Origin of the sequence: Nocardia sp. NPDC051911, from assembly GCF_040681035.1 — a bacterium.
Classification (GTDB): Bacteria; Actinomycetota; Actinomycetes; order Mycobacteriales; family Mycobacteriaceae; genus Nocardia; species Nocardia sichangensis.
The window spans coordinates 8,466-185,148 of the sequence record NZ_JBFAXY010000014.1; the positions used below are offsets into that span (position 1 = coordinate 8,466).

At 69.1% G+C, this 176,683-nt stretch carries 161 protein-coding genes; 69 read left to right on the forward strand and 92 right to left on the reverse strand.

The genetic code is table 11. From position 1 onward, the window contains the following. Positions 1–205: 205 nt before the first annotated feature. A complete protein-coding gene (locus tag AB0L97_RS18820) occupies positions 206–1,051 on the reverse strand; it encodes a bifunctional 5,10-methylenetetrahydrofolate dehydrogenase/5,10-methenyltetrahydrofolate cyclohydrolase (protein ID WP_356961946.1) in 846 nt (281 codons plus the stop codon). A gap of 462 nt (positions 1,052–1,513) precedes the next feature. On the opposite strand from AB0L97_RS18820, the gene AB0L97_RS18825 reads away from it, so the two are divergent. Next, positions 1,514–2,383 (forward strand): YdcF family protein, encoded by an 870-nt coding sequence (locus AB0L97_RS18825; protein WP_356961944.1) that lies wholly within the window; start codon positions 1,514–1,516, stop codon positions 2,381–2,383. Between the two features lie 95 nt (positions 2,384–2,478). Beyond that, positions 2,479–3,282 (forward strand): putative protein N(5)-glutamine methyltransferase, encoded by an 804-nt coding sequence (locus tag AB0L97_RS18830; protein ID WP_355077403.1) that lies wholly within the window; start codon positions 2,479–2,481, stop codon positions 3,280–3,282. Between the two features lie 38 nt (positions 3,283–3,320). On the opposite strand, the gene AB0L97_RS18835 is transcribed toward AB0L97_RS18830, so the two are convergent. Together AB0L97_RS18835 and AB0L97_RS18840 are read right to left on the reverse strand one after the other, a co-directional pair. Continuing rightward, positions 3,321–4,151: an SDR family NAD(P)-dependent oxidoreductase gene (locus AB0L97_RS18835; protein WP_364431028.1), complete on the reverse strand. Its 831-nt coding sequence runs from the start codon at positions 4,149–4,151 to the stop codon at positions 3,321–3,323. Positions 4,152–4,184: 33 nt separating this feature from the next. Beyond that, positions 4,185–5,756 (reverse strand): succinic semialdehyde dehydrogenase, encoded by a 1,572-nt coding sequence (locus AB0L97_RS18840; protein ID WP_364431031.1) that lies wholly within the window; start codon positions 5,754–5,756, stop codon positions 4,185–4,187. A gap of 144 nt (positions 5,757–5,900) precedes the next feature. On the opposite strand from AB0L97_RS18840, the gene AB0L97_RS18845 reads away from it, so the two are divergent. Next, positions 5,901–6,584: a TetR/AcrR family transcriptional regulator gene (locus AB0L97_RS18845; RefSeq protein WP_364431034.1), complete on the forward strand. Its 684-nt coding sequence runs from the start codon at positions 5,901–5,903 to the stop codon at positions 6,582–6,584. Positions 6,585–6,597: 13 nt separating this feature from the next. Here the strand turns inward: AB0L97_RS18845 and AB0L97_RS18850 are convergent, their stop codons facing one another. Genes AB0L97_RS18850 through AB0L97_RS18865 form a run of 4 tightly spaced genes read right to left on the reverse strand, consistent with a single transcriptional unit; the run spans position 6,598 to position 10,962 of the window. Continuing rightward, positions 6,598–7,506: a short-chain dehydrogenase/reductase gene (locus tag AB0L97_RS18850; protein ID WP_364431037.1), complete on the reverse strand. Its 909-nt coding sequence runs from the start codon at positions 7,504–7,506 to the stop codon at positions 6,598–6,600. 5 nt (positions 7,507–7,511) lie between these two features. Next, positions 7,512–8,984, reverse strand: a complete 1,473-nt coding sequence (locus AB0L97_RS18855) for an NAD(P)/FAD-dependent oxidoreductase (protein WP_364431040.1) — start codon at positions 8,982–8,984, stop codon at positions 7,512–7,514. Between the two features lie 38 nt (positions 8,985–9,022). Continuing rightward, positions 9,023–10,090: a PDR/VanB family oxidoreductase gene (locus tag AB0L97_RS18860; RefSeq protein WP_364431043.1), complete on the reverse strand. Its 1,068-nt coding sequence runs from the start codon at positions 10,088–10,090 to the stop codon at positions 9,023–9,025. Continuing rightward, a complete protein-coding gene (locus AB0L97_RS18865; RefSeq protein ID WP_356961934.1) occupies positions 10,087–10,962 on the reverse strand; it encodes a metal-dependent hydrolase in 876 nt (291 codons plus the stop codon). The genes AB0L97_RS18860 and AB0L97_RS18865 overlap by 4 nt, the downstream gene beginning before the upstream one ends. Before the next feature lie 106 nt (positions 10,963–11,068). Between AB0L97_RS18865 and AB0L97_RS18870 the strand changes: the two genes are divergently transcribed. Continuing rightward, positions 11,069–11,731, forward strand: coding sequence for a TetR/AcrR family transcriptional regulator (locus AB0L97_RS18870; protein WP_364431047.1), 663 nt, complete (start codon positions 11,069–11,071; stop codon positions 11,729–11,731). Positions 11,732–11,819: 88 nt separating this feature from the next. Here the strand turns inward: AB0L97_RS18870 and AB0L97_RS18875 are convergent, their stop codons facing one another. Further along, positions 11,820–12,521, reverse strand: a complete 702-nt coding sequence (locus tag AB0L97_RS18875) for a helix-turn-helix domain-containing protein (RefSeq protein ID WP_364431050.1) — start codon at positions 12,519–12,521, stop codon at positions 11,820–11,822. A gap of 175 nt (positions 12,522–12,696) precedes the next feature. On the opposite strand from AB0L97_RS18875, the gene folE reads away from it, so the two are divergent. The 8 genes from folE to AB0L97_RS18915 all read left to right on the forward strand — a co-directional run bounded on the left by folE (position 12,697) and on the right by AB0L97_RS18915 (position 22,146). Continuing rightward, the gene (gene folE, locus AB0L97_RS18880; protein WP_364431053.1) at positions 12,697–13,293 is read left to right on the forward strand and encodes a GTP cyclohydrolase I FolE; all 597 of its coding nucleotides are present in this window, start codon (positions 12,697–12,699) and stop codon (positions 13,291–13,293) included. A gap of 549 nt (positions 13,294–13,842) precedes the next feature. Then, entirely contained in the window at positions 13,843–14,895 is a 1,053-nt protein-coding gene (locus AB0L97_RS18885) for a 3-oxoacyl-[acyl-carrier-protein] synthase III C-terminal domain-containing protein (RefSeq protein ID WP_364431343.1), read from the forward strand. A gap of 8 nt (positions 14,896–14,903) precedes the next feature. Beyond that, positions 14,904–15,818, forward strand: coding sequence for a hypothetical protein (locus AB0L97_RS18890; protein ID WP_364431056.1), 915 nt, complete (start codon positions 14,904–14,906; stop codon positions 15,816–15,818). Next, positions 15,815–17,488, forward strand: a complete 1,674-nt coding sequence (locus tag AB0L97_RS18895; RefSeq protein WP_364431059.1) for a fatty acid CoA ligase family protein — start codon at positions 15,815–15,817, stop codon at positions 17,486–17,488. The genes AB0L97_RS18890 and AB0L97_RS18895 overlap by 4 nt, the downstream gene beginning before the upstream one ends. A 2-nt stretch (positions 17,489–17,490) precedes the next feature. Beyond that, positions 17,491–17,772, forward strand: coding sequence for a hypothetical protein (locus tag AB0L97_RS18900; protein ID WP_356961926.1), 282 nt, complete (start codon positions 17,491–17,493; stop codon positions 17,770–17,772). Continuing rightward, the gene (locus AB0L97_RS18905; RefSeq protein WP_364431062.1) at positions 17,769–18,815 is read left to right on the forward strand and encodes an NAD-dependent epimerase/dehydratase family protein; all 1,047 of its coding nucleotides are present in this window, start codon (positions 17,769–17,771) and stop codon (positions 18,813–18,815) included. Before AB0L97_RS18900 ends, AB0L97_RS18905 begins: the two co-directional genes overlap by 4 nt. Before the next feature lie 26 nt (positions 18,816–18,841). Next, on the forward strand, positions 18,842–20,041 hold the full coding sequence (locus tag AB0L97_RS18910; protein ID WP_364431065.1) for a peptide synthetase: 1,200 nt from the start codon (positions 18,842–18,844) through the stop codon (positions 20,039–20,041). Then, on the forward strand, positions 20,038–22,146 hold the full coding sequence (locus AB0L97_RS18915) for an MMPL family transporter (RefSeq protein WP_355070957.1): 2,109 nt from the start codon (positions 20,038–20,040) through the stop codon (positions 22,144–22,146). Before AB0L97_RS18910 ends, AB0L97_RS18915 begins: the two co-directional genes overlap by 4 nt. A gap of 15 nt (positions 22,147–22,161) precedes the next feature. On the opposite strand, the gene AB0L97_RS18920 is transcribed toward AB0L97_RS18915, so the two are convergent. From AB0L97_RS18920 to AB0L97_RS18930, 3 genes are read right to left on the reverse strand one after another with little or no spacing between them, the layout of a single operon-like run. Continuing rightward, positions 22,162–22,845: a hypothetical protein gene (locus tag AB0L97_RS18920; protein WP_364431069.1), complete on the reverse strand. Its 684-nt coding sequence runs from the start codon at positions 22,843–22,845 to the stop codon at positions 22,162–22,164. Positions 22,846–22,854: 9 nt separating this feature from the next. Continuing rightward, positions 22,855–24,252, reverse strand: a complete 1,398-nt coding sequence (locus AB0L97_RS18925; protein ID WP_364431072.1) for a condensation domain-containing protein — start codon at positions 24,250–24,252, stop codon at positions 22,855–22,857. A gap of 28 nt (positions 24,253–24,280) precedes the next feature. Continuing rightward, positions 24,281–30,682, reverse strand: a complete 6,402-nt coding sequence (locus tag AB0L97_RS18930; protein WP_364431075.1) for a type I polyketide synthase — start codon at positions 30,680–30,682, stop codon at positions 24,281–24,283. 265 nt (positions 30,683–30,947) lie between these two features. Between AB0L97_RS18930 and AB0L97_RS18935 the strand changes: the two genes are divergently transcribed. Then, entirely contained in the window at positions 30,948–33,146 is a 2,199-nt protein-coding gene (locus tag AB0L97_RS18935; protein WP_364431078.1) for an MMPL family transporter, read from the forward strand. A gap of 73 nt (positions 33,147–33,219) precedes the next feature. On the opposite strand, the gene AB0L97_RS18940 is transcribed toward AB0L97_RS18935, so the two are convergent. Together AB0L97_RS18940 and AB0L97_RS18945 are read right to left on the reverse strand one after the other, a co-directional pair. Beyond that, complete coding sequence (locus tag AB0L97_RS18940) at positions 33,220–34,665, reverse strand: MFS transporter (RefSeq protein WP_364431081.1); 1,446 nt, start codon at positions 34,663–34,665, stop codon at positions 33,220–33,222. After that, complete coding sequence (locus AB0L97_RS18945; protein WP_364431084.1) at positions 34,635–35,645, reverse strand: alpha/beta hydrolase family protein; 1,011 nt, start codon at positions 35,643–35,645, stop codon at positions 34,635–34,637. Before AB0L97_RS18945 ends, AB0L97_RS18940 begins: the two co-directional genes overlap by 31 nt. A 184-nt stretch (positions 35,646–35,829) precedes the next feature. Here AB0L97_RS18945 and AB0L97_RS18950 point away from each other — a divergent pair, with 184 nt between their 5' ends. After that, positions 35,830–36,825: an alpha/beta hydrolase family protein gene (locus tag AB0L97_RS18950; RefSeq protein ID WP_364431087.1), complete on the forward strand. Its 996-nt coding sequence runs from the start codon at positions 35,830–35,832 to the stop codon at positions 36,823–36,825. Positions 36,826–36,855: 30 nt separating this feature from the next. Here AB0L97_RS18950 and AB0L97_RS18955 read toward each other — a convergent pair whose 3' ends face one another. Continuing rightward, on the reverse strand, positions 36,856–37,959 hold the full coding sequence (locus AB0L97_RS18955) for a glutamate--cysteine ligase (RefSeq protein WP_364431346.1): 1,104 nt from the start codon (positions 37,957–37,959) through the stop codon (positions 36,856–36,858). 292 nt (positions 37,960–38,251) lie between these two features. Between AB0L97_RS18955 and AB0L97_RS18960 the strand changes: the two genes are divergently transcribed. The 3 genes from AB0L97_RS18960 (at position 38,252) to AB0L97_RS18970 (ending at position 40,824) form a co-directional block, all read left to right on the forward strand. Continuing rightward, a complete protein-coding gene (locus AB0L97_RS18960; protein WP_364431090.1) occupies positions 38,252–38,878 on the forward strand; it encodes a hypothetical protein in 627 nt (208 codons plus the stop codon). Between the two features lie 379 nt (positions 38,879–39,257). Continuing rightward, positions 39,258–39,677, forward strand: a complete 420-nt coding sequence (locus AB0L97_RS18965) for an Hsp20 family protein (protein WP_356961911.1) — start codon at positions 39,258–39,260, stop codon at positions 39,675–39,677. 652 nt (positions 39,678–40,329) lie between these two features. Then, positions 40,330–40,824, forward strand: a complete 495-nt coding sequence (locus tag AB0L97_RS18970) for a DUF1360 domain-containing protein (RefSeq protein ID WP_364431094.1) — start codon at positions 40,330–40,332, stop codon at positions 40,822–40,824. A 97-nt stretch (positions 40,825–40,921) separates the two neighbouring features. On the opposite strand, the gene AB0L97_RS18975 is transcribed toward AB0L97_RS18970, so the two are convergent. Both AB0L97_RS18975 and AB0L97_RS18980 read right to left on the reverse strand, forming a co-directional pair. Then, positions 40,922–41,293, reverse strand: a complete 372-nt coding sequence (locus tag AB0L97_RS18975) for a cold shock domain-containing protein (protein WP_364431097.1) — start codon at positions 41,291–41,293, stop codon at positions 40,922–40,924. Next, positions 41,265–41,480 (reverse strand): hypothetical protein, encoded by a 216-nt coding sequence (locus tag AB0L97_RS18980; RefSeq protein ID WP_364431100.1) that lies wholly within the window; start codon positions 41,478–41,480, stop codon positions 41,265–41,267. The genes AB0L97_RS18975 and AB0L97_RS18980 overlap by 29 nt, the downstream gene beginning before the upstream one ends. 487 nt (positions 41,481–41,967) lie before the next feature. Here AB0L97_RS18980 and AB0L97_RS18985 point away from each other — a divergent pair, with 487 nt between their 5' ends. Together AB0L97_RS18985 and AB0L97_RS18990 are read left to right on the forward strand one after the other, a co-directional pair. Then, positions 41,968–43,386, forward strand: coding sequence for a cytochrome ubiquinol oxidase subunit I (locus AB0L97_RS18985; protein WP_364431103.1), 1,419 nt, complete (start codon positions 41,968–41,970; stop codon positions 43,384–43,386). Between the two features lie 3 nt (positions 43,387–43,389). Beyond that, a complete protein-coding gene (locus tag AB0L97_RS18990; RefSeq protein ID WP_364431105.1) occupies positions 43,390–44,424 on the forward strand; it encodes a cytochrome d ubiquinol oxidase subunit II in 1,035 nt (344 codons plus the stop codon). 106 nt (positions 44,425–44,530) lie between these two features. Here AB0L97_RS18990 and AB0L97_RS18995 read toward each other — a convergent pair whose 3' ends face one another. From AB0L97_RS18995 to recC, 7 genes are all read right to left on the reverse strand, one after another. Then, positions 44,531–44,779: an Ada metal-binding domain-containing protein gene (locus AB0L97_RS18995; protein WP_364431108.1), complete on the reverse strand. Its 249-nt coding sequence runs from the start codon at positions 44,777–44,779 to the stop codon at positions 44,531–44,533. A gap of 5 nt (positions 44,780–44,784) precedes the next feature. Beyond that, positions 44,785–45,582, reverse strand: coding sequence for a 2OG-Fe(II) oxygenase (locus tag AB0L97_RS19000; RefSeq protein ID WP_364431111.1), 798 nt, complete (start codon positions 45,580–45,582; stop codon positions 44,785–44,787). Further along, positions 45,579–46,190 carry a methylated-DNA--[protein]-cysteine S-methyltransferase gene (locus tag AB0L97_RS19005; protein WP_355071061.1) on the reverse strand — a complete coding sequence of 204 codons (612 nt, stop codon included), beginning with the start codon at positions 46,188–46,190 and terminating at the stop codon, positions 45,579–45,581. Before AB0L97_RS19005 ends, AB0L97_RS19000 begins: the two co-directional genes overlap by 4 nt. Then, positions 46,190–46,663 (reverse strand): sigma-70 family RNA polymerase sigma factor, encoded by a 474-nt coding sequence (locus AB0L97_RS19010; protein ID WP_364431350.1) that lies wholly within the window; start codon positions 46,661–46,663, stop codon positions 46,190–46,192. Before AB0L97_RS19010 ends, AB0L97_RS19005 begins: the two co-directional genes overlap by 1 nt. A 46-nt stretch (positions 46,664–46,709) precedes the next feature. Then, positions 46,710–48,599, reverse strand: coding sequence for an exodeoxyribonuclease V subunit alpha (recD, locus tag AB0L97_RS19015; protein WP_364431114.1), 1,890 nt, complete (start codon positions 48,597–48,599; stop codon positions 46,710–46,712). Further along, complete coding sequence (locus AB0L97_RS19020; RefSeq protein WP_364431117.1) at positions 48,596–51,985, reverse strand: UvrD-helicase domain-containing protein; 3,390 nt, start codon at positions 51,983–51,985, stop codon at positions 48,596–48,598. Before AB0L97_RS19020 ends, recD begins: the two co-directional genes overlap by 4 nt. 196 nt (positions 51,986–52,181) lie before the next feature. Beyond that, positions 52,182–55,550, reverse strand: a complete 3,369-nt coding sequence (recC, locus tag AB0L97_RS19025; RefSeq protein ID WP_364431120.1) for an exodeoxyribonuclease V subunit gamma — start codon at positions 55,548–55,550, stop codon at positions 52,182–52,184. A 257-nt stretch (positions 55,551–55,807) separates the two neighbouring features. Between recC and AB0L97_RS19030 the strand changes: the two genes are divergently transcribed. Both AB0L97_RS19030 and AB0L97_RS19035 read left to right on the forward strand, forming a co-directional pair. Further along, a complete protein-coding gene (locus AB0L97_RS19030) occupies positions 55,808–56,005 on the forward strand; it encodes a hypothetical protein (RefSeq protein ID WP_355070929.1) in 198 nt (65 codons plus the stop codon). Between the two features lie 164 nt (positions 56,006–56,169). Continuing rightward, positions 56,170–57,015, forward strand: a complete 846-nt coding sequence (locus tag AB0L97_RS19035; RefSeq protein ID WP_364431124.1) for a tat pathway signal sequence — start codon at positions 56,170–56,172, stop codon at positions 57,013–57,015. A gap of 12 nt (positions 57,016–57,027) precedes the next feature. Here the strand turns inward: AB0L97_RS19035 and AB0L97_RS19040 are convergent, their stop codons facing one another. Continuing rightward, a complete protein-coding gene (locus tag AB0L97_RS19040) occupies positions 57,028–58,524 on the reverse strand; it encodes a cytochrome P450 (protein ID WP_364431127.1) in 1,497 nt (498 codons plus the stop codon). 228 nt (positions 58,525–58,752) lie between these two features. Here AB0L97_RS19040 and AB0L97_RS19045 point away from each other — a divergent pair, with 228 nt between their 5' ends. Both AB0L97_RS19045 and AB0L97_RS19050 read left to right on the forward strand, forming a co-directional pair. Further along, positions 58,753–60,186 carry an NAD(P)/FAD-dependent oxidoreductase gene (locus AB0L97_RS19045; RefSeq protein WP_355070924.1) on the forward strand — a complete coding sequence of 478 codons (1,434 nt, stop codon included), beginning with the start codon at positions 58,753–58,755 and terminating at the stop codon, positions 60,184–60,186. A 152-nt stretch (positions 60,187–60,338) separates the two neighbouring features. Further along, positions 60,339–61,157, forward strand: coding sequence for a hypothetical protein (locus AB0L97_RS19050; protein WP_364431131.1), 819 nt, complete (start codon positions 60,339–60,341; stop codon positions 61,155–61,157). Positions 61,158–61,277: 120 nt separating this feature from the next. Here AB0L97_RS19050 and AB0L97_RS19055 read toward each other — a convergent pair whose 3' ends face one another. The 4 genes from AB0L97_RS19055 to AB0L97_RS19070 are packed head-to-tail and all read right to left on the reverse strand — an operon-like array spanning position 61,278 to position 63,705. Continuing rightward, the gene (locus tag AB0L97_RS19055) at positions 61,278–61,958 is read right to left on the reverse strand and encodes an urease accessory protein UreD (protein WP_364431134.1); all 681 of its coding nucleotides are present in this window, start codon (positions 61,956–61,958) and stop codon (positions 61,278–61,280) included. A 9-nt stretch (positions 61,959–61,967) separates the two neighbouring features. Next, entirely contained in the window at positions 61,968–62,687 is a 720-nt protein-coding gene (ureG, locus tag AB0L97_RS19060) for an urease accessory protein UreG (protein ID WP_364431137.1), read from the reverse strand. A gap of 25 nt (positions 62,688–62,712) precedes the next feature. Then, positions 62,713–63,378, reverse strand: a complete 666-nt coding sequence (locus AB0L97_RS19065) for an urease accessory UreF family protein (RefSeq protein ID WP_364431140.1) — start codon at positions 63,376–63,378, stop codon at positions 62,713–62,715. Between the two features lie 9 nt (positions 63,379–63,387). Next, entirely contained in the window at positions 63,388–63,705 is a 318-nt protein-coding gene (locus tag AB0L97_RS19070; protein ID WP_355070914.1) for a hypothetical protein, read from the reverse strand. A gap of 181 nt (positions 63,706–63,886) precedes the next feature. Between AB0L97_RS19070 and AB0L97_RS19075 the strand changes: the two genes are divergently transcribed. Continuing rightward, positions 63,887–64,615, forward strand: a complete 729-nt coding sequence (locus AB0L97_RS19075; protein ID WP_364431145.1) for a hypothetical protein — start codon at positions 63,887–63,889, stop codon at positions 64,613–64,615. Positions 64,616–64,630: 15 nt separating this feature from the next. Here AB0L97_RS19075 and AB0L97_RS19080 read toward each other — a convergent pair whose 3' ends face one another. Further along, entirely contained in the window at positions 64,631–66,103 is a 1,473-nt protein-coding gene (locus AB0L97_RS19080) for an MFS transporter (protein WP_364431148.1), read from the reverse strand. A 60-nt stretch (positions 66,104–66,163) separates the two neighbouring features. On the opposite strand from AB0L97_RS19080, the gene AB0L97_RS19085 reads away from it, so the two are divergent. Further along, positions 66,164–66,838, forward strand: a complete 675-nt coding sequence (locus AB0L97_RS19085; protein WP_364431151.1) for a helix-turn-helix domain-containing protein — start codon at positions 66,164–66,166, stop codon at positions 66,836–66,838. A gap of 46 nt (positions 66,839–66,884) precedes the next feature. Beyond that, positions 66,885–67,877 carry a zinc-binding dehydrogenase gene (locus tag AB0L97_RS19090; RefSeq protein ID WP_364431154.1) on the forward strand — a complete coding sequence of 331 codons (993 nt, stop codon included), beginning with the start codon at positions 66,885–66,887 and terminating at the stop codon, positions 67,875–67,877. A 1-nt stretch (position 67,878) separates the two neighbouring features. Here AB0L97_RS19090 and AB0L97_RS19095 read toward each other — a convergent pair whose 3' ends face one another. Further along, entirely contained in the window at positions 67,879–68,556 is a 678-nt protein-coding gene (locus tag AB0L97_RS19095) for an O-methyltransferase (RefSeq protein WP_355070904.1), read from the reverse strand. Positions 68,557–68,672: 116 nt separating this feature from the next. On the opposite strand from AB0L97_RS19095, the gene AB0L97_RS19100 reads away from it, so the two are divergent. After that, a complete protein-coding gene (locus tag AB0L97_RS19100) occupies positions 68,673–69,515 on the forward strand; it encodes an SGNH/GDSL hydrolase family protein (RefSeq protein WP_364431159.1) in 843 nt (280 codons plus the stop codon). A gap of 68 nt (positions 69,516–69,583) precedes the next feature. Here the strand turns inward: AB0L97_RS19100 and AB0L97_RS19105 are convergent, their stop codons facing one another. Continuing rightward, complete coding sequence (locus AB0L97_RS19105; protein WP_364431162.1) at positions 69,584–70,849, reverse strand: SPFH domain-containing protein; 1,266 nt, start codon at positions 70,847–70,849, stop codon at positions 69,584–69,586. Next, positions 70,849–71,280, reverse strand: a complete 432-nt coding sequence (locus tag AB0L97_RS19110) for an NfeD family protein (RefSeq protein ID WP_355070898.1) — start codon at positions 71,278–71,280, stop codon at positions 70,849–70,851. Before AB0L97_RS19110 ends, AB0L97_RS19105 begins: the two co-directional genes overlap by 1 nt. A gap of 130 nt (positions 71,281–71,410) precedes the next feature. Between AB0L97_RS19110 and AB0L97_RS19115 the strand changes: the two genes are divergently transcribed. The 3 genes from AB0L97_RS19115 (at position 71,411) to AB0L97_RS19125 (ending at position 73,986) form a co-directional block, all read left to right on the forward strand. Continuing rightward, a complete protein-coding gene (locus AB0L97_RS19115) occupies positions 71,411–72,235 on the forward strand; it encodes a DUF3097 domain-containing protein (protein ID WP_355070896.1) in 825 nt (274 codons plus the stop codon). 157 nt (positions 72,236–72,392) lie between these two features. Next, the gene (locus AB0L97_RS19120; RefSeq protein WP_364431167.1) at positions 72,393–73,208 is read left to right on the forward strand and encodes a hypothetical protein; all 816 of its coding nucleotides are present in this window, start codon (positions 72,393–72,395) and stop codon (positions 73,206–73,208) included. Positions 73,209–73,254: 46 nt separating this feature from the next. After that, the gene (locus tag AB0L97_RS19125) at positions 73,255–73,986 is read left to right on the forward strand and encodes a serine protease (RefSeq protein ID WP_356961870.1); all 732 of its coding nucleotides are present in this window, start codon (positions 73,255–73,257) and stop codon (positions 73,984–73,986) included. Positions 73,987–74,005: 19 nt separating this feature from the next. On the opposite strand, the gene AB0L97_RS19130 is transcribed toward AB0L97_RS19125, so the two are convergent. The 10 genes from AB0L97_RS19130 to AB0L97_RS19175 form a co-directional block, all read right to left on the reverse strand. Beyond that, a complete protein-coding gene (locus tag AB0L97_RS19130) occupies positions 74,006–74,428 on the reverse strand; it encodes a hypothetical protein (RefSeq protein ID WP_355070891.1) in 423 nt (140 codons plus the stop codon). Between the two features lie 70 nt (positions 74,429–74,498). Beyond that, the gene (locus tag AB0L97_RS19135) at positions 74,499–75,560 is read right to left on the reverse strand and encodes a ferrochelatase (RefSeq protein WP_364431172.1); all 1,062 of its coding nucleotides are present in this window, start codon (positions 75,558–75,560) and stop codon (positions 74,499–74,501) included. A gap of 21 nt (positions 75,561–75,581) precedes the next feature. Continuing rightward, the gene (gene inhA / locus AB0L97_RS19140) at positions 75,582–76,418 is read right to left on the reverse strand and encodes an NADH-dependent enoyl-ACP reductase InhA (protein ID WP_355070887.1); all 837 of its coding nucleotides are present in this window, start codon (positions 76,416–76,418) and stop codon (positions 75,582–75,584) included. A gap of 80 nt (positions 76,419–76,498) precedes the next feature. Next, positions 76,499–77,215, reverse strand: a complete 717-nt coding sequence (gene fabG1 / locus AB0L97_RS19145) for a 3-oxoacyl-ACP reductase FabG1 (RefSeq protein ID WP_356961866.1) — start codon at positions 77,213–77,215, stop codon at positions 76,499–76,501. A 225-nt stretch (positions 77,216–77,440) separates the two neighbouring features. After that, positions 77,441–77,800, reverse strand: a complete 360-nt coding sequence (locus tag AB0L97_RS19150; RefSeq protein ID WP_355070883.1) for a peptidase inhibitor family I36 protein — start codon at positions 77,798–77,800, stop codon at positions 77,441–77,443. A gap of 112 nt (positions 77,801–77,912) precedes the next feature. Beyond that, a complete protein-coding gene (locus AB0L97_RS19155; RefSeq protein ID WP_355070881.1) occupies positions 77,913–78,914 on the reverse strand; it encodes a VWA domain-containing protein in 1,002 nt (333 codons plus the stop codon). Further along, positions 78,911–79,870, reverse strand: coding sequence for a DUF58 domain-containing protein (locus AB0L97_RS19160; RefSeq protein ID WP_355070879.1), 960 nt, complete (start codon positions 79,868–79,870; stop codon positions 78,911–78,913). The genes AB0L97_RS19155 and AB0L97_RS19160 overlap by 4 nt, the downstream gene beginning before the upstream one ends. Positions 79,871–79,896: 26 nt before the next feature. Next, on the reverse strand, positions 79,897–81,078 hold the full coding sequence (locus AB0L97_RS19165; RefSeq protein ID WP_355070877.1) for a MoxR family ATPase: 1,182 nt from the start codon (positions 81,076–81,078) through the stop codon (positions 79,897–79,899). A 134-nt stretch (positions 81,079–81,212) separates the two neighbouring features. Further along, positions 81,213–82,529: an NlpC/P60 family protein gene (locus AB0L97_RS19170; protein ID WP_364431180.1), complete on the reverse strand. Its 1,317-nt coding sequence runs from the start codon at positions 82,527–82,529 to the stop codon at positions 81,213–81,215. Between the two features lie 564 nt (positions 82,530–83,093). Then, positions 83,094–83,684, reverse strand: coding sequence for a DUF6676 family protein (locus AB0L97_RS19175; RefSeq protein WP_356961861.1), 591 nt, complete (start codon positions 83,682–83,684; stop codon positions 83,094–83,096). A gap of 286 nt (positions 83,685–83,970) precedes the next feature. On the opposite strand from AB0L97_RS19175, the gene AB0L97_RS19180 reads away from it, so the two are divergent. Continuing rightward, on the forward strand, positions 83,971–86,790 hold the full coding sequence (locus tag AB0L97_RS19180) for an aconitate hydratase (protein WP_355070871.1): 2,820 nt from the start codon (positions 83,971–83,973) through the stop codon (positions 86,788–86,790). Between the two features lie 111 nt (positions 86,791–86,901). Further along, positions 86,902–87,468 carry a TetR/AcrR family transcriptional regulator gene (locus tag AB0L97_RS19185; RefSeq protein WP_039798681.1) on the forward strand — a complete coding sequence of 189 codons (567 nt, stop codon included), beginning with the start codon at positions 86,902–86,904 and terminating at the stop codon, positions 87,466–87,468. Between the two features lie 6 nt (positions 87,469–87,474). Here AB0L97_RS19185 and AB0L97_RS19190 read toward each other — a convergent pair whose 3' ends face one another. Together AB0L97_RS19190 and AB0L97_RS19195 are read right to left on the reverse strand one after the other, a co-directional pair. Further along, positions 87,475–88,269 (reverse strand): hypothetical protein, encoded by a 795-nt coding sequence (locus AB0L97_RS19190; protein WP_355070869.1) that lies wholly within the window; start codon positions 88,267–88,269, stop codon positions 87,475–87,477. Positions 88,270–88,428: 159 nt separating this feature from the next. Further along, on the reverse strand, positions 88,429–88,935 hold the full coding sequence (locus tag AB0L97_RS19195) for a MarR family transcriptional regulator (protein ID WP_355070867.1): 507 nt from the start codon (positions 88,933–88,935) through the stop codon (positions 88,429–88,431). 72 nt (positions 88,936–89,007) lie between these two features. Between AB0L97_RS19195 and AB0L97_RS19200 the strand changes: the two genes are divergently transcribed. The 3 genes from AB0L97_RS19200 to AB0L97_RS19210 all read left to right on the forward strand — a co-directional run bounded on the left by AB0L97_RS19200 (position 89,008) and on the right by AB0L97_RS19210 (position 91,323). Then, positions 89,008–89,511 carry a cupin domain-containing protein gene (locus AB0L97_RS19200; RefSeq protein WP_355070865.1) on the forward strand — a complete coding sequence of 168 codons (504 nt, stop codon included), beginning with the start codon at positions 89,008–89,010 and terminating at the stop codon, positions 89,509–89,511. 382 nt (positions 89,512–89,893) lie between these two features. Continuing rightward, positions 89,894–90,349, forward strand: coding sequence for a hypothetical protein (locus AB0L97_RS19205; protein ID WP_355070863.1), 456 nt, complete (start codon positions 89,894–89,896; stop codon positions 90,347–90,349). A gap of 44 nt (positions 90,350–90,393) precedes the next feature. Then, complete coding sequence (locus AB0L97_RS19210; RefSeq protein WP_355070861.1) at positions 90,394–91,323, forward strand: hypothetical protein; 930 nt, start codon at positions 90,394–90,396, stop codon at positions 91,321–91,323. Between the two features lie 6 nt (positions 91,324–91,329). On the opposite strand, the gene AB0L97_RS19215 is transcribed toward AB0L97_RS19210, so the two are convergent. From AB0L97_RS19215 to AB0L97_RS19225, 3 genes are all read right to left on the reverse strand, one after another. Continuing rightward, a complete protein-coding gene (locus AB0L97_RS19215) occupies positions 91,330–91,524 on the reverse strand; it encodes a hypothetical protein (protein WP_364431190.1) in 195 nt (64 codons plus the stop codon). Between the two features lie 142 nt (positions 91,525–91,666). Beyond that, positions 91,667–91,897: a helix-turn-helix domain-containing protein gene (locus tag AB0L97_RS19220; protein ID WP_355070859.1), complete on the reverse strand. Its 231-nt coding sequence runs from the start codon at positions 91,895–91,897 to the stop codon at positions 91,667–91,669. An 81-nt stretch (positions 91,898–91,978) separates the two neighbouring features. After that, the gene (locus AB0L97_RS19225) at positions 91,979–93,610 is read right to left on the reverse strand and encodes an ABC-F family ATP-binding cassette domain-containing protein (protein WP_356961853.1); all 1,632 of its coding nucleotides are present in this window, start codon (positions 93,608–93,610) and stop codon (positions 91,979–91,981) included. Between the two features lie 167 nt (positions 93,611–93,777). Here AB0L97_RS19225 and AB0L97_RS19230 point away from each other — a divergent pair, with 167 nt between their 5' ends. After that, positions 93,778–94,542 (forward strand): SDR family oxidoreductase, encoded by a 765-nt coding sequence (locus AB0L97_RS19230; protein WP_355070855.1) that lies wholly within the window; start codon positions 93,778–93,780, stop codon positions 94,540–94,542. 22 nt (positions 94,543–94,564) lie between these two features. On the opposite strand, the gene AB0L97_RS19235 is transcribed toward AB0L97_RS19230, so the two are convergent. Both AB0L97_RS19235 and AB0L97_RS19240 read right to left on the reverse strand, forming a co-directional pair. Continuing rightward, positions 94,565–95,338, reverse strand: coding sequence for a hypothetical protein (locus AB0L97_RS19235; protein ID WP_364431195.1), 774 nt, complete (start codon positions 95,336–95,338; stop codon positions 94,565–94,567). 106 nt (positions 95,339–95,444) lie between these two features. Further along, on the reverse strand, positions 95,445–97,655 hold the full coding sequence (locus AB0L97_RS19240) for an MMPL family transporter (RefSeq protein WP_355070852.1): 2,211 nt from the start codon (positions 97,653–97,655) through the stop codon (positions 95,445–95,447). Between the two features lie 457 nt (positions 97,656–98,112). Here AB0L97_RS19240 and AB0L97_RS19245 point away from each other — a divergent pair, with 457 nt between their 5' ends. Both AB0L97_RS19245 and AB0L97_RS19250 read left to right on the forward strand, forming a co-directional pair. Beyond that, positions 98,113–99,225, forward strand: coding sequence for a lycopene cyclase family protein (locus AB0L97_RS19245; protein WP_364431199.1), 1,113 nt, complete (start codon positions 98,113–98,115; stop codon positions 99,223–99,225). Further along, entirely contained in the window at positions 99,222–100,187 is a 966-nt protein-coding gene (locus AB0L97_RS19250) for a Ku protein (RefSeq protein WP_364431202.1), read from the forward strand. The genes AB0L97_RS19245 and AB0L97_RS19250 overlap by 4 nt, the downstream gene beginning before the upstream one ends. A 33-nt stretch (positions 100,188–100,220) precedes the next feature. Here AB0L97_RS19250 and AB0L97_RS19255 read toward each other — a convergent pair whose 3' ends face one another. The 3 genes from AB0L97_RS19255 to AB0L97_RS19265 all read right to left on the reverse strand — a co-directional run bounded on the left by AB0L97_RS19255 (position 100,221) and on the right by AB0L97_RS19265 (position 103,269). Continuing rightward, complete coding sequence (locus AB0L97_RS19255; RefSeq protein WP_355070846.1) at positions 100,221–100,904, reverse strand: hypothetical protein; 684 nt, start codon at positions 100,902–100,904, stop codon at positions 100,221–100,223. A gap of 19 nt (positions 100,905–100,923) precedes the next feature. Then, complete coding sequence (locus tag AB0L97_RS19260; RefSeq protein WP_364431206.1) at positions 100,924–102,255, reverse strand: NAD(P)/FAD-dependent oxidoreductase; 1,332 nt, start codon at positions 102,253–102,255, stop codon at positions 100,924–100,926. Between the two features lie 147 nt (positions 102,256–102,402). Then, a complete protein-coding gene (locus tag AB0L97_RS19265; RefSeq protein WP_364431209.1) occupies positions 102,403–103,269 on the reverse strand; it encodes a MetQ/NlpA family ABC transporter substrate-binding protein in 867 nt (288 codons plus the stop codon). Positions 103,270–103,450: 181 nt separating this feature from the next. Between AB0L97_RS19265 and AB0L97_RS19270 the strand changes: the two genes are divergently transcribed. The 3 genes from AB0L97_RS19270 to AB0L97_RS19280 are packed head-to-tail and all read left to right on the forward strand — an operon-like array spanning position 103,451 to position 105,959. Further along, positions 103,451–104,272 carry a MetQ/NlpA family ABC transporter substrate-binding protein gene (locus AB0L97_RS19270; RefSeq protein ID WP_355071059.1) on the forward strand — a complete coding sequence of 274 codons (822 nt, stop codon included), beginning with the start codon at positions 103,451–103,453 and terminating at the stop codon, positions 104,270–104,272. Further along, on the forward strand, positions 104,269–105,285 hold the full coding sequence (locus tag AB0L97_RS19275; RefSeq protein WP_364431212.1) for a methionine ABC transporter ATP-binding protein: 1,017 nt from the start codon (positions 104,269–104,271) through the stop codon (positions 105,283–105,285). Before AB0L97_RS19270 ends, AB0L97_RS19275 begins: the two co-directional genes overlap by 4 nt. An 11-nt stretch (positions 105,286–105,296) precedes the next feature. Further along, entirely contained in the window at positions 105,297–105,959 is a 663-nt protein-coding gene (locus AB0L97_RS19280) for a methionine ABC transporter permease (protein ID WP_195042705.1), read from the forward strand. A gap of 1 nt (position 105,960) precedes the next feature. Here the strand turns inward: AB0L97_RS19280 and AB0L97_RS19285 are convergent, their stop codons facing one another. From AB0L97_RS19285 to AB0L97_RS19330, 10 genes are all read right to left on the reverse strand, one after another. Further along, entirely contained in the window at positions 105,961–106,389 is a 429-nt protein-coding gene (locus AB0L97_RS19285) for a DUF4189 domain-containing protein (RefSeq protein WP_355070838.1), read from the reverse strand. Between the two features lie 306 nt (positions 106,390–106,695). Continuing rightward, positions 106,696–107,034 carry a metal-sulfur cluster assembly factor gene (locus AB0L97_RS19290; RefSeq protein WP_355071057.1) on the reverse strand — a complete coding sequence of 113 codons (339 nt, stop codon included), beginning with the start codon at positions 107,032–107,034 and terminating at the stop codon, positions 106,696–106,698. A gap of 82 nt (positions 107,035–107,116) precedes the next feature. Further along, positions 107,117–107,584, reverse strand: a complete 468-nt coding sequence (gene sufU / locus AB0L97_RS19295; protein ID WP_356961839.1) for a Fe-S cluster assembly sulfur transfer protein SufU — start codon at positions 107,582–107,584, stop codon at positions 107,117–107,119. Positions 107,585–107,587: 3 nt separating this feature from the next. Then, complete coding sequence (locus AB0L97_RS19300; protein WP_356961837.1) at positions 107,588–108,841, reverse strand: cysteine desulfurase; 1,254 nt, start codon at positions 108,839–108,841, stop codon at positions 107,588–107,590. Between the two features lies 1 nt (position 108,842). After that, the gene (gene sufC / locus AB0L97_RS19305) at positions 108,843–109,619 is read right to left on the reverse strand and encodes a Fe-S cluster assembly ATPase SufC (RefSeq protein ID WP_355070834.1); all 777 of its coding nucleotides are present in this window, start codon (positions 109,617–109,619) and stop codon (positions 108,843–108,845) included. A gap of 37 nt (positions 109,620–109,656) precedes the next feature. Next, positions 109,657–110,835 carry a Fe-S cluster assembly protein SufD gene (gene sufD, locus AB0L97_RS19310; RefSeq protein WP_364431219.1) on the reverse strand — a complete coding sequence of 393 codons (1,179 nt, stop codon included), beginning with the start codon at positions 110,833–110,835 and terminating at the stop codon, positions 109,657–109,659. Continuing rightward, on the reverse strand, positions 110,835–112,271 hold the full coding sequence (sufB, locus tag AB0L97_RS19315; RefSeq protein ID WP_067801810.1) for a Fe-S cluster assembly protein SufB: 1,437 nt from the start codon (positions 112,269–112,271) through the stop codon (positions 110,835–110,837). The genes sufD and sufB overlap by 1 nt, the downstream gene beginning before the upstream one ends. Then, positions 112,268–113,062 carry a metalloregulator ArsR/SmtB family transcription factor gene (locus AB0L97_RS19320; protein ID WP_364431355.1) on the reverse strand — a complete coding sequence of 265 codons (795 nt, stop codon included), beginning with the start codon at positions 113,060–113,062 and terminating at the stop codon, positions 112,268–112,270. Before AB0L97_RS19320 ends, sufB begins: the two co-directional genes overlap by 4 nt. Before the next feature lie 311 nt (positions 113,063–113,373). Next, positions 113,374–114,393: an alcohol dehydrogenase catalytic domain-containing protein gene (locus AB0L97_RS19325; protein WP_364431223.1), complete on the reverse strand. Its 1,020-nt coding sequence runs from the start codon at positions 114,391–114,393 to the stop codon at positions 113,374–113,376. Between the two features lie 40 nt (positions 114,394–114,433). Further along, the gene (locus AB0L97_RS19330; protein WP_364431226.1) at positions 114,434–115,111 is read right to left on the reverse strand and encodes a TetR/AcrR family transcriptional regulator; all 678 of its coding nucleotides are present in this window, start codon (positions 115,109–115,111) and stop codon (positions 114,434–114,436) included. Positions 115,112–115,205: 94 nt separating this feature from the next. Here AB0L97_RS19330 and mptB point away from each other — a divergent pair, with 94 nt between their 5' ends. From mptB to AB0L97_RS19375, 9 genes are all read left to right on the forward strand, one after another. Continuing rightward, positions 115,206–116,888, forward strand: coding sequence for a polyprenol phosphomannose-dependent alpha 1,6 mannosyltransferase MptB (gene mptB / locus AB0L97_RS19335; protein ID WP_355070825.1), 1,683 nt, complete (start codon positions 115,206–115,208; stop codon positions 116,886–116,888). Positions 116,889–116,961: 73 nt separating this feature from the next. After that, entirely contained in the window at positions 116,962–117,894 is a 933-nt protein-coding gene (locus tag AB0L97_RS19340) for an ABC transporter ATP-binding protein (protein ID WP_355070823.1), read from the forward strand. Then, positions 117,891–118,682: an ABC transporter permease gene (locus AB0L97_RS19345; RefSeq protein ID WP_356961827.1), complete on the forward strand. Its 792-nt coding sequence runs from the start codon at positions 117,891–117,893 to the stop codon at positions 118,680–118,682. The genes AB0L97_RS19340 and AB0L97_RS19345 overlap by 4 nt, the downstream gene beginning before the upstream one ends. A gap of 66 nt (positions 118,683–118,748) precedes the next feature. Next, positions 118,749–119,723: a heme A synthase gene (locus AB0L97_RS19350; protein WP_355070819.1), complete on the forward strand. Its 975-nt coding sequence runs from the start codon at positions 118,749–118,751 to the stop codon at positions 119,721–119,723. Between the two features lie 227 nt (positions 119,724–119,950). Then, the gene (locus AB0L97_RS19355; RefSeq protein ID WP_364431232.1) at positions 119,951–121,135 is read left to right on the forward strand and encodes an FAD-dependent oxidoreductase; all 1,185 of its coding nucleotides are present in this window, start codon (positions 119,951–119,953) and stop codon (positions 121,133–121,135) included. After that, positions 121,132–122,049, forward strand: a complete 918-nt coding sequence (sigJ, locus tag AB0L97_RS19360; protein ID WP_356961823.1) for an RNA polymerase sigma factor SigJ — start codon at positions 121,132–121,134, stop codon at positions 122,047–122,049. The genes AB0L97_RS19355 and sigJ overlap by 4 nt, the downstream gene beginning before the upstream one ends. Positions 122,050–122,123: 74 nt before the next feature. Next, a complete protein-coding gene (locus AB0L97_RS19365; protein WP_364431236.1) occupies positions 122,124–122,666 on the forward strand; it encodes a YceI family protein in 543 nt (180 codons plus the stop codon). A gap of 97 nt (positions 122,667–122,763) precedes the next feature. Next, complete coding sequence (locus AB0L97_RS19370; protein ID WP_364431239.1) at positions 122,764–122,934, forward strand: hypothetical protein; 171 nt, start codon at positions 122,764–122,766, stop codon at positions 122,932–122,934. Continuing rightward, positions 122,916–123,167, forward strand: coding sequence for a TrmO family methyltransferase (locus AB0L97_RS19375; RefSeq protein WP_364431242.1), 252 nt, complete (start codon positions 122,916–122,918; stop codon positions 123,165–123,167). The genes AB0L97_RS19370 and AB0L97_RS19375 overlap by 19 nt, the downstream gene beginning before the upstream one ends. Positions 123,168–123,218: 51 nt before the next feature. Here the strand turns inward: AB0L97_RS19375 and AB0L97_RS19380 are convergent, their stop codons facing one another. Further along, on the reverse strand, positions 123,219–124,169 hold the full coding sequence (locus AB0L97_RS19380) for an alpha/beta hydrolase (RefSeq protein WP_364431245.1): 951 nt from the start codon (positions 124,167–124,169) through the stop codon (positions 123,219–123,221). A 183-nt stretch (positions 124,170–124,352) separates the two neighbouring features. Then, on the reverse strand, positions 124,353–125,183 hold the full coding sequence (locus AB0L97_RS19385) for an SDR family NAD(P)-dependent oxidoreductase (RefSeq protein WP_364431358.1): 831 nt from the start codon (positions 125,181–125,183) through the stop codon (positions 124,353–124,355). 296 nt (positions 125,184–125,479) lie between these two features. On the opposite strand from AB0L97_RS19385, the gene pip reads away from it, so the two are divergent. Both pip and AB0L97_RS19395 read left to right on the forward strand, forming a co-directional pair. After that, entirely contained in the window at positions 125,480–126,463 is a 984-nt protein-coding gene (gene pip / locus AB0L97_RS19390; RefSeq protein ID WP_364431248.1) for a prolyl aminopeptidase, read from the forward strand. Positions 126,464–126,601: 138 nt separating this feature from the next. After that, positions 126,602–127,486, forward strand: coding sequence for a universal stress protein (locus AB0L97_RS19395; RefSeq protein WP_364431251.1), 885 nt, complete (start codon positions 126,602–126,604; stop codon positions 127,484–127,486). Positions 127,487–127,513: 27 nt separating this feature from the next. Here the strand turns inward: AB0L97_RS19395 and AB0L97_RS19400 are convergent, their stop codons facing one another. The 3 genes from AB0L97_RS19400 to AB0L97_RS19410 all read right to left on the reverse strand — a co-directional run bounded on the left by AB0L97_RS19400 (position 127,514) and on the right by AB0L97_RS19410 (position 131,223). Beyond that, positions 127,514–129,748, reverse strand: coding sequence for a serine/threonine-protein kinase (locus AB0L97_RS19400; RefSeq protein ID WP_364431254.1), 2,235 nt, complete (start codon positions 129,746–129,748; stop codon positions 127,514–127,516). Between the two features lie 795 nt (positions 129,749–130,543). Next, positions 130,544–130,768, reverse strand: coding sequence for a hypothetical protein (locus AB0L97_RS19405; protein WP_364431257.1), 225 nt, complete (start codon positions 130,766–130,768; stop codon positions 130,544–130,546). Continuing rightward, complete coding sequence (locus AB0L97_RS19410; RefSeq protein ID WP_364431260.1) at positions 130,765–131,223, reverse strand: DNA-directed RNA polymerase subunit beta; 459 nt, start codon at positions 131,221–131,223, stop codon at positions 130,765–130,767. The genes AB0L97_RS19405 and AB0L97_RS19410 overlap by 4 nt, the downstream gene beginning before the upstream one ends. A gap of 555 nt (positions 131,224–131,778) precedes the next feature. On the opposite strand from AB0L97_RS19410, the gene AB0L97_RS19415 reads away from it, so the two are divergent. After that, the gene (locus AB0L97_RS19415; protein ID WP_364431263.1) at positions 131,779–133,011 is read left to right on the forward strand and encodes a helix-turn-helix transcriptional regulator; all 1,233 of its coding nucleotides are present in this window, start codon (positions 131,779–131,781) and stop codon (positions 133,009–133,011) included. Between the two features lie 138 nt (positions 133,012–133,149). Here AB0L97_RS19415 and AB0L97_RS19420 read toward each other — a convergent pair whose 3' ends face one another. Next, positions 133,150–133,782 (reverse strand): TetR/AcrR family transcriptional regulator C-terminal domain-containing protein, encoded by a 633-nt coding sequence (locus tag AB0L97_RS19420; protein WP_364431266.1) that lies wholly within the window; start codon positions 133,780–133,782, stop codon positions 133,150–133,152. A gap of 75 nt (positions 133,783–133,857) precedes the next feature. Between AB0L97_RS19420 and AB0L97_RS19425 the strand changes: the two genes are divergently transcribed. The 3 genes from AB0L97_RS19425 to AB0L97_RS19435 all read left to right on the forward strand — a co-directional run bounded on the left by AB0L97_RS19425 (position 133,858) and on the right by AB0L97_RS19435 (position 136,967). Next, positions 133,858–134,745, forward strand: a complete 888-nt coding sequence (locus tag AB0L97_RS19425; protein ID WP_355070800.1) for an alpha/beta fold hydrolase — start codon at positions 133,858–133,860, stop codon at positions 134,743–134,745. A 16-nt stretch (positions 134,746–134,761) separates the two neighbouring features. Beyond that, positions 134,762–136,324, forward strand: coding sequence for an AMP-binding protein (locus AB0L97_RS19430; protein ID WP_364431271.1), 1,563 nt, complete (start codon positions 134,762–134,764; stop codon positions 136,322–136,324). Between the two features lie 73 nt (positions 136,325–136,397). Next, positions 136,398–136,967 carry a flavoprotein gene (locus tag AB0L97_RS19435; protein WP_195042683.1) on the forward strand — a complete coding sequence of 190 codons (570 nt, stop codon included), beginning with the start codon at positions 136,398–136,400 and terminating at the stop codon, positions 136,965–136,967. Positions 136,968–136,980: 13 nt separating this feature from the next. Here AB0L97_RS19435 and AB0L97_RS19440 read toward each other — a convergent pair whose 3' ends face one another. Further along, complete coding sequence (locus AB0L97_RS19440) at positions 136,981–137,772, reverse strand: transporter substrate-binding domain-containing protein (protein WP_364431276.1); 792 nt, start codon at positions 137,770–137,772, stop codon at positions 136,981–136,983. Between the two features lie 3 nt (positions 137,773–137,775). Next, complete coding sequence (locus AB0L97_RS19445) at positions 137,776–138,126, reverse strand: hypothetical protein (RefSeq protein WP_355070793.1); 351 nt, start codon at positions 138,124–138,126, stop codon at positions 137,776–137,778. A 61-nt stretch (positions 138,127–138,187) separates the two neighbouring features. Between AB0L97_RS19445 and AB0L97_RS19450 the strand changes: the two genes are divergently transcribed. Next, a complete protein-coding gene (locus AB0L97_RS19450; protein ID WP_364431361.1) occupies positions 138,188–139,153 on the forward strand; it encodes a quinone oxidoreductase in 966 nt (321 codons plus the stop codon). 42 nt (positions 139,154–139,195) lie between these two features. Here AB0L97_RS19450 and AB0L97_RS19455 read toward each other — a convergent pair whose 3' ends face one another. Beyond that, positions 139,196–139,798 carry a TetR/AcrR family transcriptional regulator gene (locus AB0L97_RS19455; protein ID WP_364431279.1) on the reverse strand — a complete coding sequence of 201 codons (603 nt, stop codon included), beginning with the start codon at positions 139,796–139,798 and terminating at the stop codon, positions 139,196–139,198. Between the two features lie 84 nt (positions 139,799–139,882). On the opposite strand from AB0L97_RS19455, the gene AB0L97_RS19460 reads away from it, so the two are divergent. After that, on the forward strand, positions 139,883–141,298 hold the full coding sequence (locus AB0L97_RS19460) for an FAD-dependent monooxygenase (RefSeq protein WP_364431282.1): 1,416 nt from the start codon (positions 139,883–139,885) through the stop codon (positions 141,296–141,298). Here the strand turns inward: AB0L97_RS19460 and AB0L97_RS19465 are convergent. Next, on the reverse strand, positions 141,291–142,280 hold the full coding sequence (locus AB0L97_RS19465; RefSeq protein WP_364431285.1) for a heme o synthase: 990 nt from the start codon (positions 142,278–142,280) through the stop codon (positions 141,291–141,293). The two genes, AB0L97_RS19460 and AB0L97_RS19465, sit on opposite strands and share 8 nt — an antisense overlap. 776 nt (positions 142,281–143,056) lie before the next feature. Here AB0L97_RS19465 and tkt point away from each other — a divergent pair. From tkt to AB0L97_RS19500, 7 genes are all read left to right on the forward strand, one after another. Beyond that, entirely contained in the window at positions 143,057–145,198 is a 2,142-nt protein-coding gene (gene tkt / locus AB0L97_RS19470; RefSeq protein WP_364431288.1) for a transketolase, read from the forward strand. A 6-nt stretch (positions 145,199–145,204) separates the two neighbouring features. Beyond that, the gene (gene tal, locus AB0L97_RS19475) at positions 145,205–146,341 is read left to right on the forward strand and encodes a transaldolase (RefSeq protein WP_355070783.1); all 1,137 of its coding nucleotides are present in this window, start codon (positions 145,205–145,207) and stop codon (positions 146,339–146,341) included. Between the two features lie 3 nt (positions 146,342–146,344). After that, on the forward strand, positions 146,345–147,919 hold the full coding sequence (gene zwf, locus AB0L97_RS19480; RefSeq protein ID WP_355070781.1) for a glucose-6-phosphate dehydrogenase: 1,575 nt from the start codon (positions 146,345–146,347) through the stop codon (positions 147,917–147,919). Further along, entirely contained in the window at positions 147,916–148,824 is a 909-nt protein-coding gene (gene opcA / locus AB0L97_RS19485; protein ID WP_364431364.1) for a glucose-6-phosphate dehydrogenase assembly protein OpcA, read from the forward strand. Before zwf ends, opcA begins: the two co-directional genes overlap by 4 nt. Beyond that, positions 148,817–149,572: a 6-phosphogluconolactonase gene (gene pgl / locus AB0L97_RS19490; RefSeq protein WP_364431293.1), complete on the forward strand. Its 756-nt coding sequence runs from the start codon at positions 148,817–148,819 to the stop codon at positions 149,570–149,572. The genes opcA and pgl overlap by 8 nt, the downstream gene beginning before the upstream one ends. A gap of 113 nt (positions 149,573–149,685) precedes the next feature. Further along, the gene (locus AB0L97_RS19495) at positions 149,686–152,004 is read left to right on the forward strand and encodes a thiamine pyrophosphate-dependent enzyme (protein ID WP_364431296.1); all 2,319 of its coding nucleotides are present in this window, start codon (positions 149,686–149,688) and stop codon (positions 152,002–152,004) included. 48 nt (positions 152,005–152,052) lie between these two features. After that, positions 152,053–152,532: a hypothetical protein gene (locus tag AB0L97_RS19500; protein WP_355070773.1), complete on the forward strand. Its 480-nt coding sequence runs from the start codon at positions 152,053–152,055 to the stop codon at positions 152,530–152,532. Between the two features lie 9 nt (positions 152,533–152,541). On the opposite strand, the gene AB0L97_RS19505 is transcribed toward AB0L97_RS19500, so the two are convergent. After that, positions 152,542–153,144, reverse strand: coding sequence for a hypothetical protein (locus tag AB0L97_RS19505; RefSeq protein ID WP_355070771.1), 603 nt, complete (start codon positions 153,142–153,144; stop codon positions 152,542–152,544). A gap of 61 nt (positions 153,145–153,205) precedes the next feature. After that, positions 153,206–154,195 carry an alpha/beta hydrolase gene (locus tag AB0L97_RS19510; RefSeq protein ID WP_364431301.1) on the reverse strand — a complete coding sequence of 330 codons (990 nt, stop codon included), beginning with the start codon at positions 154,193–154,195 and terminating at the stop codon, positions 153,206–153,208. Positions 154,196–154,249: 54 nt separating this feature from the next. Between AB0L97_RS19510 and AB0L97_RS19515 the strand changes: the two genes are divergently transcribed. Beyond that, a complete protein-coding gene (locus tag AB0L97_RS19515) occupies positions 154,250–155,104 on the forward strand; it encodes an SDR family NAD(P)-dependent oxidoreductase (protein WP_355070768.1) in 855 nt (284 codons plus the stop codon). Here AB0L97_RS19515 and AB0L97_RS19520 read toward each other — a convergent pair whose 3' ends face one another. Further along, complete coding sequence (locus AB0L97_RS19520; RefSeq protein WP_364431305.1) at positions 155,105–155,938, reverse strand: LysR family transcriptional regulator; 834 nt, start codon at positions 155,936–155,938, stop codon at positions 155,105–155,107. A gap of 69 nt (positions 155,939–156,007) precedes the next feature. Between AB0L97_RS19520 and AB0L97_RS19525 the strand changes: the two genes are divergently transcribed. Next, positions 156,008–157,141, forward strand: a complete 1,134-nt coding sequence (locus AB0L97_RS19525; protein ID WP_364431308.1) for a YbfB/YjiJ family MFS transporter — start codon at positions 156,008–156,010, stop codon at positions 157,139–157,141. On the opposite strand, the gene secG is transcribed toward AB0L97_RS19525, so the two are convergent. The 3 genes from secG to AB0L97_RS19540 are packed head-to-tail and all read right to left on the reverse strand — an operon-like array spanning position 157,128 to position 159,970. Continuing rightward, complete coding sequence (gene secG / locus AB0L97_RS19530) at positions 157,128–157,361, reverse strand: preprotein translocase subunit SecG (RefSeq protein WP_014351691.1); 234 nt, start codon at positions 157,359–157,361, stop codon at positions 157,128–157,130. The genes AB0L97_RS19525 and secG overlap by 14 nt on opposite strands. Before the next feature lie 55 nt (positions 157,362–157,416). Further along, on the reverse strand, positions 157,417–159,060 hold the full coding sequence (locus AB0L97_RS19535; protein ID WP_355070761.1) for an MFS transporter: 1,644 nt from the start codon (positions 159,058–159,060) through the stop codon (positions 157,417–157,419). Next, positions 159,026–159,970 carry an EamA family transporter gene (locus AB0L97_RS19540; protein ID WP_364431313.1) on the reverse strand — a complete coding sequence of 315 codons (945 nt, stop codon included), beginning with the start codon at positions 159,968–159,970 and terminating at the stop codon, positions 159,026–159,028. The genes AB0L97_RS19535 and AB0L97_RS19540 overlap by 35 nt, the downstream gene beginning before the upstream one ends. A gap of 254 nt (positions 159,971–160,224) precedes the next feature. Between AB0L97_RS19540 and AB0L97_RS19545 the strand changes: the two genes are divergently transcribed. Continuing rightward, on the forward strand, positions 160,225–161,007 hold the full coding sequence (locus AB0L97_RS19545) for an META domain-containing protein (protein WP_364431316.1): 783 nt from the start codon (positions 160,225–160,227) through the stop codon (positions 161,005–161,007). A gap of 9 nt (positions 161,008–161,016) precedes the next feature. Here the strand turns inward: AB0L97_RS19545 and AB0L97_RS19550 are convergent, their stop codons facing one another. From AB0L97_RS19550 to AB0L97_RS19595, 10 genes are all read right to left on the reverse strand, one after another. Then, positions 161,017–161,664 (reverse strand): DUF1579 family protein, encoded by a 648-nt coding sequence (locus tag AB0L97_RS19550; RefSeq protein ID WP_364431319.1) that lies wholly within the window; start codon positions 161,662–161,664, stop codon positions 161,017–161,019. Positions 161,665–161,803: 139 nt separating this feature from the next. After that, the gene (tpiA, locus tag AB0L97_RS19555; protein WP_355070754.1) at positions 161,804–162,589 is read right to left on the reverse strand and encodes a triose-phosphate isomerase; all 786 of its coding nucleotides are present in this window, start codon (positions 162,587–162,589) and stop codon (positions 161,804–161,806) included. A 2-nt stretch (positions 162,590–162,591) separates the two neighbouring features. Continuing rightward, on the reverse strand, positions 162,592–163,806 hold the full coding sequence (locus AB0L97_RS19560) for a phosphoglycerate kinase (protein WP_364431323.1): 1,215 nt from the start codon (positions 163,804–163,806) through the stop codon (positions 162,592–162,594). A 5-nt stretch (positions 163,807–163,811) separates the two neighbouring features. Then, complete coding sequence (gap, locus tag AB0L97_RS19565; RefSeq protein WP_040867484.1) at positions 163,812–164,831, reverse strand: type I glyceraldehyde-3-phosphate dehydrogenase; 1,020 nt, start codon at positions 164,829–164,831, stop codon at positions 163,812–163,814. A 199-nt stretch (positions 164,832–165,030) separates the two neighbouring features. After that, positions 165,031–166,014 (reverse strand): DNA-binding protein WhiA, encoded by a 984-nt coding sequence (gene whiA / locus AB0L97_RS19570; RefSeq protein WP_043693711.1) that lies wholly within the window; start codon positions 166,012–166,014, stop codon positions 165,031–165,033. After that, a complete protein-coding gene (gene yvcK, locus AB0L97_RS19575; RefSeq protein WP_364431328.1) occupies positions 166,005–167,051 on the reverse strand; it encodes a uridine diphosphate-N-acetylglucosamine-binding protein YvcK in 1,047 nt (348 codons plus the stop codon). Before yvcK ends, whiA begins: the two co-directional genes overlap by 10 nt. Continuing rightward, positions 167,048–168,028 (reverse strand): RNase adapter RapZ, encoded by a 981-nt coding sequence (gene rapZ / locus AB0L97_RS19580; RefSeq protein WP_355070745.1) that lies wholly within the window; start codon positions 168,026–168,028, stop codon positions 167,048–167,050. Before rapZ ends, yvcK begins: the two co-directional genes overlap by 4 nt. A gap of 111 nt (positions 168,029–168,139) precedes the next feature. Beyond that, positions 168,140–170,149 (reverse strand): excinuclease ABC subunit UvrC, encoded by a 2,010-nt coding sequence (gene uvrC / locus AB0L97_RS19585; protein ID WP_355070743.1) that lies wholly within the window; start codon positions 170,147–170,149, stop codon positions 168,140–168,142. Between the two features lie 57 nt (positions 170,150–170,206). After that, a complete protein-coding gene (locus AB0L97_RS19590; RefSeq protein ID WP_355070741.1) occupies positions 170,207–170,632 on the reverse strand; it encodes a hypothetical protein in 426 nt (141 codons plus the stop codon). A 125-nt stretch (positions 170,633–170,757) separates the two neighbouring features. Then, a complete protein-coding gene (locus AB0L97_RS19595) occupies positions 170,758–171,447 on the reverse strand; it encodes an HAD-IA family hydrolase (protein ID WP_355070739.1) in 690 nt (229 codons plus the stop codon). Positions 171,448–171,660: 213 nt separating this feature from the next. Between AB0L97_RS19595 and AB0L97_RS19600 the strand changes: the two genes are divergently transcribed. Further along, a complete protein-coding gene (locus tag AB0L97_RS19600; protein ID WP_364431367.1) occupies positions 171,661–173,553 on the forward strand; it encodes a gamma-glutamyltransferase family protein in 1,893 nt (630 codons plus the stop codon). Positions 173,554–173,642: 89 nt separating this feature from the next. Here AB0L97_RS19600 and AB0L97_RS19605 read toward each other — a convergent pair whose 3' ends face one another. The 4 genes from AB0L97_RS19605 to AB0L97_RS19620 all read right to left on the reverse strand — a co-directional run bounded on the left by AB0L97_RS19605 (position 173,643) and on the right by AB0L97_RS19620 (position 176,494). Beyond that, positions 173,643–174,182: a GNAT family N-acetyltransferase gene (locus AB0L97_RS19605; RefSeq protein WP_364431335.1), complete on the reverse strand. Its 540-nt coding sequence runs from the start codon at positions 174,180–174,182 to the stop codon at positions 173,643–173,645. Positions 174,183–174,244: 62 nt separating this feature from the next. Next, on the reverse strand, positions 174,245–174,736 hold the full coding sequence (locus AB0L97_RS19610) for a PH domain-containing protein (protein ID WP_355070735.1): 492 nt from the start codon (positions 174,734–174,736) through the stop codon (positions 174,245–174,247). Between the two features lie 2 nt (positions 174,737–174,738). Continuing rightward, positions 174,739–175,218 carry a 6,7-dimethyl-8-ribityllumazine synthase gene (gene ribH / locus AB0L97_RS19615; protein WP_355070733.1) on the reverse strand — a complete coding sequence of 160 codons (480 nt, stop codon included), beginning with the start codon at positions 175,216–175,218 and terminating at the stop codon, positions 174,739–174,741. Positions 175,219–175,249: 31 nt separating this feature from the next. Beyond that, positions 175,250–176,494, reverse strand: a complete 1,245-nt coding sequence (locus AB0L97_RS19620; RefSeq protein ID WP_355070731.1) for a bifunctional 3,4-dihydroxy-2-butanone-4-phosphate synthase/GTP cyclohydrolase II — start codon at positions 176,492–176,494, stop codon at positions 175,250–175,252. Positions 176,495–176,683: the final 189 nt, after the last annotated feature.

Consider the following 176,683-nt stretch of genomic DNA (forward strand, 5'->3'; position numbering starts at 1 on the left):
CGTACCTCCGCCTTCGCTCCGGCCATGCGCGAACTGCGTACCTCCGCCTTCGCTCCGGCCATGCGCGAACTGCGTACCTCCGCCTTCGCTCCGGCCATGCGCGAACTGCGTACCTCCGCCTTCGCTCCGGCCATGCGCGAGCTGAGGACGGACTACGTCCGACCGCACCCATTAGGCAGCTCTCCGCAGGCGCGAGAGCGCCCGGTCAGTCGGATTCGGCGGCGGTGACCACGTGGCGCATGAGGAGGGCTGTGGTGACCGGGCCCACGCCACCGGGGACGGGACTGAGCCCGGCGGCCTTGCCGCGTACCGAGTCCGCGTCGACATCGCCGACGATCTTGCCGTCGGGGGCCTCGTTGGTGCCGACGTCGATGACCACCGCGCCCTCCCGGACGTGCTTGCCGGAGATCAGGCCGATGCGGCCCGCCGCGGCGACGACGATGTCGGCGGCGGCGGTGACGGCGGCGAGGTCGGCGGTGCGGGAATGGCACACCGTGACGGTCGCGTCCTTCGCCAGCAGCAGCTGAGCGAGCGGCTTCCCGACGACGTTCGACCGGCCGACGACCGCGACGTGGCGGCCTGCCAGCGGGATCTGGTGGTGCTCGAGCAGTTCGACCACGGCCTCGGAGGTGGCGGGGACGAAGCCGTCCAGCCCGGCCGCCAGCAGGCCGAGCGACAACGGGCTGACGCCGTCGACGTCCTTGGACGCGACGATCGCGGAACTCACGTCGTCGAGGGTGACGCCCTTCGGGAGGGGGGTCTGCAGCATGATCGCGTCGGTCGCCGGATCCGCACCGCGCGCGGCGAGCTCGGCACGGATCTCCGCCGCACCGGCCGCTGCACCCAGATCGACCGTGTCGCAAGCGATTCCGAGTCGTTCGGCCGCTTTGCGAAGTGAGTTCACATACCAGGCGCTCGCGGGGTCGTCGTTCGCAACGACCAGAGCAAGACGCGGAGCGGCGCCGCCTTCGGTGCGCGCGGCGGCGCGGGCCTTGGTGTCGGCGTTGATGGCGGCGGCGAGTTCCTTGCCGGACAGCGAAACGGTATCCACGTTGACACAGCCTAACGGGCGCGGCCTGACGAATCCCTCCCGCGCCCACGTCGAGTTGAGCTAATGGAAGGCAATCGAACGCCGAACCGCGGGCGGACGCTCGGCGAACCCAACGAAGACCGTTCGACACGCCGGAAGGCACTCGTCCACCCTCGGGCCGCCAGGGGTCGAGCGGAGCGACACGGACGAGCATTGCCATGGCAGCCCGCCTTGCGCCGAACTGAACGTCTTCTTGGTACCGAGCGAAGATCGAAACGTGCCGACTCGGCATCGAAAATCGCCGACAGCGGATTTCGCGACCTGTCGTTCCGCCGAGCACACATAGCCGTGACGACGGCGCATGACCCGTTCGCCAATTGCCGGATCGCCGGGAACTTCGGCCGTATGGTAATTCCTGCTTGCCCCAGCTAACTGCTAGCACGTGCCAACCCGTTCCGCAGCGGAAAGGTGACGACTGTAGTGATGATCTCGAGGCATTGGAAATCTCTCGTCGCGGCGTCGTTCGCCGCGTTCTCGCTCACCGGGCTCGCCGGTGTCCCCGCGCACGCCGCGCCGGAAACGGACGCCCTCTACAACTCCGCCCAGCGGCACTTCGCCAACGGCGACGACAACGCGGGCCGCGCCGACCTGCGCAATCTGATCGGCGCCGACCCCGCCGACGCCGAAGCACTGGCCCTGCAGGCGATCTGGTCGGACTACGCCGGTGACCTGCCCGCGCTGGTGGACGCCATGGCCCGGCTGCACGCGGTCGATCCGGGCTTGGCACAGGGCACCGACAACGTGCTCGGCGCCATCCGCGCCGCGGTGGGCACCCTGCCGAACCCGCTGCCCGCGCTGGCGGGGCCGCAGACCGGCATCGTCGTGCTCGGCTACGGCCTGCTCCCGGACGGGGCGCTGCGTCCCGAACTGGTGAACCGGCTCACCGCGGCCTGGTTGCAGTCGATCGCCGCGCCGTTGTCGCCGATCGTCGTCACCGGCGGCAATCCGCAGAACGGCATCACCGAGGCCGAGGCCATGCGCGACTGGCTGGTCACCCACGGCGTGCCGCCCACGCGCGTCCACGTGGAGAGCCGCGCGGGCTCGACCGTGCAGAACGCCCTGTTCAGCACGAGGCTGCTGCGGGACGTGGGCGCGACGAGCGCGATCGTGGTCACCTCGCCCAATCACATCCGCCGCGCCGTGGCGGATTTCATCGTCGCGGGCACCAGGGTCGTCGGCGCGACGACCTCGCTCGAACAGCTGGTCTCGCAGCTGCCGCCGCCGGGCCGAGCGGGCCAGCGCGGCATCTACCTCGACGCCACCCGCACCTTCCAGCTCGACACGGCACGCTGACTCCGGGCCGATCGGGACCCGCGTCCGAAACGCCGGTCCCGATCGCCCGGGAAATTTGTTGGCGGCGTCACGCGGGCGCGCGGCAGGATGGCCCGGTGACGTCAGCGGGAAGTACCGACGTGGTGGCTCGGCTCCGGGCGGCGGGCTGCGTGTTCGCCGAGGACGAGGCGCGGTTGCTCACGGCCGCCGCCGCAGAGACCGGTGTACCCCTCGAATCGCTGGTCGCCCGGCGCGTCACCGGCAGTCCGCTCGAGCACCTGCTCGGCTGGGCGGAGTTCCACGGACTGCGGGTCGCGGTGTCGCCCGGCGTCTTCGTGCCACGGCAGCGCACCGCGTTCCTCGTCGATCTCGCGGTCGAGTTGATCCGCGACCGCACTGGCCATCCGGTGGTGGTCGATCTGTGCTGTGGCTCAGGCGCCCTCGGCCTCGCTGCGGCGCGGGCCGCCGCCGACGCGGGCCGCGCGATCACGCTGGCCGCCGCCGACATCGATCCGGTCGCGGTCGCGTGCGCCCGCCGCAACCTCACCCCGCTCGGCGCCCCGGTCTACGAAGGGGACCTCTTCGAGCCCTTGCCGGAGGAATTGCGCGGCTGCGTCGACGTCCTGCTCTGCAACACCCCCTACGTCCCCTCGGAGATGATCGCGCGGATGCCGCCGGAGGCACGCGATCACGAGCCGCGCACCGCCCTCGACGGCGGCCCGGACGGATTGGATGTCTTCCGCCGGGTCGCGGCCGATGCTGCCGAGTGGCTGGCCCCGGGCGGACACCTGCTTGTGGAGTCCAGCGAGGACCAAGCGCCGATCGCGCTCGACGTGCTGGCCGAGCACGGCCTCGCCGGGCGCGTCGCGGAGTCGGACGAGCACTACGCGACCGTGGTCATCGGCACCCGCCCCCGGTGACGACGGCGCACCGCCCGGCTCCGGACCCGGATGCCGCGCTACTTCTTGCGGCCGGTGAACTGGTCCATCGAGTGGTAGACGCCGACCGTGTCGAGGAACAGGTCGCGCAGCTTGATCGGCAGCAGGCCGGAGAGCGCCTTGTTCAAGCGTGAGGTCCACGGCAGTACGAGCAGCGGGGCGCCGTTCTTCATCTCCCGCCACGAGGTGTCGACCACCTTCTGCTGGTCCAGGATCGGCGTGAACAGGAATCCCTTGGCGCCGTCGAACATTCCGGTGTTGATGTAGGTCGGGCAGACCGTGGTGATCTTCACGTGGTCGTGGCCGGCCTGTTCCAGCTCGATCCGCACGGAGTCCGACCAGCCCAGCGCCGCCCACTTGGACGCGGCGTAGACGCTCATGCGCGGGTTGGACACCAGGCCCGCCGAGGAAGCGATGGTCAACACTCGCGCCTCGGTGGATCCGGCGACCATCGCGGGCAGGAATTCGAGCGTGACGTACATCGGTCCGAGCGAGTTGATCGCCATCGTCTTGTCGATGTCGGCGCGGTTGTCGGTTTCCCAGAAGTAGCTGTTGCCGCGCACGATGCCCGCGTTGTTGACCAGGATGTCGATGCCGCCGACCTGCTCGCGCACGCTTGCCGCCGCCTCGGTGATCGACTCGGCCGAGGCCACGTCGACCACGTGATGATGCACGGCGCTGCCGCGGCCGGTCAGCTCGGCGGCGGTCTCCTTCAGCGCGGCCTCGTTGATGTCCCACAGCACCACCGCCGCGGCGCCTTCGCGCACCGCACGCTCGGCGAACAGCTTGCCGAGGCCCATCGCGGCCCCCGTGACCAGGACCCTCTTGCCCGCCACCGTGTCCAGTTTCATCCGTACCGCTTCCTGATCCGTGAGTCCTGCGAGTTACTTCTGCCGAAGCGATTTCATGACGCCGAAGTACAGCGTCATGGTCTTGGCCCAGAGCGCTTCGGACATGCCGGGCAGCGGCGCGATGGGCAGCACCCGCTGCACCGCGATGGTCTGGGTGTCGATGTACTTGAGCAGGCCTTCGGGACCGTGCCTGCGCCCCGTGCCGGAGATGCCGAGCCCACCCGATGGCGCGTCGGCGCTGCCCCACGCGGCGATGAAGCCCTCGTTGACGTTCACCGAGCCCGCGTTGATCCGGGCCGCCACCGCACGGCCGCGGGCGGTGTCCTTGGTCCACACGCTGGCGTTGAGGCCGTAGGCGGTGTCATTGGCCTGCGCAACGGCATCGTCGTCGCTGCTCACACGGTAGATCGAGACCACGGGGCCGAAGGTCTCCTCGCGATGCACCGTCATGCCCGGCCGCACGCCCGCCAGCACCGTGGGCTCGTAGAAGTACGGGCCGAGGTCCGGGCGCGCGCGACCGCCCGCCAGCACCGTGGCGCCCTTGGCCACCGCGTCGTTCACGTGCGCCAGCACCGTGTCCAGCTGACGCTGGAAGGTCAGCGAACCCATGTCGCTGTCGTAGTTCAGCCCGCCGCCGAGTTCGATGGCCTCGACGTGCCCGACGAATTCGGCGACGAAGCGGTCATAGACGCTGTCGTGTACGTAGATCCGTTCCATCGACTCGCACAGCTGCCCGGCCGAGGCGAAGCAGGCGCGGATGGCGATCTTGGCGGCACGGGAGACGTCCGCGTCGGCGAGCACCAGCAGCGGGTTCTTGCCACCCAGTTCGAGGGAGTAGCCGATCAGCCGCTCGCCCGCCTGCTGGGCGATGGTGCGCCCGGTGGCGCTGGAGCCGGTGTAGTCGACGTAGTCGGCGCGGGCGATCACGTCGCCGCCGATCACCGAACCGCGGCCGAGCACCGCCTGCCAGAGCCCACGCGGCAGTCCGGCGCGCACGGCGGCATCGATGGCCCACAACGCGGTCAGCGCGGTCTGGTTGTCCGGGCGCGCCACCACCGCGTTGCCCGCGACGAGGGCGGGCAGCGCGTCGGAGACCGCCAGGGCCAGCGGGTAGTTCCACGGCGAGATCACCGCCACCACGCCCTTGGGCCGGTGCAGCACGTCGACCTGGGTGAGCACGGGAAGCACTCCGCGCGGCTTGCGGGTGGCCAGCAGCCGCCCGGCCACCGAGGCGTAGTACCTGGCGTTCACGGCCACGTCGCCGACCTCGTCGAACGCGTGCGCCCGTGCCTTGCCGGTCTCGGTCTGCACGATGTCCAGGATGGTGTCCTGCTCGGCCAGCACGATGTCGTGGAACCGGCGCAGCACCGCGACCCTTTCCCGCACCGGACGCCGCGCCCACTGGCGCTGCGCTTCGCGGGCGGTGGCGAACGCGGTCTCGATATCGGCGGTGGAGGACTGCGGCAGGTCGGCGATCTTCGCGCCGGTCGCGGGCGCGAACACTTCGACCGCGGGGGCGCCGCCGGCGACGGCGTGCGCGAGCAACGGCAGCACCAGCGCGGAGGGCAGCGCGTCGGCGGTGACCGGGTGGGAGGCGGTGGTCATGTTCGGCCCTCTCGAGGACGGTGGGCCGCGTGCGCGCCCCATTAAATGAACAGTGGTGTTAGATTAATGTCTATGTCACTGCTCGTGTCAAGCTGTTCGTCGTGGCGCACAGGTATCCCGGGGGCCGCTTTGTGAGGTGGCACCATGCCCGCTGAGTCGACGGCCGCACGGCGCGGCAGACCGCCGCAGACTCCGGAACAGGCCGAAGAGGTGCGCGCCCGGATCGTGCTGGCGACGGCGGAAGTGTTCACCCGCACCGGTTCCCGCGGGCTGAGCGTCGCGCAGATCATCGAGCAGGCCGGGTTGGCACGGCCGACCTTCTACCGCTACTTCGCCAACGCGAACGAACCCCTGCTCGCGGTGCTCGACAGTTCCAACGACGGGTTGGTCGGCGGCATCCGCACGGCGCTGACGGGCACCGACGAGCCGGTCGAGCTGGGCATCCGATTGATCGACGCCTACCTGGGCTGGGCGCGCGGGCACGGCCCCATGCTGCGGCCGCTGTTCGCCGAGCTGCACGATCCGGGCTCGCCGGTGTCGGTATACCGGGAGCGCGCGCTCGACGACATCCGCGCGCTGGTACGCGAGACGTTCGCCGGGCTGGGCCGTCCGGTGCCGAGCCCGCTGGACCTGGACGCCGCGCTGCACCTGTGCGAGTACGTCGTCTACCGGATTTCCGCCGGTACCGCACCCGGCGCCGAGCCGGACGCGGACACCGTCGCGGCGGCACGCCTGACCATGATCCGGGTGCTGCTCACGACGCTCGGCACGCGAGCCGATGTGGAATACGCGCTGACGCTGCCCACGATCTTCCCCGCCGAGCCATAGCCCGGCCCGCGCGTCAGCGCGGAACCGGGGTGACGGGGCGGCTGTCGAGGACGCGCTGTTCGACCCGGTGGATCAGGTCGTGCACGCGCGGGTCCCGGGCCAGCCTGCTGTCCAGCACCACGTTGATCGCCCCGCGGAACAACGCGTAGGGCTCCCACTGTGGCGGCGCGATGGTGCGCGCGGCGCGACGGGCGATGCCGTCGGCGATGGATTCCGCCGCGTCGCGCACGGTGATGCGCAGGTTGAGCGGCCACGGCAGCAACGCGCCCAGATCGGCGCCCAGATCGTCTTCATCGAGGGTGCCGTGGGTCATCGCGGTGTCGACGATGCCGAAGTACGCCACGCCCGCGGTCGCGCCGACCGCGGCCAGCTCCACCCGCAGCGCCCGCCCGAACTGCTCGACGGCGGCCTTGCTGACCATGTAGGGCGAACCGGCCATGCCCGGCGCGAACGCCGCGGCGGAGGAGACCACCACCACGTGCCCTTTCGCGGCGACGATGTCGTCCAGCGCCGGATGCACAGTGTTGAACACGCCGGTCACGTTGATGCCGATGACCCGATCGAAGTCGCCGGGATTCATCGTCCGGATGGTCGCGGGCTCGGGTACCACACCCGCGTTGGCCACCACGACATCGATCCGTCCGAACCGCTCGCGCACTCGGGAGATGGCTTCGCGCATCCCGATTCGATCGGAGACGTCCGCGCGCACGACCAGCGCCCGCTCCCCCATCGAGCGCCCGACGGCCGCGGCGGTGGCCTCGTCGATGTCGATCAGCGCCACCGAAGCGCCAGAGGCGTAGAGCTTTTCGGCCAGTGCCCGGCCGATGCCGGTGCCCGCGCCGGTGATCACCACCACCCGGTCGCGGACATCCAGGTGCTCGGCGGGCGGGGAGAGAAGCTGACGCAGCAGGTCGACGACCACGGCGCTCACCCCGCCCGCAGCCGGTAGGACTCGTGATCGAAACGACTTGTGCGCCTGCGATACTCGAAGCTCCAGTTCGGGTACAGCCCCGCGTTGCCGCCGTCGGCGGTCTGGTAGTAGCTGCGGCAACCGCCGGTCAGCCAAGCGGTGTCGCGACTGCGCTCGGTCACCTCGTCGAGGAAGGCACGCTGCACCTCCTCGCGCACATCGATCCGCTGGATGTTCTGCGCACGCATGGTGGTCACGGCATCGACGATATAGCGCACCTGCGCCTCGATCATATAGATGGCGGACTGATTGCCCGCCGCCCCGAACGGACCCAGCGTGCAGAAGAAGTTCGGGAACCCGGCCATGGTCGTGCCGAGGTAACTGCTCGGCCGCTCCCGGTACCGCTCACCGATGGAGCGCCCGCCGATTCCGTGCACCCGATCGAAAACGGCGGGGGGAACACCGAATCCGGTACCCCAGATGATCGTGTCCACAGGGTGCTCCGCGCCGTCGGCGGTGACGATCGACCCGGCGCGGATCTCTCGGATGCCCTCGGTCACCACCTCGACGTTCGGTTGGGTCAGCGCCGGATAGTAGGCGTCGGAGAAGATCGCACGTTTGCATCCGATCACATAGTCAGGGGTGAGTTTGCGCCGCAGCTCGGGATCGCGCACCTGACGCAGCAGCTGGAGTCTGCCGAGCGCCTCGTACGGATGGCGGAATCGCTTGTCCACGAAGCCGACCAGACCGAACCCTTCGATGCCGGTGTAGTACAGGCCGCGCAGCGCGCGGCCGAGCGCGGGCACCCGGCGCAGCAGCGCGCGTTCGGCGGGCAGCGTGCGGCGATCCAACCGCGACACGATCCACGGCGCCGAACGCTGGAACACGGTCAACTCGCCCACCAGCGGTTGGATCTCGGGGATGAATTGGACGGCCGACGCGCCCGTGCCGATCACCGCGACGCGCTCGCCGGTGAGATCGTGCTCGTGGTCCCAGTGCAGTGAATGGAATTGCGCCCCTTCGAAGGTCTCCGCGCCCGGCAGCCGCGGGATCCGCGCCTCGCTGAACGGCCCGACGGCGGAGACCAGTACGTCCGCGGTCAGATCGCCGCGATCGGTGCGCAGCCGCCACCGCGTGGCCGCTTCGTCCCAGCGCGCCTCGAGCAGCTCGACGCCGAACCGCATGTGGCGCACCACGTCGTGGCGCGTCGCGACCGAGCGGAGGTAGGCGAGGATCTCCGGCTGCGACCCGTAGGTGCGCGACCAATTCGGATTGGGCGCGAAGGAATACGAATACAGATGCGAGGGCACGTCGCAGGCACAGCCCGGATAGGTGTTCGCCCGCCAGGTGCCACCGAGATCGTCGGCGCGCTCGAGCAGCACGAAATCCTCGATACCCGCCTCGCGCAGCGCGACCGCCAGACCGATTCCGGCTATCCCGGCTCCGATCACCGCGATCGGGACATGCTCCGGATGCGCAGCCACTGCCATGTCCTCCTCCCACCCGCGGGCGTCGTTGCCCGCCGAGCTCACAGATCCAGTTCGAGTTCGCCGCCGTGCGCGCGGGAGACGCAGGTCAGCATCGCCTCCGCGCGCTCGGACTCGAGCAGCGACCGGTCCCGGTGCTCCACCGCGCCCGCGAGCACCCGGGTCTTGCAGGTGCCACAGAAACCCTGCCCGCAGGAGTAGGCCACGCCGGGCAGCACGCGGCGGATCGCGCTGAGCGCGGACTCGTCGGCGGCGACCTCCACGTCGAACCCGCTGCGACGCAACCTGATCCGGAACGGCTCCCCGTCCCGCACGGGCAGCGGCGAGAACCGCTCGGTGTGCAGCGAGGCCGAGGGATCGTGCAGCGCGAGCACCCCGCGCGCGGCCTCGGCCAGCGGCGGCGGCCCGCAGACGTAGACCGCGGCGCCGGGCGGCGTCTGCTCGAAGATCATCCGCGCGTCGGGTACGCCGAACTCGTCGTCCGGCCGCACCACCACGTCACCGCCGGTGTAGCGGGCCAGGTCGTACAGGAACGGCATGCGCGTCCTGGAACGGCCCAGGTACATCAACCGCCACGGCACCCCGGCATGCTCGGCCGCGGCGACCATGGGCAGGATCGGCGTGATCCCGATGCCGCCCGCGACGAACAGATAACACGGCGCGGCGACGAAGGGGAACGCGTTGCGCGGCCCGCGCACGCCCAGGCGGTCACCCACCCGCAGATCCCGATGGATCTCCGCGGAGCCGCCCTCGCCGTCGGCGATGAAACGGACCGCGATGCGGTAGAACCCGCGGTCGGCGGGGTCGTTGGTGAGCGAATACTGCCGCTGGCGACCGGAGGGCAGGAAGACATCCAGATGCGCGCCGGGCGTCCACGCGGGCAGCGGGCCGCCCTCGGGGTGGCGCAGCCACAAGCTCACCACACCGTCGGCCTCCTGGCCGATCCGGTCGACGACCACCTCGAATTCGTAGCCGGTGCGGCGGACCGGATCCGGGCGCGAGAGCAGTCGCGCGGCGTCGCCTTCCACGAACAGCCGCTTGTAGGCGTCGGCCGCCGAGCCGATCAGGCGCAGTGCGGGCCCTGGTTGGAACCGCTCGACGGCGGTCACCCTCGCGCCGCCCGTGCCGCGGGCGACTGCGCGAGGTAACGCAGGGCGTTGTCCATCGGGCCGAGCTGCGACGGGTGGAAGCCCGGCCGCAGGTAACGCGGAATCTCGGTGAAGAAGGTCGTGAAGCTCGGCACCACACCGCGCACCGAGGCGCTGGCCATTTGGAGTGGCCAGAATCGGCCTTTGTGCTTCGACGGGTCCTTGTGGAACAGGTAGCCCCCGGAGATGACGAACAAGACGAGCAAGCCCGCGCTGGCCAGCAGCGCCTGCCGCGCCTTGCGCGCGTATCCGCCGTCGACGTGCATGTACGCGTCGTAGACGACGCTGCGATGCTCGACCTCCTCCGCGCCGTGCCAGCGGATCAGATCCAGCATCGCCGGGTGCATGCCCTTGGCCTCGAGCTTGTCGTTGGTGAGCAGCCACTCCCCGATGACCGCGGTGTAGTGCTCCATGCCCGCGAACAACGCCAGCCGCTCGCACAACCACTCCCGCTTGGCCCGGCCGGACAGCCCGTGGTCGCCGAGTATCCGGTCGACCAGCCAGGTGACCCGGTCGACCATCGGGCCGACCTCCAGGCCGAGCCGCTCCAACTGTTCGCGCGCCTTCTCGTGCGAACTGGCGTGCATGGATTCCTGGCCGATGAAGCCGCGGACTTCCTCGCGTAACCGCTCGTCGTCGATCAGCGGCAGTGCCTCGGCCAGCGCCTGCGCCATCGCGCGCTCGCCTTCGGGCAGCACCAGGTGCATCACGTTGATGATGTGGGTGGCCATCGCCTCGCCGGGGATGTAATGCATCGGCACGGTGGCGAAGTCGAACTCCACGGCCCGCGCGTTGATGGCGTGTGTCTGGTCGGCATATACGGCAGAACCCATCTCGCACCCCTCGTGATCGATCGGTGGTCTTCGCAATGTATTGGTGACATCACATGCTGTCAACATCACATGATGTCAATTCGGCCGCTATGAGAGGATGACGGCCATGGACGAAGCCGACGGGTCGATTCCGGGCATGCGCCGCTGGCGCGGGCAATCCCCCGCCGATCGCGTCGCCGCGCGCCGGGAACAGCTGATCGAGGCGTGCACGGAACTGATGGCCACCGTGGGCGCGGCCGAGACGTCCATGCGAGGTGTCTGCCGTCAGGCCGGACTCACCGAGCGCTACTTCTACGAGAGCTTTCCGAACCTGGACGCGCTGCTGACGACCGTGCTGGACACCGTGGTACTGGGCGCGCGCGACCGGTTGCTGGACGAGCTGCCCAACGCACCCGTCGAGCGCGACGCGATGTTCCGCCACATGGTCGCCGTCTTCACCGACTATCTGCTGGAGGACCGCCGCCGCGGGCGAATCATGTTCGTCGAGTCGCAGGCCACGCCCGTGCTCTTGCCGCGCGCCTATGAACTCATCGGCCTTTTCACCGCGCCGATCGCGTTGGTCATCAGCGCGGGCGACTACACCGAGCCGATGCCCGACGAGCACGATCACGAACTCAACGCCAGCGCCATCTTCGGTGCGCTCGCCTATCTCTATCGCCCGTGGCTCGACGGCGAGATCCCGGTCTCCCGAGAGCGTTTCGACGCGCACACGTCCGACGTGCTCGAACGGATCGCCACAGCGCGCTCCTCGCTGAGCACCGAAGCCTAGCTCCGGACGCCGAGCGCCCGATCGGACCATGCGGCTCGACGGGCGCCACGTGAACGTGGCCGACCGGCCGCTCCGGGCCGGTGATCGATCACACGCGGCCGCCGGTCGAACGCAGCTCGACGCAGCATTCGCCCGCCGCCGGCGCGAGCATCGCCGTCACAGTGTCGGCTTCCAGGCCGTTCAGAAAGCCCCGCAGGTAGGCGTGGTTGATTCCGCACACCAGGTCCGGAGCCTTGGCCGCGAGTGGATGGAACGGGCAGTTCCGCAGGCGCAGACATCCCGCGCTTTCCCGGCCGGGTTCGAAGCCTTGATCGGTGAGCGTCGACTGCAGCAGGGTCAGCGCACGTTCGGCGCCGAGGCGTCCCGGCCGGAGCTGTTGCCGTAACGCCTGTCCGTGTTCGGCGCCGCGATCGCGGGCTATCCGCATCGCGGCCTCCCGCGAGGTCTCGTCGGCCGACTCGGCGAGGACGGCGTCGGCGAGTATCTCCGCGAGCACCTGGTGGCGGCGTTCGGGAATGCTGACCTGGACCTCGGTGTCGGCGGGCTCGTAGACCTTCGGCGTGCGCCCGACCCGCCGGACGCCGCCGACCTGCTCGTAGCGGGCCCGCAACAACCCGGCCTCGACGAGCTTGTCCAGGTGGAACGCGGCCAGCTTGCGGGATATCCCCACCTGCTCGGCGGCCTCGTCCCGGGTCACCGGGCGACGGGCGCGCCGGATGAACCGATACATCCCGCGCCGCAGTTCGTCGTCGAGGGCGGCCACTGCACCGATCGCCGCATCGCTGGTCACAGGATCACGATAGCACTTACCACACTAGTTGAAATACGTGTGATGCGATATATGCCCAGCTCTTGACCACCTCGGACAATTTAGCCAATAATAATTGGCGTAATCAGCCGACCGCATTCGGACCAGCCACGGCGGTGCGCCACGAGGCCGCCCTCGACATGGGGAGCCAGCGTTCATGTCCCATTCCGCGTTACGAGTCGTCCACGACTCCGGCGCCACCGTCGACCTGACCGCCGCCGAGCGTGCGGCCGGCGAGTTCCTCTCCGCGCTCGGCGTCGGCCTCGACGACGAACACCTGAAGGCCACCCCGGGCCGCATGGCACGCGCCTACGCCGAACTGTTCACTCCCCGCCCGTTCGACCTGACCACTTTCCCCAACGACGAGGGCTACGACGAGCTCGTACTGGCCCGCCGCATCCCGTTGCGGTCGGTATGCGAGCACCACCTGCTGCCGTTCGTCGGAGTCGCCCACGTCGGTTACCTACCGGGCGACCGCATCCTCGGACTGTCCAAGCTCGCCCGCATAGTCGAGCACTTCTCCTGCCGCCCCCAGGTACAGGAACGACTGACCAAACAGATAGCCGACTGGCTGGCGACGAATTTGAGCCCCAAAGGGGTCGGGGTCGTCATCGAAGCCGAACACACCTGCATGACCCTGCGCGGCGTGCAGGCGGTCGGCACGACCACGGTCACTTCCACCATGCTCGGCACACTGCGTGACGACGCCCGCTCTCGCCAGGAGTTCTTCTCCCTCACCGGGATCGCGCCCTGACCATCTCCACCGTCGAGCTACAACCCCCGCCGAGCAGCGACCGCCCACACCGCGGCGTCGCTCGGATCGTTCGGTGCGTCCAGTAGCGAGCAAACCTTCTGCGCCACAGCGATGTTCGGCGCGTATCGGAGCACTGGCCGCATCGCTCCGATCCCGCACCGGACGCACGGTTCGCAGTGAAGTCACTCACATCCGACGAGAGAGACGCCTCCCCGAGTACTCGCACATTGCCGCCATTCGGCAATAGCCGATCGGTTGCCATTCCGAAAGCGACGCATTCGCCCACCCGGGGCGCCACGTACTGCCCGCGCCGCGAAACACCGTGACAAGCCGAAACGGCAGCTCACATCGCAATACTGCGAACGCCATAGCCAGCCGATCACCGGTTGGTGATACCTCACGAAACAGATACCATCGGCAGTGATTTCCGTCTCAGACGGAAGGCCCGAAGGTGATATAGCCATTCGTTGTTACTGTCGGGTAGTGTTCACTGCACCGACGATCAGAGTCGATCCGGAACCGTATTTCCCCACGATTTCAGGAGCGCTCGTGTCTCCCCATTCTCGTTTCGAATCCATCGGCGCCTATCTGCCTTCCAGAGTCGTCACCACGGAGGAGCTTCTTTCCGGGCTGAAAGAACCGCCTTCATTCGATCTTGAGAAAATAACCGGCGTACGTGAGCGCCGGGTCCGCGATACCAGGCCGGAAAGTCACGAGGACTCGTTCACACTGGCCATGCAAGCTGTGGAAGACTGTCTGTCCAGGTCACAGTATGCGCCGGAGGAGATCGACGTCATCATCTCCGCCTCGATCACGCGGAGCAAGCACGCGACCAGGGTGTACATGGAGCCGTCGTTCGCCGGTTCGATAAGCCGCCTTATCGGTGCCAAGAACGCGATCACATTCGATATCACAAATGCCTGTGCAGGAATGCTCACCGGCACGTACATCCTGGATCGGATGATCCGGTCCGGCGCCGTTCGCAATGGCCTCGTGGTCAGTGGTGAAGCCATTACCCCGATCGCCGAGACCGCAGTTGCCGAGATTTCCCAGAAATACGATCCGCAATTCGCTTCGCTGTCCGTCGGCGACTCCGGATGCGCGATCGTGCTGGATCGCGCGGTCGATGAAAACGACATGATCCACTACATCGAAATGATGACCGCCGCGGAATACGCGCAGTTGTGTCTGGGCATGCCGAGCGGCAAGACGCAAGGCATCGCGATGTACACCGACAACCGCAGGATGCACAACGAGGATCGCTTCCTGCTCGGCACCAATACCCAGCGGAAATTCCTCGAGGCGCAGGGCAAGACCTTCGCCGACGAGAAGTTCGACTACGTCATCCACCATCAGTTCGGCGCCACCGCCATTCCGTGGATGAACGCGATCGCCGAGCGCGAGTTCGGCAGTCCGATGCCGCCGGACCTGCGGGTCATCGAGAAGTACGGAAATACTTCCACCACTTCGCATTTCATCGTGCTGCACGATCAGCTCAGCGAGCAGAGCATCCCCGCGGGCTCGAAGTTGCTGCTGGTGCCCGCGGCTTCCGGCATCGTTACCGGGTTCCTGTCCACCACCATCTCGTCGCTGAAGGTCTGAGGCCGGTCATGAGTGTGCGTATCAAGTCCAGCGCGATCAGCCGCGGCGGCGACACCAACAGCATCGTGGAGCACAACGGGCGCGCGGCCAAGCGGTGCCTCGAGCGTGCCGGCATTCGTCCCGACCAGGTCGGCCTCCTGATCAACGCGGGTATCTTCCGGGATTCCAACACCGTCGAGCCCGCGGTGTCGGCGCTGATCCAGAAAGCGGCCGGAATCGGCCTGGAGTACGCCAAGGACGACCCGAGGACGTTCTCGTTCGATCTGATGAACGGCGCGATCGGCGTGCTCAACGCGGTGCAGGTGGCCACGTCGGTCCTGGAGACCGGCAGCGCCGAGCACGTGCTCGTCGTCTCCGGCGACACCCATCCGTCCCTGCTGCGTTCCGTCGGCGACGACCGGTTCCCGTACGCCACCTGCGGCGCGGCGCTGCTGCTCGAACACACCGACGAGCCGACCGGCTTCGGCAGGGTGCACACCGTCGCGGGCGAGGGCACGCCCGCGGTCGAGGCCTACGTCGACGTGACGACCATGGGCAACACCGGCCGCGGCGCCATGACGGTGGAACGCGAGCCCGGCTTCGAGGACCGCCTGCTGGAGGTGGCCGTCGACGCCGCGCGCCTGGCGCTCGCCGAATCCGACCACGCCTCACTCGACGAGATCGCGCTGATCGCCTCGACGCCGAGCCCGGAGTTCCCGAAGAAGCTGGCCGCCGCGCTCGGCATCGACGAAAGCTCGGTTCGCACACCGGATCTGCGCGACGGCGACCCGCACACGGCCACGCTCACCGCGGCCTACGACCAAGCGGTAGCGGACGACACCCTCGCCGCTCATCGCCAACTGCTGTTCGTCGCGGCGGGCGCGGGTCCCTCCGCGGCGGCGGTGCTCTACCGGCTGCCCGTCTTCGCCGGGGCGCCTGCGTGACAACGGGAACCTACTGGCAGGCCATCGATCGGTTTCGTGCGGTCGTCCGCACCGACCCCACCCGGGTGGCCGTGCGCTACGCGGACGGGGTCGGCCCCGATGGCCTGCCGGCCTACCGGCACCTGACCTATCGCGAGCTGGACGCGTGGTCGGACACGATCGCCCAGCGGCTCGCCGCGTCGGGTGTCGGCACCGGGACGCGCACCATCGTGCTGGTGCTGCCGAGCCCGGAGCTGTACGCGATCATGTTCGGGCTGCTCAAGATCGGCGCGGTGGCCGTGGTGATCGACCCGGGCATGGGCGTGCGAAAGATGTTGCGCTGCTTGCGCGCCGTGGACGCCGAGGCGTTCATCGGCATCCCGCAGGCGCATGCGCTGCGCGTGTTGTTCCGGCGCGGCTTCCGCACCGTCCACACGGTGGTGACGGTCGGCAGACGCTGGTTCTGGCGCGGCGAGTCGCTGCGGGACTGGGGCCGCACGCCCGCGGGCTCGATGCCCGTGGGCCGCCCGGCCACCGAGGACGATTTGCTGCTCATCGCTTTCACCACCGGCAGCACCGGCCCGGCCAAAGCCGTGCAGTTGACACACGGCAACCTGGCCGCGATGGTGGAGCAGGTGCATGTAGCACGCGGGGAGGTGGCGCCGGAAGCCTCCTTGATCACCCTTCCGCTGGTCGGCGTGCTGGATCTGCTGCTCGGCTCGCGTTGCGTGCTGCCGCCGCTCATCCCGAGCAAGGTGGGCGCGACCGATCCGGCGCATGTGGCCGACGCGATCGAGAAGTTCGGGGTGAGTACCATGTTCGCCTCCCCCGCCGTACTCATCCCGCTACTGGAATACCTGCGTGCCCACCCGACTCCGCTCGCGTCGCTGGAGAGCATCTATTCCGGTGGCGCTCCGGTGCCGGACTGGTGCATCGCCGGACTGCGCGCGGTGCTGGGCGAGGACGCGAAGGTGGTGGCGGGATACGGGTCCACCGAGGCGCTGCCGATGTCCACCATCGAGTCCAGGGAACTGCTGGGCGGTCTGGTCGAACGGGCGCACCGCGGCGCGGGAACCTGTATCGGCAGGCCCTCCTACCAGGTGCAGGCGCGCGTCGTCGCCATCACCGACGACCCCATACCGACGTGGGCGCGGGCCGAAGAACTCGCGGGCGGCCTGGCGGACACTCGTGGCATCGGCGAACTGGTGGTGAGCGGGCCGAACGTCAGCACCAGGTATTACTGGCCGGAACAGGCGAACGCGTTGGGCAAGATCGTCGACGGCGATCGGATCTGGCATCGCACCGGCGATCTCGCGTGGATCGACGAACAAGGGCGGATCTGGTTCTGCGGGCGCAAGAGTCAGCGCGTGGTCACGGCGCAGGGACCGATGTTCACCGTCCAGGTGGAGCAGATCTTCAACACCGTCGCGGGTGTGGCCCGCACGGCGCTGGTCGGGATCGGTCGGCGCGGCGCGCAGCGACCGGTGCTCTGCGTCGAAGTGAAGCCGGGCGCCGACCCGGCCGTCGTCGAGCCGGCGCTGCGGGCCCACGGGGCGCAGTTCGACCTCACCAGGACGATCGCCGACTTCCTTGTCCATCCGTCGTTCCCGGTGGACATCCGGCACAACGCCAAGATCGGGCGCGAAGAGCTCACAGGGTGGGCGGCCGAGCGCCTCGGAACGGACACCTGATCATGAAAACAACCGCACTGCGGGCGGTTCCCGTCCTGGGATGGCTGTATCTGGCGGGCGGCGCGCTCGCCGCGACCACCGGCCGTGCCCCCGACAGCCGGATCCTGCGCACCGTCTGGTGGATCGACGCGTTCCTCAGCGTCGTCGTGCACGCGGCCCAGATCCCGGTGGCCTTGCGCGCCGCCGAGGGATCCGGCAGCGGCCGCCTCCGTACGGCGATATTGACGCAGATCTTCGGCCTGACCTGGTGGCGGACCCAGCCCGGCAAGGAGAAAAGGCAATGAGCAAAGTTCTGGTGACCGGCGCGTCCGGTTTTCTGGGCGGAGCGCTGGTGCGCAGGCTGGTGCGCGACGGCGAGCACCATGTATCCATCCTGGTGCGCCGCACCAGCGATCTGTCCGACCTGAGCGCCGACCTCGACAAGATCCAGCTGGTCTACGGCGACCTGACCGATCCGGCGTCGCTCGAGCGAGCGACCCGCGGCGTCGACATCGTGTTCCACAGCGCGGCACGGGTGGACGAGCGCGGCACCCGGGAGCAGTTCTGGAACGAGAACGTCCGGGCCACCGAGCGGTTGCTGGAGGCGGCCCGGCGCGGCGGGGCCGCGCGGTTCGTGTTCATCTCCAGCCCGAGTGCGCTGATGGACTACTACGGCGGCGACCAGATCGACGTCGACGAGTCGGTGCCGTATCCGCGGCGCTACCTGAACCTGTACTCGGAGACCAAAGCCGCGGCCGAGCGGGCGGTGCTGGCCGCCGACACCGAGGGATTCCGCACCTGCGCGCTGCGCCCGCGCGCGATCTGGGGTGCGGGCGACCGGTCCGGTCCCATCGTGCGGATGCTCGGGCGGGCCGGCGCGGGAACGTTGCCGGATCTGTCGTTCGGCCGCACCGTGTACGCCTCGCTGTGCCACGTCGACAACATCGTCGAGGCCTGTGTTCGAGCAGCCGCCTCGGACACGGTGGGCGGCAAAGCGTATTTCATCGCCGACGCCGAGAAGACCGACGTCTGGGGTTTTCTCGGCCAGGTGGCCGCCCGGCTCGGATACCAGCCGCCGACCAGGAAACCCAACCCCAAGGTGATCGACGCGGCGGTGCGCGTCATCGAGACGATCTGGCGCATCCCCGCCGTCGCGACACGCTGGTCGCCTCCGCTCTCGCGCTACGCCGTCGCTCTGCTAACCCGCAGCGCCACCTACGACACCAGCGCCGCCGCACGCGATTTCGGCTACCGGCCGGTCGTGGACCGCGACAGCGGGCTGACCGCCTTCCTCACCTGGCTGGAAGGCCAGGGCGGAGCGGTCGAACTCACCCGCGATCTGCGCTGAGCACTTCCCCGTTACCGGAGACCAGCATGAGCAACGCCCCCGTCTTCCGCAGGAAGATCACCCCCACCGAACGCCTCTATTTCTCCACGCGACAGGTCACTCCGCCGTTCGTGATGCACATCGCCGTCCACGGCGAGGGCAGCCTTGATCCGGCCGCCGTGCAGGCCGCCGTCGACGTGGCCTCGGCGGCCGCTCCCGGCACCCGCCTCGTCCGCGACGGCCGCGACTGGGTAGACAGCGGTCTGGCCGCCACCGTGCGCGTAGTGCCTGGATGGTCGCTGAACTACGACGCACTGGAGCACGACGCGGTGCTCGACAGCCCGATCGGTCCCACGCCGGACCGCACCACCGAGGTGCTGCTGCTCACGGGTGCGCAAACCACCGTGCTGTTCCGCGCCTTCCACGGCGTGATGGACGGCATGGGCATGCGCATGTGGGTGGACGACGTATTCCGCGCCCTGCGGGGACAGCGTCCGCTCGGCGCTCCCGCCCCGGTCGCGGACGCCGAACTCGTCGCGCGGGTCGGCGCTGCGGGCAGACCGACTTTGGTGCTGCCCACATTCCAGGCGCCGTCCGGACGCGGCCGCCAGGATCCGGCGGCCCCGCGCTGGCTGCTGCGCCACCGCACGATCGAGGCGACCGGCAGGGGCATCGTCGCGCGCGTGGCGGCGATCCTGGCCGAAGAGTCGGAGACGAAGTCGCGCTTCATGATTCCGGTCGATCTGCGCAGGCACGATCCCGGCTTGCGGTCCACCGCGAACCTGGCGCTGCCCCTGTTTCTCGACGTGGCGCCAGGCGAAGACTGGGAGGCGGTCAGGGAGCGGATGCGGGTCGGTCTGCGGGAGAAACGCGAACTGAACGAATTGGACAACGGCAAGCTGTCGAAGTTCCCGGACGCCGTCATTCGCACGGTGCTGCGCGGGAGCAACTGGCTGGGGGCACGGCTGAACCGGAACATGGTGTCGGCCACCGTTTCCTATATGGGCGCCTGCGATCTCGACGAGATGGCCGTGCCCGGCTGGACACCGACCTCCATGCGGTTGCTGCCGCAGCACAGCGGCGCGATGCCGCTGCTGTTCGCCATGGTCGAATCGCGCGGGAAGCTGGAGCTGACCGTCTCCTGCCGCAACGGCGCGGGCATCGAGCCCCGGCTGGAGGCGCTGCTGGACAAGATCACCGCGCGGCTCGAGGCCGAGCTCGCGCCGCACGATGCGGCCGTGGCATGACCGCCATCGCCCGGGTCGTCCTCGCCCGGCCACGGATGGTGCTCGCCGTCGTGACCGGGGTGATGCTGCTGTCCGGCCTCCTGGGCATCGGAGCGTCGGACAAGGTCACCGCTGCCGGGTTCATCGATCCCGGCAGCGAGTCCGCGCACGTGGATCAACTCGTGAGCGAGCACTTCGGACCGCAGAATCCCGACGTGGTCGTGCGCTACACCGCTCCGGAGGGACAGACGCTCGACGACATCGGCCCCTTGGTGCAGGAGGCGCTGGCGCGGATCGATCCGGCGATGCTGCAACGGCCGATCGAAACCTATTGGAACGCTGGGTTCGCGCGAAAGCAGTTCCTGCGCGCGGCGGACGGACGGCACGCGCTCGCCGTGGTCTATCTCGCCGGTGACGCCAACCAGCGTGTCGCCGTGTATCCCGACATCGAACCGCTGCTTCGCGTTCCGGGTGTTCCGGCCGATCTGTCCGGCTACAGCGCGGTCTCCACGGAGATCAACGCGCAGTCCCAGCACGATCTGGTCCGGGCGGAAGCGCTCTCGCTTCCGCTGACGCTGCTCATCCTGGTGCTGGTGTTCGGCGGTCTGGTCGCCGCGTCCTTCCCGGTCGTGGTCGGCGGCCTGACCGTGCTCGGCGCGCTGGGCGCCATCCGCGTGCTCGCCGAACTCACCGAGGTGAGCACGTTCGCGGTGAACATCGCCTCCCTGCTCGGCCTCGGGATGGCCATCGACTACGGGCTGTTCCTGGTCACCCGATTCCGCGAGGAGGTCGCCGAGGGGCACGACGTGCGCGCCGCGATCACCCGCACCTACTCGACCGCGGGACGCACCATCGCGTTCTCGGCACTGCTGCTGGTTTGCGCGTTCGCGGGTACGTTCGTCTTCCCGCAGGCGGTGCTGCGCTCGCTCGGCATCGGCGCGATCACCGCGGTCGCCCTGGCCGCCGGACTCTCGCTCACCGTGCTGCCCGCCCTGCTCGCCCTGTTCGGCGCGCGCATCGGCACCGCGCGCGCGATCGATCGCACCGACCGGTTCTGGGGCGGCCTGGTCGACCGCGTGCTGCGGCGGCCGGGGCTGGTGACCGTGGTCGTCGGCGCCGTCCTGCTGGTCTTCGCGGCGCCGTTGGCCGGGCTGCGGCTGGGCGACATCGACCACCACGCGTTGCCCCCGGACAACGCCATGCGCGTCACCATCGAAGAGCTCACCGCGCAGTTTCCCGCGGCGGGCAGCGGAGCCACCGCCGTGCTGCACGGCACGAACGGGCCGCCGCAGGCGGCCGCGGTTGATGCCGTCGCGGCGGCACTGGGCAAGGTCGACGGTGTGCGGCAGGTCGTCCAGGTGGGTCGCGCCGAGGATTTCGTCGTCTTCCACGCGTTCCTGCGCGATACCGACCGCACCGAAGCGGCGAGCGCCTCGGTGCGCGGCATCCGTGCCCTGACGCCGCCGGACGGCACCGCACTGTGGGTCGGCGGCGACACCGCGGCCACCGTGGACAGCGTGCGGTCCATCGTCGCCGGGATGCCGTGGATGATCCTCGTAATGGTCGGCGCGACGTTGGTGCTGCTGTCGACCGCGTTCCGCTCGGTCGTCCTGCCGCTCAAAGCCGTCGCCCTCGCCTTCCTGAGCCTCGCCGCGACCTTCGGCGTGCTCACCTGGATCTTTTGCGGCGGGCATCTGTCCGGCGTACTCGGCGTGAGCACCGGCCCGATCACCGCGGGCATGCTCGTGCTGATCATCGCGGTCGTCTTCGGCCTGTCCACCGACTACGAGGTGTTCCTGCTCTCCCGCATGGTCGAAGCGCACGACGCGGGCGCCGACACCGCGGCGTCGGTGCGCGCGGGCACCATCAAGACCGCGCGCGTGATCACCGCCGCGGCAACCTTGCTGGTGATCGTCACCGGGGCGTTCACCCTCTCCCCGCTGACCCCGATGCGCTTCCTCGGTCTGGGCATGATCATCGCACTCGTCGTGGACGCCACCCTCGTGCGCATGCTCTTGGTGCCCGCGCTGGTCCAGCTGATGGGCCCGGCCAACTGGTGGTCACCGCGCCGCCGCATCATCCCGGCCACCGTCGCCCGCATCCGGGAACGCACGTCCGCGGCCTGACGGAATCCAGCGGTGCTAAGCGACCAGTTCGAGCAGGCCGCGTGGATCCCACGGCATCGGCCCGGTCGGGAAACTCATCCGGACCAGTCGGTGCGGGGCGACCGCGTCGAAGTGGGCCACCGCGGGTGGCAGGAACCCGCCGATCACCTTTTCCACCATCGTGTTCAGCCCCGTGAGCCGCGGCCGCAGCCGTACCTGCCAGCTGGTGATGCGACCGGCGGGTACGTCGACGACGGTGCGCTGCTCCACTTTCGCCCCGAGCGGGATGTGCACCGAGAAGGCGAGCCACAGGTCGACGCACTCTTCGGCGCCCTCGGCGAAGTCCAGGCCGCGCAGCAGCGTCAGGCCGCCGGCGAGCGGCATCACATTGGCCGGAAACGGCGCGATCCCGCCGCCGAACTGAAGATGGGTGGTGCCGACGAAGTTGGCCTCCTCGCGGCTGACGACCGTGGTGCCCGAACGTGTCTCGGCGCGATAGCGCTCGGCCGACAACCGATCTCCGGAGCGCTGGAATCGCTGCTCGATGGTCATCGCGAAACTCGCGTGTCCGAGGCCGACCTCGAGCATCGAGCGGTAACCGTCGCCGTCGTGCGATACCACGCTGATCAGATCGAGCTTCGGCGGCCGATCGGTCACGCTGACGGTGTAGACGGACTTCTCTCCGTCGGGTATCCCCGGGTCACGAAAAGCGGTGCGCACATGTCCTCCTCACTCTGTGTCCTCGGCCGCCGCCGCGAACACCGCTTCGAGGGTGGCCACGTAGCGCTCGACGGAACCGTGCGCCACCGGCGTGTCCGGGTAGATGACGCTCAGCGTGGTCTCCGACGCGAGCCGGTTGATCCAGATCAGCACCTGTTCGGACGCGGCGCGATTGGCGTACAACCCGCACGACGCCAGGTCGAACACCTCGTTGCCGAGCAGTTCTCGGGCGTCGACGTAGGAGATCATCGGCGTGGACCAGCCCGGTTCCAGGTCGAGATCGGAGTCGGCGGGCAACAGTTCCACCACGCGCTGGAACGAGGTGGGAGCCAGGCGCAGGCCGTTCTCGTAGGCGTGCTGCGCGATAGCCGCGGCCCGGGCGAAGGTGGCGGTCGGCGCGATCGGAAAGGCCACCGGCAGCAACGTCACATACCAGCCGACCGACGCGCGTTCGGCGGCGGAACCGCGGGTGCTGACCGGTGTCATGCCGAAGTAATAGTCGCTGTCGATGAGCTCGCGCTCGGCCAGCGCCGCCGCGGCGAAGATGCCGCCGACGAATTCCGCGCCGTTGTCACGGCAGACCCGCTCGAACCGTAGCGCGGTGTGCTCGTCGAACAGCGTGACCGTGCGGTGCGCACTGCGGTTGTACACATCGGTCCGCCTGCCCAGATCCAATGGGAAGGAGGGCAGTTCGCCGTCGTTCCCGCGAATGAGCTCCAGCCACTTCTGGACGCCGGGCGAGGCGAGCGTCATCCGGCCGGTGTACTCCCGTTCGGCGGTGCAGTAGTCGAGATAGCTGGCCGCGGGATGCAGCATGCCGACGTCCTCCCACACCTCGCGCAGATACAGCAGCGCGAGGTCGAACCCGGACAGGTACTGGCCGAATCCGTCGGTGTGCAGATGATCGACCGCCAGGTAGACCGTCGTCGAATCCTCGCGTTCGATCGCCCCGAAGGTGAAGCAGTCCCAGTCGAAGGGCCCCGGCGTCGTCTTCTGGACGTGATCGCGGATCGCCCTTGCCTCGTCCACGTGGCCGTAGTCGACCGGCACGAAATCGACGTCCTCCGCGGGCACCAGGTGACGCTCGATCGCACCGGCGGCGTCGACCCGAAACCAGGTTCGGAAGGTGTCGTGGCGCAACAGGAACGCGTTGATCGCCCGCGTCATCGCGGCCAGGTCGAGGCCGCCGGTCGGGATCTCCGCGGTCACCAGGCACAGGCCCGAGTACCGGAAATCCGCGTCGGCGTGCCGATCGGCGAGCCGCAGATACTGCTCCTGCTGGTGCGAGGGCGGAGCCGGGTGCACCGGCGCCCGGCGGGCGCGCGCCACCGACTCCGGCGACGCCGCCCAGCCGACCAGCCGGCCCGGCCCCGGCTCCCATTCATCGATCAGCCCGAAACGGACCACGGGGACACCTCGTTTCGACGGCGGTCGGTCACGGCCTGGCCCCAGCCGTCATCAGCGCCGGAACGCGCTCGGCCGCAGCGTCATTCGAAGCGGTCGGCGCGACCGGATCCGTGACCGGCTGCGCCTGACCGGAATCGGCGGCCAGGATCAGTTCCGCCACCTTCGGTCCGGCCTGCTCCAGGCTGAACGAACGGCCCATCTGCAGTGACATCAGGTCGATACCGAGGGTCTTGGTGACCCGCGCGCCGAGTTCCACCGCCATCAGCGAATCCAGCCCGAGTTCTGGCACCGGAACGGTCATGTCGATGGACTCGACCGGCACGCCCATGACGACGGCGAGTTCCTCGGCCATCTTGCGGGCGACGAAGGCCCCGCGCTTGCCCTCTTCGATCGCGGCCACCTCCGCGCGCAGCCGAGCCAGCTCGGAGGTGTCCTTGGCGGAGGCCTGCGCGAGCGCGGTGGTGCGGCCCGTGCGGGTCAGCTGCGGGAAGGTGCCGGTCAGCTTGGCCCAGTCGGTCGGGATGATCGCCGCGCGGGCCACGCCCAAGCGCAGTGTCTGCTCGAGATAGGCGGTGGCGTCGGCCATGTCGATCGGATCGAAGCCGACCAGATCGAGGTACTTCAGGGCCGTCTCGTCGGCGGCCATGCCGCCCGTCGCGCCCGACAGGTGACCCCAGCCGACGCACAGCGCCCGCTCGCCGGCCCGGGACCATTCCTCGGCCAGCGACTCCACCGCCACATTGGCCGCGCAGTAGTTGTACTGCCCGTAGATGCCGTACATCGAGCCGCCCGAGGAGCACAGCACGAACATGTCCAACCCGATCCCGGCGTCGGCCACGGCTCGATGCAGTACCCGGGCACCGTGCACCTTCGGGCGATATACCTTGTCCAATTCCTCGAATCGCATCGCGTCCAGGCGATTGTCGGCCACCGCGCCCGCCGCGTGGAACACTCCGCGCAGCGGGTGCTCGGCGCCGTGGGACCGCGCGACGATCGCGGCGACCGCCTCCGGGTCGGTGACGTCGGCCCGCTCCTCGATCACCTCGACGCCTACGGTGCGCCACGCCTCGAGCTGGCGGCGTGCCTCCTCCGTACTCGCGCCGCCGCGGCCGAGCAGTACCAGCCGCCGCGCCCCGCGCAACACCAGCCAGCGCCCGATGGCCATCCCGAACCCGCCGAATCCGCCGGTGACCAAATAGGTCGCCGCGCTGCGGATCTCGAGATCCGGTAGGTAAGGCCGCACCGCCGGGGCGGGTGAATCCAGGCGCAGCGCGATCCGGGACAGACCGGTCGAGCGGATGGTCTCCTCGAACGCCCTGGCCACCTCGTCGGTCTCGAACAGCCGGTAGGGCAATGGTTTGTAGGTGCCCGCGAGCACCTTCTCGTAGACCCGCTGCAACAAACGAGCCAGCCGCTGCGCGTCGACGGCGACCAGGCGGTCCAGATCCATCGAGAAGTACGCCAGGTTCTTGTCGAAGTTGGACATCTCCAGCAGGCCGCCGGTGTAGATGTCGGCCTTGCCGACCTCTACGATGCGCCCGAATTCCCCGACGGCGTTGAAGTTCTGGCGCAGGATCTCACCCGGCGCGCTGCTGAGCACCACCTCGACGCCCTTGCCGCCGGTCAGCTCGAGCACGTCGTCGACGAAGTTGAGCGAGCGCGAGTCGATCGCGTGATCGGCACCGAGGGCGAGCACGTGGGCGCGGCGCTGGTCGGTACCGGCGGTGCCGATGATGCGTGCCCCACGATCCTTGGCAACCTGGATCGCGGCCGTGCCGACGCCGCCCGCGGCGCCGTGGATCAGCACCGTCTCCCCCGGTTCCAGCCGGGCCAGATCCAGCAGCGCGTACTCGGCCGTGCCGAAGGCGATGGTGCTGGTGCAGTAGGCGGGATCGGCGTCGGCGGGCAGCGGGATGGTCAGTTGCCGGTCGACGACGACGTAGCGCCGCATCATGCCCTTGGCGGCGACCGCGACCAGATCACCCACCGCGAGGTCGGTGATCTCCTCGCCGACCCGCACCACCTCGCCGACGCCCTCCATTCCGGGCACGGTGCCGAAATAGGTGGGCGCCAACTCGCGCTCACCGAGCAGGCCGATGACCTTGAGCGGATCCTTGTAGTTCAGGCCGATGATCTTCATCCGCACCTCGACCTGCCCCGGTCCGGGATGGGGCCGCGGGCACTGCCGCCACGCCAACGCCGACAGCAAGCGGGTCCGGGGCAAGTCCAGCGCGAAGTTGGCTTCCGGGTCGGTCATGGGTTCGGCGGTGTCGAGGGCGTCCAGGCGCGCCTGCAGCGGCTTGGTCACCAGCGGGGCCCAGCGCGTGCCCGCGCGCAGCACCACCTCGTCGAGGTTGTCGTTCCAGAACGCGCCGGGCACGGCCATTTCTCCGAGCAGTTCGCCGATCTCGGTGCCCGGTTCCACGTCGATCAGCCGCCAGCGCAGCGCCGATTGCTCGTTGAGCAGCACCCGGCGCGCACCGGCCAGCGCGGCATGATTCGAGTTCGGCGGGATCGGGCTGTCCGGCAGCGCGAACGCGCCCTCGGTCACCAGCGTGGCATGGCACCAGCCGTCACCGAAGACGCTCTGGGGCCCCTGTTCGGTGGCCTCCGGGTGGACGAACTCGTCGAGAGCGACCGCGATCCGCTCCAGTGTCCACAGATCGGCGACATCGTCCTCGACGGCACCCGCGACCACGCAGACGTGCAGCCGGTCGGCGCCTTCCGCCTTGGCGGCGGCCAGGGTCGCGGCCAGATCGGCGGCGAGTTCGCGGCTCGCCACCCCGGCCACGTAGAGCCGGGAGCCCGGGATCGCGGCGGCCAGCTGCCCCGCCCTTCGGCAGTCGCCGCCCAGCGCGACGATCACCGTGGACACCGAATCCCGCGGCAGCGCGGCGGGATCGAGGGCATCGCGCGGTTCGAGCGTCTCGGCGTAGTAGAAGTCGACCATCCGGTGCAGCGGATCCTGGCCCGGCGCGAGCGCACCGATCTGCAGGCCGCTCAACCGCATCACGAGGCTGCCTTCGTCGTCCAGCAGATCCACCTCGGCGCGCAGCCGGGCCCGGGGATCGCGGCGCGCGACCACGGTGATCCGCTCGGGCAGCGGCGCGACCAGCCGCACCGCCGCGACACCGACCGGCACCAGCGTGCCCTCGTCGATCCTGGCGTCGGCGAACAGCAGGGCCGCCGACTGCATCGCGGCGTCGACCACCGCGGGGTGGGCGAGATGTCCGGAATCCGCGGCGATGGCGCCGTCGACGGTGGCCACCACCACGTCCGCGCCGACGCGCACGGAGGTGACGCGACGGAAGGCCGGTCCGTACTGCAGTCCCGCCGCGGCCAGACCGCTGTAGAACATCCGCGGGTCGATGTCGAGACCGACGTCCAGGGTGGGCACCGTGACCTTCGTCGGCTTGTGGCTGCCGGTCAGCGTGCGGCCGAACGCGTGCACCGTCCAGGCCGTCCCGGTCGCCGAGCGCGATCGGATCATGAACCGGCCGCTGGCCTCCTCGACGGTGAGCGCCACCAGCGGCACGTCCGGCGCGCCCATGATCAGCGGGGCCACGAACCGAACCTGTTCCAGCGCGACGCGTTCCACGCCCAGACGGGCGGCCGTCGCGCTCAGGGCGGCATCCAGGTACGCCGCGCCCGGCATGATCTTGACGCCGTTCACCACATGATCGGCCAGCCACGGCAGCAACTCGGTGCCGACCTGTAGCAGCCAGTCCGGCCTGCCCTCGACGTCGGGATCACCGAGCATGGCGTAGGCGCCGGGGGTGCCCAACCGGGCCTGCTCGAACAGCGGCAGCGCCGCGTGCAGCCGGGTCCGTTGCCACGGATAGCGCGGCAGCGGCACGTGCGGAGTGGCCTGCGCCGGGAACAGCTCGTCCAGGTCGAGCACGCCCGCGCCGTAGAGGCCGATGAGGGTGCGGCGGATGCTCACCGAATCCGGCTGCTTGCGATCCAGCGTCGGCACGGTCGTGCCGTTGACGTCCGCGCCGAGCAGCGCTTCGCGGATGTTGCCCGAGAGCACCGGGTGCGGGCCGACCTCCAGGAAGACCCGGCTGTCCGCGCCGATCAGCTTCGCGACCGCGTCCGCGAACCGGACGGGCTGCCGCACATTCGCGCACCAGTACTCCGCGTCCCAGTCGGGGCCGACAACTTGTTCGCCGGTGACCGAGGAGTGCAGCGGCACGGTCGGCGTTATCGGCGTGAGCCCGGCCAGCGCCGCGCGCAGTTCATCCAGGATGGGGTCCATCAACCGGCTGTGGTACGGCACCTCGACGCGAAGTCTGCGCGCGAAAATGCCGTCTTCGGTGAGCTTTTCGGCGATCTCGTCGAGGCGGTCGACGTCACCGGACAAGGTCAGCGAACTCGCACTGTTGATCGCGGCGACATCCACCCGCTGGTCGTCGCCGACGAGTTCGCGAGCCTGCTCGGGCGACATCCCGACCGCGAGCATGCCACCCGATCCGGCGGTCGTCGCCTGCAACCGGGCCCGGTGGTAGGCCACCAGCACCGCGTCACGCAGCGACAGCATGCCGCTCACGTAGGCCGCCGACACCTCGCCCACGCTGTGCCCGACCGCGGCCGCGGGCCGGATGCCGTACTCGGCCAGCTCCCGCGCCAGCGCCACCTGCACGAGGAAGTTGGCCGGCTGCGCCACCTCGGTGCTGGTGACCCTGGACTCCTGCTCGGGCCGCAGCAGCTCCTCGATGATCGACCAGCCCGCGATCGAACGGAACTCGGCGTCGACCGCCTCGGCCGTGTCGGCGAAGACACCTCGGCTGCGGAGCGATTCGCGTGCCATCCCCCACCACTGCGGACCCATGCCGGAGAACACGAACACCGGTTCGGCCGTGCGCGCCACGATCGTCCGCGCGGCGTCGCGGCCCTCGCCCGCGGCGAACGAGCGCAGATCGCGGACGAGGTCGGCGGTGTCGTCGAGGAGCACGCCCGTGCGGTACTGATGGTGCGCCATGCGCGTCCAGGCGGCCTCGGCCAATTGTTCCGGGTCGGCGCCCGCGGCGATCAGATCGCCGAATCGACCGGCCAGCGCCCGCGCCGCGCCGGTGCTGCGCGCCGAGATCGGCAGGACGCCGAAGTGCCGCGGGGGCGAGACAGGTTCAGCGGCCGTCGGCCGGAACTCCTGCAGGATGGTGTGGGCGTTGGTGCCGCCGTAGCCGAAACCGTTGACCGCGACCGTCATCGGCTCGGCGTCGGCGGGCAGCGGCTCCGCCTCGAGTTGGACGTGCAATCCCAACTCGTCGAACGGGATGTCCGGATTGGGTTGGTCCAGCCAGCCCTGCGGCGGGATGGTGCGATGCCGGATCGCCAGCGCCGCCTTGATCACGCTCGCGATACCGGCCGCGGCCTCGGTGTGCCCGAGTGTCGACTTCACGGAGCCGACGCCCAGTGAGCCCGTGCGCCCCGCGGGCGCGCCGAACACTCGGCCGAGCGCGCGCAACTCGACCGGATCGCCGACCAGCGTGCCGGTGCCGTGCGCCTCGACGTAGGTGATCGTCTCCGGCGCGAGGCCAGCGCGGCCGCACACCGAACGCGCCAGTGCCTCTTGGGCTTCGGCGCTGGGCACGGTGATCGCGGTGGTGCGGCCGTCCTGATTCGAACCGGTCGCCTTCACCACCGCGTAGATCCGGTCGCCGTCGCGGACCGCGTCGTCGAGCTTCTTCAGCGCCACCATGCCCGCGCCCTCGCCCCGCCCGTAACCGTCGGCCGAGGCGTCGAAGGACTTGCAGCGGCCGTCCGCGGCCAGGAAACCGCCCTTGCACATCAGCACGAAGGTCTCCGGTTGCAGCATCACGTTGACGCCGCCCGCGAGCGCCACTTCGCAGTCGCCGTTCTCCAGCGCCTGACAGGCGAGATGAAACGCGACCAGCGACGACGAGCACGCGGTATCGACCGTGAGCGCGGGTCCGACCAGGTTGAGCGCGTAGGCGATCCGGTTGGACAGCATGGTGTAGGACGCGCTGGCCGGGGTGTGCATGTCGGTGTGGAACAGAGCCGGGCCGACCACGCCGATCACCGACTGGTCCACCACGAATCCGCCGACGTAGACGCCGATCGAGCCGCCCGCCGCGCGTCGCGCGATCCCGGCGTCGTCGAGCGCCTCCCAGGTCACCTCGAGCATCAGCCGCTGTTGCGGATCGAGCACGGTCGCCTCGCGAGGGGAGATGCCGAAGAAGTCCGGGTCGAATTCCCACGGGTCGATCGTCATGAACGCCGCGCGCTTGGTGTAGCTGCGCCCCGGCGTACGCGGTTCCGGATCGTAGTAGCGGCGGTAATCCCAGCGATCGGCCGGCATTTCGACCACGCCGTCCCGTTTGTCCAGGACGAATTCCCAAAAGGTTTCGGGCGAGTCGATGCCCCCCGCAAACCTGCAGCCGATGCCGACAATTGCAATATCCGACATGCACATCCTCCGGGTCGGATCCAGTTCGATCGCCATTCTTTTTCCGGCGATTCACGAATCAGCCTGTGCACACTTGGCGTCCGGCCCAGCGTAACGGCCGCCACACCGGCCGTCGTGGGCTCAGGGAGACTTCACAATCCGCTTGCGAACGGAGTTGTGGCATCTCGAAATTCCGGATCGTCTGCCGGTGAAATGCCTTGGTATTGCTAGGTTTCAACCGTTCCTGGCCTCGCCGAAATACGATGTCACCGGTTAGGAGGCGGCATTGTTCGCCGAGTTCACGCACTGGACCGATACGCTCGTCCGGCGGCGGTTCACCGTCATCGGGTTCGTCGTCGCCGCACTGCTCGCGCTCGGTGCGTACGGCCTCGGGTTGGACGAGCACCTCAGCGTCAGCGGCTGGAACGATCCGACTTCGGAATCCGCGCGGGCGGTCCGGCTCAAAGACGAGGCGTTCGGCCACGACCACATCGCCGATGTGCTCTTGCTGTATCGCGCCCCGGCAGGCAAGACGATCGACGACCCCGCCTTCGCCGCGACGGTCGTGGGTCACTTGAACAGCCTGCCGCAACGCTTTCCGGACCGGATCGACAAGATCAACGCCACCTACTGGCCCACCGACACCGGGCTGCACCTACCGGACATCTTCGGCTCCGAAGCCCGCGACTACGCCTTCGCCTCCGTCGCCATTCGCGGCAGCGACGACACGGAGATCATGCGCAACTACCGAAAAGTCGCCGACCAGTTCCGGATACCTGGCATAGACATGGAGGTGGCGGGCGGGCAACCCGTCGCGGCCGCCCTCAACGACACCATGGCCCACGATCAGCGTCGCATGGAACTGTTCGCCGTTCCCGCCGTGGCGGTGCTGCTGTTCTTCCTGTTCGGCGGCGTCGTGGCGGCCGCGCTGCCGCTCATTGTCGGCGGACTGACCGTGCTGGGGGCGTGGGGGGTCATTCGGGCCATGACCACCGTCGTCGAGGTGAACTCCTTCGTCTCGCCGGTGGTCTCGATGGTCGGCCTCGGCTTGGCCATCGACTACGGTCTGTTCATCGTGAGCCGGTTCCGCGAAGAGCTGGCCGACGGCCGCGAGGTACCCGAGGCCGTGCGGCGCACGGTCGCGACCGCCGGACGCACCGTGGTGTTCTCCGCGACCATCGTGGTCGTCGCCGCGGGCGCCATTCTGCTGTTCCCGCAAGGCTTTCTGCGCTCGTTCGCGCTCGGTGCGATGGTGACGGTGGCGCTGGCGGCGCTGATCTCGATCACGTTGCTGCCCGCCATGCTGGCCGTGCTGGGCCCCCGCGTGGACTGGTTGGGTTTCAACCGGTTCCACGCGCGCCGCGCCGGCGATCGAGAGGCGGACAATCCGTGGGGCCGCGTCGCCGGATGGGTGATGAAACGACCTCTGGCCGTGGCGGTTCCCGTGGTGGCCGTCCTGGTGCTGCTCATCGCCCCGGTGCGCGACGTGGCCTTCGGTGGCATCTCCGAGCGCTTCCTGCCGCCCCGTCATCCGGCCCGCACGGCGCAAGAGCGCTTCGATCAAGTCTTTCCGCTGCGGCAGATCAATCCGGTCGATCTGGTACTGATCACCCACAACACCGCCGATATCGAGGCGGTGGTCGCGCAGGCCGGACGAGCCCCCGGACTCATCGCGCCGTTCCCGCGCGCGGTGCAGGGACCGGCGCATCCGAGCGTCTTCACCACTTCGACCGTGCTGCGGGACGCGCACGACGCGAACGCGACCATCGACTATCTGCGTTCCATGCCGGTGCCGAAGGGAACGACGGTGCTGGTCGGCGGGCAGCCCGCGGTTCAGCGCGACAGCGTCGACGCGCTGCTGCGCCGGATGCCGCTGATGATCGCGCTCGTCTTCCTGGTCACCACCGTGCTGATGGTGCTGGCGTTCGGCTCCCTGGTGCTGCCGCTCAAGGCCGCGCTGCTGAATCTGCTCGGGCTCGGCTCTACGCTCGGCATCCTGACCTGGATCTTCGTTCAGGGTCACGGCGCGCGGCTGCTGGAGTTCACCCCGCAGCCGATCATGGCGCTGGTACTGGTGCTGATCGTCGCCGTGATCTACGGGCTGTCCACGGACTACGAGGTATTCCTGCTCGCCCGCATCGTGGAGGCGCGGGCCGCGGGCGCGACGACCACCGAGGCGGTGCGCACGGGCATCGCCCGCACCGGCTGGATCGTCACCGCCGCCGCCCTGATCCTGTTGGTGGTGACGGGAGCCTTCGCGCTGTCGGATCTGGTCATGATGCAGTACATCGCCTACGGCATGGTCGCGGCGCTGTTCATCGACGCGACGATCCTGCGGATGCTGCTGGTGCCCGCGACCATGCGCCTGCTCGGCGACGCCTGCTGGTGGGCTCCGTCCTGGCTGCGGCGCGGCTGGCCGCACCGAACGTCTCCGGAACCCGAGGAGCCACACACCGAATCCGTCCACGGCGCCGAACACCCGTAGTTCTCGAACGGCCGGGGACCCCCAGCGTGGAGCGCGGCCGACACCGGGGGCGAGTCTCGCCGAGTTGTCGCGGTCAGCCCGCGATCGACCAACTGAACGGACTCGTGGCCGCACGCGCGCGGTTCGGCAGCGCCAGAGCCAGTGCGGCCAGGCCGAGAGCCGCGACGGCGATGGCCGAGAGCATGATCATGCTGCCCGGCAGCGTGTGCGCGCGGAAGAACAGCGCGCTGAGCACCGCCAGTCCGACCGAATTGCCGATCTGCTCGATGGTGGGCAGCACGCCCGACGCCTCGCCCATGGCCTGCTCGTCCAATTCCGCCAGCATCAGCGGTTGCAGCGGCACGCCGAAGACCCCGACGCCGAGGCCCGCGAGAAACGTCGGACCCAGCACCAGCGGAAGGCTCACGGCGCCATCTCCTACGTACAGGTATCCCACTCCCACCGCGACGCAGCCGCCGAAAACGGCGATACCGCCGGCCAGCGCTCGAGTCCCCCAGCGGCGCATCAGGATCGGTGACAGCAGCGCACCCGCGCCCGCACCGAGAGCGAACGGCGTCATGGCGATCCCGGTACGCAGCGCGGAGAACCGCAGCACGTCCTGCAACAGGATCGAGACGGTGAACACGAACGCGGTGAACAGGCCGAAGAAGATCGCCACCAGTGCCGATCCGATCGCGAATCCCCGGTCGGCGAAGAGGTCCAGCCGCACCAGCGCGCGGCCGCCTCGGCGGCGCGTCGCGCGCTCGTGTGCCACGAACACCGCGCCGAGCACCACCGCGGCCGCGATGTACACCCCGTGCAGGGCCCGCCAGCCCGCCTGTTGACTGTCCGACAGCGCGAACAGCAGCCCGAACAGCGCCGCGGTGGCCACCACGGCCCCGCGCAGATCCAATGGCTCCCGATCCCTCGCCGGGCCCGATCGCAGGTAGCCCGCGGCCAGCGCGATCGCCACCACACCCAACGGCAGATTCATCAGGAAGATCGCGTGCCAGCCGAGCCCGAACGGATCAAGGGTGATCAGCGCGCCGCCCAGGATCGGGCCGAGCATTCCCGCAAAGCCCGCTGTCGCGCCGTACGCGGCGAAGGCGTACTGATGATGCTCACGGCGGAAACTCGCGGTGATGATGGCGATGGTCTGCGCCGCCATCCCCGCGCCCGCCACGCCTTGGACGATCCGGGCGAGCACCAGTTCCATCGCGGTGGTGGACATCCCGCACCACACCGAGGCCACCGTGAAGGCCACCGCCGACCACAGGAACATCCGGCGGCGGCCGACGATCGCACCGACGCGAGCGGTGGTGAGCAGCACGCAGGCGAACGCCAGCGAGTACCCGGCCACCACCCACAACTGCTCGGACCGCGACGCCCGCAGTTCCGCGGTGACGACCGGGAGGGCGGTGTTGACGATCGTCACATCGATCATCTGCATGAAGACCGAGATCAGGCACGCCCCGAACGATCCGAGCGCCACCGCGGCCTCTTTGCGGGTCATCGGATCGCCGCTTCGATCATCGGCCACGAATTGCGCAGGTCCTGATGCCAGTAACCCCAGGAGTGGGTGCCGTTGGGCCGGAAGTCGAAGGTCGCGGCGACACCCAGCTGACGCAACCGATCCTGCAACTGGTGCGTGCACAGGTTCGCCACCGCCTCCAACGGTGCCCCGAATACCAGCTGGTAGAGCAGGTGCGCGAGGTCGCCGTGCGCGCCCTCGAAGTCGTCTTTCGGGCCGGGCAGCCCGGTACCGGTGGAAACGTAGATGGCTGTGCCGCGCAGCCGGTCCGCGTGCAGGTACGGATCGTTGGCGCGCCATGCGGGATCGGTCGGCGGCCCCCACATGTTGACGACGGTGCCACGCTGCTGCGTGACCACCGCCTGAACCACCGCCTGCCCCGCGGGGTCGCTGGTGCGCACGCAACCGCTGTAGGAACCGATCGCCTTGTACAAACCCGGTGCGGCCATGGCCAACTGGAACACCGACGTGCCTGCCATCGAGATGCCCGCGATGGCGTTCGTCCCGGTGCCGTTGAAGGTGGCATCGATGAGCGGTGGCAGCTCTTCGGTGAGGAAGGTCGACCAGCGCTGCCTGCCGAGGACCGGGTCGTCGCTGCGCCAGTCGGTGAAGTAGCTTCCCGCACCGCCGAACGGGATCACGACGTTCACCTGCTTGTCGCGAAAGAAGTCGACGAGATCGGTGCCGTCGAGCCAATTCCCCTCCGAACCGCCGTTGGCGCCGTTGAGGAGATAGAAGGTCGGCGCCGGTGTGTCCGGATCGGCCGCGCGCAGCACCCGAATTCGCGTAGCGCTGTTCATCGCCGCCGAGTACACCTCGAGTTCGGATTGCCGGTCGGATTCGACCCGGGTTTCCGCTATTCGCGAGCCGTCCGCCGCGACGGGTCGCGATGGATCGGCGCGGACCACCGGCTGTGCGCCGATCATCACGCAGGTGAAAATGAGGACCGCGGCGAGTACCGCGCCTGTTCGATGCGAATATCCGGGCATGTCTACTCCTGGACCCGGGTAGGAGGGCTCGAATTCGCAGTCAATAACATCGGGCGGCCCCCCGCCGGATTTTCGAGTGATCCTGTGTTTCCTACCAATTCGATTCGTCGACTATTTGCCGCATTTCCCAAACCGGGCGCGCGACCATTGCGATCCCGGTGCGGCGGAACCTAGCGTCGAGCGCATGGCGTTCCCTCGACTGTGCCGCGACTCACGCGGAACAGTCCGGCGCGCAACGCTCTTCGCACTGCTGATGCTGATCTGCTCCGGAAGCTCGGCGGTCGCCGAGCCACCCTCGATGCGACCCGCACACGGGCGAGCCGTCGAGCTGACCGTCTTCTCCCCCGCGATGGGCGCACCGGTATCGGTCATCGTGCTGCCACGCCCGGACCCGTCCCGCCCGGCTCCGGTGCTGTATCTGCTCAACGGCATCGACGGCGGCACCGCGGGCGACGGCTGGACCGACCGGACCGACGTCGACCGATTCTTCGCCGACCGGCAGGTGACCGTGGTGGTCCCGGTCGGCGGCGCGGGCAGCTACTTCACCGACTGGCGCGCCGACGACCCGGTCCTCGGCCGTCCGCGCTGGACCACGTTCCTCACCCGCGAGCTTCCCCCGATCATCGACGCCACCTTCGGCGGCACCGGCGCCAACGCCATCGCCGGAGTCTCGATGACGGGCACCTCGGTGTTCCAGTTGGCCATGGCCGCACCGGGTTTGTACAAGGCGATCGGTTCCTACAGCGGCTGCGTGCGCACCAGCGACCCCGCCGGACAGGCCATGGTGGCCACGATCGTCACCGCGGAAGGCGGCACGGTGGCGAACATGTGGGGACCGCCGGGCGATCCGGCCTGGGCGGCCAACGATCCTTACGTGCACGCGGATCGGCTGGGCGGCACGACGATCTACGTGGCCGCCGGAAACGGGCAGGCGGGCCCGCTGGACCAGCCGCACAGCACGGGAATCGACGGCAACCCCGCGAAGATGGCGGACCAGTTGGCCATCGGCGGCATGCTCGAAGCCATCTCCGACCGCTGCACCAGGTCACTGCGCGACCGCTTCGCAGAACTCGGCGTCCCCGCCACCTTCGATCTGCGGCCCAGCGGCACCCATTCCTGGGGCTACTGGCAGCACGACCTGCACAACAGCTGGCCGTTGTTCGAATCCGTTCTGCGCTAGCGGCTCTGGGGCAATCCGCGATCAGCGCCGTCAGGCGCACCCTTCCAGGGTCGCGTGTGCCAGTTCATCGACCACGTCGCCGATCTCATGACGCTTACGCAGCGCTTCGAGCTGCCGTCGGGCGCCGTTGCCACGGTTGCCGAGGTCGGCGATCGCTTCGGTGACGAAGGTTTGGTCACCGAAGTCCCGCAGCGCGGGCTCGATGTGCGCGACGAGTTCGTCCAGCAAATCTCGGTGTGGAACCACACGCCCTTCGACGGGATCGAGTCCGTCGCCGTCCAAACCCGACTGCGCGGCGTTCCAGTAGGCGGCGCGAAGTACTTCGGCAGGGACGGGCGGGGCGGGTTCACCCTGTTCGATCGCCCGCACCCCCATGGTGACGGTGGCCCTGATCAAGGCGGCGAGCAGCGCGGCTTCCTCCACGGTGGCGGGTACGTCGCTGACCCGCACTTCGACGGTGGGAAACGATTCCGAGGGCCGGATGTCCCAGTACACCATCTTGTTGTCGAGAATGCTGCCACTGGCGAGCATTGTCGCGACGATCGCGTCGTAGTCCTCGACGGAGGCGAAGTACGGTGGCGGTCCCGCACTGGGCCAGCGCCGCCACAGAATGCTGCGCCAACTCGCGTATCCCGTCTCGCTGCCACGGTAGATCGCCGAATTGGCGGTCAACGCGAGGAAGACCGGCAACCATGGACGCACGTGATTGGCGACCAGTATCGCGGTCTCGCGATCGGGCACACCGACATGCACATGGCATCCGGACAGCCCTTGTTCATGGGCGATCATGCCGAAGCTGTCGGCGATCCGCCGATATCGAGGTGTATCGGTGACCGGGAACCCTTCGGGCACGGTCGGGGGCACCGCGACAGCGAGGAGCCGAGCGTCATTGGCGGCCGCGCATTCGGCGACGGTCCTACGCAGTGTGCGCAATTCCGTGAGCAGGTCGCCGATATCGGAATGCACCCCGCTACTGGTTTCCACCTGACAGCTGGTCAGCTCCAACTGCAGATCGATGTCCGCCTTCTTCGCCGCTTCGGCAACTCGGATGTTGGCCGGTGCGGGGGCGCCGGTTTCGGGGTCGGTCAGCAGGAATTCCTCTTCGACACCGACAGTCGGTACATGGTCGTCCATGGTCGTGATCACGCCCTTCGATACTTCGGCCGGTATTCCTCGGTGGTAGCGGCCCGTCTCGCGCCGATGTGATCCGCCCAGGCCACTTGCCTACCTGTGTGTCGGCGGAGCGAGCAAATGTGTTCGGGCCGTACCCCCTTCGCACATGCCCAAACGATCGGGCACCGGCTGGTCAGCCGCCGGAGCCGGTGCGGCGGCTCGCTCGATTGAGATCGCGCCGACGGGGTAGATGCCACGTACCTGCGGTGTATCCACCCGTCTTCCGGTCACCGCGCACGACGGAGGTAGCGACATGGCCGAACATCACGACACGGCACCTGGCAGCGCGCCGGCAAACGTTCTGTCGCGCAGGGACTTCGCCGACAGGGTGTTACGTGCCGCGGCAACTCCGGAACGAATCGCCGACGTCGTCGCGCGGATCGTGGGTGAGCGCATCGAGATCGGGCCGGTGCCGGTAGCTTTGGACGGACTCGTGCGCGCCACCGCGATCGCCGAAGCCGGACCCGTACACGCCGTGCGATGCGATTGCGGACCCTGGGATATGACGATCGCGGTGCCGATCCTGCTGCGTCTGCGCGTCCGCCTGCCCGGTCGAACGCTGCGATACATCGGCGCGGCCCGCGTACTGATCCGGCTCGCGTTGATTCCCCGCGAACCCTGCGGACTCTTCCTCCGGACCGACGAGGTCCACGCCGATGACCTCACCATCAGGATGCGCGCTCGCGACCTCACATCCCGACTCGCCGGAGGGATCGGCCGGGTCGAATCCACGGTGGCCGAGCACATCCTGCGCTACATCGACGAACTGTTCGCCGGCCCCGCGTTCGGCGGCATACGCGACATTGATATCGCCGACATCATCGACCGCGCCTGGGACGCGGGTCTCGTACTCCGCTTCCCGGACCGAGCCGCGAGCTGATCCGCATCAGGGCGTTACATCGACTCGGACCGGCGGGGCGAGGGCGACACATTCCTCGCGGGCCGTCGGCCCCAGGTCCGCAAGGCAGGACCGTCGCAGCGCCGCATCACATCCTGCGTTGCGCCAGCCACGCGTTCGGCCGACATGGGGTGGACGGTGGCGGCTTCGGCTCCGGGTCCCACACGCCGGACACGCCGACGGGAATGGCGCAGAGCCGCGCCTGCGGATGTGCGGCAACCGGCGGGAACTGGCTATCTGCCGGGTTTCTCGACTGGGTACTTGCGCGACACTCAAATCAGTGCTATAAGAAATCTGTGTCCAATGACACAACTTATCTGATTCGTTCTATGCAGAATAGAGTGAGTTGGAGGTGACGACCATGCTGATGCGCACTGACCCGTTCCGCGATTTGGAACGTTGGACGCAGCAGGTGTTCGGCACAGCGGCCCACCCGGCGGTCCTGCCCATGGACGCCTGGCGTGAGGGCGACCAGTTCGTCGTCGAGATCGACGCGCCCGGCATCGATCGGGATTCTCTCGACCTGAATGTCGAGCGCGACGTCGTGACCGTTCGCGCGCGCAGGCCGGAACTCGACGCCGGTCGCGAGATGGTGGCCACCGAGCGGCCTCGCGGCGAGTTCAGCCGCCAACTGCTCCTCGGCGACGACCTCGACGTCGACCAGGTCCGCGCCGACTACGCCGATGGCGTGCTCCGTCTGACGATCCCGCTGGCAGACCGGCCCGAGCCGCGCAAGATCGAGGTCGCTCGGGGCAACGGGCACAAGGCGATCGACGCCTGAACCCGGGACGGGAGACGTCGTCATGCCCGATTCGGCTGTACGTCCGCGGTCACTCGACGAGTGCGACGCCTGGCTGCTGGATCCCGACCTCGAACGATTGTTCGCCGAGGTGGACGCGATCCTGTGCGAGGCAGGGGCCCGGTTACGCGGGCGGGCGCACCCGTCCATCCCGGCGCCGGGACCGCGGCGCGCCTCGAGCCCCCGTCCCGGCCGGGACACGCTCGGGACGCACGGGTGGCACCCCGAAGCGGGGCCTGCCACCGAACGCGGTCCTCCGCACAACCGCCACCGCACAGTGACGGAATTCGGAAGAAGGAGGTGATGCCAGCATTCCACTGAGAAACCGGTTCCGCGGCGAGGCGGTCGCCCCCTGTACCAGGCGCTTGCGAGCACCAGCGAGCATCTGCTCCACGCGCACCGCCACACCATGTGGCACGCAGGGATGACAGCTCGCCGCAGGAACAACCTCTCGTAGTCACGTCACTCTTCTCCTGATCGGGGGAGGGACCGCAGACCCCTCCCCCGACTCCGACCGGCGGTTTGCCGGGACGCGGCCAGGGTAGGCCGGAAGAGATTCATCAGGGTGCCAAGAGGAGGCTGTGATGCGACGCGCGCTTCTGATCGTTCACGATATGCCCGCGGGATTCCCGCGGTGACCGACAACTCTCGTCACGTGGGTGGCTATGCCGCGACGATGGTTGCGTACGCGACTGTAGTGGCGGCGGTCGCACTGCTCGGAAACGCGACAGGTCGCAAGCTTCCGCGCGATATGACCATCCGTGATCTGGTGGTCACCGCGTTCGCCACGCACAAGCTGTCCCGCTTGGGGACGAAGGCCGCGGTGACGGCTCCGGTACGCGCAGCGTTCACGCGACCGGCCGCAGCTGACGGTGGGCCCGGAGAGGTGGCCGAGGAGCCGAAGGCGACCCACGGTATCCGGCACAGCATCGGCAAGTTGCTCAGCTGCCCGTTCTGTTTCGACGTATGGGCGATCACCGGTTTGACCATCGGACACGTTTTCGCGCCGCGGATGACGCGCGTGCTGACCGACGCCGCGGCCGCCTTGGCAGGCGCCGATTTCCTGCACCTCGCATATGCCACCGCTCAGCAGATCGCCGAGGGCGAACCCCCGGCGCTGCTGGGCTGACGAAGCGGTGTCGCACCGATCCGGTTACACGGGCCGCCCGCCCGCACCGTCGAAATCTTCGGTGCGGGCGGGCCCGTTGCAGCCACAAGGTTTGTGGCTATCGCCCCAGCCGCAGCCGCAATCGGCATCGGCGGCTGGATCGATGCGGTCGCGGCAGGTCGTGCGGCGCGGGGGTGGTGTGGGTGCGGGTGTAGGTCAGCACCTGGGTGGCTTCGGGTCCGCGATCGGTGTCGGCGGCCGTGAACACGACCGGTTGCCCAGCGGTGAGTGTCTTGTAGCCGGGGGCGCAGATGGCGGTGTATCGGACGAACACCGCCTCACCGCCATTGTCCGGGGTCAGGAACCCGAAACCTTTTTCCTTGTTGAACCAGGCCACACATCCGTGCTGCCAGCGCGGCAATTCCGCGGCGCCGGTGTGCGGGTCGGGATGGACGTTGCTGTCAGTAGGCGAGGCAATCGTAGTCGTCATCGGCGGTAGGTGTGGTCCAGGCCTGATCGATGCGGTCGCTGATATCGGCGGTGTCGAACGCGGCACGGATGCGCTCGGTCAGCGGGTGCAACCCGCCGATGTCCAGTCCGATATCACGGTCGTCGGCGTGCACGGGGGTCTGCTGGTCGGCCAAGTCGCCGTCACCGTAGAGCGGGATCGTGGTCATTCGTCACTCCTCCGAGGTGAATTCCGGTTTCGGGGGCGAGGTGGGCTCGGAGCCCGCCGAGCCCACCCGTGAGGAAGAGTCGAGAACGAGAGATCGACAATCGTCGTTTTCTCGAGATACAGCAATCACCTCGCTTTCACGATCTCGTGCACCCCTGGAATGGGGTGATAGCGCAACGTTCCTGCCCGGGTGGATCGCGCGCCGGGACCAGCATGGCCGTCACCTCCACTCAGTCTTATCTCTCGATGACAGAGAGCATTATCTCTGTCGGTCAACACAGATTTCTTCTATCACTCCTGTGATATCCGCGCAAGTCCCAACCCCTGCCTCTTCCCCTCTGCGTCAGCCCGAGGGGCAGCGCACGCGGTCATCGGCCGGCCACGCCTTCACCGGCTTGATACAGCGCGAAGGGGATACCCCGGCTGAGAGCCGAGCGCGCGTGGCGCAGGCATGCGGCTATCGAGACCGAGGGAAAGGGGCCCGCATCGTGTCGAGCACGCTCGTCGCGCTCTACCAGGCGTCGGGCGAAGGGCCGCCCGGCCTGCTGCCCGCACGCCAGCAGATGGCGTTCTCACTGGGCTGGCACATCGTGCTGGCCTGTTTCGGCGTCGCCTTTCCCGCCATGATCTACGTCGTGCATCGCCGTGGCATCGTTCACGACGACCCCGTGGCACTGGGCTTGGCGAAGCGGTGGGCGACGGTATCGGCGATCTTGTTCGCCATCGGCGCGGTCTCCGGAACGGTGCTCAGTTTCGAAATGGGGCTCTTGTGGCCGGGGCTGATGGGCCGCTTCGGCGATGTGCTGGGCTTGCCGTTCGCCTTCGAAGGGCTTTCGTTCTTCATCGAAGCGATCTTCCTGGGCATCTACCTCTACGGATGGGGACGCATGCCGCCGCGCCGCCACCTTGCCATGCTCGTGCCGATGGGGGCCGCCGGGGTGGTCGGCACCTTCTGTGTGGTCAGCGTCAACGCGTGGATGAACAACCCGACCGGATTCCGGCTCGCCGACGGTGAGGTGACCGAGGTGAATCCGTGGCGTGCGATGTTCAACGGCGGGGTGTACCTGCAGTTCGCGCACATGTGGGTCGGAGCCTTCATGGTCGTCGGATTCCTCGTGTCCGGCGTCTACGCCGCCGGTCTGCTGCGTGGACGTCGCGACCCTCATCACCGGCTCGGGTTCACGGTCCCGTTCGTCTTCGCGACCGTCGCCGCGCTCGCCCAACCACTCCTAGGGCACGTGCTGGGGATGCGGGTGCACGATACGCAACCGTCGAAGCTGGCCGCGTTCGAACTGGCCGCCACCACCGAAGGGCCCGCCCCGCTGCGATTGGGCGGCGTTCTCGTCGATGGAGAGGTGCGGGGAGCGCTCGAGATCCCCCGGCTGGGTTCCGTCATCGCCCGCAACTCGCTGACCGCCCCGGTACCCGGATTGGACTCGGTGCCGGTGGCGGATCGGCCGCCGGTCAACGTCACCCACCTCGCCTTTCAGACCATGGTCGCCATCGGCACCCTGCTCGCGCTCATGGTGATCGTGTTCTGGCTGCTGCGCTGGCGGCGCCACGACCCGTTGGCCGAACGTTGGTTCCTGGGAGCGGCGGTGGCCGCCGGACCGTTGGCGATCCTGGCGCTGGAATGCGGCTGGATCGCGACCGAAGTGGGCCGTCAGCCGTGGACGGTCTGGCGGGTCCTTCGCACCACCGACGCCGCCAGCACGAGCACCGGCTTGTGGTGGACCTATGTCAGCGTGTTGCTGGTGTATGCCGGGATGACGGTGGGCGCGATCGTCGTCCTGCGTTCCATGGCGCGGCGCTGGCGCACCGGCACCGCGACCATCACCGCCCCCTACGGACCGGGCGCGTCGCCGGTCGACCAGGCGCAGCGCGCCCGCAGCGTCGGAAAGCCGTGACCGATGGATCTCTCGGACGTCGTCGCGACCGCGATGTTCACCGGGGTGGTGCTCTACGCGCTGTTCGGCGGCGCGGATTTCGGCTCCGGATTCTGGGACCTGACCGCGGGCGGACCCCGGCGCGGCAGCCGCTTGCGAGTGCTCATCGACCACAGCATCGGACCGGTCTGGGAAGCCAACCACGTGTGGCTGATCTATATTCTGGTGTTTCTCTGGACCGCCTACCCTGCGGTGTTCGCCGCCGTCATGACCACCCTGTTCATCCCGATGAGCCTGGCGCTGCTCGGAATAGTGCTGCGCGGGGCGAATTTCGCGTTCCGCAAGTACTCCGCGACGCTGCGCCAGGCGCGCTTGTTCGGCGCCTTGTTCGCGGGCGCGTCGCTCATCACGCCGTTCTTCTTCGGCACCGCGGTCGGCGCGATCGCCTCCGGCCGGGTGCCCGTCGACGGGTACGGCGACCGGTTGCGGTCGTGGCTGAATCCGACCTCGATTCTCGGCGGTGTTCTGGCGGTCGGGACGTCCGCATTCCTGGCCGGCGTCTTCCTCACCGCCGACGCCGCGCGCTCGGGCGACGACGCCCTCGCCGGATACCTGCGCCTGCGCACACTGATCGTCGGTGGCGTGACCGGGGCGGTCGCGATCGCGGCGATCGCGCCGATCCGTCACGACGCACCTACCCTCGGCGCCGGACTCCTGGGGCGCGCCCTTCCGCTCATCGCGGTCTCGGCGGCCGCGGGGGTGCTCACCCTGACCTTGGTGTACCGCCGCCGATTCGGGTGGGCGCGCGTTCCCGCGACGGTAGCCGTCGCCGCGATCGTCATCGGGTGGGCCGTCGCGCAGACGCCATGGATCCTCGTCGATCAGATGCTCATCGCGGATGCCGCCGGTGCACGAGCAACCCTGGTGGGGCTGCTCGCCGTCGTCGCCGTCGCTGCCGTCACGGTCCTGCCCGCCCTGGCCTATCTGTTCTGGCTCACCCAGACCGACGCGTGGGTCCGCGACGAGCCCGCGCGTACCGGCGCACCGGAACAGGCGTAGCTACTCCGCCCCAGCGGCACCAGATCCTGGGGTTGCCGGCGGCAGGACCCGCACAGCAGCCGGCCCCTGTTCGATTCGGCGCTGCGGGCTCTGGCGCGATCCGCGATCAGCGCGTTTTCTTCCACGCGGCGTACCGCCCGGGCACGCAGACCGCACAAGGCCGGTAGCCAGCGGAGATCGCGTCGGATTCGGTCGCGAAGAAGACGCGATGCGTGCGGTAGGCGCCCTTGGCGAGCGCACGGAGCGCCGAAGGGCAGTCCAGACGGCCGTAGATGCGGCTGCGACGGTGGCCGCCGTATCGCCCGGGGACGATGCTCCGATACGGTCGGCCGTCGCCGTCGAGCAAGGTGTACACGATGGCTATTCCGCGTCGTGCAGCACGAGACCGAGAGTGTGCCGCACACCGCTGCGCACGCGGCTGACACCGTGGCGGATCGGGGCGCGGGACCAGCCGCGACTGGATGGCGTCGGCCGATCGCGGGTGGTGAAAACCAACGCGTGCCCCTGTTCGAGCACCGACACGGTCGCTTTCGACTGAGCGCGCGGGCGTTGCTCCACGAGCAGGAATTCCCCGCCGGTGTAGTCGATCCCGGATCGGTCCAATCCGATGACGACCTGTAGCGGGAAGACCAGCTCGCCGTACAGGTCGCGATGCAAGGCGTTCCAGTCACCGGCGTGGTAGCGCAGCAGGATCGGGGTCGGCTTTTTCTGCCCTGCGGCATGGCAGGCGTCGAGCCAATCGCCGAACTCCTCCGGCCACGGCGCTGGGTCGCCGAGACGGTCGGCCCAGGATCGGGCGAGCGGCAACAGTTTTCGATAGAAGGCCGTCCGCAGGCGCATGATCGGCTCGGGCACCGGATGCGCGAAGTATCGGTAGGTGCCTTCGCCGAATCGATAGCGCGCCATGTCGACGGTGGATCGGAACCGGGTCAGGTCGTCCCACATGGCGGTGAATTCGGCGCACTCCTGCGGAGTGAGGATCGGCCCGGTCGCCGCGCAGCCGTGCGCGTCGACTTCCGCGAGCAGCGTCCGCCAGGGCTGGGCGTCGACGCGATCCGCCAGGGCGGCGGCTTCGGCCCGCCCCGGGACGGGAGCGGGCCCGGCACGATGCTCCGCGCGGTGACCGGCCCCAACGGTTCCGGTGCTCGGCTCGCTCATGCCGCCGCCTCCAGATCCAACAGCGCGTGCTTGGCGACGACGCCGCCGACGTACTGTCCGATGGACCCGTCCCCGCGTACCACCCGGTGGCACGGGATCACCACCGGCAGCGGGTTGCGCGCGCAGGCGGAGCCGACGGCGCGCACCGCGCGCGGGTTCCCGACGGCCGCCGCCACCGCGCCGTAACTCGCGCGCTGTCCGTAGCCGATGGCGGGCAGGTGCTCGATCACCTGGCGGCGGAACCCGGCGGCCAGCCGCAGATCCAGCGGCAGGTCGAAATGCGTCCGGTGGCCCGCGAAGTATTCCTCGATCTGCCGGGCCGCCACGTCCAAGCGGGCGGGCGCGGCGAGGATCCGCGGACTGATCCGCGCGGCCAGTGTGGCGAGTACCGCGTCGTGGTCTTCGGTCGGGTAGGCGACGCGGACCAGTCCGGCGGGCGTCGCGGCCAGCAGCAACGTCCCCACCGGGGTCTCCAGCAGGCGGTAGGCGACATCGAGCAGTCCCGCGGCGTCGGCCTCGGCGGTCAGTCGCGCGTGCAGCGTGGCGAGCAGGTCGGCGTCCGGGGTCAGCGCGCGCGACAACCCGTCACCGTGATCGAGGGTGGCCATCATGATTCGTCCTTCGGGTAGAGCTTGCGCAGGGTCTTCAGGCCGTCCGCGGCGGCGCGGCGTGCGGCGTCCGGAGAATTGCCGAGCAATTCGGCGATCTCCGCGTGGGGAAGCCCGGCCAGATAGTGGTAGGCGACCGCTTGGCGCTGCTTGGTCGGCAGCGCCCGCAGGGCGGCCCACAGGTCGGGGTCGTAGTCGGCGGGTCCGGGGGCGGTGGCGGGACGTTCCGGCAACGTCTCTGCCGGGACGGGAGCGCGCGTCAGCGCCCGGCCGACGTCGATCGCGCGGCGATGCGCGATGGTGACCAGCCATGCCTCGATGTTCGTGTCCGGGGAAAGGCCGGGAAACGCCCGCAACGCGGAGAGAAACGTTTCCGACCAGGCGTCGGCCGCGTCGGACGGGCCGAGCACCGCCCGGCAGACGCGCAACACCATCGGGCCGTATTCGGCCACTATTTCCTCGAACGGGGGCAGGCTCACACCAGGTAGACGCCGCGGGCGCCGCGAATGTGAGATCCCGTCATCGGGGCCCTTCCCGGCGCGACAGCCCGCTGGCGCGCAGCACCCGCCGCGCGATGCCAGCGCGGATGGACTCCTCGGTACCGATGATCCGGACGTGGCGGCGTGCCCTGGTGATCGCGGTGTACAGCAATTCCCTGGTCAGCAACGTGGATTCGGGCTCGGGCAGGACGACGGAGACGGTGTCGTACTGGCTGCCCTGGCTGCGGTGGATGGTCATGGCGAAGACGGTGACGACCGCGGGGAACTGCGTGGGATGCACCAGGTACGGTTCGCTGCCGCGTTGCAGCGCCGCGCGCAGCGAGCCGTCGGGCATCCGCACGACGACGCCGGTGTCGCCGTTGTAGATCCGCGCCTCGTGATCGTTCGCGGTGACCAGCAGCGGTTGTCCGGGATACCACGGCGCCTGCTGCGAATCAGGGCCCGCCCCCGCGGCGGCGGCCCACTCCGCGCCCATCCGGTCCCAGCGCTCCACGCCGAACGGCCCCTGCCGGTGCGCGCACAGCAGGCGATGCGTTTCCAGCGCGTGCAGCGCGCCCGTCGCGTCGCCGTCCAGGGCGGCGGCGGTGACCGTCGTCGCGGCCCGCACCACGTCGGCGCGGACCGCGGTCAGCTCGTCGGGCGCGCTGAGCGACAACTCGTCGCCGCCCGCGCGCAACAGCTCGAGCGCGGCGTCCGCGTCCCCCGCCCGCACCGCGACGGCCAGGTCGGCGATCCGTCCGCCGAACCTGCGGCCCCGGGTCAGCCGGACGATGCCGCCGCGCAGGCGGGTGCGCTCCAGCGCGGTCAGGGCCTCGGCGTGCTCGCCGGTCGCCTCCGGCCCGAGGATCTCGTCGAGCACGGGACTCGGGGTGGCCGCGACGGGTCCGGCGACCAGGTCGGCGAGCACCGCGCCCGCGTCGACCGAGGCGAGCTGGTCGGGGTCGCCCACCAGGACCAGGCGGGTGTCCGGGCGCAGCGCGGCCAGCAGCCTGCTCATCATGGTCAAGGAGACCATCGAGGTCTCGTCGACCACGATCACGTCGTAGGGCAGCCGGTTGAATTCGTGGTACTTGAACCGGGTACCGCGGCCGCGCTGCCAGCCGAGCAGCCGGTGCAAGGTGGCGGCGGTGAGTTCGGGCAATCCGAGCGAAATCGCTTGCTCGCGAACGGCTTCCTGGAGGCGAGCCGCCGCTTTCCCGGTGGGAGCGGCCAGCGCGATGCGCAGCGCGGGCAACTTCGGCTCGGTCTCGCGGTGCGCGGACAGCAAGGCGATGATCCGCGCGATGGTGTGGGTCTTGCCGGTGCCGGGCCCGCCCGCGACCACGGTGGTCCAATGTGTCGCGGCGAGCGCGGCGGCCAGTCGCTGGCGATCCGGCGCCGTGCCCGCCGACGCGTCGAACAACCGGTCCAGTTCGCGGCGCACGATGCCGGGAGCGACCACCGGATGGTGTGCGGAACGCTCGGTGAGCACCCGCCGGATCGTCTGCTCCTGCCGGTAGTACCGATCGAGATAGAGCAGCGGACCGGAATCGCCCGGCCCCTGGGATTCGACAAGTCGCAGCGGCCGCAACGGACCCGCCGGTCCACCGCGCACCAGCGGACTCACCCGCAGCGCGGCGACCACGGCCGGGATGTCCGGCCACGGCAGCGTCGCCGGATCGATGCCCGCGTCCCAGTTCTCGTCGGCGTCGACGCCGATCTCCCGCATCCGGTGCAGTTCCAGGCACACCGAGCCGGAGCGCACCGCCCGCACGGCCAGCGCCGCGGCGAACAGCACCGGCTCCGACGATTCCCGGCCCAGCCGGCCCAACCGCAGCGCCACGTGCACGTCGGCGGCCGAGAGCACACCGGCCTCGTTGAACGTGCGCAGCAGCCCGGTTCCGCGCTGCGCCACCTGGATCGAGGTCACCGCCCCGCCTCCCCTGCCAGCAGCGCCGACAGCGCCACGACCAGATCGGCGGGCGGATGCCAGTCGAAGACGCCACAGCCCGCAGGCGTCTCCGGTCCGATCATGCCGCGCACGAACAGGTATCGGACTCCGCCGAGATGCCGGGCCGGGTCGTAGCCGGGCAACCGCCAGCGCAGATATCGATGCAACGCGACCGAGTACAGCAGCGCTTGCAGCGGATAGTGGGAACGCAGCATCTCCGCGGCCATGCGGTCGCGGGTGTAGTGCGCGACGGTGAGATCACCCGTGCCGAGCCGGTTGGTCTTGTAGTCGACGACGACGAATCGAGGGTGCGCGTCGCCCGCGACGCGGAGCACGGCGTCGATGCTGCCGGTCAGGTAACCGCGCAGCGGTATGTCTTCGAGCGCCGCCAGCTGTTCGGCGTAGGGGAACAAGTCGTCGTCGACCGAAAGGTGCTCACGCAGCAACTCGGCGACGCGCCGCAGGGTCGCCGCGGTGGCGCCGACGCGGTCCCCGCCCGCCAGTGGCAATTCGAACTCGAGTTCGCTGAGACGGTCGCCAGGGGCGATGCCGGCCAGGCAGCCGCCCTCGAGCGGAGTACGCAGCACGGCCAGCAGCGCCGTCGCGAGCACTTCGGTATCCACTTCGGCCATCAGTTCGCCCACCGCCTCGCGGCACCGATCGCGCACCTCGGCCGCCAGATCCGGACCACCGGTGTCGATCCGCTCCAGGACGCCGTGCACCAAGGTGCCGAACTCCGCGCCGTAGGGCAGCGCGTTCATCAGCGACGCCGCGCCCGACGGTTCCGGCTCCGCCGCGCCGATGAGGGAGGCGCCCGCGGGCTCGTCGCCCGGCCCCGGCGCGCCCTCCGGTTCGCTGTCGGGTTCGGGCGCCGCCGGGCCGTGCGCGGAGGCGGTCAGCGCCGAGTACGAGGTGCGCCGCCACTGCTGGTCCAGCGCCCGGTCGAAGCGGGCCGCGGCCAGTGCGCCGGGCGCGGGCCCGGTGCGCGCTCGCCGGATCGCGACGCCGTCGGTCCCGGCCACCGCCGTCACCGAGATCGCCGCGCCCGCGTCCTGCGCCCACGTCGTAAGCATTTGCGCGGCAACGGTGTCCGCGGGTACCGCGGCTCGGGCGGCGACGGCCGCGCCACGATCGGCGCGGCCGAAGACCATGCGGTGCAACGGCGACGCCGCGGTGGTGATCGCGGGCGCCCACCAGGCGACGATCTGGCACATGGCGCGGGTGAGCGCGACGTACAGCAGCCGGAGTTCCTCGCCCGCCTCCTCGGCTTCGCTGCGCGCCTTGCGTTCGGCGTATCCGGGAGCGTCCGCGCCGCCGACATCCAGCACGCGCGCACCGTCGTCGGCGTGGAACAGCAACGTCGCCGGATAGGGATTCTTCGCGCTGTCCCAGGCGAACGGCAGGTACACCACCGGGAATTCGAGTCCCTTGCTCGCGTGCACGGTGGCGATCTGGACGGCGGCGGCGTCCCGGTCGAGCCTGCGGCTGCGGTCGGCGACGGCGCCGGAAGCGGGATCGCGCACGCGGTCGGCCAGCCACCGGGTCAGCGCGGTCAGCCCCAGTCCCTCGGTGAGCGCGACTTGGTCGAGCAATTGCGCGAGGTGCCGCAGGTCGGTGAGCTGCCGCTCCCCGTTCTCCACCGCGAGCAGCCGCGGCGCCAGGCGGGTTTCGGCGGCGATCTTCTCGAACACAGCCGCGAATCCCGCGCGGGTGAACAGCCGCGCCGCCTCACGCAGCTGAGCGCTCACCCGGCCGACCAGATCGGCTCCCTCGCTGTCGATCTCGGCCGCGGTCACACCGAACAGCGGTGTGCACGCGGCCAGCCGCACCCGGTCGCCGCGATGCGGCTGTTCCAGCGCCCGCAGCACCCACAGCCAGTCGGTGGCGCTGTCGGTCGCGAAGACGCTGATACCGCCCGCGAGCACGGAGGCGACGCCGACGCGGTCCAGCGCCGCACGCACCACATCGATCTGCGAGCGGGTCCGCACCAGTACCGCGATGTCGCCCGGCCCGATCGGCCTGCGCGCCGTGTCGACCGCCGCGATCGAATCGGCTTCGGACAGTATCGTTTCCGCTTTCCCATCCAGCTGTACACCGGATTCGAGCAGGCGCACGATATCGGCGGCGAGATCGTCGGCGACCTTGGCCCGCATGCGCCCGACGGCCGGGAAGCCGGATTTGTTCAGCGGTCCCGCGCCGGTGCGCGGTAGGCACCGGACCCGCAGCGGCGTGGTGAGTTCGGAAGGTCCGGACAACCGGGACCATGGTCTGGTCGGGGCGACCGGATAGACGCGGATCTCCTCGTGCCCCAGGGCCGCCGCGCCGTGCAGGTGATCCAGCGCGGCGAGCAGTCCGGCGTCGCTGCGCCAGTTCGTGGTGAGTTCTTTGCGGACGTCGGCGTGCGCCACCGCGTCCAGGTAGCTGAGCACCTCCGCGCCGCGGAAGGCGTAGATCGCCTGTTTGGGATCACCGACCAGCACCAACGTGGCATGCCCGTGGAACGATCTGCGCAAGATGTCCCATTGCAGCGGGTCGGTGTCCTGGAATTCGTCGACCAGGGCGACGCGGTAGCGCGCCCGGATGCGACGGCACGCGCGCGGGCCGTGCTCCGGGTCGGCGAGCACGTCGTACAGCAGTACCAGCAGGTCGTCGAAGTCGCGCAGCCCGGTCAGCCGCTTGCGGCGCTCGGTCTCCGCGCGTACGGCGCGGGCGAACGCCACCCGCTCGCCGGTCTCGCCGTCGGGCTGGAGCGCCGCATGCCGGTCCCGCACGGCGGCCAGCGCGAGCGTGCGGGCCTCCTTCACCGAGAACGGCGGTTGCCCGCGCGCGTAGCGGTTGAGATACAGATCGTCGACGACGGTGCCGACGAGATCGTCGACGGTCTCCACCAGCCTGGTGCCCGGGTCGTGTTCACCCGCGAGGCCGAGTTCGTCGAGCATGCGCTGGCAGAAGCTGTGCGTGGTGGCGATGGTGCCCGCGTCGAAATCCGACAGGGCGGTCAGCAACCGTCGCCGCCGCGACCGCACCTCGTCTTCGCCGGCCTGCGCGAGGTGCCGGACCAGTTCGTCGGCGTGCGCCCTGGCCGCGACCGGGTCGGTCAATCCCGCGGCGACGGCGACGAATCGGTCGCGGGTGCGTTCCCGCAGCTCCTGGGTCGCCGCGCGGCTGAAGGTCACCAGCAGCAGCTGGGACACCTCGACACCCGCCTCGGCGACATAGCGCACGGCGAGACCGACGATGGCGTGGGTCTTGCCGGTGCCCGCGCTGGCCTCCAGCACGGTCGTGCCGGTTGGCAGCGGTCCGTACGGTTCGAACGCGGCCGCATCGAAAGCGTTTGCCGGGAAGGAGGTTTCCTGCACGGTCATGCGCGCCTCCCTCTTGCGCGGCCGATGGTCACACACTCGGCGGACGTCGCGCTCGTCCTGGTGACCGGCCACGCCACACGGACCCGAAACGACTGTCCGGGCTGATATTCTGCCGCGCCCCCGGCCGCCCACCGGTGACCGACACGCGCCGCGGCGGCGTATTCCGGTGTCACGTGCCGCGTCGGTTCGCGATCGGTCACGGCTGGCCCTGGCTTTCCGCGGCCAGCAACGGGGCCCACATCCGCCGGGCCAGCGCGCCGAAGCGGGTGCTCTCGCCGGGTTCGCCCGCCGCGGCGGGCGCGGCCATGAGGTCCTCGAGCCGGGGCGCCGGGCCCCAGACGTAGCGAAGGTGGCGGTCGGTGTGATCGCCGAAGGGCCCCGGACCATTGGGACCGCCGTTGAATTCGCGCTCCGCCGCCGCGATCGCGTCGTCGGTGCTCGCGCCGCGGAAACGCCGTTCGGCGTATACCGCGGTGGCGGCGGGCGCGACGGGCAGCGGTTCGGTCAGGCCCTCGTCGCGCAGCGCGACGAGCCTGCGCAGGATCTCCCCGGCCGCGGGCGCGTCGGGTGCGGTGAGCTCGCAGCGCCAGGTCGGACGGCCGAATTGGCCGCGGCCGGTGCTCACCGCCCGCCAGGAACGGTCCTCGGTGACGGTCAGCGCCAGCAGCGAAACCCACGCTCCGATCCGGTGTTTGGGGGCCAGCCGGGAGAAGGTGGTGCGGACCAGGGTGTCGCCGCGCACCTCGGGCACGGTGCCGGTGAGCCGCCGCCCGTTGCCCAGGTCGACCGCGATGTCCACCGCGCGCGCCGGGCCCGCGTAGTCCGCTTGCGCGGCGCGCACCAACCGGTCCACGGTGTGCTCCACCTCGTCGAGCACGGCGGCGCCGAATCCGAACGGCGGCAGCGTGCCGCGCCGCCACTCCGCCGCCCGCAGCCCGGCCGGATCCGCGCCGGTCAGGCGGGCCGCGAGCAGGCGTTCGCCCAGCTCCCACTTGGCCAGGCCGTCCAGCTCGATGGGCAGCCGGTCGGCGATGTCCTCGTCGTGCTCGGGAACCCGCAGACCGAGCCGCTGCCACAGGAAAGCGCGCACCGGGTGCTCCACGAACGAGATCAGATCGGCCAGCGCGACATCCGCCGTTTGCGCGGCGGGCAGCGGCGCGGCCAAGAACCCCGGACGCGGCAGCGCGGGTCCATCAGCCGCGTGCGCGCCGGCCAGGGCCACCGTGTCGAAACTGAACGGCTGCTCGGCCCGGAAATTCCGGCGATCGAAGGATTGCAGCGGATGCCGCGTCACCACCGAGCGCATCGCCGCGGCGCCGACGTGGGCCCGCAGCGCGTCCAGCAGTTCGGCGACCGGAACGGCGGGCGGCCGGTGCGCCCCGCTGACCGGGTCGGCGCCGGTGTGGAACACCAGCAGCGTGTCCCGCGCCGCGAGCACGGCGTCCAGCAGCAGCTGCCGGTCCTCGCTGCGCGGATCGCGTTCGCCCAACAAGGGTTCGCGGGCCAGCACGTCGTCTCCGTCCGCGGCGCTCGCGCGCGGGAACATCTCGTCGTCCAGGCCGAGCAGCGCCACCACCCGGTGCGGCACCGACCGCATGGGCACCATCGTGCAGACGGTCAGTTCGCCGGTGCGGAAGTTGGCCCGCGTGGGGCGCGCCGCCAGCCGCGAACGCAGCAGCACACCGACGTCGGCCAGCCGCAACGACACCTCGCCCGCGTGGTCGGTGGCGGCGGCGAGTTCCTGCCTGGCCTCGGTACGCACCCAGGCCTGCGCGTCCGGCACGTCGGTCAGCAGATCCAGCGCGCGGCCGAGCGCGGCCGCCCATTCGTGCGCGGGACGGGGGCCGCGCAGGTCGCGCAGGCACACCGCGAGCCGGTCGACGAACTCCGCGAAGCGTCCGGCCAGATCGACGTCGTTGCTGTCCACGTCGTCCAAGGGCAGCGCGAGATCGAGCCAATCGTCGGAGGTCTCGCCAGCGGTGACCCCGAGCAGGATCCGGTCCACCGCGCTGTTCAGCGTGTTCTGCGCGAAATCGGCGAGCCCGAACGCTTGGCGCTGACGCTGCCCGATGCCCCACCTCGCCCCGGACTCGGCCGCCCACTCGCGCAATCGCTCGATGTCGTCGTCATCGAACCCGCAACGGCGCCTGACCGTCTCGGCGGCGGCGAGATCGAGCACCTGGGTCACCGTCACGCGGCCGTCGGCCAGCTCGAGCAGCACTGCGATGACCGCGAGCAGCGGATTGGTCACCCCGCGTCCCCGGTCGGCCAGGCGCACCCGCAAGCGGTGCGCCGGATGCTCCGAATCGCTCTGCGTCTCCGGCGATCCCGGCGCGCGCTGCCCGAATGCCGCGCGCACCAGCGGCGCGTACGCCTCCACCTCCGGGCACATGATCAGCACGTCACGCGGCTCCAGCGTCTCGTCGGCCGCGAACAGCCCGAGCAGGCTTTCCCGCAGGACCTCCACCTGCCGTGCGGGGCCGTGACAAGCGTGCACCTGTACGGTGCCGTCGGCGCCGACCTGCCCCGCCGCCGGTGGCCACTGGTCGTCCCGGATACCCCGTTGTAGTGCACGCAGCAATGTCATGGACGAATCATGCTGTGCCACAACGTCATCGAGTTCGCTGATCGGATGATAGGTGTCGGTTCCGGTGACGGCGGACGCGGCCAACCGCTGCTGCAACTCCCGGACGTCGCGCCCCAGTCCCGCCAGCAGCGGATGGGTGACCGCCGTGGCGCTGCGGTCCTCGGCGCGCGTGCGGGCAGGGGGCAGCTCGCTCAGGGTCGACCAGAGGACCGGACTCGGATGCACGAGCCACAGGTGCACGTCGCGGCCGGCGGCCAGCGCCGACAGCACGGCCAACTGGTCGCCGGCCAACCGGGTCACGCCGAACAGCGACAATCGCGGCGGCAGCGCGACCAGATCCGGACGCGCACGCAACCGGGCACAGGCGGCGTCGAGCCGCTCGGCCGGGCTCGGCGCCCCGATCTCGGCGCGCAGCCCGCGCCAGAGCATCGGCTGCCAGAGCAGGTCGTCGGGTACCGGAGCGCCCGCGCCATCGGTGTCGAGGCCCGCCGCCCACTCGGTGATCAGCGCTGGACGCTGAGCGGCGTAACTGTCGAACAGCGCGGCGACCTGGGCCGCGGTCGCGTAACGCCGTCCGGCGCGGTGCTCGCCGCCCGTGGCGTCTCCTGCGCCGAGATGCCTGGCGGGCACCGCGCACCAGGGCTCGGACAGCGAGGCGTCGATCACCCGCAGCAGCGTCCACACCGCCCGCTCCTGCGCCCACGGATCCTCCGCCTGCGCCACCCCGCTCGCCGCGGCCAGCGCCTCCACGACCAGCGCGGAAGGCGAGGGGAAGGCGATGTTGGCGCACACACCGTCGGCCGCTCCGCCCGCGCCGAGCACTCCCGAGAGCGTCTGCGTCAGCCAGCGCTCCACGCCTTTCGCCGGCACCGCGACCACCTCGGCCGCGAACGGGTCTTCCTGCGGCGACGCCAGCACCCCGGCGAGCGCACGGGCGAGGACGTCGGCGCGCTCGGCACGGTGGATGTGCAGCGGCATCTGCGCCCTCTCGATCGGTGGTGTCCGGCTGCCCGGCCTCGGACTTCGTGCACGTTTATACGCCCAGCGACCGACGTGCAATCGCACCGCCCCATCCGGAGTCCAGTGAAATAGACCACACCAGAACGGATTACTCCGACGTGTCACGCGGGCGCCGCCGCGGCGATGTGCGACAGTGCTGCACCGGGGAGGAGAGCTTGCACCGGGGCGGAACGAGAGAGCTGCACCGAAAGGCTGGTTCGCGTTCTATGGATGCGATGGTGATTCCCCTGCTTCCGAAAGGCGGATTCACGGTCCGCCGGATCGGTGACCGCTGGGACCTGATCAACTCGCGCCACTACGGTCGCACCGTAGTCCTGCATTCCTGGCCGAGGGACCGGCACACCGAGGCCTTCGAGCACTGCTACCGGCTCAACGGACGCACCGTCGAGGAACTGCGCGCCGCCTTCCGCTGACGTGTCCGGCCGGCGGTGACGATCGAATTCCACTGCGGCGCAAGCAGCCGGAACGGGCGCTAGCACACCCTGGATCCGAGCTCAAGACGTGCGTCCGGACCCGCGATGTGCGATCGTCATCCCTCGTGCGTTATCCGTCCCCCGCCACCCGAACCGTTCCCCGCGTGGCCGCTTCCGCCTGTGTCCTCGCCGCAGCGGCGATCATCGCTCCGAGCCTGCCCGCCGCGCTCCCGACCGCGGGCGCGGTGCCACTCGCGCACACGCAGGGCTGCCTGCCCGGCTTCGACTGCGATCTGAGCAGCCGCATCGCGAAGGCCGACGCCTACCTCAACAACCGTCCCGGTGTCACCGGCTACGTCCTGCGCGACCGGGTGTCCGGCGGGGTCTACGCCAACGCCAACGCCGAGAACGCGGTCTGGACCGCTTCCACGATCAAGCTCGCGATCGCCGCGGACCTGCTCAACCGGGCGCGGGTCGGCGCCATCAACCTGACTCCCGAGGACCGCGGTCTGATGGAGGGCATGCTCGCGACCTCGAACGACGGCGCCGCCGACCTGCTCTGGACCAAGTACTCGGGCATCGACCGGATGGCGTTCAACAACGCCTTCCGCGCCAACGGGATGACTTCGCTGGTTCCCCAGCCGACCAATACCGCGCTGTTCCCGGACTGGTCGTTCCAGAAGTGCACCGCCGCCGACCTCGACCGCCTGATGGACAACGTCCTCAACCGCATGCACCCCGACGACCGCAACTACCTCGTCGACCGGATGCGCGCGGTGGACTCCAACCAGCACTGGGGCGTGTGGGGCGCGGGCGCGAGCATGCGTCCCGGACTGAAGAACGGCTGGTCGGCCGAACAGGGCGGCTGGGTGGTCAACTCGGTCGGCTTCGCGGGACCGGGCGAGCGCTACACCCTGGCCATCATGAGTTCGCTGGGTGGCGCGGGCGGCTACACCGAAGGCGCCGAGACCGACACCAAGCTCGCGGAGATCCTGCTCGCGGGCCGCTGACCGCCCGGCCGCTCAGGCGGCCGCGCGCCTGCGCAACGTCATCGGCGCACCGTCCCTGGGGAAGGGAATCGTGGTGAATCCCCAGGGCATGCGGTATTTCTCGGGGATCCGCCACTCGTATGCACGCACCAGGGCGGCGGTCACCGTCTTCACCTCGAACGTGCCGAAGTGCATCCCGATGCACTTGTGCGCGCCCGCTCCGAACGGCATCCACGCGAGGCGGTGCGACTTGTCCTCGCGCCGCTGTTCGCCGAATCGCTCCGGATCGAAGCGTTCGGGGTGGGTCCACAGTTCGGGCAGCAAGTGATTCACCTGGTAGGCGAGGTCCACCGGGGCGCCGGCCGGAATGTAGTGGCCTGCGATCTCGGTGTCACGCACGGCGCGGCGCGACAGTCCAGGAACCGGCGGCATCAGCCGTAGGCTTTCCCGGACCACCAGATCCAGATCGTGCAGCGCCTCCAGGTCCGCGATGGCGGGCGGCCCGTCGCCGAGGCGCGCGTCCATGTCGAGCACCTCGGCGCGCACCCGCTGCTGCCACTCCGGGTGCTTGCCCAGGTAGTACGCGACGGCGGTGGCGGTCGTCGTCGTGGTGTCGTGCGCCGCCATGATCAGGAAGATCATGTGGTTCACCACGTCGGCGTCACCGAAGACGCCGCCGTCCTCGCTGCGCGCGTGGCACAACCCGGAGAAGAAGTCCGCCGTCTCGACGCGGCGCTTCTCCGGCAGCATCGCGGTGAAGTAGTCCTCGAGCACTCTCCTGCCGCGCAGCCCGGCCCGCCAGTTGCCGCCCGGCACCGAATGCCGGATGATCGCCAGCCCCGCGTGCGTGCAGTCGACGAACGCGTCGATGAGCTGGCCGCGCCGCGGGCCGACATCGATTGCCATGAACGTCTCGCCGGCGATCTCGAGGGTCAGCTCCTTGATCGCCGGATACAGCCGCACCGTGCGTTCTGCGTCGCGCCCTACCGGCACCCAGCGTGCGATGTACTCCCGCGCCACCGGCGTCAGCGCCGCCAGGTGCGCTTCCAGCCGGTCCCTGGTGAACGCCTGCTGCATGATCTTGCGGTGGAATTTGTGCTCGTCGAATTCCAGCAGCAGCAAGCCGCGCCGGAAGAACGGGCCGATGAAGTAGTCCCAGCCCTGGCCGAAGTCACGGCGCCGGTGCCCGAGTACTTCGTCGAGTGCGTCCGGTCCCGCGACCAGCACCCGGTCGACACCGAGCGATGTGTTCAGCGAGACGGGTCCGTACCTGCGGTAACGCTCCATCATCTCGGCCGGGCCCCAGCGCATGTAGTGCAACGCCCGGCCCAGGTAGGGCAGCCCGGCATCGCCGCGCACCGCGACGGTGTCGCTGCCCCGCGGCGGGGTGGCCAGCACTTGGCGCCGTTCCGGCAACAATCCCAGCGCCCGATCGATCAGATGGCCGTGCGGTACCTCGATCAGCGCGATGTTCTCCGAATCGGCCCGCACGCTGGGCTTCCGGCCGATCGCACGGTCACCGGCGACCATGGCAATCCTCCCTGAGCGACAGTTACCATCGTAGGCTCTCGACCTCGCCCGCTCGGCCGGTTCGGTCGCGACGATCCTCCCCGCCCCGGCCCGGCGGCAGTGAGATATCGCACCGCAACACGCCAGGAACGGACATCTCGTCGTGACGGTGCCCGACTCGACGGCTACGGTTTAGCTGTCAGGAACCCCCGCCGGGGACGACCCCCAGGTCCATCGAGGAGCAGGACGATGAGCACTCAGACTGTCGAGAACGGCCGGCACCGGGTGGTGGTGATCGGCTCGGGCTTCGGCGGCCTGTTCGGCACCAAGCACCTCAAGCGCGCCGACGTCGACATCACGCTGATCTCGAAGACCTCGACCCACCTGTTCCAGCCGCTGCTCTACCAGGTCGCCACCGGCATCCTCTCGGTCGGCGAGATCGCGCCCGCCACGCGGCTGGTGCTGCGCAAGCAGAAGAACGCGCAGGTGCTGCTCGGCGAGGTCACCGACATCGACCTGACCGCCAAGACGGTCACCTCGCGCCTGCTCGACCAGGACACCGTCACCCCCTTCGACAGCCTGATCGTCGCGACCGGCGCGCAGCAGTCCTACTTCGGCAACGACCGGTTCGCCACCTACGCGCCGGGCATGAAGACGATCGATGACGCGCTCGAGCTACGTGGCCGGATCCTCGGCGCCTTCGAGCAGGCCGAGCTCGCGACCACCCAGGAGGAGCGCGACCGGCTGCTGACCTTCGTCATCGTCGGCGCGGGCCCGACCGGCGTCGAGCTGGCCGGACAGATCGCCGAGCTGTCCGACCGCACGCTGGAGGGCACCTTCCACAACATCGATCCGCGCGACGCGCGGGTGGTGCTGATCGAGGGCGCGGGCGCGGTGCTCGGCCCGATGGGCCCGAAGCTGGGCGGCAAGGCCGAGCGGCGCCTGGAGAAGATGGGCGTGGAGATCCAGCTCAACGCCATGGTGATCGATGTCGACGCGTTCGGCGTCACGGTGAAGGACTCCGACGGCACGATCCGCCGCATCGAGTCGGCGTGCAAGGTGTGGTCGGCGGGCGTGCAGGCCAGCCCGCTGGGCAAGCTGATCGCCGACCAGTCCGACGGCACGGAGGTCGACCGCGCGGGCCGGGTCGTGGTCGAGCCGGACCTCACCGTCAAGGGCCACCCGAACGTCTTCGTGGTCGGCGATCTGATGTCGGTGCCGAACGTGCCGGGGCAGGCGCAGGGCGCGATCCAGGGCGCGACTTACGCCGCCCGGCAGATCACCGCGGGGCTGAAAGGCCAGACGCCGCAGGAGCGCAAGCCGTTCAAGTACTTCAACAAGGGCAGCATGGCCACGATCTCGCGATTCAGCGCCGTCTGCCAGGTGGGGAAGCTGGAGTTCGGCGGGTTCATCGCGTGGCTGGCCTGGCTGGCGCTGCACCTGTACTACCTGGTCGGCTACCGCAGCCGGATCATCACCGTCATCCAGTGGTTCGTCACCTTCCTCGGCCGCAGCCGCGGACAGATGGCGGCCACCGAGCAGTGGGTGTTCGCACGATTGGCCTTGGAGGCGATCAGCAACGGCGACGACGAGGACGCCGAACAACTGGCCGCCGCTCTCGGCGCTTCCACCAACAGCCGGGTCGCGGTGGACAAGGCGCATACCGACGCGAAAGCCGGCTGATCCCGCCGTAATAGCGCGTTCGACCAATCCAGGTCACCGGCAGATCCGAATGTGGGGCGTCGACGTCTCCTTCGGATGAAAGGTGATCTATGGGCACAGGCAAGCACCGAGCACCCAAACCGCACCGGGCGAAGTTGGGTCCTCTCGTCGCCATGGGAACGGTTCCTCTCGTTCTCGCGCTGGTGGGAACCGGCACCGCGAACGCGGCACCCGATCGGCCCGTTCCGGTGACCCGGACGGATCCCACCGATCAGCCGGCCCAGTGGCCCGCGGCCGAGGCCCCGAACGTGCGCCCGTACGAAGGTGTGCGGATTCCGGACGACACGCTGAGTTCGTTGCAGTGGGCGCGTCCGTTGCCGAATCCGAAGTATCTGGCCCCGCTGGAAGGGCTGCACGGCCCCGTTCCCGTCGCGCCGGTGCCGCCGATCGCGCCGCCGCCGCACAAGCTCCGCTTCGGAGACGTGCAGGTCGACGCACCGGATTGGCTCTACCGGGAGCAGGCGATCCAGCTCAACGACGGCGCCGCGATGGCCGAGGCGAATATCGCGACGTACCTCGACTCGATCGGGATGGAACGCACGAGGTCCGATCGGGTGGCGGGCCAGACCGTGGGCGCCGCCGCCATCGGCGCCGCGGCGGGCGCCGCGTTCGCGAGTCCGTTCGCGCTGTTCGGAGCGGCCGTCGGCGGAGGTCTCGCCCTGGCCATCGGTCTGCCGTTCGCGCCGATCGGTCTCGCCGCGGGCCCGATCGGGGCCGCTTACGGCGCGGCCCTGATGGCCGCCCCGTTGGCTGCCATCGGTGCGGGGATCGGCGCGGGACTCGGTGCGGTGCACGCGCTGAGCGCACCTCCCCGGGCGCAGGGCGCGCCGGAGGCGGTCGATCCGGCCCCGGAGAACACCGCCCCGGCTTCGGAAGCCACCGACACAGCTCCGGAGGCCGGAGACACGGCCCCGGAGACGGCCAACGGCTGATCGGATGGGGCTTCCGAGGAGCGAGCCGGAAAGGTGGGAACCCGACGACGCTGTCGGGCTCCCACCCTTTCTATCTCCAGCTCTCGGCCGGATTACACCTGTGTCGAACGAAACGATTGATCAGCGCCGCGGCTCGGCATGCTCCACCCCGGAGACGCCCAACAGCGCCCCGGTGCGGGTGAACAAACTGCCACCCGCCGCCAGCGGCAGCCGAGTCTGCGTCAAACCCGTTGTCGCCGCGACACATTCGTCCGGATAGACGAGTTCGCTCTCCAGGGCGCGAGGCGCGGACAGCGCGTCATCGGCCGCTGTGTCCGCGCCCAGCGCCAGCCGGTGGCGCAGCAGAGGCGTGTCGTCGATATCGGCGATCAGGTCACCGCGCCATATGCCGCCGTCCTCGCCCGCGCGGCCGATCTGGACGCGTTCGCGCATTCGCAGCCGGGCGCCGGAATCCAGCCGGATCGTGGTGACGGTGTGGTGCCGCGCACCGCCCGCGACGATCATCGGTTCGGGATCGAAATCCAATACTCCCCCACTACCGACCTCGAGCTGCCAGCGTCCGCACGATTGCGGCGTCGCCGCGCCCGGCAGTGCCAGTGTCGCCGCGACCGAGCGGACCACCAGTTCGGCACCCGGCGCGACCACGATCACGATGTCGAGTTCGTCGCCGCCCAGCGGCGTGGCGGCGGTGCCGATCAGATGGACCGCACGCGGTCCGGTGCGGCGGGCCGACAACCCGCCGCTGGCATGAATCTCCGGAAGCGTCCCTGGGCGAGCGACGATGCGTAGCTGCGTGCGCACCGGCGACACTCAATGCGCGGCGGCGGATTCGCCGGCGCCCGCCCGGTCCTGCTCGGCGACCGCGCGCAATTGCTCGCGTACCCAGGCCAGCACCGGCGTCGCCGCGGGATCCTCGGTGAGCGAGACGAGCACTGTCGGCCGGTCCGCACGCACCCGCGCCGCATCACGCTCCATCACACCGAGGTCCGCGCCGACCAACGGCGCCAGATCGGTCTTGTTGACCACAAGCAGATCCGAGAACGTCACGCCGGGACCGCCTTTGCGCGGCACTTTGTCGCCACCCGCCACGTCCACCACGAAGATCTGCACGTCGATCAGGCCGGAGGAGAACGTCGCGGTCAGATTGTCGCCGCCGGATTCCACCAGGATGAGGTCCAGCGGCGGATTGGCGGCGACCAGATCGTCGATCGCGTCGAGATTGGCGGTGATGTCGTCGCGAATGGCGGTGTGCGGGCAGCCGCCGGTCTGCACGGCGGTGATCCGCTCGTCCGGCAGGACCGCGTGCCTGCGCAGGAAGTCGGCGTCCTCGGTGGTGTAGATGTCGTTGGTCAGTACCGCCAGCGACAGCTCGTCGCGCAACTGCCTGCACAGCGCGGCCACCAGTGCGGTCTTGCCCGAACCGACCGGGCCGCCGATGCCGATGCGCAGCGCCTCCCCGGGCGTGCGGGCCCGTTTCGGCCGCTCGTGCCCGTGGTCGTGCGGCTCACCGTCGATCAGATGCGGGGGCATGGGGCGGTCTCCTTCTTCCGGGGCGTCAACTCGCGAACAGGGGCATGTCCCGCTGCCGATGCCGCTCGGCGAGCACGTCCTGCAGCGGGTCCGACATCGCGGCGAGACCGGTCACGGCCTCGGCGGCGACGCGATCGCACAGGTCGGCCAGCCGGACCGTGCACGCGGCGATCGCGGCGGGGTCCAGGGCCAGCAGACGCTGGGCCGCGGTGGCGGCGCCGGTGAGGGTCGTGTAGACGACCACACCGGCGATCTCCCGGGGCGGCACCGCGGCGGCCGCGCCGACCATTCCGAAGACCGTGGACAGATGCGGTGTCGTGGCGAGCGGCGACCAATCGTGCCGGGGCCACAGCTGTTTCGCCAGGCGCAACAGACCGCGGCCCTGGGCACGGGACGCGGCCCGCGCCGCGGGTGCGGGCGTGCGCGCGTCGGCTTCCGCTTCGGCCCGCGCCGGATCCAGTTCGCCCGCGCAGACCGCCGCGGCCAGGGACGCGGTGACCAGCCCCGAGGTCCGGATGCGGCGGCGCAGATACAGCTCGACCGTCACGACGTCGCGGACCAAGCCGGACGCGACGGCTTCTTCCACACCGCCGGAGTGCACGTGGCCGCCGATCGGCAACCGTGAGTCGGCGAGCGCGAGCACCATCGTGAGACCGGACGCGGCCGGACCGATCGCAGCGGGTTCGCGCATCCGTCGATCCTATGTCCCGGCGTGTCGGATGGATGTCCCGGTCGTTTCGCGGAGGTTCCGGTCCGCGCCGGACATGTCCCGCACGAGCCGTGGCAGGTCCTGGCGGGCGAGGTAGGCGGCGATGCTCAGCTCACCCTCGGCGCGCAGGACCGGGAAATCGCTGTAGAGGTCGAGGGTGGGCGCGTCGCCTAGGGTCATCGTCCAGTGTGCCGAGCTGAGCCAGCAGTGCCCGCCGATCGCGATGGTGGACTGGGTGGCCAGCGTCGCGCGCGGTGCGGCGAGTCCGTGCGCCCTGGCGCGAGCGGCGGCGATGAATTCCTCCCTCATGACGCACCGGCTCGTCGTGGGCGTGACCACTCACGAGCGGTATTCGACTCGCGGGAGGCGCGCCGGTGCGCGACTCGAGCATTTCTACTCACGCACCTGGCGGCGATCATGTGTTCGAATGTTGCGGGCGCACAGAATTCTTCACCAGGGCTACGCCCGGTGCATCTACCGAGGGGGCGAGGTGTCGACGCCGGACACGCGAGTATCTGCCGCACAGTGGATCGCGCGCGCGATCGCGATCGTGGTGCTGGTTCCGATCCGTCTGCTGTGGGAGGGCGTTCTGCTTCTGTGCCGCGCCACGGCGGCGGCGCTCGGGTACATCGCGCGACATCTGCTGGTCCCGGCGGCCGAGCTGATCCGGCACTGGGTGCTGCGGCCCGCGTGGATCGTCGTGAAGGATTTCCTGTGGGGCTGGGTGGTGCAGCATCTGCTGTGGGGCTCGGTGCTCACGCCGCTGCTGTCGCTCCTGCTGGAACACCTGTTGCGACCACTGCGGCGTGCGGTGGAGGTCTTCCTGTGGCGCAAAGTGATTCGTCCCGCTGGGGCCTGGTTGCTGCGCTGGGTCGTGTATCCGATCGCGTATGCCATCGCCTGGGTCTGCCACCAGACCGTCAAGTGGCTGATCGTCTGGCCCCTGTCGCAATTGTGGCGTTGGGTGCTGCACCCGCTCTGGAAAGCGGTGCGCGTGACCGCGCGCTACGGGTGGCGTGTGGCCACGCTCATCGTGGGTGTGCTCGTGGTGCTGCCGTGCCGCGCGCTGTACCGCCACGTGCTGCGCCCGGTGTTCGCCGCCTTCGCCGTCGTCTGGCTCGCTGTGGTGGTGCGCCCGGTCCGCTGGGTGCACGGCACGATCGTCCGGCCGATGAACCGCTGGGCGGCCGAGATCATGACTTCCGTCTTCGGCCACTGATCCCGGCCGCACAACTCAGCGCGAACGTGGAGCGGCGAAGCGGGCGATCAGCGCCATCGCCGTGAGCACCGTCGCGCCGACGGCCACCGCGACGTGCATGCCGTCGACGAAGGATCCGCGCGCCGCCTCGATCAGCGCCGCGTTCCCGCCGGCCTGCTGGATGGTCTCGCCGAGCGTCGCCGCGTAGTCGCCCCCGGACCGGAAGATGAGCGCCGCGAGCGAACCGAGCAGCGCGAGACCCAGCGCGTTGCCGAGTTCGAAGCTGGTTTCCGAGATACCTACCGCCGACCCGGCCCGCTCCGGCGGCACCGAGGACACCGAGACCTCCGACACCAGCGTGAAGGCCAGACCGTAGCCGATTCCGGCGATCGTGGAACCGGCGAGGTACCAGCCGAGTCCGTCGTACGCGCCGACACCGAGCAGCATCAGGTTGCCCGCCGCGGAGGCGAGCAAGGCGAACACGAAGGTCGCGCGGGCGCCGAAGCGATGCCCGACCCGGGCGCCGCCCACCGAGCAGACGAAGACCGCGATCGCCATGGGGATGCCGAGCAGCGCCGCCGCCAGCGGCGTGCGCCCGGTCACCGATTGCAGATAGACGCTGGTCAGATAGCTGAGGCCGGCCAGCGACATCATGCCGGTCAGGCTGGCGCCGATCGCCACCGAGAACTGGGGCCCGGCGAACAGCCGCAGATCGAGCAGGGGCTCACGCAGCTGTCGCTGCCTGCGCACGAAAACGGTCAGGATCACCGCGCCGACCAGCGCGACGACGATCGCTTGCGCATCGATGCCCTTGGTGGCGGCGTGTTTGATCCCGTACACCACCGGCAGGATGCCGCCGATCGACAGGACGACACTCGGCAGATCCAGCGGTCCCCGCACCCCCGCCCGATGCTCCGGCAGCACGAACGGGCCGAACGCGAGCAGGACCAGCAGCACCGGGATGTTGATGAGGAACACCGAACCCCACCAGAACTGGTGCAGCAGCACGCCACCGATGATCGGTCCGACAGCAGAGCCGCCCGCGAAGAACGCCGTCCAGACGCCGATCGCGGCCGCTCGCTCCCGCGCGTCCGGGAACAGGCTCGAGATCAGCGCCAGGCTGGACGGCAGCAACGTCGCGCCGCCGATGCCCATCAGCGCCCGCGCGGCGATCAGCACGCCCGCGCTGGGCGCGAACGCCGCGATCACCGACGCGATGCCGAAGACCACGGCGCCGGTCAGCAAGATGTTGCGCCGCCCGATCCGGTCGCCGAGATTGCCCATGGTGATCAGCAGGCCCGCGATCAGGAAGCCGTAGATGTCCAGAATCCACAGTTGCTGGTCCGCGGACGGATCCAGATCGAGGGTCAGTGTCGGCAGCGCGAGGAACAGCACCGAGATGTCCATCGAAACCAGCAGCACCGGCAGCAGCAGGACCGCCAAGCCCAGCCACGCCCGCCGCGAGCCCGTCGTGGCCGGCTCGGTCCGGACCGGCTGCACGTCTGTCATCACCGAACATCCTCTCCATGACGCGTACGTCGTACGCATTATTCCGGGTACAGTGTACGCATGCTGCACCGCGCCGCCATCATCGACACCGCGATCGAGCTCGCCGACACCGAAGGCTTGGACGCGCTGTCCATGCGGCGCATCGCCGATCGGCTCGGGGTGGGAGCCATGTCGCTGTATCGCCACGTCGCGAACAAAGACGAACTGCTCGCGCTGATGACCGACGAAGTGGCCCGGCGCAACCCGTACCCCTCCCCCGAGGGACAGCGGTGGACCTGGCGCGACCGGGTCCGCATCGCCGCCGAGGTCGACTGGGCCCTGTACCGGCAACATCCGTGGGTGCTGCTCACCTTCGCCACTCCGCGCTACAGCTTCGGGCCGCAGAGCTTGGCCTGCCTGGCCTGGTTGGTCGACGGGTTCCTGGAACTCGGCGTGTCCACCCGCGAGGCGACCGGCATGTCCTTCACCGTCTGGAACTACATCTCCGGCGCGACGCTGCCCGAGATCAGCGCCGAGCTGATGGCGCGCAAAGGCATGGATCCAGCGGGCGACAACGGGCTGCGGACGCTGCTGCACGGCACAGCAGAGGGACCGGTCCCCTCCGCGTTGGCCGATCTCGCCGGCAGCGGTGTACGCGATCTGACCCAGGAGGAGCTGCTCTACGACGGGCTCGACGCGCTCTGCGACGGCTTCCAGGCCAGGGCGGCCCGGCGCGACCGGTTGACCTCAACCTAACTTGATGCTGGAGGCTGACCGGCGACGCCAACGAACAGGAGCCACCGTGCACGCCATCCGCCTCCACGCTTTCGGCCCGGCCGAGAACCTGCGCTACGAAATCGTTCCCGATCCGGTGCCTGGCCCCGGCGAAGTCCGCATCGCGGTGGCGGCGGCCGGTGTGCACCTGGTCGATACCGCCCTGCGCAAGGGGGAGCCCGGGCCGTTTCCCTTGCCGCAGTTGCCGACCATCCCCGGGCGCGAAGTCGCGGGCACCGTGGACCGCGTGGGCGCCGATGTGGATGCGGGCCTGCTGGGCGCGCAGGTGGTGGCCCATCTCGGCCCGGTGCCCGGCGGTTACGCCGAATTCGCCGTGACGGACGCGGCCCGGCTGCACGAGATTCCGGCGAACCTCGATCCGGCGGAGGCGGTGGCGATGATCGGCACCGGGCGAACGACCATGGGCATCCTGCAGTTCACCGAACTGAAGCCCGGCAGTGTCGTCCTGGTGACGGCCGCGGCGGGCGGCATCGGCACGCTGCTGGTGCAATTCGCGAAGAATGCCGGAGCCACGGTGATCGGGTTGGCCGGTGGCCCCGCGAAGGTCGATCAGGTGCGACACAATGGCGCCGACCTGGCGGTCGACTATCTGTTGCCGGATTGGCCGGACCGGGTCCGCGTTCGAATCGGCGACCGCGGGGCGCACGTGCTGTTCGACTCGGTGGGCGGCGCGGTCGCCCGCGCCGGAATCGATCTGCTCGCGCCGGGCGGCCAACATCTGGTCTATGGCTGGTCCGGCACATCGAACGACGAAGGGCCGGTCCGGCTCTCCGCCGCAGAACTCACCGAACGGGGTATCACCTCCGAGACGGTGATCGGTCCGCCGATGCTGGCGCGCGCGGGCGGCGATCTGCGCGTCCTGGAGAACCTCGCCATGGCCGAGGCGATCGCCGGACGGCTGCGACCCGGCATCCAGCGCTTCGCGCTCGCCGACGCGGCCGTCGCGCACCGCGCGCTGGAAACGCGCGGGACGACCGGCAAAGTGGTGCTGGAGCCCTGACTCACTCCACGTTGTCGCCGTTCACCACGGCATAGGCGAAGCCGTCCCAGCCCTTCGCACCGACGGTCTGCACCACGGTCGCGTCCAGGCTCGGTTCGGCGGTGAGCAATTCGACGAGTTCGCGACTGGCCTGCGCGTTCGGGTCCTCGGACCGCTCGTCGGCGATCGTGCCGCCGCGCACGACGTTGTCGACGATGATCACCGAGCCCGGCCGGGTCAGCCGCAGCGCCCACAGTACGTAATTCGCGTTGTTCACCTTGTCGGCGTCGATGAAGACCAAGTCGAACGGTTCCGGATCCTCCTGCGTGAGCACGGGCAGGCTGTCCAGCGCGGCGCCGACCCGGATCTCCACTCGGTCGCCGACGCCAGCACGGTCCAGATTCGCCCGCGCCACCTCGGCGTGCCGGGCGGCGAACTCGAGCGTGACCACCCGCCCCTTGGGGCCGACCGCGCGGGCCAGCCAGATCGTGCTGTATCCGCCGAGCGTGCCGATCTCCAGCACGCGTCGCGCGCCGACCGTCCTGGCCAGCAGATGGAGAAACTTCCCCTGCGGCGGTGACACGTCGATCGCGGGCAGGCCGGCCGCCTTGTTCGCCTCCAGCGCCGCGTCGGAATCGGGATCCGCCACCAGTGTCTCCACCAGGTAGCTGTCCACATCGGCCCATCCAGATGTCGTCATACCTCGCAGTCTGCCACCCGATTCCACCCGCGGGCACGCCTCCGGCGAGTAGCGTTCGGCACGGAGAGACGTACATGTTTCGTGAGCGCGCCGACGAATGGACGGACAGAAACGACATGACGAATCTTGCGCGGGCCACAGCGGTCACCGCCTGTCTGATCGCCCTGGGCGCCGTCTCCCCCGCCGCGGCCGATCCCATCGGCGGGGCCGAATACGTCGCCGTGGGCGATTCCGGGGCGGCCACCACGGGCGTGCGGAACTTCGACATCTCGGCCCCGTTCCGATGCCTTCGCTCGACCGCGAACACACCGCAACTGGTCGCCCGGGACTTGGGCCTGCGGATCGACGACCGCACCTGCAACTCCGCCCTCATCGCGGACCTCACCGCCCCGCAGCAGCCGGGCATTCCGCCCCAGTTCGATCCGCTCGGCCCCGCCACCAGGTTGGTCACCGTGCACATCGGCGCCAACGACGCGTTGATGGCCGAACACATCGTCGCCTGCCACGTCTACGGCCTCTCCGGGGCCGGTACCTGCGCCGGTCCGGACTGGGACGTCGACATCGATGCGATCGCGGCGCCTTACGCGGCCGCATTGCAACAGATCTCGGCCCGGGCGCCGCACGCGCTGATCGTCGTCGACGGCTGGCCGCGCTATGTGCGCGACGGCGGCTGCCCGGCGCTGGTCGGTCTCCGCCCGTCCGACGCCGCGCCCATCCAAGCCGCCTTCGATCATCTCAATTCCGTGGTGTCCCGCGTCGCCACCGCGCACGGCGCGATCTACGTGGACACCAGCGCCGCATCGGAGGGCCGCGACGCGTGCGCGCCCGTCGGCGTCCGCTGGATGGAGCCCGTCCTCGCCACCGAGACGCTGCTGCCCTACCACCTCAACCCGCAGGGCATGCGCGGCATCGCCGATGTCGTCGTCCCGGCGATCCGCGCCGCCGGACTGCCCGGCTGAGTGATCCGGCCGCACCGACGCGACCGCCCCGAACTCGGGCGGAGTCCGGGGCGGCGCCCGGCGCGAGGTTATTTCGTGAAGTTCTCCGGCGGCTGCCAAGGACGGCCGTGCGGGTCGTCCGGGCGCTGGGCCGGAGGTTGCTGCGGCGGCTGCTGCTGAGCCGGGAAAGCCTCCTGCGGAGGGATGACCGGCTGGTGCGGCGAAGGTTCGAACGCCGGCGGGGGCGGTGTCGGGGTCAGCCCCTCGACCGGGGTCCGCGCCGTGGCCTCGGCGGCGCGCACGGCGCGCTCGATGGTCGGGTCGGGCGCGGTGTCGAACCAGTCCGCGACATCGGAGTCGTCCTCGGGCTTTGCTTCCGCGCCGTCGGAGGCGGGCGGCTCGTACCGGAACACACCGTCCTCGCCCTGCGTGCCGAAGCTCTTCGCGAACCCCTCCAGCGCCTTGCCGAAATCGCTCGGCACCAGCCACACCTTGTTGGCGTCACCGCGCGCGACCATGGGCAGCGTTTGCATGTACTGGTAGGCAAGCAATTCCGGCGTCGGCTTGCCGGATTTGATGGCGGCGAAGACCTTTTCGATGGCCTTGGCCTGGCCTTGCGCCTGCAGGTAGGAGGCGGCGCGCTCACCTTGTGCCCGCAGGATACGGCTCTGCCGTTCGCCTTCGGCCGACAGGATCGCCGACTGCTTGGCGCCCTCGGCGGATAGGATCTGCGCCTGCTTCGAGCCCTCGGCCGTCTTGATCTGCGATTCGCGCTGTCCCTCCGCGGTGAGGATCATGGCGCGCTTCTCGCGATCGGCCTTCATCTGCTTCTCCATCGACTCCTGGATCGACGGCGGCGGATCGATGCTCTTCAGCTCGACCCGCGCGACGCGCAGTCCCCAGCGCCCGGTCGCCTCGTCCAGCACGCCGCGCAGCTGGCCGTTGATCGAGTCGCGTGAGGTGAGAGTCTGTTCGAGCGTCATGCCGCCGACGACGTTACGCAGTGTGGTGACGGTCAACTGCTCGACAGCGGCGATGTAGTTGCTGATCTCGTACACCGCCGCCTGCGGGCTGGTCACCTGGAAATAGACCACCGTGTCGATGTGCAGGGTGAGGTTGTCCTCGGTGATCACCGGCTGCGGCGGGAACGACACCACCCGCTCCCGCAGATCCACCTTGGCGCGGACGCGGTCGGCGAACGGCACGAGGAACGTGAGTTGGCCGGAAACCGTCCGCGAATACCGCCCGAGCCGCTCGATCACCGCGGCCTCGGCCTGCGGCACCAGCGCGATCGACTTGAAGACCACCACCACGACCAGCAAGATGAGGACGGCGGCAACGATCAGTACAGCCATCAAGGCCCCTTCCAGACGACGGCGGTCGCGCCGTCGATCTTCATGACATAAACGGTCGTACCCGGTTCATAGACTTCGGTCGTGTCCATCGGCCGCGCGGTCCACACCTCGCCATTCAGTTTCACCTGGCCGGAGTGCGCCGCCACCTGCTCGAGCACCAGAGCGGTCTTGCCCGGCAGGGCGTCCACGTTCGTCGGCGTGGGCGGAGGAGTTCCGTAGCGACGCCGGATGATCGGGCGCACACCGAGCAGCAGCACCGCCGAGATCACCGCGAAGACGACGGCGTCGGCCACGACGGAGGTATCCGCCGCCGCGCTGACACCCGCGGTGCCCAGCGCGGCGACACCGAGCATCAGCAAGGTGAGGTCGCCGGTGAGCATCTCCGCCGCCGCGAGCAGAATGCCCGCGACCAGCCAAAAAATTGCGGCCACACGACCACTGTAGTGCGCGGATCATGATCTCGGGCGCATCATCGACGAGTACTCCCGATGAATTCCACGCGTGGACGCGCGGTGCCCCTGGTCCGCCGAAAGCCACAGCGGCGGTGCTAGCTTCAGGCAGGTGAGCGGGCGTGACAGGTATGGCGACATCTTCTCCGGGCATCCTCGATCGAAGAAAAGGGCGGTGCCGACGGTCACCGCGGAACGCGACCTGGTGGTCGAGGATGCCGCCACCGGATTCTGCGGCGCGGTGGTCGGATTCGATCGCAGCTACGACGGCGAGTTCGTGAAGCTGGAGGACGCTCGCGGCACGGTGCGCCTGTTCGCGCTGCGCGAGGCGGCGTTCCTCATCGACGGCGAGCCGGTGACGCTGGTGCGGCCGCGGGCCGCCGCGCCGCAGACGCCGAACCGCTCGGCCTCCGGCTCCACCAGGGTGGAGGGCCTGCGCGCCCGGGTCGCCCGTGGCAGCCGGATCTGGGTGGAGGGCGTGCACGACGCCGCGCTGGTCGAGCGGGTGTGGGGCCACGATCTGCGCGTCGAGGGCGTCGTCGTCGAGCAGTTGGAAGGCTTGGACAATCTTGCCGCTCGGCTGGCGGACTTCCGGCCGGGCCCGGGCAGGCGGGTCGGCGTGCTGGTCGACCACCTGGTGACCGGATCGAAGGAGACCCAGCTGACCACCGGCCTCGGGCCACATGTCCTGGTGACCGGGCACCCGTTCGTCGACGTCTGGCAAGCCGTGCGCCCGGCCACCCTCGGCATCGCGGAGTGGCCGCGGGTGCCGCGCGACGAGGACTGGAAGACCGGCGTCTGCCGACGCCTGCGCTGGGGCTCCCCGCAGGACGGCTGGCGGAAGGTGTACGAGGCGGTGTCCTCCTTCCGCGACCTGGAGACGCCACTCATCGGCGCGGTCGAGCGACTCATAGATTTCGTCACCGAGCCGGACTAGCGACGGCGGAGGATGAGCGCTCCGCTCCGATGCCGGACGGTATCCGCACGGACTCGCTCGGCGCGGGCAGCGCGGCGCCCGCGGTTTCCGTGCTGCTCACCAATGCCCTTGCGTATGGATGCCCACCGGTAGCGCCCACCCTTTATGCTCGATAATTATGTGCTCTCCAAGTGCGACGCTGACGGTGTGGGCGAGCTCCTGGCTGGCCGGCTGCAGTGCGCCCGACGACGTTTTGGCCGCCTTGCACGCGTGGGCGCCGAAGCACACCATCGCGGCTGGTGATCCGCTCACCGGCGGCCGCACCGACCTACCCTGGTCCGCCCACGGCAACCTGCCGGGGAGCGGAGTCATGGCACTGCTCAAGGTGATTCGCGAGACGATGGCGCAACCCGGCGCGCAACTGCGGTTGGTGCTCCCGGTCCCAGGAGACATCCGCGGCGTCCCCGCGGGCACGGCGTTCGCCGCCGACTCGATCGAGGCGGGCGAGGGCATGCTGATCGGCGTACCCGGCACCGAGGGCACCGGCCTCATCCCGCGCTGGGCCGAGGACGACACGCTGCAATGGACCGTCTACAGTGCGCCCATCCCCTCGGCGCCCGGCCCCGACATGTCCCTCGGCGAAGCCGAATACGCGATGCGCGAAGCGGTTCGCGATGCCGCCGACGCGCTGATGAAGCTGCACACCACATCGCTGGGCGCGCCCGACTCCGATCCCCGCGAGCTCATCGAAGCCGAACTGGCCGACTATTCGCGGCACGACTATCCCGAGTCGATTTCATTGCGCGCCAGGCGCATTCTCGACACCGCCGATCATGTCGCGGCCATCCTCACGGTGGCGCAGCGGGAGCCCGCTTCCGCGCCCACCTCCGCCAGCGCGATCGGTGCGCAGGAATCGCTGCTGCGGCCGCTGTGGGACGCGATCCGCGCCGCGCGCCTGGTCGCCGTGCACGCCTCCGCGCGCGGAAGCCGCTGACATCATGCCGGGGCGGTGTGAGATGCGTTTTTCCCATCGTTGCCGCATGGCCGCCGTCACCATCGCGACTGTTCTGTTCGGTCTCACTCTGCACGCCCCGGCCTCGGCGATCGTGGGCGGCGCCGACGCGACGACATCGGAGTATCCGTGGCTGGCGGCCATCGGCACGCCGTTGTTACTCACCCGCGCCTCCGGGCAGTTCTGCGGCGGCGCGCTCGTCGCACCGGACCAGGTGATCACGACGGCGCACTGCGTGGCCCTGGCACAGACGCTGACCCAAACGCTCACCGTCACCTTCGGCCGTGACGACCTTCGCGGAAGCGACGGAAAAACCGTGCATGTCAAGAACATTCGCATGCATCCGGGTTTCCTGGCAACCGTTCTGGACATGACGACCGCGTATCGCAACGACGTGGCGATCCTCACCCTGGACGAGCCGCAGCCCGGTCCGACGATCACCGTCGCCCCGCCCACTTCGGGCAACGCGACCATCCTGGGCTGGGGCGCGACCTCCGAAACCGACGAGACCAACACCCGGTTGCGCGCGGCGAACGTCCCACTGGCCGCCGATGGTGAGTGCGCCACCGCCTATGGTCCGGCCTTCGATCCGTACACCATGCTCTGCGCGGGCACTCCCACCGCGGACACCGCCCAGTACGACAGCGGCGGCCCGATTCTCGTCGACGGGCGACTTGCCGGTCTCACATCCTGGGGCGTAGGCGCGGCCCGCCCTGGCTTCCCCACTGTCTACACCCGCCTGACCAGCCCGGGCTTCTGAGTCACAGGCACGGCGAGTTTCACTGCTGCGGCGGGTACGGCGGCTGCTGCGGCGGGTACTGGTGCTGCGGCGGATATTGCTGATACTGCTGTTGCCCCTGCGGCGGATAGGGCTGTTGGTACTGCGGCGCCGGATACTGAGGTTGTCCCTGCAAATTCTGCTGCGGAAGATACTGCTGGGGGTACTGCTGCTGCGGATATTGCTGAGGCTGGTTCGATTGATTCGACTTGTTCCGCTTGCTCAGCCAGATCACGAGCCCGATGACCACGGCGACGACCCCGATGCACAGCAGCAGACCTCCGATCGAGAAACCACCGCCGCCACCGCTGCGACCACGGCGCCTGGCCTCGGTGACGTCGAGCGCCACGGTCCATACGTTCGTGTCGGACCAGGCGTGCGGATCGAGCACGGCGGCATTGGTCAGCATGTCGGCATAGGTCATCTAGAGGTACCCCCCAGAAAGTCGGATTCGGCGATCGGTCGCAGGCGATGCTATCCGCGACCGCTCCTCCTCAATTCCCAGCAGTGGGACGGCGCGTGACCGCACAGCAGCCGACGGCGCACGGCGCGCCGTCGCGCGTGCAGCCGTAGCCGGGCACCGCGCCGAGCCGCCGGGGTTCGGCTCCGCGCAACTGCTCGGACACCAGTTCGACGACCAGCTTCGCGAAACGCGGATCGCTTCCCGGCGTCGCGGCCCGCGCGAAGCCCATACCGAGTTCGGCGGCTTTCCGCGCGGCCTCGTTGTCCAGATCCCAGATGACTTCGAGATGGTCGGAGACGAAGCCCACCGGACAGACGACCACGGCCTCGACCCCCTTGGCCGCGAGATCGTCCAGGTGGTCGACGATGTCCGGTTCCAGCCACGGCACCTGCGGCGGACCCGAACGCGACTGCCAGACGAGGTCGTAATCGGTGAAACCGGTTGCCGCGGCGCACAATCGGGCCGCGTCGGCGACCTGACGACTGTACAGCCGACCGCCGTCGGCAGGCGGACCCGCGGCGGCATCGGCCGACACCGGAATGGAATGCGCGGTGAACACCAGCCTTGCCGCGGCGCGCTGCCCGGCCGGGAGCCGATCGCGCGCCGCGCGAATGGCATCGGCGAACGTCTCGATCAACAGCGGGTGATCGAAGTACTGACGCAGCTTCAGCAGTTCCGGCGCGCCCGCACCGAAAGCCGCACGCGCCCGGGCGATGTCCTCGTGGTACTGCAGGCATCCGGAGTAGCCGCCCCACGCCGAAGTCGGGAAGACCAGTGCGGCGCCGACACCGTCGGCGGCCATCCGCCCGACGGTGTCCTCCACCATGGGATGCCAGTTCCGGTTACCGAAGTACACCGGCAGCTCGATACCCGCGGCGGCCAGTTCGGCCTCGACCGCCGTGATGATGTCGCGATTGAGCGCGTTGATCGGCGAGACACCGCCGAAGTGCAGATAGTGCTCGGCGACCGCTTCCAGGCGCTCACGCGGCACTCCCCTGCCCCGGGTGACGTTCTCCAGGAACGGCATCACGTCTTCGGGACGCTCCGGACCGCCGAAGGACAGCAGCAGCAGCGCGTCGGCGGTTCGAACCACGGTGTCTCCCATCCGATCGGCTCAGTTGATCGCCATGTTCTCCGGGAACCAGGTGTTGTGGCTGGCTCCGCCGTCGACGTAGATGATCGAACCGGTGGTGCCAGGCAGCCAGTCCGACAGCAGCGCCACGATCGACTTCGCCACCACCGTGGGGTCGTCGACGTCCCAGCCGATCGGCGAGGCGCCGTCCCAGTAGACGTTGAGCTGATTGAGCTTGGCGGCGTCGTCGGTCGCGGTGCCCGCGATCGCCTTGGCGGCCAGCGTCTTGATCGGCCCCGCGGCGATGAGGTTGGACCGGATCTTCTTCGCCGCGCCCACCTCGCGGGCGACATACCGGTTCACCGACTCCAGCGCGGCCTTCGCCACGCCCATCCAGTTGTAGAACGGCATCGCGGTGCGCGGATCGAAGTCCATGCCGACGATCGAGCCGCCCTCGTTCATCACCGGCAACACCGCGCGCGACAGCGACGCGTAGCTCCACGCCGAGATCTCGAACGCCTTGGCGGCATCCGGGCCCGGGCCGTCGAGGAACGGCCGAGCCTCCGGCCCCATGAGGGTGCGTGGCGCGAACGCGATCGAGTGCAGCACCCCGTCGATCCCCTGCGGAGCCAGTTCCCGCAGCTTGTCGGCCAGGCCTGCGAGATCCTCTTCGCTGGTCACGTCGAGCCCGATGGCCGGCGGGACCTCCTGGGGCAGGCGTTTGGCGATCCGGTCGATCAGCCGCAGCCGCTCCGGGATGCCGGTGATGAGCACCTTCGCGCCCTGCTCCTGCGCGACGGCCGCCGCGTGGAACGCGATCGACGAGTCGGTGATGATGCCCGTGACCAGGATGGTCTTGCCTTCGAGCAGTCCGCCCATGAGTTCTCGGTTCTCCTGAAATTCGAATGTGGGGTTGGCTGCGGGCGGCCTGGACCGGCCGCGCTACGCGTTCGGTGTGGTCAGTGGCCCATGCCCATGCCGCCGTCGACCGGGATGACGGCGCCGGAGACGTAGGCGGAGTCCTCGGAAGCCAGGAAGCTGACCACGGCCGCGATGTCCTCCGGCTGGCCGAGCCGCTGCAAGGGGATGAACTTCTTGGCCATGTCGCGCACGTCCTCGGGCAGGTCGGCGGTCATGTCGGTCTCGATGAAACCCGGGGCGACGACATTCGCGGTGATCGAGCGCGAGCCGAGCTCGCGGGTGATCGAGCGGGCCAGACCGATCACACCGGCCTTGGAGGAGGCGTAGTTGATCTGACCGGCTTGGCCGCTCATGCCGACCACCGAGCCGAGGAAGATCATCCGGCCCCAGCGCGCGCGCAGCATGGCGCGGTTCGCGCGCTTGGCGCACCGGAACGCACCGGTCAGATTGGCGTCGAGCACCCGGGTGAACTGCTCCTCGTTCATCCGCATGAGCAGCGTGTCGTCGGTGATGCCCGCGTTGGCCACCAGCACCTCGACCGGACCCTGGTGCGCCTCCACCTCGGCGAAGGCGCCGTCCACCGATTCGCTGTCGGTCACATCGCATTTCACACCGAACAGGCCGTCCGGCACCCCCGAGCCACGATGCGTGACGGCCACCTTGTGACCGTCGGCAAGCAGACGCTGCGCGACCGCGAGTCCGATGCCGCGGTTTCCGCCGGTCACCAGGACCGACCGGGATGTGATGTTCGACATGGGGTTCAACCTACCTGGTCGAATCGGCAGGCAACGACCGGGCCGCCACGTTCGTCCGACCGCCATCCGAGCCCGGCCGCGTTCGTGAAACGCCACAATGACAGCGCGAAACGAAGCCCGATCACGCGGACCGGCCGGTGGTGTGCAGGACACCACCGGCCGGTCGGCATTCGATCGATGCGCCGCCTTTCACTCACCTTCGGCGAGCGACGCGAGAGGCGCTGCTCAGCAGCTGGGGCACCAAGTCACGGACAGCGCGTCGAACCCCAGATCCTCCACCTGCTTACCCGGCCCCACGTAACGGTACGGTTGTCCGCCGCCACAGTTGGAACCGGAGCTGAACAGCAACTCGACGTTCGTGTTGTTGATCACCGATCTGGTGCTCGGATCTCCCGCGGGTCCGCAGTAGTTCCGGAAGTTCTTGGTGTTGAGCGTGACCACCTTCGCCGTACCGGAAAAGCCGACACCGGAGTACTGACACAGACTGCCGGTTGGACAGCCTGCCGCTGAAGCTTCCGGAAGCGGAGCCACGACAAAGGCCAGCGCGGCGAACGCGATTGCGGTGACGATTGCAGAAATTCGCATGATTCCTCCCCAAATGGAGGGCGGCACTCCCTTACCGCCCGTCCTGGGCACGGTAACACACTTTCCCGGCTATGGCCCGTGTAATCGCCTGCGCGCCTTGCTGTTCGCAGCGCTAAGGCAAACGCTGGCGATACACCAGACCGATGACCACTCCCGCCGCGACGACCACCAGTCCGAGCAGCAGCCACGGACGACTGGCGTCGCCTCTGGTCAGCTCGTACCCGATCTGTTGCTCCAAGGTGTCGTACACCTTGGTCAACTCCTGCAACGACGACGCGGTGTAGAACTCCCCGCTGGACAGTCGCGCTATCTCGCGCATGGCGTCGTCGTCCACCTCGACGCGTACCTGGTCCTTGCTGCCGTCCTCCCGGGGGATCTCGACGACGCCCCAGCGAGTGCCGAAGGAAATGGTCGAGATGGGGACGTTCTTGCTCTTGGCGAGCCGGGCGGCGACGTACTCGTGCCGGGGGTTGTCGACGTCCTTGAAATCCGGAACTGTCTGCTTACCGTCCGACATCAGCACGATCCTGGCAGGCGGTGGCTCCTGGGCGCCGCCGAGCACCGTGGCGAGCGTCTCGATCGCCTGCAGCGCGGTGAGAATGCCTTCACCGGTAGCGGTGCGCTCGGCCAGCCGCACATTGTCGATCGCGGCTTTGACCGATTCGTGGTTCGTCGTGGGCGAGACCATCACCGAAGCGGTGCCCGCGAAGGTGACGAAGCCGATGTTCACGCCCTCGGGCAGTCCGTCGACGAACTCCTTGCCCGCCTTCTTGGCGACCTGGATGCGGCTCGGGGCGACGTCGGTCGCCTCCATCGACAGCGACACGTCCATCACCAGCATGACGGTCGCGCGGTTGCGCGGCACCTTCTTGACCGCGGTCGGTCCGGCCGCGGCGACGGTGAGGAACACCAGGCCGACCAGCAGCAGCGCGACGGCCACATGCCGGAACGCGCTCGGCCGCGACGGAGCGACCTTCTCCAGCAGCGCCATGTTGGTGAACTTCAACATGTGCTTGCGCCGATTGCGCTGCACCAGGACGTAGCCGAGCGCGATCAGCGCGATGACGACGAGGAATCCCAGCCAGATCTGTGCGGTGAAATGCGAAATACTCACTGGCGTGGCACCCGCCCGGTCGGGGCGCCGAAGCTGTGGCGCCGGGTGGACACGAACCGGACCACGTCGGCGATCCAGTCCCGATCGGTTCGCAAGGTGAGCACCGGAGCGCCACAGCTGCGCAGAGCCTGTTCGACCTGCTGCCGGTGGCGCTGCGCGGCAGCCGCGAAATCGGCGCGCAGCGTGGAGGTCACGCTGAACTCGCGGGTGCGCCCGGTCTCCGGGTCGTGCAGTACGACGTCGCCCATGTCGGGCAGGGAGAGGTCGCGCGGGTCGAGCACCTCGACCGCGAGCAGATCGTGCCTGGCCGAGATCGCGCGCAGCGAGCGCTGCCAATCGATGTCACCCAGGAAATCGCTGATGATCACCGCGAGTCCACGTTTGCGCTGCGGACGGCGCAGCGATTCGATGCCGCCGCGCAGGTCGCCGCGCACGCCGTCGCGCGCGTGCGGTGTGGTCGCGATGCCGCGCAGCAGCGACTGGGCGTGGACGCGCCCGCCGCGCGCCGGGATGCGGGTCAACCGTTCGCCGGTGGCGACAACCGCACCGATCCGGTTGCCGCCGCCACTGGTCAGATGGGTGATTGCGGCCGCGGCGGCGATGGCGAGATCACGCTTCTGGCAGGCGGCGGTGCCGAAGTCGAGGCTGGCCGACAGATCGACCACCATCCAGGTCTCCAGCTCCCGGTCGGCGATCATCTGCCGCACGTGCGGATGAGTGGTGCGGGCGGTGACCGACCAATCCATCTGGCGCACGTCGTCGCCCGGTTGGTAGGCGCGCGCCTCACCCGGCTCGGAGCCGGGACCGGGGATGAGACCGAGGTGATCGCCGTGCAGCACGCCGTCGAGCCTGCGGCGCACGGTGAGTTCGAGGGTCTTGAGCGCGACCGTGAGCCTGGGGTCGGTCAACTCCCCCGCGTGGAAGGACGGCGGTGCGTGGGACGGCGACGTCGGCACTGGCGCGACCCGATCCGATGCCGAGGTCACTTCGGCGGAACGGTGCCCGCGGGCTGCGACTGCTGCCCGTTGGGCGGCTGGGGCACGGCCTGCTGCGGCGACGGCGGCTGGGGAACCTGCTGCGGGGCGCCCTGCGGCGGCGCGGCGGGCACGCCGGGCGCGACGGCCTGCGGGGCGACCTGTGGCAGGCCGACGGTCTGCAGAACGCGCTTGATGACGTCCTCCGGGCTGATCTCGTCGGCGAGCGCGTCGTAGGACAGCACCAGGCGATGGCGCAACACGTCCGGGATCACTTCGACGACGTCCTGCGGCACCACGTAATCGCGGCCGCGGATGAGCGCGACGGCGCGGGCCGCGGCGATGATGCCGAGGCTGGCGCGCGGCGACGCGCCGTAGGAGATCCAGCTGGCCACGTCCTGCATGCCGAAATCGGCCGGTTTGCGGGTCGCCGCGATCACCCGGACCACGTAGTCGACCAGGGCGTGGTGCACGAAGGTGTTGGCCGCGACCTTCTGCAGACGGATCAAGTCCTCCGGCTCCAGGATCCGGCTCGCCTCCGGCGGGGTGACGCCCATCCGGTAGATGATCTCGCGCTCCTCCTCCACGGAGGGGTAGTCGACGACGACCTTGAACAAGAAGCGGTCGCGCTGCGCTTCGGGCAGCGGGTACACGCCCTCGCTCTCGATCGGGTTCTGCGTCGCCATGACCAGGAACGGGTCGGGCATCGGGTAGGTCTTGCCGCCGATCGACACGTGCCGCTCGGCCATCACCTCGAGCAGCGCCGACTGCACCTTGGCGGGCGCGCGGTTGATCTCGTCGGCGAGCACGAAGTTGGCGACGACCGGGCCGAGTTCGGTGTCGAACTCTTCGCGGCCCTGCCGGTAGATGCGAGTACCGATGAGGTCGGTGGGCACCAGGTCGGGCGTGAACTGCACGCGGGCGAACGAGCCGCCGACCACCCTGGCGAAGGTCTCCACGGCGAGGGTCTTCGCGATGCCGGGAACACCTTCGAGCAGAACGTGACCACGTGCGAGCACGCCCACGAGCAGTCGTTCGACCAGGCGATCCTGGCCCACGATCACCCGCTTGACCTCGTAGATCGCCTTCTCCAGGGTCTGGACGTCACGCTCGAGGGTGCTGGGCGTCGAGACCGGCGCATCCTTCGCCGAGTTCGCTCCGCTCACACCGTCCGTCGAAGTCACCAACATCCCCGCTTTCGCCTTGGTCCTGTGCGTGCTGCCACAACTATTCCAGGTAATCACCGCCTGTGCCGCAACCGGACCCGACAGAATGGGAATTTCCGCGGTCCTCCGGCCGGGCGGGGCACCCGGAATGTCCGATATCAGGAGACGACGCGCACCGCGAACGGCATGATGCCGCCCTCGCGGACCGGGGACACCTTCACCACGTCGCCGGATTCCGGCGCCTCCACCATCTTCCCGTCACCGAGATACAGCGCCACGTGCTGGCTGCCGTTCGGCCCCCAGAACAGCATGTCGCCGCGCTCGCGATCGCCGACCGGCACTCGGGTGCCCGCGTTGTATTGGTAGCCGCTGTAGTGCGGCAGTGAGACCCCCACGCCCGCGAACGCGTAGACCATCAACCCCGAGCAATCGAAGCCGACCTTCTCGAAGTCCCCGTAACTGTCGGCGACGCCGCCGTCCCGGATGCCGCGGGTCGGCCCGTCCTCATCGCCGCCTCCCCAGGCGTAGGTGACGCCGAGTTGTGACATGGCGCGATCGACCACGATCTCGATCGCCGCGGAGCCTTCGACCGGTGGCGACTTCGGTCGTGGCGCGCTCCGCCGCGGTGGCGGCGCGTCCTCCAGCTGAGTGTGCGGGCGTTTTCCGGTGCCGAGTTCGGCGGCGCGATCGCGAGCGGCCTGGTCGGCGGCCGCGCGCGCGGCGGCCGCCGCCGCGGCGGCACGCACCGCCGCTTCCTCCACCTTGCGCATGGCGTCCCAGGCCAGGTACGCGTCACGCTGGTCCTGCAGGCCGGCCACGTTCTGCCGCGCTTGATCCAGCCTGCCCTGCGCGTCCTGGCGCCGCCGCAGCAGGTCGTCGCGCTGGGCGGTCTGCCGGTCGAGTTCGGCCTTCGCCGCGGCGACCGCGTTCTCGGCGTCGGCCCTGCGCGCGGCGGCGACGGCGGCGGCCGTGTCGGCGTCCGATTTCGCCCGCCGCGCGGTGGAGTTCTTGTTGCCTTGATCGATCTGCGCGCGCCGCAGACCGTCCAGCACCTGCTGACGATTTTTGGAGACCAGCTCGAGGAGCTGTGCCCGGTCCAGTGCGACCGCAGGGGTGGCCGCGGCGAGGTAGGTGACCATCGAGCCGGAGCCCGGATTGGTATAGGCCTGGGTGGCGAACTGATCGAAGTTGCGTCGCGCCTGGCCCACCTTGGCCGCGGCATCGGCGAGGTCGAGCTGGGTGTCCACCACCACGACGGCGGCCGCGTCGGCGGCGTCGCGCGCGGTCTGCAGGTCCACCAGCGCTCGGTTGACGTCCTCCCGGCGCTGCGCGACGGCGTCGTCGAGTTGCCCCAGTTGCTGATCGACCACGGCGACCTGGTTGATCAGGGTGCCGACCTCGGCGACACCGGCGTCCACCTGCGCGCCCGCCTGGGCGATTTCGCCGTCGCTGGGATTTGGCGGAGGAGGTGGCACAGCAGCGACAGGTCCAGTCGTGACCACTACAACGACCGCAATCAGCAATCCCACAGCGACCGATAGTCGGCGCCGGTTGGTGAGCCCGCCGTTGTTGCGCATCACACCTCCAAGGACCGGATTCCGGCAATCCTCGAGGGCATCAGGCGAACCAGGATGCACTGTGGTCGACAGATGGCCTCTGGGAACACTTATTCCCCATCAGGGACCATTCGAACCGTACGACACTTACGTCACCGACAAAACGGCATCGACCTTGTTGCCGCCCACATCTTCTTCATTGCTAGAAATTTGCTGTACTGCGCGCCACGCTTTCTCCGAACACAACAGACCAACCGTTCGGAAAATTAGCTACATGGATGCTGACGGCCCGATTTCGCCCCATATCGGACACAGCTCGGCTTCGCATCGAGCGAAGGCGGTGTCAGCGACGCACGCCTGCGACGCGCAGAGGTACCGCGCCTGCGGCCGAGTGGCGATGGACAACCGCGCCGTTACCAGGCGCGGGTTACCACCAGAATGTCGAATCGGCCGCAGCCGGCTTCGCAGAAAAGCGCCGCGACCTCAGATGGCGCGCGCGTCGGACGACTCGCCGTCCGGTGTCCGCCGGGCGCTCGCCACACGCTCCGGACCGTCGGCCGCCGCCCGCCGGACCTTGACCCAGTACAGTCCGGCGATGACCGCCACCGTTCCACCCAGCAGTGCGCAGGTGATGGCGGTCCAGGACATCGACTCCGGCGTCTCCAAGCGGGCGGTGAAGATGCTCGCGGCTTCTCCGCTCTTACCTTGCGTGCCCTTGGCGGCGTCCTCGGCCCACTCCAGCCGCACACGGCTGATCGTGTCGCTGTAGGTGCCCACCCAGTCGTCGCTGAGAACGACCACGGTGCCGTGCTGCGTCTTACCCACCTCGGTGGCCAAGTCCCGTAGGCTCGAATCGTGTCCTGGATTGCCGGGGACGACCACGATGCTCAGCGGGATTCCTTGCGATCGCGCCTCCGCGGCGATGGCGGCCAGTTCCTTCTTGTCCTTACCGGTCAGTGTCGCGACGTGATCGTCGGCCAGATCGGCGTTGAGCGAGCGCACGGTGTCGGCGGTGACATTCGGCGGCAATTCGGCGGCCATAGGGGTGAAAACCGAGTTGTGCGGGGCGGTCATCTTCCATCCGGTCTGTCGAGCCGCATCGGCAACCGAAGCGACGGGCATCCAACACTGCAGGGCGAGCAAGATCCCCCTTGCTGGCTCGAAAGCACAGTACGCGACGGAGTGTCGCATCTCGCGCGCGCGGCACGCCGAACCGCCCCCTGGTGTTTCACAGGACAAGCGTACTGTTAAGGTCGTAGGCGCGAGGAACCAGCGCCGGAGCGGCGCCGGAGCACCTCCGAAGACTCGGCCGCCGGCACAGCCCCGCCGGTGGCCACCCGCACAGACGAGTGGAGCTGACGTGACGACAAGTATCGATACTTTCGGCGCCAAGGGCACCCTCGAGGTGGGAAGCAACTCCTACGAGATCTTCCGCCTCTCCGCCGTGCCCGGCACCGAGAAACTCCCGTACGCACTGAAGGTCCTCGCGGAGAATCTCCTCCGCACCGAGGACGGCGCCAACATCACCGCCGATCACATCCGCGCCATCGCGAGCTGGGATCCCACGGCGCAGCCGAACACCGAGATCCAGTTCACGCCCGCCCGCGTCATCATGCAGGACTTCACCGGCGTGCCGTGCATCGTGGACCTGGCCACCATGCGCGAGGCCGTGGCCACCCTGGGCGGCGACCCGGACAAGGTGAACCCCCTCGCCCCCGCCGAGATGGTCATCGACCACTCCGTCATCATCGACGTCTTCGGCCGGGCCGACGCCTTCGAGCGCAACGTCGACATCGAATACCAGCGCAACGGCGAGCGCTACCAGTTCCTGCGCTGGGGCCAGACCGCGTTCGACGACTTCAAGGTCGTCCCGCCGAGCACCGGCATCGTGCACCAGGTCAACATCGAGCACCTGGCCCGCGTCGTCATGGTCCGCAACGGCCAGGCCTACCCCGACACCTGTGTCGGCACCGACTCGCACACCACCATGGTCAACGGCCTCGGCGTCCTCGGTTGGGGCGTCGGCGGCATCGAGGCCGAGGCGGCCATGCTCGGCCAGCCCGTCTCGATGCTGATCCCGCGCGTCGTCGGCTTCAAGCTGACCGGTGAGATCCAGCCGGGCGTGACCGCCACCGACGTCGTGCTCACCGTCACCGACATGCTGCGCAAGCACGGCGTGGTCGGCAAGTTCGTCGAGTTCTACGGCAAGGGCGTGGCCGAGGTGCCGCTGGCCAACCGCGCCACCCTGGGCAACATGAGCCCCGAATTCGGTTCCACCGCCGCGATTTTCCCGATCGACGACGTGACCGTCGACTACCTGCGCCTGACCGGCCGCTCCGACGAGCAGGTCGCGCTGGTCGAGGCGTACGCCAAGGAGCAGGGCCTCTGGCACGATGCCGACTCCGAGCCCGCCTACTCCGAATACCTCGAACTGGATCTGAGCACCGTGGTGCCGTCCATCGCTGGCCCGAAGCGCCCGCAGGACCGGATCCTGCTGTCGGAGTCCAAGATCGCGTTCCGCAAGGACATCCACAACTACACCAACGACGCGGAGAGCGGCCCCGCCGCCGACACCCCGCACAGCAAGCTGGACGAGGCCGTCGAGGAGTCCTTCCCCGCGAGCGACCCGGCCGTGCTGTCCTTCGCCGACGACGGCGCCGAGTCGCTGGTGTCGGCCGCCAACGGCGCCGAGGGCCGTCCGTCCAAGCCGGTGACGGTGCGCAGCGAGGAGTACGGCGACTTCGTGCTCGACCACGGCGCCGTCGTGGTCGCCTCGATCACCTCCTGCACCAACACCTCCAACCCGTCGGTCATGCTCGGCGCGGCCCTGCTGGCCCGCAACGCGGTGGAGAAGGGCTTGGCCCGCAAGCCGTGGGTGAAGACGTCCATGGCTCCGGGTTCGCAGGTGGTCAACGGCTACTACGAGAAGGCGGGCCTGTGGCCGTACCTGGACAAGCTGGGCTTCAACCTGGTCGCGTTCGGTTGCGCCACCTGCATCGGCAACACCGGCCCGCTGCCGGAGGAGATCTCCAAGGCGGTCAACGACAACGACCTCACCGTCACCGCGGTGCTGTCGGGCAACCGTAACTTCGAAGGCCGCATCTCCCCCGACGTGAAGATGAACTACCTGGCCTCCCCGCCGCTGGTCATCGCCTACGCGCTCGCGGGAACCATGGACTTCGACTTCGAGAACGACCCGCTGGGCAAGGACACCGAGGGCAACGACGTCTTCCTGAAGGACATCTGGCCTTCGCCGCAGGAGATCCAGGACACCATCGACCGGGTCATCAGCCGCGACATGTTCCTCGAGGACTACAAGGACGTGTTCCGGGGTGACGAGCGCTGGCGCAGCCTGCCCACCCCGGAGGGCAAGACCTTCGAGTGGGACGCCGAGTCGACCTACGTGCGCAAGCCCCCGTACTTCGAAGGCATGCCGCAGACCCCGGAGCCGGTCACCGACATCAAGGGCGCCCGGGTGCTCGCGCTGCTCGGCGACTCGGTCACCACCGACCACATCTCCCCGGCGGGCAACATCAAGCCCGGCACCCCGGCCGCGCAGTACCTGGAGGCCAACGGCGTCGAGCGCAAGGACTACAACTCCTACGGCTCGCGGCGCGGCAACCACGAGGTGATGATCCGCGGCACCTTCGCCAACATCCGGCTGCGCAACCAGCTCCTCGACGACGTCTCGGGTGGCTACACCCGCGACTTCACCCAGGAGGGCGGCCCGCAGGCGTTCATCTACGACGCCTCGCAGAACTACCAGGCCGCGGGCGTCCCGCTGGTCGTGCTCGGCGGCAAGGAATACGGTTCGGGCTCCTCGCGCGACTGGGCCGCCAAGGGCACCAGCCTGCTGGGTGTGAAGGCCGTCATCACCGAGTCGTTCGAGCGCATCCACCGCTCCAACCTCATCGGCATGGGCGTCATCCCGCTGCAGTTCCCGGCGGGCGAGTCGGCCGCGTCGCTGAAGCTGGACGGCACCGAGACCTTCGACATCGAGGGCATCACCCAGCTCAACGAGGGTGCCACCCCGAAGACCCTGAAGGTCACGGCCACCAAGGAGAACGGTGACAAGATCACCTTCGACGCGGTGGTCCGCATCGACACCCCCGGCGAGGCCGACTACTACCGCAACGGCGGGATCCTGCAGTACGTGCTGCGCAACATGATTCGTGCCTGATCGCGCCACCTTCGCTGGCGCGTGTTCGCGCCACTGAAGTCTCGTGTCGGACAACCCCCGCGTCGGTCTACCGCCGACGCGGGGGTCCGTGTTTCCCCGCTGGAGGATTCCGTGCCCAAGGTCAGTGACGATCACCTCGCCGCCCGGCGCAGCCAGATCCTCGACGGAGCACGCCGCTGCTTCGCCGAGTACGGCTACGACGGCGCCACCGTGCGCCGCCTCGAGGAAGAGATCGGGCTGTCCAGGGGAGCCATTTTCCACCACTTCCGGGACAAGGACGCGCTGTTCCTCGCCCTCGCCCAGGAAGACGCCGAACGCATGGCCGATGTCGCGGCCAATCAGGGCATCGTGCAGGTGATGCGCGACATGCTCGCCCACCCCGAGCAGTTCAACTGGCTCGGAACGCGTTTGGAGATCGCCCGCAGGCTGCGCACCGATCCCGAATTCCGGGCGGGCTGGACCCAGCGTTCGGCCGAACTCACCGCCGCCACCTTGGCCCGCCTGGAACGTCGTAAGGCCGCGGGCGCGCTGCGCGACGACGTGCCCACCGACGTGCTGCTCGGCTACCTCGACCTCGTCCTCGACGGTTTGATCGCCCGGATCGCCTCCGGCCACACCAACGAGAACCTTTCCGCCGTATTGGATCTGGTCGAGGCGTCGGTCCGACGCAAGCAGTGAGAGCGGCTAGTACGCCGCGTTGAGGTACTCCGCGGCGTGCGTGGTCCACAGCACGTTCGTCCCCGGCATGTTCCGTCCGGAATAGAGCACGTGCTGACCGTCGGGCCACGGGGTCAGATAGCCGATGACGCCGCGTACGGCCGTCGTGTAGCGCTCGAGGTTCGCGATCGGGTCGCGCAGCAGGACTTCGAGCAGTTCGGCGAAGATCAGCGGCGCGACGTTGCCGATCCGAGCGCCCTCCACGAACGAGAACGGCGAGATACCCACGTCGATGACGCGCAACGGCGAATCCGCGGGCGATGCGGTGATGATGTCGCCGGGATTCGCGTACTCGCGGATGTCGATCGACGCGGGCCACGCGCCGCGCTGCCCGTGCAGGCCGAACGTATTCGCCGGGCAGAGGTTTCCGACCGACTGCCCGGCTCGGCGCAGCGGGTTGGCGATGTTCACCACGAAGGCGATCTCCAGCGGCGTTCCGTCGGTGTTCTTGTACTTCCCGGACCGCACGCCCTCCAGGATCCGGCTGGCGCAGATGCCGCCGAGCGAATAACTCAGCAGGCCGCAGACGTTCGGCGAGTCCTGGATCGCCCGCACGCCGGCGGCGATGCCGAGCCGTACCGACGTCTCCAGCGAAGGACCCCAGACCTCCGGCACGGGGCCGACGGAAGCGGGCCAATCCGGTTCGAAGCAGCTGAACTTCCCGGTGTCGAGTAGTTTCACGACGTCGTGCAGCATGCCCGCGGGCGTTCCGTCGGAGTTGCGCGGCTCCCCGGTGCCGCGGAGAGTGATGATGTCGATCATCGTGGCCTCCTTGCCCACCGCACCGACCCCTTCGGTACGGAATCTCAAGGTAGAGCAGGGACGCCCACTCGGCACGAGTATCGGGCTACCTCATCGCGGCACGAGTTCGCCCAAGTAGAGCGCGATTCGGCGGATCGAAGGGTGCGTGAGCTACCGCGGCTACGCGTCCGGTTCCATGCTGCTGAGCAGGATTCGCGCGAGCCGGTCCAGTTCCCGTCGCTCCCCCGCGGTGAGCACGGACAGCATCCGCGTCTCGTTCGCGGTGTGCTCGGTGACCACGGTGTCGACCAATTCCCGTCCTGCCTCGGTGAGGCCGACGCGCACCGCCCTGCGGTCCCGCGCGTCCGCGACGCGCCGCACCAGTCCCGCCGACTCCAGCCGGTCCAGCCGTCCGGTCATGCCCGCCCTGGACAACATCAGCGTGTCGGCGAGCACCGACGGGCTGAGTTCGAACGGCGCGCCCGAACGACGGAGCGCGGCGAGTACGTCGAATTCGCCGCGTTGCAGGCCGTGCTTGCCGAATACCGCCTCGATCTCACGCTGCGCCACCACCAACAGCCTGCCCAGACGTCCGGCCACGGCCATCGCCTCGAGATCCAGGTCGGGTCGTTCCCGCTGCCACTGCGCCACGATCGCGTCCACGGCGTCCGTTTTCCGCTCGGTCATGGACAGGATCTTATTCGGCACGATATAGTTCGGTAGCGAATTATCAATCACCGAACTAATCTGGAGGCTCCGATGGCCATTCCCGCGCCACGCAAGGACGTCGCGATCCGTCAGCCGCAGGATGCGGAGACCCTGCGTACCACGTCTGTCACCATGCGCCTGCTGATCGACGCCGAGGAGGCGGGCGGCGGGCTTAGCACACTCGAGGTCGACATGGACCGTGGAGCGGACGGCGCGGCGCCGCACTATCACACGCTTTCCGACGAACTGTTCTATGTCGCGGACGGCGAACTGCAACTGCTCGCAGGTGACCGCATCGTCACCGTCGGCGCGGGTGGTTCGATCGTGGTCCCGAAATTCATGCCGCACGCCTTCGGCGCCGCGCCGGACAGCACGGCACGGATCCTCATCGCGCTCACGCCCGGCGTGCAGCGCTTCGAGTACTTCCGGCTGCTGGAACGAATCGCCGCGGGCGAATCCCCGATGACCGATCTCGCCGCCGCTCAGGACGAGTTCGACAACCACTTCGTCGACGCCCCCGCTTGGTGGGCGGAGCGCAACGCGAACCGGAAGTGAAGTCGGTGCCCCTCCGGATCCGCTCGCGGACAATCAATTCGGAGCGAGTCGAACACGGCGCGGCGCGGGAGGAAATACGATGCCGCACAGCAGCCGTCGCCGCAGGCCACCTGCGCCCAGCAGGACGAGAGTACAGATGCACAGCCGCCAATATCGGGCTATGAGCAGCATCCGCGCCTCACGGGAGATTAGCTTCCCGATTGCCATCTCAGCATTTCCAGGCTACCGGAAAACTTTCGGTACTCGGGCGTTATGAATCGGAATTCGGTTTGCCATAGGCCGGGAAATCTCGCGATCCGAGCCGATAACGCCGCTCATCGCGATATGATCGCTCACACGCTTGGGGGTCGTGGCAAATCGCGAGCAGATCGGAGAAACGGCTATGACCGACGCAATCCACCTTCCCGGGACGACGCCGAGGGGTGACCGCGTTCCTCCGCTCCAGGGTCTGCTGGTCGCGGAATCGGACCGGCAGATCAGCGTGCGCGTCGCCGAGGGAACGTGGACCTTCAGTCGGTCCGATGTCCTGCGCGTGGTCGATTCCGCGGCGCCCCACGCCGATCAGGACGGGCGCCCGGTGCTGGTGGACATTCGCGCTGGCGCCACCGCCGATTTCACCCGCAGGCTGCGGATCGACCTGGTCGATCGGCCGATGACCATCCCGGAGTCACCGTCGGAGGCGCTCGGCGACGAGCAGTTGCGCCGGCTCACCGAAACCTGGGCCGACCGGCTGCAACTCGTCGACTGCCCGGGTGCGAGCGGTGCGACGTTCACCTACTGCCAGACCAAGTCGATGAACGGCAGCGACGACGGCATCAACTGCGACAGCCTCGACTGAGCGGCAGGCGGATGGCCGCACGCCGGCGCGGTTCGGTCCTGATCGTGTCCGAATCCGATGATCTACACGCCACCGCGATGGCGGCGACGCTGCGAGAACACCACGGGCTCGGCCCGATCCACCTCGACCTGCGCGATTTCCCCCAGGAGTCCGGCAGCTTCCGGCTGGACCGACTCGGCACCACACGCTCGCTGTCGCACCTGATCGGCCTCGACGACGTGCGGTCGGTGTGGTGGCGGCGACCGCATCCCGCGCGCGTGCCCGCGGGTGTCCGCGCCTCGGACAACGAGTTTCGCCAGGCCGAGTGCGACGGATTCATTCAAGGGCTGCTCTGGTCCATCCCCGCTCACTGGGTCAACGACCCCGGCGCCGACCGCACCGCGGCACGCAAGATCGTCCAGCTGGAGACGGCGCTGCGGGCCGGGTTCGCGGTGCCGGAGACGTTGATCACCAACGATCCGGACGAGGCGCGCAGCTTCGTCGAATCCCGGCCCGGTCCGGTCGTTTACAAGCGCACCGGCACCAGCCGGGCGGAGTTCGCCGAGACCAGGATCATCTCCAGGGACGATTTCGGCAGGCTGGCCGCGATCCGTTCGGCGCCGACCACCTTCCAGGACTACGTCGACGCCAGCTGCGATCTGCGCGTGGTGTGGGTGGACGGGGTCGAATGGACCGTGCGCATCGACTCCCAAGCGGGCGTCGGCAAGGTCGACTCCCGCTTGGACACATCGGTCGATTTCGCGCACGATCACCTGCCCGCCTCGGTGAGCAAGTCACTGGCCACGCTGATGGGCGCACTCGGATTGTCCTTCGGCGTGCTCGACATTCGGCTCGGCCGTGACGGCGAGTACTACTTCCTGGAGGTCAACCCGCAGGGCCAGTTCGCCTACCTGGAGATCAAGACCGGGCTGCCGATCTTTCGCAGCTTGGCCAACCTGCTGGTGGACGGTGACGGCATGGTGGAGGGCTACTGAACCCGGTCACAGGTCCGGCGGCACGATATCGAGACCGGAAACGCCCCGGTATGCGGCAACGGCGGCCCCGCATTCGCCGCGCAGCGGCGCTCCACCGGACGACAACAGCAGCCGAAGCCCGTCGCTGGACGGGGTCCCGCGCGACGACCAACGGCGCGAGCGCCGCTGAATTGCGTTGCGGCTCCACTCGATCGCCGACATGCGCCCGAGGACCTGGCATCGACGCCGCCGTGCAGCTCGGCGAGGTAGACATCCAGTTCGGGGGCGTCGACGTCGATCCGGTTGGGGGCTCCGCCCGTGGCGGCCGCGTAGCCGTCCGGCGGCAAAGCACGCCGTTGCGGCGCTATGGGCTCTTGCGGCGATTGGCTCCACCCCGGCTGCGGAGCTGCACATGCGACTCCACGAGGACGTTGTGGATGAAACCGTAGGAGCGGCCGGTGGACCGCGCCAGTGACCGGATGCTCGCACCGGCCTCGTACTGTTTCTTCAACTGGGTTTGTAGGCGATCGCGTGACTTGCCGGTGACGCGTGTGCCCTTACCCAATGTGGCCTTGCTCTGTGGCCTGTCGCTCATGGCTTCCTCCGAGTCGCCGAGCAGCGTCTTTCCAGGCTAAGCACTCAGCAGGCCGTGATCAACGGGTACCTGTGATGAATCTCACGCGAGCTGAATAAGTTCCAGATATTCGGCCGACCAATGGTCTTCTGTCCCGTCCGGGAGCAGGATCACACGTTCCGGAGACAATGCCTCCGCTGCACCCGGGTCGTGGGTCACGAGCACCACCGCGCCCGCATAGGTGCGCAAGGCGTCGAGGACCTGTTCCCGCGACACCGGGTCGAGATTGTTCGTCGGCTCGTCCAGCAGCAACACGTTCGCCGCCGAGGAGACCAGTCCGGCCAGCGCGAGACGGGTCTTCTCACCGCCCGAGAGCGTGCCCGCGGGCTGGTCGAGCTGCGGGCCGGAGAACATGAACGCGCCGAGCAGGCCGCGCAGCTCCTGCTCACCGGCGTCCGGCGCGGCGTGGCGGATGTTCTCCCACACGGTGGCGTTGTCGTCCAGGGTGTCGTGCTCCTGGGCGAAGTAACCGACCTTCAGACCGTGCCCCGGCACCAGACCACCCGCCGTAGGCTGCTCGACTCCGGCGAGCAGGCGCAGCAGCGTCGTCTTTCCCGCGCCGTTGAGCCCCAGCACCACCACCCTGCTACCGCGGTCGATCGCGAGGTCGACGCCGGTGAAGATCTCCAGCGAGCCGTAGACCTTGGTCAGGTTCTCCGCCATCAGCGGCGTCTTGCCGCAGGCGGCGGGCTCGGGGAACTTGATCCTGGCGACCTTGTCGGCGACGCGCACGTCGTCGAGTTCGGCCAGCAGGCGATCGGCGCGCTTGGCCATGTTCTGTGCCGCAGTCGCTTTCGTGGCCTTGGCGCCGAGCTTGGCCGCCTGGGCGCGCAGCGCGCTCGCCTTCTTCTCGGCGTTCGCGCGTTCCCGCCGCCTGCGCTGCTCGTCGGTGGCGCGCGCGTCCAGGTACTTCTTCCAGCCCATGTTGTAGACGTCGGCCTCGCCGCGCACCGCGTCCAGGAACCACACCTTGTTCACCACGTCGGCGAGCAGGTCCACGTCGTGACTGATGACGATCAGGCCGCCGTCGTGGTTCTGCAGGAAACCACGCAGCCAGGTGATCGAGTCGGCGTCGAGATGGTTGGTCGGCTCGTCCAGCAGCAAGATGGTGTCCGACCGCCCGCCGCTGCCGTCGGAGGCGGCGAACAGGATGCGCGCCAATTCGATTCGGCGCCGCTGTCCGCCGGACAAGGTGCGCAGCGGCTGACCGAGCACGCGGTCGGGCAGACCCAGGCTGTGGCAGATGCGCGCCGCCTCGCTCTCGGCGACGTAACCGCCCAGCGCCGAGAAGCGTTCCTCGAGCCGGCCGTACTTGCGGACCGCCTTCTCCCGCTCTTTGTCGTCGGCGACCTCGGCCATCAGCGCCTGTTGCTTCTCCATCTCCCGGATCAGCGTGTCCAGGCCGCGCGCGGACAGCACCCGGTCGCGGGCCAGCACGTCGAGGTTGCCTTCGCGCGGATCCTGCGGCAGATAACCGATATCGCTGGAGCGCAGGATCTTGCCCGCGTACGGCTCCCCCTCGCCTGCCAGGATGCGCAACGTGGTGGTCTTCCCCGCGCCGTTGCGCCCGACCAACCCGATCCGGTCGCCCGCCTGCACCCGAAGCGCCGGTCCGGGAGCGGACAGCAGGGTGCGGACTCCGGCCCGGACCTCCAGGTCGGTCGCGGTGATCACAAACTTCTCCTAGCGGATCGTGGTGCTGGACGCGTGCTCGATTGTGCGACCCGACGCGCACAAGAACCACCGATTTTACCCGGGGCGCAGGGTGCGCCCGCATACCAGCACCCCGCATGTGACGGCGATAACGGCCCCCGCGGTGGCCTGCGCTACCGTGCGATGCCATGAGTACCGATCTATTGGGCAAGAGCGCTCTGGTCACGGGGGCCAGCCGTGGCATCGGCAAGGCGGTCGCGGCGGAGTTGCTCGCCCGCGGCGCGAACGTGCTGATCACCGCGCGGAAGAAGGATCCACTGGAGGAAGCCGCCGCGGAGCTGCGCGAACTGGGGCACCAGGGTCAGGTCGTCGCTCTGGCGGGCAACTCGGGCGTCGCCGAGGATCGATCCGCCGCGGTCGAGCGCGCGGTCACGGAGTTCGGTTCGCTGGACGTCCTGATCAACAACACCGGCATCAACCCGGTCTTCGGCTCCCTGATGGACGCCGACCTCGATGCCGTGCGCAAGATCTTCGACGTGAACGTGGTCGCGGCCCTGGGCTACATCCAGGAGGCGTACAAGGCGTGGATGCGCGACCACGGCGGCGCCGTGGTCAACGTGGCCAGCGTCGCTGGCATCCGCTCGACCGGCGTGATCGCCGCCTACGGCGCGTCCAAGTCCGCGCTGATCCATCTCACCGGTGAGCTCGCCTGGCAGCTGGGGCCGAAGATCCGGGTGAACGCGGTCGCGCCGGGCGTGATCAAGACGAAGTTCGCCGACGCGCTGTACTCGACCGACGAGGAGCGCGCCGCGAGCGTGTACCCGATGAAGCGGCTGGGCAGCCCGGAGGACGTGGCGCGCTTGATCGGATTCCTGGTCTCCGACGAGGCGGCGTGGATCACCGGCGAGACGGTCCGGGTGGACGGCGGGCTGCTCTCCACGGGCGGAATCTGATCGCGAACGGGAGCCGCCCGCGCTAGCGGAACGCCAATGCGCCGATGGTGTCGGCGTGCCGGTAGCGCAGGTACTTCTCGACGGCCGTGGCGTCGACCGCGCCGGTGGCCGTCGCCAGCGTCACCACCACGAATTCCTTCTCGCTGCCGTCCTTCCACTTGCCGGTGGCGTAGCCCTTCAGGTAACTGCCCGGACGCAGCGCGAGGTCGGCGTCGGTGAACCGGCCCTTCGCCGCGGCGGCCCGGCCCTCGTCGGCCATGCCGAGCACGAACTGCGTGAGCATCAGCGCGCCGCCCTCGGCGCGGTACACCAGCTCCGCCGCGTAGACGCAGCCCAGACCGGTGAGTTTGCCCGCCGCCTCGATGGGGTGGCAGTCGGCGTGGTCGCGGCCGTCGACCCACTCGGCGTGCAGTTCGACGCGATCGAACCGGAAGTCCCAGTCCTTCGCGAACTCCGTGTAACTCAACCGGCCCGCCGAAGGGCGCGCACCGCGCGACGACGGGCTCGCCGGCCGCGTGCTGGTACCGCCGCCCGCGCGGGTGGTCGCTTCGGCGGAGGCGACCGCGGCTTGCGGGTGCCCTTCCTCGCGCGGCGCCAGCGCCACTCCGATGCCGACCGCGACCAGCACGGCGACGACGCCGATCACCAGCGCGACGATCACGCCCGTTCGGGACTCGGGCGGCGGCGGCAGGGGCGGCGCTTCCCACGCCGGCATCGGGTACGCGCTCGGCGGGGACATGCTTCCCCAGTCCGGCGCGTACCGCGCGTCCTCCGGTTTCCCGGACGGATAGGTCATCGCGGTCGCCCTCCCACATCTCCCGGCAGCCGTCCCACCCCGCGTGGGCCTCCCCGAGCCGCCCGAGCGACCCTACCCGATCGAGCCTGCCCCGATCGCCCCGAAATCAGAGCCGAACGGGCTGGAGCCAGTCCTCGCGCCCCGCGGTCGCCGGAGCGGCAGGAGCCTCCTCGATTCCGAACCGCTCGTGCAGTCGGCGCAGCGGGCCGGGCGCATACCAGTTCCAGTGGCCGAGCAACTCCATCGCCGCGGGCAACAGGAAGCCGCGCACCAGCGTCGCGTCTACCAGCACTGCGAGTGGAAGCCCGATGCCGAACGCCTTCATGAAGGTGATGTCCGAGGCGAGGAAGCCGAGGAAGACCAGCGAGATCAGGACGGCGGCGGCCGTGACGATCCTGCCGATCCGCTCCAGTCCGGACGTGACGGCCAGCGCGTTGGACCTGGTGCGCAGGTACTCCTCGCGGATGCGGGCCAACAGGAACACCTGGTAGTCCATGGCGAGACCGAACGCGACGCCGAACAGCATCACCGGGACGGTCGGCGGGAGGTCGCCGGTGACGGTGAAGCCGAGCAACCCGGACAGGTGCCCGTCCTGGAAGATCCAGACCAGCGCGCCGAAAGTCGCGGTGAGGCTCAGGAAGCTGAGCACGACGGCCAGCAGCGGCAGCACGGCGCTTCCGGTGAGCAGGAACAGGACCACCACCATGATCAGCACGACGAAGGCCAGCGCGTACGGCAGCGCCGAGACGACCGAGCCGATCGCGTCCGTGTTGGCCGCCGCCACGCCGCCGACCAGCACCGGCGAGGCGGCGGGCGTCGCGCGCACGTCGGCGGCGATCCGATCCAGCACCGTGGGATCGGTGGTGTCCGGGACCACCGTCAGATAGGCGGCGTTCTCGGCGCGGAAGCGGTCGGCGGCCGCGGTTGGCGCGACGAGCAGACCGCCGTGGCTGTAACTGCCGGTGACGGTGTCGACCCGGCGGACGTCCTCGATCTCCGACAGCTCACGAGCGTAGGCGTCCAAGCCTGCGGCGCTGTAAGCGCTTTCGGGCAGCACTACGAACAGCCCGTTCTGCTCGGTGGCGGCGAAGTCGCGCTGGATGGTCTCGGTGACCTGGCGGTTGTTCATCGACTCCGGCAGCGACCGTTCGTCGGGGAAGCCGAGATTCACTCCGAGGAACGGCGCGCCCAGCACGAGCAGCAGGGCGGTGACCCCGAGGCCGATGGGCACCGGCCGCATCATCACGAACCGCGCCAAGCGGTGCCAGGCGCCCTCGCCGGGTGCGGGACGGGCCGCGCGCAGGAACCACCACAACTGACCGTTGTCGATCTTGGTGCCGAGCAGGAACAGGATCGCGGGCAGCACGGTCAGCGACACCGTCGCGGCGATCACCGCCACGGCCAGGCCCGCGTAGCCCATCGACCGCACGGCCAGCAGCGGGAAGAACAGCAGGCCCGACAGCGCGACGGCGACGGTGACGGCCGAGAACGCGACGGTCCGGCCCGCCGAGCGCATGGTGGCGGCCACCGCGGCGGCGGGCTGCTGACCGGCGACCAGTTCGTCGCGGTAGCGGCTGATGATCAGCAGGCTGTAGTCGATCGCCAAGCCGAGGCCGAGCAGGGTGGCGACGTTGGTCGCGGTGGCCGCCAGATCGGTGACGCTCGCGATCAGCCACAGCGCGCCCATGGTGATCATCACCGTGATCATCGCGATCACCAGCGGCAGGCTGGCCGCGACCAAGCCGCCGAACACCAGCAGCAGGGCGATCAGCGTGACCGGGAATGCGATGGATTCGCCCAGCACGACGTCTTTCTCGCTCTGCTGCACCGTCTCGTGCAGCAGCATGGCGTAGCCGCCGACGCGCACCTCGAGCGGGCCGTGGGTGCCGCCGAATCGGTCGGCGAGATCGCCCACCCGCTTGTCGACGTCGGCCTCCTCACCGAGGATGCTGGCCACGATCAAGCCCTTGGTTCCGTCGGTGCTGCGCAGCGCGGGCGATTTGTCGGTCCAGTACGACGTGACGCCCGCGACGCCGGACTCCGACTTCAGCTCGGTGACCAGATTCGTCGCAGCGGTGGCCGCGGCGTCGTCGTCCACCGACCGGCGAGTCTGCACCAGCAGCACGAAATTCGGGGTGGCCTCGCCGAAGGTGTCGCGCAGCACCGCGGTCGCCCGGCTCGATTCGCTGTCGGGGTCGATGTACCCGCCGCCCTGCACTTTGTCGAACAGCGTCGCGCTCAGCGTGCCCATCGCCAGTGCGAGCACCACGAACACGGCCAGGATCCACCGGCTGCGCCGCCTGGTCAGCTCGAACACTCCGTCTACCCCTAACTCGTTCCGGTCGTGCCGCTTTCGCGCTCGGACTCCAGCGGTCGCCGGTCGGCAACCTGCCCGGCGTGCCATCCGCGGCACGCCGGTGCGCCGACACCTGACACTCGGCACCGGAGCCGGATGCGTACGCCAGCGCCCCGGCATCCTAGCAACGCGGGACAAAGTGCGGTGAGCCCGAACACATTCCGTCGGTGCGCCCGGTCCGGCCACCTGCCTGCACGCTCCGGCATGGGAAGGCAACCGAGCCAGGCCGGACGCATTTCCGCACGCGGGGCGGGCGATCCGGAATCCGCGACAGCTTTCGCGAAACGTTCACTTCGCGAGTCCGGACCTCCGCGCCGGAACGTGTTCGACGCCGTGGCTACGCGACGCTCCAGCGAGCAGATGAGAGGCTCGAACCCATGCATCGCAACACGCTCCAGCGGATCCGGACGAGCCCGGCATGAAGCCGGACGTGGTCGTCTGCGGGCTCGGCCCGGCCGGACGCGCCCTCGCACACCGGGCAGTGGAGCGCGGACTCACGGTCACCGTGGTCGATCCCGCGCCGGAGCGCCGGTGGACGGCCACCTACGCGGTGTGGGCCGACGAACTGCCTGATTGGCTGTCGCCTCGGGTCGTCGCGGCGACGGTACCCCGGCCGATGGCCTGGGGAACGCGCGCTCACCGATTGGACCGCCCGTACGTGGTGCTCGATACCGCCCGGCTGCAAAGGTCGCTGCACCTGGCCGACGCGAGCGTGGTCTCCGAGCGCGCGATCGATGTCGGCCCCGAGCGCGTGACCTTGGCCTCCGGCGCGACGATCACCGGCGGCCGGGTGGTCGACGCGCGCGGACTCGCCCGCTCGCCCGCCCGGGCTGAGCAGACGGCCTACGGCGTCATCGTGGACGCCCGGCGCTGCGCCGGGCTCGAACCGCTGTTCATGGACTGGCGTCCGGACAACGGCGCCGCCCCCGAGGCGCCGCGTTCGTTCCTCTACGCCGTTCCGCTGGACGACGAGCGGGTGCTGCTCGAGGAAACTTGCCTGGCCGGCCGCCCGGCCTTGACCGGTGCGCAACTGCGCACACGCTTGTGGGCGCGCCTCCGCGCCAGAGACGTCCCGCTCACCGGTGACGAACCCGTGGAGCACGTCCGTTTTCCGGTGCAAGGAGGCCGTCCCGGGTCGAGCAGGTTCGGGGCCGCGGGCGGGTTCCTGCATCCGGCGACCGGGTACAGCGTCGGCGCCGCGCTGTCCGCTGCCGACGCGGTGGCCGCGGGCCGGGACGTATGGCCGGCCGCGGCGCGCGTCGTCCACCGGTTGCGCGGCGCCGGGCTGCGCGCGCTGCTGGCGTTGCCGCCCGATGATCTCCCGCTGTTCTTCGACACGTTCTTCGCGCTTCCCCCGGACGCGCAACGCGCGTATCTGTCCGGCCGCACCGACCTCGCCGGCACGGTCGCGGCGATGAGCGCACTGTTCGCCGCGCTCCCGGGACGGCTGCGTCGGCGTGTCGCGACCGCGACACTCGGAGTTCCGGTTCCCTCGCGCGGTCGGTGGGCTTCGGCCATGATGGGGGTATGAGATCGATCTGGAAGGGCTCGATCGCATTCGGGCTGGTGAACGTTCCGGTGAAGGTGTACACCGCCACCGAGGACCACGACATCCGGTTCCATCAGGTGCACGCCAAGGATGGAGGCCGGATCAAATACGACCGCGTCTGCAGCGTGTGCGGCCAATCCGTCCAGTACACCGAGATCGACAAGGCCTACGAGTCGCCGGACGGCGACAAGGTGGTGCTCAGCGACGAGGACTTCGCGAAATTGCCGGTAGCGGAGAAGCACGAGATACCGGTGCTGCAGTTCGTGCCGTCGGACCAGATCGATCCGATCCTGTTCGAGAAGAGCTACTACCTGGAACCGGACTCCAGCACGCCGAAGGCCTACGTCCTGCTGGCCAGGACGCTGGAGCAGATCGAACGCACCGCCCTGGTGTACTTCACGTTGCGGCAGAAGACCCGGCTTGCCGCGCTGCGTGTACGGGAGGGCATTCTGGTGGTCCAGACGCTGCTGTGGCCCGACGAGGTCCGCTCCGTGGAGTTCGAATCCCTCGACGGTGTCGCCGAGCCCAGGCCGCAGGAGATCAAGATGGCCGAGACGCTCGTCGAGGCCATGTCCGACGACTTCGATCCGGAGCAGTTCACCGACGAGTACCAGATCGAGCTCAAACGCCTGCTCGACGAGGCGATCGCCAGCGGAACCGGCAAGGTGCCCGAACAGCCGGAGCTCGCGCCGAGCGGGATGGACGCCGAGGTGGTCGATCTGGTCGCCGCGTTGCAGCGCAGCCTGGAGGCCAGCGGGCGCAGGACGGCGGGCGGCGACGGGGCCGAGCCGAAGAAGACCGCGAAGAAGGCCGCGGCCAAGAGCACCGAAAAGAGCGGAGCAGCCAAGAGCACGGCGTCCAAGAGCGGCGCGTCCAAGAGCGCGGCGAAGAAGACGCCTGCGAAGAAGGCGGCCAAAAAGGCTCCGGCTCGCAAGGGCGCCTGATCTTCCTACGGCGGGGCCGCCACCACCGCCGAATCAGTCTTGTGCCGCGCGCTGCCTGCCCTCTTCGAAGAACTCCAGCAGGGCCGCGACCGTGTTCACCGCGGTGCGGGGCCGGAGCGCGCCGAACGGCGCGTTCCAGAAGTCGCCGGTTCGCGGGGTCCACGGCCCGATGTAGGCGTAGGGCCCGGGATGAGCGTCGTCTCCCGGCGAAACCCCGTAGTTCACCTCGTCGACCGTGCTCGACAGATCGAAATGCTCCGGCCACAGCACCGGTGTCACGCCGGACGCCAGGCACCGCAACGCCTTGTCCCCCAGCGCGAACCAGTCCTCGATCAACCCCGCCGCCGAGGGATCCACTTCGATCGCCGAATCGGTATCCACGCCGGTGGTGTCCGCGTACACCCCTTCCGGCGGCCCGGGTTCGAAACCCGCGGCCTCGGCGACCTCCCGATACGTCCCCTTCAGCCGCACCCGCCCTTCCGGCCACACCAGTTCCTCCCCGACCACCGAAACCGGCCAACGCACACCGGCGAAACCCCGGTGCACGACTGCCAACCGAATGGTGCCGAATTCTCGGTACTGCGGCCCGGCGATCAGCAACTCCGCGACCGCGTGCAGCCCGACGCGCGATCGCCGATACGTCATCTCGTCCACCACCGAATCATCTCCGCTGCCGCCGCCCCACCGCACGGGTTCGGCACGGAAGCGGCCGGTCACCTCCGCGCTGTCACGAAGCTCACCCTGATTTCGCGGAAATCCCCTCGCTGGCGCCGAAGCTGGCTTCCTCGTGACTGACCAGCCCCAGCAGGGCGAGGGGGCGGGGAGTGACCGCGATGGTCAGGTAGGAGACCGTGATCGCCCAGCGGTTGACCGCTCGCGGCACGGCGAACGTGTGGTAAGCGCGGGTCACCGCCTTGGCGGGCAGGCCGGACAGGCGGATGCCCATCGGGTTGGCGACCGCGAAGCGCGGCCCGAGGTCGACGACCAGACCCAGGTCGCGGTGCTTGTAGTCGGCGGCCGTGCCGATGCCCAGGCTCGCCGCGACGTTCCTGGCCAGCGTCTTGCCCTGTCGCGTGGCGTGCTGCGCGGTGGGCGGAGTGATCCGGCCCGGCTTGGTGAGGTCTGGCACCGCCGCCGCGTCGCCGCCCGCGAAGACGTCCGGGTGGCCGGGCACGTTCAGTTTCGCGTCGACGACCAAGCGGCCCTTCTCCAGCGGCAGGCCGAGCGTGCCGAGCACCGGTGCGCCGGTCACACCCGTCACCCAGGCCACCGTGCGGGTGGGCACCACCGTGCCGTCGGTGAGCACGACCGAGTTCTCGTCGAGTTTCGTCAGCGAGGTCTCCAGCCGGATCTCGATGCCACGTTTGCGCAGCACCTTCAGCACCTTGTCACTGAGCCGCTCGCCGACCTCGGGCATCACCCTCGGCGCCGTGTCGAGCAGAAGGAAACGCACTTCGGCGGGGTCGAACCCACGGCGCGCGGCGTAGGCGTCGGCGAGGGCGCGCAACTGCGCCACGAGCTCGGTGCCCGCGTAGGACGCCCCCACGACCACCACCGTGCGGCGCGCCCGCCGCACCTCGGGGTCCTCCTCGTCGTCGGCGAGTTCGAGCTGGCGCAGCAGCTGCTCGCGCAGGTACAGCGCCTCGGCGACGGTCTTGAGCCCGCGCGCGTGCTCGGCCAGACCCGGTATGTCGAACAGGCGGGTGACCGACCCGGGCGTGAGCACCAGCCGATCCCACGACAGCTGCCGCGGCGGATGATGCTCGTCTTCCACCGTGATCGTCTTGTTCCGCAGATCGACCGACCTGGCGTTCGCCACCACCAACCGGACCCGCGGCAGCGAATCCGCCAGTGAGATGGCGACGAACCGAGGGTCGATCAGGCCACCGGCCACGTCCGGCAGCAGCGGCGTATAGAGCATGTAGTCGTTGGGCGTGACGAGCACGATTTCGATGTCGCGGTTCGCGTTGGCCACGATGCGGCAGAGCTTCTGCGCGCAGGTGAACCCCGCGAACCCGCTCCCGACGATCACGACCCGCTGCGGGCTCGCAGTGTTCCCATCCGGCACGGAGACCTCCTCGGTGTCAGCTCCACGACGCGATTCCCGCTCAGGCACATCCGAAACCGCGCTACCGGTCGCCCGTGGCTCCGCCGACCGGCCCATCGGCCGGACCGATTCGTGGTTCGGCAAGCCGAGCGGGCGCGGGGCAGGTTCCTACTTCCGGAACCGAGCTTCCAGTTCGGCGAGCGTCGCCTGGAGATCGGCCGCGCTGTTGGTTTTGAAGATGCCCTGGTACCCGGTTTCCGCGCGGACCGCGGCCTCGACCTCTGGGTCGTGATAGAGCTGCGCGAGTTTCAGCAGCGTCGGGTTGTCCTTGTCGGCGGCGCGGGCGGCGAAGACGTTGATGTACTGCTTCAGTTCCGGACGCTCGGGGTCGTCGGTGTAGATCACCTCGTTGGATGTCAGTCCGGCGGGGCGGGCGAAGGTGTCGTCGACGAACGCGGCGTCCACGCTGCCGAGCGACTGGGCGGTCAGGGTCGGATCGATGGGCGTGAGCTTCACCCGGGAGGCGGCCGGGTCGACGTCCTCGATTTTGGAGTCCCAGCTCGCGCCGCCCTTCAGCACGATGAGCCCGGCCGCGGCGAGGCCGAGCAGGGGCCGCACCTGGTTGGCCGGGTTGTTGCTCAAGGTGATCTCGCCGCCCTTCGGAATGTCGGCCACCGACTTGTGCTTGCGCGAGTACAGCGTCAGCGGGAAGATCTCGGTCGCGCCGATCGGCACCAGCGTGTCGTTGTTGCGGACGTTGTAATTGGCCAGGTACCGCACGTGCTGGAACTTGTTCAGATCGATGCGCCCCTGCGCCAGGGCCGGATTCGGCTGGTTGTAGTCGGTGAAATTGGTGAACTCCACCGTGATGCCCTGCTCCGCCGCCTTCTTGCGGTAGACCTCCCAGTGCGGCAGCGACAGATCGTTGACCCCGATGTGGACCGCGTCGGATCGGTCTTCACCACCGCAGCCGACCGCGGCGACGGCCAATACGGACACGAGCGGGATCAGCAACAGCCGGAGACGCGAGCGCATTATCAGCAAATTAGACGCTCGTTCAGTTCATGCGGAGGGTTTCGCTCACCACAATCGAAACCGTTGTCGCCCGCTGCGCCCCGTCGCTTGGATTACCGGGTCATATCGCGACGAGCAATCGGGAGCACGAGTGAAATTCCATCGGGTACTGGCGATCCCGGTCCTGGTAGCGACCGCGGCCTTGACCCTGACCGGCTGCGGCGGTGACGACGCTTCCTCGGACAAGGTAGTGCGCATCGGCACCACCGACAAGGATCACTCCTGGGACGTCTTCGAGCAGCGCGCCAAAGACAAGGGCATCACGCTGCGGATCACCAACTTCTCCGACTACAAGCAACCGAATCTCGCGCTGTCGCAGAAACAGATCGACATCAATCTCTTCCAGCATCTGCAATTCCTGGGCGCCTACAACGTCGCGAACAACGACACCCTGACGCCGATCGGTTCCACCTACATCGTGCCGCTGGGTCTCTACTCGAAGAAGCACAAGTCGCCGGCCGACATTCCGCAGGGCGCGGAGATCGCGATCCCGAACGACCCCACCAATCAGGCACGGGCGCTGTTCGTGCTGCAAGCCGCCGGGCTGGTGAAACTGTCGTCCGACACCAAGGCGCCGACCCCTGCCGACATCGACAAGGGCGCGTCCAAAGTGCGCGTCACCCCCGTCGACGCCGCGCAGACCGCGCTGTCGCTGGCCTCGGTCGACGGATCGATCATCAACAACACCTTCCTGGAACGTTCCGGCATCGATCCGCATTCGGCGCTGTACAAGGACGACCCGAAGAATCCCGCCGCGGAGCCGTACATCAACGCGCTGGTCACCCGCGCCGAGGACAAGAACAATCCGGTCTATCTGCAGCTCGCCGAGCTGTGGCACGACCCGGAGGTGCAGAAGGCGCACGACGAGGTGACCAAGGGCACCGCCGTCGAGGTGCGGCGCAGCGGCCAGGAACTCGAGCAGATCCTGCAGCGGGTGCAGCAGACCATCCGCGACGGCAAGTGAGCGACACGGCCGTTCCCGCCGTCGAGTTCCGTTCGGTCACCAAGGTTTTCGGCAAGGGCGCGCAGCGCAATGTAGCGCTCGACAACATCGACCTGCGCATCGAGCAAGGCGAGATCTTCGGCGTGATCGGGTATTCCGGCGCGGGCAAGAGCACGCTGGTGCGGCTGATCAACGCGCTGGAGAAACCGACGAGCGGCACGGTCGAGATCTCCGGCACACCCATCACCGGCGTGCCGGAGCGCCAAGTGCGGCGGCTGCGGCGCGACATCGGAATGGTGTTCCAGCAATTCAATCTCTTCCGCTCCCGCACGGCCGCGGGAAACGTCGAATATCCGCTGAAGGTGGCGGGCTGGAAGCGCGCCGAACGCAAGGCGCGGGTAGCCGAACTGCTGGAGTTTGTCGGCTTGTCCGACAAGGCGCGCAGTTACCCTGATCAGCTGTCGGGCGGCCAGAAGCAGCGGGTGGGCATCGCCAGAGCGCTGGCCACGTCGCCGTCCTTGCTGCTGGCCGACGAGTCCACCTCGGCACTGGACCCGGAGACGACCGGTGAGGTGCTGCGGCTGCTGCGCAAGATCAATCGCGAACTGGGCGTCACCATCGTGGTCATCACCCACGAGATGGACGTCATCCGCGCGGTGGCCGACCGGGTCGCGGTGCTCGCCGAAGGACGCATCGTGGAACTCGCCGACACCTTCGAGGTGTTCGCCACGCCGCAGGCGGCCCCCACGCGCTCCTTCGTCGAGACCGTCCTGCACAACCGCCCCTCCGAGAAGGAACTGCGCCGCCTCGCCGGTCGCCATGGGGGCCGTTTGGTCACCGTCGACGTGGACGACGAGCGCGGCATCGGCGCGGCGCTGGCCGCCGCGGCGCACGCCGAGGTCAGGTTCGAGGTGGTCTACGGCGGGGTGAGCAGCCTGCAGGAGAAGACCTTCGGCAGTCTCACCCTGGCGCTGCACGGCCCCGACGACGCCGTCGACAAGGTGGTCGCCGAACTCGAGCGCCGGTCGGCCTGAAAGGAGTTGCCATGCATACCGATTGGGACAAACTCCGGCCGGTGCTGAACGAAGCGATCGGCACCACGCTCTATCTGGTTGCGCTCACGTTCGTGGTCGGCGGCTTCATCGGGTTGCTGCTCGGCACCGCGCTCTACACCACCCGCAAGGGCGGTTTGCTGGCGAACGCGCCGATCAACCTGCTGCTCAACGTGCTCGTCAACGTGGTGCGCCCGATCCCGTTCATCATCCTGCTCGCCGCGCTCGGCCCGGTGACGCTGGAGGTGGTGGGTACCACGATCGGCACCGAGGCGGCGGCCTTCGTCATGATCGTCGCGGCGTCGTTCGGCATCGCGCGCATCGTGGAACAGAACCTGGTGACGGTCGATCCCGGCGTGATCGAGGCGGCGCGCGCGGTGGGCGCGGGACCGCTGCGCATCATCCTGACGCTGCTGATCCCCGAGGCGCTCGGGCCGCTCATCCTGGGTTACACCTTCGTGGTGATCGCCATCGTGGACATGTCCGCGATGGCGGGCACCGTCGGCGGCGGCGGTCTCGGCGATTTCGCCCTCGTCTACGGCTATCAGCGCTTCGACTGGCAGGTCACGCTCGTCGCGACGCTGATCATCATCGCGGGCGTACAGGGCATCCAGTTCTTCGGCAACTGGCTGGCGCGGAAAGTCCTGCGCCGCTGAGCTACCCGGCGGTCGAGGTGCACGCCGTCAAGCGCACGCTCGCGGGCCGGGGAATCGCGCTGCCGAGACTCGGGAACGGCGGGGCACTGGGACCGAGGACATCGATGGCCCGGCGTTCGGCTTCGGCGCGGGTGGGTCCCCACGCCCATCCGTGCTTGCCGTCGGCGCCGCGCACGACAGACCCGCAGGCGTTCCAGAACTGCACGACCGTCTGGCAATCGGTGACACCGCATTGGGCGCGTGCCGCGGCATCGGCGGCGGCCGCGCTCGCATAGTCCACCGCCGATGTGACCGCGCCGGTGCTGGGTGAAAGCGCCAGCGCGCCATAGTAGGTCGCCGCATGCGCCGCACCCGCGGGAGCGCCGACCACGGCGCAGGTGGCGGCGGAGACCGCCGCGAGCCCGAGGGCAGCCTTGTGCGGCACCGACATGTGAGGATCCTCCCCGTTCCGAACGACTCGAAGCTCAAATCTTCATTCGGCCCGTGCGCTTTTGTCGAAATGGGCACTTCCCACCATCGGCGGGTGCGCCGGATCGACCCGCGCGACGAACCCCTTTTTCGAGCGTCCGTCTTCGCCGAGAGCGGAGCGCCGGTCGATTCGGCCGTGCGCGCTCAGGTCGGAACGCGTCGATGATCGTCCCCGAGCGCTCCGCCGGGAAGGCGCATGCGGCGGATACGACTCAGCCGCCGGGCGCCTTGTTCAGGCGCTACCGGCGGCTGCGTCAGTTGCGGCGAATTACACCGTGAAGCCGAGGGCGCGCAACTGTTCGCGGCCGTCCTCGGTGATCTTGTCCGGACCCCACGGCGGCATCCAGACCCAGTTGATCTTCAAGTCCTCCACCAGGCCGCTGCGCACCAGCGCGTTGCGGGACTGGTCCTCGATGACGTCGGTCAGCGGGCAGGCCGCCGAAGTCAGCGTCATATCCAGGACCGCGGTGCTGTCCTCCTCGACGCGCAATCCGTAGACCAAGCCGAGGTCGACGACGTTGATGCCGAGTTCCGGGTCGACGACGTCACGCATCGCCTCTTCGATGTCCTCGAGCAGCTTGATGTCCTCGGCGGACAGCTCGGGCAAATCGGCGGCCGGCGCGGCCTGTTCGGTCTGCTCGGTGGCCGGTGTGTCACTCATGACGCTTCCCCGTTTTCCATCGGACGGTTCAGTTCTCTTCCGCGGCCGGCGCGGGCTGCTCGGGGCCGATCCTGAGGACGGCGTCCTTGAACGCCATCCACCCGAGCAACGCGCACTTCACCCGCGCTGGGTATTTCGAGACGCCTGCCAAGGCGACGCCGTCGCCGATCACGTCCTCGTCGCCCTCGATGGTGCCGCGGCTGGAGATCATCTCACTGTAGGAGTCGACCACCTTCAGCGCCTGCTGCACCGGAAGCCCGATCACCTGATCGGCGAGGATCGAGGTGGCCGCCTGGCTGATCGAGCAACCCTGGCCGTCGTAGGAGACGTCGGTGACGTCGCCGTTGTCGTCGAGCTGCACGCGCAGGGTCACCTCGTCGCCGCAGGTCGGGTTCACGTGGTGCACCTCGGCCCCGAACGGCTCGCGCAGCCCCCGATGGTGCGGGTGCTTGTAGTGATCCAGGATCACTTCCTGGTACATCTGCTCCATGCGCATGATCTATGCAACCCCGAAGAAGCTCTGGGCCTTCCGCACCGCGGCGACCAGCGCGTCCACCTCGGCGAGCGTGTTGTAGACCGCGAACGAGGCGCGTGCGGTCGCGGCGACGCCGAAACGCCGGTGCAGCGGCCACGCGCAGTGATGGCCCACCCGGATGGCCACGCCCTCGTCGTCCAGGATCTGCCCCACGTCGTGGGCGTGGATGCCGTCCACCACGAACGACACCGCGCCGCCACGATCGATGTTCTCGGCAGGCCCGATGATCCGCACGCCGTCGATCCCGGCCAGCCCGTCCAGCGCCGCGCCGACCAGCGTGTGCTCGTGCGCGGCGACGGCGTCCATGCCGATCTCTTCCAGATACCGCACGGCCGCGCCCAATCCGACCACCTGGGAGGTCATCGGCACGCCCGCCTCGAAGCGCTGCGGCGGCGGCGCGTAGGTGCTGTGGTCCATGAAGACCGTCTCGATCATGGACCCGCCGGTGATGAACGGCGGCATCTCCTCCAGCAGCGAGCGGCGAGCGAAGAGCACGCCGACACCGGAGGGGCCGAGCATCTTGTGCCCGGAGAACGCGGCGAAATCCACACCGAGCGCGCGGAAGTCGACCGGCATGTGCGGCACCGACTGGCAGGCGTCGAGCACGACCAGCGCGCCCACCGCCTTCGCTCGGCGGACCAGCTCCTCGACCGGAGCGACCGCGCCGGTGACGTTGGACTGGTGGGTGAACGCGACCACCTTGGTGGCGGGCGACAGTTCCAGCGAATCCAGGTCGATCCGGCCTTCGTCGGTCACGCCGTACCACTTCAGCGTGGCACCGGTGCGGCGGGCCAGCTCCTGCCAGGGCACCAGATTCGCGTGGTGTTCCAGCTCGGTGATCACGATCTCGTCGCCAGGGCCCACGTGGTGCGGGAACCGGTCGTCGGCGAAGGCGTAGGTCACCAGGTTCAGCGACTCTGTGGCGTTCTTGGTAAACACGATCTCGCCCGCGTCCACCCCGACGAACCGCGCGATGTCAGCCCGCGCGCCCTCGTAGGCGTCGGTCGCCTCCTCGGCCAGCTGGTGCGCACCGCGGTGCACCGCCGAGTTGCTGGTGATCAGGAAGTCGCGTTCGGCTTCGAGCACCTCGATCGGCCGCTGCGCGGTCGCGCCGGAGTCCAGGTACACCAACGGTTTCCCGTCCCGGACCGTGCGGTTCAGGATCGGGAAGTCGGCCCGGATACGGGCGACGTCGAGGGTGCGGACCGTAGCGGTCATATCAAGCTCCAGCGGTGGCGGTCTGAGTGAAACGAACGTAGCCGTTGGCGTCGAGTTCCTCGGCGAGCTCGGCGCCGCCCTCGGCGACGATGCGGCCGCCGACGAAGACGTGCACGAACTCCGGCTGGATGTAGCGCAGGATGCGGGTGTAGTGCGTGATCAGCAGGATGCCGCCGTTCTCGCGCTCTTTGTAGCGGTTGACGCCCTCGGAGACGATGCGCAGCGCGTCGACGTCCAGACCCGAGTCGGTCTCGTCCAGGATCGCGATCTTCGGCTTGAGCAGGCCGAGCTGGAGGATCTCATGGCGCTTCTTCTCGCCGCCGGAGAAGCCCTCGTTCACGCTGCGCTCGGCGAAGGCGGCGTCGATCTCCAGTTCGCTCATCGACTCCTTCACCTCCTTGACCCAGTGCCGCAGCTTGGGGGCCTCGCCGCGCACGGCGGTGGCGGCGGTGCGCAGGAAGTTCGACATCGAGACGCCGGGAACCTCGACCGGGTACTGCATGGCGAGGAACAGGCCCGCACGGGCGCGCTCGTCCACCGACATCGCCAGCACGTCCTCGCCGTCGAGCGTGATCGAGCCGGAGGTCACCGTGTACTTCGGGTGACCGGCGATCGCGTAGGACAGCGTCGACTTGCCGGAGCCGTTCGGGCCCATGATGGCGTGCGTCTCACCGGACTTCACCGTGAGGTTCACGCCCTTGAGGATCTTGATGGGCTCGCCGGACTCGTCGGGGTTTGCGACCTCGACATGCAGGTCCTTGATTTCCAGGGTGGTCATCGAATTCGAATTCCTTTGCCAGGTATGGGGTCGTTGATCAGGCGCCGATGGCGGCGAGTTCGGCCTCGATGGCCGCCTCCAGCCGCTCCCGGACCTGGGGCACCGCGATCTTCTGGATGATCTCGTGGAAGAAACCGCGCACCACCAGGCGGCGGGCGGCGTCCTCCGGGATGCCGCGGGCGCGCAGGTAGAACAGCTGCTCGTCGTCGAACCTGCCGGTCGCGGACGCGTGTCCGGCGCCGACGATCTCGCCGGTCTCGATCTCCAGGTTCGGCACCGAGTCCGCTCGCGCGCCGTCGGTGAGCACCAGGTTGCGGTTCACCTCGAAGGTGTCGGTGCCCTCGGCGGCGGCGCGGATGAGCACGTCGCCGACCCACACGGTGCGGGCGTCGCCCTTGGGCGAGTGCGGGTCGCCTTGCAGCGCGCCCTTGTACAGCACATTCGACTTGCAGTTCGGCACGGCGTGGTCGACGAGCAGACGCTGCTCGAAGTGCTGGCCCGCGTCGGCGAAGTAGAGGCCGAGCAGTTCGGCGTCGCCGCCGGGGCCGTCGTAGCGGACGTTGCCGGTGAGGCGCACCAGATCACCGCCCAGGGTGACCGAGGTGTGCCGCAGCGTGGCGTCGCGGCCGAGCTTCGCGTGGTGGGCGGTGGCGTGCACCGCGTCGTCGGCCCAGTCCTGCACGGCCACCACGGTCAGCTTGGCGGAATCGCCGAGCACGAATTCCACGTTCTCCGCGTAGGTTCCGCTGCCGCGCTGGTCGATGACCACGGTGGCCTTGGCGAAGTGCTCCAGCCGGATCTGCAGGTGCCCGTAGGCGGTCTTGCCCTCGCCGGGCCCGGTGATCGTGACCGTCACCGGTTCGGCGACCTCGACCTCCTTGCCGACCGTCACGACGGTGGCCTGCTCGAAGCCCGAGTACGCCTGCGCGGCAACGCGATCGGACGGCACGCCGGCCTCGCCGAGGCGGGCGTCGGAGCGTTCGACCGTCTCCACCGTGACGCCCTCGGCCGCCGCGACCTCGACGCCCGTGCGGCCGTCCCGGACCGCGGTGCCGTCCTGCAGTCCACGCAGACGGCGCAGCGGGGTGAACCGCCACGCCTCGTCCTTCGCGGAAGGCACTTCGAAGGCGTTCACGTCGAACGACGTGAAGACCTCGCCCTTGTTGATCGCAGGGGTACGAGCCTCGGCGGCTTCGGCTACGTTCTCCACGGCCATCAGCCGACGGCTCCTTCCATCTGCAGTTCGATCAGGCGGTTCAGCTCGAGCGCGTATTCCATGGGCAGTTCCTTGGCGATCGGCTCGACGAAGCCGCGCACCACCATGGCCATCGCCTCGTCCTCGGTGAGGCCGCGGCTCATCAGGTAGAACAGCTGGTCCTCGGAGACCTTCGAGACGGTCGCCTCGTGACCCATGGTCACGTCGTCCTCGCGGATGTCGACGTAGGGGTAGGTGTCGGAGCGGCTGATCGTGTCGACCAGCAGCGCGTCGCACTTCACCGTCGACTTCGAGCCGTGGGCGCCCTTGTTCACCTGCACCAGGCCGCGGTAGGAGGCCCGGCCGCCGCCGCGCGCCACCGACTTCGACACGATGGTCGAGGAGGTGTGCGGCGCGAGGTGCAGCATCTTCGCACCGGTGTCCTGGTGCTGGCCCTCGCCGGCGAACGCCACCGACAGCACTTCGCCCTTGGCGTACTCGCCGGTCATCCAGACCGCCGGGTACTTCATGGTGACCTTGGAGCCGATGTTGCCGTCGATCCACTCCATGGTCGCGCCCGCCTCGGCCTTGGCCCGCTTGGTGACCAGGTTGTAGACGTTGTTCGACCAGTTCTGGATGGTGGTGTAGCGGCAGCGGCCGCCCTTCTTCACGATGATCTCCACCACCGCGGAGTGCAGCGAGTCCGACTTGTAGATCGGCGCGGTGCAGCCCTCGACGTAGTGCACGTAGGCGCCCTCGTCGACGATGATCAGGGTGCGCTCGAACTGGCCCATGTTCTCGGTGTTGATCCGGAAGTAGGCCTGCAGCGGGATGTCGACGTGCACGCCCGGCGGCACGTAGATGAACGAGCCGCCCGACCACACGGCCGTGTTCAGCGCGGAGAACTTGTTGTCGCCCGCGGGGATCACCGAGCCGAAGTACTGCTGGAAGATCTCCGGGTGCTCTTTCAGACCGGTGTCGGTGTCCAGGAAGATCACGCCCTGGGCCTCCAGGTCCTCGCGGATCTGGTGGTACACGACCTCGGACTCGTACTGCGCGGCGACACCGGCGACCAGCCGCTGCTTCTCCGCTTCGGGGATGCCCAGCTTGTCGTAGGTGTTCTTGATGTCCTCGGGCAGCTCGTCCCAGGACGCGGCCTGCTTCTCGGTCGAGCGCACGAAGTACTTGATGTTGTCGAAGTCGATGCCGTCGAGGTTGGAGCCCCAGATCGGCATGGGCTTGCGATCGAAGATGCGTAGCGCCTTCAGCCGCTGTTCGAGCATCCATTCCGGCTCGTTCTTCTTCGCCGAGATGTCGCGGACAACCGCCTCGGACAGACCTCGTTGCGCGCTGGCGCCGGCCACATCCGAATCGGCCCAGCCGTAACCGTATTTGCCCAGGGAGGCGATCGCCTCTTCCTGGGTGAGCGGTTGCACCTGGTCGGTGGTCGTCGTCATTCGGCACTCCTTCCGGAGTCGTTCGTTCGTACCGCTGCGGGCTGTGCAGCGGTTGGTGCTGAAGTTCCGGTCCGTTCGGCGGGCAGGACGAGCAGCGGCACGTGCGTAGTGCACGCGCAATCGCCGTTGGCGATCGTGGCCAGCCGCTGCACATGGGTGCCGAGCAGCTCACGGAACGCCTCTAGCTCCGCCGCGCACAGCTGCGGGAACTCCTCGGCGACGTGCGCCACGGGGCAGTGGTGCTGGCAGATCTGCACGCCGGTGCCCACCTTGCGGGTGGTGGCGGCGAACCCGGCGTCGGTGAACGCCTCGGCGATCTCCTCGGCCTTGGCCGTGGTCTGTTCCGTGGTGTGCTCACCGACCGGTTCGATCCCGGCCACGATAGTGCGTGCTCGTTTGCGGGCGAACTCGGTGATGGCCTGTTCGCCGCCGATCTCTCCGAGCTGCCGGATGGCGGCTCCGGCCAGATCGTCGTAGGCGTGGCCGAGTTTGCCGCGTCCGGCCGCGGTGAGCTGGTACTGCTTGGCCGGGCGGCCCCGGCCTTTCTGCTGCCAGGGCGCCGATCGACCGGCCCGCGCCTGACCCGAATCGATCAGCGCGTCCAAGTGCCTGCGCACGCCCGCCGGGGCCAGGCCGAGCCGGTTCCCGATGGCGGTGGCGGTGATCGGTCCTTCCTCCAGCAGCAGCTGGACGATGGCCGCTCGGGTATGCCCTTCGCCGCCGACCGTCGCGGGCGCAGCAACCGACCCGGCGTCGGCCTTGCGACCGGCTCCTTCGTCGTTCCTCCGCAAACCCACGGTTTTCACAACATCAGTGTGGCGGAATTCGTTCCGGAAAGCTAATAAGGGTGCCCTGAGTCAGCGGCCCCGTCGACCTGCGGCGATTCCGGCACGGTGGAGGGCCCCATGCCGCCGTGCCGGACAGGTGTCCACCCGACGCGATGCCGGGTCACAGCACAACTTTTCCGGCTGACCTGCGCAGAAAAAACGCCGCTCGGAACCAGGCGAGCCGCGTCCGCACGACTCCGGGCGTCGAGCGCCGAGCGGACAGCCCTCCTATCGGGGTCGGGGACAGGGCACGCAGTGCGATTCGTCACAGGCGCTCAGCGCACGGCGACCAGTTTCATCGGCGTCTCCAGCAGCGCGTCCACCGCCTCGTCCCACGCGGCCGTCACGGTGGTGACCAGCGACGGGTCGAAGCGCCCCGCGGCGACGAGATCGAGCACCTCGGGAATGACCGGGCGGACGTGCGCGCGACCTGTGTGGAAGGTGCAGCAGCGGGTGTACATGTCCAGGATCGGCAGGGCGACATCCTGCGACTGCACACTGACGCTCGTGCACCAGCCGTCGTAAGCCGCCGCATCGATCGCCGCGCGCAGCGACTTCGCCCCGCCGGCCGCCTCGACCACGATCGGGAACCGTCCCACCCGGGCGTCGCGCGGGCCTTCGATCGCCTCGGCGCCGAGCGATTTCGCGATCTCGAGCCGCTGGTCGGAGTCGTCGAGATAGACCACACGGGCGGAGCCGAGCGCGACCGCGAGCCCGGCGGCGTACAGACCGATCGACGGCGCGGCGGGGCCGCCGATCACCAGGACTTCGGCGGCGGGATCGGCGGCCAGCTGGGGGCCGACCGAGCGGTAGGCGTCCGGGATGTTGTCGCTGGCGCTGGCCACTGCGGCCGGGTCGACGCCGGAGGGCAGCCGGACCAGCATGGCGTCGGCGTGCGGCACGAGCGCGAGGTCGGCCCACAACCCGCCCCAGTCCAGCCCGCCCATCGGACCGAGGCCGAAACTGGACAGCCGCGGATGGCTGGTGCAGTTCCCGGTCCGGCCGCGCGCGCACGCCCGGCAGACGCCGCACGAGATCTGGAACGGCACCACCACGAGGTCGCCCACCGCGACGTCGCGGACCCCCGGCCCCACCTCGACCACTTCGGCGACTCCCTCGTGCCCGAAGGGATACGGCCCGGGTAGCGGGAAAGCGCCGCGCAGTACGGCCGGATCGATGTCGCAGGTGGCCAGCGCGACCGGCCGAACGAGCGCCTGATCGGGTCCGCCGAGGACGGGTTCGGGGTGGTCTTCCCAGCGCATCGCACTGGGGCCGGTCAGCATTAGTCGCTTCATCGCCCGAGTGTCGCTAGAACGTTCTTTCTAGTCAACTGCTTCACTTCGAATCTCCCTGCTCGGCGCGCATTTCCGGAAAATTTCCGGGCAACGCCGCATCGGCTTCGATTTCGTCCGAACCTTCCGCCGTCGGTACCGCGCCACCGATTCCCGCCGCCGCGAAGGTCGCCCGGATCAGCCGCTCCATCGACTTCGCGACCGTGCGCAGCGGTGCGTCCGTCTGGCGGATCCGGGCCAGGATGGTGGCCCCCTCGTAGGCGGCGACCACCGTGGCGGCTAGTTCGGCCGCATCCTCCCCGCCGAGGCCGAGTTCGGCGAGCAGCCCGGCGAACGCCTGCTCCATCGTGTCGAAGGCGCGCACACAGGCCGAGCGCACCGCCGCCACGTCGCTGCCGCCGTCCAGCGCGGGCGTCCCGATCGGGCACCCGTCGGTCCATTCCGAATCCGCGAGCTTGCCCACCATGAATTCGAACAGCGTGGCCAAGGTGGCGAACACGTCGGTCGGCGCCTGCCGGATCATCCGGCCGGTCAGCACGCCGGTCCCGGTGATCGCCGCGACCGCGATCTCCTCCTTGCCCCCCGGAAAGTGGTGGTAGATCGAGCCGTACGGCAGTTCGGCCGCCTCGCTCAACGCCTTCAGACCGAACCCGTGATACCCGTGCCGCGCCAGCAGCCCGGAGGCGGCCACCTCGATCCGCCGCCTGGACTCCGAAACCATGCGTCGATTGTGCCGTGTGAACGGGGCGGGCCCGGGCGGAACGACCGGGGTCCGTTCGCGGTGTGTGCTCGCCGCTCGAACTAGGCTTCGTGGCGTGGCGGTACTGGAGGGCGCGCGGCGCAGGACACTGGCGTTCGGGCGCCGGGCACTCGGACTCGACGTGCCCGCGGCCGATCACACGATCGCGGTGTTGCATCGCGACGAGTCGGAGGTGCCCGGTCTCGATCGCAAGGAGCTGGCGCAGCTCGACCGGATCCGCCTGATGGGCGCGACCGGCACGGTGCTGATGGCGATCAGCGCGCTGGGCATCGGCGCGCAGCCGGTGCACCAGAACCCCACGTCCGGCGTCCGGGTGCTCGGCATCTTCGCCCGCGCCCATACCGGCTCGCTGGCCATGTGCATGACCGGCACCGTCGTCGTGGTGCTGGCCTGGCTGCTGCTGGGCCGGTTCGCGGTGGGCGGTATCGGCGGCTCACCACTGCACCGGCTGACCCGATCGCAACTCGATCGCACGCTGCTGCTGTGGCTGATCCCGCTCAGCGTCGCTCCTCCGCTGTTCAGCAACGACGTCTACTCCTATCTGGCGCAGAGCGAGATCGCCGCGCGCGGCATCGACCCCTACGAGGAAGGCCCGGTCGCGGGGCTCGGGATCGACAACGTCCTCACCAACAACGTCCCGACCATCTGGCGTGACACCCCCGCGCCCTATGGCCCGCTGTTCCTTTGGATCGGCCGCGGCATCGCCGAACTCACCGGCGACAACATCATCGCGGGCGTGTGGGTGCACCGGATCCTCGCGCTCGGCGGCGTCGCGCTGATCGTCTGGGCACTGCCCCGGCTCTCGGTGCGCTGCGGCGTCGCGCCGGTCAGCGCGCTGTGGCTCGGCGCGGCCAACCCGCTCGTGCTGTTCCATCTGGTCGGCGGCGTGCACAACGACGCGCTGATGCTCGGCCTGATGCTGGCGGGCCTGGAGTTCTGCCTGCGCGCCATCGAGGACACCCACCCGTTCGACGGCCGCGCCTATGCGCGGCTGATCGGCGGCGCGGTCATCATCACGCTGTCGTCGTCGATCAAGTTCACCTCGATCATCGCGCTCGGTTTCGTCGGCATGGCGCTGGCTCGCAGGTGGGGAGCCTCACTGCGCACGGTGGCCATCGCGGCCGCCATGCTCGGCGCGATAGCCATCGGCACAACGCTTTTCATCAGTTCGGTGAGCGGGCTCGGCTTCGGCTGGATCTACACGCTGAACACCGCGAGCGTGGTGCGCAGCTGGATGTCGCTGCCCACGGTGCTGGGCATCATCACCGGATTCGGCGGCGTGCTGCTCGGGCTCGGCGATCACACCACCGCGCTGCTGAGCATCACCCGCCCGATCGCGGCACTGGTCGCGGGCTTCTTCACCGTGCGCATGCTGGTCGCCACCGGCACCGGGCGGCTGCATCCGGTCGGCGCGCTCGGCGTGGCGCTCGGCGCGATCGTGCTGCTTTTCCCGGTGGTGCAGCCCTGGTATCTGCTGTGGGCGATCGTCCCGATGGCCGCGTGGGCGACCAGGCCGGTGTTCCGCGTTCCGGCGGTGGCGTTCTCGGCGATCGTGAGCGTGATCCTGATGCCGCGCGGCGCCGATCTCGAGGTGTTCCAGATCGTGGGCGCCGCGATCGCCACCGTGATCGTCGGGGTGCTGTTCATCGTGATCACGCGCAATTCGCTGCCCTGGCGCGGGCAGACGGGGGTGTCGGCTCCGTCACAGGTGCCCACCTCTTACGGTGTGACATCGTGACCGAGCGTGGCGAGGGAGCCGTCTACACAGCATCACCGGGTGCGCCGGAATCGCGCGCCGGCGAGGCGGCGTCGTGACGACAGCTTCCGGGCCTGCTGTCAGCGTGGACGGCGTCGTCAAGCGGTACGACCAGATCACCGCGGTGGACGGCCTGACGTTCGAGGTGGAACCGGCGCGGGTGCTCGCGCTGCTCGGCCCGAACGGCGCGGGCAAGACCACGACGGTGGAGATGTGCGAGGGATTCGCCGCGCCGGACGCGGGCACGGTGCGCGTGCTCGGCCTGGACCCCGTCGCCGATTCCGAACGACTGCGCCCCCGCATCGGCGTCATGTTGCAGGGCGGCGGCGCGTATCCCGGTGCGCGGGCGGGCGAGATGCTCGATTTGGTGGCCGCCTACTCCGCGGACCCGCTCGACCCCGACTGGCTGCTGCGCACGCTCGGCCTCCAGGACAACCGCCGCACCCCCTACCGCCGCCTCTCCGGCGGACAACAGCAACGGCTCGCTCTCGCCTGCGCACTGGTGGGCAAGCCGGAAATCGTGTTCCTCGACGAGCCAACCGCGGGGCTGGACGCTCAGGCCCGGTTGATCGTCTGGGAGCTGATCGATGCCCTGCGCCGCGACGGGGTGACCGTCGTGCTGACCACGCACATGATGGACGAGGCCGAGCAGCTCGCCGACCAACTGGTGATCATCGACCACGGCCGCATCGTCGCCTCCGGCACCCCGGCCGAGGTCACCGCCCACGGCGCGGCCGGGCAGCTGCGCTTCTGCGCCCCGCCCAAACTGAACTTGGAACTGCTGGCCAACGCCCTGCCCGAAGGCTTCACGCCCCGGGAGACCACGCCGGGCACCTATCTGGTGGAGGGCGAGATCAATCCGCAAGTGCTCGCCACCGTCACCGCGTGGTGCGCGCGGATGGACGTGCTGGCCACCGACATCCGGATCGACCAGCGCCGCCTCGAGGACGTCTTCCTCGAACTGACCGGACGGGACCTGCGCGGATGAGCGAGCACGACCGGACCGCCAACCGTTTCGCGCCGGGCACTTTCGCTCCCGCCCCGCGTCCGAGCACCCGCGCCGCGATGCTGCTCGCGCAGACCAGGCTCGAACTGATCCTGTTGCTGCGCAACGGCGAACAACTGCTGCTGACCATGTTCATCCCGATCACCCTGCTGGTCGGCCTCAGCCTGCTGCCGTTCGGCGACCTCGGCGCGGACCGGGTGGACAAGATCGTGCCCGCGGTGATGATGGTGGCCGTCATGTCCACCGCGTTCACCGGTCAGGCCATCGCGGTCGGCTTCGACCGCCGCTACGGCGCGCTCAAGCGGCTCGGCGCGACGGCGCTGCCGCGCTGGGGCGTCATCGCGGGCAAGTGCGCGGCCGTGCTCATCGTGGTCGTGCTGCAAGCCGTGCTGCTCGGCCTCATCGGCTTCGCGCTGGGCTGGCGGCCGGAACCGCTCGGGTTGCTGCTGGGCGCGGCGGTGATCGCGCTCGGCACCGCGACGTTCGCGGCGATGGGCCTGCTGCTGGGCGGCACTCTCAAGGCCGAGGTGGTGCTCGCGCTGGCGAACATCCTGTGGTTCGTCATGCTCGGCGTCGCCAGCATCGTGTTCGCCTCCGACGACCTGCCCACGGTGGTGAGCGTACTGGCCAGGCTGGTGCCCTCGGGGGCGTTGGCCGAAGCGCTGGAGAGCGCGATGCACACCAGCGTCGACTGGTTCGGGATCGCCGTGCTCGCGGTGTGGGGCGCGGTGTCGGGCGTCGCGGCCACCCGCCTGTTCCGCTTCCACTGAGCTTCAACGACGAAATGTAGTAGACCGGATGAAACCGCCGGATCCGGCCCGGCTACCATTTTCGACGTGCTGTATCGCGCGTTCTTGCGACTCGTCGACAAGCTGCCGCTGCCCTCCTCGCGGGTGCAGCGCCTGATCGCGCTCGCGGTCATCCTCTCCCAGGCGGGCATTTCGGTGACCGGCGCGGTCGTGCGCGTCACCGCGTCCGGGCTGGGCTGCCCGACCTGGCCGCAGTGCTTCCCCGGTAGTTTCACGCCGGTCGCGGTGTCGGAGGTCCCGGCCATCCACCAGGCGGTCGAGTTCTCCAACCGGCTGCTCACTTTCGTGGTCACGCTGTGCGCGGCGGCGATCGTGCTGGCCGTTACCCGGGCGCGCCGCCGCCGCGAGGTGCTGGTGTACGCGTGGCTGATGCCCGGTGGCACCGTCGTGCAGGCGGTCATCGGCGGCATCACGGTGCGCACCGGACTGCTGTGGTGGACCGTGTCGACGCACCTGCTCGCGTCCATGGTGATGGTGTGGCTCGCGGTGGTGCTGTACGCGAAGATCGGTGAACCCGACGACGGCATCGACACCGTGCAGGCTCCCGCGCCGCTGCGCTGGCTGACCGCGCTGGCGGGGGTCGCGCTCGCGGCGGTCCTGGTCGCGGGCACCCTGGTGACCGCCGCAGGCCCGCACGCGGGCGACAAGAGCATCGAACGTCCCGTAGAGCGGTTGCAGGTGGAGATCGTCACCCTGGTGCATCTGCACTCGCAACTGCTCGTCGGCTACCTCGCTCTGCTGATCGGCTTGGCCTTCGGTTTGTTCGCGGTCGGTATCACACCCGCCGTGCGCACCCGCCTCTTCGTGCTGCTGGGACTGGTGTGCGCACAGGGTTTGGTCGGCATCGTGCAGTACTTCACCGACGTCCCTGCGGCGCTGGTCGTCGTGCACGTGGGCGGGGCCGCGGCGTGCACCGCCGCCACCGCCGCATTGTGGGCTTCGCTGCGCACCCGGGAACGGGTCGTCGCCCCGAAGCCGGACCCCGCGGCACAGGCCGCCTGACGAAAACTGCGCGAACTGTGATCGTCCAGCGGGGAGCGAGCCGGGGTGATTCGGGGGCGGTGACCTCGGGCGGCGCCCACTCCGCGGGTCCTCCGGCGGGACGGGCCACACGCTGGACGCCGCACCACAACCGCGACTGCGGGCGGTGAGTTCGCCGGCAGGCCTGACCGGTCAGTGAACTGCATCACCTACTGTTATTTCTCGGTGGTCGGCAGCGTCTCGTGGGCATGACGGAGCACAACAGCACCAGCTTCAAGGTCGTGGTCATCGGCGGCGGCTATGCCGGCGCCGTGGCAGCCAATCGACTGCGACAGCGCGACGACGTCGAGATCACCGTGGTCAACTCTCGCCCGACCTTCGTCCAACGACTGCGGCTGCATCAATTCGTGGCCGGTACCGGAGAGGCCGAGGCGGACTACGGCCCGCTGCTCGGCGACGGTGTGCGCCTCGTCGTCGATGACGCCACCCGCATCGATACCGCCTCGCGGACCGTAGAGCTGGCATCGGGCCGCGCACTGGACTACGACTATGTCGTCTACGCGGTCGGCAGCACCGCGGCCCCGCCCACCACAGTGCCGGGAGCGGTCGAATTCGCCTACCCCATAGCGGAACTGGAGCACGCTCACCGCCTGCGGGCCGCCATCGAAGAGCTGCCGACGCAGGCCCCGATCACCGTGGTCGGTGGCGGGCTCACCGGGATCGAAACAGCGGCCGAACTGGCCGAACAGGGGCGCGCCGTCACACTGATATGCGGCGATCGATTGGCTCCGAGTTTCTCGGTGCGGGCGCGACGGGTGGTGGCCCGGTGGATGGCCCGCAACAGCGTCGATGTGCTCGAGAATGTGCGGGTGGCCGAGGTCCTGCGGGAGTCGATCGTCTTGTCCGACGGCTGCGTGGCGCCGAGCGCGGTCACCATCTGGACCGCCGGGTTCGGTGTGCCGGAGCTGGCCACACGCAGCGGCCTGCACACCGACGCTCTCGGGCGGCTCCTCACCGACGAGACCCTGACCAGCGTCGACGACAACCGTATCGTCGCGGCCGGGGACGCCGCCGCCCCGTCGAACCAGCCGCTGCGCATGAGCTGCCAAGCCGCCGGGCCGCTCGGCGCTCACGCCGCCGACACGGTGCTGGCCCGCATCGCAGGCACTGCGCCCGCGGCACTGGACATGGCGTTCCTCGGATCCAACGTCAGCCTCGGCCGCCGCGCGGGCGTCGTGCAGCTCGCGCACAAGGACGACACACCCATGAACGCCCATATCTCCGGCCGCATCGGCGCGCCGATCAAGGAGACGGCTACCAAGTGGACGCTGTGGGGAATTCGATGGGAAGCCCGCAAGCCCGGCTCGCTGTTCTGGCTCAAGGGCGGCAGGCGGCTCCCGCTGTCCGATTCGGAGATGGCGGCCAACTCGTGAGCACTACCGATGAGCATGCCGAGCGGTTCACCCTGTTGCGGCCGTTGCTGTTCACGATCGCCTACGAAATCCTCGGCTCGGCGACCGAATCCGACGACGTGCTGCAGGACAGCTACCTGCGGTGGGCCCAGGTGGACCTTGCGACGGTGCGGGACACCAAATCGTATCTCGCGCAGGTGGTGACCCGGCAGGCGCTCAGCGCGCTGCGGCTCAGCGCTCGCCGCCGCGAGGAATACATCGGACCATGGTTGCCCGAGCCGCTGCTGCTCACCGAGCACGATGCCGCGGGTGATCTGGTTCTCGCCGAGTCGGTTTCGATGGGGATGCTCGTGCTGCTGGAATCGCTCACCCCGGATGAACGCGCGGTGTTCGTGCTGCGCGAAGTATTCGCCTTCGGTTACGACGATATCGCCGCATCGGTCGGCAAATCCGCGGCGGCGGTGCGTCAAATGGCCTACCGCGCCCGCGAATACGTCCGGTCGCGACGCAACCGGTTCGGGCCGTACGACAGCGCCCGCATCGCCGAACTCACCGAGAAATTCATGACGGCGGCGACCACTGGTGACCTGGCGGGTCTGCTGTCGATGCTCGCGCCGAATGTCACTTGGACCACCGACAGCGGCGGCAAGATCACCGCGGTACGCCAGTTGGTGATGACCGGCGCCGAGCAAGTTGCCACGATTCTGCTGAACCTGCTGCAAGCAGTGCACCGCAGGCCAGGCATGCGGATCGAGCCGGTGAACTGCAACAGCGAGCCCGCGGTCGCCATCTACACCGGCGACCATCTGGAGGCCGTTCTCGTGCTGGACATCGTCGACGACGTGATCGTCAACGGCTACGGCATCCGTAACCCCGACAAACTCGCCGCCCTCGCCATCGCGCGCACCATCACCCGCGATCCCGGCCGGGCGTGAGACCCGCGTTACCGCACCACGCTTCGAGCGGCCGGCTCGCCCGACCCATCCGACCTCGCCAGGAGTGACCGACCATGTCAACCACCATCGAATTCGCCGACCTGACCGGCGACTTCGTCATCGATACCGCCCGCACACGAATCGGCTTCATCGCCCGGCACACCATGGCCACCCGGGTGCGCGGGAGTTTCGGGGAATTCGACGGCAGCGCGCATCTGCACTTCGGCGACCCCTCGAAGTCCAGCGGCGGGCTGCGGATCCAGGCCGCGAGCATCGACACCCGCGACCGGCGGCGCGATGATCTGCTGGGCAGAAAGTTCCTCGCCGCCGATGACCACCCGACCATCACCTTCGCCCTGACCGGAGTTGCGCGGGTCGACGAGACCACAGTCCAGGTCACCGGCGACCTGACCATCCGCGGTGTCACCAAGCCGGTGACCGTCGACTTCGAACTGGCCGGCGTGCGGAACGACCCGAACGGCGCCCTCCGAGTCGGCTTCACCGGCGCAACCACGATCAACCGCAAGGACTGGGGGGTGCACTGGAAGGCGGCCGCAGGCATGGTCGCTCCGAAGGTGACGCTGGAGTTCGACCTCGCGGTGATCCGGCAGTCCTGATATCGGCAATATTCTGAAAGCCGAGCCCGTCGCTCTTGGGTGATTCGACGCCCGAGGGCAACGGGCTCGAACCACCTGCGAGAACGGCAAGGACATCATGACCGATTACACGCTGCGCCCGATCGGGCACGTCGAATCCGTGCTGACCGACCCCGCCACCGCTCCCCGCCAACCCGATGAAGGAGCCCCGCCGGCCTGGCTGGTCATCGATGACCATGTGCCCCCGCCCTCGACGGACTCGCCGCCGGCATGGACATCTTGGTATTGACCTGGCTCGATCGTGCCGACCGCGAAACACTCACCATCCACCCGCGTGGTGACGCGACTCGCGCGACCACCGGCGTCTTCGTCACCCGCGCCCCACATCGGCCCAATCCGATCGGTCTGCACAGCGTCCATGTCCTGGCCGTCACCGGAACCCGCATCCACGTCCGCAACCTCGAAGCTGTGCACGGCACACCGATCCTCGATCTCAAACCTGTTCTCACCGAGGACCGTTGACCGCTGTGGACGAGCCGTGCCGGGCCGCCGCCGGCCCGGCACGGGTGTGAGCTAGCGCGGTGCGAGGAATCCGGTCAGTTCGAGCGCGACCGCGGCGGGATCGTCCTCATGGACATTGTGTCCGGCGCCCGGAATGATCCGCAGTGTCGAGTGGGGGATCAGCTGAGCGAGCGGCCGAGCCTGTGACAGGTCGACGACATGGTCGTTCTCGCCCCACAGGATCAGCGTGTCGGCTTCGATCGCGCTCGATTCTCGCTGTACTACAGCCAGATCGAGAGTGCGCGGCTGCTTCCACATCGCGGTCCGGTTCTCCGTGCGGCTGAGCGGAGTCCAATACGTGTCCGCCAGCTCATCGGTGAGAATCTCCGGGTGCGCGTAGGCCCCGCGCAGGCCCGCCACGTAGATCTCCTCGGTCATGACGGAGGCGGCGAGCTCGCCCGCACCGGGTTGGCGCATCAGCCGCATGTTCATGTTGAGGTCGGTGTCCAACACGAGCGGCGCGATGAGGACCAGACGATCGACCTGTTCGGGATGCCGTGCGGCCGAATCCACTGCGACCGAACCGTTCAGTGAGTGCGCGACGATGGACGCGCGGGTAATCCCGACCGCGGACATGAACTGCCGCAACGCGTCCGACATGGCCCCCACGTCGTATCCGAAGTCGGCATCATGCGGCACGGTGTACCCGCTGCCGGGCAGGTCGACGGCATACACGGTGTGCGCGGTGGCGAGAGCCGGAATGATGTCGCGATAGGTATAGGACCACAGCGAGCCGCCTGGCAGGAGAATGAGCGGCGGTCCTTCGCCCGCTTTCCGGTAGTGGAAACGTGCCGTCGCGGTCTCGACGTACTGCCCCTCTGCGAGAAACGTCGAATCGGGCGTTCGGGCTCCGCTCGGTTCGGCCCCGGCCGGCGCCGCCATGTTCACCACCAGCAGAGCCGGCACTATTACGAGCACCTGCCACCATCGAAACCGCTGACGCGGAGACCTGACGACCGACATTCGCACTCCTTCGCTTCGATGCTCACGCCGCTTCGCGAGCCGTACCGGAATGGGGTCGAGTGGACCCCGCTGTTCCACCCACTAGACGCGGGTGCCCGCCGTTTTGTGACGCCGCGGGTGCACCTTCCCCACCCGGAACACGTGTCCAGGTGGGGTTCTGCAGGCCGGTCGCGTCGCACCGAGTCAGGCTGCGGGCGTGTGGCCTTGAGCCGCCGCCGAAAGCTCCTTCCACTCGGCCCAGGTCTCGAGCCGGTCGGCGTAGACCTGCGGAAGGATTTGATTTCCCCCGGAACCGAAGAACACGCGCAAAGGCGGGTTGGTGGAGTCCGCGATCTCGAGCAACGCCCGGCCTGCGGCGGACGGGTCGCCGGAATCGAGGCTCTGCGCGTAGGCGGCGAACGCCGCGCGGAGTCCGTCGTAGCGCGGGTCGGTCTGGGCGTGGACCGCTCCGGCGGCGCCGTCGGTCGCGTAGGAGCCGGGTTCGACCAAGGTCACCTTGACACCGAAGCCGGCGACCTCCTGGGCGAGGGATTCACTCAGGCCTTCCAGCGCCCATTTGGAAGCGTGGTACGCACCACCGAGCGGCCAGGCGGCGAGACCACCCACCGACGAGATCTGGATGATGTGCCCTCTGCCTTGCTCCCGCAGATATGGCAGCGCGGCCTGGACGACCCATACCGTGCCGAAGAAGTTGGTTTCCAACTGATCTCGCAGTTGCTGCTCGGTCAGTTCCTCGACCGCGCCGAGTAGCCCGTAACCCGCGTTGTTCACGATGACGTCCAAGCGGCCGAAATGCGCGTGGGCATGCTTCACGCTCTCGAAGACTCCTGCCCTGTCGGTCACATCCAGCTCGAGCGGGAGCACCGCGTCGCCGTAGGCGGTGACCAATTCCGCGAGATGTTCGGTACTGCGAGCGGTCGCGGCCACCTTGTCGCCGCGAGACAACGCGGCCGCGACGAAGTTTCGGCCCAAACCGCGAGAGGAGCCGGTGACGAACCAGACCTTGCTCATGATGTCCTTCCGTTCTTTCTGCAGTGGCGAGCGCAGCGAGGAGGCCCCCTCACTGCCGATGTCCCGTGCTGCCGCACCGGACGAACACAAGATGTCGCCGACCCGCTCTTCGTAACGAAACCGCGGGGTGACGTGCGTCACCGCCGCCGTGTCCGGAGCCGGCCCGACTTGCCGAACACCAGCGGCGGGGCGTGCATCATCCGGCCGGGTCCGATCACGATTCCGACCTACCCTGGCCCGGCAGCGCCCGCTTGCCGAACACCAGGTCACCTGGTCGCTCGGCGGTAGTGTGGTCGACCGTGTCCACGCCCGAGCAGCAATCCGATGCGCCGCAGCCTTTTCCCGATATAGAGCCGTATGCCCGCGGGCTTCTGGACGTCGGGGACGGACAGCGCGTCTACTGGGAGACCAGCGGTAACCCGCACGGTAAACCGGCGTTGGTCGTGCACGGCGGACCGGGCGGCGGCGGGCGGCGCGGCTCGCGGAAGAGTTTCGACCCGGCCGCCTACCGGATCGTCCTGTTCGATCAACGTGGCTGCGGCGAGAGTCTGCCGCATGCCTCCGACCCGTCGGTCGACCTCACGCACAACACCACGCATCACTTGATCGCGGACATGGAACGTCTGCGCGAACACCTCGGAATCGACCGGTGGTTGCTCTTCGGCGGTTCCTGGGGATCGACGCTGATCCTCGCCTACGCCCAGCGCTACCCCGAGCGGGTCAGCGAGATCGTGCTGGTGGGGGTGACCATGACCCGGCAAGAGGAGATCGACTGGCTCTACCGCGATGTCGCGAAACTCCTGCCCGCACAGTGGGAGACCTTCCGCACCGGCGTTCCCCTCGCCGACCGCCACGGCGACCTCGTCGACGCTTATCACCGACTGATCGAGAGCCCCGACGCGCCGACCCGCGAATCGGCGGCGCGGCGGTGGTGCGCGTGGGAGGACGCGGTGATCGCGCACGAGAACCTCGGCAGCCCAGGGCAATACAGCGCGAAGCCGGACGCGGCGCGAATGGCCTTCGTGCGAATCTGCACGCATTATTTCGCCAACGCGGGCTGGCTGGAGGACGGGCAGTTGCTGCGTGACGTGCACCGGCTCACGGGCATTCCCGGCGTGCTGATCCACGGCCGACTCGACCTGAGCGCCCCGCTGTACACCGCCTGGCAGCTGGCCCAGGCGTGGCCCGACGCGGAACTACAGGTCATCGACGATTCCGGGCACACGGGCAGCACGGCCATGAGCGCCGCCGTCCTGCGGGCGATCGCCCGATTCGCTCGGTAGCTCGCTCCGGCCTCGGCCGGGAATTCCGCCCGGTGAGGGTCTTAAGTCCCGACCATCAGGGGCCACCGCCCCCGGTGCGGAGCGGGTCCCCGCTGCGACTGTGGAAGTGACCCTGTCACAGCCGCAAACGGAGACGAAATGAGCACACCAGCCGACCGTCAGTCGATCGTCGTCGGAATCGACGGCAGCCCGACCGCTGTGGGTGCAGCGCGCTGGGCCGGAGCCGTCGCGAATCGGCAGCGCGCCACGCTGGTGCTGCTGGGCGTGGTTCCCGCCCTCGACTACCCCATGACCTCCTCCGCTCTGGCCGAGGTCAATCTGCTACCCGAACTCCGAGCGGCGGCGAAGCAGAAGGTCGAGGAGGCGTTCGACGCGGTGCGCGCCGATCAGCCGGACATCGAGATCCACCGGACCGTCGAGGACGGCTCGCCCGCGCGCGAGTTGATCAAGCACAGCGCGGAAGCGCGCATGGTCGTCGTCGCGGCGAAACACCAGGATCGGCTGTCCACGCTGTTGCTGGGATCGACCGCGCTCACGGTCGCGAACAAGGCGGCCTGTCCGGTGACCGTGTGGCGAGGCAGGCTCGACCGGCCACAGCCGGACGAGCGGCCCGTGCTCGTCGGCGTCGACGGGAGCCCGGGTAGCTCCGCGGCGCTCGGCGAGGCGTTCGAGCTGGCGTCCACACTCGGCGTCGAAGTGACCGCCTTGCACGCGTGGAACGACCCGGACCTGCTGCAGTGGACCCCGGTGCCCGACGCGTGGGATGTGCTGGCTCAACAGGAGGAGGCACTACTGTCCGAATGCTTGGCCGGATGGTGCGAGAAATACCCGGACGTCACGGTCACCAAAGTGGTCGAGAAGAACACGCCCGCGCAGGCGCTGCTCGCACACGCCGAGAAAGCCCAACTGCTGGTGACCGGCAGTCGTGGGCACAACCGCCTCACCGGACTCGTCCTCGGATCGACGAGCCAGAACTTGCTGCATCACGCCGCGAGCCCGGTGGTGATCTGCCGTGAGCGGTAGGACAGCGGTCGTGGGCGTGCGCGCGGATCAGTCCACGTCCGCCGCTGACGCCTGGACCACCCGCTGGAGCGCGCGCAAGTCCGCGTCCAGCGTGCGGAACAGCCAGTACACGGCGACGAACGCGAGCCCGCCGACCGCGCACAACCCGAGGACCGAATCGCGCACCAACGGAAGTTCCTCGGGTTCGAGCAGGCTGAATCCGGCCAGCACCCCGACCAGTGGCACGGACGCCGTGACCGCGAGATAGATCGTGGTTCTGCGGCGCAGCGTGCGGATGACGCCGAAGTCGTGCGCCGTCGTGCGGCTGTAACGCAAATAGATCGGATAGACACAGCGGACGATGTAGAACGTCGACAGGAAGAACGTGTAGGCGACGGAGATGACAGCCGCCATGAAAACGGTCATCGCCGCGTGGATCACCAGTCGCGCCGGAAGATCGGTGAGCCAGAGGCAGAGGAACACCCCCGTCACCGTTGCCGTAATCCCGGTCTGAAAGGTGTTCAGCGCACACATGTCCCCCCAGAACAGTGTTCGCGACCGCACTCGCGCGAGCAGTGCCTCGTCGTAGCGTCTGCCCTCGCGCAAGCCGCGCGGAACCGCGAGCAGATCACGCGACATATACGCGTAGATCACGATGGACAGCGGGCAGGCGATGAGGACGAAGACGTATACACCCATGTTGAGCTGCGAGTTGGTCGTATCGGGCAGGCGCTCTCTGATCAGGTCCTGGACGTGCACGGCCATGTAGCTCGTCGCCAGGCCGACACCGACCAGCGAGGACAACCACAGAACCGGAGTGGGCCTGCTCGCGAGCCGTGCGCGCCAGCTGTCCGGGGGCGGATAGACGAGATCGCGGGCCCGCTGCTCCAGGCACAGGTCGAGTTGTTGCGCCAATTCCGAGCCGGACGAGTAGCGGTCCGCACGGTCGGGCGACAGACATTTCAACAGCACGCGCCGCAGCGCCATGGGGCAGTCCGGGGGCAGCTCCGACAGGAACGCCGGACCGATGGGCCGGCGCCGCAGTGCGATCATGCGGGCCAGCGACGTCTGCGAATCGCCCGCCGACGTCTCGTCCGCGAAGGGGCGGCGCCCGGTGAGCAACTCCCACAGCATGACGCCGAGCGCGAAGATGTCGCTTCGCGTATCCAGTTCCACGGCGGTCGCGGGCAGGTCGGGGTGGCAGGCCTCGAGTTGCTCCGGCGACATGTATGCCAGCGACCCGCCGAAGTACGCCAACGGGCTGGTGCCCCGGACACGTTTGCTGAAGCTGACGTTGAAGTCGGCCAGCTTCGGAATCCCCTCGGCGCTCAGCAGCACGTTCGCGGGTTTGATGTCGCGATGCAGCACCCCACGTTCGGACGCGTGCTCCAGCGCGTCCGCGAGCCGGCGCCCCAGCCACACCACGGTCTCCGGCCAGGTCAGTCCGGCGATCCTGGTCCGGACAGCGGACTCGGTCGGCCGCACCTCGCCCTTATCTGCGAGCACCTTGTCGATGGCGTCCAGCAGCAGTTGCCCACTGCGACGTTCGGGCAGCGTCGTGCGCGACAAACGCAGCACGTCGAGCAGCGTTCCGCCGGGCAGATACTGCATGTAGAGCAACTTCAGCTCGCCGTCGGCGATGAGTCGCTGGTCGAAGATGCGCACGATGTACTCGTGGTCGAGCTGGGCGAGCGTCTGCGGCTCGTTGCCGTGGTTGTGCGAGATCTTGACCGCGACCAGTCGCTGCATCGACTGCTGCCGCGCGAGGTACACCTGGGCGAAGGCGCCGACCCCGATGCGCATCAGGAGGTCGAAATCGTCGACTCGATCGCCGACGTCGATGGCGTCGAGCGCGACCTGGGCGCTGGGACGAGCGATCATCGTGCTGCGGTAGTCGCTGGTGATCCGGTCGAGCTCCGGATCGGCCGCCGTCGCGGTGGCGGTGCCGTCCGAATCGGCGGCGTCGCGGCGGCCGCTGCGGCGCATGGCGTGGAATTCCTCGTAGACCAGATCGGCCGGGAACGGAGCGCTGCGCAGCTCGGGGAATTCCGCGCGGTAGTCGATCAGCCGTTTGGGGAAGTGGTAGCGAAGCCAGCGGAACTCGAGGTCCACCTTGATCAATTCGATCAGCATCGTGTGCCGATCGGCCGGTTCGCGGGGCAGATAGGAGGACAGATCGGGCGGGAATCCCGACGCCCAGGCCTCGGAGAATCGCGCCACGGCGGCGGCGAGCGCCGCACGGGTCCGTTCCGCCGAATCGGCGAGATCGATCGGTTCGCGCATCGGTAGCTCGGAGTCAGCCGTTGCCGGTCAGACGGCGGCTACACACGATGCGCCCTTGCCTCGCAGGTGTTCCACATCAGCTCCTTGACGTCGAATTACCCTGCTCAAGGGTATCGCTCCGCGCGCGGGTGTCGCGGCATCCGCGCAAACGCCGCCGATGGATTGCTCAGCGGGCACTCGCGCCCCGCGCTCGACTCGGGTTGGGTCGCCGTCCGCTCGTCCGAACTGCCGGGAATGGCAGCGCCGGGGTGGTGCTCGAGACCACTGGTATCCGCTCATCCGGCGGGAACGGGCGGCGAAAACCTCCCACGAGTAGAACGCGCGCCGCGACACCTAGGACACCGCCCCGCACATCTGCACGGCGGCCGATATGCCCGGCAAACCTCGACTTCCTAGGTGCGGCGGGGCCAGCGCTCGACCTGGACACCACGATCCGTCTCCGAGTACACCGGGGCGGTCGACGGAAGACCGGCCGATAGATCGGATGCCGGGCAGCGCCGAGAACGCCGGAAGCGCGGTGAGCATGTCCGCCGCGCGCCCGTCGGCCCGGTGAACGTAGCGCTGAGGAAAAGCGCAACCGGGACCGCCCATAAGCGGACAGGGTGACGCGACGAGTTGGGCCAGGACGGGAACCGGACGCGGACCGCCGGACCTGCGTCAGCGCCTTCGCATCCTGACCCAGCCGAGTGGGCACGATGATGCGGCCGGGTCCCGATTGCACGGGCAGCGCGTCACCCCGCCGAGTCCGGCTCGGCGCTCGGCCGCCGCCGCGTGCGCTGCCAGGCCGAGCGCTGCTCACGGGTCGAGGAACAACCGCTCGTTCGGCAGGCGGGGCAGGCCCGTCGGATCGCCCGGGAGCACCGTGGCCGCGTCCTCGTAGTGGCGGGCGCGCCACTCCTGGACGAAAAGTGCGGCAGCGCTCGCACAGGCCACGAAGTTCAGACGCACGTCGTGGAATTGGACCGACACATGGACATCGGGCTCTTCCGGGCGCGGCGACCGCTGCTGCGGCCCGGTCACCACCGGCGTCCCGCGCGTACCCGGATCGCCGCGACGACGACCGAACCCGACGGCCGGAACGTATCGCGCGGCGGTTCCACCCACACGCGGAAGCACGGCGACCGGTCGGCGGGCGACGGCAGGGCGATCTGCGCGCCGCAGCGCGCGACCGACACGTCCAGCCGGAACAGCTCGGCGAAAAAGCCGACTTCGTCGGGCAGGTCCGGCCGCACCAAATAGGTCCAGCGCTTCGAGCGTGGATGCGAGATGATCGGCCCGAGCGCAGACCGCCGGACCTGCAGCAGCGCCTTCACCTCTTGGCCGAGCCGAGCGGGCATGGTGATCGCGCCGACTCTGCCCGCGGGCACGACGATGCGGCCGAGTTCCGGTTGCACGGCCGCCGGAAGCCCGCACTGCCGGTAGAAACGGCACCGGCTGGCCGGGGTGTCGGCCGCCGGATCGCACAGATCGCTCACCGCGTGCCCTCCCGCCCCGCCGCACCGGGATCACCGACGCGGTGCGAGGCCGTCGCGCGCCGATCGTGTCCGCGCAGCGGTCGCGACGGCATCACGTCGAGGCGCGGTCGGTTGCTATCGGTGCGTCGCGGGCGGCGACGGCGGAGTCGATGTGCGTGGCACTGGACGGCTCGCGCCCGGAAACCGTTGCGACCCAGGTGTTCCGCTAGGGATAGCGTGGAGCCGGGCGTAAACGACGACGCTGCGCGAATCGCACCGAATTCGTTTCGATCACCGGTCGCCATCGTCGCGATCGCGTCACCATGCCGCTTCACGAACGCGTTCCACGCGAAATCGACTGCCACTCCCCGCATCACGTTTGCCTTCCCCTGCTCATCGCGTTGTGAGCACCCGCGCCCTGGAGCGCAACCGTTGTCGCGCGCACCGACGTGCCCGTCCCGAGGGCGAGTGCTCGCGACAGCTTGGCGGGCTGCCGAACCCGCATTGTCCCGGTGCGGGACACCTGGCGGCGCGTCTAGCATGAGGTTTCGATCAGCATCCGGCGAGGGAGAGCCGATGAGCGAGGGTCAGGGGAACGACGAGGGCCGGTACATCGGCCGACAGGTGCGTGCCATTCGCGCGCGCCGTGGGATCTCGCAGCAAGTGCTGGCCGATCGGGTCGGCGTCAGCCGGGGCGCGATCGCCAAATACGAGAACGGCGAGCGCCCCATCGACTCGCGGCGGACCCTGCACGCCCTCGCCCAAGCACTCGGCGTCGCGGTCGGTGATCTGACCGGCGATCAGCACGATCGGTTCGACCCGTCGTCGGCCGGGTTCCACGCCGCGGTGCCCGCCATCGAAACCGCGCTCTGGACGCACGGGAACACCACGGTGGACGGCCCACCACGAAGCCTGGACGAACTCACGGCCGCGACGAAGTACGCGGCCGAACTGCGGCGCGCATGCGACTACGCGAAGCTCGGGCCAATGCTCGCGCCTCTACTGACGGACTGCTACCGCCATACTCGGGACGCGACCGGCATCGACCGGGACCGCGCCTGGGACGCCCTCGCGGCGGCCGCCTATCTCACGGCACAATCGGCGTCGCGGCGCGGGTATCCAGCACTGGCGTGGACAGCCGCGCAGGAAATCGAGCGCGCTACCGAGAAGATCGGTGGCACATCTGGGCCGGCGACAGCCGCCTACACCCGGAGCCAGACGCTCCTGGGGCGCCCCGGCACCCTGCCCACCGCACTTCAGGACGCCGAGACCACCGCCGAGCGGCTCGCGCCGGAGGTGCGCTCGGTCGAGGAAATCGAGACCTACGGCATGCTGCATCTCCAAGCCGCGCTCGTCACCGCTGCGCTGGGCGGCGACCCGGCCGACCACTTGAACGAGGCGGACGAGCAGGTCGCTCGACTCGAGCACGCCGACGCGAACAACACCCTCCTGCGCAACCCCACCTTCGACGCGACGAACGTGATCCTCTGGCGCATGTCAGCGGCAATGGAGAAACGCGAACCAGGCCGAGTCCTCGAACTCGCCCCCACCCTCGACCCGCAAACCATCCCCGCCGAAGGCCGCAGAGCCCAATACTTCGTCGAGATCGGCCGAGCCCACGCCCTGCGCCGCGACTACCACAACTCCCTGCACGCCCTCCTGCGCGCCGAACACATCGCCCCCCAGCAAGTGCGCGGCATGACCCACGTCCGCGAACTCGTCGGCCACATGATGCGCACCGCCCACCGCAACCTCACCACCGGCGACCTCGGCCGCCTCGCCAAACGCATCGGCGCGGTCCCCTCCTGACCCATACCCCGGGCAACATATGCATCGGCCACAACAGGTTTCAGGTACCACGCGTCCGGCCTCGGCGGACCGGAGATGGGCGACATCCGAACGCAGGTCCGGCGGCATCCGATGCCGCACCCGTTGGCTGGCGGACGTCTAGGTCTCGAGTCCTGCCAGGATTATGCGCATCCCGGCCCGGAATTCGGCTGTCGGGTCGCTCGAGGCGGCGGCGTACGCGATCTCGATGAGCTTGGGGAACTGCTCGGGCGGCAAGGCCGCGATCCGGTCGGTGATCGTCGTGAGGTCCTCGCCGCGCGCCACGGATAGCGGGCCGACGAGTTCGGCTTGCGCGTATCCGGTGATGAAGCCGGACACTGCGCGGAACGCCACCAGCAACGCGGTTCCTGATCTGCCGCTACGCGCGAGCGCCTGCAACAGGGCTTCGGCTGGCCGCAGGGTCGCCAGGTCGAGGCTGCGCCGAGTGAGAATCAGTGGGATCGCATGGGGATGTGCGCGCACGGCGCGCCACATTCCCTCGGCGACGGCAAGTACCTCGTCATCCCAGTCCATGGACGGCGTGGCGTCCCAGTGCGCTTCGGCCATGACGGCCTCGGTGACGAGCTGCTCCAAACCTTCCCGTCCATCGACGTAGTTGTAGATCGTCATCGCACCGGTGCCCAGCGCCGACGCGAGACTGCGCATGGTCAACCCGGCCAGGCCATGGTCGTCGACCAAGGCCAGTGCCGCGGCTTGCAGCTGCTCGCGCGCGAATTTCCTGGGGGCGGGCATACTTCTCCTTGTTTAAGTACAACGTACGTGTTTAACTGAGCATGTTCACGTACAACGTACCTATATCGAGGTGTCATGACCATTCGCACCACCTTCCCTTCCGGCCGCGACGAATGCGCGGTGTGGCTGACGCTTCCGGACGGCCCAGGTCCGCATCCGGCCGTGGTGCTCGTCCACGGCGGTGGCGCAACGCACGACATGATGCTGGCCCAGTACGAGAAGTGGTTCTCCGACGCGGGTCTTGCCGTGGTGGCCTTCGACTTCCGCCACCTCGGAGAATCAGGCGGCATGCCGCGCCAGCTGGTGAGTCAGCGCCGTTACGCCGAGGATGTCGACGCCGCCGTGGCTTTCGCCCGCTCCCGCCCCGAACTGGACGCTCACCGGATCGCGTTGTGGGGCACGTCGTTCGGCGCCAGCCACGTGCTGGCAGCAGCCGCACGCCACGACGACCTTCGTGCGGCGGTGGTTCAGTGTCCGGTCTTCAGTGGGCGAGCCGTGGTGTCACGGGCGGGGGTGCGGCATCTGTTGCGGTTCACGGTTCCGATCGCGTCCGACCTGGTGCGTGCCGCACTCGGTCGGTCGCGCCGTTACGTCCCCTTGGTCGGAAAGCCAGGGGACCTGGCGTTCGTGAACCAGCCCGGCGCTCTCGAGGGGTGGCAGTCGGTGACGCCACCAGGTTACGGCTTCGACAACCGGATCACGGCGGCCTCGGGACTGGGCATGTTGTTCTACAACGCCGCGTCCGCCGCGCCGCGCGTGCGCTGCCCGCTGCTGGTGTGCGCCTGCGATCGAGAAAATCTCATCGACCCCGCCATCGCGGGGCGGGTGGCCGCCACCGCACCACGGGCAACCCTGAAGCATTACGACGCCGACCACTTCACCGTCTACCATCCGCCGGCTGTCGATCGGATCGTTGCCGATCAGATCGAGTTTCTCACCACGCATCTCGCGTCGAACGCGTAACGAGAGGAGTACACCGGTGCAGCGTATTCACGACGTCCTCCATGGGGCGGCCACTACTGCCGCAGATGCTGTCGGCTGGATCGCGGACGACAGGAAGATCCGGTTCGCTGAGATGGACGCATGGTCGGACCGGGTCGCCAGCGGATTGCTGCGGCTGGGCATCCGGCGGGGTGATCGCGTCGCCGTCAACGGGCCCAACACACCCGAGTGGCTAGCGGTGTACTTCGCAGCGGCCAAAATCGGTGCGGTGGTGGTCGGGCTCAGCGTCCGATACCGGGAGACCGAGTTCGCGCGCATCCTCGGCGATTCCGGGTCCCGAGCGGTGGTCACCGTGCCGTCCAGTGAGGGAATCGACTTTCTGCAGATGCTGGCCGGCCTGCGAAATCGTCTTCCGCAGCTGGAAGCCGTAGTGACCTTCGGCGCCGACGGCGACCACCCGCTCGATGAGCTCTGGTCGACATCGGCGGACACCGTGGCGCTCGCTGAAGCCAAGGACGCGGTCCGCGAGGACGATCCGGTCATGATCATCTATACGTCCGGGACAACCGGCCGGCCCAAAGGTGCGGTGCAGACGCATCGCGGCCAACTCGCAGCCGCTACCGCACAAGCGGAGCACATGCGGCTCGGACCTGGCGACACGCTACCGGTCGCCGTGCCGCTCAACCATGTCAGCGGCATCACCTGTTGCGTACTCGCCGCGCTGGTCACCTGCGCCCGCACCGTGCTGCTGCCGACGTTCCAGCCCGCGGCCGTCGCCGACCTGTTCCACTCAGCGGACCTCACGATCTGGGTCGGGGTACCGACCATGCACATTCTGCTACTCGACCGGTCTCGGTTCACCACGGTGGACACAGCCGCGGTTCGGCTCGTGGTCACCGGCGGCGCCAACGCCGAACCAGCCTTGCTGGAACGTTTGACCAGATTCTTTCCGAACGCCACCGTGATGAACCTCTACGGGCTCAGTGAGTCCTCGGGTGCAGTTGTGATGACCCCGTGGGGCAGTGACATGGAGTCGACCGTGCGCGCGATCGGCCGACCGCTTCCGAACGTGCAGATCAAGATCGCCGATGCCGACGGGACCGAAGTCGCCATCGGCGAAGCCGGCGAACTCCTGCTCCGTACCCCTTCGGTCATGGCGGGCTACCACAACATGCCCGCGGAAACGGCCGACGCCATCGGTAGCGACGGCTGGCTGCGCACGGGCGACATAGCCTGGACCGACAACGACGGCTTGATCACCCTGCACGGCCGGGCCAAGGACATGTTCGTCCAAGGCGGATACAACATCTACCCGGTCGAAGTCGAGAACATACTGGCGGAGCACCCGCAGGTCCTCATGGCGGCCGGTATCGGTGTACCCGATCCGGTGCTCGGCGAGATCGGCCGCTACTACGTTGTCCTCACGCCGGACGCTCGGCTCGCCGAAGGCGACCTCGAACGATTCTGCGCGGACAGAATCGCGGATTACAAGGTCCCCAAGGAAATCATCATCATGCCCAACCTTCCCTTGACTCCATCCGGCAAGGTGCACAAGGCCATACTTCGCAACGAATCAGCGCAACCGGGCGCCGCGAGTTGACCGGTCCACTGGCGGTGGAGTGATGCTTCCCGTGCCATCCAACCGCTCCCGTCGGCATGGCACCATGAAAGTCGTGGACGCCAACGGAAATCCCGTGCTGTACGCCCTCGTGACCGGTTCGCCCCCCGCCCGCGATGTCGGCAAGTTGATCGCCCTGGCCCAGGCCGACGGCTGGGAGGTGTGCGTCATCGCCTCGCCGTCGGGCACCGGGTTCATCGACGTCGACGCGCTGCGCGCGCAGACCGGTTATCCCGTGCGCAGCCAGTACAAGGAACCCGGCACACCGGATGTGCTGCCACCCGCCGACGGCATCATCGCCGCACCGCTCACCGGCAATTCGATCGCGAAATGGGCTGCGGGGATCTCGGATACGCTCCTGCTCGGTCTGCTGGTCGAAGGGCTCGGCAAGGGCCTGCCCATCGTCGGCGTGCCGTACTCGAACCGGGCGCAGATCAGCTTTCCCGCGATCCAGGAGGGGATGCGCAAACTGTCCGAGTGGGGCGTCACCATCGTGATCGGCGAGGGCGAGCCGCACGAGCGGGGCACCGGAGAGGCGCGCCTGCCCCTCTTCCCCTGGCAGGCGGCCTGGAAAGCGCTCCTCGAGCATCCACGCCGGGACGGGGCCGCACCGAATCGGCCGTAGACAGCGACCCTACTCAGCCCACCGGGGCATTCGGTCCGATCCACTGGTCGAACAACCGATCCACCGCGCCGGTCGCGAGCTGGGTGGTCAAGTACGCGTCCAGTAAGGCCGCCAGAACGGGATCGTCCTTGCGCACCAACAGCACTTTCCCGAACGAGTCGAACGGCGCTTCGGGATGCAGCACTTGCAGATCCGGATGCTGACGAACGCGGTAGCGGCCCTCGACCGAATCGGTGACGAACACGTCGGCGCGGCCCTGCTCGATCTCACCGAAGATCGTCAGATTGTCCGGCCACAAGGTGAGTTGCGCGGCGGGGAAGTTCTTGCGCGCGAAATCCTCGTTCGTCCCGCCCCGATTGGCGATCACGCGAACACCGGGACGGTTGATCTCCGCGACGGTCGAATACGCCGCGCCGTTCGCGCGGTGGGTGATCGGGGCCTTGCCGTCGGTGCCGTAGGTGATCGAGAAGTCCGCGAACGCGCGCCGCGACGGCAGGTCCGAGATGCCCCCGACCGCGAGGTCGCAATTCCGTTCGGCGAAGTCGGTTTTCAGCGTCGCCCAGGTGACGGGCACGAACTCGATCGGACGGCCGAGCAGCGCGGCGAAACCCCGCGCGAGATCGACGTCCACCCCGCGGTGCTCGCCCGCGTCGTCCCTGATCGAGTACGGCGGATAGTCGCCGGGCGTGCAGGCGCGCAACGCGTTCGGGGCCTGCGCGGCCGCGGGAGTCGCCACGGCGGCGAGCACCGTCCACCCGGCGATCAGCACCGCGCCGATCCGGCCGGGCAGCGTCAGGTTACGCAACGATCACTTCTCGTTGCGCGCCTTGGGGAAACGGGCCTGCTTGGCGACCCAGCCCGCCATCTTGGCCCAGTGCCCCTTGCGCGGGGTGACGATCGAGGTGAGCTCACGATCCCATTCGTCGGCCTCGGTGAGACCGTCGATCGTGGCGACCAGTTCCTTGGCCGTCTCCAGGTCCGGGACCACGCGGTCACCGAGCACACCGTCGGAACCGACCAGGGTGACCCGCACACCAGCGCGACCGATCGGCTGGAGCACGGCCGTGGCGGAACGTCCGTGATCGGCGACGAACCCCTTGACGGACTCGACGAGGGCGCCCGACAGCTTCTGCGGCGCCGTGGCGGTTTCAGAACTCATGGCACGCAGTTTACCGACCGGTAGGCAGCGTGCCCGCCGCTCGGGTGTAGAACTGGATCTCATGCACGCCATTCAGGTTTCCGAACACGGTGGTCCCGAGGTCCTGAAGTACGTGGAGGCGCCCGATCCGCGGATCGGACCGGACCAGCTCCTGGTCGACACACAGGCGATCGGCGTCAACTTCATCGATACCTACATCCGTACCGGACGCTATCCGCAGGACGTCCCCTACGTTCCCGGCGCGGAGGGCACCGGCGTCGTCGCCGAGGTCGGCTCGGATGTCACGGAGTTCGCGGTCGGCGACCGGGTGGCCTGGGCCGCCGCCCCGGGCAGCTACGCCCCGAAGGTCGCGGTGCCCGCCGCCGTCGCCATCCGGGTACCGGATGGCGTCGATCCGCCCGTGGCCGCGTCGGCGCTGTTGCAGGGCATGACGGCGCACTATCTCATCGAGTCCATCTACCGGCCCGAGCCAGGGGAGGCGGTGCTCGTGCACGCGGGCGCGGGCGGTGTCGGGCTGATCCTGACCCAGCTCCTCAACGCGCGCGGCGTCCGAGTGATCACGACGGTGTCCTCCGACGAGAAGGAGACGCTGTCGCGCGCGGCGGGAGCCGACGAGGTGCTGCGTTACGGCCACGGACTGGCCGGTCGCGTGCGCGAGCTCACCGACGGCGTCGGCGTGGCGGCGGTCTACGACGGCGTCGGCGCGGCGACCTTCGAGTCGAGTCTGGCCGCGCTGCGCGTGCGGGGCACGCTCGCCCTCTTCGGGGGCGCGAGCGGTCCGGTGCCGCCGTTCGACCTGCAACGGCTGGGCGGGGCCGGTTCGCTGTTCGTCACCCGTCCCACGTTGATGCACTACATCCGGGACCGCGCCGAACTCACCTGGCGCGCGGGCGACGTCTTCGACGCCATCGCGCGAGGCACGCTGAACATCCGGATCGGCGCGACCTACCCCCTCGCCGACGCCGAGCGGGCACACCGCGACCTGGAAGGCCGCAAGACCACCGGTTCCATCGTCCTGCTGCCGTGAGCCACGGGCGCGGGACGGTCCGAAGGGCCGTCCCCCGCCCGCTCAGTAGTCGCGGCCGGTGAGACCGCGATAGATGAACCGGGTCAGGCCCTCCACGGCCTGTTGGTCGGTCAACTCGACGCTCCCCTCTTCCACCGCGACCAGCAGACTCTGGGTGAGCATGAACATCATCGCCAGGCTGGCGTCGGGCGTGCTCGGCAGCCGCAGGCCCCGGTCGGCGAATCCTTCGACGTGGTCGGCGATGTCCGCGCGCTGTTGTCTGCCGAACCGCGCGACCATGTGCGCGAAGTCCTCGTTGACCAGGGCCGCCTGATTCACCGCGCGCAGCACGGGCCCGTGCTCCCGCGCGAAGGTCCAATACCCGGCGACGTGGTAACGCACCGCCTCCGGGTCGCTGAAATCCGGGTTGTGATCGGGTCCTTCCGCGCGCTCGTCCCCCGCCGCGGCCAGATCGCTCAGCAGCGCTTGGAGCAGTTCTTCCTTGCTCGCGAAGTGGTTGTAGAACGACCCGGCCGCCCGTCCCGCGGCCGTCGTGATGTCGGTGATCTTGGTGTTCAGGTAGCCGCGCTCGGCGAACAACCGCAGCGCGGCGGCCTTCAACACCTGCTCGGTTTCGGCCGACTTCTCCTTGCGACTCAGCGACACCCACCTCACCTCCTTGACAACGCAACGTACCAAGCATGACACTGAATACGCATTCAGTGAATATTGATTCATTAGGAGTACGCCATGGCACAGCTCGTTCTCGTCGCGGGCGCCGGACCCACCGGCCTCACCCTCGCCCTCGATCTCGCTCGCCGGGACATCCCGGTCCGGATCGTCGACAAGGCGGCCACCTTCTTCGCCGGCTCGCGCGGCGACGGCATCCAGCCGCGCACCCTGGAAGTGTTCGACGACCTGGGGGTATTGGACGCGGTGCTGGCGGCCGGAATGCCGACACCGGTGATGCGCGTACATCTGGGCGGCGAGTTCGTCACCGAACGCCGAATGAGCGAACCGGTCGAGCCGACGCCCGCCGTCCCCTACCCGAACCTGTGGGTGCTCGGCCAGTCCCGCACCGAGGCCATCCTGCGCGAGCGGCTCGCCGAGTTCGGGGTGCACGTGGAACTGGACACCGCGCTGACCGGCTTCACACAGGACGACGACGGCGTCACCGTGACGCTGGAACACGACGGCACGCCGGAGACCGTGCGCGCCGCCTACCTGATCGGCGCGGACGGCGGCAAGAGCACCGTGCGCAAGACACTCGGCATCCCGTTCGAGGGCAGCACCGACGAATCGCTGCGCATGCTGCTCGGCGACGTGCGCGCCGACGCGCTCGACCACGAGTTCGGCTACTGGTTCGCCGCCGCCGACGAGCCGATGCGTGGCATCGCGTTGTCCCCGCTGCCCGGTGGGCGTCAGTTCCAATTCGCCGCCCCGTTGACCGGCGACGCGGAGCCGAGCCTCGAGCTGCTCCAGGAATACGTGGACCGCTATTGCGGACGCGACGACGTCACCCTCACCGACCTGACCTGGGTGACCGTGTGGCGCCCGAATATCCGCCTGGCGCAGCGCTTCCGCGACGGCAGGGCGTTCCTGGCCGGCGACGCCGCGCACGCGCATCCGCCCACCGGCGGCCAAGGCATGAACACCGGCATCCAGGACGCCTACAACCTCGGCTGGAAGCTGGCCGCCGCGCTCGCCGGGGACGACACGCTCCTGGACAGCTACGAGGCCGAGCGCAGGACCGTGGCCGCCAAGGTGCTCGGGCTCAGCTCCGAACTGCTGGACAAACTGGTCGACGGCGACGAGGACGCGATGGAGCGCGGAGCGGAGACCCAGCAACTGGACATCAGCTATCGAGACCCGGCCGAGCGCGGCTGGTTCGCCGTCGGCGACCGGGCGCCGGACGCGCCGGTGAAAGACGAGCACGGACGGCCCGTCCGGTTGTTCGACCTGTTCCGCGGGCCCCACGCGACGGTGCTGTCATTCGGCGCCCAGGCGGAAGCCGGGCCGCACGCGTACGCGGTGGTGCGCCCCGGCGACCAGGTGTCCGGTCCGCACGTGGTGGATGTCGACGGGCACGCCTACGCGGCCTACGCCGCGGCCGAGGGCACCAGGGTGTTCGTCCGCCCGGACGGCTACGTCGGCGCGCTCAGCTGAAGAAGCTGCCGACGGTGTCCCAGCCGAGCACCGAGTCCACCGCGAGGCCGCAGAACACCACGGCCAGGTAGTTGTTCGACTGGAGGAACAACCGCAGCGGCTTCACCGACTCGCCGCGCCGCACGCCCGCGTACAGCTGGTGCGCCATGAGCAGGAACCATGCTCCGGCCACCAGCGCCACGGCCGCGTAGATCACGCCGGTGGCGGGCACCAGGGCGAGCGTGGTGAGCACGGTCAGCCAGGTGTAGACGACGATCTGCTTGGTGACGGTCTTCTCGGTGGCAACCACCGGCAGCATCGGCACGCCCGCCGCGCGGTAGTCCTCCTTGTAGCGCATGGCCAGCGCCCAAGTGTGCGGCGGCGTCCAGAAGAAGATGACGCCGAACAGCGCGATGGCGGGCCAGCCGATGCCGCCGGTCACCGCCGACCAGCCCACCAGCGCGGGCATGCAGCCCGCCGCGCCGCCCCACACCACGTTCTGCGAGGTGCGGCGCTTGAGGCCCAGCGTGTAGACGAAGACGTAGAACAGGATCGTGGCGACGACGAGCACGCCGCTGAGCAGGTTGGCCTGCCACCACAGCCAGGCGAACGAGCCCAACCCGAGCACGACGCCGAACACGAACGCGTTGCGGGTCGGCACCGCGTCCCTGGCCAGCGGCCGCTTGGCGGTGCGCTTCATGACCTTGTCGATGTCGGCGTCCGCGACGCAGTTGAGCGTGTTCGCGCTCGCCGCGCCCATCCAGCCGCCGAACAGCGTCGCGAGGATCAGGCGGATGTCGACGGTGCCGCGGTCGGCCAGCAGCATGGTCGGAATCGTGGCGACGAGCAATAGCTCGATGACCCTGGGCTTGGTCAGCGCGACGTAGGCCAGTACCCGTCGAATCAGCCGGGACGGTAGGCCGGGACCCGTGAACCGGTCGGCCAGCGCCGTCGCGGAGGAGCCGTGCGCATCATCGCCACCCGGCTGTTGCCCAATCCGCACTGTCTCTCCTCGCACGCTGTGCATCGCATCCGGCATCGACCAGCAGTGCACTCGTCCCGGTGGTACGGGTGCGCCCGCGCCGGACTTCCGTCCGCCCCGGCGCCCCTTCCGACCGGTGCGGCGCGACTACTACTACAAAGGATGGTAGACCCACGCCGCGCGCGCCCCTCCCGTCGCCCCCGCGCTAGAGGACCGGAATGTGACGGGGGCGACGGCTCGTCCGCGCCACCCGGTTCGGAGCCCTTGCCCTCCCCTGTCCACGTCCTCGACTCGCGCGGAGCCGTGCGCACGCGCGACGCGGATTCCGCGCCGCGAAAAAAATTCGTCGACTCCACCGAACCCGGCGAACCCACCGCATGCCCCGCACCGCGTGGTGCGGCAACTTTCGCAACCGCACCGGGGCGTGCCACAAAGCAGGCGCTTGCTCAATACTTTCCCATCACACCGAACACGCGCCCTACGAGGGCGTTCACGACCCGTCACGCGTCACGCATGCGCGTGACGCGAGCGCCGAAGACACCCGGCCCACCCGTTCCGGCGCCCCTGGTGCAAGGCCGCCAACACACCGCCGCCGCAGTCGCGGCCTGTGCGAAACCACCTGCGAACGCGCAGCGCAACAGGCGGCGCGAAACCAACACAGGGTTAATGGTGTGCCGGTCACCGGGCACATCTAGGGTAAGTGGGTATACCCGGTTAGCACGCCGTAGCTGCCGCGCGATCATCGCCGTCAGAAACCCACCCGCCGTCGACGAACCAATGTCAGGAGAACCTCGGTCGTGTCGATCACAGACGACATCCGCGCCCTCACTCAGCCGAACCACCCGGACGACTGGACGGATCTGGACACCAAGGCTGTCGACACCATCCGGGTCCTGGCCGCCGAGGCGGTGCAGAACGCCGGAAACGGCCACCCCGGTACCGCGATGAGCCTGGCGCCGCTTGCCTACACGCTGTACCAGCGGACCATGCGCATCGACCCGAGCGATCCGAGCTGGGTCGGCCGGGACCGGTTCGTGCTGTCCTGCGGGCACTCCAGCCTCACCCAGTACATCCAGCTCTACCTGGCGGGTTACGGTCTCGAGCTGGACGACCTGAAGAACCTGCGCAAGTGGGGCTCGCTCACCCCGGGCCACCCCGAGTTCCGGCACACCGACGGCGTCGAGATCACCACCGGCCCGCTCGGCCAGGGCCTGGCGTCGGCGGTCGGCATGGCGATGGCGGCGCGTCGCGAGCGCGGACTGTTCGATCCCGCCGCCGCGCCGGGCACCAGCCCGTTCGACCACTTCATCTACGCCATCGCCTCCGACGGCGACCTCGAGGAGGGCGTCACCTCCGAGGCGTCGTCGCTCGCGGGCACCCAGCAGCTGGGCAATCTCGTCGTCATCTACGACGACAACAAGATCTCCATCGAGGACGACACCACCATCGCGTTCACCGAGGACGTCGCCGAGCGGTACGAGGCATACGGCTGGCACGTGCAGGTGGTCGAGGGCGGCGAAGACGTCGTCGCCATCGAGGCGGCGCTGGAAGCCGCCAAGGCCGAGACCGGCAAGCCCTCGATCATCGTGCTGCGCACCATCATCGGCTACCCCGCCCCCAGCAAGATGAACACCGGCACCGCCCACGGCGCGGCGCTGGGCGCCGACGAGGTGGCCGCCACCAAGAAGGTCCTCGGCTTCGACCCGGACAAGAGCTTCGACGTGGACCCGGCCGTCATCGAGCACACCCGCAAGGCCATCGAGCGCGGCCGGAAGGCGCACGAGCAGTGGCAGCAGTCGTTCGACGCGTGGGCCGCGGCCAACCCGGAGAACAAGGCGCTGTTCGACCGCCTCTTCGCGCGGCGCCTGCCGGACAACTGGACCGCGAATCTGCCCAGCTACGAACCGGATCCGAAGGGCATGGCCACCCGCAAGGCGTCCGGCAAGGTGCTCGCCGCGCTGGCGCCGGTGCTGCCGGAGCTGTGGGGCGGTTCGGCCGACCTGGCCGAGTCCAACAACACCACCATGCCCGACCAGCGCAGCTTCGGGCCGGAGTCGATCTCCACCGGCATGTGGAAGGCCGATCCGTACGGCCGCACCCTGCACTTCGGTGTGCGCGAGCACGCGATGGGCGCGATCCTCAACGGCATCGCCCTGCACGGCCCGACCCGTCCGTACGGCGGCACCTTCCTGGTGTTCAGCGACTACATGCGCCCGTCGGTCCGCCTGGCCGCGCTGATGCGCGTGCCCGCGATCTACGTCTGGACCCACGACTCCATCGGTCTCGGTGAGGACGGCCCCACGCACCAGCCGATCGAGCACCTCGCCGCGCTGCGCGCCATCCCGGGCCTGAACGTGGTCCGTCCCGGTGACGCCAACGAGACCACCTACGCCTGGCGCACCATCCTGGAGCGCGACAGCAGCGAGCACAGCTCGCACTTCTCGGTGTCCGAGCCGCCGCACCAGGACGGCCCGTCCGGGCTGGCGCTGACCCGCCAGGACCTGCCGATTCTCGAGGGCACCAGCTACGAAGGCGTCAAGAAGGGCGGCTACATCCTGGCCGAGGCGTCCACGGGCACACCGCAAGTGATCCTGATCGCCACCGGTTCGGAGCTGCAGCTCGCGGTCGCCGCCCGCATTACGCTGGAGGAGCAGGGCATCGCCACCCGCGTGGTGTCGATGCCGTGCGTGGAGTGGTTCGACGCGCAGGACAAGGCTTACCGGGACGAAGTGCTTCCGCCCGCGATCGCCGCGCGCGTCGTCGTCGAAGCCGGTATCGCGATGCCGTGGCACCGGTTCGCCGGTGACGCGGGCGAGATCGTGTCGATCGAGCACTTCGGCGCCTCCGCCGACTACAAGACCCTGTTCCGCGAATTCGGCCTCACTCCGGAAGCCGTCGTTGCCGCCGCGCAGCGCACGCTCGAGAACGTGAAGGGATAAGCGCTCATGGCTCAGAACGAGAATCTCGCCGCCCTCTCGGCGGCGGGAGTGTCCGTATGGCTCGACGATCTGTCCAGGGACCGGATCCAGTCCGGCAACCTGCTCGAGCTGATCGAGACCCGGTCCGTCGTCGGGGTAACCACCAACCCGACGATCTTCCAGGGTGCGCTCAGCCAGGGCCACGCCTACGACGGCCAGCTGAAAGAGCTTGCCGCGCAAGGTGCCGACGCCGACGCCGCGATCCGCACCATCACCACCGATGACGTCCGCGCGGCCTGCGACGTGTTCGCTCCGGTCTTCGAGGCGACCGGTGGCGTGGACGGCCGGGTCTCCATCGAGGTCGACCCCCGCCTGGCGTTCGACACCGACCGGACCGTCGCGCAGGCGGTCGAACTGTGGAAGATCGTCGACCGGCCCAACCTGTTCATCAAGATCCCGGCCACCGAGGAGGGCCTGCCCGCCATCGCGGCCGTGATCGGCGAGGGCATCAGCGTGAACGTCACGCTGATCTTCTCGGTGCAGCGCTATCGCGCGGTGATGGGCGCCTACCTGGAGGGCGTGAAGAAGGCCAAGATCGCCGGTCACGACCCGGCCAGGATCCACTCCGTCGCCTCGTTCTTCGTCTCCCGCGTGGATACCGAGATCGACAAGCGACTGGAGGCGCTCGGCACCGACGAGGCGCTCGCGCTGCGCGGCAAGGCGGGTATCGCCAATGCCCGCCTCGCCTACGCCGAGTACCAGGATGTGTTCGACGGAGGCAAGCACACCTCCACGTTCCTGAACCTGGCCTCCTCGGGCGCGAATCGGCAGCGTCCGCTGTGGGCGTCGACCGGCGTGAAGAACCCGGAGTACGCCGACACGATGTACGTCACCGAACTGGTCGCCCCCAACACGGTGAACACGCTGCCGGAGAAGACGCTCCAGGCGGTCGCCGACCACGGCGTGGTCTCCGGCGACACGGTCAGCGGCAAGGCGGCGGAGGCCAAGGACGTCTTCGATCGGCTCACCGCCGTCGGCGTCGACCTCGACGACGTGTTCGCGGTGCTCGAGCGCGAGGGCGTGGACAAGTTCGAGAAGTCCTGGGAGGAGCTGCTTTCCGCCACCGCCGACGAGCTGAAGTCGGCGTCGACCGGGAACGGCTGATCGATGGCCGGGGCAGCACCCGCGGATCGACCGGACGCGGTCGAATGGCAGAACCCGCTGCGGGACAAACGGGACAAACGGCTTCCGCGCATCGCCGGACCGTGCAGCATGGTCATCTTCGGCGTCACCGGTGACCTGTCTCGCAAGAAGCTGATGCCGGCCATCTACGACCTGGCCAACCGGGGGCTGCTGCCCCCGGCCTTCGGCCTGGTCGGTTTCGCGCGCCGCGACTACGCGGACGAGGACTTCGCGCAGGTGGTGCTGGAAGCGGTCAAGGCGCACGCGCGTACCCCCTTCCGTCAAGAGGTCTGGGACCAGCTCCTGGAGGGCATCCGGTTCGTCCAGGGCACCTTCGACGACGACGCGGCCTTCGACCGGCTCGCCGACACCTTGACCACGCTGGACAAGGAGCGCGGCACCGGCGGCAATCACGCGTTCTATCTGTCCATCCCGCCGAACATGTTCCCGCTCGTGCTCGACCAGCTCTGCGCGCACGGCCTGGCCCAGACCACCGGGCCCGACGCGGCGCGCAAGCCCTGGCGGCGAGTGGTGATCGAGAAGCCGTTCGGGCACGACCTGAAGAGCGCGCAAGAACTCAACGCACTGGTCAACGGCGTGTTCCCCGAGGAGCGGGTCTTCCGCATCGACCACTACCTCGGCAAGGAGACGGTGCAGAACATCCTGGCGCTGCGCTTCGCCAACCAGCAGTACGAGCCGATCTGGAACGCCAACTTCGTCGACCACGTGCAGATCACCATGGCCGAGGACATCGGCCTCGGCGGACGCGCGGGCTACTACGACGGCATCGGCGCCGCGCGCGACGTGATCCAGAACCACCTGCTGCAACTGCTGGCCCTCACCGCCATGGAGGAGCCGATCAGCTTCGAGCCCAAGCAATTGCAGACCGAGAAGATCAAGGTGCTCTCGGCGACCAGGCTCATCGAACCCCTGGACGACACCACCGCGCGCGGCCAGTACACCGAAGGCTGGCAGGGCAGCGAGCACGTGGTCGGGCTGTTGGAGGAAGAGGGCTTCGACCCGAACTCGAAGACCGAGACCTATGCCGCGATCCGGCTGGAGATCGACACCCGCCGCTGGGCGGGCGTTCCGTTCTTCCTGCGCACCGGAAAGCGGCTCGGCCGCAGGGTCACCGAGATCGCGGTGATCTTCAAGCGGGCGCCGCACCTTCCGTTCGACCAGACCATGACCGAGGAACTCGGACAGAACGCGCTGGTCATCCGGGTGCAGCCGGACGAGGGCATCACTACCCGGTTCGGCTCGAAGGTGCCGGGCTCCAGCATGGAGGTGCGCGACGTCAACATGGACTTCAGCTACGGCGAGGCGTTCACCGAATCATCGCCGGAGGCCTACGAACGCCTGATCCTCGACGTGCTGCTCGGGGAGCCGTCGCTGTTCCCGGTGAACGCGGAGGTCGAATTGTCTTGGCGCATCCTCGATCCGGTGCTCGACCACTGGGCGGGCGACGGCAGGCCGGAGCCGTACGAGGCGGGCACCTGGGGCCCGTCGTCCGCGGACGAGATGATCGCCCGCACCGGGCGGGAATGGCGGCGCCCGTGATCGTCGACATGCCCGACACCAAGACCAGCGAGGTCACCAAGCGCATCGTGCAGTTGCGCGAGAGCAACGGCGTGATCACCATGGGCCGCGTGCTCACGCTGGTGGTGTGCACGCTGGACAGCTCCGAGGCCGAGCACGCGATCGAAGCGGCGAACGAGGCCAGCCGCGAGCACCCCTGTCGCGTGGTGGTGCTCGCGCGCGGCGACCGGGAGGCCGCCACCCGGCTGGACGCGCAGATCCGGGTGGGCGGCGACGCGGGGGCGGCCGAGGTCATCGTGCTGCGGCTGCAAGGCGAACTGGTCAACCACGAGAGCAGCGTCGTCACCCCGTTCCTGCTGCCGGATACTCCGGTAGTGGCCTGGTGGCCGCGCGGAGCGCCGGAGTTCCCGTCGAAGGATTCGGTGGGCCGCCTGGCGGGCCGCCGCATCACCGACGCCACGTTCGCGGCCGATCCCCAGGCCGCGATCAAGAGGCGGCTGCAGTCCTATGCCAGCGGCGACACCGATCTGGCCTGGAGCCGGATCACCTACTGGCGGGCCCTGCTGGCGGCGGCCATGGACGAGCCGCCGTTCGAGTCGGTGGATTCGGTGACGGTGTCCGGGCTGCGCGACGAGCCCGCCCTGGACATGCTGGCCGGCTGGCTGGCCGCCCGGCTGGGCTGCCCGGTACACCGGCGCACCGGCCCGCTGCGGGTGGAACTGCATCGTCCCACCGTCTCCATCGCGATCGAACGTCCGCAGACCGGCCGCACCGCGACGCTGACCCGCACCGGCGAACCGGTGCAGCGAATCGCCTTGGCGCGCCGGGAGACTCGTGACTGCCTCGCCGAAGACCTACGCAGGCTGGACGCCGACGAGACCTACGCCGAGGCGCTGGCCGGAATCGAGAAGGTGATCTATGAGTGAGCACACCGATTCGCCGTTCCCCAGCGATACCGTCGAGGTGCATCTCGACACCGAGTCGCTGGTGGCCGCCGCCGCGGCCCGCTTCGTCTCCGTCGTCGTCGCCGCCCAGGCCGAGCGCGGCTCCGCGTCGGTGGTGGTGACCGGCGGCGGGACCGGCATCGCCCTGCTCGAGCAGGTGCGCAAGTCGCCCGGCGATATCGACTGGTCCCGAGTCGAGGTGTTCTGGGGCGACGAGCGTTTCGTGCCCGCGAACGACCCCGAGCGCAACGACCTGCAAGCCAGGCAGGCGCTGTTCGACCATGTACCGGTGGATCCGGCGCGGGTGCATCCGGTGGCCGTCTCCGACGGCGAGTACCCCGACCCGGTGGAGGCCGCCGCCGAGTACTCCGCCACCGTGCACGCCCACCTCGCCGAACACGGCGCGTTCGATCTGCACCTGCTCGGCATGGGCGGCGAGGGCCACGTGAATTCGCTGTTCCCGGATACCGACGCGGTGCGCGAAACCCACGAACTCGTCGTCGCCGTGACGAATTCGCCCAAGCCGCCGCCGGTCCGGGTGACATTGACCCTGCCCGCGATCCGCCGCAGCAGGCACGTCGTGCTGGTGGTCGGCGGCGCCTCGAAGGCCGAAGCGGTCGCCGCCGCCATCGGCGGCGCGGACCCGGTGGACGTGCCCGCGGCGGGAGCGACCGGTACGGACTCCACCACCTGGCTGCTCGATCAGGAGGCCGCGTCCGCGCTGCGCTGAGCGCTCGCCGCCACTCCTTCATCTCGTAAATTTGCACATCGCGGCCCTAGTTTTCCGGAAGAACACCGCCGGATAACGCCGCCGAGCGGCGAAGTTTACGAGATGATCGGTCGATGACCGAGCAGGCAGTGGATCTCGACGAGCGGTTCCGCACCGCCGTCGCCGCACTCGTCGCCCGCCCCGGCCGTCCGGCGGACCAACCGATCGCACCCGGCGGAGCGATCACCGGTGCGGCGTGCCTCGAGCTGTTCGAAGCGCAGGCGACGAGCAGGCATCTCGATCTCGCGGCACGCCGCCTCGGCAGCACCCGGCGCGGTTATTACAGCATCGGATCGTCCGGTCACGAGGGCAATGCCGCTGTAGCGGCGGCCCTGCGGGTCACCGATCCCGCCCTGCTGCACTACCGATCGGGGGCGTTCTTCGTGCATCGGGCCCGGCGCGTGCCTGGGCTCGACCCGATCCGGGACGTTCTGCTCGGGGTGGCGGCCGCGGCGGCGGACCCGATTTCCGGTGGCAGGCACAAGGTGTTCGGCAGCGCCGCGGCCAACGTCATCCCGCAGACCTCGACCATCGCCTCGCACCTTCCGCGCGCGGTTGGGCTGGCGTTCGCGATCGATCGCGCGGCCCGGCTCGGTGTCGCCGGTCCCTGGCCCGCCGACTCGGTGGTGGTGTGCAGCTTCGGTGACGCGTCGGCCAACCATTCCACCGCGGCCGGGGCGATCAATGCCGCGATCCACACCGCCGGTCAGGGAATCGCCATGCCCATCCTGTTCGTCTGCGAGGACAACGGCATCGGAATCAGCGTTCCCACGCCACCGGATTGGATCGAGCAGGCCTACGGCAGCCGCCCGGGCATGGCCTACTTCGCCGCGGACGGCTGCGCCGCCCTCGACGCGCTGAGCACCGCGAATACGGCGGCGCGGTGGGTGCGGGACCGCCGCGCGCCCGCGTTCCTGCGGCTGCGGACCGTGCGTCTGCTCGGTCACGCGGGATCCGATGTCGAAACCGCCTATCGCCGCCCCGCCGAGATCGCCGCCGATCTCGCCCGCGATCCGGTCGTGGCCACCGCACGGCTGCTGATCGAGTCCGGAGTGGCCACACCCGCCTGCGTGCTCGACCGCTATGCCGACATCGGCCACCGGGTCGCCACGGCCGCCGAACTCGCCTCGGCGGAACCGAAACTCACCTCGGCGGCGGCCGTGATCGCGCCGATCGCTCCCGCCCGCCCTGCGCTCGTGCGCGCCGACGCGCTGCGGACCGACCCCCTCCCACCCAACGAGCGCGAACACGCGGAGACCGAGGACACGATCGCGGGCCGCGGTGCACCGCAGCGCCGCAATGGCGCCGCGCATACCGAGCCGATGACCTTGGCGCAGGCGATCAACGAAACCCTCGCAAGCCTCCTGGCGCGCGATCGCGACCTGCTCGTCTTCGGCGAGGACGTCGGCCGCAAGGGTGGCGTGTACGGCGTGACGAAGGGTCTGCAGAAGACCTTCGGCGCGCGCCGGGTGTTCGACACCCTGCTGGACGAGCAGAGCGTCCTCGGCACCGCGCTGGGCTCGGCGCTGGCCGGGTTCGTGCCGATTCCGGAGATCCAGTACCTCGCCTACCTGCACAACGCCGCCGATCAGATCCGCGGCGAAGCGGCCACGCTGTCGTTCTTCTCCGACGGCCGTTACCGGAATCCGATGGTGGTGCGGATCGCCGGATACGCCTATCAAAAGGGTTTCGGCGGCCATTTCCACAACGACAACTCGGTGGCCGCGCTACGCGACATCCCCGGCGTCGTGCTCGCCTCCCCGGCCCGGGCCGACGACGCCGCGGCGATGCTGCGCACGTGCGTATCGGCGGCCCGCGTGGACGGCAGAGTGTGCCTGTATCTCGAGCCCATCGCGCTGTATCACACCCGCGACCTGCACCGGCCCGGCGACGACGGCTGGCTGGCACACCCGTCTCCGGCCGAGCACGCCGAAATCGGCCGCGCGCGCGTCTACGGCGACGGCCCCGACCTGACCCTGGTGAGTTTCGCCAACGGCGTGCCGATGAGCCTGCGCGCGGCGCGGCGCTTGGCCCGGCACGGAATCGACGCGCGCGTGTTCGACCTGCGCTGGCTCGCTCCCCTGCCGGTGGACGATCTGCTGCGCCACGCGCGCGCGACCGGGCGGGTCCTCGTCGCGGACGAGACCCGCCGCGGTGGTGGCGTGTCGGAGGCCGTGTGCGCCGCGCTGGTCGACGCCGGTTTCACCGGCCACCTCGGGCGCGTGACCAGCGAAGACAGTTTCGTGCCGCTGGGTCCGGCCGCCGCGACGGTGCTACTCGACGAGGACCGGATCGAAGCCGCGGCCCTCCGCCTGCTGAGCGACGCGACCAGCACGCGGCCTCGGCGCGCCGAGGCCCGGCATTCCCCGGAATTCGATTCGGCCGGGGAATAGTGGAAATACAGTGAGGACGACGGTGACCAGCAGCGGAAAGGACTCGCGATGACCACGATGTCCATGCTCGGCGAGGTACGACCGGAGCACGAGCACACGGCCGACGGCGACCTGGTGCTCTTGCACTACTTGCGGTCGTTCCACAAGCCCGTGCTGGACGTGTGGTCGGCGGCCACCGAACGGGGCCAGCTCGGCCGCTGGCTCGGCGCCGTCTCCGGCGGCAACGGCAACCTGACCATCGAGCTGTTCGACGGTCCCGTCCCCGGCCCGGTCGCGGTGCGCGTCGACCACTGTCAGGCGCCGCACGAACTGGTCGTGCACATCGACGGTTGCCTGCTCGAAGTCCGGATGACCCAGGTCGGCGTGGTCACCACCGTGGAACTGACCCGCCGCCACGTGAGTCCCGCCGACGCGGGCGCGATCGGTCCCCGCTGGCAGTATCTGCTCGACCGGCTCACCGCCTACCTCGACTACCAGCCGCTGCCGCGGTGGTCGGATTATCCGAAACTGGCCGGGGAATACCGCTAGGCCCACGGCTCAGTAGAAGAACCCGGCGACGCCCCAGCCGGGACGGGCCTGCGCCTCCCGGATCCACTCGACGCAGGACTCGATGGCGGCGAGTACCTCGTGGTCGACCTCCTCGCGCTGCGGTGGCGTGGTGGACTCCCACTGCACGAGCGCTTCCGCGCACTGCTCCGGCGTCCATTCGCCGTAGCCGGGCAACTCGTCGGGCTGCGGTAGCGACGGCGGCAGCGAGTGGTACATGAACGCGCGGACGCTGACCGCTTTGATGCCGAGCGTGGCCAAGCCGTCGTCGATGTGGTCCAGCCAGCGACCACGGAACGCCGAGAAGTAGCGGTTGTCCACGAACCGGCCGTAGAACTGGCAGATCGTCTGGTAGGCGTAGCCGTACTGGAAACCGTAGGCCGGGTCGAACGGGCCGCCGTCGATGACGGCGCGCACCGCCTCGTAGCGGGTGGGCGCACCGGCCGCGATCTCCTCGGCGAACCAGTCGTCGTCATGGGTGAGCTGGGCTTTGAACCGGCCGCCGATCATCCGCCGGAGCTTGTCGTCCCCGCACCCGATGGCGCCCTTGATCCGGTCCAGCTCGACGACGTAGATGCTCAGGCTATAACTCATTCACCGAACATTAGCGGTGCCCACCGACACCGAACGCCGCTGAGCCCGAACGCGTTTCGGCTCAGGCCGGAAGCCGGGCCGGATGCGCGGCCAGATGGGCGAGATGAGTGGTGAGCAACGCGTTCACCTGCTCGGTCCGCTCCAACTGGACGAGGTGGCCCGCGCCGCCTATCTCGGTCACCGCGCGCAGGTCGGTGACGTGCCCGCGCATGGTCGCCAGCGGATCGCGGCCGCTGAAACCTTCCATGTCGGGATCCCGGTCGCCATACAGGAAATAAGCGGGCGAGGTGACTTTCGCGTCCGCGTAGTCGGCGGTGAGCTCCCAGTTGCGATCCAAGTTGCGGTACCAGTTCAGTCCGCCGGTGAATCCGGTGCGTTCGAAATCCCGTGTCAGCACGTCCAGCTCGTCCGCGCCGAGCCAGCGCCACGGCAGCGCGGGCGCCTCCGGCAGCACGTCGAGATAACCGGTGCCCTCCGCCGGGAAACGCCAGGTGTCCAGGTAGTGATAGTCGGCGCTCAGCGCGTAGTACACGCGGGCGAGGAACTCCCGGGGACGTGCGCCGAGTTCCTCGTCCGCCGGGCCGGGGGTCTGGAAGTAGTGCAGGTGCAGGAAGTGCCGGGCCGCCGCCTTGGCCCACAGCTGCGACGGAGCACGCGGCGGGCGTGGCGCGAACGGATTGTTCAGGACGATGATGCCGCGCACCCGCTCCGGCGCGCGTAACGCCAGTTCCCACACCAGCGCCGCGCCGAAGTCCAAGCCGACGAACACCGCCTGCTCGGCGCCGATGTCATCGAGCAGAGCGAGCAGATCACCGCAGACCGCGCGATTGGTGTACTCCTCCGGATCGGCCGGGACATCGGTCTGTCCGTAACCGCGCAGATCCGGCGCGATGGCGCGGTACCCGGCCGCCGCGATCGCGGGCAGCTGGCGGTGCCAGATGTACCAGGTGTGCGGGAAGCCGTGGCAGAAGACCACCGGTTGTCCTGTTCCCTGCTCGGCGACGTGCATACGGACCCCGCCGGTCGTCACGAACCGATGCGTCAGCTCCACTCGGGCCTCCAAAGCCTAGAACACGTTATCGTTTCACGGTAATGTTCCGGTTTCGTGAGCGGAATACCCGAAAGGCTCGAAGGCAAGGTCGCGGTGGTCACCGGCGCCAGCCGCGGCATAGGCAAGGGCATCGCACTGGAGCTGGGCGCCGCGGGCGCCACGGTGTTCGTCACCGGCCGCTCGGCGGCGCAGGGACGGCTACCCGGCACCGTACACGCCACGGCCGCGGAAATCGATGCCGCAGGCGGGAGCGGCATCCCGTTCGTGTGCGACCACCGCGACGACGACGCGGTGGAGCGGCTGTTCGAGTTGATCCGCACCGAGCACGGCAGGCTGGACGTGCTGGTGAACAACGTCTACAACTCCCCCGCCGCGGCCCGCTGGCTGGGCAAGCCGTTCTGGGAGGTCCCGCCTGCGGCATGGGACGAGTCGTTCGACGTGGGCGTCCGATCCCATTACGTGGCAAGCTTTTTCGCCGCGCCGCTGTTGATCGAGTCGGGCGGGCTGATCGTCAATATCTCGTCGCCAGGCGCGCGCCGGTACATGCACAACGCGGTCTACGGCGTCGCGAAATCCGCCGTGGACCGGCTCACCGCCGACATGGCGCACAACCTCGCCGGTACCGAGGTCACCGTGGTCTCGCTCTGGCCCGGCATCGTGGACACCGAACTGCTGCAATTGGTTCCGGCCGGCACCGACGGCAGGCGGCTGGTCACGCTGCCCGGCGAGGGCACCTTCGATCTCGGCGACGCGCAGACACCGCGCTTCACCGGCCGCGCCGTCGTCGCGCTCGCCACCGACGCGGGGCGTCGCTCCCGCACCGGGTTGCCCTGGCCGGTAGCGGATCTCGCCGAGTACTACGGGTTCACCGACATCGACGGGCGCATTCATCGCGTCGACCGACCGTGATCAGAGCACCCCGAGAAAGCGCTGCACCGAGCGTGGCGGGACCGGCCTGGCGCGCCACGCCACGTACACGTGCGAGGGCGGCGCGTCGGGGATGTCCAGATAGACCACGCCGGGGTGCGGCGCCCTGGTGCGCGCCAGATCCGGCACCACGCCGATACCGCGATCGGCCGCCACCAACTCGATCCATTCGTCGAAGTTCGTACAGGTGATGACGACGCGATCCGGGTCGACCGGCTGCCAGGACGCCGCGTCGGTGGTGCCCGAGACGGTGTTGACCACCAGCGGCCGATCGGCCAGTTCCGACCAGGACAGGCGCGGCGCACTCGCCAGCGGCGAGTGGGTGGCCACCGCGAGCACCCGCCGTTCGGTCGCGATGATCCGCGACGCCAGGTGACGCGGTAGCCGGGCCTCCTTGCGATAGATGGCGATATCGACCGTCCGCTCATCGAGCGCGGCGAGCGGATCGTCCACGCGCCGTAGGGTGATCCGGCCGCCCTGTTCCTCGTAACGACGACGGGTCGCGGCGAACCAAGCGTCCGGCAGCAACCAGGAGAATCCGACGTCCAGCGTGGCGCGCGAACGCAGTTCCGCGGCGACCCCGTCGACGTCGGCCAGGATGCGGCGGGTGTGGGCCAGCAATTCGGCGCCCTCCGCGGTGAGCGCGAACCGCCGGGACGTGCGCTCCACCAACCGGCAGTCGACCGAGCGCTCCAGTTGCTGGATCGTCCTGGTCAAGGCGGGCTGGCTCAGGTGCAGCCGGGTCGCGGCGCGAGTGTAGTTCGCCTCCTCGCACAATGCGAGGTAGGCCCGCAGATGCCGCAACTCGATATCCATGCGTCGAGCGTATACATCGTGCGTGGAAAGCATTTCCGGAGCGCCGCCCTGCGCTCTTACGGTCGAACCGTGACCACTGTTGCCCTCGCCGCACCCCAGCGCCGCGGCCGCGCTACCGCGGTGGCCGCGGCATCCGGCCTGGCCGCCGCGATGGGGGTGGGGCGCTTCGTCTACACCCCCTTGCTACCGCTCATGGTCGACGCGCACCGCATCACCGCGCACGACGGCGCCTTGATCGCGACCGCGAACTACGCCGGTTATCTGCTCGGCGCGCTGCTGCTCACCTGGCGTCCGGCGCTGCACGACCGCAGGGTCTTCCTGGCGGCGGCAGCGCTGCTGATCGCGAGCGAGGCGCTGATGGCGGCGCCGGGGCCGATCCTGTTCCCCGCCGTGCTGCGCCTGGTCGCTGGCGTCGCCAGCGCGGTGATCTTCGTCGCTTGCGCCGGTTTCGCGAGCCGTCCCGGCAGCGGCAGGCAGTCGGCGGGAATAGTGTTCGGCGGCATCGGATTCGGCATCGCGTGGACCGGCCTGCTGGTGCTGGCGTTGCGGCCGGTGGTGTCCTGGCAGATGTTGTGGCTGGTCTCCGCGGCGCTCACCGCGGTCCTGCTGATGCCCGTGTGGCGCTTGGATCTTCGTCCCGGGCAGCGCGTCCCACGCGGTGCGGCACGCGGCTCGCGCGTCTGGCGCGCCCTGCTCGTCGCCTACTTCCTCGAAGGCCTCGGGTACATCGTGATCGGAACCTTCGCGGTGGCGGCGGTCAGCGCGGAACGCGGGCCGATGGCCGGCTCGGCGATGTGGATCGTCGTCGGCGCGGCAGCCTCGGTCTCGACCGTGCTGTGGAGCGTGGCCGCCCGGCGCTGGTCTTCGGCGCTGCTGTTACCCGTCGCGTTGGCGGCGCAATGCGTATCGGCCGTGCTCCCGGCCGTGTCCGGCGCGCTCTGGGCCGCGGTGACGGCGGCGGCCGTGTTCGGCGGGACGTTCGTCGGCATCGTCATGCTCGCGATGCGGGTCGGCGCCGAGTTGACCGATGGCGCCGCGGCGCCGCTGACGGCCGGTTACGGCGCGGGCCAGATCCTCGGCCCCGTGATGGTGGCCCCTGTGCTCGGGACGAGCTATTCCGCCGCGTTCGTCATCGCCGCGGTGGTGCTCGGCGCGGCGGCGCTGACGGCAGGAGCGGTGACCGCCGGGATCAGGCGAACTTGATCTCCAGGCCGATGCCGAGGATGGCGATCAGCCAGATGAGGCCGGTGAAGATGGTGACGCGGTCGAGGTTCTTCTCCACGACGGTGGACCCGGACAGGCTGGACTGCACGCCGCCGCCGAACAGGCTGGACAGACCTCCACCCTTGGCGCGGTGCAGCAGCACCAGCAGCACCAGCAGCACGCTGGTGATGATCAGGAGGATATCCAGGAACATCCGCATGCCGGACAGTGTATGCGGTCGATGCGACGGCACCGAATCAGGCACTCGGCGGGCGCTAGCGCCGGTCGACCGCGACCAGATGGGTGACCTGCTCCGCTTCGTCGGCGCGGAACTTCGCGACGGCCTCTTCCCGCAGCTGGTCCTGAGCGGTGAGCCGGACCTGGTGCTGGTGCATGTGCTCGGCCCAGGACCGCACGACGAACGCCTCGACATACCGGTCGATCACCCCGACGTCGCGATACAGGCGCCATTCCATCGCTCCGGTGCGTTGCCGGGACCGCCCGACGAAGGCCATGGCGGTGAGGAATTCCTCGACGCACCCCTCCGGGACGTCGTAACCGCGCAGGATCAGCACCGGGCCGTCGTCGGGATCGGGTTCGACCACCAGCTCGGGTTCCGGCCAGAACGCCGAAGGGGTGAGATCGAGCAACTCGGGATCGTTGCGGATGGGCAGCCACACCGTGCTCACCGCGCAGAACGCCAGCAGCCCGGCGGCCCACAGCAGCGCGGGCACCGAGCCGATCGCGCCTGCGACCACGCCCCAGACCAGCGAGCCGATCGCCTGCCCACCCATGAAGACCAGCAGATACACCGACAGCCCTCGGGCACGCACCCAGGACGGCAGCAGCAGCTGCATGGTCGAGTTCATGGTGGACATCGCCAGCAGCCAGGCCAGTCCCGCGAACACCAGCAGCAGCAGTACCACCGGCACGACGTGCAGCAGCGCGGTGCCCGCCGTGGCCAGTCCGAACAGGATCGCGGCGGTGGTCAACCGCTGTGTGGGGGTCAACCACGCGCGCAACCGTGACAGCGCCGCCGCGCCGAGGACCGCGCCGATGCCGAGGGCGCCGAGCATGAGGCCGTACCCGGACGACGACAGCCCGAGTTGATCCCGCGCGATCACCGGCAGCAGCGCCCACACCGCGCTGGCGGGTGCGATGAACAGGATCGAGCGCAACAGCACCCGGCGAATGGCGGGCGCCGCGCGGATGAACCGGGTGCCCGCCTGCAAGGCCGCCAGCGGACGCTCGGTGGGCAGGCGCCGATCGGTCGCGGGGCGGCGCCACACCGTCAGCACCGCGACGATGCCGACGAACGACACCGCGTTCAACCCGAACACCAGCGTCGGCCCGGACAGCGACACCAGCACACCGGCCAGCGCCGGACCCACCGCCCTTCCGATATTGATGTTCATGCTGCCCAGCGCCGACGCCGCCGGGATCTGCTCGCGCGGGACCAGTTCCGGCTGGATCGCCTGCCAGGCCGGTGCGGTCAGCGCCTGACCGCAACCGAGCAGGAACAGCAAGGTGAGCAGCACCGCCGGCGTGGTGTGCCCGGTCGCGGTCGAGACCGCGAGGACCATGGCCAGCACCGCCATCGCGGATTGCGCGCCGAGCAGCAGCCTGCGCCGATCCAGCAGGTCGGCGATCACGCCGGACGGAATGGCCAGCAGCATCACCGGAAGCGTGATCGCGGTCTGCACGAACGACACCAGCGCCGCCGCATTGGGCTGGTCGACCATGATCCACTGCGCGCCGACGGTCTGCATCCAGGTGCCCAGGTTCGACACCAATTGCGCCACCCACAGCGCCCGGTAGATCGGAGAACGCAGCGGCGCCCACGTGGAAATCGGGAGCGTCGCGGCGGTCGTCACTCGCCGAAGCTTAGTCGTGGGACAGACACCGCCCCGACGCCGCATCCGGCGCCTGTGCCGCCGGTCGTGCCTGGGTCGCCGCGAGCAGCACCGCGGCGATCAGCAAGGCGGCGCCCGCCAGTCCCGACGCGGTGAGGCGTTCGCCCAGGACCACCGCCGCCAGCACCGCCCCCGTCAGCGGCTCGAGCAGGGCGAGCACCGCGGCGATCCCTGGACCGGCCGCCGCCAGCCCGCGGAAGTACAGGGTGTAGGCCACCGCGGTCGGCGCCAGCCCGAGCAAGAGCACCAGCGCGACGCTGCGAGGCGTCAGGTCGAACGCCACACCGCTGGTAGCCGCGAGCGGAGCCAGCAACAGCGCGCCTCCGGTGAACCCGAGGCCCGTGGTGGTCATCGCGTCGAGCCCCGGTACCGGCGCCGCGTTGATCACGGTGACCGTCGCGAACGCCGCCGCGGCCGTCGAGGCGAGCGCCGCACCCGCCAGCAACCCGCCCGCGCCCGCGTGGCCGGTCGGCACGCCGACCAGCAGAGCCAGTCCGCAGAGGGCGATGCCGATGGTCGCCGCCCTGCGCCGGTCCACCGCACGCCTTCCGGTGCAGTGCTCGAGCACGGCGACGACCACCGGCGACATGCCGATCGTGAGCAATGTGGCGAGGCTCACCGACGACGCCGTCACGGCGCCGAAATAGGCGCCCTGGAAAACCGCAGCGAGTCCGGCCACCGCACCGATCCGCCGCCACGCCAGGGGATCTCGCGGCCACGGCCGCCGCGTTCCCGCGAGCAGGACCACCAGCAGCAGCCCGCCGACGGCGAGGCGGCAGGTGGCGACCGCGACGGGCGACAGGCCGGTGGCTCGGTGCAACAGCGTGCCGAGTAAACCGCCGGTGCCCCAAAGGATTCCGGCGCCGACGAGGTGGACCAGCCCGGAACGGCCGGCCGAGGATACAGATGAGGACATGAAGGATCGCGCTCCTGCGACAAAAGGGATGGGGTCGCGGAAGCGAGGTGCACGGCGATGCCGAGAAGCGCGCGCTCACCGATCGGTGGCGCGCTGGATACCTACACCTCGCTCAGGAGGCGCGCGGCGGGGTGATGGGGAAGCATCGGTGCACGGCACAGATGCTAGTACGAGTACGAGGCGTGGGGGCGAGTCATCGACGCCGCGACCGTCGAAATCCGGGTGCGACGGCGCATCATCGGTAGCATCGCCGCATGGTGGCACACTTGGCGCGGCTGGGACCCGTCGTCCTGCTCGCCCTCTGGGCGATCACCGGGTGCTCGAGCGGCGAACCGAAGCGGGGCGCCGACGAACCGACCCCGGCGGGCCGCACCTTCCTCTCGACCGATGTCCAGGGCGCTCCGATTCCCGGGGGCGGTCCGCTGACGCTCGGTTTCACCGACAGCCGCATCGCTGCGGACGCGGGCTGCAACAAGTTCACCGGCGCGGTCGCCTTCGACGACCACGTCCTCCACGTGTCCGGCCTGGCCACCACCCTCATGGCCTGCGAGGACGATCGGCACGGCGCCGACGAGTGGCTCAGCGGGCTGCTGAATTCCGAGCCCAGCTGGCGGCTCGAGGACACCCGGCTCACGCTGCACAGCCCCGATCGCACCGTGACTCTGCTCGACAAGAAGATCGCCCAGCCGGACAAACCGGTCGAGGGCACGCAGTGGCTGGTCACCGCGCTCATCACCGACAACAGCCAGGTCCGCTCACGCGCTCTCGACGAGGCGCAGCCGACGCTCGTCATCGCCGAGGACAACGGCGTCTCCGGCAACGCCGGATGCAACCGCATGACCGGCAGCGCCGAGGTGTCCGGCACCCGGATCACCTTCCGGATCGCCACCACGAAGATGATGTGCTCGCCGGAGGTGATGGAGGTCGAGCAGGCCGTTCTGAAAGCCCTGGACGGCAAGACCACCGCCACGGTGGACGCCGACACGCTTACCGTGCGCAACGACAACGGCGCGGGACTGGTCCTGCACGCGCAGTGAACGTGCCCGCTACTTCTTCCGCGTGAGTACCACGCGATCGGCGACCCGCTCCGCCTCGCCGGGCGGCGCGAAGTAGATCTCCATCACCACCCGATCGGCCGACTCCGGCCGGATCACCGTGCGCATAGGGATGGTCTTGCCGACGAACTGCGGCCCGAGCACACCGGGGTCGGTGAATTCCCCGGCCATGACGATATCGGTGTCGCCGCCACTGTTCTTCGCGCCCTTGTAACTCATCGTCATCGGCGTGACGCTGTCGACGGTCGTCCACTCGTAGCGGTTATCCGTCGGTGCGAATCCCAGCAAACCGAGCCGATAGTACGGCTTGTCGCCGAAGACTCCCGTCGCTTCCTCCCGCAGGAAATTGCCGCCGGTCTCGGCGATCCATACCCACCGCGAGACTATCTCGCTTCGGATCGGGTTCTCCGCCGTGCCGCCCGCGATGTAGGTCGACTTCTCGCCCTTCCACTCCCCCACGAGCTGGTTCAGCCTGCGGTGCCCGGCGTCCTGCTGCTGCGGCTGCACCGCTGCCGGGGTGGCCTGCGTCGCGTCTCGGTGGGCGTGATCGTCATGCGAGGCGTCCCCGGAACAGCCGGCGAGGGTGGCCAGCGCGACGAGCGCGACCGGGAGTGCGGCGTACAGCTTGCGTGCTATCACGGAAATCCTTGTCCGACTGGCGAATCGAGCTGCGTTATCATCGCATGGCCGGATGGCGCCCGCGGTTCACCGTTGGGAAACGCCGAACAGCCCGGCATCGCGGGAGCGGCGATACCGGGCTGTCGCGTGTAGCGCCGTATCAGGGCAGGGGGCCGCCCGCGGCGATGGCGGAGAGAGTGGCGAATTCGTCACCCTTGAGCGAAGCGCCGCCGACCAGCGCGCCGTCGATGTCGCTCTGCGCGACCAGTTCTCCGACGTTCTTGGCGTTCACCGACCCGCCGTAGAGCACGCGGACGCCCGCCGCGACCTCCGGCGAGGCGAGCTTCTCGAGTTCCCCGCGGATCGCGCCGCAGACCTCTTGCGCGTCGGCGGGGGTGGCGACCTTGCCGGTGCCGATCGCCCACACCGGCTCGTAGGCGATGACGACCTTCGAGATCTCTTCCGCCGTCAGGCCTTTCAGCGAACCGCGCAGTTGCTCGAGGTTGTACTCGACGTGCGTGCCCGCCTCGCGGACGTTCAAGCCCTCGCCGATGCACACGATCGGGGTGATCCCGTGCTTCAGCGCCTGCTTGGCCTTGGCCAGCACCGTGGCGTCGTCCTCGTTGTGGTACTGCCGCCGTTCGGAGTGCCCGACCACGACGAAGGCGCACCCCAGCTTGGCGAGCATGCTCGCGCTGATCTCGCCCGTGTAGGCGCCCGACTCGTGCACCGAGACGTCCTGGCCACCGTAGGTGAGCAGGAGCTTGTCCCCTTCGACCAGCGTCTGCACGCTGCGAAGGTCGGTGAACGGCGGGATCACCGCCACGTCCACCTTGTCGAAGTACTTCTCCGGCAGGGCGAATGCGATCTTCTGCACCAGGGCGATGGCCTCGAGGTGATTGAGGTTCATCTTCCAGTTGCCCGCGATGAGCGGTTTGCGTGCCATGCTCAGCCCTCCAACACCGCGATACCGGGCAGTTCTTTGCCCTCCAGGTACTCCAGCGACGCGCCGCCACCGGTGGAGATGTGCGAGAAGCCGTCCTCGGGCAGGCCGAGCGCCCGCACGGCCGCGGCCGAGTCGCCGCCGCCGACCACGGTGAACGCGCCCTTGCCGGTGGCCGTCACGATCGCCTCGGCCACCCCGCGGGTGCCCGCGGCGAACTTCTCGAACTCGAACACGCCCATCGGCCCGTTCCAGAACACGGTCCGCGCCTCGGTCAGCAGCGCCGAGAAGCGGTCAACCGAATCCGGGCCGATGTCCAGGCCCAGCCAGCCGTCCGGGATCTCGTGCGCGGGCACGACCTTCGTCTCCGCGTCCGCGGCGAACTTGTCGGCCACCACGATGTCGCGTGGCAGGTGGATGACGTCGGCGTACTGCTCGAGCAGCCGCTTGCAGGTGTCGACCATCTCTTGCTGCAACAGCGAGGCGCCTACCGAAAGGCCCTGTGCGGCAAGGAAGGTAAAGCACATGCCGCCGCCGATCACCAGCGTGTCGACCTTCGGCGCGAGCGCTTCGATGACCGCCAGTTTGTCGGAGACCTTGGATCCGCCGAGCACGACCGCGTACGGCCGGTCCGGCGTCTCGGTCAGCTTGGCCAGTACCTCGACCTCGGCCGCGACCAGCTTGCCCGCGTAGTGCGGCAGCGACTGCGCGACGTCGTACACCGACGCCTGCTTGCGGTGCACCACACCGAACCCGTCGGAGACGAACGCGCCGTCGTCGCCGACCAGCTCGACCAGCGCCGCGGCCAGCTTGGCCCGGTCGGCGTCGTCCTTGCTGGTCTCGCGCGGGTCGAAGCGGATGTTCTCCAGCAGCAGCACGTCGCCGTCGGTGAGGCCCTCGGACCGCGCGAGCGCGTCCTGGCCCACCACGTCACCGGCGAGCTGCACGTTGCGGCCCAGCTCCTCGGCGAGCCTGGCGGCCACCGGCGCCAGCGAAAGCTTCGGGTCCGGTCCGCCCTTCGGCCTGCCGAGGTGCGCGGTCACGACGACTTTGGCGCCCGCTTCGGCGAGCGCCTTGATGGTCGGCGCCGAGGCGATGATGCGGCCCGGGTCGGTGATCTGTCCCTTGTCGTCGAGGGGCACGTTCAGATCGGAGCGCACCAGTACGCCCCGGCCCTCGACACCCTCGTCGAGCAGATCCGCGAGTGTCTTGACAGCCATGCGCGTCAGAGCGACTTGCCGACGAGGCCGATGAGATCGGCGAGACGGTTGGAGTAGCCCCACTCGTTGTCGTACCAGGACACAACCTTGACCTGGTTGTCGATCACCTTGGTGAGCGGCGCGTCGTAGATCGAGGAGGCCGGGTCGGTGACGATGTCGCTGGAGACGATCGGGTCGGTGTTGTACTTCAGGATGCCCTTCAGCGGGCCCTCGGCGGCGGCCTTGTAGGCGGCGTTGATCTCCTCGATCGAGGCCGACTTGCGCAGGGTGGCGGTCAGGTCGGTGACCGAGCCCGTCGGCACCGGGACGCGCAGCGCGTAGCCGTCCAGCTTGCCCTGCAGCTCGGGCAGCACCAAGCCGATGGCCTTGGCGGCGCCGGTGCCGGTGGGCACAATGTTCAGCGCGGCGGCGCGGGCGCGGCGCAGGTCGCTGTGCGGGCCGTCCTGCAGGTTCTGGTCCTGGGTGTAGGCGTGGATGGTGGTCATCAGGCCGTGCTCGATGCCGAACTCGTCGTTGAGCACCTTGGCCAGCGGGCCGAGGCAGTTGGTGGTGCACGAGGCGTTGGAGATGATGTTCTGGCTGCCGTCGTACTTGTCGTCGTTGACGCCCATGACGATGGTGATGTCCTCGCCCTTGGCCGGCGCGGAGATGATCACCTTCTTGGCGCCCGCGGCCAGGTGGCCCTTGGCCTTGGTGGCATCGGTGAAGATGCCGGTGGACTCGACGACCACGTCGACGCCCAGGTCACCCCAGGGCAGCGCGGCGGGGCCCTCCTTGATGGCCAGCGCCTTGATCCGCTGGTCGCCCACCACGATGGTGTCGTCGCCGTCGAGCGAGACGTCCTGGGGCAGACGGCCCAGGATCGAGTCGTACTTGAGCAGGGTCGCGAGGGTCGCGTTGTCGGTGAGGTCGTTGACCGCGACGATCTCGATGTCGGTGGTGCCGAGCGCCTTCTGCGCCTCCACCGCCCGGAAGAAGTTACGTCCGATACGACCGAAGCCGTTGATGCCTACACGGACAGTCACGTTATCGCTCCTCAACTTTCCAGCGGATCATTCCGATGTCCACTCACACTAACGTCCTGCCGTGACCTCTCCGACACGCACCTGGCTTTCGTGAGCGCGGGGTTGCCTGGTCAGACGCCCGACCAGGACGAGTTCCGGCCGCCGGAAACGCCGCGATCCCCGCGCCGGGGGCGGCGCGGGGATCGCGGGAAACGTGAGCTCAGGCTTCGTCGAGCAGTTCGGCCGTGACGGCCGATTCGGTGTCCGGTACGCCCAGTTCCTTGGCCCGCCGGTCGGCCATCGACAGCAGCCGCCGGATGCGGCCCGCGACAGCGTCTTTCGTCATCGGCGGATCGGCGAGCTGGCCGAGTTCCTCCAGCGAGGCCTGCCGGTGCTGCACTCGCAACCGGCCTGCGGCGGCGAGATGATCGGGCACGTCGTCGCTGAGGATCTCCAGCGCGCGTTCCACCCGCGCCGCCGCGGCGACCGCGGCACGCGCCGAGCGGCGCAGATTGGCGTCGTCGAAGTTGGCCAGCCGATTCGCGGTCGCGCGCACCTCGCGGCGCAGCCTGCGCTCCTCCCACACCATCCTGGTGCCGTGCGCGCCCATCCTGGTCAGCAGCGCGCCGATCGCCTCACCGTCGCGCACCACCACGCGATCGGTGCCGCGTACCTCCCGCGCCTTGGCCGTGATGCCGAGCCGACGGGCCGCGCCGACCAGCGCCAGCGCCGCCTCGGGGCCGGGGCAGCTGACCTCGAGGGCCGAGGAACGTCCGGGCTCGGTGAGCGAGCCGTGGGCGAGAAACGCACCGCGCCAAGCGGCTTCGGCGTCGGCGATGCTGCCGCCGACCACCTGCGCGGGCAGGCCGCGCACCGGACGGCCGCGGACATCGAGCAGACCGGTCTGCCGGGCCAGCGCCTCGCCCTCCTTCGACACCCGCACCACGTACCGGGAGGTCTTGCGCAGTCCACCCGCGCCGAGCACGTGCACGTCGGAGCCATAGCCGTAGAGCTCGAAGATCTCCCGGCGCAGCCTGCGCGCGATGGACCCCATGTCCACCTCGGCCTCGACGATCACCCGGCCGCCGACGATGTGCAGGCCACCCGCGAAACGCAGCAGAGCGGACAGTTCCGCCTTGCGGGAACTCACCTGCGACACCGTGAGCCTGCTCAGCTCGTCTTTTACATCGGCTGTCATCGCCACGGGACGCGCTCCTTTCCACCCAACCCGGAACGCACATCCTGACCCATGTGCCGTCCCTCGACTCGAAGCCCTGCCATTTGCGGCCGAGGTTGCCGGATCAGTTGATCCAGTGCGGCGGCAAGCTTTCCGGGGTGATGCCGGTCCGTTCCCGCTTCGGCGACATCGGAGAAGGTTACTCGTGCCCGCAACTGTTCGGCAGCCCTGGCCACATGTTCCCGCTCGCGGCCCTCCGGCACGCAGCCGGAATCGACCAGCACCTCATCGACGACGAATTCCGGTGCGTGCTGGGACAATACATGCAAATGCCGCTCCGCGGAGAACCCCGCGGTCTCCCCCGGCTCCGCGGCGAGATTGAGCACCAGCACTTTCCGCGCCCTGGTGTACACCAGGGCCTCCCGTAGCTCGGGGATGAGGACGTGCGGAATCACGCTGGTGAACCACGATCCCGGGCCCAGCACCACGACATCGGCGTGTTCGATCGCCGAGGTCGCCTCCGGACCGGCCGGTGGATCGGACGGAATCAGCCGCACCCGCCGCACCTTACCCGGCGTGGTGGCGATGGCAACTTGGCCGCGAATGCACCGGCTCACCCGCGGATCGGCCTCCAGCCCGGATACATCCGCCTCGATGTCCAGCGCGATCGGCGACATGGGCAGCACCCGGCCGGTGATGCGCAACATGCGGGCGACTTCGTCCAGGGCGGCCACCGGATCGCCGAGCACCTCGGTGAGCCCGGCCAGGATCAGGTTGCCCACGGAGTGCCCGGCCAGCGCGCCGGTTCCGCCGAACCGATGCTGCACGGTCCGCGTCCAGACGCCGTCGGCGTCCGCGGCCAAAGCGGCCAGCGCCATCCGGAGATCGCCCGGCGGCAGCACCCCCAACTCGGCGCGTAGTCGCCCCGAGGAGCCGCCGTCGTCGGCGACGGTGACCACCGCGCAGATCTTCCTGGTCAGCCGCCGCACCGCGGTCAGTGTCGCGTACAGGCCGTGTCCGCCACCCAGCGCGACGATGCTGGGATTGGATTCCCAACCGGTCATTCTCGCCCCAGATCTCGATGCACGACCCGGACCACGTCGGCGGACTCCTCCGCGCCGCCGGTGACCTCGCTCATCAACTCGCCCAGTGCCTCGGCAATCGCGACGCTCCGGTGCTTGCCTCCGGTGCAGCCCACTGCGACCGTCATGTATCGCTTCCCCTCTTGGCGGTAACCGTTCGTGGTCAGCTCGACCAGGTGGTGGCAGGTACGCAGGTAATCCTCCGCACCGGGACGCGACAGCACGTACTCGCTGACCACCGTCTCCTGACCGGTATGTTCCCGCAACTCCGGTATCCAATGCGGATTGGGTAGAAAACGGACATCTAACACCATGTCGGCGTCCAGCGGAACTCCGTACTTGAAGCCGAACGACTGCACGGTGAGCTGCAACGCGGAGGGCGCGCCGCCGCCGTAGGCCTCCTCCATCTTGCGGTGCAGCTGATGGATGGACAGCTCGGTGGTGTCGATCACCAGGTCGGCGGCGGCCTTCACGGCGGACAGCCGCACCCGCTCGGCGGCGATGCCTGCCGACAGCGTGCCGTCCTTGCTCTCGCTCTGCAGCGGATGCCTCCGCCGCGCGAAACCGAAACGGCGGATCAGCACGTCATCGGATGCCTCGAGGAAGAGGACCCTGGTGCGCACGCCGAGCGTCCGCAACTGCTCGGTGACCACCGACAGATCACCGGTGAAGAACCGGCTGCGCACGTCCATGACCAGCGCGAGACGGCGGATCGGCGGCTTGGCGGAGGCACCCAGCTCCACCATCCGCCCGAACAGCTCTGGGGGCAGGTTGTCGGCCACGTACCAGCCGAGGTCCTCGAGCACACGGGCGGCGGTGCCTCGGCCCGCGCCAGAGAGCCCGGTCACGATCACGACCTCGACCTGCGGGTTCGCCCCGCCGACGGCGCTGGACGAGGCCACTCGTCCCGCGCTCGTCGGCGGGTTGCCCGCACTGCTGTTCGATTCGACGCGTGTCATGTCCTACCGGATCCGTCTCTGGGGTGCCTTCCGATCATCGCGCACCGGTTTCGGTATCTGCCGCAGACACAACGTACGCGAAACCGAAACTTCCGGTGCACTGTCGACTGACTATTCGGACTCGAGCGCCGCAAGGACCGCTTTCGCGGTCGCCAACCCGATGCCGGGCACCTCGGTGATCTCCTCGACCGTGGCCTGCTTCAGCTTGGCCACCGATCCGAAATGGGTGACCAGCGCGGTCCGGCGCGCCGTTCCGAGCCCCGGCACCGAGTCCAGGGCCGAAGCGGTCATCCGGCGGGAGCGTTTGCTGCGATGGAACGTGATGGCGAAGCGGTGCGCCTCGTCGCGGACCCGTTGCAGCAGATACAGCGCCTCGCTCGTGCGCGGCAGGATCACCGGGTCGCTCTCGCCGGGCACCCACACCTCCTCGAGCCGTTTGGCCAGGCCGACCACCGCGACATCGGTGATGCCCAGCTCGTCGAGCACCTCGGCCGCCGCGGCGACCTGGGGCGCGCCGCCGTCGACGACGAACAGGTTGGGCGGATAGGAGAACTTGCGCGGGCGTCCGGTGCTGGGATCGATGCCGGGACGGGAGGTGAGGTCCAGCGCGTCGTCGTCGCTTCCGGTCGCGGCGAGGTCCTCGTGCTCCATCATGTCGCGCTCGCGACGCAACTTGAGGAACCGGCGGCGGGTCACCTCGGCGATGCTGCCGACGTCGTCGGAGCGGCCTTCGCCCGCCGCCTCCCGGATCGTGTAGTGGCGGTACTCCGACTTGCGGGCCAGACCGTCCTCGAAGACCACGAGCGAGGCGACCACATCGGTCCCCTGCACGTGGCTGACGTCGACGCACTCGATGCGCAGCGGCGCGGTGTCCAGCTCGAGGGCGTCCTGGATCTCTTGCAGCGCTTGCGATCTCGACGTCAGATCGCCCGCTCGCTTCAGCTTGTGCTGGGCCAGCGCCTCCATCGCGTTGCGCTGCACGGTCTCGGCCAGCGCCTTCTTGTCCCCGCGCTGGGGCACGCGCAGCTTCACCGCCGAACCGCGCAGGTCCGACAACCACTGCTGGATCTGCTCGACGTCGGCGGGCAACTCGGGCACGAGTACTTCCCGGGGCACCACGGCGGCGGGCTGCTCGTCGGCCGCCTGCTCGGCCACCGCGACCTGCTCGCCGTAGAACTGAGTGAGGAACTGCTCGACCAGCGCAGCGAGTTCCCCGCCCGCCTCCGGGACGTCGACCGCGTCGCCCGACTTGTCGACCACCCAGCCGCGCTGGCCGCGCACTCGGCCGTCGCGCACATGGAAGACCTGCACCGCCACTTCCAGTTCGTCGGTGGCGAAGGCGATGACGTCGGCGTCGGTGCCCGTGCCGAGCACCACCGCCTGCTTCTCCAGCGCGCGGCGCAGCGCCTGGACGTCGTCACGCAGCCGGGCGGCGGTCTCGAAGTCCAGGTCTTCGGCGGCCGCGTGCATGCGGCGCTCCAGCTCCCGGACCAAGCGATCGGTGCGGCCTGCGAGGAAGTCGCAGAAGTCGTCGACGATCGCGCGGTGTTCTTCGGCGCTCACCCGCCCGACGCACGGGGCCGAGCATTTGTCGATGTAGCCGAGCAGGCAGGGGCGCCCGATCTGACTATGCCGCCGGAAGACTCCGTTGGAGCAGGTGCGCGCGGGAAACACCCGCAGCAGCAGATCGAGCGTCTCGCGGATGGCCCAAGCGTGCGCGAAGGGGCCGAAATAGCGGACGCCTTTGCGGCGCGCGCCGCGGTAGACGAACAACCGCGGATATTCCTCGTTCAAGGTGACGGCGAGTACCGGGTAGGACTTGTCGTCGCGGTAGCGGACGTTGAAGCGCGGATCGAACTCCTTGATCCAGTTGTATTCCAGCTGCAGCGCCTCCACCTCGGTGGAGACGACCGTCCACTCGACGCTCGCGGCCGTGGTGACCATCTGCCTTGTGCGTGGATGCAGCCCGGCGACGTCGGCGAAATACGAGTTCAGCCTGCTGCGCAGGCTCTTGGCCTTGCCGACGTAGATGACCTGCCGATGGGCGTCCCGGAATTTGTAGACACCGGGTTCGACGGGGATCGTGCCCGGCGCGGGCCGGTACGTCGCTGGATCTGCCACCCATCCAGCGTATAGACCGGGACCGACAGCCCGGCCGACGGCGGCTCCCGGCTGCGGTCATGGCACGGGGACGCCGAACCAGCCCTTGGCTTCCGGACGGCACAGCAGGTGCACGACGGCCACCGAGGTAGCCACCGAGTACCCCGCGGCGACGACGCCGACGACGGGCGGGACGCTCGCGAGGTCCCTGATCGCCCAGCACCCGACGACCGCCTGCAGGAGCGCCAGCGCGATCGTCAGCTTGCGGACGGCCGGCGCGCCCTCGGCGAATCCGAGCACGAGCAGCCCCAGCGCCCACGCGACGCAGAACTGGGTGGATGCCGTGGCGGCCGCGTCGCCGCCGCGCGTCAGATTCATCAGCACGGGATAGGCGAGTCCGAATCCCGCCATCCCGGCGACGGCTTCCCGCACGTCCCGAACCGCCGCCGGCATGGCCGTTTCCACGCCGACGGAGGGCTCCTCACCGGAGAACGCCAAGCTCACAGCCGTACCCCCGTTGGTACCGAACCTTCCGGCGCACCTTCGAACACGCCGGAATCGCACCGTAACACGGTGATGTCCTGCACAACTCGGACTTCGGCAAATGAACCGGGCGGGATCCGCGCGGGTTACTCCACGAGACCGTGCCGCCGCAACGCGGCCAGCAGCGCGTCCGGGCGCTCGGTGGTGGGCAGGGCCTCGACCAGAGCGAAGCGGCTGCCCAGCGCCTCGGCGCCGCCGTCGGCCTCGGCGCTGTCGCCGATCATCAGCGCGGACTCGGCGGCCACACCCAGTTCGCCCAAGGCGGAACGGAAGATCTCCGGATCGGGCTTCATGACACCGACCTCGTAGGAGAGGGTGAACGCGCCGACCAGCCGATCCCAGCCGCGCGCCGCGAACGACGGACGGATGTCGAACGGGATATTGCTCACCACCGCGACCGGAACACCCTGCGCCGCAAGCAGATCGAGGACGGCTTCGCTGTCGGGGTACGGCGTCCACTCCAGCGGGTCCAGCAGCCGGGCGTACAGTCGTTCGGCGTCCTCGTCGGTGGGCACTCCCGATGTGCGCAGCACCTTCATCATCACCTTGCGATGCAGCGCGGGGTCCAGGTCGCGGTGGTCCCAGGCGTACTGCGTCTCGTCGTCGAATTCGATGACGTGGTGGACCGGCGCCGTCATCCGCCGCATGATCTCGGCCTTCTCGTCCACGTCGAACGCCTGCCCGTCCGGCCGCGTCAGGTCCGCGTACCAGGATTCGTCGGCCTCCAGGCGGAACAAGGTCCCGGAGAAGTCGAACAGCACCGCCTCGATCGCCACTCGGCCCAGCCTACCGGCCGAGCATGGCGCACCGCCGGTGCACGCGGCGACCACCCATACCGTCTCGACCTCGACACACGCTGCGGCCAGGGGGATTTCGCCGGTGGGAAGGAAACCGGCGCGGCTGTCGGTACCGAGCGTTAGAGTCCCGGCATGGGGCGCAAGCGAGGAACTTGGGTCGCCGCGGCGGCGGCGTTCGCACTAACCGTCGGCATGGCCACCGCCTGCTCGTCCGGCGAAAGCCAGGCGGGCGGCGTCTGCGAGACGGTGCCGAACGGCACACCGGTGTCGGCCACCGCGGCGGGGCCCGCGGGCAGCGGCACCAAGGATCTCAGCACCAACCCGGAGATAGCGACCGGCTATCGCGCGAACATGACGCCGGTGCGTACACATACCTTCGCGGTGTCCACGGCGAACCCGCTGTCGACGAAAGCCGCGTGTGAGGTGCTGCGCGACGGTGGCACCGCGGCCGACGCGCTGATCGCGGCGCAGACGGTGCTCGGCCTGGTCGAGCCGCAGGCGTCCGGCATCGGCGGCGGTGCGTTCCTGGTCTACTACGACGCGAACACCAAGTCCGTGGACGCCTACGACGGCCGCGAGGTGGCGCCCGCCGCGGCCACCGAGAACTATCTGCGCTGGATCAGCGACATCGATCGCACCGAACCCAAGCCGAACACGCGGGCCAGCGGCCGCTCCATCGGCGTGCCCGGCGTACTTCGGATGCTCGAACTGGCGCACCACGACCACGGCAAGACCGCGTGGCGCGAACTGTTCGACCCCGCCATCGGACTGGCAGATCAGGGCTTCCCGATCAGTCCCCGCCTCGCGGGACAGATCGCGGAGTCGGCCAAGGACCTGGCCGCGGACGAAGACGCCAAGGCGTATTTCCTCAACCCGGACGGTAGCCCGAAGGCCGCCGACACCGTCCTGACCAACCCCGCCATGGCCAAGACGCTCGGCGCCGTCGCCACCGAGGGCGCGCAGGCCTTCTACACCGGCGCCGTCGCCCAGGACATCGTCGCGGCCGCGGGCCGGGCCTCCGGCGGGCGCACTCCCGGCCTGATCGCCACCCAGGACTTGGCCGGTTACCAGGCGAAGAAGCGCACCGCGCTGTGCACGAGCTACCGCGAGCACGAACTCTGCGGCATGCCGAGTCCCTCGTCGGGCGGCATCACCGTCGCCGCGGCCTTGGGCATCCTGGAGAACTTCGACCTGGCCGCCCTGCGTCCGGACAGCATCGACCGCAACGGCGGCAAGCCCAACGCCCAGGCCGTGCACTTGATCACGGAGGCCGAACGCCTCGCCTACGCCGATCGCAACAAGTACGTGGCCGACACGGATTTCGTGCCGCTGCCGGGCAATTCGGCGCAAACCTTGCTGAATCGCGACTATCTGCGACAGCGTGCCGGGCTGATCGATCCGAACCGCAGCATGGGCACCGCGCAGCCGGGTGACTTCGGCCCCGTGCCGCTCGGCGTCGGCCCGCAACCGCCCGAGCACGGCACCAGCCACATCTCGGTGGTCGACAAGTACGGCAACGCCGCGGCGATGACCACCACCGTGGAGTCGGCGTTCGGTTCGTTCCACCTGGTCGACGGCTTCGTGCTGAACAATCAGCTCACCGACTTCAACGCCGACCCGCTCGGCGCCGACGGCGTGCCGATGGCCAACCGGGTCCAGCCGGGCAAGCGCCCGCGCAGCTCCATGAGCCCGACGCTGATCTTCGGCAAGGCGCCCGACGGCTCGCGCGGCGAACTCACGCATGTCGCGGGCTCGCCCGGCGGTTCGGTGATCATCCAGTTCGTGGTGAAAACGCTGGTCAACATGTTCGACTGGGGCCTGGATCCGCAGCAGGCGGTCTCCGCGGTCGCGTTCGGCGCTGGCAACAGTCCGTCCACCGGTATCGGCGGCGAGCATCCGGCGATCAACGCCACCGACAACGGCGACCACGACCCGCTGGTGCTGCGGTTGCGCCAACTGGGCCATCAGGTCTCGGTGGCGCCCCAGTCCAGCGGCCTCAGCGCCTTGAAACGCAACGGCTCCGACGGCTGGATCGGCGGCGCGGATCCGCGACGAGAAGGCGCGGTCCTCGGCGATACGCATTGATCGAACCAGCGGGCTCGGTCGCGACCGCCCGTCCGCGTCCCGGCTGTGGCACATCGAGTGATCGGCGTGCCCGCCGGGGCGCACTGCGGCTATTTACTCCGGACCATGGGATACACGATCGGACCTCGGCCGATCGGCAGCTCACCTTGCCGCACGAAACCGAATCGCTCGTAGAAGGGCACCGTGCCGCTGGTGTTCGAGATGAGGAAACAGTCCTCCTCGGCCGCCGCCAACCGACGCTCGAGCAGCGCGCTCGCCAGTCCCCGGCCCTGTGCGCGGGGCAACGTCCCGATGGCGGCCAGATACAGATGCGGTGCCGCCGGTCGCGCATGCTCCATGTGCCGCCCGGCGGCCAGCGCCCGAGCGGTGCTCGACCCCAAGGCGCGCAGTAAGGTCAACGGCTTCGCCGTCGGTGACACCACGTGCGCCGGTTCCCACAGCGCCACACAGGCGAGGTTGCCCTCCGCGTCGTGCGCGAGGTCGACCAGACCGTTCTCCCGGCGCGACGCGATGCGCGAATCCCAGAACGGCGGCAACGCTTTCCGCCGCCGTGACGCTCCCGGCCAGAAGTAGGTCATCAGTGGATCGTCGGCGAAAGCCGCCGCGAGGACGAACGCACCTGGCTCCATGGCGGCGAGGTTAGATCAGCACGCGGGGCCGCGCGAGCCGGATGGCCGCACACCGCACCCGATCACTTCCTCCCGGAATATTTCGCGCCCAGTTCCCGCAACCGGGCCATCGCCCGCGCCGCGTGCTCCTTGTCGTTCGAGCGGATCGCCAGCAGCGGGACGTAGTCGTCGTCGACCAACTCCAGGCGCGCCCAGGACTTCCGATCCGGGAACGACACGCCTCGGATATAGTCCCAGGGAAAATCTTTGTCGCCCAGAATATTTCGCACCGACACGCCCCGCGCGCCGACCCGCACCCGTGGCCTGGTCAGTAACAGCACGGCCGCGGCGCCGAGCACACCGATCCCGATCATCGCGAGCTGATCGGCCACCCGGAAGTTGACGCCGGTAGACCCGGTGCGCAGCCAGACACCACCCACGGTGAACGCGGCCGCCACCAGCACCGCCGCGATCCAGGCCGTCCGCACCGCGCGCCGGGGCCGCACCTCGAAATCCCACTCCGACGTGTCGTCGGCCGGGCCCACATTCCTGCGAAAGATGCGAACGACCGGCATCGCTACGCGGACTGTCGCAGAGCGCGCAGTGTCAGCGCGGCGTCCAGCGCCGCGGCGGCCGCCTGCTCGCCCTTGTTCTCTTGGGACTCCGGCAGCCCGGCCCGATCCAGGGCCTGCCGCTCGTTGTTGGTGGTGAGCACTCCGTTCGCGACCGGCGTGCCCTCGTCCAGCGAAACCCGGGTGAGCCCCGCGGTCACCGCGTCGCAGACGTACTCGAAATGCGGGGTGTCACCGCGGATCACCACACCGAGCGCCACCACCGCGTCATGCGACTTGGCCAGCTCCTGGGCCACCACGGGCAGCTCCATCGCACCCGCGCAGCGCACCACCGTGATCTGCTGGACGCCCGCGTCCTTGGCCACCCGCTCTGCGTTCGCCAGCAAGGTGTCGCAGATCTGGGTGTGCCAGCGCGAGGCGACGATGCCCAAGGAGAGGTCCTTGGCGTCCGCCAGCGCGAAAGTCGGTACCCCGGTACCGCTCATCGATGTCCGCCTTTCGGAGTCTGTTCGCAGTTCAGTGGGCGGTCTCGCCGAGATCCAGCTCGTCGAGGCCGATCAGGTCGTGACCCATTCGGTCCCGCTTGGTGCGCAGGTAGCGCAGGTTCTCCGCGTTCGCGCGCAACGGCATCGGCACCCGCTCGGTGATCCGCAGGCCGTAGCCGTCCAAGCCGACCCGCTTGGCCGGATTGTTGGTGAGCAATCGCATCGACCGGATGCCCAGATCCACCAGGATCTGCGCGCCGGTGCCGTAATCGCGGGCATCCGCGGGCAGGCCGAGTTCGAGATTCGCGTCGACCGTGTCGTGGCCGGAGTCCTGCAGCTGGTAGGCCTGCAACTTGTGCATCAGGCCGATGCCGCGGCCTTCGTGACCGCGCATGTACAGCACGACACCGCGCCCCTCGGCCGCCACCATCTCCAACGCGGCATCCAGCTGCGGACCGCAGTCGCAGCGCAACGATCCGAACACGTCACCGGTCAGGCACTCCGAGTGCACGCGGACCAGGATGTCGTCGCCGTCGGTGATGTCGCCACGCACCAGCGCGACGTGCTCGACCTCGTCGTAGATGCTCTGATAGCCGACGGCCATGAACTCGCCGTGCGCGGTGGGGATGCGCGCCTCGGCCACGCGCACCACATGCTTCTCGTGCCTGCGCCGCCACGCGATCATGTCCGCGATCGAGATCAGCGCGAGCTCGTGCTCGTCGGCGAAGACGCGCAACTCCTCGGTCCGGGCCATGTGGCCCTCGTCCTTCTGGCTGACGATCTCGCAGATCACGCCCGCCGGACGCAAGCCGGCCATGCGTGCCAGATCCACCGCGGCCTCGGTGTGACCCGGCCTGCGCAGCACACCACCATCCTTGGCGCGCAACGGCACCACATGGCCGGGCCTGGTGAAATCGTCGGCCTTCGCGTCGGCGTCGGCCAGCAACCGCATCGTGGTGGCGCGGTCGGCGCCGGAGATACCGGTCGTGACACCCTCGCGCGCGTCCACCGAGACGGTGTAGGCGGTGCCGTGCTTGTCCTGGTTCATCGCGTACATCGGCGGCAGGCCGAGCCGATCGCAGTCGTCGCCGGTGAGCGGCACGCAGATGTAACCGGACGTGTAGCGGATCATGAAGGCGACCAGTTCCGGGGTGGCCTTCTCCGCCGCGAAGATGAGGTCGCCCTCGTTCTCGCGGTCCTCGTCGTCGACGACGACGACCGCCTTACCGGCGGCGATATCGGCGACTGCGCGCTCGATGCTGTCGAACCTGGTCACGTCTGCTGTGCTCCATCTCGAAATAGGTGCCTCACCACAGTACTGTGCTGGATTTGCCGCGACTGCGTCGCGGCGTGTTCGCGGCCCCCTTGTGGCTCGCGTCCGAGCGACCGCCTCTGGCGACTTCGTCGCGGACGCGGCGGCCGCTCGGACGCGAGCCGGGCCGCGAACGGCGGATGCTCGGTCTCG

Coding starts and splice junctions, on each gene's coding strand:
- AB0L97_RS18965 (WP_356961911.1), top strand. CDS start 39,258: ATGCTGATGCGCACTGACCCGTTCCGCGATTTGGAACGTTGGACGCAG.
- AB0L97_RS19540 (WP_364431313.1), bottom strand. CDS start 159,970: ATGTCCTCATCTGTATCCTCGGCCGGCCGTTCCGGGCTGGTCCACCTC.
- fabG1 (WP_356961866.1), bottom strand. CDS start 77,215: ATGTCGAACATCACATCCCGGTCGGTCCTGGTGACCGGCGGAAACCGC.
- tpiA (WP_355070754.1), bottom strand. CDS start 162,589: ATGGCACGCAAACCGCTCATCGCGGGCAACTGGAAGATGAACCTCAAT.
- AB0L97_RS19100 (WP_364431159.1), top strand. CDS start 68,673: ATGACGAATCTTGCGCGGGCCACAGCGGTCACCGCCTGTCTGATCGCC.
- AB0L97_RS19535 (WP_355070761.1), bottom strand. CDS start 159,060: ATGCGGCGTCGGGGCGGTGTCTGTCCCACGACTAAGCTTCGGCGAGTG.
- AB0L97_RS19125 (WP_356961870.1), top strand. CDS start 73,255: ATGGCCGCCGTCACCATCGCGACTGTTCTGTTCGGTCTCACTCTGCAC.
- AB0L97_RS19040 (WP_364431127.1), bottom strand. CDS start 58,524: ATGGTCGCCGGTGACCGTGCGATCGGCCGGAAGCCCAGCGTGCGGGCC.
- AB0L97_RS19195 (WP_355070867.1), bottom strand. CDS start 88,935: ATGACCGAGCGGAAAACGGACGCCGTGGACGCGATCGTGGCGCAGTGG.
- pgl (WP_364431293.1), top strand. CDS start 148,817: ATGAGTGAGCACACCGATTCGCCGTTCCCCAGCGATACCGTCGAGGTG.
- AB0L97_RS19400 (WP_364431254.1), bottom strand. CDS start 129,748: ATGCGCGAACCGATCGATCTCGCCGATTCGGCGGAACGGACCCGTGCG.
- AB0L97_RS19150 (WP_355070883.1), bottom strand. CDS start 77,800: ATGCGAATTTCTGCAATCGTCACCGCAATCGCGTTCGCCGCGCTGGCC.
- AB0L97_RS19445 (WP_355070793.1), bottom strand. CDS start 138,126: ATGAGTTCTGAAACCGCCACGGCGCCGCAGAAGCTGTCGGGCGCCCTC.
- AB0L97_RS19030 (WP_355070929.1), top strand. CDS start 55,808: ATGGTGATTCCCCTGCTTCCGAAAGGCGGATTCACGGTCCGCCGGATC.
- AB0L97_RS18870 (WP_364431047.1), top strand. CDS start 11,069: ATGGACGAAGCCGACGGGTCGATTCCGGGCATGCGCCGCTGGCGCGGG.
- AB0L97_RS19050 (WP_364431131.1), top strand. CDS start 60,339: ATGGGAACGGTTCCTCTCGTTCTCGCGCTGGTGGGAACCGGCACCGCG.
- AB0L97_RS19560 (WP_364431323.1), bottom strand. CDS start 163,806: ATGGCTGTCAAGACACTCGCGGATCTGCTCGACGAGGGTGTCGAGGGC.
- AB0L97_RS19380 (WP_364431245.1), bottom strand. CDS start 124,169: ATGTCGGTCGTCAGGTCTCCGCGTCAGCGGTTTCGATGGTGGCAGGTG.
- AB0L97_RS19500 (WP_355070773.1), top strand. CDS start 152,053: ATGACCACGATGTCCATGCTCGGCGAGGTACGACCGGAGCACGAGCAC.
- AB0L97_RS19020 (WP_364431117.1), bottom strand. CDS start 51,985: ATGACCGTGCAGGAAACCTCCTTCCCGGCAAACGCTTTCGATGCGGCC.
- AB0L97_RS19520 (WP_364431305.1), bottom strand. CDS start 155,938: ATGGATATCGAGTTGCGGCATCTGCGGGCCTACCTCGCATTGTGCGAG.
- AB0L97_RS19230 (WP_355070855.1), top strand. CDS start 93,778: ATGAGTACCGATCTATTGGGCAAGAGCGCTCTGGTCACGGGGGCCAGC.
- AB0L97_RS19080 (WP_364431148.1), bottom strand. CDS start 66,103: ATGACAGACGTGCAGCCGGTCCGGACCGAGCCGGCCACGACGGGCTCG.
- ribH (WP_355070733.1), bottom strand. CDS start 175,218: ATGAGCGGTACCGGGGTACCGACTTTCGCGCTGGCGGACGCCAAGGAC.
- recC (WP_364431120.1), bottom strand. CDS start 55,550: ATGCCGCTGCACATCCACCGTGCCGAGCGCGCCGACGTCCTCGCCCGT.
- AB0L97_RS18915 (WP_355070957.1), top strand. CDS start 20,038: ATGACCGCCATCGCCCGGGTCGTCCTCGCCCGGCCACGGATGGTGCTC.
- AB0L97_RS18930 (WP_364431075.1), bottom strand. CDS start 30,682: ATGTCGGATATTGCAATTGTCGGCATCGGCTGCAGGTTTGCGGGGGGC.
- AB0L97_RS18945 (WP_364431084.1), bottom strand. CDS start 35,645: ATGCCCGGATATTCGCATCGAACAGGCGCGGTACTCGCCGCGGTCCTC.
- AB0L97_RS19190 (WP_355070869.1), bottom strand. CDS start 88,269: ATGATCGACATCATCACTCTCCGCGGCACCGGGGAGCCGCGCAACTCC.
- AB0L97_RS19120 (WP_364431167.1), top strand. CDS start 72,393: ATGTGCTCTCCAAGTGCGACGCTGACGGTGTGGGCGAGCTCCTGGCTG.
- AB0L97_RS18900 (WP_356961926.1), top strand. CDS start 17,491: ATGAAAACAACCGCACTGCGGGCGGTTCCCGTCCTGGGATGGCTGTAT.
- AB0L97_RS19420 (WP_364431266.1), bottom strand. CDS start 133,782: ATGCCCGCCCCCAGGAAATTCGCGCGCGAGCAGCTGCAAGCCGCGGCA.
- AB0L97_RS19280 (WP_195042705.1), top strand. CDS start 105,297: ATGCATACCGATTGGGACAAACTCCGGCCGGTGCTGAACGAAGCGATC.
- AB0L97_RS18950 (WP_364431087.1), top strand. CDS start 35,830: ATGGCGTTCCCTCGACTGTGCCGCGACTCACGCGGAACAGTCCGGCGC.
- AB0L97_RS19330 (WP_364431226.1), bottom strand. CDS start 115,111: ATGGTTTCGGAGTCCAGGCGGCGGATCGAGGTGGCCGCCTCCGGGCTG.
- AB0L97_RS19370 (WP_364431239.1), top strand. CDS start 122,764: ATGACCGATTACACGCTGCGCCCGATCGGGCACGTCGAATCCGTGCTG.
- rapZ (WP_355070745.1), bottom strand. CDS start 168,028: ATGACACGCGTCGAATCGAACAGCAGTGCGGGCAACCCGCCGACGAGC.
- AB0L97_RS19205 (WP_355070863.1), top strand. CDS start 89,894: ATGACCGACGCAATCCACCTTCCCGGGACGACGCCGAGGGGTGACCGC.
- AB0L97_RS18865 (WP_356961934.1), bottom strand. CDS start 10,962: ATGGGTTCTGCCGTATATGCCGACCAGACACACGCCATCAACGCGCGG.
- AB0L97_RS19070 (WP_355070914.1), bottom strand. CDS start 63,705: ATGAGGGAGGAATTCATCGCCGCCGCTCGCGCCAGGGCGCACGGACTC.
- AB0L97_RS19425 (WP_355070800.1), top strand. CDS start 133,858: ATGACCATTCGCACCACCTTCCCTTCCGGCCGCGACGAATGCGCGGTG.
- AB0L97_RS19600 (WP_364431367.1), top strand. CDS start 171,661: ATGGCCACCGCCTGCTCGTCCGGCGAAAGCCAGGCGGGCGGCGTCTGC.
- AB0L97_RS18840 (WP_364431031.1), bottom strand. CDS start 5,756: ATGACCACCGCCTCCCACCCGGTCACCGCCGACGCGCTGCCCTCCGCG.
- AB0L97_RS19045 (WP_355070924.1), top strand. CDS start 58,753: ATGAGCACTCAGACTGTCGAGAACGGCCGGCACCGGGTGGTGGTGATC.
- AB0L97_RS19610 (WP_355070735.1), bottom strand. CDS start 174,736: ATGCCGGTCGTTCGCATCTTTCGCAGGAATGTGGGCCCGGCCGACGAC.
- AB0L97_RS19105 (WP_364431162.1), bottom strand. CDS start 70,849: ATGGCTGTACTGATCGTTGCCGCCGTCCTCATCTTGCTGGTCGTGGTG.
- AB0L97_RS19395 (WP_364431251.1), top strand. CDS start 126,602: ATGAGCACACCAGCCGACCGTCAGTCGATCGTCGTCGGAATCGACGGC.
- AB0L97_RS18990 (WP_364431105.1), top strand. CDS start 43,390: ATGGATCTCTCGGACGTCGTCGCGACCGCGATGTTCACCGGGGTGGTG.
- AB0L97_RS18975 (WP_364431097.1), bottom strand. CDS start 41,293: ATGACGACTACGATTGCCTCGCCTACTGACAGCAACGTCCATCCCGAC.
- AB0L97_RS19095 (WP_355070904.1), bottom strand. CDS start 68,556: ATGACGACATCTGGATGGGCCGATGTGGACAGCTACCTGGTGGAGACA.
- AB0L97_RS18960 (WP_364431090.1), top strand. CDS start 38,252: ATGGCCGAACATCACGACACGGCACCTGGCAGCGCGCCGGCAAACGTT.
- AB0L97_RS19415 (WP_364431263.1), top strand. CDS start 131,779: ATGAGCGAGGGTCAGGGGAACGACGAGGGCCGGTACATCGGCCGACAG.
- AB0L97_RS18835 (WP_364431028.1), bottom strand. CDS start 4,151: ATGAAACTGGACACGGTGGCGGGCAAGAGGGTCCTGGTCACGGGGGCC.
- folE (WP_364431053.1), top strand. CDS start 12,697: ATGTCCCATTCCGCGTTACGAGTCGTCCACGACTCCGGCGCCACCGTC.
- AB0L97_RS19285 (WP_355070838.1), bottom strand. CDS start 106,389: ATGTCGGTGCCGCACAAGGCTGCCCTCGGGCTCGCGGCGGTCTCCGCC.
- AB0L97_RS19085 (WP_364431151.1), top strand. CDS start 66,164: ATGCTGCACCGCGCCGCCATCATCGACACCGCGATCGAGCTCGCCGAC.
- AB0L97_RS18955 (WP_364431346.1), bottom strand. CDS start 37,959: ATGGACGACCATGTACCGACTGTCGGTGTCGAAGAGGAATTCCTGCTG.
- zwf (WP_355070781.1), top strand. CDS start 146,345: ATGGCCGGGGCAGCACCCGCGGATCGACCGGACGCGGTCGAATGGCAG.
- AB0L97_RS19605 (WP_364431335.1), bottom strand. CDS start 174,182: ATGGAGCCAGGTGCGTTCGTCCTCGCGGCGGCTTTCGCCGACGATCCA.
- sufB (WP_067801810.1), bottom strand. CDS start 112,271: ATGACGACGACCACCGACCAGGTGCAACCGCTCACCCAGGAAGAGGCG.
- AB0L97_RS19175 (WP_356961861.1), bottom strand. CDS start 83,684: ATGACCGCCCCGCACAACTCGGTTTTCACCCCTATGGCCGCCGAATTG.
- AB0L97_RS18910 (WP_364431065.1), top strand. CDS start 18,842: ATGAGCAACGCCCCCGTCTTCCGCAGGAAGATCACCCCCACCGAACGC.
- AB0L97_RS19265 (WP_364431209.1), bottom strand. CDS start 103,269: ATGCGCTCGCGTCTCCGGCTGTTGCTGATCCCGCTCGTGTCCGTATTG.
- AB0L97_RS19005 (WP_355071061.1), bottom strand. CDS start 46,190: ATGGCCACCCTCGATCACGGTGACGGGTTGTCGCGCGCGCTGACCCCG.
- sufC (WP_355070834.1), bottom strand. CDS start 109,619: ATGACCACCCTGGAAATCAAGGACCTGCATGTCGAGGTCGCAAACCCC.
- AB0L97_RS18855 (WP_364431040.1), bottom strand. CDS start 8,984: ATGGCAGTGGCTGCGCATCCGGAGCATGTCCCGATCGCGGTGATCGGA.
- AB0L97_RS19365 (WP_364431236.1), top strand. CDS start 122,124: ATGTCAACCACCATCGAATTCGCCGACCTGACCGGCGACTTCGTCATC.
- AB0L97_RS19200 (WP_355070865.1), top strand. CDS start 89,008: ATGGCCATTCCCGCGCCACGCAAGGACGTCGCGATCCGTCAGCCGCAG.
- AB0L97_RS18890 (WP_364431056.1), top strand. CDS start 14,904: ATGAGTGTGCGTATCAAGTCCAGCGCGATCAGCCGCGGCGGCGACACC.
- AB0L97_RS18980 (WP_364431100.1), bottom strand. CDS start 41,480: ATGACCACGATCCCGCTCTACGGTGACGGCGACTTGGCCGACCAGCAG.
- AB0L97_RS19215 (WP_364431190.1), bottom strand. CDS start 91,524: ATGTCGGCGATCGAGTGGAGCCGCAACGCAATTCAGCGGCGCTCGCGC.
- inhA (WP_355070887.1), bottom strand. CDS start 76,418: ATGGGCGGACTGCTCGAAGGCAAGACCATCCTGGTCACGGGCATCATC.
- AB0L97_RS18845 (WP_364431034.1), top strand. CDS start 5,901: ATGCCCGCTGAGTCGACGGCCGCACGGCGCGGCAGACCGCCGCAGACT.
- AB0L97_RS19235 (WP_364431195.1), bottom strand. CDS start 95,338: ATGACCTATCCGTCCGGGAAACCGGAGGACGCGCGGTACGCGCCGGAC.
- sufD (WP_364431219.1), bottom strand. CDS start 110,835: ATGGCCGTGGAGAACGTAGCCGAAGCCGCCGAGGCTCGTACCCCTGCG.
- ureG (WP_364431137.1), bottom strand. CDS start 62,687: ATGCCCCCGCATCTGATCGACGGTGAGCCGCACGACCACGGGCACGAG.
- AB0L97_RS19250 (WP_364431202.1), top strand. CDS start 99,222: ATGAGATCGATCTGGAAGGGCTCGATCGCATTCGGGCTGGTGAACGTT.
- AB0L97_RS18825 (WP_356961944.1), top strand. CDS start 1,514: ATGATCTCGAGGCATTGGAAATCTCTCGTCGCGGCGTCGTTCGCCGCG.
- yvcK (WP_364431328.1), bottom strand. CDS start 167,051: ATGACCGGTTGGGAATCCAATCCCAGCATCGTCGCGCTGGGTGGCGGA.
- AB0L97_RS19220 (WP_355070859.1), bottom strand. CDS start 91,897: ATGAGCGACAGGCCACAGAGCAAGGCCACATTGGGTAAGGGCACACGC.
- AB0L97_RS19505 (WP_355070771.1), bottom strand. CDS start 153,144: ATGAGTTATAGCCTGAGCATCTACGTCGTCGAGCTGGACCGGATCAAG.
- AB0L97_RS18905 (WP_364431062.1), top strand. CDS start 17,769: ATGAGCAAAGTTCTGGTGACCGGCGCGTCCGGTTTTCTGGGCGGAGCG.
- AB0L97_RS19345 (WP_356961827.1), top strand. CDS start 117,891: ATGAGCGAGCACGACCGGACCGCCAACCGTTTCGCGCCGGGCACTTTC.
- AB0L97_RS19245 (WP_364431199.1), top strand. CDS start 98,113: ATGAAGCCGGACGTGGTCGTCTGCGGGCTCGGCCCGGCCGGACGCGCC.
- AB0L97_RS19300 (WP_356961837.1), bottom strand. CDS start 108,841: ATGACCGCTACGGTCCGCACCCTCGACGTCGCCCGTATCCGGGCCGAC.
- tal (WP_355070783.1), top strand. CDS start 145,205: ATGGCTCAGAACGAGAATCTCGCCGCCCTCTCGGCGGCGGGAGTGTCC.
- AB0L97_RS19130 (WP_355070891.1), bottom strand. CDS start 74,428: ATGACCTATGCCGACATGCTGACCAATGCCGCCGTGCTCGATCCGCAC.
- AB0L97_RS19460 (WP_364431282.1), top strand. CDS start 139,883: ATGGCACAGCTCGTTCTCGTCGCGGGCGCCGGACCCACCGGCCTCACC.
- AB0L97_RS19495 (WP_364431296.1), top strand. CDS start 149,686: ATGACCGAGCAGGCAGTGGATCTCGACGAGCGGTTCCGCACCGCCGTC.
- sufU (WP_356961839.1), bottom strand. CDS start 107,584: ATGCGCATGGAGCAGATGTACCAGGAAGTGATCCTGGATCACTACAAG.
- AB0L97_RS19325 (WP_364431223.1), bottom strand. CDS start 114,393: ATGAAGCGACTAATGCTGACCGGCCCCAGTGCGATGCGCTGGGAAGAC.
- AB0L97_RS19000 (WP_364431111.1), bottom strand. CDS start 45,582: ATGAGCGAGCCGAGCACCGGAACCGTTGGGGCCGGTCACCGCGCGGAG.
- AB0L97_RS19355 (WP_364431232.1), top strand. CDS start 119,951: ATGACGGAGCACAACAGCACCAGCTTCAAGGTCGTGGTCATCGGCGGC.
- AB0L97_RS19450 (WP_364431361.1), top strand. CDS start 138,188: ATGCACGCCATTCAGGTTTCCGAACACGGTGGTCCCGAGGTCCTGAAG.
- AB0L97_RS19375 (WP_364431242.1), top strand. CDS start 122,916: ATGGACATCTTGGTATTGACCTGGCTCGATCGTGCCGACCGCGAAACA.
- AB0L97_RS19065 (WP_364431140.1), bottom strand. CDS start 63,378: ATGCGCGAACCCGCTGCGATCGGTCCGGCCGCGTCCGGTCTCACGATG.
- secG (WP_014351691.1), bottom strand. CDS start 157,361: ATGCGGATGTTCCTGGATATCCTCCTGATCATCACCAGCGTGCTGCTG.
- AB0L97_RS19545 (WP_364431316.1), top strand. CDS start 160,225: ATGGTGGCACACTTGGCGCGGCTGGGACCCGTCGTCCTGCTCGCCCTC.
- AB0L97_RS19165 (WP_355070877.1), bottom strand. CDS start 81,078: ATGTTGGTGACTTCGACGGACGGTGTGAGCGGAGCGAACTCGGCGAAG.